The 225,041-nt window shown below is 66.8% G+C and carries 218 protein-coding genes and 1 pseudogene (2 of these 219 cut by a window edge); 94 read left to right on the top strand and 125 right to left on the bottom strand.

The annotated features are described in order from the left end of the window. Positions 1-264: the 5' end (the start) of a class I SAM-dependent methyltransferase gene (locus LC407_RS01110; protein ID WP_223482035.1), read on the bottom strand. 420 nt of this gene lie to the left of the window's left edge; only the first 264 of its 684 coding nucleotides appear in the window; it begins with the start codon at positions 262-264; the stop codon falls past the left edge of the window. Between the two features lie 117 nt (positions 265-381). Between LC407_RS01110 and LC407_RS01115 the strand changes: the two genes are divergently transcribed. Then, complete coding sequence (locus LC407_RS01115) at positions 382-855, top strand: hypothetical protein (protein ID WP_144435712.1); 474 nt, start codon at positions 382-384, stop codon at positions 853-855. A gap of 69 nt (positions 856-924) precedes the next feature. Here the strand turns inward: LC407_RS01115 and LC407_RS01120 are convergent, their stop codons facing one another. After that, a complete protein-coding gene (locus LC407_RS01120) occupies positions 925-2,316 on the bottom strand; it encodes a PLP-dependent aminotransferase family protein (RefSeq protein ID WP_134832079.1) in 1,392 nt (463 codons plus the stop codon). 133 nt (positions 2,317-2,449) lie between these two features. Between LC407_RS01120 and LC407_RS01125 the strand changes: the two genes are divergently transcribed. The 3 genes from LC407_RS01125 (at position 2,450) to LC407_RS01135 (ending at position 5,198) form a co-directional block, all read left to right on the top strand. Beyond that, the gene (locus tag LC407_RS01125; RefSeq protein ID WP_025874055.1) at positions 2,450-3,313 is read left to right on the top strand and encodes a DMT family transporter; all 864 of its coding nucleotides are present in this window, start codon (positions 2,450-2,452) and stop codon (positions 3,311-3,313) included. 79 nt (positions 3,314-3,392) lie between these two features. Next, positions 3,393-4,274 (top strand): SDR family oxidoreductase, encoded by an 882-nt coding sequence (locus LC407_RS01130; protein ID WP_223482036.1) that lies wholly within the window; start codon positions 3,393-3,395, stop codon positions 4,272-4,274. 39 nt (positions 4,275-4,313) lie between these two features. Continuing rightward, the gene (locus tag LC407_RS01135) at positions 4,314-5,198 is read left to right on the top strand and encodes a LysR family transcriptional regulator (RefSeq protein WP_025874053.1); all 885 of its coding nucleotides are present in this window, start codon (positions 4,314-4,316) and stop codon (positions 5,196-5,198) included. A 541-nt stretch (positions 5,199-5,739) separates the two neighbouring features. On the opposite strand, the gene LC407_RS01140 is transcribed toward LC407_RS01135, so the two are convergent. From LC407_RS01140 to LC407_RS01150, 3 genes are all read right to left on the bottom strand, one after another. Beyond that, positions 5,740-7,833: a TonB-dependent siderophore receptor gene (locus LC407_RS01140; protein WP_223482037.1), complete on the bottom strand. Its 2,094-nt coding sequence runs from the start codon at positions 7,831-7,833 to the stop codon at positions 5,740-5,742. A 99-nt stretch (positions 7,834-7,932) separates the two neighbouring features. After that, positions 7,933-9,318: a HAMP domain-containing sensor histidine kinase gene (locus LC407_RS01145; RefSeq protein ID WP_134832084.1), complete on the bottom strand. Its 1,386-nt coding sequence runs from the start codon at positions 9,316-9,318 to the stop codon at positions 7,933-7,935. Beyond that, positions 9,296-9,979, bottom strand: a complete 684-nt coding sequence (locus LC407_RS01150; RefSeq protein ID WP_025874050.1) for a response regulator transcription factor — start codon at positions 9,977-9,979, stop codon at positions 9,296-9,298. Before LC407_RS01150 ends, LC407_RS01145 begins: the two co-directional genes overlap by 23 nt. A gap of 152 nt (positions 9,980-10,131) precedes the next feature. Here LC407_RS01150 and LC407_RS01155 point away from each other — a divergent pair, with 152 nt between their 5' ends. Next, the gene (locus LC407_RS01155) at positions 10,132-11,298 is read left to right on the top strand and encodes an efflux RND transporter periplasmic adaptor subunit (RefSeq protein WP_313115450.1); all 1,167 of its coding nucleotides are present in this window, start codon (positions 10,132-10,134) and stop codon (positions 11,296-11,298) included. Positions 11,299-11,302: 4 nt separating this feature from the next. After that, positions 11,303-14,404 (top strand): efflux RND transporter permease subunit, encoded by a 3,102-nt coding sequence (locus tag LC407_RS01160; protein ID WP_223482039.1) that lies wholly within the window; start codon positions 11,303-11,305, stop codon positions 14,402-14,404. 276 nt (positions 14,405-14,680) lie between these two features. Here the strand turns inward: LC407_RS01160 and LC407_RS01165 are convergent, their stop codons facing one another. After that, complete coding sequence (locus LC407_RS01165; protein ID WP_032977314.1) at positions 14,681-15,085, bottom strand: GFA family protein; 405 nt, start codon at positions 15,083-15,085, stop codon at positions 14,681-14,683. Positions 15,086-15,249: 164 nt separating this feature from the next. Here LC407_RS01165 and LC407_RS01170 point away from each other — a divergent pair, with 164 nt between their 5' ends. Together LC407_RS01170 and LC407_RS01175 are read left to right on the top strand one after the other, a co-directional pair. Then, the gene (locus LC407_RS01170; protein ID WP_032977312.1) at positions 15,250-16,227 is read left to right on the top strand and encodes a DUF4105 domain-containing protein; all 978 of its coding nucleotides are present in this window, start codon (positions 15,250-15,252) and stop codon (positions 16,225-16,227) included. Continuing rightward, entirely contained in the window at positions 16,224-18,266 is a 2,043-nt protein-coding gene (locus tag LC407_RS01175) for an alpha/beta hydrolase (RefSeq protein ID WP_223482040.1), read from the top strand. The genes LC407_RS01170 and LC407_RS01175 overlap by 4 nt, the downstream gene beginning before the upstream one ends. A 20-nt stretch (positions 18,267-18,286) precedes the next feature. Here the strand turns inward: LC407_RS01175 and LC407_RS01180 are convergent, their stop codons facing one another. Further along, positions 18,287-19,648, bottom strand: coding sequence for an MFS transporter (locus LC407_RS01180; protein WP_099783070.1), 1,362 nt, complete (start codon positions 19,646-19,648; stop codon positions 18,287-18,289). An 88-nt stretch (positions 19,649-19,736) separates the two neighbouring features. Between LC407_RS01180 and soxR the strand changes: the two genes are divergently transcribed. Further along, a complete protein-coding gene (soxR, locus tag LC407_RS01185; protein WP_223482041.1) occupies positions 19,737-20,171 on the top strand; it encodes a redox-sensitive transcriptional activator SoxR in 435 nt (144 codons plus the stop codon). 37 nt (positions 20,172-20,208) lie between these two features. Here the strand turns inward: soxR and LC407_RS01190 are convergent, their stop codons facing one another. Next, complete coding sequence (locus tag LC407_RS01190; protein WP_025874043.1) at positions 20,209-20,811, bottom strand: short chain dehydrogenase; 603 nt, start codon at positions 20,809-20,811, stop codon at positions 20,209-20,211. Between the two features lie 98 nt (positions 20,812-20,909). On the opposite strand from LC407_RS01190, the pseudogene LC407_RS01195 reads away from it, so the two are divergent. After that, positions 20,910-21,785, top strand: a pseudogene (locus LC407_RS01195) (LysR family transcriptional regulator). 54 nt (positions 21,786-21,839) lie between these two features. Here the strand turns inward: LC407_RS01195 and proC are convergent. Continuing rightward, positions 21,840-22,661, bottom strand: a complete 822-nt coding sequence (gene proC / locus LC407_RS01200) for a pyrroline-5-carboxylate reductase (RefSeq protein WP_059063283.1) — start codon at positions 22,659-22,661, stop codon at positions 21,840-21,842. 16 nt (positions 22,662-22,677) lie between these two features. Continuing rightward, a complete protein-coding gene (locus LC407_RS01205; RefSeq protein WP_223482042.1) occupies positions 22,678-23,355 on the bottom strand; it encodes a YggS family pyridoxal phosphate-dependent enzyme in 678 nt (225 codons plus the stop codon). Between the two features lie 87 nt (positions 23,356-23,442). Between LC407_RS01205 and LC407_RS01210 the strand changes: the two genes are divergently transcribed. The 3 genes from LC407_RS01210 (at position 23,443) to LC407_RS01220 (ending at position 26,848) form a co-directional block, all read left to right on the top strand. Continuing rightward, positions 23,443-24,480, top strand: coding sequence for a type IV pilus twitching motility protein PilT (locus tag LC407_RS01210; RefSeq protein WP_004147099.1), 1,038 nt, complete (start codon positions 23,443-23,445; stop codon positions 24,478-24,480). A 79-nt stretch (positions 24,481-24,559) separates the two neighbouring features. Then, positions 24,560-25,723 (top strand): PilT/PilU family type 4a pilus ATPase, encoded by a 1,164-nt coding sequence (locus LC407_RS01215; RefSeq protein WP_049467229.1) that lies wholly within the window; start codon positions 24,560-24,562, stop codon positions 25,721-25,723. Between the two features lie 141 nt (positions 25,724-25,864). Next, the gene (locus LC407_RS01220) at positions 25,865-26,848 is read left to right on the top strand and encodes an aldo/keto reductase (RefSeq protein WP_223482043.1); all 984 of its coding nucleotides are present in this window, start codon (positions 25,865-25,867) and stop codon (positions 26,846-26,848) included. Positions 26,849-26,977: 129 nt separating this feature from the next. Here LC407_RS01220 and LC407_RS01225 read toward each other — a convergent pair whose 3' ends face one another. Continuing rightward, positions 26,978-27,877, bottom strand: coding sequence for a LysR family transcriptional regulator (locus LC407_RS01225; protein ID WP_033830519.1), 900 nt, complete (start codon positions 27,875-27,877; stop codon positions 26,978-26,980). Between the two features lie 265 nt (positions 27,878-28,142). Between LC407_RS01225 and LC407_RS01230 the strand changes: the two genes are divergently transcribed. Then, a complete protein-coding gene (locus tag LC407_RS01230) occupies positions 28,143-28,355 on the top strand; it encodes a DUF4287 domain-containing protein (protein ID WP_032977298.1) in 213 nt (70 codons plus the stop codon). Between the two features lie 404 nt (positions 28,356-28,759). Next, positions 28,760-29,467, top strand: coding sequence for a YitT family protein (locus LC407_RS01235; RefSeq protein ID WP_025874035.1), 708 nt, complete (start codon positions 28,760-28,762; stop codon positions 29,465-29,467). 74 nt (positions 29,468-29,541) lie between these two features. On the opposite strand, the gene LC407_RS01240 is transcribed toward LC407_RS01235, so the two are convergent. Both LC407_RS01240 and LC407_RS01245 read right to left on the bottom strand, forming a co-directional pair. Further along, positions 29,542-30,087 carry a DNA-3-methyladenine glycosylase I gene (locus tag LC407_RS01240; RefSeq protein ID WP_025874034.1) on the bottom strand — a complete coding sequence of 182 codons (546 nt, stop codon included), beginning with the start codon at positions 30,085-30,087 and terminating at the stop codon, positions 29,542-29,544. Further along, positions 30,084-31,895, bottom strand: coding sequence for a DUF4153 domain-containing protein (locus LC407_RS01245; RefSeq protein WP_223482044.1), 1,812 nt, complete (start codon positions 31,893-31,895; stop codon positions 30,084-30,086). Before LC407_RS01245 ends, LC407_RS01240 begins: the two co-directional genes overlap by 4 nt. Before the next feature lie 81 nt (positions 31,896-31,976). On the opposite strand from LC407_RS01245, the gene LC407_RS01250 reads away from it, so the two are divergent. The 4 genes from LC407_RS01250 (at position 31,977) to LC407_RS01265 (ending at position 34,854) form a co-directional block, all read left to right on the top strand. After that, positions 31,977-32,543 carry a YqgE/AlgH family protein gene (locus tag LC407_RS01250; protein ID WP_223482045.1) on the top strand — a complete coding sequence of 189 codons (567 nt, stop codon included), beginning with the start codon at positions 31,977-31,979 and terminating at the stop codon, positions 32,541-32,543. Continuing rightward, on the top strand, positions 32,536-33,003 hold the full coding sequence (gene ruvX, locus LC407_RS01255) for a Holliday junction resolvase RuvX (RefSeq protein ID WP_025874031.1): 468 nt from the start codon (positions 32,536-32,538) through the stop codon (positions 33,001-33,003). The genes LC407_RS01250 and ruvX overlap by 8 nt, the downstream gene beginning before the upstream one ends. 16 nt (positions 33,004-33,019) lie before the next feature. Continuing rightward, positions 33,020-33,970, top strand: coding sequence for an aspartate carbamoyltransferase catalytic subunit (locus tag LC407_RS01260; RefSeq protein ID WP_080149501.1), 951 nt, complete (start codon positions 33,020-33,022; stop codon positions 33,968-33,970). A 392-nt stretch (positions 33,971-34,362) separates the two neighbouring features. Next, complete coding sequence (locus LC407_RS01265) at positions 34,363-34,854, top strand: transposase (RefSeq protein WP_223482046.1); 492 nt, start codon at positions 34,363-34,365, stop codon at positions 34,852-34,854. A gap of 54 nt (positions 34,855-34,908) precedes the next feature. Here the strand turns inward: LC407_RS01265 and LC407_RS01270 are convergent, their stop codons facing one another. From LC407_RS01270 to LC407_RS01345, 16 genes are all read right to left on the bottom strand, one after another. Further along, entirely contained in the window at positions 34,909-35,706 is a 798-nt protein-coding gene (locus tag LC407_RS01270) for a prolyl oligopeptidase family serine peptidase (RefSeq protein ID WP_100436581.1), read from the bottom strand. A gap of 70 nt (positions 35,707-35,776) precedes the next feature. Further along, positions 35,777-36,043 (bottom strand): hypothetical protein, encoded by a 267-nt coding sequence (locus LC407_RS01275; protein WP_025874027.1) that lies wholly within the window; start codon positions 36,041-36,043, stop codon positions 35,777-35,779. Positions 36,044-36,054: 11 nt separating this feature from the next. Further along, positions 36,055-37,416 (bottom strand): magnesium transporter, encoded by a 1,362-nt coding sequence (mgtE, locus tag LC407_RS01280; RefSeq protein WP_025874026.1) that lies wholly within the window; start codon positions 37,414-37,416, stop codon positions 36,055-36,057. Positions 37,417-37,697: 281 nt separating this feature from the next. Next, a complete protein-coding gene (ptsP, locus tag LC407_RS01285; protein WP_223482047.1) occupies positions 37,698-39,467 on the bottom strand; it encodes a phosphoenolpyruvate--protein phosphotransferase in 1,770 nt (589 codons plus the stop codon). A 2-nt stretch (positions 39,468-39,469) separates the two neighbouring features. Next, a complete protein-coding gene (locus tag LC407_RS01290) occupies positions 39,470-39,739 on the bottom strand; it encodes an HPr family phosphocarrier protein (RefSeq protein ID WP_025874024.1) in 270 nt (89 codons plus the stop codon). Then, positions 39,732-40,124, bottom strand: coding sequence for a PTS fructose IIA component family protein (locus LC407_RS01295; RefSeq protein ID WP_025874023.1), 393 nt, complete (start codon positions 40,122-40,124; stop codon positions 39,732-39,734). Before LC407_RS01295 ends, LC407_RS01290 begins: the two co-directional genes overlap by 8 nt. Positions 40,125-40,540: 416 nt before the next feature. Then, entirely contained in the window at positions 40,541-41,425 is an 885-nt protein-coding gene (gene rapZ / locus LC407_RS01300) for an RNase adapter RapZ (protein ID WP_032951584.1), read from the bottom strand. 27 nt (positions 41,426-41,452) lie between these two features. Further along, positions 41,453-42,403, bottom strand: coding sequence for an HPr(Ser) kinase/phosphatase (gene hprK / locus LC407_RS01305; protein ID WP_004147299.1), 951 nt, complete (start codon positions 42,401-42,403; stop codon positions 41,453-41,455). Beyond that, positions 42,400-42,852, bottom strand: coding sequence for a PTS sugar transporter subunit IIA (locus tag LC407_RS01310; RefSeq protein WP_032977285.1), 453 nt, complete (start codon positions 42,850-42,852; stop codon positions 42,400-42,402). Before LC407_RS01310 ends, hprK begins: the two co-directional genes overlap by 4 nt. Positions 42,853-42,873: 21 nt before the next feature. Then, positions 42,874-43,191 carry a ribosome-associated translation inhibitor RaiA gene (gene raiA / locus LC407_RS01315; protein WP_004147311.1) on the bottom strand — a complete coding sequence of 106 codons (318 nt, stop codon included), beginning with the start codon at positions 43,189-43,191 and terminating at the stop codon, positions 42,874-42,876. A gap of 58 nt (positions 43,192-43,249) precedes the next feature. Next, positions 43,250-44,689, bottom strand: coding sequence for an RNA polymerase factor sigma-54 (locus LC407_RS01320; protein WP_100435910.1), 1,440 nt, complete (start codon positions 44,687-44,689; stop codon positions 43,250-43,252). A 40-nt stretch (positions 44,690-44,729) separates the two neighbouring features. Beyond that, positions 44,730-45,449, bottom strand: coding sequence for an LPS export ABC transporter ATP-binding protein (lptB, locus tag LC407_RS01325; RefSeq protein ID WP_025874019.1), 720 nt, complete (start codon positions 45,447-45,449; stop codon positions 44,730-44,732). Then, a complete protein-coding gene (gene lptA, locus LC407_RS01330; RefSeq protein WP_025874018.1) occupies positions 45,449-45,973 on the bottom strand; it encodes a lipopolysaccharide transport periplasmic protein LptA in 525 nt (174 codons plus the stop codon). Before lptA ends, lptB begins: the two co-directional genes overlap by 1 nt. Positions 45,974-46,078: 105 nt before the next feature. Further along, the gene (gene lptC / locus LC407_RS01335) at positions 46,079-46,654 is read right to left on the bottom strand and encodes an LPS export ABC transporter periplasmic protein LptC (RefSeq protein ID WP_223482048.1); all 576 of its coding nucleotides are present in this window, start codon (positions 46,652-46,654) and stop codon (positions 46,079-46,081) included. Further along, positions 46,651-47,199, bottom strand: a complete 549-nt coding sequence (locus LC407_RS01340) for an HAD hydrolase family protein (protein WP_140224780.1) — start codon at positions 47,197-47,199, stop codon at positions 46,651-46,653. The genes lptC and LC407_RS01340 overlap by 4 nt, the downstream gene beginning before the upstream one ends. Positions 47,200-47,265: 66 nt before the next feature. Then, positions 47,266-48,267, bottom strand: coding sequence for a KpsF/GutQ family sugar-phosphate isomerase (locus LC407_RS01345; protein ID WP_025874015.1), 1,002 nt, complete (start codon positions 48,265-48,267; stop codon positions 47,266-47,268). 54 nt (positions 48,268-48,321) lie between these two features. Here LC407_RS01345 and LC407_RS01350 point away from each other — a divergent pair, with 54 nt between their 5' ends. From LC407_RS01350 to LC407_RS01360, 3 genes are read left to right on the top strand one after another with little or no spacing between them, the layout of a single operon-like run. After that, complete coding sequence (locus LC407_RS01350) at positions 48,322-48,552, top strand: BolA family protein (RefSeq protein ID WP_025874014.1); 231 nt, start codon at positions 48,322-48,324, stop codon at positions 48,550-48,552. 21 nt (positions 48,553-48,573) lie between these two features. Further along, positions 48,574-49,848 carry a UDP-N-acetylglucosamine 1-carboxyvinyltransferase gene (gene murA / locus LC407_RS01355; protein ID WP_025874013.1) on the top strand — a complete coding sequence of 425 codons (1,275 nt, stop codon included), beginning with the start codon at positions 48,574-48,576 and terminating at the stop codon, positions 49,846-49,848. Beyond that, entirely contained in the window at positions 49,845-50,159 is a 315-nt protein-coding gene (locus LC407_RS01360) for an EF-hand domain-containing protein (RefSeq protein ID WP_223482049.1), read from the top strand. The genes murA and LC407_RS01360 overlap by 4 nt, the downstream gene beginning before the upstream one ends. 116 nt (positions 50,160-50,275) lie before the next feature. Here LC407_RS01360 and LC407_RS01365 read toward each other — a convergent pair whose 3' ends face one another. From LC407_RS01365 to purM, 7 genes are all read right to left on the bottom strand, one after another. Beyond that, positions 50,276-50,959: a DUF3108 domain-containing protein gene (locus LC407_RS01365; protein ID WP_025874011.1), complete on the bottom strand. Its 684-nt coding sequence runs from the start codon at positions 50,957-50,959 to the stop codon at positions 50,276-50,278. Between the two features lie 2 nt (positions 50,960-50,961). Beyond that, entirely contained in the window at positions 50,962-51,759 is a 798-nt protein-coding gene (locus LC407_RS01370) for a DUF3108 domain-containing protein (RefSeq protein ID WP_025874010.1), read from the bottom strand. A gap of 68 nt (positions 51,760-51,827) precedes the next feature. Continuing rightward, a complete protein-coding gene (gene purN / locus LC407_RS01375; protein WP_223482050.1) occupies positions 51,828-52,484 on the bottom strand; it encodes a phosphoribosylglycinamide formyltransferase in 657 nt (218 codons plus the stop codon). Next, complete coding sequence (locus LC407_RS01380) at positions 52,481-53,092, bottom strand: DUF2238 domain-containing protein (protein ID WP_170919604.1); 612 nt, start codon at positions 53,090-53,092, stop codon at positions 52,481-52,483. Before LC407_RS01380 ends, purN begins: the two co-directional genes overlap by 4 nt. A gap of 94 nt (positions 53,093-53,186) precedes the next feature. After that, complete coding sequence (locus LC407_RS01385) at positions 53,187-53,609, bottom strand: hypothetical protein (RefSeq protein WP_025874007.1); 423 nt, start codon at positions 53,607-53,609, stop codon at positions 53,187-53,189. Further along, positions 53,606-54,103 carry a hypothetical protein gene (locus LC407_RS01390; RefSeq protein ID WP_140224784.1) on the bottom strand — a complete coding sequence of 166 codons (498 nt, stop codon included), beginning with the start codon at positions 54,101-54,103 and terminating at the stop codon, positions 53,606-53,608. Before LC407_RS01390 ends, LC407_RS01385 begins: the two co-directional genes overlap by 4 nt. A 22-nt stretch (positions 54,104-54,125) precedes the next feature. Continuing rightward, positions 54,126-55,184, bottom strand: a complete 1,059-nt coding sequence (gene purM / locus LC407_RS01395; RefSeq protein ID WP_032951578.1) for a phosphoribosylformylglycinamidine cyclo-ligase — start codon at positions 55,182-55,184, stop codon at positions 54,126-54,128. Between the two features lie 112 nt (positions 55,185-55,296). On the opposite strand from purM, the gene LC407_RS01400 reads away from it, so the two are divergent. Genes LC407_RS01400 through hda form a run of 3 tightly spaced genes read left to right on the top strand, consistent with a single transcriptional unit; the run spans position 55,297 to position 58,300 of the window. Next, on the top strand, positions 55,297-56,424 hold the full coding sequence (locus tag LC407_RS01400) for a DUF2066 domain-containing protein (protein WP_223482051.1): 1,128 nt from the start codon (positions 55,297-55,299) through the stop codon (positions 56,422-56,424). After that, positions 56,421-57,593 carry an AI-2E family transporter gene (locus tag LC407_RS01405; protein WP_080149494.1) on the top strand — a complete coding sequence of 391 codons (1,173 nt, stop codon included), beginning with the start codon at positions 56,421-56,423 and terminating at the stop codon, positions 57,591-57,593. Before LC407_RS01400 ends, LC407_RS01405 begins: the two co-directional genes overlap by 4 nt. Continuing rightward, on the top strand, positions 57,593-58,300 hold the full coding sequence (gene hda / locus LC407_RS01410) for a DnaA regulatory inactivator Hda (RefSeq protein WP_032977533.1): 708 nt from the start codon (positions 57,593-57,595) through the stop codon (positions 58,298-58,300). Before LC407_RS01405 ends, hda begins: the two co-directional genes overlap by 1 nt. Before the next feature lie 716 nt (positions 58,301-59,016). Here hda and murU read toward each other — a convergent pair. The 4 genes from murU to LC407_RS01430 all read right to left on the bottom strand — a co-directional run bounded on the left by murU (position 59,017) and on the right by LC407_RS01430 (position 62,661). Next, positions 59,017-59,727, bottom strand: coding sequence for an N-acetylmuramate alpha-1-phosphate uridylyltransferase MurU (gene murU / locus LC407_RS01415; protein ID WP_080149493.1), 711 nt, complete (start codon positions 59,725-59,727; stop codon positions 59,017-59,019). A gap of 11 nt (positions 59,728-59,738) precedes the next feature. Then, positions 59,739-60,764, bottom strand: a complete 1,026-nt coding sequence (locus LC407_RS01420) for a phosphotransferase (protein WP_099783109.1) — start codon at positions 60,762-60,764, stop codon at positions 59,739-59,741. Between the two features lie 64 nt (positions 60,765-60,828). After that, complete coding sequence (locus LC407_RS01425) at positions 60,829-61,098, bottom strand: GlsB/YeaQ/YmgE family stress response membrane protein (protein WP_025874000.1); 270 nt, start codon at positions 61,096-61,098, stop codon at positions 60,829-60,831. 69 nt (positions 61,099-61,167) lie between these two features. Further along, positions 61,168-62,661 carry a M20 family metallopeptidase gene (locus LC407_RS01430; protein WP_080149492.1) on the bottom strand — a complete coding sequence of 498 codons (1,494 nt, stop codon included), beginning with the start codon at positions 62,659-62,661 and terminating at the stop codon, positions 61,168-61,170. Positions 62,662-62,898: 237 nt separating this feature from the next. On the opposite strand from LC407_RS01430, the gene LC407_RS01435 reads away from it, so the two are divergent. The 4 genes from LC407_RS01435 (at position 62,899) to LC407_RS01450 (ending at position 65,977) form a co-directional block, all read left to right on the top strand. Continuing rightward, positions 62,899-63,186: a helix-hairpin-helix domain-containing protein gene (locus tag LC407_RS01435; protein WP_051562335.1), complete on the top strand. Its 288-nt coding sequence runs from the start codon at positions 62,899-62,901 to the stop codon at positions 63,184-63,186. Positions 63,187-63,523: 337 nt separating this feature from the next. Continuing rightward, the gene (locus LC407_RS01440) at positions 63,524-64,591 is read left to right on the top strand and encodes a L,D-transpeptidase (protein ID WP_223482052.1); all 1,068 of its coding nucleotides are present in this window, start codon (positions 63,524-63,526) and stop codon (positions 64,589-64,591) included. Positions 64,592-64,608: 17 nt separating this feature from the next. Further along, positions 64,609-65,334 carry a murein L,D-transpeptidase catalytic domain family protein gene (locus LC407_RS01445; RefSeq protein ID WP_025873996.1) on the top strand — a complete coding sequence of 242 codons (726 nt, stop codon included), beginning with the start codon at positions 64,609-64,611 and terminating at the stop codon, positions 65,332-65,334. Positions 65,335-65,368: 34 nt separating this feature from the next. Beyond that, complete coding sequence (locus LC407_RS01450; protein ID WP_032975832.1) at positions 65,369-65,977, top strand: HutD family protein; 609 nt, start codon at positions 65,369-65,371, stop codon at positions 65,975-65,977. Between the two features lie 248 nt (positions 65,978-66,225). Here the strand turns inward: LC407_RS01450 and LC407_RS01455 are convergent, their stop codons facing one another. The 11 genes from LC407_RS01455 to LC407_RS01505 all read right to left on the bottom strand — a co-directional run bounded on the left by LC407_RS01455 (position 66,226) and on the right by LC407_RS01505 (position 78,935). Then, entirely contained in the window at positions 66,226-67,830 is a 1,605-nt protein-coding gene (locus tag LC407_RS01455) for a sulfite reductase subunit alpha (protein ID WP_223482053.1), read from the bottom strand. After that, the gene (locus LC407_RS01460; protein ID WP_140227612.1) at positions 67,827-68,798 is read right to left on the bottom strand and encodes an FAD:protein FMN transferase; all 972 of its coding nucleotides are present in this window, start codon (positions 68,796-68,798) and stop codon (positions 67,827-67,829) included. Before LC407_RS01460 ends, LC407_RS01455 begins: the two co-directional genes overlap by 4 nt. Positions 68,799-68,853: 55 nt before the next feature. Next, entirely contained in the window at positions 68,854-69,657 is an 804-nt protein-coding gene (locus LC407_RS01465; protein ID WP_025873992.1) for a DUF4198 domain-containing protein, read from the bottom strand. Positions 69,658-69,782: 125 nt separating this feature from the next. Then, positions 69,783-70,301, bottom strand: coding sequence for a DUF2271 domain-containing protein (locus LC407_RS01470; protein ID WP_032975835.1), 519 nt, complete (start codon positions 70,299-70,301; stop codon positions 69,783-69,785). A 40-nt stretch (positions 70,302-70,341) separates the two neighbouring features. Beyond that, positions 70,342-70,980, bottom strand: coding sequence for a PepSY-associated TM helix domain-containing protein (locus tag LC407_RS01475; RefSeq protein WP_032975837.1), 639 nt, complete (start codon positions 70,978-70,980; stop codon positions 70,342-70,344). Positions 70,981-71,215: 235 nt separating this feature from the next. Then, on the bottom strand, positions 71,216-73,636 hold the full coding sequence (locus LC407_RS01480) for a TonB-dependent receptor (protein ID WP_223482054.1): 2,421 nt from the start codon (positions 73,634-73,636) through the stop codon (positions 71,216-71,218). Positions 73,637-73,784: 148 nt separating this feature from the next. Next, on the bottom strand, positions 73,785-74,180 hold the full coding sequence (locus LC407_RS01485) for a hypothetical protein (protein WP_032951575.1): 396 nt from the start codon (positions 74,178-74,180) through the stop codon (positions 73,785-73,787). Between the two features lie 172 nt (positions 74,181-74,352). Then, the gene (locus LC407_RS01490; RefSeq protein WP_223482055.1) at positions 74,353-75,030 is read right to left on the bottom strand and encodes a Fe2+-dependent dioxygenase; all 678 of its coding nucleotides are present in this window, start codon (positions 75,028-75,030) and stop codon (positions 74,353-74,355) included. A 51-nt stretch (positions 75,031-75,081) separates the two neighbouring features. Further along, positions 75,082-77,406 carry a catecholate siderophore receptor Fiu gene (locus LC407_RS01495; RefSeq protein ID WP_140227609.1) on the bottom strand — a complete coding sequence of 775 codons (2,325 nt, stop codon included), beginning with the start codon at positions 77,404-77,406 and terminating at the stop codon, positions 75,082-75,084. A gap of 660 nt (positions 77,407-78,066) precedes the next feature. Beyond that, positions 78,067-78,399, bottom strand: a complete 333-nt coding sequence (locus tag LC407_RS01500) for a non-heme iron oxygenase ferredoxin subunit (protein ID WP_032975846.1) — start codon at positions 78,397-78,399, stop codon at positions 78,067-78,069. After that, a complete protein-coding gene (locus tag LC407_RS01505; protein WP_032975848.1) occupies positions 78,396-78,935 on the bottom strand; it encodes a GNAT family N-acetyltransferase in 540 nt (179 codons plus the stop codon). The genes LC407_RS01500 and LC407_RS01505 overlap by 4 nt, the downstream gene beginning before the upstream one ends. Positions 78,936-79,151: 216 nt before the next feature. Here LC407_RS01505 and LC407_RS01510 point away from each other — a divergent pair, with 216 nt between their 5' ends. Then, a complete protein-coding gene (locus LC407_RS01510; protein WP_223482056.1) occupies positions 79,152-79,856 on the top strand; it encodes a transposase in 705 nt (234 codons plus the stop codon). Positions 79,857-79,870: 14 nt separating this feature from the next. Here LC407_RS01510 and LC407_RS01515 read toward each other — a convergent pair whose 3' ends face one another. The 5 genes from LC407_RS01515 to LC407_RS01535 all read right to left on the bottom strand — a co-directional run bounded on the left by LC407_RS01515 (position 79,871) and on the right by LC407_RS01535 (position 85,173). Then, a complete protein-coding gene (locus LC407_RS01515; protein WP_223482057.1) occupies positions 79,871-81,127 on the bottom strand; it encodes a cysteine desulfurase in 1,257 nt (418 codons plus the stop codon). Beyond that, the gene (gene sufD, locus LC407_RS01520; protein WP_223482058.1) at positions 81,124-82,386 is read right to left on the bottom strand and encodes a Fe-S cluster assembly protein SufD; all 1,263 of its coding nucleotides are present in this window, start codon (positions 82,384-82,386) and stop codon (positions 81,124-81,126) included. Before sufD ends, LC407_RS01515 begins: the two co-directional genes overlap by 4 nt. Then, entirely contained in the window at positions 82,386-83,150 is a 765-nt protein-coding gene (gene sufC / locus LC407_RS01525; RefSeq protein WP_025873980.1) for a Fe-S cluster assembly ATPase SufC, read from the bottom strand. Before sufC ends, sufD begins: the two co-directional genes overlap by 1 nt. A 75-nt stretch (positions 83,151-83,225) precedes the next feature. Further along, on the bottom strand, positions 83,226-84,701 hold the full coding sequence (sufB, locus tag LC407_RS01530; RefSeq protein WP_025873979.1) for a Fe-S cluster assembly protein SufB: 1,476 nt from the start codon (positions 84,699-84,701) through the stop codon (positions 83,226-83,228). Between the two features lie 16 nt (positions 84,702-84,717). Then, positions 84,718-85,173: an SUF system Fe-S cluster assembly regulator gene (locus tag LC407_RS01535; protein WP_025873978.1), complete on the bottom strand. Its 456-nt coding sequence runs from the start codon at positions 85,171-85,173 to the stop codon at positions 84,718-84,720. 210 nt (positions 85,174-85,383) lie between these two features. On the opposite strand from LC407_RS01535, the gene LC407_RS01540 reads away from it, so the two are divergent. Continuing rightward, positions 85,384-85,851 (top strand): SET domain-containing protein-lysine N-methyltransferase, encoded by a 468-nt coding sequence (locus LC407_RS01540; RefSeq protein ID WP_010483549.1) that lies wholly within the window; start codon positions 85,384-85,386, stop codon positions 85,849-85,851. A 172-nt stretch (positions 85,852-86,023) separates the two neighbouring features. Then, on the top strand, positions 86,024-86,566 hold the full coding sequence (locus LC407_RS01545) for a type 1 glutamine amidotransferase domain-containing protein (RefSeq protein WP_025873977.1): 543 nt from the start codon (positions 86,024-86,026) through the stop codon (positions 86,564-86,566). A 72-nt stretch (positions 86,567-86,638) separates the two neighbouring features. Here LC407_RS01545 and LC407_RS01550 read toward each other — a convergent pair whose 3' ends face one another. From LC407_RS01550 to LC407_RS01565, 4 genes are all read right to left on the bottom strand, one after another. Next, on the bottom strand, positions 86,639-87,235 hold the full coding sequence (locus LC407_RS01550; protein WP_025873976.1) for a DUF1439 domain-containing protein: 597 nt from the start codon (positions 87,233-87,235) through the stop codon (positions 86,639-86,641). Positions 87,236-87,316: 81 nt separating this feature from the next. Continuing rightward, positions 87,317-87,709, bottom strand: coding sequence for a hypothetical protein (locus LC407_RS01555; protein ID WP_317850700.1), 393 nt, complete (start codon positions 87,707-87,709; stop codon positions 87,317-87,319). A gap of 220 nt (positions 87,710-87,929) precedes the next feature. After that, positions 87,930-88,238 (bottom strand): DUF3861 family protein, encoded by a 309-nt coding sequence (locus tag LC407_RS01560; protein WP_025873974.1) that lies wholly within the window; start codon positions 88,236-88,238, stop codon positions 87,930-87,932. Positions 88,239-88,542: 304 nt separating this feature from the next. Then, positions 88,543-88,941 carry an HU family DNA-binding protein gene (locus LC407_RS01565; RefSeq protein WP_025873973.1) on the bottom strand — a complete coding sequence of 133 codons (399 nt, stop codon included), beginning with the start codon at positions 88,939-88,941 and terminating at the stop codon, positions 88,543-88,545. 370 nt (positions 88,942-89,311) lie between these two features. On the opposite strand from LC407_RS01565, the gene LC407_RS01570 reads away from it, so the two are divergent. Continuing rightward, the gene (locus LC407_RS01570) at positions 89,312-89,743 is read left to right on the top strand and encodes an OsmC family protein (protein WP_025873972.1); all 432 of its coding nucleotides are present in this window, start codon (positions 89,312-89,314) and stop codon (positions 89,741-89,743) included. 87 nt (positions 89,744-89,830) lie between these two features. On the opposite strand, the gene LC407_RS01575 is transcribed toward LC407_RS01570, so the two are convergent. Together LC407_RS01575 and LC407_RS01580 are read right to left on the bottom strand one after the other, a co-directional pair. After that, positions 89,831-90,709, bottom strand: a complete 879-nt coding sequence (locus LC407_RS01575) for a PhzF family phenazine biosynthesis protein (RefSeq protein WP_223482060.1) — start codon at positions 90,707-90,709, stop codon at positions 89,831-89,833. Positions 90,710-90,803: 94 nt separating this feature from the next. Next, a complete protein-coding gene (locus tag LC407_RS01580) occupies positions 90,804-91,676 on the bottom strand; it encodes a PhzF family phenazine biosynthesis protein (RefSeq protein WP_223482061.1) in 873 nt (290 codons plus the stop codon). Between the two features lie 75 nt (positions 91,677-91,751). Between LC407_RS01580 and LC407_RS01585 the strand changes: the two genes are divergently transcribed. From LC407_RS01585 to LC407_RS01600, 4 genes are all read left to right on the top strand, one after another. Beyond that, a complete protein-coding gene (locus LC407_RS01585; protein ID WP_223482062.1) occupies positions 91,752-94,346 on the top strand; it encodes a bifunctional aspartate kinase/diaminopimelate decarboxylase in 2,595 nt (864 codons plus the stop codon). A gap of 90 nt (positions 94,347-94,436) precedes the next feature. Further along, positions 94,437-95,789 (top strand): UDP-N-acetyl-alpha-D-muramoyl-L-alanyl-L-glutamate epimerase, encoded by a 1,353-nt coding sequence (murL, locus tag LC407_RS01590; RefSeq protein WP_223482063.1) that lies wholly within the window; start codon positions 94,437-94,439, stop codon positions 95,787-95,789. Beyond that, positions 95,770-97,179 (top strand): UDP-N-acetylmuramoyl-L-alanine--D-glutamate ligase, encoded by a 1,410-nt coding sequence (gene murD / locus LC407_RS01595; RefSeq protein ID WP_223482064.1) that lies wholly within the window; start codon positions 95,770-95,772, stop codon positions 97,177-97,179. The genes murL and murD overlap by 20 nt, the downstream gene beginning before the upstream one ends. Positions 97,180-97,194: 15 nt before the next feature. Then, a complete protein-coding gene (locus LC407_RS01600) occupies positions 97,195-97,809 on the top strand; it encodes a hypothetical protein (RefSeq protein ID WP_223482065.1) in 615 nt (204 codons plus the stop codon). A gap of 66 nt (positions 97,810-97,875) precedes the next feature. On the opposite strand, the gene LC407_RS01605 is transcribed toward LC407_RS01600, so the two are convergent. After that, positions 97,876-98,457, bottom strand: coding sequence for an SMI1/KNR4 family protein (locus LC407_RS01605; RefSeq protein WP_223482066.1), 582 nt, complete (start codon positions 98,455-98,457; stop codon positions 97,876-97,878). A gap of 129 nt (positions 98,458-98,586) precedes the next feature. Here LC407_RS01605 and LC407_RS01610 point away from each other — a divergent pair, with 129 nt between their 5' ends. Further along, positions 98,587-99,378, top strand: a complete 792-nt coding sequence (locus tag LC407_RS01610) for a dienelactone hydrolase family protein (RefSeq protein WP_223482067.1) — start codon at positions 98,587-98,589, stop codon at positions 99,376-99,378. 117 nt (positions 99,379-99,495) lie between these two features. Here LC407_RS01610 and LC407_RS01615 read toward each other — a convergent pair whose 3' ends face one another. After that, on the bottom strand, positions 99,496-100,494 hold the full coding sequence (locus tag LC407_RS01615; protein WP_025873964.1) for a polyprenyl synthetase family protein: 999 nt from the start codon (positions 100,492-100,494) through the stop codon (positions 99,496-99,498). A 215-nt stretch (positions 100,495-100,709) separates the two neighbouring features. Here LC407_RS01615 and LC407_RS01620 point away from each other — a divergent pair, with 215 nt between their 5' ends. After that, positions 100,710-102,323, top strand: coding sequence for an alpha-glucosidase family protein (locus LC407_RS01620; RefSeq protein ID WP_223482068.1), 1,614 nt, complete (start codon positions 100,710-100,712; stop codon positions 102,321-102,323). Between the two features lie 343 nt (positions 102,324-102,666). Here LC407_RS01620 and LC407_RS01625 read toward each other — a convergent pair whose 3' ends face one another. Both LC407_RS01625 and LC407_RS01630 read right to left on the bottom strand, forming a co-directional pair. Next, the gene (locus tag LC407_RS01625; RefSeq protein ID WP_223482069.1) at positions 102,667-105,426 is read right to left on the bottom strand and encodes a TonB-dependent receptor; all 2,760 of its coding nucleotides are present in this window, start codon (positions 105,424-105,426) and stop codon (positions 102,667-102,669) included. A 254-nt stretch (positions 105,427-105,680) separates the two neighbouring features. Next, positions 105,681-107,735 (bottom strand): glycoside hydrolase family 97 protein, encoded by a 2,055-nt coding sequence (locus LC407_RS01630; protein WP_223482070.1) that lies wholly within the window; start codon positions 107,733-107,735, stop codon positions 105,681-105,683. A gap of 236 nt (positions 107,736-107,971) precedes the next feature. Here LC407_RS01630 and LC407_RS01635 point away from each other — a divergent pair, with 236 nt between their 5' ends. The 6 genes from LC407_RS01635 (at position 107,972) to LC407_RS01660 (ending at position 114,787) form a co-directional block, all read left to right on the top strand. Further along, complete coding sequence (locus LC407_RS01635) at positions 107,972-110,164, top strand: Six-hairpin glycosidase-like protein (RefSeq protein ID WP_223482071.1); 2,193 nt, start codon at positions 107,972-107,974, stop codon at positions 110,162-110,164. Next, positions 110,161-111,648, top strand: a complete 1,488-nt coding sequence (locus LC407_RS01640) for an MFS transporter (RefSeq protein WP_025873959.1) — start codon at positions 110,161-110,163, stop codon at positions 111,646-111,648. The genes LC407_RS01635 and LC407_RS01640 overlap by 4 nt, the downstream gene beginning before the upstream one ends. After that, entirely contained in the window at positions 111,648-113,363 is a 1,716-nt protein-coding gene (locus LC407_RS01645) for an alpha-amylase family glycosyl hydrolase (protein ID WP_223482072.1), read from the top strand. Before LC407_RS01640 ends, LC407_RS01645 begins: the two co-directional genes overlap by 1 nt. Positions 113,364-113,516: 153 nt before the next feature. Beyond that, a complete protein-coding gene (locus LC407_RS01650) occupies positions 113,517-113,903 on the top strand; it encodes an SseB family protein (RefSeq protein ID WP_025873957.1) in 387 nt (128 codons plus the stop codon). Between the two features lie 117 nt (positions 113,904-114,020). After that, the gene (locus LC407_RS01655) at positions 114,021-114,485 is read left to right on the top strand and encodes a GNAT family N-acetyltransferase (protein WP_032975876.1); all 465 of its coding nucleotides are present in this window, start codon (positions 114,021-114,023) and stop codon (positions 114,483-114,485) included. Next, positions 114,482-114,787, top strand: a complete 306-nt coding sequence (locus tag LC407_RS01660; RefSeq protein WP_033830565.1) for a hypothetical protein — start codon at positions 114,482-114,484, stop codon at positions 114,785-114,787. The genes LC407_RS01655 and LC407_RS01660 overlap by 4 nt, the downstream gene beginning before the upstream one ends. Before the next feature lie 155 nt (positions 114,788-114,942). Here LC407_RS01660 and LC407_RS01665 read toward each other — a convergent pair whose 3' ends face one another. After that, complete coding sequence (locus LC407_RS01665; RefSeq protein WP_223482073.1) at positions 114,943-118,521, bottom strand: M1 family aminopeptidase; 3,579 nt, start codon at positions 118,519-118,521, stop codon at positions 114,943-114,945. A 12-nt stretch (positions 118,522-118,533) separates the two neighbouring features. Next, positions 118,534-119,433: an ABC transporter ATP-binding protein gene (locus LC407_RS01670; protein ID WP_223482074.1), complete on the bottom strand. Its 900-nt coding sequence runs from the start codon at positions 119,431-119,433 to the stop codon at positions 118,534-118,536. A 154-nt stretch (positions 119,434-119,587) separates the two neighbouring features. Between LC407_RS01670 and LC407_RS01675 the strand changes: the two genes are divergently transcribed. From LC407_RS01675 to LC407_RS01685, 3 genes are all read left to right on the top strand, one after another. Further along, positions 119,588-120,301, top strand: coding sequence for a hypothetical protein (locus LC407_RS01675; RefSeq protein ID WP_223482075.1), 714 nt, complete (start codon positions 119,588-119,590; stop codon positions 120,299-120,301). A gap of 81 nt (positions 120,302-120,382) precedes the next feature. Continuing rightward, positions 120,383-121,879 carry an ATPase domain-containing protein gene (locus tag LC407_RS01680; RefSeq protein WP_033830567.1) on the top strand — a complete coding sequence of 499 codons (1,497 nt, stop codon included), beginning with the start codon at positions 120,383-120,385 and terminating at the stop codon, positions 121,877-121,879. After that, positions 121,869-123,923, top strand: coding sequence for a PAS domain-containing sensor histidine kinase (locus LC407_RS01685; protein WP_223482076.1), 2,055 nt, complete (start codon positions 121,869-121,871; stop codon positions 123,921-123,923). Before LC407_RS01680 ends, LC407_RS01685 begins: the two co-directional genes overlap by 11 nt. A 94-nt stretch (positions 123,924-124,017) precedes the next feature. On the opposite strand, the gene LC407_RS01690 is transcribed toward LC407_RS01685, so the two are convergent. Beyond that, positions 124,018-125,049: a LacI family DNA-binding transcriptional regulator gene (locus LC407_RS01690; protein WP_025873949.1), complete on the bottom strand. Its 1,032-nt coding sequence runs from the start codon at positions 125,047-125,049 to the stop codon at positions 124,018-124,020. 284 nt (positions 125,050-125,333) lie between these two features. On the opposite strand from LC407_RS01690, the gene LC407_RS01695 reads away from it, so the two are divergent. The 6 genes from LC407_RS01695 to LC407_RS01720 all read left to right on the top strand — a co-directional run bounded on the left by LC407_RS01695 (position 125,334) and on the right by LC407_RS01720 (position 131,002). Continuing rightward, complete coding sequence (locus LC407_RS01695; RefSeq protein WP_080149457.1) at positions 125,334-125,912, top strand: single-stranded DNA-binding protein; 579 nt, start codon at positions 125,334-125,336, stop codon at positions 125,910-125,912. A 78-nt stretch (positions 125,913-125,990) separates the two neighbouring features. After that, complete coding sequence (locus LC407_RS01700; protein ID WP_223482077.1) at positions 125,991-126,863, top strand: DUF1570 domain-containing protein; 873 nt, start codon at positions 125,991-125,993, stop codon at positions 126,861-126,863. Between the two features lie 203 nt (positions 126,864-127,066). Then, complete coding sequence (locus tag LC407_RS01705) at positions 127,067-127,957, top strand: TIM barrel protein (RefSeq protein WP_223482078.1); 891 nt, start codon at positions 127,067-127,069, stop codon at positions 127,955-127,957. 26 nt (positions 127,958-127,983) lie between these two features. After that, positions 127,984-129,669 (top strand): GMC family oxidoreductase, encoded by a 1,686-nt coding sequence (locus tag LC407_RS01710; protein ID WP_223482079.1) that lies wholly within the window; start codon positions 127,984-127,986, stop codon positions 129,667-129,669. Continuing rightward, entirely contained in the window at positions 129,669-130,244 is a 576-nt protein-coding gene (locus LC407_RS01715) for a gluconate 2-dehydrogenase subunit 3 family protein (RefSeq protein ID WP_223482080.1), read from the top strand. The genes LC407_RS01710 and LC407_RS01715 overlap by 1 nt, the downstream gene beginning before the upstream one ends. Beyond that, positions 130,229-131,002: a DUF1080 domain-containing protein gene (locus LC407_RS01720; RefSeq protein WP_223482081.1), complete on the top strand. Its 774-nt coding sequence runs from the start codon at positions 130,229-130,231 to the stop codon at positions 131,000-131,002. Before LC407_RS01715 ends, LC407_RS01720 begins: the two co-directional genes overlap by 16 nt. A gap of 10 nt (positions 131,003-131,012) precedes the next feature. On the opposite strand, the gene LC407_RS01725 is transcribed toward LC407_RS01720, so the two are convergent. From LC407_RS01725 to LC407_RS01745, 5 genes are read right to left on the bottom strand one after another with little or no spacing between them, the layout of a single operon-like run. After that, entirely contained in the window at positions 131,013-131,309 is a 297-nt protein-coding gene (locus tag LC407_RS01725; RefSeq protein WP_025873939.1) for a cytochrome c, read from the bottom strand. Positions 131,310-131,327: 18 nt separating this feature from the next. Then, entirely contained in the window at positions 131,328-132,194 is an 867-nt protein-coding gene (locus LC407_RS01730; RefSeq protein ID WP_223482082.1) for a sugar phosphate isomerase/epimerase, read from the bottom strand. 19 nt (positions 132,195-132,213) lie between these two features. After that, positions 132,214-133,338 carry a Gfo/Idh/MocA family oxidoreductase gene (locus tag LC407_RS01735; RefSeq protein WP_223482083.1) on the bottom strand — a complete coding sequence of 375 codons (1,125 nt, stop codon included), beginning with the start codon at positions 133,336-133,338 and terminating at the stop codon, positions 132,214-132,216. Between the two features lie 12 nt (positions 133,339-133,350). Further along, on the bottom strand, positions 133,351-134,568 hold the full coding sequence (locus LC407_RS01740) for a nucleoside permease (RefSeq protein WP_032975891.1): 1,218 nt from the start codon (positions 134,566-134,568) through the stop codon (positions 133,351-133,353). A 26-nt stretch (positions 134,569-134,594) separates the two neighbouring features. Continuing rightward, positions 134,595-135,647 carry a sugar phosphate isomerase/epimerase family protein gene (locus LC407_RS01745; protein ID WP_223482084.1) on the bottom strand — a complete coding sequence of 351 codons (1,053 nt, stop codon included), beginning with the start codon at positions 135,645-135,647 and terminating at the stop codon, positions 134,595-134,597. Positions 135,648-135,742: 95 nt separating this feature from the next. Between LC407_RS01745 and LC407_RS01750 the strand changes: the two genes are divergently transcribed. Beyond that, entirely contained in the window at positions 135,743-136,750 is a 1,008-nt protein-coding gene (locus LC407_RS01750) for a LacI family DNA-binding transcriptional regulator (protein ID WP_025873934.1), read from the top strand. A 39-nt stretch (positions 136,751-136,789) separates the two neighbouring features. Here the strand turns inward: LC407_RS01750 and LC407_RS01755 are convergent, their stop codons facing one another. The 4 genes from LC407_RS01755 to LC407_RS01770 form a co-directional block, all read right to left on the bottom strand. Further along, positions 136,790-137,182: a DoxX family protein gene (locus LC407_RS01755; RefSeq protein WP_025873933.1), complete on the bottom strand. Its 393-nt coding sequence runs from the start codon at positions 137,180-137,182 to the stop codon at positions 136,790-136,792. Positions 137,183-137,369: 187 nt separating this feature from the next. Further along, complete coding sequence (gene arsB, locus LC407_RS01760) at positions 137,370-138,392, bottom strand: ACR3 family arsenite efflux transporter (protein WP_223482664.1); 1,023 nt, start codon at positions 138,390-138,392, stop codon at positions 137,370-137,372. A gap of 14 nt (positions 138,393-138,406) precedes the next feature. Next, positions 138,407-138,913: an arsenate reductase ArsC gene (locus LC407_RS01765; RefSeq protein WP_223482085.1), complete on the bottom strand. Its 507-nt coding sequence runs from the start codon at positions 138,911-138,913 to the stop codon at positions 138,407-138,409. A 15-nt stretch (positions 138,914-138,928) separates the two neighbouring features. Further along, complete coding sequence (locus tag LC407_RS01770; protein WP_223482086.1) at positions 138,929-139,258, bottom strand: metalloregulator ArsR/SmtB family transcription factor; 330 nt, start codon at positions 139,256-139,258, stop codon at positions 138,929-138,931. Positions 139,259-139,275: 17 nt separating this feature from the next. Here LC407_RS01770 and arsH point away from each other — a divergent pair, with 17 nt between their 5' ends. The 5 genes from arsH to LC407_RS01795 all read left to right on the top strand — a co-directional run bounded on the left by arsH (position 139,276) and on the right by LC407_RS01795 (position 143,947). Then, positions 139,276-140,007: an arsenical resistance protein ArsH gene (gene arsH / locus LC407_RS01775; protein WP_223482087.1), complete on the top strand. Its 732-nt coding sequence runs from the start codon at positions 139,276-139,278 to the stop codon at positions 140,005-140,007. 88 nt (positions 140,008-140,095) lie between these two features. Beyond that, a complete protein-coding gene (locus LC407_RS01780) occupies positions 140,096-141,121 on the top strand; it encodes an AI-2E family transporter (protein ID WP_032975895.1) in 1,026 nt (341 codons plus the stop codon). A 55-nt stretch (positions 141,122-141,176) separates the two neighbouring features. Next, positions 141,177-142,919, top strand: a complete 1,743-nt coding sequence (locus tag LC407_RS01785) for a GGDEF domain-containing protein (protein WP_223482088.1) — start codon at positions 141,177-141,179, stop codon at positions 142,917-142,919. 72 nt (positions 142,920-142,991) lie between these two features. Further along, on the top strand, positions 142,992-143,435 hold the full coding sequence (locus LC407_RS01790) for a hypothetical protein (protein ID WP_154879621.1): 444 nt from the start codon (positions 142,992-142,994) through the stop codon (positions 143,433-143,435). 11 nt (positions 143,436-143,446) lie between these two features. Next, entirely contained in the window at positions 143,447-143,947 is a 501-nt protein-coding gene (locus tag LC407_RS01795; protein WP_025873926.1) for a GNAT family N-acetyltransferase, read from the top strand. A gap of 50 nt (positions 143,948-143,997) precedes the next feature. Here LC407_RS01795 and LC407_RS01800 read toward each other — a convergent pair whose 3' ends face one another. Continuing rightward, entirely contained in the window at positions 143,998-145,272 is a 1,275-nt protein-coding gene (locus tag LC407_RS01800) for a hypothetical protein (protein ID WP_100435945.1), read from the bottom strand. A gap of 192 nt (positions 145,273-145,464) precedes the next feature. Here LC407_RS01800 and LC407_RS01805 point away from each other — a divergent pair, with 192 nt between their 5' ends. Then, complete coding sequence (locus LC407_RS01805; RefSeq protein ID WP_025873924.1) at positions 145,465-145,896, top strand: pyridoxamine 5'-phosphate oxidase family protein; 432 nt, start codon at positions 145,465-145,467, stop codon at positions 145,894-145,896. A gap of 42 nt (positions 145,897-145,938) precedes the next feature. Here LC407_RS01805 and LC407_RS01810 read toward each other — a convergent pair whose 3' ends face one another. Together LC407_RS01810 and LC407_RS01815 are read right to left on the bottom strand one after the other, a co-directional pair. Then, positions 145,939-147,327: a DUF2867 domain-containing protein gene (locus tag LC407_RS01810; RefSeq protein ID WP_223482089.1), complete on the bottom strand. Its 1,389-nt coding sequence runs from the start codon at positions 147,325-147,327 to the stop codon at positions 145,939-145,941. An 11-nt stretch (positions 147,328-147,338) separates the two neighbouring features. Continuing rightward, on the bottom strand, positions 147,339-147,650 hold the full coding sequence (locus tag LC407_RS01815; protein ID WP_025873922.1) for a metalloregulator ArsR/SmtB family transcription factor: 312 nt from the start codon (positions 147,648-147,650) through the stop codon (positions 147,339-147,341). A gap of 131 nt (positions 147,651-147,781) precedes the next feature. On the opposite strand from LC407_RS01815, the gene LC407_RS01820 reads away from it, so the two are divergent. The 5 genes from LC407_RS01820 to LC407_RS01840 all read left to right on the top strand — a co-directional run bounded on the left by LC407_RS01820 (position 147,782) and on the right by LC407_RS01840 (position 152,087). Beyond that, positions 147,782-148,375 (top strand): hypothetical protein, encoded by a 594-nt coding sequence (locus tag LC407_RS01820; protein WP_032975907.1) that lies wholly within the window; start codon positions 147,782-147,784, stop codon positions 148,373-148,375. A 186-nt stretch (positions 148,376-148,561) separates the two neighbouring features. Further along, positions 148,562-149,029 (top strand): DUF2975 domain-containing protein, encoded by a 468-nt coding sequence (locus tag LC407_RS01825; RefSeq protein WP_093817873.1) that lies wholly within the window; start codon positions 148,562-148,564, stop codon positions 149,027-149,029. Between the two features lie 13 nt (positions 149,030-149,042). Continuing rightward, on the top strand, positions 149,043-149,267 hold the full coding sequence (locus LC407_RS01830) for a helix-turn-helix transcriptional regulator (protein WP_025873919.1): 225 nt from the start codon (positions 149,043-149,045) through the stop codon (positions 149,265-149,267). A 62-nt stretch (positions 149,268-149,329) separates the two neighbouring features. Further along, positions 149,330-150,868, top strand: coding sequence for a TerC family protein (locus LC407_RS01835; protein WP_223482090.1), 1,539 nt, complete (start codon positions 149,330-149,332; stop codon positions 150,866-150,868). An 82-nt stretch (positions 150,869-150,950) separates the two neighbouring features. After that, a complete protein-coding gene (locus LC407_RS01840; protein WP_223482665.1) occupies positions 150,951-152,087 on the top strand; it encodes a metallophosphoesterase in 1,137 nt (378 codons plus the stop codon). A gap of 36 nt (positions 152,088-152,123) precedes the next feature. Here LC407_RS01840 and LC407_RS01845 read toward each other — a convergent pair whose 3' ends face one another. From LC407_RS01845 to LC407_RS01870, 6 genes are all read right to left on the bottom strand, one after another. Next, positions 152,124-152,858 carry an SDR family oxidoreductase gene (locus LC407_RS01845; RefSeq protein ID WP_223482091.1) on the bottom strand — a complete coding sequence of 245 codons (735 nt, stop codon included), beginning with the start codon at positions 152,856-152,858 and terminating at the stop codon, positions 152,124-152,126. Positions 152,859-152,881: 23 nt separating this feature from the next. After that, on the bottom strand, positions 152,882-153,520 hold the full coding sequence (locus LC407_RS01850) for a ferric reductase-like transmembrane domain-containing protein (protein WP_140227573.1): 639 nt from the start codon (positions 153,518-153,520) through the stop codon (positions 152,882-152,884). A gap of 50 nt (positions 153,521-153,570) precedes the next feature. Continuing rightward, positions 153,571-154,305, bottom strand: coding sequence for a putative DNA-binding domain-containing protein (locus LC407_RS01855; protein ID WP_223482092.1), 735 nt, complete (start codon positions 154,303-154,305; stop codon positions 153,571-153,573). Next, positions 154,298-155,143, bottom strand: coding sequence for a DUF692 domain-containing protein (locus LC407_RS01860; RefSeq protein WP_033830593.1), 846 nt, complete (start codon positions 155,141-155,143; stop codon positions 154,298-154,300). The genes LC407_RS01855 and LC407_RS01860 overlap by 8 nt, the downstream gene beginning before the upstream one ends. A gap of 54 nt (positions 155,144-155,197) precedes the next feature. Continuing rightward, entirely contained in the window at positions 155,198-155,674 is a 477-nt protein-coding gene (locus LC407_RS01865) for an EF-hand domain-containing protein (protein WP_223482093.1), read from the bottom strand. Between the two features lie 102 nt (positions 155,675-155,776). After that, a complete protein-coding gene (locus LC407_RS01870) occupies positions 155,777-156,421 on the bottom strand; it encodes a DoxX family protein (protein WP_223482094.1) in 645 nt (214 codons plus the stop codon). A gap of 343 nt (positions 156,422-156,764) precedes the next feature. Between LC407_RS01870 and LC407_RS01875 the strand changes: the two genes are divergently transcribed. The 5 genes from LC407_RS01875 (at position 156,765) to LC407_RS01895 (ending at position 161,582) form a co-directional block, all read left to right on the top strand. Further along, the gene (locus LC407_RS01875) at positions 156,765-157,559 is read left to right on the top strand and encodes an alpha/beta hydrolase (protein WP_032975918.1); all 795 of its coding nucleotides are present in this window, start codon (positions 156,765-156,767) and stop codon (positions 157,557-157,559) included. Positions 157,560-157,562: 3 nt separating this feature from the next. Next, entirely contained in the window at positions 157,563-158,108 is a 546-nt protein-coding gene (locus LC407_RS01880) for a redoxin family protein (RefSeq protein WP_223482095.1), read from the top strand. Between the two features lie 56 nt (positions 158,109-158,164). After that, positions 158,165-158,905 carry a response regulator gene (locus LC407_RS01885; RefSeq protein WP_025873908.1) on the top strand — a complete coding sequence of 247 codons (741 nt, stop codon included), beginning with the start codon at positions 158,165-158,167 and terminating at the stop codon, positions 158,903-158,905. Continuing rightward, positions 158,902-160,215 carry a HAMP domain-containing sensor histidine kinase gene (locus LC407_RS01890; protein WP_223482096.1) on the top strand — a complete coding sequence of 438 codons (1,314 nt, stop codon included), beginning with the start codon at positions 158,902-158,904 and terminating at the stop codon, positions 160,213-160,215. The genes LC407_RS01885 and LC407_RS01890 overlap by 4 nt, the downstream gene beginning before the upstream one ends. Before the next feature lie 92 nt (positions 160,216-160,307). Beyond that, positions 160,308-161,582, top strand: a complete 1,275-nt coding sequence (locus LC407_RS01895; protein ID WP_033832073.1) for an MFS transporter — start codon at positions 160,308-160,310, stop codon at positions 161,580-161,582. A gap of 4 nt (positions 161,583-161,586) precedes the next feature. On the opposite strand, the gene LC407_RS01900 is transcribed toward LC407_RS01895, so the two are convergent. Continuing rightward, the gene (locus LC407_RS01900) at positions 161,587-162,534 is read right to left on the bottom strand and encodes a nucleoside hydrolase (RefSeq protein ID WP_080149436.1); all 948 of its coding nucleotides are present in this window, start codon (positions 162,532-162,534) and stop codon (positions 161,587-161,589) included. Here LC407_RS01900 and LC407_RS01905 point away from each other — a divergent pair. Both LC407_RS01905 and LC407_RS01910 read left to right on the top strand, forming a co-directional pair. Next, positions 162,533-163,150, top strand: a complete 618-nt coding sequence (locus LC407_RS01905; RefSeq protein ID WP_223482097.1) for a hypothetical protein — start codon at positions 162,533-162,535, stop codon at positions 163,148-163,150. The two genes, LC407_RS01900 and LC407_RS01905, sit on opposite strands and share 2 nt — an antisense overlap. A gap of 25 nt (positions 163,151-163,175) precedes the next feature. Beyond that, a complete protein-coding gene (locus LC407_RS01910; protein WP_223482098.1) occupies positions 163,176-163,514 on the top strand; it encodes a hypothetical protein in 339 nt (112 codons plus the stop codon). 136 nt (positions 163,515-163,650) lie between these two features. Here LC407_RS01910 and LC407_RS01915 read toward each other — a convergent pair whose 3' ends face one another. The 14 genes from LC407_RS01915 to LC407_RS01980 all read right to left on the bottom strand — a co-directional run bounded on the left by LC407_RS01915 (position 163,651) and on the right by LC407_RS01980 (position 178,759). Further along, a complete protein-coding gene (locus LC407_RS01915) occupies positions 163,651-164,370 on the bottom strand; it encodes a GntR family transcriptional regulator (protein ID WP_088101547.1) in 720 nt (239 codons plus the stop codon). A gap of 104 nt (positions 164,371-164,474) precedes the next feature. Continuing rightward, positions 164,475-165,842: an SLC13 family permease gene (locus tag LC407_RS01920; protein WP_032975926.1), complete on the bottom strand. Its 1,368-nt coding sequence runs from the start codon at positions 165,840-165,842 to the stop codon at positions 164,475-164,477. A 101-nt stretch (positions 165,843-165,943) separates the two neighbouring features. After that, positions 165,944-166,864, bottom strand: a complete 921-nt coding sequence (gene mdcH, locus LC407_RS01925) for a malonate decarboxylase subunit epsilon (RefSeq protein ID WP_223482099.1) — start codon at positions 166,862-166,864, stop codon at positions 165,944-165,946. Continuing rightward, positions 166,861-167,718, bottom strand: a complete 858-nt coding sequence (gene mdcB / locus LC407_RS01930; protein ID WP_223482100.1) for a triphosphoribosyl-dephospho-CoA synthase MdcB — start codon at positions 167,716-167,718, stop codon at positions 166,861-166,863. Before mdcB ends, mdcH begins: the two co-directional genes overlap by 4 nt. Next, positions 167,715-168,365, bottom strand: coding sequence for a malonate decarboxylase holo-[acyl-carrier-protein] synthase (mdcG, locus tag LC407_RS01935; protein WP_223482101.1), 651 nt, complete (start codon positions 168,363-168,365; stop codon positions 167,715-167,717). Before mdcG ends, mdcB begins: the two co-directional genes overlap by 4 nt. After that, positions 168,358-169,062, bottom strand: coding sequence for a biotin-independent malonate decarboxylase subunit gamma (gene mdcE, locus LC407_RS01940; protein WP_100436585.1), 705 nt, complete (start codon positions 169,060-169,062; stop codon positions 168,358-168,360). Before mdcE ends, mdcG begins: the two co-directional genes overlap by 8 nt. Before the next feature lie 2 nt (positions 169,063-169,064). After that, on the bottom strand, positions 169,065-169,973 hold the full coding sequence (locus LC407_RS01945) for a biotin-independent malonate decarboxylase subunit beta (RefSeq protein ID WP_223482102.1): 909 nt from the start codon (positions 169,971-169,973) through the stop codon (positions 169,065-169,067). Beyond that, positions 169,970-170,290: a malonate decarboxylase acyl carrier protein gene (mdcC, locus tag LC407_RS01950; protein WP_223482103.1), complete on the bottom strand. Its 321-nt coding sequence runs from the start codon at positions 170,288-170,290 to the stop codon at positions 169,970-169,972. The genes LC407_RS01945 and mdcC overlap by 4 nt, the downstream gene beginning before the upstream one ends. Before the next feature lie 10 nt (positions 170,291-170,300). Further along, a complete protein-coding gene (gene mdcA, locus LC407_RS01955) occupies positions 170,301-171,944 on the bottom strand; it encodes a malonate decarboxylase subunit alpha (protein ID WP_223482104.1) in 1,644 nt (547 codons plus the stop codon). 259 nt (positions 171,945-172,203) lie between these two features. Then, positions 172,204-174,396, bottom strand: a complete 2,193-nt coding sequence (locus tag LC407_RS01960; protein WP_223482105.1) for a TonB-dependent siderophore receptor — start codon at positions 174,394-174,396, stop codon at positions 172,204-172,206. Positions 174,397-174,749: 353 nt separating this feature from the next. Beyond that, on the bottom strand, positions 174,750-176,447 hold the full coding sequence (gene mqo, locus LC407_RS01965; RefSeq protein WP_099783216.1) for a malate dehydrogenase (quinone): 1,698 nt from the start codon (positions 176,445-176,447) through the stop codon (positions 174,750-174,752). A gap of 193 nt (positions 176,448-176,640) precedes the next feature. Then, entirely contained in the window at positions 176,641-177,087 is a 447-nt protein-coding gene (locus LC407_RS01970) for a GNAT family N-acetyltransferase (protein WP_223482106.1), read from the bottom strand. A 79-nt stretch (positions 177,088-177,166) separates the two neighbouring features. Then, positions 177,167-177,751: a hypothetical protein gene (locus LC407_RS01975; protein WP_025873891.1), complete on the bottom strand. Its 585-nt coding sequence runs from the start codon at positions 177,749-177,751 to the stop codon at positions 177,167-177,169. 102 nt (positions 177,752-177,853) lie between these two features. Then, positions 177,854-178,759, bottom strand: coding sequence for a LysR family transcriptional regulator ArgP (locus LC407_RS01980; RefSeq protein ID WP_025873890.1), 906 nt, complete (start codon positions 178,757-178,759; stop codon positions 177,854-177,856). 140 nt (positions 178,760-178,899) lie between these two features. Here LC407_RS01980 and LC407_RS01985 point away from each other — a divergent pair, with 140 nt between their 5' ends. The 4 genes from LC407_RS01985 to LC407_RS02000 all read left to right on the top strand — a co-directional run bounded on the left by LC407_RS01985 (position 178,900) and on the right by LC407_RS02000 (position 185,820). Further along, positions 178,900-179,535 (top strand): LysE family transporter, encoded by a 636-nt coding sequence (locus tag LC407_RS01985; protein ID WP_025873889.1) that lies wholly within the window; start codon positions 178,900-178,902, stop codon positions 179,533-179,535. A 163-nt stretch (positions 179,536-179,698) separates the two neighbouring features. Next, positions 179,699-181,687 (top strand): S9 family peptidase, encoded by a 1,989-nt coding sequence (locus LC407_RS01990; RefSeq protein WP_223482107.1) that lies wholly within the window; start codon positions 179,699-179,701, stop codon positions 181,685-181,687. 94 nt (positions 181,688-181,781) lie between these two features. Beyond that, the gene (locus tag LC407_RS01995) at positions 181,782-183,767 is read left to right on the top strand and encodes a S9 family peptidase (RefSeq protein ID WP_223482108.1); all 1,986 of its coding nucleotides are present in this window, start codon (positions 181,782-181,784) and stop codon (positions 183,765-183,767) included. A gap of 67 nt (positions 183,768-183,834) precedes the next feature. After that, positions 183,835-185,820, top strand: a complete 1,986-nt coding sequence (locus LC407_RS02000; protein ID WP_223482109.1) for a prolyl oligopeptidase family serine peptidase — start codon at positions 183,835-183,837, stop codon at positions 185,818-185,820. A 55-nt stretch (positions 185,821-185,875) separates the two neighbouring features. Here LC407_RS02000 and LC407_RS02005 read toward each other — a convergent pair whose 3' ends face one another. Beyond that, on the bottom strand, positions 185,876-187,630 hold the full coding sequence (locus tag LC407_RS02005; RefSeq protein ID WP_033830614.1) for an oligopeptide:H+ symporter: 1,755 nt from the start codon (positions 187,628-187,630) through the stop codon (positions 185,876-185,878). Positions 187,631-187,727: 97 nt separating this feature from the next. Beyond that, positions 187,728-188,876: a heparan-alpha-glucosaminide N-acetyltransferase domain-containing protein gene (locus LC407_RS02010; protein WP_223482110.1), complete on the bottom strand. Its 1,149-nt coding sequence runs from the start codon at positions 188,874-188,876 to the stop codon at positions 187,728-187,730. Positions 188,877-189,076: 200 nt separating this feature from the next. Between LC407_RS02010 and LC407_RS02015 the strand changes: the two genes are divergently transcribed. The 3 genes from LC407_RS02015 to LC407_RS02025 all read left to right on the top strand — a co-directional run bounded on the left by LC407_RS02015 (position 189,077) and on the right by LC407_RS02025 (position 194,721). Then, on the top strand, positions 189,077-191,041 hold the full coding sequence (locus LC407_RS02015) for an oligopeptide transporter, OPT family (RefSeq protein WP_025873881.1): 1,965 nt from the start codon (positions 189,077-189,079) through the stop codon (positions 191,039-191,041). Between the two features lie 234 nt (positions 191,042-191,275). After that, entirely contained in the window at positions 191,276-193,354 is a 2,079-nt protein-coding gene (locus LC407_RS02020; protein WP_134832156.1) for a S9 family peptidase, read from the top strand. A 128-nt stretch (positions 193,355-193,482) separates the two neighbouring features. Further along, on the top strand, positions 193,483-194,721 hold the full coding sequence (locus tag LC407_RS02025; RefSeq protein WP_223482111.1) for a DUF819 family protein: 1,239 nt from the start codon (positions 193,483-193,485) through the stop codon (positions 194,719-194,721). Positions 194,722-194,809: 88 nt separating this feature from the next. On the opposite strand, the gene LC407_RS02030 is transcribed toward LC407_RS02025, so the two are convergent. The 5 genes from LC407_RS02030 to LC407_RS02050 are packed head-to-tail and all read right to left on the bottom strand — an operon-like array spanning position 194,810 to position 197,848. Beyond that, positions 194,810-195,289: a hypothetical protein gene (locus LC407_RS02030; RefSeq protein ID WP_059063450.1), complete on the bottom strand. Its 480-nt coding sequence runs from the start codon at positions 195,287-195,289 to the stop codon at positions 194,810-194,812. Between the two features lie 47 nt (positions 195,290-195,336). Beyond that, the gene (minE, locus tag LC407_RS02035; RefSeq protein WP_005408532.1) at positions 195,337-195,597 is read right to left on the bottom strand and encodes a cell division topological specificity factor MinE; all 261 of its coding nucleotides are present in this window, start codon (positions 195,595-195,597) and stop codon (positions 195,337-195,339) included. Between the two features lie 2 nt (positions 195,598-195,599). After that, positions 195,600-196,409 carry a septum site-determining protein MinD gene (gene minD / locus LC407_RS02040; RefSeq protein ID WP_025873877.1) on the bottom strand — a complete coding sequence of 270 codons (810 nt, stop codon included), beginning with the start codon at positions 196,407-196,409 and terminating at the stop codon, positions 195,600-195,602. A gap of 36 nt (positions 196,410-196,445) precedes the next feature. Then, positions 196,446-197,306, bottom strand: a complete 861-nt coding sequence (minC, locus tag LC407_RS02045) for a septum site-determining protein MinC (RefSeq protein ID WP_059063452.1) — start codon at positions 197,304-197,306, stop codon at positions 196,446-196,448. After that, positions 197,252-197,848, bottom strand: coding sequence for a GNAT family N-acetyltransferase (locus LC407_RS02050; RefSeq protein WP_025873875.1), 597 nt, complete (start codon positions 197,846-197,848; stop codon positions 197,252-197,254). Before LC407_RS02050 ends, minC begins: the two co-directional genes overlap by 55 nt. 150 nt (positions 197,849-197,998) lie before the next feature. Here LC407_RS02050 and LC407_RS02055 point away from each other — a divergent pair, with 150 nt between their 5' ends. The 4 genes from LC407_RS02055 (at position 197,999) to LC407_RS02070 (ending at position 201,641) form a co-directional block, all read left to right on the top strand. Then, entirely contained in the window at positions 197,999-199,204 is a 1,206-nt protein-coding gene (locus LC407_RS02055; RefSeq protein WP_025873874.1) for a sensor histidine kinase, read from the top strand. Then, entirely contained in the window at positions 199,204-199,845 is a 642-nt protein-coding gene (locus LC407_RS02060) for a response regulator transcription factor (RefSeq protein WP_025873873.1), read from the top strand. Before LC407_RS02055 ends, LC407_RS02060 begins: the two co-directional genes overlap by 1 nt. Positions 199,846-200,090: 245 nt before the next feature. Further along, positions 200,091-201,164 (top strand): SRPBCC family protein, encoded by a 1,074-nt coding sequence (locus LC407_RS02065; protein ID WP_032975952.1) that lies wholly within the window; start codon positions 200,091-200,093, stop codon positions 201,162-201,164. 105 nt (positions 201,165-201,269) lie between these two features. Next, positions 201,270-201,641 (top strand): DUF423 domain-containing protein, encoded by a 372-nt coding sequence (locus tag LC407_RS02070; protein WP_223482112.1) that lies wholly within the window; start codon positions 201,270-201,272, stop codon positions 201,639-201,641. Positions 201,642-201,903: 262 nt separating this feature from the next. Here LC407_RS02070 and LC407_RS02075 read toward each other — a convergent pair whose 3' ends face one another. The 6 genes from LC407_RS02075 to LC407_RS02100 are packed head-to-tail and all read right to left on the bottom strand — an operon-like array spanning position 201,904 to position 205,887. Then, positions 201,904-202,713 carry a M15 family metallopeptidase gene (locus LC407_RS02075; RefSeq protein ID WP_223482113.1) on the bottom strand — a complete coding sequence of 270 codons (810 nt, stop codon included), beginning with the start codon at positions 202,711-202,713 and terminating at the stop codon, positions 201,904-201,906. 9 nt (positions 202,714-202,722) lie between these two features. Continuing rightward, on the bottom strand, positions 202,723-203,316 hold the full coding sequence (locus LC407_RS02080; RefSeq protein ID WP_025873869.1) for a PH domain-containing protein: 594 nt from the start codon (positions 203,314-203,316) through the stop codon (positions 202,723-202,725). Further along, positions 203,313-204,602, bottom strand: coding sequence for an alpha/beta fold hydrolase (locus LC407_RS02085; protein ID WP_223482114.1), 1,290 nt, complete (start codon positions 204,600-204,602; stop codon positions 203,313-203,315). The genes LC407_RS02080 and LC407_RS02085 overlap by 4 nt, the downstream gene beginning before the upstream one ends. A 2-nt stretch (positions 204,603-204,604) precedes the next feature. Further along, positions 204,605-204,784, bottom strand: coding sequence for a DUF4177 domain-containing protein (locus tag LC407_RS02090; RefSeq protein WP_025873867.1), 180 nt, complete (start codon positions 204,782-204,784; stop codon positions 204,605-204,607). Then, positions 204,781-204,960, bottom strand: a complete 180-nt coding sequence (locus LC407_RS02095) for an Arc family DNA binding domain-containing protein (protein WP_223482115.1) — start codon at positions 204,958-204,960, stop codon at positions 204,781-204,783. The genes LC407_RS02090 and LC407_RS02095 overlap by 4 nt, the downstream gene beginning before the upstream one ends. A 45-nt stretch (positions 204,961-205,005) precedes the next feature. Next, positions 205,006-205,887, bottom strand: a complete 882-nt coding sequence (locus tag LC407_RS02100) for an SPFH domain-containing protein (protein ID WP_025873866.1) — start codon at positions 205,885-205,887, stop codon at positions 205,006-205,008. Between the two features lie 145 nt (positions 205,888-206,032). Between LC407_RS02100 and purT the strand changes: the two genes are divergently transcribed. Further along, positions 206,033-207,220, top strand: coding sequence for a formate-dependent phosphoribosylglycinamide formyltransferase (gene purT / locus LC407_RS02105; protein ID WP_223482116.1), 1,188 nt, complete (start codon positions 206,033-206,035; stop codon positions 207,218-207,220). Between the two features lie 89 nt (positions 207,221-207,309). On the opposite strand, the gene LC407_RS02110 is transcribed toward purT, so the two are convergent. Both LC407_RS02110 and LC407_RS02115 read right to left on the bottom strand, forming a co-directional pair. After that, entirely contained in the window at positions 207,310-208,515 is a 1,206-nt protein-coding gene (locus LC407_RS02110) for an endonuclease/exonuclease/phosphatase family protein (RefSeq protein WP_223482117.1), read from the bottom strand. A 38-nt stretch (positions 208,516-208,553) separates the two neighbouring features. After that, positions 208,554-209,309, bottom strand: coding sequence for an arginyltransferase (locus LC407_RS02115; protein WP_032975961.1), 756 nt, complete (start codon positions 209,307-209,309; stop codon positions 208,554-208,556). A gap of 156 nt (positions 209,310-209,465) precedes the next feature. Here LC407_RS02115 and LC407_RS02120 point away from each other — a divergent pair, with 156 nt between their 5' ends. Then, positions 209,466-210,029 (top strand): EF-hand domain-containing protein, encoded by a 564-nt coding sequence (locus LC407_RS02120; RefSeq protein ID WP_223482118.1) that lies wholly within the window; start codon positions 209,466-209,468, stop codon positions 210,027-210,029. 51 nt (positions 210,030-210,080) lie between these two features. Here LC407_RS02120 and LC407_RS02125 read toward each other — a convergent pair whose 3' ends face one another. The 4 genes from LC407_RS02125 to LC407_RS02140 form a co-directional block, all read right to left on the bottom strand. Continuing rightward, positions 210,081-211,292 (bottom strand): RNA polymerase sigma factor, encoded by a 1,212-nt coding sequence (locus LC407_RS02125; protein WP_223482666.1) that lies wholly within the window; start codon positions 211,290-211,292, stop codon positions 210,081-210,083. A 154-nt stretch (positions 211,293-211,446) separates the two neighbouring features. Then, positions 211,447-211,956, bottom strand: coding sequence for a pathogenicity-like protein (locus LC407_RS02130; protein WP_033830623.1), 510 nt, complete (start codon positions 211,954-211,956; stop codon positions 211,447-211,449). 3 nt (positions 211,957-211,959) lie between these two features. Then, positions 211,960-212,859 carry an acyl-CoA thioesterase II gene (gene tesB, locus LC407_RS02135; protein WP_032951563.1) on the bottom strand — a complete coding sequence of 300 codons (900 nt, stop codon included), beginning with the start codon at positions 212,857-212,859 and terminating at the stop codon, positions 211,960-211,962. Between the two features lie 152 nt (positions 212,860-213,011). Beyond that, positions 213,012-213,788 carry an enoyl-CoA hydratase/isomerase family protein gene (locus tag LC407_RS02140; RefSeq protein WP_059063463.1) on the bottom strand — a complete coding sequence of 259 codons (777 nt, stop codon included), beginning with the start codon at positions 213,786-213,788 and terminating at the stop codon, positions 213,012-213,014. A 35-nt stretch (positions 213,789-213,823) separates the two neighbouring features. On the opposite strand from LC407_RS02140, the gene LC407_RS02145 reads away from it, so the two are divergent. Continuing rightward, complete coding sequence (locus LC407_RS02145) at positions 213,824-214,273, top strand: copper chaperone PCu(A)C (RefSeq protein WP_223482119.1); 450 nt, start codon at positions 213,824-213,826, stop codon at positions 214,271-214,273. A gap of 53 nt (positions 214,274-214,326) precedes the next feature. On the opposite strand, the gene LC407_RS02150 is transcribed toward LC407_RS02145, so the two are convergent. The 3 genes from LC407_RS02150 to uvrA form a co-directional block, all read right to left on the bottom strand. Further along, entirely contained in the window at positions 214,327-215,052 is a 726-nt protein-coding gene (locus LC407_RS02150; RefSeq protein WP_223482120.1) for an enolase, read from the bottom strand. Positions 215,053-215,128: 76 nt separating this feature from the next. Next, positions 215,129-215,536 (bottom strand): thioesterase family protein, encoded by a 408-nt coding sequence (locus LC407_RS02155; RefSeq protein ID WP_059063469.1) that lies wholly within the window; start codon positions 215,534-215,536, stop codon positions 215,129-215,131. Further along, a complete protein-coding gene (uvrA, locus tag LC407_RS02160) occupies positions 215,536-218,532 on the bottom strand; it encodes an excinuclease ABC subunit UvrA (protein WP_032975969.1) in 2,997 nt (998 codons plus the stop codon). The genes LC407_RS02155 and uvrA overlap by 1 nt, the downstream gene beginning before the upstream one ends. A 317-nt stretch (positions 218,533-218,849) precedes the next feature. On the opposite strand from uvrA, the gene rplU reads away from it, so the two are divergent. From rplU to obgE, 4 genes are read left to right on the top strand one after another with little or no spacing between them, the layout of a single operon-like run. After that, positions 218,850-219,167 carry a 50S ribosomal protein L21 gene (rplU, locus tag LC407_RS02165; RefSeq protein WP_004148331.1) on the top strand — a complete coding sequence of 106 codons (318 nt, stop codon included), beginning with the start codon at positions 218,850-218,852 and terminating at the stop codon, positions 219,165-219,167. An 11-nt stretch (positions 219,168-219,178) separates the two neighbouring features. Then, positions 219,179-219,442, top strand: coding sequence for a 50S ribosomal protein L27 (gene rpmA, locus LC407_RS02170; protein ID WP_025873853.1), 264 nt, complete (start codon positions 219,179-219,181; stop codon positions 219,440-219,442). A 59-nt stretch (positions 219,443-219,501) separates the two neighbouring features. Continuing rightward, on the top strand, positions 219,502-219,639 hold the full coding sequence (locus LC407_RS02175) for a hypothetical protein (RefSeq protein ID WP_157804331.1): 138 nt from the start codon (positions 219,502-219,504) through the stop codon (positions 219,637-219,639). Further along, a complete protein-coding gene (gene obgE / locus LC407_RS02180) occupies positions 219,636-220,691 on the top strand; it encodes a GTPase ObgE (RefSeq protein ID WP_025873852.1) in 1,056 nt (351 codons plus the stop codon). Before LC407_RS02175 ends, obgE begins: the two co-directional genes overlap by 4 nt. A 203-nt stretch (positions 220,692-220,894) precedes the next feature. Here obgE and rpsT read toward each other — a convergent pair whose 3' ends face one another. After that, entirely contained in the window at positions 220,895-221,164 is a 270-nt protein-coding gene (rpsT, locus tag LC407_RS02185; protein WP_025873851.1) for a 30S ribosomal protein S20, read from the bottom strand. Positions 221,165-221,280: 116 nt separating this feature from the next. Here rpsT and murJ point away from each other — a divergent pair, with 116 nt between their 5' ends. The 3 genes from murJ to ileS all read left to right on the top strand — a co-directional run. Continuing rightward, positions 221,281-222,885, top strand: a complete 1,605-nt coding sequence (murJ, locus tag LC407_RS02190; RefSeq protein WP_032951562.1) for a murein biosynthesis integral membrane protein MurJ — start codon at positions 221,281-221,283, stop codon at positions 222,883-222,885. Between the two features lie 75 nt (positions 222,886-222,960). Next, on the top strand, positions 222,961-223,908 hold the full coding sequence (locus LC407_RS02195; protein WP_025873849.1) for a bifunctional riboflavin kinase/FAD synthetase: 948 nt from the start codon (positions 222,961-222,963) through the stop codon (positions 223,906-223,908). Further along, positions 223,905-225,041, top strand: the beginning of a protein-coding gene (ileS, locus tag LC407_RS02200) for an isoleucine--tRNA ligase (RefSeq protein ID WP_223482121.1). Its footprint extends 1,695 nt past the window's final position; only the first 1,137 of its 2,832 coding nucleotides appear in the window; it begins with the start codon at positions 223,905-223,907; its stop codon lies off the right edge, out of view. The genes LC407_RS02195 and ileS overlap by 4 nt, the downstream gene beginning before the upstream one ends.

Consider the following 225,041-nt stretch of genomic DNA (forward strand, 5'->3'; position numbering starts at 1 on the left):
CATCAACGGCCCCAGGGTCTGTTCGGCCAGCGCGAGCATTGGCGCGGCAGGATCGACGCCGAGCATCCGCCATTGCGGGTGCGCTTCTGCGAAGGCCTTGAGTTCCAGACCGCCGCCTGCGCCGAGCACCAGCACCTGGCCATCATCAGGTACGTGTTCGGCCAACAGCAGGTGGCTCATCTGCTGCAGTCCGAGGAAACCGGGTACCTGCCGCAGCGGGCCCTCCGCGTAGCGGGCCACGGCGTGGGGATCGGAGAAGGACATCGGAAGGATTCCTGCGGCAATGGCGAACATCCACTTTACCGTGCTCGGCAAGTGTCGATTGCACAGTGGCCCGCCTTTGCTTAAGGTCTGCGCCTGCATGCATTCAAGAGATCGGGAATGGACCCTCGCAGCCCCGCGATGCCATCGGCGGAAGCCTTCGAACTGGCGCTGACAATGCTGGGACGGGAGGGCGTGGATGAGGAGCAGGCCGAGCGGGCGCTGCTCGCGCTCGGCAGCGAACACTGGCAGATGCGCCGCCTGCTGGTGTGGTTGCCTGAAGCCTTCGCCATGGCCCTGATCGGTCATATGGAACTGGGCGTGCAGCTGCCCGGTACCTTCACCGCCTCCGACGCACAGGGCGAGCTGCATGAACTGCCGCTCGACCGTGAGCCTGTATTCGCTGCCGGTCTCCAGCGCGCCCTGGCCATGTACCACGAAGGGCCACGCGCCGCGTTCCGGGCGATCTGCCAGCGCAGTTCGTCGCTCAACGCGATCGACAACGCCTTGAATACCGGCGCCGATCTGCGGGGCGCCGCGCTTTCGGGTCCGGAGCTTCTGGACATCCCGGCAGAGACCTACCTCGCCCATTGAGCCCGGGGTTTTCAGAGCGCGGGCTTCATCCCGTCTGCTTCCAGGCGATACAGGCCGGTCAATCGCCAGTCATCGTGTACGCGTCTGCAACGCCTTCCCAAGCACCTGCCAGATCTTCGGGTCCTGGCACTGCGACACATTGAAGCGCACGTAGTCGGCAGCCCGCTGCGACTGGCTGAAGGCATTGCCCGGCGCGACCACCACGCCTTCGCGCAGGCACTGCCTGGCCACCGCCGATGCATCACGACCATCGGGCAGCCGGCACCACAGGAACAGCCCTGCATCGGGTTGCAGCCATGGCGTGATGCCCAGCTTCTGCACCTGCCGCAGTGTGTGCTTGCGCGCATCGGCCAGGCGCGTGCGCACCGCCTGCATGTGGCGGCGGTAGCCACTGTCGGTCAGTGCGATCTGCATCAGGTGCGCAGCCAGGTGCCCACCGCCGAAGCTGGTGGCCAGCTTCAGATCGGTCAGTGCCTCGATCCAGTCCGGGCGCGCGGCGATGTAGCCGCAGCGCGATGCCGCGGAAATGGTCTTGGAGAAACTGCCGACATGGATCACCCGCGACAATCCATCCAGCGCCGCCAGCCGCGGCGCCGGGCGCAGCTCGAAGTCGGCGAAGATGTCATCTTCGATGATGATCAGTTCGCTGTGTTCGGCCAGGCCCAGCAGGCGGTGTGCCGTGGTCGCCGACAGCACCGCGCCGGTCGGGTTGTGCAGTCCGGCGTTGGTGATGTACAGGCGTGGCGCGTGTTCCTGCAGCGCGCTGGCAAACACCTGCAGGTCCGGCCCGGTGTGCGTGTACGGTATGCCGATGGCCTGCACCTGATGGGCCTTCAACATCGCGTGGTAATTGAAATAGCTCGGGTCGTCGACCAGCACGCAGTCACCGGGCTTCAGCAGGAAGCGGCAGATCAGGTCGACCGCGTGCGTCCCCGATTCGGCCAGCAGCAACTGCTCCATCGACGCGTCGATGCCCAGCGTGGCCGCGCGTCGCTGCAGTGTCTGCCGCAATGCCGGCAGGCCCAGCGGTCCTGCATAGTCCACCAGCTGCGCGGAGTCGGCGCGGGCCATGCGGCGCAGGCCGCGGCGCAGGCCATCGTGGTACAGCCAGTCGCTGGGCATCCAACCGCAGCCAGGCTTGAGGTGTCCCGGCGGGGTTTCCAGCGATTGCCGTGATACCCACAGCGGGTCCACCGCGCGATCCAGCCGCGGTTCCATTTCCGCCAGCGCCAGTGGTGCCGCCGGGCCAGCCACGTAGAAGCCGGAGCCGGCGCGCGCGGCGATCACGCCTTCGGCGGCCAAGCGTTCGTAGGCCTCGACCACGGTGGACACGGAAACGCCCATCGCCGTGGCCTGCGCGCGCACCGAGGGCAGGCGGCTGCCCGGGCCATCCAGGCGCGAACTGATGCGGGAGCGGACGGCGTGGATGACGCTGTCGATGCGGCTGGGCGGTCGGGACATGCGCGTGACTGTAAGGGGATTGTGGGCAGTACAGTTACTTGTGACTGTACTGGATTGTAGCTGTGTATCGCCCGTGCCCGATGGCCCAATGACGGGCACGGCCGGCCATTGCCCGGCATTTCTGGAGCAGGGTGTGGAACGGTCGGCAAGCGGGTGGATCAATGGCTTCATCGGTGTGGTCATCTTCGCCGGCTCGTTGCCGGCCACCCGCCTGGCAGTGATGGAGCTGGACGCCAGCTTCGTCACCGCCGCACGCGCCAGCATCGCCGCGTTGCTGGGGCTGGTGCTGCTGCTGGCATTGCGCCAGCCGCGCCCGGTCAGAAGCGATCTGCCCGGTCTGGTGCTGGTCAGCCTGGGCGTGGTGGTGGGCTTCCCGTTGCTGACCGCGCTTGCCCTGCGCCACGCCTCCTCGGCACATACCATCGTGTTCCTGGGCCTGTTGCCGCTGAGCACGGCGGTATTCGGCGTCCTGCGCGGCGGTGACCGGCCACGCCCGGCATTCTGGGTGTTCTCGCTGCTGGGCAGCGCCTGTGTGGTCGGCTACGCCGCGCGCAACGGCATCGAAGCCTCACTGCAGGCCGACCTGTTGATGCTGGCAGCGATCGTGGTGTGCGGACTTGGCTATGCCGAGGGCGGCCGCCTGGCCCGGCATCTGGGTGGCTGGCAGGTAATCAGCTGGGCACTGCTGCTGGCATTGCCGGTGATGCTGCCGCTGATGGTGGCGATGCGCCCGTCCTCGTTCACGGCGGTCGCCGCGTCGGCCTGGTGGGCGCTGGGGTACGTGGCGGTGTTCAGCATGCTGGTCGGTTTCCTGTTCTGGTATCGCGGCCTGGCCCAGGGCGGTATCGCTGCGGTCGGCCAGCTGCAGCTGCTGCAGCCGTTCTTCGGCCTGGCGCTGGCGGCGCTGCTGCTGCACGAGACCGTCAGCGCCGGCATGTTGCTGGTGACCGTGGCAGCGGTGATCTGCGTGGCCGGCGCCCGCCGCTTCAGCCGATGACGCGCGATAGCGTCGGCGTATCGTGGCGTGCCGCCAACAGTATTGGCCGGGGCCGGCCCGCCTGGTTGAAGCTGTGCCGATGAAACCCAATTCCAGTATCTCGTTCGAAGACCAGGTGGGCCTGGTAACCGGTGCCGCCGGTGGCCTCGGCCTGGCCTACAGCCGCCTGCTGGCCCAGCGTGGCGCGCACGTGGTGATGCATGACGTGGGCGCCGCGACGGACGGCACGGGTACCGATCCGCAGCGCATCGCCCACGCGGTGGCAGCACTGCATGCCCAGGGCCTGCCGGTCGAAGCCGCCAGTGGCCCCATCAACCAGCGCAGTCGCTGCCACGCGCTCGTGCAGGACATCCTGCAGCGGCATGGTCGCCTGGACTTCATCATCCACAACGCCGGCTGGGTGGCCTACGCCGGTATTGAAGTGGTGGAAGACGATGCGCTGGAGCAGATGCTGTGCCTGGCGGCGAAGACACCGCTGTGGCTGGCACAGGCGGCATGGCCTGCGATGCGTGCTGCCGGCGGCGGCCGCATCGTGCTGACCACCTCCGATCGCGCGCTGTACCCGCAGTATGCGCAGCGCGGCCTGTGCGGCTACGCGATGGCCAAGCTGGCTGCGCAGGGGCTGGTCAATGTGCTGGCCCTGGAAGGTGCCGAGCACGGCATCGTCGTCAACGCGGTGTCGCCGGTGGCCAAGACCCGCATGTGGGGCATCGACGGGGAACCGGATGAACTGCATCCAGAGGCGGTGGCACCCGGGGTCGCCTTCCTTGCCTCTACGCGGTGCCGGCAGGGTGGCTGGACCCTGCGGGCCAGCAACGGCCAGTTCCATGCATTGCGATTGCAGGAAGCCGAACACGTGGCCTATCCGCGCGACCTGCGTGCGGTGGCAGCGGACAGCATCGAATCGGTGGCCCTGCAGTGGCCGGTCATTGCACGGCCGAGTGTCGACGCGCGCGGTTGAACGCGTACCCTAGGCAGGTCTCCCCCTGCCTGCGATGAAATGATCGATCTGCGCCTGCTCCGCCAGTTCGTGGCGGTGGCCGAAGAACTGCACTTCCATCGCGCTGCTGCACGCCTGCACATGTCGCAGCCGCCATTGACGGCGGCGATGCGGCGCCTGGAAGACGAGGTGGGTACCGGGCTGATCGTACGCGGCAACCGCACGCTGGGCCTGACCGCAGCGGGGCAGACGCTGCTGGTGGAGGCGCGTGCAACCCTGCAGCACGCCGAACAGGCGCTGCAGCGCACGCGGGAAGCGGCGGCAGGGCAGACCGGCAGCCTGCGTGTCGGCTACGTCGGCAGCGCACTCTATGGGCGCCTGCCAGCACTGATCCGCCAGTTCCGCCATGCGTTTGCGCAGGTGCAGCTGCATCTGCACGAAGCCACCTCGCGGCAGCAGCAACAGTGGCTGCGCGAGGGCCGCATCGACCTGGGCATCCTGATTCCGCCGATCATTTCCGCAGAGCTGCATCTGCAGGCGTTCGACCATGATCGACTGGCCATTGCCCTGCCGCGCGCGCATCGGTTGGCCGCACGGCCACGGCTGGATGTCGCCGCGCTGGTGGACGAGCCGTTCGTTTCATGGCCGTCGGCCGAAGGCATCGGCTTTCACGCGCAGGTGCTGGGCCTGTGTACTGCTGCCGGCTTCACGCCACGGGTCGTGCAGGAAGCGCAGGGCATGCACGCAGTGCTGTCGCTGGTGGCCGTGGAAGCGGGCGTGGCGATCGTGCCGGCCAGCATGGCCGGGTTCCGTCCCGAAGAAATCGTCTATCGACCACTGGATGGCGGCAACGCTGCGTTCGAGTTGCAGTTCTGCATGCGCCCGGAATCGCCTGCGCCGGTGCTGCAGAATTTCCTGGCGATGGCAGCGCAACCGGTGTCGTGATTGCCAGCTGAGCATCTGTGCTGCGTGCAGTGGTGCGACGCTGATCGGCGTCGTGCATGCCTGCGGAGTGTGACTCGTCCTGCAGTTCTGCCCTCGGAAATCGCACCTGCGGCAAGCCTGAGGCGCGGGCGCGGACAACCCCTACATACCGCCTCGGCGACAGCACTCAGCATGTCCCCGTCGGCCATCATCGGCCGGCTGGGATTGGCGTCCCACAATCAACTCTGGCACGTGATCGGCAGGCGCACGGATGGCGCCTGCGGATCTCGTGACCCGCTGTCCGTGGTGGGCGATGTGTGGGGATCACAATGATCCGCCGGTCAGTCCCAGAGTTGTCCGGTACGCCAACCCGCATCGCCCGCCGCCTGTTCGTGGTCAGCCACGAGTGCGCTGATGGCGCTTGCCTCGGGGGTGGCAATGCGCGTCGTGCATGGGGAGCGGCGGCGGGCGGTGCATCTGCGCACCTGCGTAACGTGTGGCCAGCACGCCAGCAATGGGGTGCTGGCTGTGCTGCTGCGGCGGTCGCCGGCCGTTGCCGTGCTCAGAACCGATAGCTGATGGTGCCGGTGACCACGCGCGGGTAGCCGGCGAAACAATCGCCGAAGGTGCGGCACGGCGCGTAGTAACGCTTGTCGGTGAGGTTGGTGATGTTCAAGGCCCAGGTCCAGTTGGTCACCTGCACTTCCACCAGCGCATCGGCCAGGGTGTAGCTGGGGGTGATGACGCGGCCGCCGTTGCCCAGCGACACCGTGTTGCCGACATGGCGGACACCCAGGCCGAGTTTCATTCGTGCGGCGTCATCCAGCTGGAAGCCCTTGGACACCCAGGCCGAGGCCAGGTCCTGCGGGGTGTCGTTCAGGCGTTCGCCCACTTCCAGTGCGAAGTTGCTGCGGCTGACTTCGGCTTCGTTGCGCGCGTAAGCCGCAGTGACCGTAAGGTCGTTGGCGAACTGGAACTGGCCCTCCAGCTCCACGCCCTTGGAACGGATCTGGCCGGTCTGGACGACGTTCAGAACGTTGTCCGGATCGTTGGTCTGGCGGTTGGTCTCGGTGATGCGGTAGGCGGCCAGGGTTAACAGCATGTTGCGGGCCGGTTGCCACTTGATGCCACCTTCGGCCTGGCGTCCGCGCATCGGCTTGAAGGCATTGCCGAACAGATCCTGGCCGGACACCGGCAGGAACGATTCGCTGTAGCTCAGGTACGGCGATACGCCGCCGCCGACGTCGCCGATCAGTCCGGCACGGTAGGTAGTGGCATCGTCGGTCTGGCTGGGCTGGCCTTCGGTCTTCGAACGAGCATGGTCGCGACGCGCACCCAGCACCAGCGACACGCGATCAGCCCAGCGGATCTGGTCCTGCACATACACGCCCAGTTGGGAAGATTCCTGGTCCGGCTGGCGCTCCCAGCCACGTACCGTCGGGGCGGTCGATACCGGCGCGTAGACGTCGATGGGCGTGCCGGTGGCATCCAGCCGCTGCAGCTGCTCCTTGTACTGGCTGTAGTCCACGCCGGCCAGCAGCAGGTGCTGGAAGGCGCCCGTGGCGAAGTCGAACTGCACCGCGTTGTCGGCGCTGATCACCTGGATGTCCGGCTGCGTGCCGTAGGCGGTGCGGTTGACCACGCGCCGGTCGGCATCGATGAAGGGGTTTTCCGGGTTGCTGTAGCTGTCCACATACAACTGCTGCAGGGTGGTCTTGCCGTCGATGTAGCGCACCGCCGAGCGCAGGCTGACCGCATCGTTGAAGCGATGATCGAACAGGGCGGTCAGGCTGTACACGCGCGAATCAATGCGGTCGAAACCGGCATCGCCGATGAAGGTGGTCGGATCGAGGCGGCGACCGGGCGCTGCGTGCAGGGTGGCGGCCAGCGGCAGGAACTGCTGGCTGGAGCCGGTCTTGTCGTGCTGGTAGCTGGCCAGCAGGGTCAACGTACTGCGTTCACCGCGCCAGCTGATCGAGGGTGCCAGATACACGCGGTCGTCCTTGAGGACATCGGTCTGCATGTTCGATTCGCGGACCAGACCGACCAAACGCCCGGCAACCGTGCCGTCGTCATTCAGCGCACCACCGATGTCGCCCTGCAGCTGCCGACGATCGAAGCTGCCCAGCTGCAGGCCGACCTCACCGCTGGCGGCGCCGAAGGCCGGGCGCTTGCTCATGGCGTTGATGATGCCGCCGGTGGCGCCCGCTCCGTACAGCACCGATGACGGGCCGCGCAGCACTTCCACCCGTTCCAGGCCGTATACCTCCGGGCGTGCCAGCGGGCTGAAGCCGTAGCTGCGGCGCAGGCCATCCTGGTACTGCACCGGGTCCAGGCCGCGTACCGAACTGGCGTCATTGCGGGTGTCCAGGCCCCAGGCGTCAGCGGTGACACCGGCGCTGTAGCGCAGCACTTCCTGCAGGTTGTGTGCGCCGCGATCGGTGAACAGCTGCTGGGTGACCACGCTGATCGCCTGCGGCGTCTCGGTCAGGGCGGTGTCGGTCTTGGTCGCGGTGCTGGCGCGCTCGGCCACCACGGTCACCTTGTCCAGGGTCCGGGCCGCAGTGCCGTCCTGGGCCTGGGCGATGGCCGACGCCAGCAGGGTGGGCAGGAACAGCGCGTACAGCAGCGGGCGGCGCGACGGCAGGGCGGGCATCGTGGGGAATCCGGGAAGGGCGGTGACGGCGGATTATCCGGATGCCCGCCTCCAAATACAAATGATTCCCAAATGCACTTGCCGGTGATGAGTCCGGCTTCAGGGCAGGACGTCTGCGGCGCCGCGGATGCTCATCCAGGCGCCGCCGCCGGGCGCGCTGCCGGCGCGGACACGGAAGCCGTGCAGCCCGGCAATGGCGGCCACGATCGACAGCCCCAGGCCAAAGCCGGGCCCTTGCCCGGCGCTGCTGCTGCCGCGGAAGAAGCGCTGGTAGATCAAGGTGCGGTCCTGCGGCGGGATGCCCGGCCCGTTGTCGATCACATCGATCCGGGGCGCGCCGTGGTCCTCCACCGCGCGCAGCAGGATGCGCCCGTGCGCAGGCGTGAACTGCAGGGCGTTGGACAGCAGGTTGGCCACCGCTTCGAACAGCAGTTCGCGGTCGCCGCGCAGCATGCCGATCTGCGGCGCGACCTGCAGTTGCAGATCCTGTTGTTTCTCTTCGGCCAATGGCAGGTAGAACTGGTGCAGCTCCTGCAGCAGGTCGGCGATGTCGACCTCGTCGAAGGCCGAACGGCGCTGGTGGCTTTCCAGCTCGGACACGCGCAGCAGGGCGGCGAAGCGCGCCATCAGCATGTCGGTCTCCGCCAGCGCCTTGTCCAGCGGGTCCGCATGCGGGTCGTGCTCGTCCAGGCCCACGCGCATGCGGTAGAGGTGTGCACGCAGGCGCGTGAGCGGTGTGCGCAGGTCATGCGCGATGCTGTCGCACACGCCTTTGACCTCGGTCATCAGCTGTTCGATGCGTTCCAGCATGGCATTGACGATGCTCGACAGCCGATCGATCTCATCGCGTCGGTTGGATACCGGCAGGCGTTGCCCGAGGTCGCCGGCAATGATGCGGTTGGTGGCCGCTTCGATCTGCTGGATCCGCTTCAGTGGGCGCCGGCGCAGCAGATGCCAGCCCACCAGCCCGGGGATGACGGTCAGTGACACGCCCCACAGCAGTGCATCGAGGATGATGCTGTTGACCGCCATCAGCTTGCCGTTCTGGCGCACGAACACCAGTGTCCGGCCATCCCGGGTCACCACGCCGAGCGCGCTGCCACCGCTCTCGTGGCGGCCATCGACCAGCGTCCAACCCGCTACCTGATGCGAGTTGCCATCCAGCGGCAGTCCTTCGGGGATGGCCGTCAGCGGGCCCGCCATCGCCACGCCGGCCTTGTCGAACAGCCCGTACGTATACACCTGGTGCAGGTCGAAGCGCTGGCTGTCGCGCAGCGCGTCATCCAGCGCCGGGCCGTCGAAACTCATGAACAGATGGGCGCGCTGCTGCAGGCCCGATTCGGTCAGGTCGTTCAGGTAGTCCGAGATGCGCCAGTACATCACGCCCAGCAGCAGGCTGGACCAGGCCACGAACAGGATGCAGTACAGGCCCAGCAGGCGGCTGCTGGATGAGCGCCAATGGTCAGGATTGCGCGTCGAAGACATAACCGGTTCCACGTACGGTCAAGATCGGCTGCGGTCGGCCGGGTTGTTCGATGCGTTTGCGCACCCGGCCGATATGCACGTCGATCAGGTTGGTGCCCGGGTCGAAGTGGTAGCCCCAGACTTCCTGGAACAACATGGTGCGGGTGACCACCTGGCCGGCATTGCGGACCAGGAATTCCAGCAGCTTGAACTCGGTCGGCAGCAGGTTGATCTCCTGGCCGCCACGGCGTACCGAGCGGCTCATCAGGTCCAGTTCCAGGTCGCCGGCGCGCAGCACCTTGTCGCTGGCAGCGGCTTGGCCTTGGCGCCGGATCAGCACTTCCACGCGCGCGGCCATTTCATCGGAGGCGAACGGCTTGGTCAGGTAGTCGTCGCCACCTGCACGCAGGCCACGCACGCGTTCATCCACGTCCGACAGCGCACTGATCATCAACACCGGCGTGGCGATGCCTTCATGGCGCAGCGTGGTGACCAGGGCCAGCCCGTCGATGCCGGGCAGCATGCGGTCCAGGGTGATCACCGCGTAGTCGCCTGAACGTGCCAGCGCCAGGCCACTGCTGCCGTCGCTGGCCAGGTCCACCTCGAAGCCGTGGCTGCGCAGCTCGGTGGCGATTTCCTCCGCGGTGACAAGGTCGTCCTCGATGGTGAGTACGCGCGGCATGGGCCACTTTGCAGATTGGGACCTGCGCATCCTCGCAACCGAAGGCGTGCACTGCAAATGAAAAATGTTTCATGCGTTTTTCGCTGGATCGCAGCGCGCTGTCTTCTATATTCGGCGCCGAACGCTCCCCCCGCGCGTGGAACCTGCTGCCGATGACCCTTCCGTACTTCTCCCTGCCTGCCGCGGGCTGGCGCCGGCCGCTGCTGGTGCTTGCCTTGGCCACCCTGCTGGCCGGCTGCGGCAAGGACGCACCCAAACCAGGCAAGGCAACGCCGGAAGTGACCGTGCTGACGCTGCAGAACCAGACGCTGGCGCTGCAGCAGGAACTGCCGGGACGCACCATTGCCTCGCAGGAATCGGATGTACGCCCGCAGGTGGACGGGGTGCTGGTGAAGCGCCTGTTCGAGCAGGGGCAGCTGGTGAAGGCCGGGCAGCCCCTGTTCCAGATCGAGCCGGCGCTGTACCAGGCCGCCCTGAACGAGGCGCAGGCCAATCTGAAGACCGCCGAAGCGGCCGCCGTGACCGCTCGCCTGCGGGCGCAGCGGATGCAGGCGCTGGGCAAGGACCAGCTGGCCGCGCGCCAGGACGTGGACGATGCCATCGCCAGTGGCCAGCAGGCGGCTGCGGCCGTGCAGGCTGCGCAGGCAGCGCGCGATACCGCCAGTACGCGGCTGGGTTTTGCCACGGTCACCGCACCGATTGCCGGTCGCATCGGGCGTGCGCTGTTCACCCCGGGGGCACTGGTGACATCCGCCCAGGCCGATCCGCTGGCGCGGATCCAGCAGGTCGACCCGATGAACGTGGACATCACCCAGTCCAGCAACGAGTACCTGGCGCTGCGTCGCGCCATTGCCGAGGGGGGCGTGCAGGCCAACAGCGCGCCGGTGCGGCTGCGCCTGTCCGATGGCACCGACTACCCGCTGCCGGGCACGCTGGAATTTGCCGACATCGATGTGCAGCAGGAGACCGGCAGCATCACCCTGCGCGCGCAGTTCCCCAACCCCGAGGGACAGCTGTTGCCGGGCATGTACGTGCGCGCGCAGGTAGGCCAGGGCACGCAGCAGCAGGCGTTGCTGGTACCGCAGTCGGCGGTGGACCGCAGTGCCAAGGGCGAGGCGCAGGCGTGGCTGGTCGACAAGGAGGGCAAGGCGCGGCTGCGCACCTTCCGCACCGCCCGCGCGGTCGGCAACCAGTGGCTGGTGCTTGATGGCATCAGCGCTGGCGATCAGGTGGTGGTGGCGGGGGCGCAGGGCCTTGCCGACGGCATGCCGGTGCGGATGAAGACGGCGCCCGTGGCTGCGCCGGCCGGAAAGGACTGAGCGCATGCTGCCGCGCTTCTTCATCCACCGCCCCGTATTCGCCTGGGTACTGGCGATCTGCATCATGGCGTTCGGCACGATTGCGGTGACCCAGCTGCCGGTCGAGCAGTACCCGGACATCGCACCGCCGCAGGTCAACATCACCGCCAACTACACCGGCGCGTCTGCACAGACGGTGGAAGACAGCGTCACCCAGGTGATCGAACAGCAGATCAAGGGCATCGACCACCTGCTGTATTTTTCCTCCACCAGTTCGTCTTCGGGGCAGGCGCGGATCACGGTCACCTTCGACCAGAGCGCCAACCCCGATATCGCCCAGGTACAGGTGCAGAACAGCGTCAACCAGGCCATCAACCGCCTGCCGCAGGAAGTGCAGCAGCAGGGCGTGACCGTGGCCAAGTCGCAGGGCGACTCGCTGATGGTGGTTTCGCTGTACGACACCAGCCGGCGCATGGAGCGGGTGGACGTTTCCGATTTCCTGGTCAGCAACGTGCAGGACCCGATCAGCCGCATTGCCGGCGTCGGCGAGATCAATGTGTTCGGTTCGGCCTATGCGATGCGGGTGTGGCTGGATCCGCACAAGCTGCGTGCCTACGACCTGATGCCGTCGGATGTGCGCAGCGCGATCCAGGCACAGAACACCCAGGTCACTGCCGGCGAGCTGGGGGCGTTGCCGTCCAGTGCGACGCAGAGCCTCAATGCCACCGTCACCGCGCAGTCGCGCCTGCAGACTCCGGAACAGTTCCGCGCGATCATCCTGCGCACGCTGCCCAGCGGCGCGGCGGTGCACCTGGGCGACGTTGCGCGGGTCGAGATCGGCGCGGAGAATTACCAGACCAGCAGCTTCCTCAACGGCTATCCGGCTGCGGGTTTCTCGGTGACCCTGGCCTCCGGCGCCAACGCGCTGGCCACTGCCGATGCAGTACGCGCGGAGCTTGAACGGCTGCGGCCTACGTTCCCGCCCGGGCTGCAGGTGGCCTATCCACGCGACAGCACGCCGTTCGTACGGGTCTCCATCGAAGGGGTCATCCACACCCTGATCGAGGCGATCGTACTGGTCGTGGTGGTGATGTTCCTGTTCCTGCAGAACCTGCGCGCCACCCTGATTCCTGCGATCACGGTGCCGGTGGTGCTGCTGGGTACCTTCGGCGTCCTCGCGGTGGCCGGTTTCACCATCAACACCCTGACGCTGTTTGCGATGGTGCTGGCCATCGGCCTGCTGGTCGATGATGCGATCGTGGTGGTGGAGAACGTGGAACGCATCATCCACGAAGAGCATCTGCCGCCACGCGAGGCAACCGAGAAGTCGATGGGCGAGATCACCGGTGCGCTGATCGGCATCACCGTGGTGCTCGGTGCGGTGTTCCTGCCGATGGCGCTGTTCGGCGGTTCCACCGGCATCATCTACCGGCAGTTCTCGATCACGATTGCATCGGCCATGGCGTTGTCGGCGCTGGTTGCGCTGACCCTGACACCGGCGCTGTGCGCGACCCTGCTCAAGCCCTCGTCGGCGCAGAAGCCACCGGGGCGCTTCTTCGCCGCGTTCAACCGTGGCGTCGAACGCAGCCAGTCGACCTACCAGGGCAAGCTCGGTGGCGTGGTGTCACGTCCGCGGCGCTGGATGGCGTTCTACCTGTTGCTGGTGATCGCCATGATTGCCTTGTACGCGCGCATGCCCACCGGCTTCCTGCCGGTGGAGGACCAGGGCCAGGTGACCTTCCAGTTCTCCACGCCGGAAGGCACGCCGATGGCGCGCACCGAGGCGCTGGGCGAGCAGATCAGCCGTTACTTCATGGAGCACGAGAAGCAGAACCTGGACGTGGTGTTCGTGGTGGTCGGTCGCAACAACGCCGGTACCGGCCAGAATGCGGGGCAGGGCTTCCTGGCACTCAAGCCCTGGGACGAGCGCAAGGGCGACAACACCGCAGCGGCGATCATCGCGCGCGCCAATGCCTATTTCCGCAAGCTGCCCGATGCCAAGGTCAACGTGCTGGCGCCGCCGGCAGTGCGCGGCCTCGGGCAGTCCAGCGGTTTCGAACTGTGGCTGCAGGACACCAGCGCGGCCGGACGCGTAGCGTTGCAGGCTGCGCAGGAGCAGGTGGTGCGCGCGGCCGGCGAAGACGACGGGCTGACCTCCGTGCGATTGAACGGGCTGGGCGACAAGGCCGAGCTGCGGCTGGACATCGACCACGCCCAGGCCAGCGCGCTGGGCCTGGCACAGGCCGACATCAATTCCACGCTGTCTGCCGCCTGGGGTGGCAGCTACATCAATGATTTCCTGGATCGCGGCCGGGTCAAGCGTGTCTACATGCAGGGCGACCAGCCTTACCGCAGCGTGCCCGACGACATCGGCCAGTGGTACGTGCGCGGTGGCAACGATCAGATGGCCTCGTTCGCCAGCTTTGCCAGCAGCCACTGGGCGCGTGGGCCGCAGCTGCAGCAGCGTTTCAACGGCCTGCCGGCGATGCAGATCCAGGGCAGCGCGGCCGAGGGGCGCAGCTCGGGTGAAGCGATGCAGCGCATGCAGGCGCTGGTGGCCGATCAACCCGGGTTCGATCTGCAATGGAGCGGGCTGTCCTATCAGGAACAATTGGCCAGCAACCAGACGCTGTACCTGTACGCCGCTTCGATTGCCTTCATCTTCCTGTGCCTGGCCGCGCTCTACGAGAGCTGGACGGTGCCGGTGGCGGTGGTGCTGGTGATTCCGCTGGGCGTGATCGGTACGGTGCTGGCGACCACGGCTGCGGGCTTCGTCAATGACATCTACTTCCAGGTGGGGTTGCTGACCACGATTGGATTGTCGGCAAAGAACGCGATCCTGATCGTGGAGTTCGCCGAAGCACGCTACCGCGCCGGCAGTTCAGCGGTGGAAGCGGCACTTCAGGGCGCGCGCCTGCGCCTGCGGCCGATCGTGATGACCTCGCTGGCCTTCGTGGCAGGCGTCATCCCGCTGGCGTTGGCCACCGGCGCCGGCGCGGTCAGCCGGCGTGAAATCGGCATGAGCGTGATCGGCGGCATGCTCTCCGGAACGGTGCTGGCGGTGGTGCTGGTGCCGCTGTTCTTCGTGCTGGTACGGCGGATGGGCAGGGCGCGGCCGGTGCACTGAGGGCAGGGGCGTCGGCTGTCACCTTCCTGCCGCAGCGCCATCACCCGGTCTTGGCCCGGGCATCGGTAGGGTTGATCGTCCCCGTCCCCCACGGAGACCTGCCATGTGGTTGCTTGACCGACTCTGGCCCCCGCGCCCTGCGCTGCCCGCCGCGACGCTTCCGCCTGCAGCGGACCTGCCCGCGCGTCGAACGCCGTTGAAGCGTCCGTTGCGCGTCGGCCGGGCCAGCATGGCCCCGTGGCAGAAGGTCGCGCCGCCGCCCCGGCGCAGCCGCCACTAACCGGTGCGGTCGGCGGGGTGGTTCACCCCGTCATTGACCGGAATCGTTCCCAGCGCGAACGGATCGATGCCTTCCAGGCAGGCCACGTTGTAGCCGTACTGGTCCGGGTTGGAGCGGCGGCGGTGGTGCGTGTAGATGCCACAGACATCGCAGAAGTAGTGCTCGGCCACGTGCGTGTTGAACTGGTACAGGCGCAGATGGGCCTGGCCACGCACGATATGCAGCCCGTCTTCGGCCACGCTGGCGGCGATGGCGCCGCGGCGCCGGCACATCGAACAGTCGCAGCGGCGCGGGTCGACGATGCCCTCGGGCAGGTCCAGCAGCAGCTCGACGGTGCCGCAATGACAGCTGGCCCGGTGCTGCGCCTGCACGGCGACGCCGGCCACGGTGGTAATGCCCATCCTCGCTCCCTGTATACCCTTGGTGGACGCCAGTATGCGCCCGCCGGCGCCAGCCTGAACCGTCGTAGATGTCGCCGTGAGGCGGCTTGTGGCTAACTATGCCGCCCCGGGACCCCGACAGGATGCCAGTGAAAGCCGCAGGACGATGGATGACAGGATGTGTGATGGTGCTGCTGGCGCTGTGGGTGGCCGGTCTGCTGACCTACCAGATGCCCGGGCCGGGCTGGCTGGGCGTGACCGCGGCGATGCTGTGGCTGCTGGCCGCCGCCTGGGCGGCGTGGCAGGTGGCGCGCGGCCGTGGCACGCGCCGGCTGTGGGCGGCTTTTGCCGGCGCTCTTGCGCTGGCGGGGCTGTGGTGGCTGCTGCTGACCCCACGCCAGGACCGCGACTGGGCCGATGACGTGGCGCAGCGCCTGCACGTGGAATCCTTCGATGGCCGCCACGTGGTGCTGGACAACGTGCGCGATTTCACCTGGCGCACCGAGACCGACTACGACGCGCGCTGGGTGCGCCGCAGCTACGACCTGGACCAGTTGCGTTCGGCCGACCTGGTGCTGTCGTACTGGATGGGCCCGGCGATCGCCCACACCCTGGTCTCGTTCGGATTCGAGGACGGGCGCCACCTGGTGTTCTCGCTGGAAATCCGCAAGGAGCGTGGTGAATCGTTCTCCGCACTGGGCGGCTTCTTCCGCAAGTTCGAGATGACGCTGGTCGCGTCCGAAGAAACCGACATCATCCGCACCCGCACCAACGCGCGCGGCGAGGATGTCTACCTGTACCGCCTGCACGGCATGGACCGCAACCAGCTCAAGACCCTGTTTGCTGCCTACATCGACCAGGCGCGCCAGCTTGATGCCACGCCCGGCTTCTACAACACGCTGACCAGCAACTGCACCACGATTGTCTTCGACCTGGCGCGGCATATCGCCCCGCGCCTGCCGCTGGACTACCGGTTGCTGGCCTCGGGCTACCTGGCCGAGTACGCGCAGGAGGTGGGCGCGCTCACGCCTGGCGTGCCGTACGCCGAACTGCATGCCAAGGGCCGCATCACCGAGCGCGCGCTGAAGATGGCACCCGACGATGATTTCTCTACCGTGATCCGCCAGGGCATCCCTGGCACCGAGCAGGACCCGCAGCAATGACCCCGATGATCCTGTTCCGCTGGCAGCGCGCGCTGCCGGCGTTGTTGGCTGCTTTCCTGCTGCTGGGCGGCAGCGGCTGCGCGATGGTCACCGTCAAACAGGTGGCGTCCAGCGATTACCTGGTCAACAAGCGCGCCGATGTGCTCAACACCGGCAAGCTCAGCCCCGCCTCGCGCGAGACACTGAGTGCGGCCGGGCTGGACGAATCACAGTGCGAGAAGGACTTCCTGGTCTGCCGCAGCACGCTGTTGATGACCGATGACCTCAACGTCGAGCAGCGGTTGTCGACGCTGTCCGAGCTGTGGGTGAAGGCCGCTCTGGCATTGACGCCGAAGAAGCAGGCGGCCAACGAACCGCCGATGAGCGATGCAGCGCTGGATGCATGGCTGGAGGCGGCGCGCTATGGCTATGCCTATCTGTTCTACAGCGGGCGCTCGCCCTCCGATCGCGCGTTCGAGGATCGGCAGACGCAGGTACGCGATTACTACAACTATGCTGCCGAGAAGGCCGCCGTGGTGTTGTTCGCGCGTGCCCGTGCCGCAGCATTGGCCGGCGAGGACTACACCAAGCCGGTGTCGGCGGGCAGCTGGACGCTGGCTTCCGATTTCCAGCGCCTTTCATTGAAGAGCATCCCCAAGCAGCTGGTGCCGGCCGGTACCGTCAGCTTCGTCGGCATGCGCAGCACCTATCGCCGCGATGGTTTCGGCGCCGAGCTGGTGATGGTGATGGACCCGCCGAAGCTGGTGGTGCCTGCCGTCGCCGCGGAAGGGGCCAAGGCCGAAACGGCACAGGCGCAGGCCACCAAGGACGAGCAGGAGGAGGGCGTCCGCCGCGGACGCCGCCACCAGCACGATGATTCGGTGCCCGAGTACAGCGAGATGTCCTCGATCAACGTCACGGCATTGCTGCGTTTTGAAGGCAACACGCTGGAAGACGTGATGCGCACCCGCCAGGTGCTGCTGGATGGCTATTCGCCCGAGGCCACCGAGCGCATCACCCTGCATGGCGAAGAGGTGCCGCTGGCGGGCAACTTCACCGCCGCCTACGGTCTGTGGCTGGCGCAGAGCGGGTTCGCCACGCAGTCGCTGCGTACCCTGTTCGGCATGAGCGAGGGCATCGGCGAGCCGCACATCTACCTCATGCAGCCGTGGGATCCGAACCGCCGCATCATCTTCATGCTGCATGGCCTGGGCAGCAGCCCGGAAGCGTGGGTGAACCTGGCCAACGAGATCATGGGTGACCCCGAACTGCGCCAGGAGTTCCAGGTGTGGCAGGTGTACTACCCGACCAACGCGCCGATCGCGCTGAACCGCTACGAGATCGCCAACGCATTCAACGACACGTTGCAGCACTTCGACCCCAACGGCAGCACGCGCGCCTCGAAGGACATGGTCTACATCGGCCACAGCATGGGTGGCGTGCTGGCGCGCCTGCTGGTCAGCGACTCGGGCGACGTGCTGTGGAACGATCTGCTCGCCAACTACAACCTGAAGGGCGAACGCCTGAAGCGGGTGCAGTCCAAGCTGGGTCCGCTGCTGCACTTCAAGGCCGAACCGAACGTGGAGCGTGCGATCTTCATCGCCGCCCCGCACCAGGGCACGGACATCGCCGGCAACAAGGTCGGCCGCCTGATCGGCCGCCTGGTGCGCCTGCCGCTGACCATCCTCGGCAAGTTCGAGGATGTGTTCCTGGCACTGGCACAGGCCGAGCAGCAGGCGGATGGCACGGCCAAGCCGAAGATTCCCAACAGTATCGACAACCTCAAGGCCAGCGACCCGTTCGTGAAAGCCGCTGCGCAGCTGCCGATCACGCCGGGCCTGAAGTACCACTCCATCATCGCCCAGCGCAAACCGGAACTGCCGGTGGAGAAATCCGACGATGGGCTGGTGCCTTACTGGAGCTCGCACCTGCCGGGCGCGTTGTCGGAGAAGGTGATCATCTCCGGCCACAGCGTGCAGGAGACGCCGCAGGCAGTGCTGGAAGTGCGCCGCATCCTGCACCAGGACATCGATGAAGTGGGTACGGTGGCGAGGCCGTAACGGGACGCTCTCCGGGGCGTCTACACGCGACGTGCGATCACCGTGGCGAACACCGCCAGGCCCAGGGTGATGGCCAGGCACAGGATGTAACCGGTATGCGGGGCGCTTTCCACGAACAGTGCGAACAGCGCGCCGGATACCGCCAGTGCGGTGGTCACCGACAATGCTTCGCTCAACTGCAGGGCCGAGGTGTTCGCACCCTGTTCGTGTGGTGGTGACAGTGACAGCGTCAGCACCGACAGGCTGGCGTAGATCATGCCCATGCCGAAGCCGGTCAGCGTCCAGCCGACCAGGGCGACCGGCAGTGGCACCGCAGTGAACAGCACCGCCAGCGTCGCGGCGATGCCCACGGTCATCAGCGGTGTGCCCACGCGCAGCAGTTGCTGCCGCGACCAGCCGCGCTGCTGGTGACCCTGCAGCCACGAGCCGGTGAACCAGCCCAGCGCGCCCAGGCTCAGCACGGCACCGGCCCAGCTGGGTGACAGCCCACGCTCGCGCTGCAGCAGCAGGGGCAGGTAGGCCTCGCAGGCGAAGAACGCGGCAGCGGCCACACCACGCAATGCGATCACGCTGGGCAGGCCGCGGCGCAGGCGCAGGGTGCCGGCGGGCAACAGGCGATGCACGCAGAACAGCAGCGCCAGCATCGCCACGCCGATGCACAGCAGTGCCGGTACGCCCTGTTGTTGCCCGCCCAGATACAGCAGCAGGGCAGCCAGGGAGGCGCCGCTGGCCCAGCGCACGATGTTGCCGCGGCCATCATCGGCAACATCCGTGGCTGCAGCCTGCATGCGCGCCAGCGCCGGTCGCAGCAGCAGGCCGGCCGGTATCGCCAGCAGCGGCACCGCCAGGAACACCCAGCGCCAGCCAAGATGCTGCACGATCACACCGCTCAGCGCCGGGCCGATCATCGACGGCACCACCCAACCGGCAGAGAACGCGGCGAAGACCTTCGGCCGCAGATGCTCGGGATAGGTCCGGCCGACCATCACATACAGCGACACCGAAATGGCGCCTGCGCCCAGGCCCTGCAGCAGGCGTCCGGCCACCAGCATGCCCATGCGCAGGGCGAAGCCCGCCAGCAGCAGGCCCAGCACGAAGCAGGCCAGGCCCCACCACAGCGGGCGTGCGGGGCCGTGGCGGTCGGCCCAGCGGCCGGCCAGGGTCATGCCGATCACGCTGGTGGCCAAGGTGCCGCCGAAGGCCAACGCATACAGGCGCAGGCCGTCCAGGGCCTCGGCCACGGTCGGCATTGCTGCGGCCACCGCCAGTGCCTCGAAGGCATGCAGGGAGACCAGGGCGACCATGCCCAGGGTGGTGGCGCGGTAGCGCGCGGACAGGATGGAGGAATCGACCGGATCGGCCGTGGCAGCGGGGGAGGGCATCGGGTTCCTGCGGGGGCGGACGGGCCGCGCTTGTCATCTGGCGGCGATGGTAGCAGCATGCCACCTCAACCAAAGTTGAGGTCAATCGATGCTGGCACAGGACATGAGCGTCGGCGATGTCGCCCGTCGCAGCGGCGTGGCCGTCTCTGCGCTGCATTTCTACGAGCGCAAGGGGTTGATCAGCAGCCTGCGCACGTCGGGTAACCAGCGCCGCTACGCCCGCGACGTGCTGCGCCGGCTGGCGGTGATCCGCGTGGCGCAACGCGTGGGCATGCCGCTGGAAGCGGTGGCACGTGCGTTCGAGAGCCTGCCGCAGGGGCGGGCGCCGACCAAGGCCGACTGGGCCAAGCTGTCGGCACGCTGGCAGGTGGAGCTGGAGGAACGCATCCGCATGCTGCAGCTGCTGCGCGACGAGCTGACCGGCTGCATCGGCTGCGGTTGCCTGTCACTGAAGCGCTGCCGCCTGGCCAACCCGGATGACGTGCTCGGCGAGCGCGGCGACGGCCCGATGCGCTGGGGCTGACCGTGCTGGTGGGTGCCGACCTTGGTCGGCACGCTCGTTACCAGACGGTGATGGTTTCGCCGCTCTGAATGCCTTCCACCGCGCGCTGGAAGGCCAGTGCCGCGCGCTGTGCGGTTACTGCTTCAAAGCCGGGGAAGTAGGGGCCGTAGGCTTCCATCGATTCCACCAGCACGTTCGGGCTGACCACGTTGATGCGCAGCCCGCGCGGCAGCAGTTCCAGCGCCGCCGCCCGCACGAAACCTTCCAGTGCATGGTTGACGGCGGTGGCATTGGCGCCATCGCGGATCGGCTGCGCGCTGACGATGCCGCTGGTCAGGGTGATCGAGCCGCCAGCGTTGAGATGGTGCTGCGCGGCCAGTGCAAGGCGTACCTGGCCGAGCAGCTTGTCCTGCAGGCCGACGTTGAACTGTTCGGGTGTCATCTGCTGCAACGGGCCGAAATGCAGCTTGCCGGTGGTGGATATCACCGCATCGACCGGGCCGGTCTGCGCGAACAGTTCGCGCACGCTGGCGTCGTCGGTGAGGTCCACGCGCAGGCTGCCGCTGTGGCGGCCGGCAGCGAGGATGTCGTGCTGCTGGCCCAGGTGGCGGGCGACCGCCTGGCCGAGGGTGCCGCTGGCACCGACGAGAAGAATCTTCATGACAGCTCCTTGCGAGAGGGGATGGATGCAGTCTGCGCTGTCACCGGTTGGTTTGGTAAGTGGCTTATGATTCGCATATTCCTAACCATGGATTTGCAATGGATACCTTGCGCTGCATGCAGGCCTTCGTCGCCGTGGCCGAGCACGGTAGTTTTTCCGCTGCCGCCAGCCACCTGCAGGTGTCGGCGGTGATGGTCGGCAAGTACATCCAGCAGCTGGAAGCGCACCTGGGCACCGCGCTGCTGCAGCGGAACACCCGTCGCCAACGCCTGACCGAAGCCGGCACTGCCTACCTGGCCGGTTGCCGGCAGGTGCTGGAACAGGTGCAGCAGGCCGAGGCGGACGTGGCCGGGCTGCAGGTGCAGCCACGCGGGCTGTTGCGGGTCAGTGCGCCGACCACCTGGGGCAGCTGCGTGCTGGCTCCCGTGTTGAGCGATCTGCTGCGGGCACAGCCGCTGCTGAACATCGAGCTGGACCTGAGCAATCGCCGCATCGACCTGATCGAGGATGGCTTCGATGCAGCCATCCGCGTCGGTCCGCTGCCGTCGCAGGAACTGGTGGCGCGGCCGCTGCCGCCGTATGCGATGAGTCTGTGTGCATCACCGTCGTACCTGCGCCGCCGTGGTACGCCGCGCACGCCCGCCGATCTTGAAGGACATGATTGCCTGAGCCACCTGGCCTGGCGCGGCGGTCACGGTTGGCAGCTGGCCAATGGCGAACAGGTCGATTGGGAAGCGCGGTTGACCAGCAATGACGGTTACGCGCTCCGCGAAGCAGCCGTGGCGGGCGCAGGCCTGGTGCTGCAGCCGACCGCGCTGCTTGCCGGTGAAATCGCAGCGGGATGATTGAAGCCACTGCTGCGCGACTATCTGCCCGAGCCACGGCCGATGCACCTGATCTACCTGCCCGACCGTCGCCCCCGACCGCGGCTGCAGTGTTTCGTTGATTTCGTCATGGCCAGGCTGGGCACGTAGATCCACGCATGCGTGGATGGCGGTGGGTGCCGACCGTTGGTCGGCACACTTGTTTCAATCATTGGCGGCAGACAGTTCCTGCCCACGCACCTGCGCGGCACGCAGTGCCTTTTCCACCAACGCTTCAAACCCACCTGCCTGGAAGCTTTCGATCGCCGCCTGGGTTGTGCCGTTGGGTGAGGTCACCCGGCGCCGCAGTTCGGCTGGGCTTTCACCGGCTTCGTCCAGCATGCGCGAGGCGCCCAGCAGTGTCTGCACCACCAGCGTGCGCGCCGCTTCTGCAGGCAGGCCTTGTGCGATGCCGGCCGCTTCCATTGCTTCGGCCAGCAGGAACACATAGGCCGGGCCACTGCCGGATACGGCGGTGACCGAATCCATCTGCGCTTCGTCGTCGATCCACACCGTGCGTCCCGCGCTGGCCAGCACGCGTTCGGCCTGCGCATGCTGCTGCGCATCCACCGCTGGCGTGGCATACAGGCCGGTGACCCCGGCGCCGAGCAGGGCCGGGGTGTTGGGCATCGCGCGCACCACCGGCAGCGTGCCACCCAACCAGCGCTGCAGCTGCGGGCTGGTGATGCCGGCGGCGATCGAGATCACCAACGGCTCCTGTGCCTGCGCCAACACCTGCAGTGACTGGCAGACCTCGCGCAGCACCTGCGGTTTCACCGCCAGCAGCCACGTGTTGCCCTGCGCCGCCGCAGCGGCCGCGTTGTCGTGGGTCTGCACGCCAAAATCGGCAGCCAGCTTTTCGCGCAGTTCGGCCACCGGTTCGGCCACATGGATGTGCGCGGCCGGCACGCCCTGCCGGATCAGGCCGGCAATCAGGCTGCGGGCCATGTTGCCGCCGCCGATGAAGGTGATGGAATCAGCTGCCATGGGAATCTCCTTGGAATCAGGCCGGGCGCGGACGCGCGCCGAACAGGGCGGTACCGATGCGCACCAGGGTGGCACCTTCGGCGATCGCTTCAGCGTAGTCGCTGCTCATGCCCATCGACAGGGTGTCCACCTGGGCATGAGCGGCAGCCAGCGCCTCGAAAAGTGTGCGCATGCGCACGAACGCGTCGCGCCGGCGCTCGGCGTCGGGCCACGGCGCAGGAATCGCCATCAGGCCGCGCAGGCGCAGGTTCGGCTCGGCGGCGATGGTTGCCGCCAGCGCGTCCACGTCGTCCGGCGCGCAGCCGTGCTTGCTCGACTCGTCATCGATGTTGACCTGGATGAGTACGTTCAGCGGGCCGCGTTCAGCGGGGCGGTAGCGGGCCAGCGCGGCGACCAGCTTGGGCCGGTCCACGCTCTGCACCCAGTCGAAGTGCGTGGCCACCGGTTCGGCCTTGTTCGACTGCAGGTGGCCGATCAGGTGCCATTCCAGGCCCAGCGGCCGCAGTTCCTGCATCTTGGCCAGCGCTTCCTGCACGTAGTTTTCGCCGAACGCGGTCTGGCCCTGCGCGGCAAGCGCAGCCACGGCCTCGGCCGGCTGGGTCTTGGACACCGCCAGCAGGCGCGGCGGTGGCCGCCCGGCGGCAGCGGCGGCGTTGTGCAGGTTGCTCAGGATCTGGGGCAGGGGAGTGGCCACGTAACGCGTTCCGTTCAATCAGGAGGCTATACTGCCGCCCGGGGAAAGATCCTTCCAGTCGAAGCCGTTATTGGGGAGTAGCCGCTCATGGATATCGCCGAGCTGTTGGCGTTTTCCGTAAAGAACAAAGCGTCCGACCTGCATCTGTCCGCAGGCCTGCCGCCGATGATCCGCGTGGACGGTGATGTTCGCCGGATCAACATTCCAGCCCTGGACCACAAGCAGGTCCACGCGCTGGTGTACGACATCATGTCCGACAAGCAGCGCCGCGATTACGAGGAATTCCTCGAAGTCGATTTCTCCTTCGAGATCCCGTCGCTGGCGCGCTTCCGTGTCAATGCGTTCAACCAGAACCGTGGCGCCGGTGCGGTGTTCCGTACCATTCCGTCCGAAGTGCTGACCCTGGAAGACCTGGCCTGCCCGCCGCTGTTCCGCGAGGTGATCCAGCAGCCGCAGGGCCTGATCCTGGTGACCGGCCCGACCGGTTCGGGCAAGTCGACCACGCTGGCGGCGATGATCGACTACATCAACAAGAACGAATACGGCCATATCCTCACCGTCGAGGATCCGATCGAATTCGTGCACACCTCGCAGAAGTGCCTGATCAACCAGCGCGAAGTGCACCGCGATACGCATGGCTTCAATGAAGCGCTGCGTTCGGCACTGCGTGAGGACCCGGACATCATCCTGGTCGGCGAACTGCGTGACCTGGAAACCATCCGCCTGGCGCTGACCGCCGCGGAAACCGGCCACCTGGTGTTCGGCACCCTGCACACCAGTTCGGCGGCCAAGACCATCGACCGCATCATCGACGTGTTCCCGGCCGGCGAAAAGCCGATGGTGCGCTCGATGCTGTCCGAATCACTACGCGCGGTCATTTCGCAGGCGCTGCTGAAGAAGGTCGGCGGCGGTCGTACCGCTGCGTGGGAAATCATGGTGGGCACCCCGGCCATCCGCAACCTGATCCGCGAGGACAAGGTGGCGCAGATGTATTCGGCCATCCAGACCGGCCAGCAGTACGGCATGATGACCCTGGACCAGCACCTGCAGGACCTGGTCAAGCGCAGCCTGATCACCCGCAACCAGGCCCGCGAATACGCCAAGGACAAGCGTCTGTTCGAGTAAGGCGAGGCAATGGCGGGGCAGGGCGCGCGAATACGTCGCCGGCCCCGCGCTGTTTCCTCCACCGACCGATTCCTGGTACATGCCCCATTGGGAGCCCGCCGTGAACACCACCGCGACCACCATCGATTTCACCTCGTTCCTCAAGCTGATGGCGCACCAGCGCGCCTCGGACCTGTTCATCACCGCCGGCATGCCGCCGGCGATCAAGGTCAACGGCAAGATTTCGCCGATCACCCAGACGCCACTGACGCCGCAGCAGAGCCGCGACTTGGTGCTGAATGTGATGACGCCGGCGCAGCGCGAGGAATTCGAGAAGACCCACGAATGCAACTTCGCCATCGGCCTGTCCGGCGTCGGCCGCTTCCGCGTGAGCTGCTTCTACCAGCGCAACCAGGTCGGCATGGTGCTGCGTCGCATCGAGACGCGCATTCCCACCGTGGAAGAGCTGAGCCTGCCGCCGATCATCAAGACGCTGGCGATGACCAAGCGCGGCATCATCCTGTTCGTCGGCGCTACCGGTACCGGTAAATCAACCTCGCTGGCAGCGATGATCGGTTACCGCAACCAGAATTCGACCGGGCACATCATCACCATCGAAGATCCGATCGAATTCGTGCACAAGCACGAGGGCTGCATCATCACCCAGCGCGAAGTCGGCATCGATACCGACAGCTGGGAAGCCGCGCTGAAGAACACCCTGCGCCAGGCGCCGGATGTGATCATGATCGGCGAAGTGCGTACCCGCGAGGGCATGGACCATGCCATCGCCTTCGCTGAAACCGGTCACCTGGTGCTGTGCACGCTGCACGCCAACAATGCCAACCAGGCGATGGACCGCATTGTCAACTTCTTCCCGGAAGATCGCCGCAACCAGCTGTTGATGGATCTGTCGCTGAACCTCAAGGGCGTGGTCGCGCAGCAGTTGATTCCTTCGCCGGATGGCCGTTCGCGCAAGGTCGCGATGGAGATCCTGCTGGGCACGCCGCTGGTGCAGGACTACATCCGCGACGGCGAGATCCACAAGCTGAAGGAGCTGATGAAGGAATCGGTCCAGCTGGGCATGAAGACCTTCGACCAGAGCCTGTTCGAGCTGTACCAGGCCGGTGAGATCAGCTACGAGGACGCACTGCGCTACGCCGATTCGCAGAACGAAGTGCGCCTGCGCATCAAGCTCAGCCAGGGCGGCGATGCCCGCACCCTGTCGCAGGGGTTGGATGGCGTGGAGATTTCAGAGGTCCGGTAACGACGGTGCCGCTGCCGGCGGCAGTGCGATGGATGGCAGGACGGCATTCATGAGATCCAGTCATGACCGACTGCCATCCAGGTCGTTCAATCCGCTGCCCCTGCAGGCGTATCGTCATCGCTCCCCTACTGGAGCACGACGATGCAGACACGTGAACTCGGCCGCAGCGGCCTGAAAGTCTCCGCCCTGGGCCTGGGCTGCATGGGCCTGAGCCACGGCTACGGTCCTGCCGTCGAGCAGAGCCAGGGCATCGCCCTGCTGCACGCCGCGGTCGAACGCGGCGTGACCTTCTTCGACACGGCCGAAGTCTATGGTCCATATACCAACGAAGACCTGCTCGGCAGGGCGCTGGCACCGCACCGCGACAAGCTGGTGATCGCCACCAAGTTCGGCTTCAAGGACGCACAGGTCGACACCGGCCTGGACAGTCGTCCGGAGAACATCCGTGCGGTGGCCGAAGCCAGCCTCAAGCGCCTGCGCACCGACTACATCGACCTGTTCTACCAGCACCGCGTGGATCCGAACGTGCCGATCGAGGATGTGGCCGGCACCGTGCGTGACCTGATCGCCGAGGGCAAGGTGCGCCACTTCGGCTTGTCCGAAGCCAGCGCCGCCACGGTGCGTCGCGCGCATGCCGTGCAACCGGTGGCCGCAGTGCAGAGCGAGTACTCGCTGTGGTGGCGCGAACCGGAACGCGAACTGCTGCCGGCGCTGCAGGAACTCGGCATCGGCTTCGTGCCGTTCAGCCCGCTCGGTCGCGGCTTCCTGACTGGCGCGATCAACGCCGACACCACCTTCGCCGACAACGATTTCCGCAACACCGTGCCACGCTTCGAAGTGGAAGCGCGTCGCGCCAATCAAGCGCTGGTTGACCGCATCACCACGATCGCGGCGGCGCGGGGCGCCACCCCGGCACAGGTCGCGCTGGCCTGGCTGCTGGCGCGGGCACCGTGGATCGTGCCGATTCCGGGTACGACCAAGATCCATCGCCTGGAAGAGAACCTTGCCGCCGCCGACCTGCAGCTGTCTCCCGCCGAGCTGGAGCGCATCGCGCAGACGCTGCAGGAGATCGCCATCGTCGGCGAGCGCTACAACGCGCAGCGCGCAGCGCAGGCCAAGGGCTGATCGCAGTGGGCGCGGACTTTCGTCCTGTGCTGGGTGTGGTCTTTCGATCTTTGGTGGGCGCGGACTTTCGATCTGTGGTGGGTGCGGACTCTCGTCCTGTGGTGGGTGCGGACCGTTGGTCCGCACGCCTCACCCCACCATCGGCCCGCGCAGCGCATCAAGCACCGTACGCATCGCCACGGTGACATGCCGGCGTGACGGGTAATACGCGTAGTAGCCATCGAAGTGCGGGCACCAGTCATCCAGTGTTGATTGCAGGCGGCCTTCCAGCAGGGCCGCCTGCACCTGGTCTTCGGGCAGCCAGGCCAGTCCGCTGCCGGCCAGCGCCGCAGCCCGCGTCATGCCCATGGTGTTGAAGGTCCACTGACCAGAGACGCGGATGCTCAGCTCATTGCCATCCTGACCGAAATCCCACGGCATCAGGCCGCCATGGGTGGGCAGGCGCAGGGTGATGCAGTTGTGCGCGGCCAGATCGTGCGGATGCACCGGCGCCACGTGCTGGCGGAAGTACGACGGTGCCCCCACCACGCGCATGCGCAGCGGCGGACTGATCGGCAGCGCCACCATGTCGCGTGCCAGGCGCTCACCGAGACGGATGCCGATGTCGTAGCGCTCGGCGACGATGTCGGCCAGGCCGTAATCGGTGGTCAGCTCGACCTTCAGGTCCGGGTACTGCTGCAGCAGCGGCGCGAGCCTGGGCCAGGCCAGGTATTCGGCGGCGTGGCCGGTGGCGTTGATGCGGATGGTGCCTGCGGGGCGCTCGCGGTACTCGGCCAGCGCGGCCAGTTCGTCTTCGATCTCTGCCAGGCGCGGGGCCAGGGTTTCCAGCAGGCGGGCACCGGCCTCGGTGGTGGCGACGCTGCGGGTGGTGCGGGTCAGCAGGCGCACGCCCAGTCGCTCTTCCAGCCCGCGCATGGCGTGGCTGAGGGCGGACTGGGAGACACCCAGCTGGGCAGCGGCTTTGGTGAAGCTGCCTTCGCGGGCAACGTGGACGAAGGCTTGCAGGTCGTTGAGGTTTTCACGCGGCATGAGGGGATGATACGGCCGGGCTGCGCCCGGCGCCTGCGGTAATGCCGGCCGCGAGCCGGCAACCGCAACAGCAACAGCAACAGCGGGCTTCCTGTGGAGCGGCATGGCCTGCTCTTGGTGGGTGTCGACCTTGGTCGACACGTAGATCCGCGCCATGCGTGGATGCGTGCCAGGTGCTGCCGGGGTTGTTCGGCTAATGCGCCATGTCGATTTGTGGTTCTGTGGTTCGTCGAATGGGTACTTTCCAAACAACAGGGAGCAGCACATGAGCACCGACAGCAAACCCAAGGGCCCGGCGTCCTATTTTCCTTCCATCGAAAAGACCTACGGGCAGCCGGTGGCGCATTGGCTGGCGCTGCTGGCCAAACGGCCGGGGCTGAAGCACATGGAACTGGTCAGCTTCCTGAAATCCGAGCACGGGCTGGGCCATGGCCACGCAAACGCCCTGGTCGCCCACCACCTGGCCACCCAGCGCTGAGACAACCGCTCCACCTAGCGAAGCGACCCGCTTCTGCTCTTCTTTTCTCTCTACGTGGCTGGACGCGCACGGAACCTGTCCAAGGCCGGGTGGGGTGAGGCTGCGGGGGTGTCCGCGGCATGGGCCCGAGGCATGCCTCGGGCGGGTTGGGCAGGACGCCCAACCCCGGTCTTGCCGTGTGCGCAGGACAGCGCACACGAGCAAGACGCGGCCAAGTCCCCAAGGACGGGTTCACGGCGTCCCCCGCAGCCTCACCCCGCCTGGCCAAGCCACTGAACTGCATTACGCCGCCCAGCCACGAGGGGCTGCGCCGTTCGCCGCAACTCCCAACTGAACGATTTCATCTGCAACTGTCATGCAGATCGTGTCTAATACCGCTCCCCACCCGTAGTGCCCCCACCTGTATGTCCCTCCAATCCCATGGCCCGGCGCCGTGCGACGACGCTGACGGCCACCTGGTCACCGCTGGCCCGCTGACCCCGCCGCCCGATGTTGCCGGCACCCCCGCCGATGAGAAGGCGCTGCGCCACTCGGTCGCCGAGGACGTGCAGGGCATGGTGCTGGCCATGCTCGTGGCCTCACTGGGCCTGGCGATCTTCGCCAAGGGCGGGCTGATGATCGGCGGCATGGCCGGCATGGCTTTCCTGCTGCACTATTCGATGGGCTGGAACTTCGGTCTGGTGTTCGTGCTGGTCAACCTGCCGTTCTACTGGGTGGCCGTGCGCCGCATGGGCTGGGAATTCACCCTGAAGACGTTCGCAGCGGTCACTGCCTGCGGCCTGCTCACCGACATCCTGCCGCGCTGGGCGGACTTTTCGCATATCGCGCCGCTGTACTCGGCGCTGGTTGGTGGCGCGCTGTCCGGGCTGGGCATCCTGTTCTTCATCCGCCACCGCGCCAGCCTCGGCGGCATCGGCATCCTGGCGGTGTACCTGCAGCGCACCCGCGGCTGGAGCGCCGGCAAGGTGCAGATGTCCTTCGATGCGTGCCTGATGGTGGCCGCGTTCTTCGTGCTGTCGCCGTCCAAAGTGATGTACTCGGCCATCGGTGCGGTGGTGCTCAGCCTGGTGCTGATGTTCAACCACCGCCCGGGCCGCTACATGGGCGTCTGATTCCGCATTCGGCGGATCGCCTGCCCAGGCGCCACGCGCCCCGGTAGCGCCGGGCCATGCCCGGCGGATGCGCATCAGCCGCGCGCTGCCTGTACCCACGGTGGTGCCAGCTTCAGCAGCGTTGCATGCACCGGGCAGTCCTCGGCATGCGCGCCCGGCAGGTAGCCCAGGCTCATCAGGAACTCGCCGGTGATCTCGCCACCGGTGAAGCGGAACGTCTTCTTGAACAGCTTCACCCAGTCGGCCTTGCTGCGCGGATGGTGTGCGTCCAGCCAGGCGGCGAAACTGCCGTGGCTCTGGCGCAGCTGCTGGATCACCTGCGCGTTGTGGATCGCCGCCAGCACCTTCAAGCGGTTGCGGATGATGCCCGGGTCCGACAGCAGGCGCTCGATGTCCTGCTCGGCGTAGGCGGCGACGCGATCAACGTCGAACGCGTCATAGGCCGCGCGGAATCCCTCGCGCTTCTTCAGGATGGTTTCCCAGCTCAGGCCGGCCTGGTTGATCTCCAGCAGCAGGCGCTCGAACAGTTCACGCTCATCGCGCTGCGGGAAGCCATATTCATTGGCGTGGTAGTACTCGTGCACCGGATGGCCCGGGGCGATGCGGCAGTATCCGCTCATGGTGTGGCCGCCTCCGCGCGGTCGTTGCTGCGATCAATCTCCAGCTGGCCCGCCGCGCCGTCAAGCAGCAGCGTCGGCCAGCGCGGCGGCTGCATGGTCAGGCGGCCGTCGCGCAGGGCCTGTGGGGCCCCGTCCGAGGTGCGCTGGTCAACGTCCTGGAAGGAAACATCACCCTCCTTTCTCCAGCCAGCCGGTTCACGCACGTGCAGCTGGCAGCGCGGACCGCTGTACAGACTGGTCATGCACAGCAGCACGTCGTCTTCTCCATCGCCGTCCAGGTCACGGCGCAGGGTGACGCAGCGGTTGTCGCCGGTCTTGTCGTCGTCCAGGCAATCGCCCACGTGCAAGCGACGGTCCAGTATCGCCTGCCACCAGTCATCGGCTGGCGAGGCGGTGCCCTTGGCCTGCACGATCCGTGACTTCAGGCTGGCGAGGTCGCGCACGCCATCGTCGATGTCGTTATCCCAGCGTGACTCGCGCTTCTGCCGGGCCAGGGCCTGCACGATGATGCTGGAGGCGCGCGTGTCGGCCGCCAATGACGATGCTTTCTGCAGCGTGCGCAGCGCCTGCACACCTCGACGGCCCAGCTCGAAACGCAGCTGATTTGCGGCGTCCGCAGTCATCAACGCCGGATCGGCGCGCAGGCGCTTCATCTGGCTGGCCAGGGTGATGCGCACCGGGTCGATCACCGGCGAGATGGCCAGCAGTGCGGTTGCCAGCACGGCCCAGCACATCCCGCGGTTGACCGGCTCAAGCCGATGCAGCCAACGCCCGTGCCGGCGCAGTGCGGCGAAGGCGTAGCCGATGGCATAGCCGGCAATCAGCACTGCCACCGCCACGCCCCAGAAGCGCGAGAGGGTCCAGCCGTACTGGCTGACCCGCAGGGACATCGCATACAGCGCCAGGCCGGCGTAGATCGGCAGTGCCAGCAGGCTGGCCTCGACCAGCCGGCGCAGCCATGCCGGGTAGGGCGGGGTGCCGTCGTCGTGCTGGTAGACCGCGTTGGCCAGGCTGATCAGCAGCACCGCCAGCACCAGCAGCAGGCTGGCGGCCGAACGCGTGGCCCACAGCGGCGCCAGCCCGGTGAACGGCAGCGACAGCACGAACAGCACCGCGATGAACGACAGCAATGGCAGCAGGCCGCGGCAGATCGCGAAGAGCACCTGGCGGGTGATCTGCATCGCGCGATGCTGGGTGCGCCCGATCAGCACGCCGAAGCCTGCCAGCATGCCGGTGGCCAAGGCGATGAAGGCATCGCTGCCGAACAGGACGTGGAAGAAGTCGACCTTGACCATCCGGAACAGCGCCGCCCACAGCCATAGAAGCAGCCAGGTCAAGCCGGTGAACACCGCCGCCAGCACCAGGGTCAGCCCGTTCTGCCAGGCGCGTTCGAACAATGCGCCATAGTCGGCCCGCCAATGTCCGGCATGCAGGCGGAACTGCCACCACGGCAGGGCAATGAACGTGGCAACGGCCAGGCAGATCGAGAGCGGAACCTGCAGCACGGCCGCATACAGCGCGGTTTCTCCGCTCAGGTTCCAGGCGGTCCAGGCGGCCAGCGCGAGGACCAGCAACGAGGCCAACCCGGCGTGCAGCCACAGGCGCCAGGCCTTCAGATCGACCAGCGTCAAGGCCACTGCGGTGGGCACGGTCAATACCCAGGCATACCAGCAGTAGCGCCAGCCGATGTCCCGGAACGGCCATTGATCCGCCAGTTCCTGGGCCGCGAAAAGCATCAGCCCCTGCAGCAGTGCGATCAACACGATCATGCTGCGGGTGGGCCATGACAGCGTTGCATCCTGCTGCATCGGGTCGTCCTCCTTGCAAGAGCGCCATCCTAGCCCATCCCTTCGCGCCCGCATCCGGTCGCAGCGGTTAGAATGGCGCCCATGCCAGTAACGCCGACTTCCCTCGCCAATCACCTGCTCGTGGCGCTGCCGTCGCTGATCGACGCCACCTTCGCCCGCACCGTCGCGCTGATCTGCCAGCACGACGAGAACGGGGCAATGGGGGTGCTGGTCAACCAGCCGTCCGAGTACACCCTGGGCGAAGTGCTTGCGCAGATGGAGATCGCTACCGGCGATGGCGTCCTGCAGGCGCGTCCGGTGCTCAATGGCGGACCGGTGCATCCCGAGCGTGGCTTCGTCATCCATGACGACGCGCGCGCGTGGGATTCCAGCCTCGTCGTCGGTGACGGCCTGTACCTGACCACCTCGCGTGACATCCTCGAGGCGATGGCGCGTGGCGAAGGCCCGGCCAATGCCGTGGTCACCCTGGGCTGCGCGGGCTGGAGTGCCGGCCAGCTGGAAAGCGAACTGTCCGAAAACAGCTGGCTGACCGTGCCGGCCGATGCCGAACTGGTGTTCCAGCTGCCGCTGGAACAGCGCTGGCAGGGCGCCGCGTCGCGCATTGGCGTCGATCTGTTCCGGCTGACCGATTACAGCGGCCATGTCTGAGCCGGCCCTCATCCGTCGCGATGGCACCGTACTCGGTTTCGATGTCGGCTCGCGCCGGATCGGCGTGGCGATCGGCAGTGCCTTCGCCGCGCATGCACGCGCGGTGGCCGTGGTCGATGTGCACGGCAATGGCCCCGACTGGGCGGCGATCGAACGCCTGCTCAAGGAATGGAAGCCCGATGGCCTGGTGGTCGGCGATCCGCTGACCCTGGACGGCCAGGACCAGCCCAACCGCAAGCGCGCGCAGGGCTTTGCCCGCCAGCTGCGGGAACGTTTCAAGCTGCCGGTGGTGATGATCGACGAGCGTTCCAGCTCGGTCGAGGCCGCCCGCCGCTTCGCCGTCGAGCGCGCCGAAGGGCGCAAGCGTCGCCGCGACGCGGCTGCGCTCGATGCCGTGGCTGCGGCGGTGATCATCGACCGCTGGTTGTCGTCGCCGGACGACGCCATTCCCATTCCCTGACGATACGAACCCCGCCATGACCGCCCAGCAACTCGATGACTCCGGCCGCCTGCGCCACCTGTTGACGCTTGAAGGTCTTCCCCGCGACACCCTGGTGCAACTGCTCGACCGCGCTGGCCAGATCCGCGATGCCGCGGTCGGCCGTGTCGGCAACAAGCGCCACGTGCTGGGCGGATCGGCGGTGTGCACGTTGTTCTTCGAACCTTCCACCCGTACCCGCAGCTCGTTCCATCTGGCGGCGCAGCGGCTGGGTGCGGACGTGCTGAACTTCGACGCCTCCACCTCGTCCACGCGCAAGGGCGAAACCGCCTGCGACACGCTGAAGAACCTGGAAGCGATGGGCGTGCGTGGTTTCGTCGTGCGCCACCCCGATGACGGCGCCGTGGCGGCGCTGGCTGCGGTGGCGGGCGAGGGCACCGCGCTGGTCAATGCCGGCGACGGCCGCAGCTCGCACCCGACCCAGGGCCTGCTGGACATGCTGACCCTGCGCCAGGCCAAGGGCCCGGACTTCTCGAAGATGAAGGTGGTGATCGTCGGTGACGTCAAGCACTCGCGCGTGGCCCGCACCGACCTGCATGCCCTGCGCACGCTGGGCGTGGGCGAGATCCGCGTATGTGGCCCGCAGTCGCTGCTGCCTGACGACGACACCCTCAAGGGCTGCGTGGTCGGTGATGATTTCGACGCGATGCTGGAAGGCGTCGACGCGCTGATGATGTTGCGCCTGCAGCGCGAGCGCATGGAAGAAGGCCTGGTGCCGTCGCTGGAGCAGTACCACGCACAGTACGGCCTGAACACCACACGCCTGGCCCGCGCCGGCAAGGACGCAGCCGTGCTGCACCCGGGGCCGATCAACCGCGGCGTGGAAGTGACCGACGAAGTGGCCGACGGCCCGCAGTCGTGGGTGCTGCGCCAGGTCGCCAACGGCGTTGCCGTGCGCATGGCCGTGCTGGAAACCCTGCTGGGTTGATACCCCGCGTCCCGGTTGGGTGGGAATTCACCTTGAACTGCCTTGGTGGGTACCGACCGTTGGTCGGCACATAGGGGAATCACCTTGAACTGCCTTGGTGGGTGCCGACCGTCGGTCGGCACATAGGGGAATCACCTCGAACTGCCTCGGTAGGTGCCGACCGTTGGTCGGCACATAGGGGAATCACCTCGAACTGCCTTGGTGGGTGCCGACCGTTGGTCGGCACATAGGGGAATCACCTCGAACTGCCTCGGTAGGTGCCGACCGTTGGTCGGCACAGAGCAATCAGTCCCGTGAAGCGCTGGGCGCAACCATTGATTGGCTACAGGCCTACCTGCATCGGAGTAGTTGCCCGATAGAAGGGCACTGCCGGTAGGCACACGCTTGTGCCCATGAACCGTGCACGTCTATGCCTTGGCCGCCATTCCCGGATCGGGCAATCCTACATCCTGACCACCGTCACTCAGGGGCGTCGACGCTACTTCGACGATGCCACTGCCGCGCAGGTGGTGATGGACGTGGTCCGCCGCATCGATGCTGAAGGCCTGACACACTCACTTGCCTATGTGGTCATGCCGAACCACATCCATTGGCTTGTGGAACTCCGCGCGTTCTCGCTGGATTACATCATGCAACGCTTCAAATCGAGCAGTGCATTGCGGATCAACCGCATGTTCGGCCGATCAGGGCGATTCTGGCAATCGAGCTATCACGATCACGCGATCCGCTCCGATGAATCACTGTACCGGCATGCGATGTACGTGTTGGGGAATCCGATCAGGGCAGGGCTGACCGCACAGCTTGGTGAATATCCCCATGCGTGGTGTCGATGGGAGATCGAAGGGAGGTTCCAGGCAATTGAACACATTGGATTGGAGAGATAGTGCCGACCAACGGTCGGCACCCACCGACATACGTTTTCCAGCAGGGACCGTGACTCAGCGCTTCTGGGCGAACAGCCACGCCCACATCGCCGCGTCGGCGTAGGTGGCATCCCAGGCATTGTGGTTGCCTTCCGCGTACTCGGTATAGCGCACGTCGCGCGCGCCGGCGGTCTGGAACGCGGCATGCAGCCGGCGATCATCATCCGGTGGCACCACATCATCCAGCGCGCCGTGGAAGATCCAGATCGGGGTGCGCTGCAACCGTTGCGCGATCACCGCATAGGGATCCGCTTCGTTCGCCACCTGCTCGACGAACAGGGTAGGGCGTACCGCACGTGGTGCCAGCACCGCACCGCAGACCGGTACGATCGCGGCAAAGCGCTTCGGATCGTCCAGCGCGATGTTCCAGCTGCCATAGCCGCCCATCGACATTCCGGTCAGGTACTGCCTTGCCGGGTCAGCGTCGAATTCGGCAATCGTGGCATCCAGTGCCGCGATCGCCACCCGGTTGTTGCGGCCGCTCCATTCCTCGTCGCCGGGAACCTGCGGAAACACCGCCAGCGCGGGGAAGTCGGCCGCGTGCCGACGCAGGTACGGGCCCAGGCCTGCGTGGGTCTGCTTCACGCCATCGCCGCCGCGCTCGCCGGAGCCGTGCAGGAACAGCACCACCGGCAGCGGACCAGCCGCGCGCGCGGCGGCGGCCGGTATGAACACCTGGTAGTAGGCGGTGTCGCCGTCCACCTTCACCGCACGTGCCTCGAAGTGGCCGCGGGCACCGGGCGGCGTACTGGCACACCCGGTCAACATCAGCAGGGCCAGCAGCGGCAGCCAGCGCAGAAGCGATCGAAGCATGGCGGTTCCCATGAGGGCGATGTCGCCTCGATGGTAGTGCGCCGCGACCGGCCCGGCATCGTGCGCCGCATCACTGCGGGCGCGGGAAGCTGGCGATGATCTCCAGCTGCTCCTGTGCTTCGGCATTGCCGCCTGCGGCCGCGGCCTGCACCTGCGCCATGTCCGGGTGCAGCACCACCAGCAACGGGTTCTCGCACACCGGGCACACATACTCGGTGGCGTCCTCGTCCAGTTCCATCACCATTGCCCGCGAACTGCCTTTCCACTCGCAGGCGGCACAGGTGTGAAGCTGGTCGCGCCAACCCGGTGCAAAGTAGTTTTCGATCGTCGTTGCCATGGCAGTTCCAGTCAGTGCAGCAGGACCATGGTGGCCAGGCCGAGGAAAGTAAAGAAGCCCATCGAGTCGGTCACCGCTGTCAGGAAGATGCCGCTGGCCAGCGCCGGATCGAAGCCGAAGCGCTTCAGGCCCAGGGGCACCAGCACGCCGGCCAGTGCCGCGAACAACAGGTTGCAGGTCAGCGCGATGGCGATCACGGCCGAGAGTCCGGGCGAGTGGAACCAGGCGAGCACGATCAGGCCCAGCACCGAACCGAGCACCACGCCATTGAGCAGGGCCACCCGCACTTCCTTCCACAGCAGCGTGCGTGCGTTGGAACTGCCGACCTGGCCCAGTGCCAGGCCGCGCACCATCAGCGCCAGCACCTGGGTGCCGGCGTTGCCGCCGAGGCCAGCGACGATCGGCATCAACACCGCCAGGGCGACCAGCTTGTCGATGGTGCCCTCGAAGTGGCCGACCACGCTGGAGGCCAGGAAGGCCGTGCACAGATTCACCGACAGCCACATCAAGCGGCGGCGCATCGCGCGCCAGACCGGGCTGAACAGGTCCTCGTCCTCGTCCAGGCCGGCAGCGCCCAGCGCCTGGTGCTCGGCCTGGCCACGGATGATGTCGACCACGTCATCGATGGTGATGCGGCCGATCAGGATGTTGTTGTCATCCACCACCGGCGCGGAGATCCAGTCATGGTCGGAGAACTGCCGCGCCACTTCCTGGTCGCTCTCGCCGACATCGATGGCAGGCTGCTCATCGTCGATCAGGCGGTTGATCGGGGTGGTGTCTTCGTGGGTCACCAGCGAGGCCAGAGACACGCGGCCCAGGTACTGGTGGCGGCGGCTGACCACGAACAGGTGATCGGTGTGGTCCGGCAGTTCGCCGCGCAGGCGCAGGTAGCGCAGCACCACATCGACGTTGACGTCGGCGCGTACCGTCACCACGTCCGGGTTCATCAGGCGGCCGGCGCTGTCCTCGGGGTAGGACAGCACCTGCTCCAGGCGCTCGCGGTTCTCGCGATCCATCGACTTGAGGACTTCGTCGATGACCGTGTCCGGCAGGTCTTCAACCAGGTCGGCCAGATCGTCGATGTCGAGGTCTTCGACCGCGGCGATGATTTCGTCCGGGTCCATGTCCGCCAGCAGGCTTTCGCGCACGTCGTCGCCGACGTGGACCAGCACCTCGCCATCGTCTTCCGGATCGACCAGGCCCCAGACGATCTCGCGCTTGCCCGGCGGCAACGATTCGAGCAGGTTGCCGATCTCGGCCGGCGCCAGGGTATTGACCAGACGGCGTACCGGGCCCAGCCGACCGCTGTCCAGTGCATCGGACAGCATCCGCAACTGGCGCGCAGTCTTGTCGTGGCGTACGGCCTCAGCCATCGCAGCTCCCGCGGGATAAGAAAAGCCGCGATCCCAGCAAGGATGCGGCAACAGGGGTGTTCAGCGCGTCATTATCGCAAGGGGATGTTTCAGCGCATACCCCGCTGGCCACAGGCCACTGGGGTCCACGCATGCCACCTCATCCCCCGCCTGTCGGTGCGCTCCTTGAACAACAAGGGGCTGCTGCCCCAGATCGAATCCGCCGGGCATGGCCCGGCGCTACCAAAGGTGACACGCGGCGGTAGCGCCGGGCCGTGCCCGGCGAGCGCGTAGCGCGGGGGTCAGGACGCGTCCGCCACAAGCGCCAGCCAGCGCTCGATGCCGCGGCGGTCACGCATGCCCAGCAGCTTCGGTGCGCGGGCACGCAGGGCCCCCAGATCGGCATCACGGACGGCTCGGCGCACTTCCAACAGGGTGCCCGGGTGCAGGCTGAACTCGGTCAGGCCCAGCGCCAGCAGCAGCGGGGTCATCCGTGCGTCGCCCGCGATTTCGCCGCATACCGCCACCGGAATGCGATGGCGTGCGCCGGTCTCGATCACCATCTGCAGCAGGCGCAGCACGGCCGGATGCAGCGGCGAATACAGTTCGTCCAGTGCTTCGTTGTTGCGGTCGGCGGCCAGCAGGTACTGCACCAGATCGTTGGTGCCGATCGACAGGAAGTCGACCAGATCGATGAAGCTCTCCAGCGCCAGCGCGGCGGCGGGTACTTCGACCATCGCGCCCAGTGGCACATGCTCGGCCACCATGTGGCCCTCGGCGCGCAGTTGCTCGCCCAGTTTCAGCATGCGCCGGCGTACCGCCAGCAGTTCGTCGCGGGTGCTGACCATGGGCACCAGCACGCGCAGCTTGCCGTAGGCCGAGGCACGCAGGATCGCGCGCATCTGGGTGTCGGCCACCTTGGGCCGCGCCAGCGACAGGCGCACGCCGCGCAGGCCCAGCGCCGGGTTTTCCTCGTTGCTCAGGGTCAGGCCGGTGCGGTCGGCCTTGTCTGCACCCAGGTCGAGGGTGCGGATGGTCACCGGCCGGCCACTCATGCCCAGCGCCGCATCGCGGTAGGTCTGGAACTGTTCTTCTTCGTCCGGCAGCTCGTTGCGCTGCAGGAACAGGAATTCGGTGCGGTACAGGCCCAGGCCATGGGCGCCCAGCGCATGCGCCTGGGTCACATCTTCCAGCGATTCGGCGTTGGCCAGCAGTGCGATGTCGACCTGGTCGCGGGTACGGCTGGGCTTGCTGCGCAGGCGGCCGAGCTCGCGCTGCTCGCGTGCGTGCTCCTTCAGGCGCGCCCGGTAATCACGCAGGTTATCGGCCTGCGGGTTGACGGTGATGCTGCCGTCGGCGCCATCGATGATCAGCACGTCGCCGTCGATCACCTTGTTCAGCAGCTGCGGCACGCTGACGATCAACGGCAGGTGCAGGCTGCGGGCAAGGATCGCACTGTGCGAAAGCGCGCTGCCAGCGCTGGTGACGATGCCGACCACACCGTGCGATTGCAGCTGGGCCAGCTCGGAAGGGGCGATGTTGTCGCAGACCAGGATTTCGCCGGCCAGGCCCTTCACCGCTGTGGGCCGTTCCGGCTGCAGGAACGCGTGGATGCGCCCGATCACATGGTCGAGATCGTCCATGCGGCTCTTCAGGTAGGCATCGTCCATGCCGTCGAAGACTTTGGCCAGGCGGTCGCGCTGCAGGCGCAGCGCGTAGCCGGCACTGTAGGGACCACTGCGGATCAGTTCGTCCAGGCCGAACAGCAGTTCGGGATCGTCCAGCAGCAGTGCATGCAGGTCGAGGAACTCGCCCACTTCCTGGTTCAGCGCGCCATGCAGGCGCTGGCGCAGCTCGTGCATCTCCGTGCGCGCCGCGTCCACGGCGCGATGCAGGCGTGCCAGCTCGGATTCAACCTGGGAGGGGCCGACGCGCTGTTCGGCTACTTCCAGTGCATGCGGCAGGCGCACGCGGGCGCGGCCCATTGCCGTGCCGCGGGCGGCGCCGTGGCCGGCCAGCAGCTGTACCGGCCGTTGGCCGGTAGGGGTTTGGCCGGCGCGCGCGCGCGGCACGCTCAGTTGTCCTCGTCGAAGCGACGCTCGAACAGGTCGACCACTGCATCCATCGCGGCGACTTCGTCTTCGCCGTTGATGCGGATGGTGACCGGCGTGCCTTGCCCTGCCGCCAGCAGCATCACGCCCATGATGCTCTTGGCGTTGATCTCACGGCCCTTGGCGGCCATGGTCACGTTGCAGCGGAACGGCGCCAGGGTCTGCACCAGCTTGGCGGTGGCCCGGGCATGCAGGCCCAGGCGGTTGCTCACAGTGAGTTCTCGTTCAAGCATCGTCGACTATCGCTCCATTACGGGTGCCCGCCGCCGCAGTGGCGGGCAGTTGATCCAGTCCCTGTTCCGGATAATTCATCACCCGCAGCAACATCGGCAGACTCAGCGCCGACACCCGGCGAACCGGGGTCCCCAACCGGGCCAGCTGCCCGGCAAGGTTGGCAGGGCTGGCGCCGTACAGGTCGGTCAGGATCAGCACGCCATCGCCCCCATCGACCCGCCGCAGAGCGGCCGAGGCGAGCGGGAGCAGAGCATCCAGGTCTGCGTCGAACGGTACTTCGAAAGCTTCGGTCTTCAGCGGCAACTGCCGCAGAAGCCGGGTCGCCACGTCGAGCAGGGCGATCCCGACCCCAGGATGTGTTACGAGGAGAATGCCACAGGTCATTACTGCACGTTAACAGGTCAAGGTGAATTGGCGATAGCAGCAGGAGAGGGGCACTGTGTCCCGTATTCAGCGTTGTTCGGGTCAGAGCCCTTTTTCGTTGAAAAAGGGATCCGACTCCATCCGTTTTCTCGATGCCTGATAGAGATTCATCCACGCATGGCGTGGATCTACCGTGTCGACCAAGGTCGACACCCACCAACAGCCAAACGACGATGCGCCGCTATCTGTCGAAGGCGGGGTGGGTCCGGTGGCGGGGGTGTCCGCGGCATGGATGCCGCGGCCAAGCCCCCAAGGATGGGTTTACGGCGTCCCCCGCCACCGGACCCACCCCGCCGTCCCACGTAATCCGGCTGTTGCTGTTGCTGTTGACGTTGCCGTGGTTTCTGCGGGTGCCGGGCGCAGCCCGGCCGACCCTGTCAATCCTGTTCGCGGTGGTACGTCGCCACGTCTTCCCAGCCCATCTCACGCGCATGGCGGGCCAGGCGTTCGGCCAGGAACACCGAGCGGTGCTTGCCGCCGGTGCAACCGAAGGCCACCGTCACATAGCTGCGGGTGCCATCGCCCAGTTTGGGCAGCCAGGTATCCAGGAAATCCATCAGCTGCGCCAGGTAGCGCTGCACATCCGGCTGCGCCTCCAGGTAGTCGCGCACGCCCGGCTCGCGGCCGCTCAACGCACGCAGTTCCGGATCCCAATGCGGGTTGGGCAGCACGCGCGCGTCGAACACGAAGTCGGCCTCGGCCGGTACGCCACGCTTGTAGGCGAACGATTCGAACAGCAGCGACAGGCGGCTGGCATGGCCCATCGCAAATTCAGTGATGATCCGGCGCCGCAGCTGGTGCACGTTCAACGCACTGGTATCGATCACCGCATCGGCTTCGCGGCGCAGCGGCGCGATCAGCTCGCGCTCACGGGCAATCGCTTCGGGCAGCGACAGGCCCAGCTGGCTCAGCGGGTGCCGGCGGCGGGTGTCGGCGTAGCGCTTGAGCACCGTTTCATCGCTGGCCTCGAAAAACAGCACCTTGGCGTCGACGCCGGCATCGGTGGCCAGCTGCCGCCAGCTGGACAACTGGGTCAGGTCGCTCTGCCCACGCACGTCGATGCCCACTGCCAACCGGCGCGATGCCGCGCCGTCATGGTGGCTAAGCACATTGCGCACGAAATCCGGCAGCAGCTGGATCGGCAGGTTGTCCGAACAGTAGTAGTCCTGGTCCTCGAAGGTCTTCAGGGCGACGGATTTACCCGAGCCGGACAGGCCACTGACGATGATCAGGGTCGGGGCGGTGGGAATGACGGTGCTCATGGACGGGCTCTTCGAAGGACAGGGGGGTCAGGGCGTTCGCCGTTCCAGCAGGTTGCTGTGGCGGGCGATGAACATCGCCGCCGGGTCGATACCCTTGGTACGCAGAATGTGCAGGCGGGTGGCCGCCTCGGTCAGGACGGCCAGGTTGCGGCCGGGCATCACCGGCAGGGTGATCAGCGGCACGTCCAGGTCCAGCACGTGGCGCGTGCCCGAGTCGCCGGTCAGGCGCTCGTAACCATGGGGGGTGGGCTCGGTCATCGGCTTGGTCAGGTGGACGATCAGCCGAAGGTACTTGTTCTTCTTTACAGCGGTGTCGCCAAACATCTCGCGCACGTTCAGCACGCCCAGGCCGCGCACTTCCAGCAGGTCCTGCAGCAGTTCCGGGCAGGTGCCATCGAGCACGTCGGGGGCGATCTGGGTGAACTCGGGGGCGTCGTCGGCCACCAGGCGGTGACCGCGGCTGAGCAGTTCCAGGGCCAGCTCGCTCTTGCCTGATCCCGCTTCACCGGTGATCAGCACGCCGATGGAGTAGATCTCCATGAACACGCCATGCAGGATCACCCGCGGCGCCAGCGTCCGGGCCAGGTGGTAGGACAGGTGGTTGAGCAGTTCGTGGCCGCGCTTGGGTGACAACCACAGCGGCGTGCCGGATTCATCCGCGGCCGCGCGCAGGTCTTCCGGGCACGGCTGGTTGCGGGTCAGCACCAGCGCCAGCGGATGCGACTGCATGATCTTTTCGATGGTTTCCCAGCGCTGGCGTGGTTCCAGCGCGTCCAGCCAGGACAGTTCCTCGGTACCGAGGATCTGCACCTTGTTGGGATAGATCGCATTGAGATAGCCGGCCAGCGAAGGGCGTCGCGAGACCGTATTGCCGGCCTCCAGCTCACGCTTCTCGCCGGATTTGCCCGCTGCCCAACGCAGGCCGAGCCGCTCTCGCTGCTGTTCGAACAGTTCGCGGGCAGTGATGCTGGTATTCATGCGGCGCTCGCCGGTGGGGTCAGGTCCAGGGCCTGGCGCAGCTCCCGTGCATCACCGGCCTCGCGCAGCGCCTGGCGGATGCAGGGCGCGGAAAACAGCTCGGCCAGCTCGGACAGCAGCATCAGGTGTTGATGGGTGTAGTGGGCGGGAACGGCCATGGCGAACACCAGGTCCACCGGCTCGTCACCACCGAAATCGACCGGGGTCTGCAGACGCAGCAGCGCGCCACGGGGGCGATCCAGGGTCGGCGCACGACCATGCGGGATGGCGATGCCGTAGCCGATCGCGGTACTGCCCAACGCCTCGCGCTGGCACAGGTTGAGATAGATCTGTTCGGCGTTGGCCTGGCGGCAGGCCAGCAATCCGGCCGCGGCCTGCAGGACGCTGTCGCGGTCGGTGGCCGTGCAGAGTTGGGTCTGCACGGCCGCCAGGAGGTCAGTCAGGGGCATGTCTGCGGGGAGCGGTGGCGATCAGCCACCATTGTCGCCCACCGGCAGCGGTGCGTGCTGCTGTTTTTTCTCCTTGTGCTTGATCACCAGGCGGTCAAGCTTGTCCGCCAGCAGGTCGATCGCCGCATACATGGTTTGCGCATTGGCTTCAGCGTGCAGGGTCTGACCCGGAATATTGAGGCTGGCATCGACGTGGTGTTCAGTCTTCTGCAGCTTGAGCGTCACCCGCGCTTCGCAGTGCTGGTCGAAGTGTTTGCCGATCCGGGCCAGCTTCTCCTCTACATAGGACTGCAGGGCCGGGGTGACTTCGACATCTTTGCCAAACGTTTCGATGCGCATCGGGTTTCTCCTTTGATCGGATGTGCCAATGAACCTCTCCGCCGGGCGCGGCGGCGCGTCAAACGATTCTGACTCTTTCGTGCGAGGCGGAGATGTTCATGGCCTCACGATACTTCGCCACGGTGCGCCGCGCTACTGGGATTCCCGACGATTTGAGCAGGTCAGCCAGCTTGGCGTCAGAAAGCGGCTTGCGTGGGTTCTCGTCATCGATCAGGCGCCGGATCATGGCCTGGATGGCGGTGCTGGACGCTTCGCCGCCGCCGTCGGTGTCGATGCCCGAGGCGAAGAAGGCGCGCAGCGGCAAGGTGCCGCGTGGCGTACGCACATGTTTGCGGGCGATCGCGCGCGATACGGTGGATTCGTGCAGGCCCAGTTCGGCTGCGATCTCGCGCAGGGTCAGCGGGCGCAATGCCTGTTCGCCAAATTCAAGGAAGCCGGCCTGCTGCTGGATCAGGCTTCGCACTACCCGCAACAGCGTCTCGCCTCGCGCCTGCAGGCCCTTCAGCAGCCAGCGTGCCTCCTGCAGCTGGCCGCGCAGATAACCGGCATCCGCGTCACCGCAGCGGCGGATCATCTGCTCGTAACCGCGGTGGATCACCAGCTTGGGGCCGGCATGGGCGGCCAGCGCGGCGCGCCAGATGCCGTTCTGCCGCCATACGACGACGTCGGGCACCACGTAGGTGTCCTGGGCGAGCGGGGCGATCTGGGTGCCGGGGCGCGGGTCCAGCGAGCGCAGCAGGGCCACGGCGGTCTCGACCTCGGCCAGCGGCTGCTTCAACTGCTGGGCCAGGCCCGTCACGCCCGAGCGCGGCAGTTGTTCCAGTGGGCCGGCGGCAACCTGCCGGGCCAGGGCCAGGCACGGGGTATCAGCAGGAAGCACGTCCAGCTGCAGTTGCAGGCATTCGCCAAGGCTGCGTGCGGCCACGCCTACGGGGTCGAAGCGCTGGATCTGGTGCAGCACGGTCAGGATTTCGTCTTCACCGGCGTGGATCGCCGGCAACAGCGCTTCGGCGATGGCCGAGAGCGGCTCGCGCAGATAGCCGTCGTCTTCCAATGAATCGATCAGCGCGGCGCCGATGCTGCGGTCGCGCTTGGACAGGTGGGTCAGGTGCAGCTGCCACAGCAGGTGGTCGGCCAGGGTTTCGGTTTCGGCAACGCGTTCGGCGGCACTGCCGTTGTCGTCGTCGTCATCGAAACTGCCGCCGCTGCCGCCACTGCTCCAGTCCAGCTCGGCAGGTGCCCAGTCGTCGCCGCTGCTTTCAGCGTTGTCGGGCGGGGCGTCATTGTCGCCGCCCGCGTCCTCGCTGCTGCCGTCCTTGTCGACACCGGCGCCTTCGTCGCTGCTGTCCGACCAGTCCAGCAGCGGATTGCTCTCCACCGCCTGGGCGATTTCCAGCTCCAGCTCGGTCGTGGACATCTGCAGCAGCTTGATCGCCTGCTGCAGCTGGGGCGTAAGCACCAGCTGCTGTCCCAACGATGTCTGCAGCCGAGTCTTCATGCCTGTGCCGAACGGAAGGGAGAGGGCCCGGCGGCCGCGGTTACAGCTTGAAGGAGTCCCCAAGGTAGACGCGACGCACGTCGGCATTGTCCAGGATCGCCTCGGGCGAGCCCTGGGCCAGTACGGTGCCCTCTGCGAGGATATACGCGCGGTCGCAGATTCCCAAGGTCTCGCGCACGTTGTGGTCGGTGATCAGCACACCGATGCCGCGTTGCTTGAGATGGGTGACGATGCGCTGGATTTCGCCGACCGAGATCGGGTCGACACCGGCGAAGGGTTCGTCGAGCAGGATCAGGCGCGGTTTGGCGGCCAGTGCACGGGCGATCTCGCAGCGACGGCGCTCACCACCGGACAGGCTGGCGCCGAGCTGTTCGGAAACATGCCCAAGCTGCAGTTCGTCGAGCAGGCTGTTCAGTTCGCGCTCGCGGCCCGCCGAATCCAGGTCCTCGCGCAGTTCCAGCACCAGGCGCAGGTTGTCGGCCACGGTCAGCTTGCGGAACACCGACGGTTCCTGCGGCAGGTAGCCCACGCCCTGCTTGGCGCGGGTGTACATCGGGTCGCCGGTGATGTCCTTGCCGTCCAGCACGATGCTGCCGGCATCGGCACCGACCAGGCCGACGATCATGTAGAAGCAGGTGGTCTTGCCGGCGCCGTTGGGACCGAGCAGGCCAACCACTTCACCGGCGTCCAGGGTCAGCCCGAAGTCCTTGACGACTTCGCGCTGCTTGTAGCGTTTGCGCAGGCCAGTTGCGACGAGCATTACTTCTTGCCTCCAGCCGGAGCCGGAGCGGCAGCAGGCGTCTTGTTCTTCGGCGGAATCACGGTGCGCACGCGGCTGCCATCACCGCCGGAGTTCATTTCACCGCTGCGGGTGTTGTAGACCATGCGCTGGCCCGCATTGGTGCCGCGCGCGCTGGTGACCTTGTAGTTGCCGGTCAGGGTGATGATCTCGGTGGTGATGTCGTAGTCGATCCGGTCGGCCACCGCATCCATCCAGGTGCCATCGTCGAGCTGCTGCTTCATCTTGGCCTGCTTGCCGGTGAACACCGCACGCACGGCTTCGCCGCCCTTGAGGTAGATCTCCGCTTCGGACGAGCGCAGGTCCAGGGTGCCCTGGGTGATGATCACGCCACCGGACAGCACGGTCTTGCCATCACCGGTGAGGGTGCCGGACTGCGCACCGGAATCAATGTTCATCGCTTCGTTGCGGTCCGTCGACTTGGCAAAGGCGACAGCGGGGACAAGAAGACTGAGTGCGAGCACGGCTGCAAAGGGAATCTTCATCGGGGTCCGTTCTACCGGTGGTGGCCCTCCGGCGGGACCGGGGGCGGCGGGTGGGGGCTGCCGGCTTCGCGCCTGTCGGGAAGACGTCGCGGGCGGGCGGCGGAATCAGCGCTTGGGCGTGTAACGACCCTTGGACTGGCTGAGGAAATGATACGTGTTGTTCTTCGAATCCACCTCGAACCCGACGCCGGACTGCTCCATGCCGGGCCGGGTCATGGTCACCAGGGCATCGGTGCGGGCGCGGTTGTCTTTCGGGAATACATCCAGGTGGTCGGTGCGGAAGGTGGTCGGGACCACGCCCGGGCCGGCCGGGCTGTCGCCGGCGACGTTGCCCCGCAGCTTCATCTCGTCGCCCTTGGCACTGAGCCAGCCGGTCTGGGCGCGCAGCGTCCAGTGCTTACCGTCCTTGTCGGGCATTTCGAACAGCGGCGTGGTGATGTTGAGCGTCTGGTCGCCACGCTGGCGTTCCAGCAGGGGCGCGCGCAGGGTGGTCGATTCCTTGCCATGTTCGTCCAGGGCGACGATCTGGAAATCGTGCAGGATGTAGTCCACGCCGGCGTCCTGGCCTTCGGCGGCAGGTGCCTTTTCGCGGTTGCGCAGCGCCGCCCAGCTGCTCAGCAGGGCGGCCAGCAGCAGGCAGACGCCGAGGATCATCCGCCAGTTGAGGGTGGGGGCATTCATGCGCCGAACCTCGCCAGCACGGCGTCCACGCGACCCTGCGCGGCCAGCAGCACGTCGCACAGCTCGCGCGCGGCACCACGGCCTCCGTCGGCACGGGTGATCCAGTGCACGCGCTCGGCGATCCACGGGTGGGCATTGGCCGGAGCCACCGCCAGGCCGACCGCGCCCAGCGGCGCCAGGTCCGGCAGATCGTCACCCATGAAGGCCACTTGGTCCAGGCCGATGCCGTGCTGGGCGCACAGCGCCTGCACGCTGGCCAGCTTGTCGCCGACGGCGATCTGGGTGTCGATGCCCAGGTCGGCGCCGCGCTTGAGCGCGGACTGGCTGTTGCGCGCGGTGATCAGCACGGGGTGGATGCCGTGCTGCTGCAGCAGTTTCAGGCCCAGACCATCCTGCACGAAGTACGCCTTGCTCTCGTTGCCATCCTTGTCGTAGTACAGCCGACCGTCGGTGAGGGTGCCGTCCACGTCGAAGCAGGCCAGGCGGATACCGGCCGCAACGGCATGCAGGTGGGTGGGGAAGGCGGGCAGGGGGGACCAGGGCATCAGGGCATCGGACTCGGTGGTTGCGGGCTCGTTGGTACAGACTGAATGGGGTCTACGGACTGTCGGTTAAACCACCCGCGCCCGCAACAGGTCATGAATGTTCAGGGCGCCGACCGCGCGGCCCTGGCTGTCGACCACGATCAGGCCGGTGATCTTGTGGGTTTCCATCAGCCGCGCAGCCTCCACCGCCAGCTTGTCGGCGCTGATGGTGCGCGGTTGCCGGGTCATCACATCGGCGATCCTGGCGGTGCGCACGTCCAGGTCGGTGTCCAGGGCGCGGCGCAGGTCGCCGTCGGTGAACAGCCCGATCAGCACGCCCTGGTCGTCGACCACGGCGGTCATGCCCAGGCGCTTGCGGCTCATCTCCATCAGCGCTTCGCTGAGGCTGGCGCCGACATCGACCTTGGGCAGGTCCTCGCCGGTGTGCATGACGTCGGTGATGTGCAGCAGCAGGCGGCGGCCGAGGCTGCCGGCCGGGTGCGAACGGGCGAAATCGTCGGCGGTGAAGCCGCGTGCATCCAGCAGGGCCACCGCCAGCGCGTCACCCATCGCCAGCGAGGCGGTGGTGCTGGAGGTGGGCGCCAGCGCCAGCGGGCAGGCTTCGGCTGGCACGCTCACATCCAGGTGGAAATCGGCAGCGCTGGCCAGGCTCGACTGCGGGCGGCCGGTCATGGCGATCAGCACATTGCCCTGGCGCTTGAGCACCGGCAGCAGCATCAGCAGCTCATCCGATTCCCCCGAATAGGACAGGGCCAGCACCACGTCGTCCTCGGTGATCATGCCCAGGTCACCGTGGCCGGCCTCGCCCGGATGCACGTAGAACGCCGGGGTGCCGGTGGAAGCCAGGGTGGCGGCGATCTTGCGCGCGACATGGCCGGACTTGCCCATGCCGGTGGCGACTACCCGGCCGCGGCTGCCCAGGATCGCCCGGCAGGCCTGCTGGAAGGCATCGCCGAGGCGGTCGGCCACGGCGTCCAGCGCCTGCCGTTCGATCTCGAACACGCGCCGGCCACTGGCGACCAGGGCGGCAGGGTCGGCGGAACGGGGGGGCAACAGGGATTCGGCCATGCGGACGCCACGCAGCGGAAGTAGAATGGACGCACATTTTATTAGGAAAGCCCGTTGGACGCCGACACCATCCGCAATCTGATCGAAACCGGCCTGCCCGGCGCCCGCGCCGACGTGCAGGGTGACGATGGCGTGCATTTCGAAGCGACCGTGGTCAGCGAGGCCTTTGCCGGCAAGCTGCCGCTGGCCCGCCACCGGATGGTGTATGCCACTCTGGGTGACCTGATGGGCGGCGCGATCCACGCGCTCGCACTGAAAACCGTGACCCCGGCCGAAGCCGGCTGAACCGCAGAAGATCCCCAATACATGGCCAAGATCGTTGTGACCGGCGGCGCTGCGCTGCACGGTGAAGTAAGCATCTCCGGCGCCAAGAACGCCGTCCTCCCCATCCTGTGCGCGACCCTGCTGGCCGATGCGCCGGTGGAGATCACCAACGTGCCGCATCTGCACGATGTGGTCACCACGGTGAAGCTGCTGGGCGAACTGGGCGCGAACGTGACCATCGACCAGGGCACGCTGTCGCGTGGCAGCGCGATCGTGGTCGACCCGCGTCCGGTCAACCAGCATGTGGCTCCGTATGAGCTGGTCAGGACCATGCGCGCCTCGATCCTGGTGCTGGGCCCGCTGCTGGCCCGCTTCGGCGCCGCCGAAGTATCGCTGCCCGGCGGTTGCGCGATCGGTTCGCGCCCGGTCGACCAGCACATCAAGGGCCTGCAGGCACTCGGTGCCGACATCGTGGTCGAGAACGGCTTCATCAAGGCCACCGCCAAGCGCCTGAAGGGTGGCCACTTCACCTTCGACATGGTCAGCGTGACCGGTACCGAGAACGTGCTGATGGCCGCAGTGCTGGCCGAAGGCACCACCATCCTCGACAACGCGGCGATGGAACCGGAAGTCACCGACCTGGCGCATTGCCTGATCGCTCTCGGCGCGAAGATCGAAGGTCTGGGCACCGCCCGCCTGGTCATCGAAGGCGTCGAACGCCTGTCCGGTGGCCGCCATGAAGTGCTGCCCGACCGCATCGAAACCGGCACCTTCCTGGTGGCTGCAGCGATGACCGGTGGCAAGGTCACCGTCAACCGCGCGCGCCCGAACACCATGGACGCGGTGCTGGCCAAGCTGGTGGAAGCCGGCGCGACCATCGAGACCACCGAAGACAGCATCACCCTGGACATGCACGGCAAGCGGCCGAAGGCAGTCAACCTGACCACCGCGCCGTATCCGGCGTTCCCGACCGACATGCAGGCGCAGTTCATGGCGCTCAACTGCGTGGCCGACGGCGTGGGCGTGATCAATGAAACGATCTTCGAGAACCGTTTCATGCACGTCAACGAGCTGCTGCGCCTTGGCGCGGATGTGCAGGTGGAAGGCCACACGGCCATCGTGCGTGGTCACGAGCGCCTGAGCGGTGCACCGGTGATGGCAACCGACCTGCGCGCGTCAGCGTCGCTGATCCTGGCCGGCTTGATGGCCGATGGCGATACCACCATCGATCGCATCTACCACCTTGATCGCGGCTACGAAAACATCGAAGAAAAGCTGTCTTCGCTTGGCGCCACCATCCGGCGCGTGGCCGCATGATCCTGCGCGGCAGGTTCAGCCGTCGCCGCAAGGCGCTTCTGGTGCTGGTGCTGATCGTGCTGGCGTGGCTGGGCTATGCCTGGTACGCCAACATCGCCATCACCAAGGGCATCGAGCAGAAGGACATGGACTGGAATGGCGACGGCACGGTAACCCGTGACGAGATCATCCAGTCGTTCTACGCGGTTGCGGTGAACGACAGCCAGGAGGGCAACCGCCATTGCCGCACGTTCGTGCGCCGATCCACGGGCGAGCAGATCCGGGTCGACTGCCGCACCGAGTTCGCGCCGGCGGAAACGCCGAAGAAATAAAGAAAACGCCCGCGAAAGCGGGCGTTTTTGTGTGCGGGGCGTGAATCCATGCTTGGCGTGGATCGACGTTGGGCGGTAGCGCCGGGCCATGCCCGGCGAGCGCGCAGCGCGGTCGGTCAGTTCATCGCCTTGATGGTCAGGTCCAGCGCATCGCGGCCGCTCTCACGCTGCAGCATGCGCGCCGGCACCGGGAACTCCGGCACGATCCAGGCGATCAGCTCCTTGTTGCCGTCGACGCGCGAGACCTTGGTGGCCTCGTAGCTCTTGCCGCCGACGGTGACCGATTCCTTGCCCACCACGCGGTAGGTCATGTTCTTGATACGGCCTTCGTCGACCATGCGATAGGTCAGCGGCTTGCCGGCGGCCAGGTCGCGGGCGATGGCCAGGTTGATCAGCAGCGCGTCCATGTCGCCGGCCTTCAGGGCGATCGGTCCGGCGCGGTCCGGCTTGATGTCGCCGGTCCAGGTGGCCTGGTTGCTGGTCCAGTTGTAGTTGGCCTGCACATTGCGCTTCTTCACCAGCAGCGCAGAGCGGTCCTGGCTGCTGAGCGGGCGCAACTGCCCACGCACTTCCTCGAACACGGTGGTCTGGCTCAGGTCCGCCAGCTGGTTCTTGACCTGCAGGCTGTAACGCCACTTGTTGGTGCCTTCGCTGGCCAGGGTCATGCTGCCATTGGCCTGCATGCCCATGTAGCTGGCGAGGTAGTCGGCCTTGAACGGCTGCAGGGCCATGGCCGGCAGGCTGGCCACCGACAGTGCGGCAGCGGCGATCCAGGTCAGGGGGCGGGTCAGGGTGTTCATGCTCAGACTCCTTGGTATTCGATCAGGCGCAGATCGACGCGATCTTCGCCGTCTTCACGTTGCAGGATGCGCACCGGGGTGGGGACACCGTTGGCGATCCAGAGAATGGTTTCATTGTTGCCGCCGTTGGTGCGATACACCCGCAGCGCGTTGTAGGACAGGTCGCCGACCTCGACGTTCTCGGTCTGCGGCGCAGCCTGGTAATCGTGCTGGCGCACCTTGCCCATGTCGACGTAGCGATAGTGCATGGCCGCGCCGGGACGGGCGTCGCGCATGATCGCCAGGTTGATCAGCAACGCGCTCTGGTCGCCGGCCTGCAGTGGAATCGGCTGGGCGCGCTTCTTTTCCACGTCGCCGCTCCATTGCGCGGTACCGGCCTGCCAGTTGTAGGTGCCGACCGCCTTCTTGCCCAGGAACAGGCCCTTGCGCACCGTGCTCTGGCTGAGCGGCGCATACACACCGCTGCGCTCCTCGAACACCGTGCTCTGCTCGATGTTCAGGCCCAGCACGCTGGCAAAGCCGCGGCGGCCGACCACCTGCATGTCCACCCGCCACTGGCTGCCGCCGGTGTGGGTGACCTGCATGGTCGCATCGCCTGCTTCCTTGCCCTTGAAGAACGCCTGGTAGGTCGCGCTGAACGGCTGCAGCGGCGGCGGCTCCCAGGCCAGTGCAGGCAACACCGGCGGCGCCACCTCCGCAGGTGCTGGCGCAGCGGGCGCTGTTGCCTGGCCCCAGCCCGCACAGGCGAGGACGGCAAGCGGCAGCAGCAGAGTTGTACGCAGCAGGGACGTGGTCTTCATGGCCGACAGGAACCGCAGGAGGGGAGCAGGATGCCAGCCCCGCAGTCAGCGGGGCGTGTGCACGGGCGTTACCGGTTCAGGTTTCCGGCGGAATCTAGAGCCAAGGGGCTAAACAGGGGGTGACCGTCGAACATCGGCTGGCCTTCCCGTTCAGCCAGGCGGCCTGCACAGAGCAGTTCCAGGCTGGCGATCAGCAGCGGATGCTCCACCGCAAGCACGCGTTCGGCCAGGGTCTGCGCATCGTCGCCGGCAAGCACCGGAACCCGGGCCTGCGCCAGCACTGCGCCGGCATCCAGTTCCGGCACCACCAGGTGCACGCTGGCGCCGTGCTCGCTATCGCCGGCCTCAAGCGCCCGTGCATGGGTGTGCAGGCCCTTGTGCAACGGCAGCAGCGAGGGGTGGATGTTGACCAGGCGGCCATTGAACCGCTGTACGAAATCGGCGCCCAGAATGCGCATGTAGCCGGCGCAGACGATCCAGTCCGGCGTGGATGCTGCCAGCGCATCACCCAGCGCCTGCTCGTAGGCGGCGCGGTTGCTGAATTCCTTCGGCGCATGCCCCCAGCGCCGATCCGTTGCCACCCGCTCCAGGGCGGTCGCATCGGGACGATCGGAGAACACGCCGACAATCTCGGCCTGCAGTCGCCCTGCCGCGATGGCGTCGACAATGGCCTGCAGGTTGCTGCCGCGCCCGGATGCCAGCACGGCGATTCGGCGGATGCTCATCGCACCACGCTCCGGCGCACCAGCGGCCACAGCAACAGGCTGCCCAAGGTCGCCAGCAGCATGTCCGCATGCGCGTCCCACATGTCGCCCTGCTGGCCGTTGTAGGCCTCAGCCGCTTCCGGCGACAGGGCAAGGGCGATGCCCCATTCCAGCCACTCATACACCAGGCTGGAACACATCACCGCCATCACCGCCAGGGTGAATGCCTGGCCGATGCGCAGCGCAGGCCAGGAATGTCGCGCCAACTGCAGCAATGCGGGGGTGAAGCAGACGCCATAGAGGAAGTGGATCAGGCGATCGAAGTGGTTGCGCTGCCAGCCAAAGGCTGCGTCCGGCGACCACCCGAGCAGCGACTGCAGCCATGCGTCATACGGCACGTTGGAGTACAGCCAGCGCGCGGCCACGCAGTGGATGGCGATGAAGCCGCAGATGGCGATGAACGCGCCGTTGCCCAGCTGCCAGCGCCGGTCCACCCACCACAGGGCCAGCAGGCCGATCACCGTCAGCGAACTGTGCAGGGTCTGCTCGAGCGGCCACAGCGGATGGATCCAGGTGGCTGCGAAGATGCCCAGCACCGCGACCAGTGCGGCCTTCTTCGGTGCCGACAGGGAGTGGGTGGCGCGGTTGCGGGCGAGCGTGGGGGCAGCGGGCGTGGACATGTCGGGGCGATCAGCAGAAGAGACGGAACATGCGCTTGCCAGCTCAGACGCTGACGTGGTCGCCGCGGTCGAACAGGGCGGCGATCTCCGGCTTGCGCAGGAAATACACCGCGTAGGCGGTCAGGGCCATGCCCAGTGGGCCGGCCATCACCGCTGCCCAGGCCGCGCCGCGACACCAGGCCAGGTGGCTGCGCTGGCCAAGCAGCCGCGCGGTGCGCAGCTGCAGGAAACCCAAGCCGATGGCCAGCAGCGACACCGCGCCGTACACCGTCGCCAGCACCGCGCCGTCGTCCATTCCGCGTTCGAAGGCGACGATGCCGACAAAGCCGAGGAAGACCAGCGCTGCCAGCCAATGGAAGCCGGCCAGCGCGTAGAACAGGATCTTCAGGTTGTGCAGGTGGCTTGCGGTCTGCAGGTCGGCCAGGGTCTGCCGTGGCAGCGGCGGTGGGTTCATGCCATCGCTCATGCCACACCCGCCTGGCCAGCGAAGGTGGCCTTCACCTGCGGGCGCAGCAGCACGACCAGGGTGAACACGCCGAGGATGGTGCCGATGGGGGTGAACAGGCACGCCAGCCCCGCCACGATCATGCACAGCAGGTAGCGGCGCTGCTGTGACAGGCAGCGGCCGGCATAGGCCACGAAGCCTGCCAGGGTCAGCCCGCCGAGCACGATGCAGACGCCCATCACGGTGAACAGCCAGCCGACGAACTGCTGCTCTTCCGGCGATGACGGTTCACCGCCGGATTTCATCGGCAGCGAGCCGGACAGCATGGCGATGCCCAGCACGATGTGCAGCACGAAGACCAGCGAGAACACCGCCATCAGGCCAGCGACCACATAGTGGCCGATCGCCAGCTGGCGCAGCTGGGTGGCGTCCTGCGGGCCGAACACCGGCACGGCCGGGTTCGGCGGCAGCACCGGCGGAGCCGGCGGCGTCGACAAGGGAGGAGGTGCGTCCATGCGGGTTCCTTTGTCCAGTGGATCAGGCGATGTGGACGCGTTCGCCGCCCTGGGCGGTGACCACCTGGCCGATCGTCCAGTGCTCCAGGCCTTCCGCCTTGACCGCAGCGGATACGGCCTCGAGCTGGTCCGCAGCGACGATCAGCACGAAGCCGATGCCGCAGTTGAAGGTGCGCCACATCTCGCTGTCTGCCACCGCGCCTTCCTTCTGCAGCCACTGGAACACCGGCGGCAGGGTCCACGACGAGGCCTGGATGTCCAGGCCGAGGCCTTCGGGCACCACGCGGATGATGTTCTCGGTCAGGCCGCCACCGGTGATGTGGGCCATGCCGTGGATGGCATCGCCGTGCGACTTCAGCAGCGACAGGATCGGCTTGACGTACAGGCGGGTGGGGGCCATCAGCGCATCGACCAGCTTGACCCCGCCTTCCAGTTCCAGCTCGGCCGGGCGGCCGGCGCGGTCATAGATGCGACGGACCAGCGAATAGCCGTTGGAGTGCGGGCCGGACGAGGCGATGCCGATCAGCACGTCGCCGGCGGCGACATTGGCGCCGTCCTTCAGTTCGCTCTTTTCGACGGCCGCGACGGTGAAGCCGGCCAGGTCGTACTCGCCCGGCGCGTACATGTCGGGCATCTCGGCGGTTTCGCCGCCGATCAGCGCGCAGCCGGCCTCGGTGCAGCCATTGGCGATGCCGCCCACGACCGCGGCGGCGGTGTCGATGTCCAGCTTGCCGGTGGCGAAGTAGTCCAGGAAGAACAAGGGCTCGGCGCCCTGCACCAGCACGTCGTTCACGCACATGGCGACCAGGTCGATGCCGATCGTATCGTGGCGGTTCAGCTGGTGGGCCAGCTTCAGCTTGGTGCCGACGCCGTCGGTGCCCGACACCAGCACCGGTTCGCGGTACTTGTTGGACAGGTCGAACAGGGCGCCAAAGCCACCCAGGCCGCCCATCACCTCCGGACGGAAGCTGCGCTTGACCAGGGGCTTGATCCGCTCGACCAGTTCGTTGCCGGCGTCGATGTCGACACCCGCGTCACGGTAGGTGAGGGGAGAAGGGGCGGAAGACGGGCTGTTGGTCACGGGCGTCGGCGCTGGCAGGGGTTGAATCGCCGATTTTAACAGGCCGCATTGGCGCAAAGGCCGTATTCGGGCAACAATTCCCCCCGGATACGTCGAGCCAATGGATGTCCTGATGCGCCGCAGCCTGTTTTTGACCCTGCTCCTTGCGCTGTGCCTGCCGGTGGCCACGATGGCCCAGAGCGGCATGCGAACCGAGGGGGATGTTGCCACTGCCAGTGGTGCGTACGAGGCCGAAGTGCCCGTCAACAGCCAAGCCGAGGCTGACCGCAACGGTGCACTTGCCCGCGCGTTGAGCGTTGTACTGGGCAAATTGTCCGGCGATCGCAGCGTCATGTCGCGCCCCGGCGTGGCGCAGGCGTTGCGCAATGCCAAGGACTATGTGGCCAGCTACGACTACAAGCAGGACCAGAGCGTGGGCGCCAGCGGTGCGCCGAGCTTCCGTACCCTGCTGGTCGCGCGCTTCCGCGAGGATGACGTGGACGGGCTGGTGTCGGCCCTGGGCCTGCCGCTGTGGCCGCAGCCCCGGCCGAAGCCGGTGCTGTGGCTGGCCGTCGACGACGGCAGTGGTCCGCGCCTGGTCAGCGTGCAGCAGGCCAATGCTGCGCGGCCGCTGCTGAGCCGGGCCATCGAGCGCGGCTACAAGCTCGGCCTGCCCAGTGGTGGCGCCGCCGAGCAGGCCCTGGCCGGTGCCATCTGGCGCCAGGACAGCGCTGCAGTCGCGCGGGCCTCGTCGCGCTATTCGCCGCCGATGCAGCTGATCGGCAAGCTTTACCGCGCCAATGGCGGCTGGCAGGCGGACTGGGTGTTCGTCGACAACGGCCGGGAACTGAACAAGTGGACCAGCAAGGACGCCAACGCCATGCGCGCGATGGCCGCCGGTGCCGATGGCGCTGCCGACGCGCTGGTCAAGCGTTATGCCAAGGCCGGTGCGGCCACCGGCCAGGCGGGCACCTACCGCGTGGTGGTGACCGGCATCAACAGCGCCGACGAATACCTGCGCCTGGCCGCCGGCCTGCGTGAAGTGGCCGTGGTACGCAACGTCACCCCGCTGCGCGCGACCGCCGACCATCTGGAACTGAATCTGGAAATGACCACCGGCCTGGCCGGCTTCAACCGCATGCTTGGCGACAATGGCGTGCTGGTGCCGTCGGCGACACTGCCGGCCCTGCCGACGCCGATCGACGATACGACCGGTGCACCGGCACCGGCGCCGGTCAGCAATGAGTACCGCCTGCGATGATCCTGTCCCCGGAAGCGGAAATCGCGCAGTTCCTGCGGCGGCTGAAGTTCATCCTGCTGGCCGGCCTGATCGGCTGGGTCGTGTGGCTGCTGGCGCCGATCCTGACGCCGTTCGTGCTGGCGCTGGCGCTGGCCTGGCTGGGCGATCCGCTGGTGGACCGCATCGAGGACACCGGCCGCTCGCGCATGACCGGCGTGGTGCTGGTGTTCGTGGCAATGGTGCTGGTGATCGTCGCGCTGCTGCTGGTGCTGGTGCCGATGATCGAGCGCCAGATCAGCACCCTGATCGCCGCGGCTCCGCAGGCGCAGGCCTGGCTGATGGAGAAGGGCATTCCCTGGTTCGAGCAGAAGACCGGGCTGGAAGTGATGCAGTGGATGGATCCGGACCGTGTGATCGAATGGGTGCGCAGCCATTGGCAGCAGGCCGGCGGATTCGCCACGACCTTCATGGGCTACGTATCGCGTTCGGGCTTCACGGTGGTCACCTGGGTGGTCAACCTGTTGCTGCTGCCGATCCTGGCGTTCTACTTCCTGCGTGACTGGGACAAGCTGGTCGAACGCGTGGCATCGGTGATCCCACGCAACCAGATCGGCACGATCACCACGCTGGCACGTGAATCCAACGAGGTGCTCGGCGCCTTCATCCGCGGGCAGTTCCTGGTGATGCTGGCGCTGGGCGTGATCTACGCCGGTGGCCTGTCGCTGGTCGGGCTCAAGCTGGGCCTGCTGATCGGCCTGATCGCCGGCCTGATCAGCTTCATTCCCTACCTGGGCGCGACCACCGGCATCCTGATGGCGATCGTGGCTGCGCTGGTACAGGCGCAGGGGTTCGACCTGAAACTGCTGATCCTGGTGGGCGTGGTGTTCACCGTTGGCCAGCTGCTGGAGAGCTACGTGCTGACCCCGCGCATCGTCGGCGACAAGATCGGCCTGCACCCGGTGGCGGTGATCTTCGCGGTGATGGCCGGTGGCCAGCTGTTCGGCTTCCTGGGCATGCTGCTGGCGCTGCCGGTGGCGGCGGTCAGCAATGTGCTGTTGCGCTATGCGCACCAGCGTTACCGCCAGAGTGAGCTGTACGCCGGCGAGAAGCCCGCGATCGTGCTTGATGGTGTGATCGACCAGCCCCATATCATCGTGCCTGGCAATGACAAGGGTCCGGAACTGAAGTGATTGGTGTGCCGCAACTTCCGCTGGCCCTGCATTACCCGCGGGACCAGCGGCTGGAAAGCTTCATCGGCGCGCCGGACGGCGCGCTGGCGCAGCTGCATGCCATCGCGGTAGGGGCCAGCCACGACTGGGTGTACCTGGAAGGCGCGGCCGGCACCGGCAAGACCCACCAGGCGCTGGCGATGTGCTCCAGCGCCGAGCAGGCCGGGCGCCTGCCGACCTATGTGCCGCTGGCCAGCGTGGTCGGCCGGGTGCGGGTGGCGCTGGAAGGGCTTGAGCAGCGCGAGCTGGTGGCGCTGGATGGCCTGGATGCGGTGGCAGGCAATCGTGAGGATGAAATCGCGCTGTTCGATTTCCACAACCGCGCGCGCGCTGCCGACGTGACGGTGTTGTACACCGCACAGAAGTCGCCGGGCGAACTGGGCCTGGTGCTGCCGGACCTGCGTTCGCGCCTGGGCCAATGCGTGCGCGTGCTGTTGCAGCCGCTGGACGAGGAAGGCCGCGCGGCGGTGTTGCGCGAGCGCGCGCTGCGCAGAGGGCTGGCGATCGACGAGGCCGCCATCGAGTGGCTGCTGTCGCACACCGGTCGCGAGCTGGGTGGTCTGATCACGTTGCTGGACTGGCTGGATCGCGAATCGCTGGCGGCGAAGCGGCGGATCACCGTGCCGTTCCTGCGCCAGGTGCTGGAAGAAGGCCGTCCTCGTTACTGAGGGGTGTCGGGTGTTGGGTGTTAGGCAGGGCTGCGCCCTGCACCCGCCGAAGCCAGGGCAACGTCAACGTCAACGTCAACGTCAACAGCAAAAGCTCGCTATCCGTGGGATGGCGGGGTGGCTCAGGTTGCGGGGGACGGCGCAAGTACGTCCCTGTAGCCTCGGTCGCGCCATCCATGGCGCTCACGCCCCCGCAACCTGAGCCACCCCGCCTTCGACAGGTTCCCGCGATCTGCCGTGTCGGCGTTCTGCACTGCTGTTGGTGGGTGTCGACCGTTGGTCGTCACAAGAGCGAAGCGATCCGCTTCTGCTTTTCTTTTTTCTTTTTCGTGGCTGGACGCGCACGGAATTTGTCAGAGGTCGGGCGGGTGGGCCATGCAGGGGCGTTGGCGCCATGGATGGCGACAAGTAGATCCACGCCATGCGTGGATGAGACTTTCCCAGGAAGGACTGCCTTGGATCCGACGTTCTCTGCTTGTGGTGGGTGACGACCGTTGGTCGTCACAAGAGCGGAGCGACCCGCTTCTGCTTTTCCTTCTTTTCCGTGGCTGGACGCACACGCAGACTGTCAGAGGTCGGGCGGGTGGGCCATGCAGGGGCGTTGGCGCCATGGATGGCGCCATCGAGCTTACAGGGACGTACTTGCAGCGTCCCCTGCATGGCCCGCCCGTCCGGCCAAGCACGCGATCCGCTCTGCGCGACCAACCACGAGGGGCTCAGCCGTTCGCGGTCAACTCCGCATCCAGCGCATGCAGGCGATCAACGGTCCCGACATCGGTCCAGCGCCCGCGATGATGCTGCCCCGTCATCAACCCCTGTGCCATGAAATGCTTCTGCAACGGCACCACCGAAAACTTCGGTGGCACACGCTCGCTGCCCGGTGCCTCACCGATCACCGCACGCCAATCGGCCACGATCGACGGACGATAGACGCCGATGCCCGCATAGGTCAGGCACGGGCCTTCGCGGTCATGGTGCAGCACACCGTGCGCGTCCAGCCGGTAGTCGCCGTTGGGGTGCTGCGCCGGGTTGTCGACCAGCACCAGATGCGCTTGGCCGGCCGGTTCACGCGGCAGCGTGGCGAAATCGAAATCGGTCCAGATATCGCCGTTCACTACCAGGAACGGATCGTCCCCCAGCGCCGGCAATGCATTGAGGATGCCGCCACCGGTTTCCAGCGGGGTATCGCCTTCGTGCATGAAATGCAGGCGCAGGCCCCACTGGCTGCCATCGCCCAATGCGGCCGGGAACTGCTCGGCGAGCCACGCGGTATTGATCACCACGTCGTGAATGCCGAGCGCAGCCAACCGCTCCAGATGCCACGCGATCAGGGGTTTGCCGGCCACTGCCAGCAGCGGCTTGGGCGTGTGCAGGGTGAGGGGGCGCATGCGCTCACCCAGGCCGGCGGCGAAAATCAGTGCCTTCATCGATGCGGCCTTCAGCGCTGCACGCGCATCGGCGCGGCCAACTCGGCCAGTGCCGGTTTGATCCGCGTTTCCAGCAACTGCTGCAGGGGCGCCAGTTCGCGATAGCGCGGCAGCACTTCATCGAGGTAGGCGATGAAGCGCGGCGCATCGTCCAGGTAGTGGCCCTTGTTGTCGCGATAGCGCAGGCGGCAGAACAGGCCGAGGATCTTCACGTGGCGCTGGATGCCCATCCAGTCGGCATCGCGCAGGAAAGTGGCACGGTCGGGTACCGGCAGGCCGGCATCGCGTGCGCGCTGGTGATACTGCGCCAGCCATTCGTCCACGCGCTGCAGCGGCCAGCTCAGGAAGGCATCCTTGAACAGACTTACCGCGTCGTACGCGATCGGGCCACGCACCAGGTCCTGGAAATCCAGCACCGCCGGGCCGCCATCCACCGGCATCAGGTTGCGCGGCATGTAGTCGCGGTGGGTCATCAGCTGGGCCTGGCCCAGCGCGTTGTCCATCAGCCGACGGTGCACCAGCTGCAGGCCTTCGATCTCGCCGCAGTCCAGTTCAAGGCCAAGATGGCGTTGCAGGAACCACTCGTCGAACAGGCCGGCATCACGCTGCAGCAGCGCTTCGCCGAACTGGCCGAAATCGGCCGGCACCGGAATGGCCTGCAGGCGCAGCAGCTGATCGATGGATCGGCTGAACCACTCGTCGGCATTGCGTTCGTCGAGGATCTTCGCCAGCGTCGGGCCGCCCAGGTCTTCCAGCAGCAGGAAGCCGGCGTCGAGGTCCTGGGCAAGCAGGGCGGGCACGCGCAGGCCGTGATCGTGCAGCAGGCCGCGCATGCGCAGCCACGGCGTGGGGTCTTCCAGCCCCGGCGGGGCGTCCATCACGATGTGGCTGCCGCGCTGGCTGGTGGTGCGCCAGTAGCTGCGCATGCCAGCGTCGACCGAGGCGCGTTCGACCACGGTGTTGCCGTCGTCAAGCTGGGTACGGGCCCATTGCAGGCGCTGTGCGCTGCGCTGGGGATCAGAGGCGGGTTCGGTCATGCAGGCATATCCGGGCGCGCCGGGCGCGCCAACGTCGGGGCAGAATGGAAAAGGAGAGGGCGGCTCAGCGGCGGCCGCTGAACAGGCGCAGGATCGCCAGCACGACGACCGCACCCAGCACCGCGCCGAGGAAGCCGGCCGGTTCACCGGGCGCGTACCAGCCCATGTACTGGCCGAACCAGCCGGCCAGCAGCGCGCCGATGATGCCCAGCACGATGGTCAGCAGGCAGCCCATGCGGTTGTTGCCGGGCATGAAGAAGCGTCCCAGCAGGCCGACGAAGAAGCCGACCAGGATGATGTAGAGCCAGCTGGTGCTGCCAAACAGACCGTTCATGCGATCAGTGCTCTGGAAGGTTGGACGCAGCCTAGCAAGGCCGGGCTGCGTCCGTCATTGCGTGCTGGATCAGCAGCAGCCGTGGTCGCCGTGGCGGGTGCCGCTGTCGGCGGCCACCGGCGAACCGCTGGTCTCGCCACGCAGGCTGGCCGCGTAGTGCTCGCTGATCACCTTGGACACGCACGAGGTGACCTTCTTGCCCATCGGGATGTGCAGGAACTCGTTCGGGCCGTGGGCATTGGAGTGCGGGCCGAGCACGCCGGTGATCATGAACTGGGCGCCCGGGAACTTCTCGCCCAGCATGCCCATGAACGGGATCGAGCCGCCTTCACCCATGTACATCGCCGGCTTGCCGAAGAAGGTCTGGCTGGCATCGTCGATGGCCTTGGTCAGCCACGGTGCCATCGCCGGCGCGTTCCAGCCGGTGGAGGCCTTTTCCAGGTCCAGGGTGACCTGCGCGCCGTTCGGCGGATCGCGCAGCAGCGCTTCCTTCAGCAGCTCGCCGCAGGTCTTGCCATCGGCAGTGGGCGGCAGGCGCAGCGACAGCTTCACTGCGGTATGCGGGCGCAGCACGTTGCCGGCCGATTCCAGCGGCGGCATGCCGCCGATGCCGGTCACCGAGAGGGCAGGGCGCCAGGTGCGGTTGAGCACCAGCTCGGTCAGGTCGTCGTTCATCGGCTTGAGGCCATCGACCAGCGGGAATTTCTCGAAGATCGCGGTGTCGACCACGTCGGCGGCACGCTTGGCCTGTTCCAGGCGCTCGGCCGGGATCTCCACGTTCATGCCGTCGATCAGGATGCGGCCGGTGTCCTGGTCCTCGATGCGCGACAGCAGCTGGCGCAGCAGGCGGAAGCTGGACGGTACCACGCCGGAGGCATCACCGGAGTGCACGCCTTCGTTGAGCACCTTCACCGAGAAGTTGCCGCCGGTCAGGCCGCGCAGCGAGGTGGTGCACCACAGCTGGTCGTAGTTGGCACAGCCCGAATCCAGGCAGACCACCAGCGACGGCTTGCCGATGCGGTCAGCCAGATGGTCCACGTAGGCCGGCAGGTCGTAGCTGCCCGACTCTTCACAGGCTTCGATCAGAACCACGCAGCGGGCATGCGGCAGGCCCTGCGCCTGCAGTGCCAGCACGGCGGCCAGCGAGCCGAAGATGGCGTAGCCGTCATCGGCACCGCCACGGCCATACAGCTTGTCGCCGCGCAGGACCGGGGTCCACGGGCCCAGGTCGTCGTCCCAGCCGGTCATCTCCGGCTGCTTGTCCAGGTGCCCGTAGAGCAGGATGGTGTCGTCGCCGGTTTCGGCGCCGGTAGCCGGAATTTCCAGCAGAATCAGCGGGGTACGGCCTTCCAGGCGCACCACTTCGACCTTCAGGCCGGGCAGGTCCTGGGCCTTGGCCCAGGTTTCCATCAGGGTGACCGCCTGCTCCATGTAGCCGTTCTGCACCCAGTTGGCGTCGAACATCGGCGACTTGTTGGGAATGCGGATGTAGTCGACCAACTGCGGGACGATTTCGCTGTCCCACTTGTCATTGACGAATTGGCCGAGCTTGGCGCTGTCCATCTGAAACTCCGGTTGCATGGCTGATCCGCCCATTCTACGCCTCGGCCAAGGGTAGGGTTTTCCCTACATCACGTCGGGTATTTGGCTGGCTTTTAGAAATCCGTGAACCCTATACGCTGTGTGCATGTGGTGACGGACACTGTTTCGACCGACGGGATTGCCGGTCGGGACGGTCAGAACCACAAGGAGATACACGTCGTGCCTTGGTTTGTCGTGTTAAGGGCGCTGGTGCTGGGAATGTGGATCGCGGGAGCGCAAGCTGCCGAGCCGATCGACATCAACCGGGCCGATGCCCAGGCGCTGCAGCAGGGATTGACGATGGTCGGGGCTACCAAGGCTGCGGCGATCGTCGAGCACCGGCGCAGACACGGCCCGTTTCACCGCGTCGAGGACCTGACGCAGGTGAAGGGGATAGGGACATCGATCGTCGAACGGAATCGACGACGGATCACCGTTGGCAACACGATGTTGCCTGCGGATCCGGTACCCGGATCGGTACCGGTGCGAACCGTACCCAGGCGCTGACAACAGGAATCGTCGGAATCTGCAGGATGCAGGTTCAATGGCTGCGGACAGGATGGCTGCAGCCGCCGACCGTCGCAGGGATGCGGCACCAATCACCAGGATGGTGGCATCACAGACCTGTGGAAGGGGCTGAGATACAAACAGGACAGACGCGGCCGCGTGCAGGATGCAACGCCGCCCCCGCTTCGCAGGATGCGAGGGGGTGGCAGCAGGCCGACAGGGACGTGACGATTGCCCGGTACGACACATGGCTGTGTCGCCGGGCAATTTCTTTTGGCGCGGCTGCGACGTGCCCATGGTGTACGGTGGGGTCTTCGCATGGAATGGAACCTGCTGGATGCACCTGCACCGTTTGACCTTGATGCTCGCCGTGGCCTTGGCACTGCCGTGCGCCGCACAGGCGGCCGCACCCTCCAAGCCTGTCGTGGCCACGACCTCCGAAGTACGCGGGCCGACCGACCTCAAGCCGGGCGAGTACCTGTGGCATCCGGAAGTCTCGCCGGCCGGTCCGATCGTGCTGGTGGTGAGCCTGGATGAGCAACGGGCTTACGTGTACCGCAATGGCATTGCCATCGGCCTGACCACGATCAGCTCGGGCAAGACCGGCCATGAGACGCCGACCGGTGTGTTCACCATCCTGCAGAAGGACAAGGACCACCGCTCCAACCTCTACAACAGCGCACCCATGCCGTACATGCAGCGGCTGACCTGGGACGGCATCGCCCTTCACGGCGGCAGCCTGCCCGGGCATCCGGCCTCGCATGGCTGCGTGCGCCTGCCGCAGGCCTTCGCCCAGAAGCTGTTCAGCGAAACCAAGCGCGGCGATACGGTGGTCGTGGCCGATGCCAAGAGCGCGCCGATGACGCTGGCCTATCCGGCGGTGCTGGCGCCGGTGAATGCACGCGGCCAGGCCCTGCCGGAAGGCGAGGGCGGTGCTCCCGACAAGGCCTGGTGGGATGATGCGGCCGCACCCAGTGGCCAGGTCGGCATCCTGGTCAGCCTGCACGACCAGCGCCTGTACGTGCTGCGCGATGGCGTGATGATCGGTGAGTCGCCGCTGAAGGCCGACGCGCTGCCAGCGTTCCAGGCCACCACCCTGTTCGTGATGGGCCAGGGCTTCAGCGATACGCCCAGCCCGCTTGATGCGCAGCAGCGCCTGCACCAGTGGACGGCCTATCCGCTGCTGGGCCAGGACCGCGCCCAGGCCACGCCGGACCTGCTGGCCACGCCGTCGTTGCCGATGGCACTGCCGGCTGATTTCGCCCGTCAGCTGTACCAGGTGCTGGTGCCGGGCACGACCCTGCTGGTGACGTCGCTGCCGGCGGTGCGCCCAAGCGCGGCTGAATCGGGAATGCAGCCGGTCTTGGAATCAGAGCCGCCAGCGTCCACCCTCAAGGGATCCTGAGACCTCCCTACGTGCCCATGTCTGCTTCCCGCCTGTGCCGGCTGGCCGCCCTTGGCCTGCTGGCAACCACTGCCAGTGCCCCGGCCGGGGCACAGACGCCCATTGCCGCCATCAGCGCCGACGACCTCGCCGCGCAGCTGGCACGCACCGCGCCCAAGGCGGACCGTCGGGTTCTGCAGTTGGCTGCCCACGCCATGCGCTGCGCACTGCAGCGGCCGGAGCTGGGAGTCAGCAGTGAACGCCTGAGCGTGATCGATTACTCGCGGCCGTCCACCGAGCCGCGGATGTGGGTCTTCGATCTCGCCCGCCAGCGGCTGTTGTTCGAGGAGTGGGTGGCGCACGGCCGCAACAGCGGCGAGAACCGCACCGAACATTTCTCCAACCGCGATGGCAGCTTCATGTCCAGCATCGGTGCGTTCACCGCGCAGGAAACCTACATGGGCGGCAACGGCTATTCGCTGCGGCTGGCAGGGTTGGAGCCGGGGTTCAACGATCGTGCACGCGAGCGCGCCATCGTCATCCACGGTGCGCCGTATGTGAATCCGTCCACTGCGCAGTTGCAGGGGCGGTTGGGGCGCAGTCTGGGCTGCCCGGCGGTGCGGTTGTCGGTGGCCAAGCCGCTGATCGACGCGCTGCGAGGCGGCACGATGGTGTTTGCGTACTACCCCGACAAGGACTGGCTCAAGCACTCACAGCTGCTGGGCGGCGATTGCGGTACGGCTGCGGGTCTTGCAACGCGTTGATGCGTTGCGGCGCGCGGCATGATGCAATGCGCGCATGAACATCGACTCCCTGCTGCAGACCCCGAGCCAGGTGATTTCCAGCCTGGACTACCGCCGCGAACGCTGGCGCAACGGCCTCGGCTGGACCCGCGAGATCCTGCGGTTGCCAGCGCAGGGCGATGATTGGGCGTTGCGCCTGTCGGTGGCCGAGATCGAGCAGGACGCCGCGTTTTCCGCATTCCCGGGCGTCGAGCGCGAACTGGTGCTGCTGCAGGGCAATGGCGTGCGCCTGCGTTTCGAGGACGGCCGCGTAGCCGAGGTGCTGCCACCTCATGGGCGCGTGCGTTTTGCCGGTGAGGCTGCGCTGCACGGCGAGCTGGTGGACGGCACCACCCACGATTTCAACCTGATGTGGAAGCGCGGACTGCTGCAGGCCGAGCTGCTGCACCGTCCACTGGTCGGGCCGATGTTCTTCTTCTGCGAGCCGGGCGTGGCCTGGGCCCTGCACCTGTTGGGCGGGCAGGCCACGTTCGGCGCGGACAGCGGATTGCCTGCGATGCAGGCCGGCGATACCGCGTGGTTGGCCGCCGGTGAGCGTCAGCGGCATGCATTGCAGGGCGGCGGCGAGTTGTTGGCGATACGGGTGAGCGCGGCGGGCGGCTGAGCCAGCGTCGGCGCCCGGAGGCAATCATCCACGCATGGCGTGGATCTACTGCAGCATGGTTGTCACCTTGGATCCGGGTAGATCCACGCCATGCGTGGATGCGGCAGCCGATATCGCAGGTGCGGACAAGGGATCGCCGCCAGCCGTTCAGTAGATCCACGCCATGCGTGGATGCAGCAGCCGATGCCGCAGCATGGTGCCAACCAAGGTTCGCACCCACCAAGAGGCAATTCGCCCCAAACGTTCGCTCAATACACGTCGCGCCGGTAACGACCGGCCAGCAGCAGCGCTTCCTTGCCGTCGGCACCGAGCACCTGCTCGATCACCGCATCCACTGCCGGGGCCATGCCCTGCAGGCTGCCGCAGACCAGGATCGTCGCGCCGTCATCGACCCACTGCCGCAGCGTGGATGCTTCGGCCAGCAGGCGATCCTGCACGTAGCGATGTGCGCCGCCATCACGGCTGAACACCGTATCCAGGCGGGTCAGCCTGCCGTTGCCGAGCATCGCCTGCAGTTCATCGCCGAAGTGGAAGTCATGCGCGGCCGAGCGTTCGCCGAACAACAGCCAGGTGCGGGCACCGCCAATGCGTGCGCGTTCGTGCAGGTGCGCGTGCAGGCCGGCGATACCAGTGCCGTTGCCGATCAGCAGCAGTGGAACATCAGCGGCGACGCCATGGAAATTCTCGTTGCGGCGCAGGCGCATCTGTACCGGCCCGCCGATGGCGGCGTGGTCGCACAGCCAGCCACTGCCGATGCCCGGCGTGCCATCGGCACGCAGCTGCCGGCGCAGCAGCAGTTCCACCGCGCCGTCGTCCATTACCGAGGCGATGGAGTATTCGCGATGTGGCAGGGGCTGTAGTGCCGCCAACAGCCCAGGCAGATCGCCTGCTGCAACCAATGACGGCAGGTGCGAGCGCGCAACGCGGGCGAGCAGCGTAGTGCCGTCGTCCAACACGGTGTCCGCATCGAAGCCCTGCGTCTGCAGCCAGTCGCGCGTGCTCTGTTCGGCATGCTGCGGACCGACTTCGGCGATGTCACCGGCCTGCCACTGCGCGCCGCTGCCGGTCGGGGGCTGCAGGCGCAGCCAATAGACCGGACCACCGGCGCTGCCGGGATTGAGGTGGGTGCGCTGCAGCAGCATCCACGGCTGGTACTCGGCCGGTGTCCAATCGGGAAGTTCGCTCGCGCCGCCGGCGAGCTGGCCAAGCAGTTGTTGCCAGTGGCGCAGGGCAGCTGGATCGGCGTTGTCGACTTCAATGGCATCGAACAGCGGATGTGCTCCGTGCTGGCGCAGCCAGTCGTGCAGCTGGTGGCCGAACGCGCAGAAATGCCCGTAGCTGCGATCGCCCAGTGCGAGTACCCCGTACTGCATGTGGTGCAGGGGCGGCGGCGTGCTCATCACCTTGCGCAGGAAGGGCAGGGCGTGGTCGGGTGCATCGCCTTCGCCGGTGGTGCTGACGATGAACAGTACACGCGCGCTGCCCGCCAGCAGCGTGGCATCGACCTCATGCAGACCGCGCAGGCGCACCGGCATGCCGGCCGATCGCAGAGCCTGCGCACTGCGCTCGGCCAGTTCGCGGGCGAAGCCGGTCTGGCTGGACCAGACCAGCAGCATCGGTGGGTTGCCGCCTTCGGGCGTGTCGTCGCGCGGACGGCTGCGCCACCACAGCACGCTACACGCCAGCAGATACAGCGCAGTGGCGGCCAGCGCGATGCCCCATTGCCGGGCCGGCGGTGCACCCTGCCACCACGCTTCGCCCAGGTGCAGACGCAGCAGTGCCCCGCCGATCACGGCCAGCAGGGCCAGCACCATGACGTTGCCAACGGTCGCGCGAGGGAAACGCATGCTCATCCAGCCTGCTCATCCAGCAGCTGCTGGAAGGCGCTGCTGAGGGTTTCGCGTGGGCCGGTGGTGGTGCGTTCCAGATAGCGCGCGGCCAGCCCCTCGCGCTCTGCCAGCGCGATGCCTGCGTCGCGGCCGAGCACGGTCAGCGCGGTGGCCCACGCGTCAGCGTGCATCGCGTCGCTGGCGACCACGGTGACGGCGGCTGCGACCTGCCGTACCGGCGTGCCGCTGCTCGGGTCGAGGCTGTGGCTGTAGGCCACGTCATCGTCGTGATAGTGGTGCCAGCGATCGCCGGAGGTGGCCACCGCCTTGCCGTCCAGCGCCAGGACACGCGGTGGCGTATCGGTGTGGGCATCTTCTTCCGGCGCCGACTCCACCAGCACGCGCCACGGCTGGCCGTCGGGCTTGCGGCCGTAACCGGCCAGTTCCCCACCGACTTCAATCAGCGCGGCATCGACACCCTGGCCGCGCAGCCAGGCGGCGACGTGGTCGACGCCGAAGCCCTTGGCGATCGCCGAAAGATCCAGCTCCAGGCCACCGGGCTGCAGCAGCGCATCGTCCTGCCAGTGCAGGCGCTGCCAGCCGCAGCGTGCACGCGTTGCCTGCAACGTGGCGGCATCGGGTGCGCGCCGTGCGCCGGCATGGGCGCCGAAGCCCCACAGCGCCACCAGCGGGCCGACGGTGGGGTCGAACGCACCGCCGCTGGCTGCAGCGATGGCCTGCGCGCAGGCCAACACATGGCGTGTCTCGATGGGAAGCACGAGGTACTGACCTGCGTCGGCACGGTTGTAGCGGCTCAGGTCGGAACCCGCTTCCCAGGTGCTCATCTGCGCGACCACTTCATCCAGACGTGCCTGGATACCAGCATGCAGTGGATGCAGGTCGCGCTGGCGCGGTACGACCAGTGACACGCTCCAGGTGGTGCCCATGGTGGTGCCGCCCAGCCGGGCGATGTCGAGTGCGGTAGAGGTCATGGGCATGCGTGGCAGGCTGCGATACCAGGGCGCGCCGGGTATCGCAGCGCTGTCTTTACTGCGGCAGCACTTCCAGCGTGGCGACGTAGCTGAGGCGGCGCTTGGCGGCCTGCTTGACCGAGGTCTTCTTGTCCTCGGTGCCGGTTTCCAGCCAGTACATGCCGGCTTCCGGCCAGGTCACCTTGATCTCGCCCTTGGCGTCGCTGGTCAGCTTCTGCTCGTCCTGCGCGTTGCGGTAGCGGGTGCCGCCGCGCACGATCTCGAACTCCAGGCCTGCGGTCGGCTTGCCGTCGACCAGTACGCGGAAGGTGGCTTCCTCGCCGGCGAACAGGTCGTTCGGGTGACCGACGGCCACCAGTTCGATGCCGCGGTTGGTCGGCTTCAGCGCGGTGTCGTTCGGCGCCCCGTTGGTAACGAAGGTCTCCACGCGGCCGACCGACTGGCTCACTTCCAGCTTCTTCGCATCCTTGGGCAGTTCGCCGAAGGTGGCGGCGGTACCGCGCCAGCGCTTGCGCTCGCCGTTCAGTTCATAGGTGGCCGACAGGCCGTCGTTGACCGAGGCGATGCGGTAGGTGCCCTGCTGCTTCAGCTCGACGTCGAACACGCTGCGGTACTTGCCGGTGGCCGCGTTCTGCGCCTGCACGGTGCTGCCGTCCGGGGCGGTGATCACCACCGATTCCAGGCGCAGCGGCACGTGGTTGAAATAGAACAGGTCGTTGGAGACCGCACCGTCGACGGTGATCCACGGCGCGTTGCCGGCGATCACGGTCTGCGAGGGCAGCAGCCAGGCCTTGTGGGCCAGGGCGGAGAAGGGAAGGGCAGCGGCCAGAGCGGCGGCGAGGACGAGCGTGCGCTTCATGCGGAAGACTCCAGGATGATTGATGGGGTCAGAGCCCTTCCTGCGGAAGTGATCCGACCCCTGGGGTGCTGCGATGGGGTCGGATCCCTTTCCAGCGGAAAGGGCTCTGACCCCGGCTCAGGCAATTACGGTTTGACGGCGAGGGTGACCTGGCCCAGTTCGGTGGCGCCCTGCGCGCGGCCGTTCTGTGCGGCGGTGGCCGGCCAGGTGAAGGGAATCTTCAGCAGTTCACGGCCGCCGACTTCGCGCACCGCTTCCACCACCAGGGTGTAGTTGCCCGGGGCCAGCTGCTTCAGTGCGGGCTGCTTGTCGTTGAACGACAGCGCGTGCTTGCCGGCCGGGCGGGTCGGGCCGGTCACGCCGTCCACCGGCACCTGCAGGGTGCGGCCACTCTTGCGCCACCACTGGCGCAGGTCGGGCAGCCACTTGGTGCCATGGCCTTCGCTGTTGCTGGTCTGCTGGTACCAGACCGACAGATTGGCGGCGACCTTCTGGTCGGCGCCTTCCAGCCACACCGCCACATACGGGCGGTGGTACTCGGCCACGTTGAGCTTGGGCACTTCGACGTTGATGTCGAGGGTGGTGGCGTAAGCCGGCGAGGTGGCCAGCAGGCCGCTGAGGGCGATGGTCAGGGTGACGCGCATGGGGCGGCTCCGGAAGAACGGATGGAAGTCACGGTGGAAGTCAGTGGATCAGCAGCAGGGCGATCAGCAGTGGGATCATCAAGCCCAGGCCGACCAGTGGCCAGGTCATGCGTCGCTGCCGCGCATGCAGGTGCAGCAGGAACAGGCCGGTGATGCAGAACACCAGGCAGGCGACGGCGAACACGTCCAGGAACCAGCCCCATGCGGGGCCGGCATTGCGGCCCTTGTGCAGGTCGTTGAGATAGGACACCGCGCCGCGCGAGGTGGATTCGTACTCCACCGCGCCGGTTTCGCGGTCGATGCTCAACCAGGCGTCGCCGCCGGGGCGTGGCAGTGACAGATAGATTTCCTCGGCCGACCATTCGGCGGGTCGACCGCCGATGGAGATGCCCAGCTGATCGTCGAGCCATTGCCGGGCCGGGCGTGGCAGCGGTGCATTGCCGTCCTCGCGGGAGCCCAGACCGCCGAGCAGTTCGGCCGGCAGTTCCAGGTGCTGGTTCTGCACCTGTGGCTTGGCCTCGATCTTCGCGGCATGGTTCAGCGTCAGACCGGTCACCGCGAACAGGAGCATGCCGATCAGGCAGACCGCAGAGCTGATCCAGTGCCACTGGTGCAGGGTACGCAGCCAGAAGCCGCGGCTCTGCTGCTGCTGCACGGTGGAAGATGCGGGACGGCTCACGGCACGGTTCGGGACGGATGAATACTGGCCATTACATCATTGATGAGAATTGCTCGCAATTAGATGTCGTTGTGTATCTCTGAGGGGGTAGTGCCGGCCGCTGGCCGGCAATCCCATGCCACCTGAGAGCATCGCGTGGTTGCCGGCCAGCGGCCGGCACTACCACGGGTCGGTGGATCCACGCCATGCGTGGATGGAGAGGTGCCGACCAAGGTCGGCACCCACCAGGGCAAGGTCAGAACTTCGCGTTGAGCGAGATCCAGTAGCTGCGGCGCTGGTCCTTGGTGGCGTAGTCGTCCACGCAGTTGTATTCGCTGGGGCTGGTCAGCAGGCACGACTGCGAGACGAAGTTCTTGTCGAACAGGTTGTTGACCCGCGCGTTGACCGTCAGCCACTGCGTGGCCTTCCAGCTGCCACCGAGGTGGAAGAGGGTGTAGTCCTCGTAGTAACGGGTGTGACTGGCACCGGCGGCATCAAGGATCGTGTCGCGGTAGCGGTCGTAGCGGCCTTCGCCGATCAGCGACAGGCTGATGGCATCGTTGAGCTGCCAGTTGAGGCTGGCGTTGGCCATGTGCTTGGCCGGCATGGTGCCGGTGATCGGCAGGCCCTTGCCGGAACCGGCGGTCTGCTCGCTCTTGGTCCAGGTGTAGTTGCCGCGCAGCTGCAGGTTGTCCAGCAGGTCGACGTGGCCGGCCAGTTCTGCGCCACGTGTCTCGGCCTTGTCGATGTTCACGCTCTGGGTGAAGGTGCTGTAGCCCAGCGACGCCCAGCCCGGGCCGATGTCCACGCAGTAGCCACTGCCGGCCGGCGCGACTTCACAGTTGGGGAACGTGCCGCCGCTGGCGATCTTGTCTTCGAACTTGTTGATGAAACCGGTGACGTTGAAGCCCCAGCGCTGGCCCTCGTAATAGGCGGCCAGCTCGTAGTTGGTGCTGGTTTCCGGCTTCAGGTTCGGCGAGCCCACCAGCGGCAGCACGCCCTGGCCACCAAAGCCGGTGATGCCGGGGAACAGCTGGTCCGGACGCGGGGTCTTGTAGCCGGTGCTGACGCCACCCTTGAAGGTCCAGGCATCGGTGGCATTCCAGACCAGGTAGCCGCGCGGGCTGAGGTGGCTGCCGAAGATGTTGTGGTCGTCGTAGCGCAGGCCGAGGGTGGCGGTCAGGGTGTCGGTCAGCGACCAGTTGTCCTCGGCGAACAGTGCCCACATGCGGTGCTTCTGTTTGGTGTTGCTGCGGTAGCCGGCACCGTCCATGCCGAACACGCCGTCCACCATGTCGGTGTCGTTGTACTGGCCGCCCACGGTCAGCTTGTGCGCACCGAAGTCGAGGTCGAGCATCGTGTCCAGCACGTAGCCTTCCAGTTCCATGGTGCGCAGCGGCCGCGGCAGGAACGCCTGCAGGCGTGCCTGTTCGCTGGCGTTGAGTGCGGCCAGGCCGTTGTTGCGGCCGGCGGCACAGTTGTTGGCGGCACCGGTGCGGCGGCAGACGTCGTTCCACAGGGTCTGCAGGCCGGCGCGCTCGTCCAGCGTCAGCGGCAGCGAGCGGCCGAGGTTGTTGCTCTTGCTGTGGGTCAGCGAGGTCTGCCAGGTGCCGAAGCTGTAGCGGCCTTGATGGGTCAGCGAGAGCTGGTCGCGCTCATAGCGCTGGTAGGCGGTGTAGCCCACGCGCGGCTGCACCACGCGGCGGGTGACGGTGCCGCTGCCATTCGGGTTCGGCACCACCGCGTTGCCCACGCGCCACAGGCTGGCCAGGCTGTCGAGGGTGCCGGTCTGGCCTTCGCTGTTGTCGTACTTCTGGCGTGAGACGTCGTAGTCCAGCCACAGTTCGTGGTCGTCGTTGACATGGAAGTTCAGGCGCACGCCGGTGTTCCAGTTGGTGTTGGCCACCGACTTGCCGCCGCCACCGAAACCGATGCTGCGTTCCCACAGCGTGCCGTCGGGCAGGGTCAGTGCATCCCATTCGGGATTGGATGCCTTGGCGTCGTAGTAGCTGCCACGTACGGCCAGGCCCAGGCGATCCTTGACCAGCGGGCCGCTCAGGTACAGATCGGTGCTGCGCGCGTCGCCGAACTGGTCGTCCTGCTGCACGGTGAAGCCCTGGGTGACCGCGCCGTGCCAGCTGTCCTGGTTGCGGCGGGTGATGATGTTGATGACGCCGCCCATTGCATCCGAGCCGTACAGCGTGGACATCGGGCCACGCACCACTTCGATGCGCTCGATCGCATCCAGCGGCGGCAGGTAGGCGAACTGGCCACCACCGAAGTTGTTCGGATACAGCTGGCCGGCGTTGCTCTGGCGGCGACCGTCGATCAGCACCAGGGTGTACTCCGACGGCAGGCCGCGCATGGAGATGGTGGCGCGGCCGTTCTTGTCGGTGGCTTCCAGGCCGACGTCGATGCCTTCGACGTCGCGCAGGGCGTCGACCAGGCTGGTGTAAGGGCGCTTGCTCAGCTCTTCGCGGCTGACCACGCTGATGCTGGCCGGTGCATCGACTACCTTCTGCTCGAAACCGGAGGCGGTCACCACCACCTTGTCCAGCGTCTGCGGCGCGCCGCTGGCGGCACCATTGGCGTAGGCGGGCGCCGCGACCGCAGCCAGCACAGCGCTGGTCAACAGATGTCGGGACAGGGACGAACGGACACGATGGCGCTGGGCCATGGCAGATACCTCGAAGGATGTAGGGCAGCGCGATGCAGGGCGCGGAACGCGCACGGCAGGGCAGGGATGGCCCGGTCAGGGGCGGCAGGGGCGAAACAGGCAGCGGCGAGCCGTCGCAACCGCGCAGGCGGTCACGGCGTGCCGTGGATCAGGCGAGCGGCGGCGCCTGGCCGCGTTGCTGGCGGCGCCCGGGCGCATCGGCCCAGGGCATGTCCGGTACGGCCAGCGGCCAGTGCGGACGCGCGCCGGAGGGAACCGACGCAGAGGGAACCAGATCAAGTTCGGTGCGCAGCCAGTGGCTGGCCAGCAACAGCGGCGGGATCGGCTTGTCCGTGGACTTGGCCGGTGCCGAGGCGCAGCGCCGCAGTTTGGCCGGCGCTTCTTCCTGCAAAGGGCTTTCGCCGCCGCGCTCTTCCAGCGGCTGCTGCAGCGCCTGGGGCGCGGCAGCGTGGGCGACCGGCAGCAGCGGCAGGGTGCCCAGCAACAGCGTCAACATCGCCACCCACGCCAGCAGGCTGGCCAGCGCAGGCCGACGGCCGCGCATGGCGGTGCCGAGCTGTACAAGCCGAAGCGGGCGGGGGCGGAACGGGCGACGCAAGCGGAGATCCCTGGCTGGCCGGAACATCCGGCGTCAACGGGGCGTGATTGTAATGAGACCCGTTAGCCGTTGCAAATGAGAATGATTGCCAAATTGCGGCAGGGGTGGCCTGATCGGTTCAGACCTCGCTCCAGCGTCGCAGCAGGTTGTGGTACACGCCGGTCAGCTGCAGCACCGCATCGGCATCGCCATTGGTCTGCCGCAGGCGCTCGATGGAAGTATCCATCTCCCACAGCAGACGACGCTGCACATCGTCGCGGATCATGCTCTGCACCCAGAAGAACGATGCCACGCGCGCACCGCGGGTGACCGGATTGACCTTGTGCAGGCTGCTGGAGGGATACACGATCAGATCACCGGCCGGCAGTTTCACTTCGTGCTCGCCGTAGGTATCACTGATGATCAGCTCACCGCCGTCGTACTCGTCCGGGTCGGACAGGAACAGCGTGCAGGAGATGTCCGAACGCAGCTGCTCGCCGTTGGCCAGGTTCATCACCGCGCCATCGACGTGGAAGCCGTAGGTGCCGCCGCCGTTGTAGCGGTTGAAGCGCGGTGGCAGGTACTTCAAGGGCAGCGCGGCGGCAAAGAACAGCGGGCTGCGCTTGAGCGCGGCCAGCACCACGGAGGCCAGCGCAGCCTTCAGCGGTGAGGCATCGGGCAACTGCTCGTTGTGTTTGACCTGCGCACCCTGTGAGCCGACCGTCTCGCGTCCGTCGGTCCAGTCGGCAGCGTCCAGCCGCTGGCGGATCTGCGCCACTTCTTCAGGTGCAAGCACGTTGGGGATGTGCAGCAGCATGGCGGTTCCTCATCGATGCGCGGGGGAGACGGGCTCCCCCGCGCCATGACATCAGAAGCGGACGTCCGCGCTGAGCAGGAAGGTGCGCGGGGCGCCCGGGGTGTAACGGTAGCCGCTCTTGTTGATGCTGGCCACGTACTGCTTGTCGAACAGGTTGTAACCGTTCAAGCGCAGCGAGATGGAGTCATTGATCGCCCAGGACACGACGGCGTCATAGACAACGTAGGACTTGGTGAACGATGGGGTACCCACCGCACCGTCGGTGCCACGGTGCATGCCACCGGCATAGCGCACGCCGCCACCGATGGTCAGGCCGAAGGGCAGGGTGTAACTGGTCCAGCCGGTAAACGTGTCGGCCGGGGTGTAGGTCAGGTTGGTGGTGCCATCGGCGGCTACCTTGGCACCTTCCTTCACCTCGGTGTCGAGGTGGCTGTAGCCGGCGGTGACCGACCAGTTGTCGGTCAGGCGACCGACTGCAGAGAGCTCCACGCCCTTGACCCGCTTGCTGCCGGTCTGGGTCGGGTTGCCGGCATCGTCGAGCACGGTGGTGTTGATCTCGTTGTCAACGTCGGTCTGGAACAGCGCCAGATTCACTGCAAGCGCGTCATCCAGGAACGCCCACTTGCTGCCCACTTCGAAGGTTTTGGCCTTCTGCGGGTCGAGCTTGGGGTTGTCGGCACTGCTGGCCGAGCTGCTCAGCTGGAAGTTCGCGCCGCCAGGAGGCTGCTGTGAGACGGCATAGTTGGCATAGATGCTGACCGTCTCGCCCACTTTGTACAGTGCACCGAGCTTCCAGTTCAGCAGCGTGTCGGACGCTTCCAGGGTCGGGTTGCGCAGCACGGTGCCGGTTGGATTGCTGCCGCATGCCGGGCCACCGCGACCACCGCACACCGATGCGCTCGCGTACTCGGTCTTGTAGTGGTCGGCGCGCACGCCCGCGGTCAGCAGGAAGCTCTCGCCGAAGGACAGGGTATCGAACAGATAGGCCGAGGAGGTTGTGGTCTTGCCGTGGGCATCGGCGCCATTGTGCGCCCAGGTCAGCCCGCCCACGTTCCAGTCGGGGTTGTACAGATTCGCTGCCGGCCAGGTGGTGCCGCCGGTGGCGGCCTGCCCGTAGCTGTCCAGCTCTTCGCGGGTGAATTCCAGGCCGGTGCTCAGCGCATGACCGACGCTGCCGGTGTTGAAGTCGGCGCGCAGGTTCAACTGATCGGTGAGGATGGTGTTGCGCTGGTCCTTGAAGGTCGGCAGGCTGCGCGCGATCGCGTAGGTCGATAGATCGGCCGGATTGGTGTAGCTGATGTTGCCGGTCGGGCGGCCATTCGCACCGCGAACGCCGGTACCCATGAAGGCCGTCAGCAGGTAGTCCTGTTCTGTGCGGCCCCAACGCGTGGTGTTGGTCAGGCGCAGCGTGTCGCTGAAGTCGTGTTCGAAGCGGAACGTGGCCATCTTCGCGGTCACGTCATCATGGTCTGCACGCGTACCGTAGAAGTTCTCCGGGTTCACCGGATGACCGGCCAGCGCTTCCAGGGTCGGCTGCGCGGTCCAGCCAGGCAGGCCCAGGGTCGGCACGCCGCCATCGGGCACGTTGTCCTGCTTCACGTACAGCAGGTTGAGGTAGTAGCGGGTAGCGGTGCCCAGGCCGAAGGCCAGCGATGGCGCAATACCCCAGCGCTTGTTCTGCACATGGTCGCGGCCCGGCTGGTCGCTGTCCTGCCACATCGCATTGACGCGCAGCGCGCTGGTCGCACCCAGCGTCTGGTTCCAGTCGCCGGTGGTGCGTCGCTGCTGGTCGCTGCCCAGCGACACGCTGGCCGACGTCGCGTCCTGCAGATTGGCCTGCTTGCTGACCAGATTGATCGCACCGGTCGGTGCGGAGCGGCCATTGTCGGTGCCGGCCGGGCCCTTCGTCACTTCCACCTGTTCGATGTTGAACACATCGCGTGAGATCGAGCCAAGGTCGCGCACGCCGTCGACGAACAGGCTGTTGGAGGTGTCGAAGCCACGCATGAACAGTGCGTCGCCGGTGGTGGTGTTGCCGTTTTCACCGGCATAGAAGGTGCCCACGCCGGGGCTGTTGCGCAGTGCCTCGGTCAGGGTGGTGGCACCCTGCTGGTTGAACAGGTCGCTGGTGATGATCTGGATGGTCTGCGGGGTGTCCTGCAGGCGCTGTGTGAACTTGGGCGAGGCAACCTTGTCAGCCTTGTAGCCGCGAACTGCATGGACGTCGACCTTGTCCAGGGTGCGGGCGTTGTCGGTGGCTTCGGCGTGGGCCAGCACAGGCAGCGCGGCCAGGCCGAGGCCGGCAGCGAGGCTGGCGGTGGCCAGCGGCAGGGTACGAAGCGGCGAAGCGTGCTTGCGGCTTTTGATCGGGTTCATGAGCGTCTGCAGAGAAGGAACAGGAAGGAGCCGCCGGCGCTGGACAGCGCGGCAACAGGAAGGGAAAGGGAAATGCAGTCCAGCGGCTGCGCAGCGCGCAGAAAAGCGTCAGGCCAGCTGCGCGGGCGGTGCGTGCGAAGGCGGCTGGCGACGATCGATCACGGGCACCGGCGGATCAGGCATCGCCGGCGTCGGAGTGTCTGCTGGGGCATGTTCCGGGCGCTGCAGGCACAGCCGCCGCAGTACCGGGGGCTTGTCGCCCCGGCTTCCTTCCGGCTCGGATTCCGCGCGTTGCATCGCGTGCTCGTGCGGCAGCGAATATGGGGGCGAAGACGGCGCTACGCCCTGGACGTAGGTTCCGGGCGTATCTGTCAGCGTGCTCCGTCCTTCCTGCAACGCCGACCAACCCAACCACAGAGTCAGCAGCGCGGCCACAAGCAGTGGCCAACCCCGACGGGCAAGCTGGCACAGCAGGACGATAGGCGCGGGCGAGGCCATGGCGCAGGTGGAGTCGTGACGAAGATGTTAGTTAGCATAACACCAACGATAATGATTCGCATCTGCGTGATTTGTAAGCGGCTCCGGGTTGCCCGCAGGGCCCCTGAAAGGCCCTCCAAGCGCCCGTCAGGAGAACCACCCCGTGGGTGGATGCCTTGAACTTCAATCGCGGTCGTCGCGGGTCCAGATGGCGTCGTGTTCGCGCTTCACCGGAAACTTCGGCACCGCGGTATACGCCGGCGCACACAGGGCGCGGCCATCACGCACGTCGAAGCGCGCGCCATGCAGTACGCATTCAACGCTGCCCTCGGCGGTGTTGAACTCGCCCGAGGACAGCTCGAACTCCTCATGCGTGCACTGGTCTTCCAACGCGTAGAGCTCGCCGTCGAGGTTGAACACCACGATCGGTGTGCCGGTGACTTCGTCGAAGACGCTCTTCAATTCGCCCGGCAGCAGTTCGGCGCCGGCGCAGACAAAGGTCCAGGCCTCGCTCACGCGGTGGCTCCGGCCAGCGGCTTTTCCAGGATCTCGAAGCGCAGGTCGTCGCGCTTGGGGATGCCGAAACGTTCGTCGCCATACGGGAACGGCTTCTTGATGCCGGTGCGCTGGTAACCGCGGCGCTCATAGAAGGCGATCAGTTCGTCGCGGATGTCGATCACGGTCATCTGCATCACCGGCACGTTCCATTCGCGTGCGGCGTGGGCTTCGGCCGCGTCCATCAACTGCTTGCCGACACCGCCGCCCTGCTGGGCCGGGTCGACCGAGAACATGCCGAAGTAGCCCTTGCCGTCGACGTCGGCGACATGGGCGCAGGCTACGAGCTGGCCGTCGCGTTCGGCCAGCAGGATGGTCGAGCGCGGGCGGTCCAGGTCGCCCTGGATGCCTTCGGCATCGACGCGGGCGCCGTCCAGCAGGTCGGCTTCGGTGGTCCAGCCGACGCGGCTGGCGTCGCCGCGGTAGGCCGAGGTGACCAGGGTGATCAGGGCGGGGATGTCGGCCGACGTGGCGGCGCGGAAGGTCAGAGTGCTCATGGGGGCATTCTAGGTGGGGCGGGGGCGGGCGCAAAATGGGTCGAGGCAATGGGCCAGGGTCAGATCCCTTTCGCGCCGCGAAAGGGCTCTGACCCAATTCACTGACGTAGCGTCAGGCACTCCCCCGACTGGCAGCTGCGTCGCGGCAAGGGATGCTCGGGGTCAGATCCCTTTGCTTAGCCAAGGGCTCTGATCCCTCTGCCCCAGGAGATGCCCATGCCACGCCCCCGCCGCGTCGACGCGCCCGGGTATCCGCAACACGTTGTCCAGCGCGGCAACAACCGCCAGGCCGTGTTCTTCAACAGCGGTGATCCTGCGATTTACCTGGGTCTGTTGCGCGACTGCGCCAAGGAACACAACTGCCGGGTTCATGCCTACGTGCTGATGGGCAACCACGTCCATCTTCTGGCGACGCCTGATGTGTCCGGAGGGCTGTCGCGGATGATGCAGGCGGTGAACCGCAGCTACGTTCGTCTGGTGAATGAGCGTGAGGGCCGTACCGGCACTCTCTGGGAGGGGCGCTTTCATTCCACGCTGGTGGATACTGATCAGTACCTGCTCGCCTGCCAGCGTTACATCGAACTCAACCCGGTACGTGCGCGGATGGTGGCGCACCCTGGGGACTATCGTTGGTCAAGCTATCGCGCCAATGCGCAGGGCAGAGCGAATGCGCTGCTCGTGCCGCATTCGGCGTTCGAGTTGATTGCGGCTGATGTGGATGAGCGGCGCAGGCGCTACGCCGAGTTCATCGAGCAGGGCATTCCTGCGGGTGATCTGGCGGAGATACGTGGAGCGCTGCAGTCGCAGCGACGATTGGTCGGGGTGCTGATGGGGTCAGAGCCCATTCGCGGTGCGAAAGGGATCTGGCCCCGGTCTGCCGCTCTGCTGGGGTCGGATCCCTTTGCGAGCAAAGGGCTCTGACCCCGGCTGAAGCCTTACCCCAGCAACTTCCGCACCTTCGTCAACGCAGCCATGAACCGCTCGATCTCTTCATGCGTGTTGTAGAACGCCAACGACGCACGGCAGGTCGCCGCCACGCCGTAGTACTGCAGCAGCGGATGCGCGCAGTGCTGGCCCGAGCGCACGGCCACACCTTCCAGATCCAGCAGGGTAGCCAGATCGTGCGCATGGGCGCCGTCGATCAGGAATGACACCACCGCGGCCTTTTCCGGCGCTTCGCCGATGATGCGCAGGCCGTCAACCCGGCGCAGCTCTTCGGTGAAGTGCGCCAGCAGCTCGGCTTCGCGCGCTTCCACGTGGTCCAGGCCGACGTTCTGCAGATAGTCCGCCGCCACGCCGAGGCCGATGAAACCGGCGATGTTGGGGGTGCCGGCTTCAAACTTGTGCGGGGCGTCGTTGAATACGGTGCCGTCGAAGCTGACTTCCTTGATCATCTCGCCGCCGCCCAGGAACGGCGGCATGGCGTCCAGGTGCTCGCGACGCGCCCACAGCGCACCGGTGCCGGTCGGGCCGCACATCTTGTGGCCGGTGATGGCGTAGAAGTCGCAGCCGATCGCGGTGACGTCGACCTTGCGGTGCGGGGCGGCCTGCGAGCCGTCGACCACGGTGACAATGCCGCGCTTGCGCGCTTCGCGGCAGATCTCGCGCACCGGGTTGATGGTGCCGAGCACGTTGGAGACATGGGCCACCGCCAGCAGCTTGACCTCGGCGGTCATCGCCGCGCGCAGTGCCTCCAGGTCCAGCGCGCCGTCGGGGGTGATCTCGGCCACGCGGATGGTCGCGCCGGTGCGCTGGGCGACCAGCTGCCACGGCACGATGTTGGCGTGGTGTTCCATGCGCGACACCAGGATCACGTCGCCGGCCTTCAGCCGGGGCAGGGCCCACGAGTAGGCAACCAGATTGATCGCGAAGGTGGTGCCGCTGCACAGCACCAGGTCGTTGCTGCGCACATTGAGGAAACGGGCCAGCTTGTTGCGTGCGCCTTCGTAGGCGTCGGTGGCCTCGGTACCCAGCGCATGCACGGCACGGCTGACGTTGGCGTTGTAGCGACGGTAGAACTCGTCCACCGCGCCGATCACCTGCACCGGCTTCTGGCCGGTGTTGGCGTTGTCGAAATAGACCAGCGGCTTGCCATGTACTTCGCGCATCAGCAGCGGGAAGTCCAGGCGCACGCGCGCCCAGTCGGGGGCGTCGGCGGGTGCTTCGATCGGTCGCGGGGTGGACAGGTTCATGCCACGCCCGCCTCGGCCAGGGCCTTGTCCAGCCGGCGTGCCAGCTGTTCGCGCAGCGCTTCGGGCAGCACCTTCAGCGGTTCGTGGCAGAACGCGGCGCTCAGCAGCGCCTGCGCCTGGGCCTGCGGCAGGCCGCGCGAACGCAGGTAGAACAGCGCGTTGGCGTCGAGCTGGCCGACGGTGGCACCGTGTGCGGCCTTCACTTCGTCGGCGTCGATCACCAGCGTCGGCTGGGTATCGATCTCGGCGTCGGCCGACAGCAGCAGGTTCTTGTTGGACAGGTTGGCGTCGGTGCCATCGGCACCGGCACGGATCTGGATGCCGCCATGGAACACCACGCGACTGCGGTTGGCGGCCACGCCACGCCACTGCAGCTCGGCGCTGGTGTCGCGGGCGATGTGGTCGATGCCCAGGCGGGTATCGACGTGGCGGCGACCGTTGCCGAGCAGCACGCCATTGGCGGTCAGCTGGGCGTTGTCGCCTTCCAGGCGCACGTTCAGCTCATGGCGGCTGAGCGCGGCACCCAGCTCCAGGTCCACGCGGTGGTACTGCGCGTCCTTGGCCAGCACCGCGTCGGTACGCAGGAAGCTGGTCTGGTGCGCGCTGCCGGCCTGCACGCGGGCGTGCTTGAGCACCGCATCGCGGGCGACGTGGGCGTGCAGTACCGTGTTGTCCAGATGCGCCGAATCACCGACGCTGAAGCGGTGCTCGACCACGCCCAGGCTGGCGCCGGCACGCAGTTCGATCAGGTGGCGGTGGTGCCAGGCCAGATCGGTGTCGCCGGCCACGCTGGCGAATACCAGCTGCAGCGGCACCTCGACCTGCACGCCGTCGTCCACGCGCAGCACCACGCCTTCATCGGCGAGGGCGGCGTTGAGGCGGGCGAACACATCGTCGCTGCGATCGTAGCGGCGGCCGAGGAAGCGCACGGCGTCCTCGCCAGCGGCCAGTGCGGAGGACAACGTCTCCAGCTGCACGCCGGCCGGCAGGCCCTGCACGTCGCTCAGCGCGTCGTTGAGGCGGCCATTGACGAACACCAGGCGCGGTGCCGGGATGTCCTCCAGCGCGGCGGCATCCAGCAGCGCCGGGGCCAACGGTGCGGCCGCGAAGCTGCGACGCTCCAGCTGGCGCAGCGAGGTGTACTTCCAGGTTTCGCTGCGTGCGCCGGGCAGGCCGTCGCGCAGCACGCTGTCGAGCACTTCGCGGCGCGCGTCGCTGCCACAGAAGGCCTGGGCCATGGAGTCGAGCAGGGCGCTCATCAGACCGCCGCCTCGGGCACGACCCGGTCCTTCAGGAAGTCATAGCCGTGCGCTTCCAGTTCCAGCGCCAGTTCCGGGCCGCCGCTCTTGACGATGCGGCCATCGGCCAGCACGTGCACGACGTCCGGCTTGATGTAGTCCAGCAGGCGCTGGTAGTGGGTGATGACCAGGAACGAGCGGTCGGCGCTGCGCAGCGCGTTGACGCCGTCGGCCACGCTCTTCAGCGCATCGATGTCCAGGCCCGAATCGGTTTCGTCCAGGATCGCCAGCTTCGGCTCGAGCACGGCCAGCTGGAAGATCTCGTTGCGCTTCTTCTCGCCACCGGAGAAGCCTTCGTTGACGCCACGGTGCAGCAGTTCGTCCTTCAGGTGCAGCACGGCCAGCTTCTGCCGCACCAGCTTGAGGAACTGCATGGAATCCAGTTCTTCCTCGCCGCGCGCCTTGCGCTGTGCATTCAGCGCGGCGCGCAGGAAGTAGGTGTTGTTCACGCCGGGGATTTCCACCGGGTACTGGAACGCCAGGAACAGGCCGGCAGCGGCGCGCGCTTCCGGGTCCTGATCGAGCAGGTCGACGCCTTCGAACTGCACGCTGCCTTCGCTGACCTCATAGCCGTCGCGGCCAGCCAGGACATTGCCCAGAGTGGACTTGCCGGCGCCGTTGGGGCCCATGATGGCGTGCACCTGGCCGGGCTTCACTTCCAGGGACAGGCCCTTGAGGATTTCCTTGTCGCCGATGCGGGCGTGGAGGTTTTCGATCTTCAGCATGATGGGGGTTTCCGTGGTGCGGGCCGGGGCCCGCCGGTAAAGAGAATGCGTTGTGCGAGGGCGCAGGGCGGGCGATCAGCCCACCGAACCTTCCAGCGAGACTTCCAGCAGCTTCTTGGCTTCCACCGCGAATTCCATCGGCAGTTCGCGGAACACCTGCTTGCAGAAGCCGTCGACGATCATCGACACCGCGTCTTCCTGGCTGATGCCACGGGCGCGGCAGTAGAACAGCTGGTCGTCGGAGATCTTCGAGGTGGTCGCCTCGTGCTCGACGGTGGCGCCGGGGTTCTTCACCTCGATGTAGGGGAAGGTGTGGGCGCCGCACTGCTTGCCGATCAGCAGCGAATCGCACTGGGTGTAGTTGCGCGCGCCGTCTGCGTTGCGGTCCACCTTGACCAGGCCACGATAGGTGTTCTGGCCGCGGCCGGCGCTGATGCCCTTGCTGATGATCTTGCTCTTGGTGCGCTTGCCGACGTGGATCATCTTGGTGCCGGTGTCGGCCTGCTGGCGATGGTGGGTCAGCGCCACCGAGTGGAACTCACCGACCGAGTCGTCGCCCAGCAGCACGCAGGACGGGTACTTCCAGGTGATCGCCGAGCCGGTCTCGACCTGGGTCCAGGTGACCTTGCTGCGCGCGCCACGGCATTCGGCACGCTTGGTGACGAAGTTGTAGATGCCGCCGACGCCGTTCTCATCGCCCGGGTACCAGTTCTGCACGGTGGAGTACTTGATCTCGGCATCGTCCAGCGTCACCAGCTCCACCACCGCCGCATGCAGCTGGTTCTCATCGCGCATCGGCGCGGTGCAGCCTTCCAGGTAGGACACGTACGCCTTCTCTTCGCAGATGATCAGCGTGCGCTCGAACTGGCCGGTGTGGCCGGCGTTGATGCGGAAGTAGGTGCTCAGTTCCATCGGGCAACGCACGCCCTTGGGAATGAACACGAAGCTGCCATCGGAGAACACCGCAGAATTGAGCGCGGCGAAGTAGTTGTCGCCCACCGGCACCACGGTGCCCAGGTACTGTTTGACCAGTTCCGGGTGCTCCTTGATGGCTTCGGACATCGAGCAGAACACGATGCCCTTTTCGGCCAGTTCCTTGCGGAAGGTGGTACCGACGGACACCGAGTCGAACACCGCGTCCACCGCTACGCCGGCCAGCTTGGCGCGCTCGTGCAGCGGCACGCCCAGCTTGTCGTAGGTGTCCAGCAGTTCCTTGGGCACGTCATCCAGCGAGGCGTACTTCGGGCCCTTCGGCGCGGAGTAGTAGCTGAGCGCCTGCAGGTCGATCGGGGCGATCTGCAGCTTGGCCCAGTTCGGCATCGGCATGGTCAGGAAGTGGCGGTAGGCGTCCAGGCGCCACTGCGTCATCCATTCCGGCTCTTCCTTCTTGGCCGACAGGGCGCGGATGGTGTCCTCGTCCAGGCCGGCGGGAAGGGAGTCCGACTCGATGTCCGTGATGAAGCCGGCCGAATACTTGCGGCCGAGCTGCTCATGGATCTCGCGGTTGGGGGTGTCGTCGCTGGCGACGGTTTCGATGGTTTCGGTGGCCATGGGGGCTGCCTACGGATCAGGAGACGACGTCGACAGCGATGGTGCGGCGCTGTTCTTCGTCGACAAGGGGAAGAGGGGGCAGGATCTGCGCCAGGCTGACATCGCGCAGGGCCTCGGAGACCACGTCGTTGATCAGCCGCCAGCTGCTGCGCGCACCGCACTTGGGCGCCATGCCGCACTGGTGGTGGTCGTGGCTGCACTCGGTCAGGGCCAACGGCCCTTCCATGGCTTCAACCACTTCAAACAGCGAGATCTCGATCGATGGGCGGGTCAGCCGATAGCCGCCACGGACGCCGCGCAGGCCTTCGACCAGGCCGGCCTGGGCCAGTGGCTTGAGCACCTTGCTGACGGTGGGCGGCTCCAGACCGGTGAATTCGGCCAGCTCGGTGGCACTGAGCACCTCGCCCGGACGGGCGGCGAGTACGGTCAGTACGACGGTGGCGTAATCGGTGAGCTTGGTGACGCGCAACATGGGATGCGAGTGGTTCTTAAAGCGGACTGAAATTGTACGCTTTTATTCGCCGGCATCCAACCCGGCCATTCAGCGGGCGCTTGGGCCTGGCCGGAGGGCAGTCGCCAAGGGCCGCCATCGGGGCGACATGCTGCGGCATGGGGGTGATTTTCGCAATCACCCGGAATGGGCGAGAATCAACGTTCCTTCCGCTGCAAACGTCTCTTGCCGATGCCCAAGAAGATCCAAGCCCGCAAGTCCGCCATCCACGGCAACGGTGTGTTTTCCGTGGCCCCGATCAAGCAGGGCGAGCGCGTGATCCAGTACAAGGGCCTGCTGCGCAGCCACGGCGATGTCGATGCCGATGACAGTGGCGACGTGGAAAGCGGCCATACCTTCCTGTTCACCCTCAACGACGACTGGGTGATCGATGCCAACTACAAGGGCAACGACGCGCGCTGGATCAACCACAGCTGCGACCCGAACTGCGAGGCGGTGATCGAGGAAGACGAAGACGGTGACAGCCGCGGCGACAAGGTCTTCATCGAGGCGCTGCGCGATATCAAGGCGGGCGAAGAGTTGACGTACAACTACGGCATCACCCTGGCCGAGCGCCACACGGCCAAGCTGAAGAAGATCTGGGAGTGCCGCTGTGGCTCGCCCAAGTGCACCGGCACGATGCTGCAGCCCAAGCGCTGATCCGGTAGCGCCGGGCCATGCCCGGCGAGCGCGAAGCGCGGGCGGAACCAGAAGCCGCCGGGCACGGCCCGGCGCTATCCGGGCGATTCTCCACCTGCCGTGCACGTGAGGGTCACCGCCGTTCAAGGGCCACTCGGCCACCCTGTGCGCTCCCCCCTATCTGGAGCACGACATGGCACAGCGTCTACGCGGCAAACAGATCGCCATTCTCGCCACGCATGGTTTCGAGCAGTCCGAACTGATCGAGCCCAAGCACCTGCTGGAAGCGGAGGGCGCGCGCGTGAGCGTGGTGTCGCCGGCCAAGGAGGCGAGCATCAAGGGCTGGAAGGACAAGGACTGGGGTGATTCGGTCGCCGTGGATCAACCACTGGATGGCGCCGACGCCGGCCGTTTCGATGCGCTGGTGCTGCCCGGTGGCGTGATCAATCCGGATACCCTGCGCACCAACGAAGCAGTACTGGATTTCATCCGCAGCATGGCCGGTGCCGGCAAGCCGGTGGCGGCGATCTGCCACGGCCCCTGGCTGCTGATCAACAGCGGGCTGGCGGAGGGACACGAGGTCACCTCGTGGCCGTCGCTGCAGCAGGACCTGGCCAATGCCGGCGCGCGCTGGCGCGACGCGGAAGTGGTGGTGGACGGCAACCTGATCACCAGCCGCAAGCCCGATGACATTCCGGCCTTCAGCGAGGCGGTGGTGAAAGCGCTGGCGGCGTGATGCGGCGCTGGTAGTGCCGGCCGCTGGCCGGCACGTGCGTAAAAGGATTGCCGGCCAGCGGCCGGCACTACCTTATTTGCCGAGGATGCCCGCCGGCACCAGGTCGCCCAGGTTCTGGTTGAAGGTCACCACCAGCTTGCCGTTCTTCACCTGTGCCGACTGCACCTGCAGGGCGCCGAGCAGTCCGGCCACGGCCGGGTCCAGCTTGTAGATCGGTTCGCGCTGGGCGTAGTCGCTCAGCCATGCGTTCAGCAGGCCACGGGTCCGTGAATCGAGACGGCCACCCTGGCTGGCCGGAGTGAAGTCATCCACGCTCGGCTGCTGCAGGTGGAAGCCCTGGGTCTGCGCGTCATAGCGCAGGCCACTGCTGAGCTTCACCGTACCCAGCTTGGCCGGGTTACCGCCGGCGGTGGCCAGCGCCACGTCCATGCCCAGGTTCAAGCGCTCGCCTGCGGGCAGGCTCAGCTGCGGGTGGCTCATGGTCAGCGCGATCAGGCCGCCCAGCGCGTCCTGCGTGCGCGGGAAGCTGCCGTCCAGATACTGCTGCACGTCGCTGGCGCCAACCGCCAGTTCACGACCGGAGATCGAAGGGGCGGCCTGCGCACCGATCGCAGCAGCAATCAGCACGGTCGAGGCGGCTAGGCGGGTCATCAGGGAACGCAGGCGCATGGCGGTGACCGGAAGAAGGATCCAAGAGGCCTACAGAGTAGCTTTGCCCGCTGAATCGCGGGTACACACGGTTGCAACGGTTCAGTCCAGCGTTGGTTGCAGGCTGGCCGACTGGATCTGCCAGCTGCGGCCATCGGCGCTGGGCTGCACGCGGTACCAGCCGTGGTAGCGGAAGGTGCCGTTGGCGGTCACCGCGCGGATCTTCACTGGCACCTCCAGCAGGCGTGGCGGCTGCCCATCGTCGCGGGGCAACGCCACGTCACTGTCCAGGCGCAGGTTGCGCACGTCGGGCAGCAGGCGCAGCACGGCATCGTCGGCATGACGCGGGTCGGCGGGGGCATAGGCCCAGGCCGCATCGCTGCGCGATGTGTTGCGGTTGAGCAGATCCAGCATGTAGCGGTTGAGCATCGCTGCGGGCGTTTCGCTGCCGTTGGCAACGGCGCCATACAGCGGATCGATGGCGATCGCGTCCACGGTAGCGGCCTGCGGTGCCGCTTTCGTCGTTGGCACCGACGGGGCGGTTGTGGCGACGCTCGCGTCGCGCCCTGTGTCATCGGCCGGGGGCGCAGGGTTGGAACACCCCGCCACAAGCAGCGGGATCAGCAAGGAAGTAAAACCGCGCATGTCTGCCTCCTCCCCGAGGCGACCTGGAAGGCGGCAGTGTAGCGGCCGGGGGCCGCTCAGCGCGAAGTGGTCAGCGCGAAGAGGGAAGCTGTTCCAGCGCGTCCAGCGCCGGCAGGACCTGCGCGGCGACCGCTGCCAGTGCATGGCCGTCGGTGTCGGCATGGCGCTGCACGATGTCACGCAGCAGCTGGGTGGCCACCACCAAGGTGGCACGTTCGTCGCCGCTCAGGCCTGCCGTGCGCGGGGCCGATTCCAGCAGGCGCATCAGGTCGCGGCTGGCGCGGTGCTCCAGTTCGATGGTGCAGCGCCCGGTGCACTGGTGCCCGTCCTTTTCGATCGGGGTCACCGAGATCCGGTAGCGGGTGGAAGGGCTGGCCATGGGGGTGCTCGCGCTGGTGGGGAGGAATGGGACCACCATAGGCAAGGCGTCGGCCGGCGGCGATGGCCGGCGCTGCACGCAGTGTTCCACCCGGTTCGTTCCTGCGCTGGAAAAACAGCGGCGCGGCCATGGGCGGCGGGCCTGTGCGGGAAATTGCGTGGGCGCGGGAAACGCTGTGTTGCGGGGGCGCAGTGGACGGCATCCACGCATGGCGTGGATCTACGGCAGAGCGAGCGCGGAGGCGGGGCAAAAAAAACGGGACGGCCAAAGCCGTCCCGTCAGGTATCCGCTGCAGGGCGCGCGCTTAGAGCGCAGCGTCCTTGAGCTTCTTGAGCGGGCGAACCTTGAGCTTGGTGGTGGCCGGCTTGGCGGCGAACCACTGCTCTTCCTTGGTGAACGGGTTGATGCCCTTGCGCTTCGGCTTGGCCGGCACATTGACGGTGGTGATCTTCAGCAGGCCCGGCAGGGTGAACGAGCCGGCACCCTTCTTGTGCACCGAGGAAGCGACAGCGCCTTCCAGCGAGGCCAGCACAGCGCGGACGTCCTTGGCGACAACGCCGGAGACTTCAGCGATGTGTGCAACCAGGCCCGACTTGGTCAGCACTTCCTTGATCGGCTTCGGAGCGGCCGGCTTGGCGGCTGCCTTCGTCGCGACTTTCTTCACTGCCTTCTTCGGGGCAGCCTTCTTAGCGGTCTTTGCCATGGTTTCCTGTTCCGTGAACGGTTGGTTGTTTGGTCGGCGCCGAACCCCGTCGGCAAGCGCAATGTAGGGCAACTCTTGGGCGCCGCCAATAGCCTGGAGCGCTGAAAGTGCATGTTTTTTCATATCCAGGCCGATTCAGTACATGGCCGGCAGTAGGGGGAGCGGGTGCGGTGGTGCGCTGCACCGCAGTGTCGGTGATTTCGACTGGATGGGCGAAATGACTGAAAACAAGGGGAAAATCGCCAGATTGCTGGCGAAGAAGTGTCCAGTCGTTGGCTCGGGACAGGCGCGCCGCATGCGGCGGGGCGACGCAGGGCTAACGCGGCGCGTGCCAGGGTATTGGTTCATCACAGCCACAACGGAGCACGACATGGGAATCTCGCGACACGCTACCGCGCATTGGGAAGGCGACCTGAAGTCGGGCAAGGGCCAGTTGAGCACGCCACAGAGTGGCCTGCTGGACAAAACCCGCTACGGCTTCAACAGCCGTTTCGGTGATGAAAAGGGCACCAATCCCGAAGAGCTGATCGCCGCCGCGCACGCCGGATGTTTCACCATGGCGCTGTCGGCCAAGCTCGGCGAGGCAGGCTTTACCCCGACCTCGCTGGATACCGAAGCCAAGGTCGATCTGTCGATGGAAGGCGGCCCGCAGCTGTCGCAGATCCGGCTGAAAGTGAAGGCGGTTGTGCCGGGAATCGAGGCGACGCAGTTCCGCGCGATCGCTGATGACGCCAAGCAGAACTGCCCGGTTTCCAAGGCGCTGAGCGCGGTGCCGATCAGCCTGGAAGCCGAACTGGGCTGAGAAGGTAGTGCCGGCCGCTGGCCGGCAACCACATGAAACCGGGTATAAGGTGGCAGCCGGCCAGCGGCCGGCTCTACCGCCTTGCGTTCACCAATCGATGGTGCCGGAAATCACCGTCTGCACCTGGCCGCCGGACCAGACCTCGCCCTCTTCATTGACCAGCAGCGTCAGTCGCGCATCGTGGCCGACTTCGCGTCCCTGGCTGACGTCGAAGGGCTGGCGGCCGCGCGGAAGGGCGTCGCGCAGGTCCAGCCAGGCCGCCAGTACAGCGTTGGCCGCGCCAGAAGCAGCATCCTCGAAGCGGCGCCCATTGCCGACGAAAGCGCGCACGGCCAGGTCGTAACCTTCGTTGCCATCGGCAAAGGCATAGGCGAACACGCCCATGCTGTCGGTCGATTCAGCCAGCGTGGCGATCGCATCCCAGTCCGGGTGCAGGGCGCGCAACGCTGCCTCATCCGCGACCTCTACGACCCACCAGCTGCGGCCACCCTGCATGCGGGCCGGCGGCAGCGAACCCAGCGGCCAGGTGCGCAATGCGGCCTGCAGGCGTGGATCATCGGTGGCGGCGATCTCGGCCAGCTGCGCGCGGGGCGTGCGGATGGCGATGCGCTGCTGTGCGCCTTCGCCAGTCACGCGCAGTGGCAGCGCACCGGCGATGCCGTACTGAACCAGTACCCCGTCGACAGGCAAGGCCAGGCCCGCCTGCAGCACCGCGTGGGCGGTGCCGACGCTGGGATGGCCGGCGAACGGCACTTCCTTCTGCGGGCTGAACATGCGCAGCCGATAGCTGGTGCCGGCCGTCTGTGCCGGGAACACAAACGTCGTTTCGGGCAGGCGGGTCCAGCGGGCGATGGCCTGCATCGTCGCATCGTCCAGGCCTTCGGCATCGAGCACGACGGCCAGCGGATTGCCGGCGCCCGGGCGCGGGGAAAACACATCCAGCTGCAGGAAACGGCGGGTGGTCATCGGGCAGGAACTCCAGGAAACAGGCGGCATAGGGTAGCGCGGGGCCATGCCCCGCGAGCGCGCAGCGCGGCAGCCCGCCGGGCTTGGCCCGGCGCTACCAGGTGATGTTGCCGTCTATCACCAGCTGCACCTGGCCGCCGATCCACACCGTGTCCTGCACGTCCACAGTGACCTGGACGCGGCCGTCGCGGCCGACCTCGCGGCCCTGGCTGGCCACATAGGTCCGGTTCTCGCCGGGCAGGGCATTACGCTGCCGAAGCCAGGCGCCGATCAGCGCGTTGGCGCTGCCGGTCACCGGGTCTTCCGGCACGTTGGGCGCATCGGCGGGGCAGAACGCGCGCACCACCAGGTCGTGCCCGGTATCGGCTTCGAGCGCGAACACGGCGATGCCGAGCGCGTCGGTGGCAATGCTCCAGTCGCGCAGGGCCGCCATGTCCGGTACCAGCGTGCGTACGGCCTCGGCGTCGCGCAGCGGCAGCAGCCACCAGCGCGGGCCGTTGTCCCACAGCTCGGCGCGCTGGCCCTCGGCGGCAGCGGCACGCAGAGTGTCAGGAATGTCGCCTGGCAGAGCCGGCAGCGGCCGTGCCGCTGGGCTCGCCAGGCGGATGGTGGGCGCGTTGGCCGGCCCGGTGACCTGCACCGGCAGCAGGCCGGCCGCGCACTGCTGCACCAGGGCCCCGTCGCGTGGCTGCACCAGGCCGCAGGTGACCGCAGCCCAGGCGGCGCCCACGCTGGGGTGCCCGGCGAAGGGCAGCTCGCTGGCAGGGGTGAAGATGCGCACGTGGTAGTCGGCGCCGGCAGCGGTGGGGCGAAGGAAGAATACGGTCTCGGACAGGTTCAGCCAGGCGGCCAGGGCCTGCATGCGGTCGGTGGACAGTCCATCCGCGTCGAACACGACACCGAGTGGGTTGCCGGTACCGGGCTGGTGAGCGAAGACATCGAGCTGCAGGTAGCGGTAGGCGGTCATTGACGGGTGTATTGGGCTTAGAATCGAAGGTTCCGCCCCCTCGGGCGGCTTCCCCACATTACACATAGCCTATCCATGTCAGCTTCCCCCCTTGTCGATCGTTGGATCGTACTGAAGTTCGGCGGCACCTCGGTGTCGCGTCGCCACCGCTGGGACACGATCGGGAAGCTGGCGAAAAAACGGGCCGAAGAGACCGGTTCGCGCGTTCTGGTGGTGGTTTCGGCGCTGTCCGGGGTCACCAATGAACTGACCGCGATTGCCGATGGCGCGCCGGACAGCTGCGATCGCGTGGCGGCGCTGGTCGAACGCCACCAGGCCTTCCTGAACGAGCTGGGGCTGGGCGCGGAGGTGCTGGCCGAGCGGCTGGCCGCGCTGCAGGGCCTGCTGGACGACCCGCGTGCGCCCAGCCGTCCTCTGGACTGGCAGGCCGAAGTGCTCGGCCAGGGTGAACTGCTGTCTTCCAGCCTGGGCGCGGCCTATCTGCGTGCCAGCGGCCTGGATTTCGGCTGGATGGATGCGCGCCAGTGGCTGGACGCGCTGCCGCCGCAGCCGAACCAGAGCGACTGGTCGCAGCGCCTGTCGGTGAACTGCCAGTGGCGTGCCGATGCGGAATGGGCGCAGCGCTTCCGCGCGCAGCCCACGCGCCTGCTGATCACCCAGGGGTTCATCTCGCGTCACGCCGACGGTGGCACTGCCATCCTCGGCCGCGGCGGCTCGGATACCTCCGCGGCGTACTTCGGTGCGCTGCTCGGCGCCAGCCGCGTGGAGATCTGGACCGATGTGCCAGGCATGTTCAGCGCCAATCCCAAGGACGTGCCGGACGCGCGCCTGTTGACCCGCCTGGACTATTACGAAGCGCAGGAAATCGCCACCACCGGTGCCAAGGTGCTGCACCCGCGCTCGATCAAGCCGTGCCGCGATGCGGGCGTGCCGATGGCGATCCTCGATACCGAGCGCCCGGAGCTGCCGGGCACCAGCATCGACGGCAATGCCGCGCCGGTGCCCGGAGTGAAGGCAATCAGCCGCCGCAACGGCATCGTGCTGGTGTCGATGGAAGGCATCGGCATGTGGCAGCAGGTCGGCTTCCTCGCCGATGTATTCGGCCTCTTCAAGAAGCACGGCCTGTCGGTGGACCTGATCGGTTCGGCCGAGACCAACGTCACCGTATCGCTGGATCCGTCCGAGAACCTGGTCAACACCGATGTGCTGGCCGCGCTGTCGGCCGACCTGTCGCAGATCTGCAAGGTCAAGGTGATCGTGCCGTGTGCGGCGATCACCCTGGTCGGCCTGGGCATGCGCTCGCTGCTGCACAAGCTGTCGGACGTGTGGGCGACCTTCGGTCGTGAGCGCGTGCACATGATTTCGCAGTCGTCCAACGACCTGAACCTGACCTTCGTCATCGACGAAGCCGATGCCGATGGCCTGCTGCCGATCCTGCACGCCGAACTGATCGACAGCGGCGCGATGCCGGTGGAAGAGACCGAAGTGTTCGGCCCGCGCTGGCGCGAAATCGCCGGCACCGTGCGCCCGCGTGGTACGCCGTGGTGGCGTGGCCAGCGTGCGCACCTGCTGCAGCTGGCCGATGCCGGCACCCCGCGCTACGTCTACCACCTGCCGACGGTGCGGGCGCGTGCCCGCGCGCTGGCGGCGATCAAGCCGATCGACCAGCGTTACTACGCGATCAAGGCCAACAGCCATCCGGCCGTCCTGCAGTTGCTGGAGGCCGAAGGTTTCGGCCTGGAGTGCGTGTCGCAAGGTGAGCTGAAGCATGTGTTCCAGGCCATTCCGGAACTGTCGCCCAAGCGCGTACTGTTCACCCCCAGCTTCTGCCCGCGCAGCGAGTACGAAGCGGCGTTCGCGCTGGGCGTGACCGTCACTGTCGACAACGTCGAAGCCCTGCAACGCTGGCCGGACCTGTTCCGCAACCGCGAACTGTGGCTGCGCGTGGACCTGGGCCGTGGCGAAGGCCACCACGCCAAGGTCCGCACCGGTGGCAAGGAATCCAAGTTCGGCCTGCCGATCGCGCGCGTGGACGAGTTCGTGCGCGCGGCCACCGAGCTGGGCACCCGCGTGGTCGGCCTGCATGCGCACCTTGGCAGTGGCGTGGAAACCGCCCAGCACTGGCGCCTGATGTGCGATGAGCTGGCTGGCTTCGCGCGCCGCATCGGCAGCGTGCACACCATCGACATCGGTGGTGGCCTGCCGATCCCGTACAGCGAGGAAGATGAGCCGTTCGACCTGGATGCCTGGGCCGAGGGCCTGGCCGAGGTCAAGGCGCTACATCCGGCGTTCCGCCTGGCGATCGAGCCGGGCCGCTTCCTGGTGGCCGAGTCGGGCGTGCTGCTGACCCACGCCACCCAGGTGGTGGAGAAGGATGGCGTGCGCCGCGTCGGCCTGGATGCCGGCATGAACACGCTGATGCGCCCGGCCCTGTACGACGCCTGGCACGACATCGAGAACCTCAGCCGCCAGGGCGGTTACGCCGAAGCGGCGTTCGATGTGGTCGGCCCGATCTGCGAATCCAGCGATGTGTTCGGCAAGCGCCGCAAGCTGCCGGTGTCGACCGCGCCGGACGATGTGATGCTGATCGCCGACGCCGGTGCCTACGGCTATGTGATGTCCAACACCTACAACCAGCGGGCGATGCCGCGCGAAGACGTGATCGAATGATCGCCGCCTTCCGCGCCCTGCACCCGCCCACCGACACGTCCCGCGCCTGCGCGCGGGCACGTGCCTGACCGTGCTTGAACTGGATTCACCATGACTGCTTTCGATAAACACCAGGTTTCCCGCTTCCGTTTCGTCCGCTGCGAATTCGCCGCGGACACCGGCGTGGCCAAGCTGGTCTACGCCTTCGATGACGGCCCGGAAATGGTGGAAACCGTTACCGTGCCCGGCGCTCCGTTCGTGCTGGAACCGGCCCGTGCCGATGCCGTGCAGCGCGCGCTGCGGCTGCTGCACCTGATTGCCGGTGTGAGCTACTACAAGGCCGGCGTGCCCGATACGGTCAGCATCGACAGCTACAGCATCGATGCCGATACCGCAGCGCTGGTGGAGACCATCTACCTCAACGGCCTGGGCGAATTCGCCTACCGCAACGGCCTGAACCTGCGTGGGCGCTTCCGCCTGCCGGTGCAGGGCGAAACGGTGCAGGCACCGGTGCTGGGCCTGCAGGCGCATGCGCTGGTGGCCATCGGCGGTGGCAAGGATTCGCTGGTCAGCATCGAAGCGCTGCGCCGCGCCGGCGTGGACGAGACGGTGACCTGGATCGGGGGTTCGCAGTTGATCCGTGCCTGTGCCGAGCGCACCGGGCTGCCGACGTTGAACCTTGGCCGCGCGCTGGCGCCGGAGTTGTTCGAACTCAACCGCCAGGGCGCATGGAACGGGCACATCCCGGTCACTGCGGTGAACTCGGCGATCATGGTGCTGGCTGCGCTGCTGCAGGGCGTGGACGAGGTGGTGTTCTCCAACGAACGTTCGGCCAGCTACGGCAGCCAGATTCCGGGCACCGGCGAGGTCAACCACCAGTGGTCGAAGGGCTGGGCGTTCGAGCAGGCCTTCGGCATGTACGTGCAGAAACAGGTGGCCGCTGATCTGCAGTACTACTCGTTGCTGCGGCCGATGTCGGAGCTTGCGGTGGCCCGCCAGTTCGCCAAGAGCGATTTCTACGACGCGCATTTCTCCAGCTGCAACCGCAACTTCCACATCCTTGGCGAGCGCCCGGTGAACCGTTGGTGCGGCGTCTGCCCGAAGTGCCACTTCGTTTTCCTGGCGCTGGCACCCTTCATGCCGAAGACCCGCCTGGTGCGCATCTTCGGCCGCAACCTGCTGGACGACATCGAGCAGGCTGGTGGCTTCGATGCGCTGCTGGAATTCCAGGACCACAAGCCGTTCGAATGCGTGGGCGAAGGCCGCGAATCGCGTGCGGCGATGGCCACCCTGGCGCAGCGCCCGGAGTGGAAGGAAGACGTGCTGGTGAAGCGTTTCTGCAATGAAATCCAGCCGCAGCTGGATGCGGCTGAGCTGGAGCTGGCACCGCTGATGCAGCTGCAGGGCGAACATCGTATTCCGGCGGCGCTGTGGGAACGGGTGCGTGAAGATTTCGCAGCTTGAAGGCAAGCGCGTAGCGCTTTGGGGCTGGGGACGTGAGGGCCGTGCTGCGTATGCGGTGCTGCGCGCGCGCCTGCCATCGCTTGGCCTGAGCCTGTTCTGCCCGGCCAGCGAGGTCGCGGCCGCGCGTGCGGAAACGCAGGGCGTGCTGGACGTGCGTGGTGAACCGTCGGCCGAGGCCTTGGCGGCATTCGAGGTGGTGATCAAGTCGCCGGGGATCAGCCCGTACCTGCCGATCGCGTTGGCGGCGGCGGAGCAGGGCACCCGCTTCATCGGCGGCACGGCGTTGTGGTTTGCCGAACATGCCGATGCCGATGGCACCGTGCGCGACACGATCTGCGTGACCGGCACCAAGGGCAAAAGCACCACCACCGCGCTGGTCGCGCACCTGCTGCGCGCAGCGGGACATCGCACCGGCCTGGTCGGCAACATCGGCCTGCCACTGCTGGAAGTGCTGGACCCGCAACCGGCGCCTGCGTACTGGGCGGTGGAGCTGTCCAGCTACCAGACCGGCGAGGTCGCGCGCAGTGGTGCGCACCCGCAGGTGGCGGTGGTGCTGAACCTGTTCCCGGAACACCTGGACTGGCACGGCAGCGAACAGCGCTACATCGAAGACAAGCTGCAGCTGGTGACCGGGGCCGCGCCGCGCGTTGCCGTGCTCAATGCCGCAGACCCGCATCTGGCGGCGCTGTCGCTGCCCGGCAGCGAGGTGGTCTGGTTCAACCAGCCGCAGGGCTGGCACATGCGCGGTGACATCGTGCATCGCGGCGGGCAGGCGGTATTCGATACCCGCAATACGCCACTGCCGGGCCGCCACAACCGCGGCAACCTGTGCGCGGTGCTGGCCGCGCTGGAGGCACTGGGCCTGGATGCCGTGGCGCTGGCGCCGGCGGTGCAGGATTTCCGGCCGCTGCCGAACCGCCTGCAACGCATCGGCCAGGCCGATGGCCTGACCTACGTCAACGATTCGATCAGCACCACGCCGCATGCCAGCCTGGCGGCGCTGGAGTGCTTTGCCGGCCAGCGCATCGCGTTGCTGGTCGGCGGTCACGATCGTGGCCTGAACTGGACTGATTTCATGCAGCACATGGCGCACGACGTGCCGCCGGTGGAGATCGTGACCATGGGCAGCAACGGTCCGCGCATCCACGCGATGCTGCAGCCGCTGGCCGACGCCGGCCGTTTCGGCCTGCATGCCGCTGCCGATCTGCCTGATGCGATGTCGCTGGCGCGTCGCGCACTGGGCGAACAGGGTGGGGTGGTGCTGCTGTCGCCGGGCGCGCCGAGCTATGGCGCCTACCGCGATTACGTTGCACGCGGGCGGCATTTCGCCGAGCTGGCCGGATTCGATCCGGACACCATCAGCGCGATTCCGGGTATCGGGATCGCCTGACGGTCGTGCCGGCCGGTGGCCGGCAACCTGGGGGGTTCATCCACGCATGGCGTGGATCTACTCTGTGTGGAAACCCGGACGGATTCGGCGAGCCTTATGTGCACCTTTATCACCCTGTTCCTGCCCACTTCGTTTCCGGACGCCGAAAGCTCCGCAATCATGGAGCGCAGCGGCCGACGGCTGTTCGCGCAGGATTCGCCCAGCCTGCGTGCCGCCGTGGGGCCGGGCTGGCAGCCCTGGTTGAGCGCAGGCCACTGCGACTGTGGCACCGCACTCGCATCGGCATGGAAGATGCGGGAAAGGAAGAACGATGCCGAACGCTGGCGCAGGGAGGGCTGGAGCGAGGCGAAGATCGCCCGTGCGCTGGCCGAGCAGTTGGCGCGGCGCGAGCAGGATCAGCAGGTGCATCGCGATGGAGCCCTGGGAGACGCCGGCCAGTGGCTGCAGCGCATTGATGCCCTGCTGGATGCCGGAGCGGCGCGCATCGGCCTGCTGGTGCGCGACTACGCTGGGGCTGTGGGGGGCCGGCAGCCGAAGCCGCCGGAACGGTGTTGGGCGCGCGCGCGGATGGCGGTGGACGATCTGCTTGCGTTCGAACCGGGGGTGTTGCATTGGATCGAGCGCGGATGAAGCCCTGATCCACGCATGGCATGAGGTCATCGGCCGGCGAGGAGTTCATCCACGCATGGCGTGGATCTACTCGTCGAGGAAGCTGTAGTCGCGGTCGATCAGCTGCTGCAGGTAGGCATCGAAGCTGGGGGCGATGACCGCGTAGCTGTCCGGGTCGTGCAGGTAGCGCACCACCTGTCCAACGCTGCCGCCGGGTGCGGGATCGAAATCCAGATACAGCATCGAGGTGCCGCCGTTGTTCATGCAGTGCGAGAAGCACAGGCGGCGGCTCATCGGCAGGTCGGCATCGATGCCGGCACCGAGGATCTCCGGTTCTTCTTCCAGCCATTCCTCGTAGATGGAACGGATGCTGTCGTCCCATTGCTGCTGGTCTTCGAAAATCTGCGCGATGGAGCGCAGGTAGTACGGGTAGTCGCCCACGTCCGAGCCCAGCATCAGCACGCAGACCTCGCCCTTCGGATAGTCGCGGAAGTGCGTGCCGTCCACGCGCGAAAGCAGCTCGACCAGGCTGTCGGGCACCTGCGGCCACTGCGCGCGCAGCCGTTGCAGGTCGGCCTCGCTGGCGCCTTCGGTCCACGCCCATTGCGGGGCATCTTCCTCGGGCAGCCGCGGGATCAATCCAGACAGAAAGCGATCAACAAGGTTCATGCAGAAAAGGGGACGGAGGGGATCAAGTCGTATCCAACCACACCTGCGTCACGCCGCCAATGCAGAATGCGACGCGGGAGGGGCGATTACGGCTTAATCCCCTCCGTCCCCTTTTTCTGGAGCAGGCGCATGAACCGTTGGCGTTGCGGCGTGGCGATGGTACTGGGGCTGGCAGCGATGCCAGCGTGGGCGGCGATGAAGACCCAGCCGGTGGAGTGGAAGCACCAGGGCACGACCTTCAGTGGCGTGCTGGTCTATGACGATGGGGATGCTGACAAGCGTCCCGGCCTGGTGATGGTGCCGAACTGGAAGGGCGTGAACGAATCGGCCATCGAGAAGGCCAAGCAGCTGGCGGGCGATGACTACGTGGTGCTGGTGGCCGATGTGTACGGCAAGGGCGTGCGGCCGAAGACCGATGCCGAGGCCGGACCGGTGGCGACCAAGCTGCGCAATGACCGGCCGCTGCTGCGGGCGCGGGCGCTGGAGGCGGTCAACGTACTGAAGGCGCAGGCGGGCAAGGCACCGCTGGACGCCAGACGGATCGGCGCAGTGGGCTTCTGCTTTGGCGGCACCACGGTGCTGGAACTTGCCCGCGCCGGCGCGCCGCTGGCGGGCGTGGTCAGCCTGCATGGCGGGCTCGGCTCCCCCTTGCCGGCGCAGGCCGGCGGCAGCCACCCGTCGGTGCTGGTGCTGAACGGTGCCGACGACAAGAGCGTGACCGCCGAGGATATCGGCAGTTTCCAGAAGGAAATGGATGCGGCCAAGGTGGACTGGGAGTTCACCAACTACAGCGGTGCGGTGCACTGCTTTGCCGAGCGCGATGCCAACAGCCCGCCGGGCTGCCAGTACAACGAACGCGCCGCCAAGCGTGCCTGGAAGGCACTGGATGAGTTCTTCGAGGAGCGGTTTGAGAGGCGTTGAAAAGGTGTGCCGACCAACGGTCGGCACCCACCCGCTGTTGCAGGTCCGTGTCCGCCGGGCATGGCCCGGCGCTACCAGATCGCGCGCGGTAGCGCCGGGCCGTGCCCGGCGAATCCATCAATGCGAACGCTGTACCGCGTAGCGGGCCAGGCCGCGCAGCGCGGCGACGGCATCGTTGTCGCCCAGGCCGTCAAGCGCCCGTTCGGCGGCCTCTGCATATTCCTCGGCACGACGGCGGCTGTATTCCAGACCTCCCGTGGCGTGGATCGCCGCCAGCACTTCCGGCATCGCCGAGGCGTCACCGTTCTGCACGATCGCGCGCAGGCGCTGGCGGGTGGCCTCATCGGAATGGGCCATGGCATGGATCAGCGGCAGCGTCGCCTTGCCTTCGGCCAGGTCGTCACCCAGGTTCTTGCCCAGCTCGTCGGCGTTGGCTGAATAATCCAGCACGTCATCGGCGATCTGGAAGGCGTAGCCCAGGTGCATGCCGTAGTCGTACAGGGCCTGCTGGGTGGCTTCATCGACACCACTGGCCAGTGCACCCAGGCGCGTGCCGGCGGCGAACAGCACCGCGGTCTTGCGCTCGATCACGCGCAGGTAGGCGGCTTCGTCGGTATCCGGGTTGTGCACGTGCAGCAGCTGCAGCACTTCGCCTTCGGCAATGCGGTTGGTGGTGTCGGCCAGGATCTGCATCACCGGCATCCGGTCCAGCTCGACCATCAGCTGGAAGCTGCGCGAGTACAGGAAGTCGCCCACCAGCACGCTGGGCGCGTTGCCCCACAGTGCATTGGCGGTGCTGCGGCCGCGGCGCAGGCTGGATTCGTCCACCACGTCGTCGTGCAGCAGGGTGGAGGTGTGGATGAACTCGATGATCGCTGCCAGCTGGTGGTGCTCGGGGCCGGAGCCGCCGACCGCATGGCCGGCCAGCATCACCAGCATCGGCCGCAGGCGTTTGCCGCCAGCGGAGATGATGTGGTCGGCGATCTGGTTGATCAGCACCACATCCGAGGACAGCCGGCGGCGGATCAGGGCATCGACGGCAGCCATGTCGGCTGCGGCAAGCGACTGGATCTGGGACAGGCCCAGGGCGGGACGGGTGTCTTCAGTGATGGTCATGCGATCAGGCTTTCAGGCTCATCCCTGATTATAGGCGTTGCCTGTGAATTGGGGAGGAAACCGGGGGCCAGGCCACCGCCGCGCGCCACCGGGCGTGGCGTCTGGCGTGAATACGTATGCAGGCAGCGCCATCGTCGTGGGCCGCCGCTAAGCTTGCGGGAGTTGGTTTTCGGCCCGCTTCCAGTGGGTCCCGCATGCCCGGAGGGGGGCTGTCGATGTCGCACTATCCATGGTGGCGCGGAGCCGTCATCTACCAGATCTACCCGCGCAGTTTCCTCGACGCCAACGGCGACGGGGTAGGCGACCTGCCCGGCATCATCCAGCGCCTGGACCATATCGCCGCGCTGGGCGTGGATGCGATCTGGATCTCGCCGTTCTTCCGATCGCCGATGGCCGACTTCGGCTATGACATCGCCGACTACCGCGATGTCGATCCGCTGTTCGGCAGCCTGGACGACTTCGACCGGCTGCTGACCAAGGCCCACGGCCTGGGCCTGAAGGTGATGATCGACCAGGTGCTCAGCCACACCTCGATCGAGCACGCCTGGTTCCGCGAGAGCCGCCAGGACCGCAGCAACCCGAAGGCGGACTGGTATGTGTGGGTGGATCCGCGCGAAGACGGCACGCCCCCCAACAACTGGCTGTCGCTGTTCGGCGGCGGTGCCTGGCAGTGGGAGCCGCGCCGCGAGCAGTACTACCTGCACAACTTCCTGGTGGACCAGCCGGACCTGAATTTCCACCACCCGGAGGTGCAGCAGGCGACCCTGGACAACGTGCGCTTCTGGCTGGACCGGGGTGTGGATGGCTTCCGCCTGGATGCGATCAACTTCTGCTTCCATGACGCGCAGCTGCGCGACAACCCGCCCAAGCCGGCCGACAAGCGCGTCGGCCGCGGCTTCAGCGCGGACAACCCGTACGCCTACCAGTACCACTATTACAACAACACCCAGCCGGAGAACCTGCCGTTCCTGGAGCAGCTGCGCGCCCTGCTGGACGAGTACCCGGGGGCGGTGAGCCTGGGCGAGATCTCCTCGGAGGATTCGCTGGCGACCACCGCCGAATACACCCAGGATGGCCGCCTGCACATGGGCTACAGCTTCGAGCTGCTGGTCAACGATTACAGCGCGGCCTACATCCGCGACACCGTTTCGCGCCTGGAAGCGGCGATGACCGAAGGCTGGCCGTGCTGGGCGGTGTCCAACCACGATGTGGAGCGGGCGGTCAGCCGCTGGGGTGGCCATCCGGCCGACCCTCGCCTGGCGCGGATGCTGGTGGCGCTGCTGTGTTCACTGCGTGGTTCGGTCTGCCTGTACCAGGGTGAGGAGCTGGGCCTGGCAGAGGCCGAAGTGCCGTTCGAGGCGCTGCAGGACCCGTATGGGATCACCTTCTGGCCCAACTTCAAGGGGCGCGACGGCTGCCGCACGCCGCTGCCGTGGATCGACGCGCCGCTGGCCGGCTTCACCACCGGCAAGCCGTGGCTGCCGATCCCGGCCGAGCACCAGGCGGCGGCCGTGGCGGTGCAGGCGCAGGATCCGCAGTCGGTGCTGTCGGCCTTCCGCAGCTTCCTGGCCTGGCGCCGTACCCAGCCGGCCCTGCTGCACGGTGACATCCGGTTCCTGGACAGTGCCGAGCCAGTGCTGCTGTTCGAGCGTATGCTTGCAGATGAAACTCTCCTGCTGGCCTTCAACCTGTCGGCCGAAGCGGTGAGCCATCCGCTGCCGGCGGGCAACTGGCAACAGGTGGCTGTGCCGGGTCCGGATGCGGGGACGGTGCAGGGCAATGAACTGCAGCTGCCGCCGCGTGCGGTGTATTGCGCACGACGCAGCTGACCGATTTCTCCGGTGGCGGTACTTGCGGGGACGGGGCCGAAGCGCCCCGTCCCTTTTTTGTGGGCGCGGTTCGGGTGCAGGACATCCACGCATGGCGTGGATGCACCAGGGGGGGCGAATGGATGCCCGTCACGCATCGATTGCGATGCGGCGGGGGAGAACCACGGCATGCGTGGATGGGTGATGGATGCGACGGTAGATCCACGCCATGCGTGGATGGGGCCGTACCGATCACGCTTCACTGGCCATCGCGTTGTGCGCACAAAGGAAAACCCGCTGCCTGCGCAGCGGGTTTCCGGTCCTGTTCCCTGTGTCCTGTCGCCGGGCATGGCCCGGCGCTACCTCAGAACTTGTAGTTCACGCCCAGCATGTAGGTGCGGCCCCACTCGATGTACTCCAGCGGGCGATCCTTGGTGCCGGCGTAGGTGCGGTACGGCTCGTTGGTCAGGTTGCTTCCCTGCAGCAGCAGGGTCAGCCCACGCAGGCTGCTGCTGTCGCTGAAGGTGTAGCTGACCTGCGCATCGGTCACGTTCTCGCCCACGACATAGCGCAGGGTGCGGTTGCCGTTGAAGTTGCCGATCTCGCCGATGAAGTCCGAACGGCGGCGTTGGCTCACGCGTGCTTCAAAGCCACTACGCTCGTAGTAGGCAGTGAAGTTGTACACGCGCTTGGACAGGCCGGGCAGGCTGATCGGGTCGGTGCCCACGCTGGACGCGCTTTCCGGATCCAGGATCTGGATGTCGCTCTTGTTGAAGGTCGCGCTGGCCTGCGCGCCGAAGCCACGCAGGCTGTCGGTCAGCATTTCCAGCGGGAACGACGCGGTCAGCTCCAGGCCCTTCAGGGTGCCGCCCTTGCCATTCACCGGAGTCGAGAACGTGCCGGTGGGCAGCACCGGCACCACCATGCCCGGCGGCGGCACATAGTCGCCCAGCAGGCCGGTGAAGTCGTAGTTGTCCACCGACTGGGTGTAGACGTAGCTCTTCAGGTCCTTGTAGAAGATCGCGGCGGCCACGTAGGCCTTCTCGCCGAAGTACTTCTCGTAGGACAGGTCCAGTGCGGTGGCGCGCCACGGGTCCAGCAACGGGTTGCCGCCACTGCCGCCGGGGCGACCGGTACCGGTATCCACGCCGAACTCCAGGCCCGCGCGCATCTGGTCCACGCGCGGGCGCGCGACCTGCTTGGCTGCGGCAAAACGCAGGGTCTGCTCATGCGGGAACATGAAGGCCAGGTTCAAGCTGGGCAGCCAGTCGTTGTACTTGCGGCCGTCCGAGTAGGGCTGGATGTTGTTGCCGGCCGCCTGCGAGCTGTCCCAGTAGCGCGAGTCCGAGCTCTGGTCGGTGTGCTGCATCTGCACGCCGATATTGCCGCGTACGCCCACCACACCGATGTCGGTGTTGATGTTCAGGCGCGCCCAGGCGGTGGTGATCTTTTCCTGCACCGTCCACGACTTGGGAATCAGGTAGTCCAGGTTGTCGACCGGATTGAAGGTCATGTAGCGACCGACCGCGCCAGGCACGTTCCAGGCCGGGATGGTGCCCAGGCCGGCGAAGCCGAGGTTGACCGGGCGGTACTGCAGATCCGATGCGATGTTGGCATCGCCCTGCGCGCCCAGCAGGATGTTGCCTTCGGACTGGGTCTTCACCTTGCGGCGGTCGGCATAGTTCACGCCGATATCCAGATCCGGTGCCCACGACGCCATTGCTTCGGGCAGGGCGATGGTCGCGGCCAGCTTGCCACCCTTCAGGCGGTCTTCCACCTTCGGCACCTTGCCGTAACCAGAACCGTAGATGGTGTTGGTCAGGAACAGCGCGTCCGGGTTGGAGTAGTTCAGGCCCGGGCTGATCTGCGAGAAGCCATCCTGGCGGAACTGCACACCGACCGTATCCAGCTGCGGCATCGGGGTCAGCTGCAGGTTGTTTTCCAGGTTCAGTTCGTCGCGGGTGGCCTTGGAATAGTTCAGGTCGGCAACCAGCTTGACGCTGCCGAAGGTGAACTCGTTGTTCCAGCCGAACGCATCGATCTTGTCCTTGCGCTTGTTGTACATGCCGCGCACCAGCGGGTACACGCCACTGGCGGTGCCACCGGTGAAGGTGCCATTGGCATTGACCTGCGGGTTGCTGACCAGCAGGCCCGGGGTGTAGTTGCCGTTGTAGTTGCTGAGGTTGAGCTCGAACTGGTTGGCGGTGTCTATCTGCTCTGCTTCGGTGTGGAACGCGTCGAAGGTGCTGGTCCAAGCGTTGTTGGGCCGGAACTGGATCGTGGCCATCACACCGTCGCGCTTGTTGTTGCCGGTGCGGCGCAGCGCCTTGATGCCATCGGTGAAATAGGTGCCAGCGGCAACGCCGGGGCGGTTGCCGTTGGTGGTGTGCTCGGTGGTCCACGGCTCGTACAGTCCCACCTGGTTTTCCTGGATCGGCATGTCGCTGTGCGCGTAGCCGATGGCGATGCCGAGGGTCTTGTCCAGGAACTGGTCGATGTAGCTGGCGCTGAAGCGGTTGCCGTACGGGTCGGTGTCGGCGGCGCGGCCCAGCGAGCTCTTCTGGTAGCGGCCGCTGACGGCGATGACGCGGTCGGGGAAGCTGAGCGGACGTGCGGTCTGCATGTCGATGGTGCCCGACAGGCCCTGGCCGACCAGCGCTGCATCGGGGGTCTTGTACACGGTCACGCCGTTGACCAGCTCGGACGGATACTGGTCGAACTCGACGCCCCGGTTGTCGCCGGTGCTGACCACTTCACGCCCGTTGAGCAGGGTGGTGGCGAAATCCGGCGACAGGCCGCGCACGCTGATCACCTGCGCACGACCGGCCACACGCTGTGCGGCAAGGCCAGGCAGGCGCGAGATCGATTCGGCGATGCTGACGTCGGGCAGCTTGCCGATGTCCTCGGCGGAGATGGCTTCGACCACCGAGGTGGCGTCCTGCTTGGTGGCGATGGCGCTTTCGATGCCGCGACGGATGCCGGTGACCTGCACGGTGTCCAGGTTGGTGGCGGCGGTGCCGGTTGGCGGGGTTGCCGTGCTCTGCGTGGACTGCGCTGCTGCCAGCGATGGCGTCAGTACGACGGCCAACGCGATGCTCAGCGCACTGCGCTTGTGGTTCAACATTTTCCCCTCCCAGGCAATGTTGTAGTGCGATTCGTGGTCGTCCCGATGCTGTCGAGGACGTGCGACGCGGTGGCCGCTGTCGTCGCCGCTATGGTAGGCAGCGCGTTCTTCGTGGGAATCACCCTGCATACGTATTCAATGGCGTTTGCAGGGTTGTAATCGCTTCCAGATCATCATTCCGGTAGTGCCGGCCACTGGCCGGCAACCATCCACGTCGCAACGATGCCGGCCAGCGGCCGGCACTACCTGCGCATTCACAGCGGGGTGAAGCGGATGGCCTGTCCGCCGCCCGGCGCCAGCACCAGCGTGAGTGAATCGGTGCTGCTGACCTCGCGTGTTTCGCGCTTGAAGGCGAAGGGGGTGCTGCGGAAATCCGCGCCATCGCCATCGCGGTAGACCTCGGCGCGGTAGCGCACGCCCGGCTCCAGGAAACCCAGCGACACCGGCAGCACGCGGCCGTTCTCGTCGGTGATGCTGCCCAGGAACCAGTCGCGGCTGTTGCGGTCGCGGCGCACGATCGTCACGTAGTCGCCGACCTCGCCATCGAGCACGCGGCTCTGCTCCCAGTCCACCGCCACGTCCTCGATGAAGCGGAACGCTTCGCGGTGCTGCAGGTAGTGCTCGGGCAGGTCGGCAGCCATCTGGATCGGGCTGTACAGCACCACATACAGGGCCAGCTGGCGGGCCAGCGTGCTGGGAATGGCCTGGCCGTGGCGCCCCTTCAGGCTGAGGATGCCGGGCGTGTAATCCATCGGCCCGGCCAGCATGCGGGTGAACACCAGGTTGACCTCATGCTCGGGCGGGTTCGGTGGCTGGCCCCAGGCGTTGTACTCCATGCCACGTGCGCCTTCGCGGGAAATCCAGTTCGGGTAAGTGCGGCGCAGGCCGGTGTCCTTGATCGGCTCGTGCGGGTTCACCGACAGGTGCCGGCGCGCAGCTTCCTGCACCACTTTCAGGTGATGGCGGGCCATGAACTGCCCGTCGTGCCACTCGCGCCACAGCGGGCCGCCGGCCGCATTGCGGCGATCAACCTGGCCGTCGTCGCAGACGTAGCCGGTCTTGAACTGGTCCACGCCCAGCCGCGCATACAGATCCAGCGCAGCACCCAGCTGGTCTTCGTAGTGTTCGATCGCACAGCCGGTTTCATGATGTCCGACCAGGTGCACGCCCTTCTTCAGCCCGTACGCCGACAATGATTCGATGTCGAAATCCGGCGTGGCGCGGGTGAAGTCGAAGTCGTAACCGTTGCCGACCCAGTTGCCGTCCCAGCCAGGATTCCAGCCCTCCACCAGCACACCACGGAAGCCGTGCGCGGCGGCGAAATCGATCACCTTCCGCGTCTTTGCGGTGGTGGCCGCATGCTTCGGTCCGGTGGCCCAGCTCTCTTCATCCAGGTGCATCGACCACCACACGCCCAGATACTTGGCCGGTTTCACCCAGCTCACATCGCCCAGCGCATTGGGCTCGTTGAGGTTGAGGATCAGGTCGGACTCGACCAGGCCGCCGGCACGGTCGGCGATCTGCAGGGTGCGCCATGGCGTGGCGAAGGGCAGGGCGCGGCGCACCTTCCAGCCTTCGGCCGAAGGCGAAAGCTGGGCGCGCAGGCGCTGGCCCTCGGTGCGGCGCAGCCACATGCCCGCGTAGTCGACCAGTGCCGCCTCATGGATGGCCACGTGCAGGCCGTCGTGGCTGCGCAGGGTCATCGGCGTGTGCACCAGCGGCACTTCGCGCAGCGGGGTGCGCTGGTACAGGTATTCGTAATGGATCGGCTCGCCCGCAGGTATCCACCATGCGGTGGACTCCGGCGCGATGGCGAACTCGGTCAGCTCGTCATCGATGATCGCTTCGCGCAGGTTCGGTTGCTCGGGGAATACGTAACGGAAGCCCAGGCCGTCGTCGTAGACGCGGAACACCAGGTCCAGCCGGCGCTTGCTGCCGGTGCTTTCGGCCAGGTGCACGGTCAGTTCGTTGAAGTGGTTGCGGGTGAGCCGGCGCTCGCCCCAGGGCTGTTCCCAGCTGTCATCGACACTGCGCCGTTCCTGCGCCAGCAGGCTGAAGTCGCGGTCGAGGCGACCATCGCGCAGTTCAAAACCCAGCTTCGAATCGGCCACCACGGTCTGGCCGAGGCGCTCGACGCGGTAGCGCGCGGTACCGCCGTCCAGCACCAGGCTGACCTTCAGCACCTTGTCCGGTGATTCGACGCTGGCGATCTGCGGTGCCGCCGCCTGTGCCAGCGTGGCCCATCCCAGCAGGGCCAGGCCGAAAGCGTGCGCGAACACTGCGCGTACCGTTGTGGGTGACGTCGGCATTTCCCCTCCCAAGGCGCCGTTGACAGACCCGGACCATAAGCCAGCCCGGCAGGCCTGCCGGTACTGCACGCCATGAATACGTATGCAGCTGGACGCAGTCGACAGCCCCGCGTCTACCATGGGGCCAGGGCACCTTGAGGGAGGTGCCGCGCCCGCACGCCGGCAACGGCAGTGCGGACCCACAACGGTGCAGAGAGGGAGGGAGGTCGACGGGCGCAAGCCGGTCTGCCGCTTCGATGCTGAAGATCATTTGCCTGACCGCTGCCCTGGGGGCAGCGCTGGGGACGACCGCGCACGCGGCCGACCTGACATTCGACGGCCGCCAGGCGCGCGCCGAATCCGCTGCCAAGGGCAGTTTCATCCTGCATGCGCCGAAGGGTGAGGTGCGCATCGCCGCCGCGCCCATGCGCAGCCAGACCGGCAGCGTGATGTTCGATGCGCTGTTCGCGCTGGCCCAGCAGGAAATGGACCAGGACCGGGTGGATGCCATCCGCGATCCGGCCTTCGACGAAGGCCGTCCGGTACCGTGCGAGTGCTTCCAGACCGGTGCGCGCTGGCCGTATGTGTGGACGCGTGACGTCAGCTTTGCAGCCGATCTGGCGCTGGCGAAGCTGGACCCGAAGCGCACCCGTCAGTCGCTGCAGTTCAAGTTGTCGGCTGCGCGCGACGGGCATACGCCCGGCCTGTTCGTGGCCCAGGACACCGGCTCCGGTGGCAGCTGGCCGATCAGCAGCGACCGCGTGGTGTGGTTCCTCGCCGCACGCCACCTGCTGGATGATCCTGCGTTTGCCGAGCAGGTCTGGCAGGCCCTGCAGGGCACATTGGCGCAGGACCGGGCGATGGTGTTCGACGCGCAGATGGGCCTGTATCGCGGCGAGACCTCGTTCCTTGACTGGCGCGAGCAGACCTATCCGGACTGGACGCGCGAGGACGTGCGCTTCATCGGTGATTCCTACGCGCTGTCCACCAACGTGCTGCATTACCAGGCGCTGCGCCTGGCGCAGCAGATGGCCGCGCAGCTGGGCGACGAGCGCAGCGAGCAGTACAGGGCCTGGGCCGATGCACTGGCGGTGCAGATCGACGCGCGCTTCTGGCGCGAAGACATGGGCCAGTACATGAGCTACATCGGCGAGGCGGCGCACCCGGTGCCGTACGCCAAGATCGATTTGCTCGGCCTGTCGCTGGGCATCCTCGCTGACGTGCTGCCCACTGAACGTGCGCGTCATGCGCTGGCGGGCTATCCGATGGGCGCTGCCGGCAGCCCGGTGGTGTGGCCGCAGGAAGCGCAGCAGCCGATCTACCACAACCGTGCGATCTGGCCGTTCGTCAGCGCGTACTCGCTGCGCGCGGCGCGCAAGGTGGACGATGCGCCACGCATTGCTGCCGAGATCCGCTCGCTGATGCAAGGGGCGGCGCTGGCAGGTTCCAACATGGAGAACTACGAGCTGGTCAGCCAGGCCGTGCACGTGGACGAAGGCGCGTTGAGCGGGCCGGTGGTCAACTCCGAGCGCCAGCTGTGGTCGGTGGCCGGCTATCTGTCGATGGTCACCGAAGGCGTGTTCGGCGTGCAGGACGACGGTCGCGTGCAGCCCAAGCTGCCGGCCGAGCTGGTGCCGGAGCTGTTCGGAAAGCAGAAGCGGATCAGTCTGGAGGCGGGCGGCAAGCGCTATGTGCTGGAGCGCCCAAGGCAGGTGGGCGCTGGCTTGTTGATCGCGGGAAAAACGCGTACGCGCGGCACCACGACCACCGTGCAGCTGGTCGCTGCGCCGGCAGCCGTGAGCCGTGATGTGCCGCGTGCCGATGCCAATGCACGAGCACCGGCCACGCCGCTGGCACCGCAGGCAAAGCGCAGTGGCAAGGGCTGGTCGGTCGCGGTGGCTGCCGGCCAGGTCCTCTGGCAGGACGGTGTCGCGGCCACGGCCAGCAAGGGCCAGGTGCGCGTCGGCGATGATGGCCTGCAGCACTGCCTGAGCTTGACCCGGCGTGAAGGTGCGCTGGAATCCCTGCACAGCCCGATGGTCTGCGTCGGCCCGCAGCAGGTGCTGCGGGGCAGCCGGCAATGGCAGTTCAATGCAGCCAGGGCGGGCCACGTGCGCCTGCGCCTGCAGTACAGCAACCCGAACGGCCCGATCAACACCGGTGTGACCGCGGCGGTGAAGCAGCTGGCCGTGCAGTGCAAGGGCCAGCCTCCGCAGCGGCACACGGTAACGCTGCCGCACAGCGTGGCGGCGCAGGACTCGACCGCGGCAACCTTCGCGGTACCCAAAGGCCGCTGCACGGTGACGCTGGAAGAGGGCTTCAACATGAGCGCGCTGCAGCACTTCGCGCACTACACCGGCGGCAAGGGCGGGCGTGATGGCGTGCTGAACCAGGCCCAGGTGCAGGCGCTGAAGATTGCGCCGGTGGCGGCAGCAGAGGACGCACGATGAGCCGTCCTGCAAAGCCGCAGTTGTCGTTCTGGCAGATCTGGAACATGTGCTTTGGCTTCCTTGGCATCCAGTTCGGCTTTGCCCTGCAGAACGCCAACGCCAGCCGCATCTTCGAAACACTGGGTGCGGACATGGACGCGGTGCCCGGACTGTGGATCGCCGCACCGCTGACCGGCCTGCTGGTGCAGCCGGTGATCGGCTACCTGTCCGACCGCACGTGGACACGCTGGGGACGGCGCCGCCCGTTCTTCATGATCGGCGCGGTGCTGACCACGCTGGCCCTGCTGGTGATGCCGAACTCGCCGACGCTGTGGATCGCGGCCGGCACGCTGTGGGTGCTGGACGCCTCGATCAATGTGTCGATGGAGCCGTTCCGCGCCTTTGTTGGCGACCAGCTGGCACCACGGCAGCGCCCGGCGGGCTATGCGATGCAGAGCTTCTTCATCGGCGTCGGCGCGATCGTTGCCAGCTTCCTGCCTTTCATCCTGGCCCACTTCGGTGTTGCCAACACGGCAGCGGCGGGCGAGGTGCCCGATACCGTGCGCTATGCGTTCTACTTCGGCGCGGTGGTGCTGCTGGCGGCGATCACCTGGACGGTGGTCAGCACCCGTGAGTATTCGCCCGACGAGCTGGCCAGCTTCGATGATGCCGAACCACCGGCGCACCATGCCGGGGCCGCGGTCACCGGGCCCGCACCGTGGACGCAGGTTGCGCTGTGGCTCGGTCTCGGCGCGTTGCTGGCGGCACTGATCGCGTGGCGCCAGGGCGACAAGATGCTGTACGTGCTGGCAGGCCTGTGCGCGGGTTACGGCGCACTGCTGGCGGCGGCGCGGGTACTACCGGGTACGCACATGCTGGCCGCCATCGTCGGCGACCTGCGCGCGATGCCGATCACCATGCGCCGGCTGGCCTGGGTGCAGTTCTTTTCCTGGTTCGCCCTGTTCGCGATGTGGATCTTCACCACGCGTGCGGTGGCCGGCATGCATTTCGGTTCCACCGATGTCGAATCGGCGGCCTACAACGAAGGTGCCAACTGGGTGGGCGTGCTGTTCGGTGCCTACAACGGTTTCGCCGCACTGGCCGCGCTGCTGATCCCGCCGATGGTGCGGGCGATCGGCCTGCGCTGGAGCCACCTGGTCAACCTGTGGCTGGGTGGGGCAGGGTTGATCTCGATGATGTTCATCGACGATCCGCAGTGGCTGCTGCTGTCGATGGTCGGCGTCGGCTTTGCCTGGGCCTCGATCCTGTCGCTGCCCTATGCGCTGCTGTCGGACAGCGTCCCGGCAGCGAAGATGGGCGTGTACATGGGCATCTTCAATTTCTTCATCGTGATCCCGCAGCTGGTCGCGGCCAGCGCGCTCGGTTTTGCCCTGCGTGCATGGCTGGGGGGCCAGCCGATGCATGTCCTGGTGCTGGGTGGCTGCAGTCTGTTGATTGCCGGTCTGTGCGTGTTGCGGGTTCCGTCCCGTCCGGAGGTGGTGTGATGCGTGGTGCCCTGTCTGCTGCTGTATCCCTTGTGCTGTTCGCTGGCCATGCTTCGGCTGCGCCACGCCCGGCCTATGTTGGTACCACCGAGCCGTTCGCCAGTGACGCGGTGTACTTCGTGGTCACCGACCGCTTCGTCAACGGCGATCCGTCCAACGACCATCGCGACCAGGGCGGCAAGCACCGTACCTTCGATATTCCGGTGCCATGCCCGGACAAGGTGGACGGCAACATCGGCTATCTCGGTGGCGATTTCCGTGGCGTGCTCGACAATGCCGACTACATCCGCAACCTCGGTTTCGGCGCGGTGTGGATCACCCCCATCGTCGACAACCCGGATGAAGCCTTCACCGGCAGCAAGCCGATCAGCTGTACCAGCACCCTGACCGACCGTGGCAAGACCGGCTACCACGGCTACTGGGGCATCAACTTCTACACGCTGGACGAGCACCTGCCGAGCAGGGACCTGGATTTTGCCGGGTTGACCAAGGGCCTGCACGGCGCCGGCCTGAAGGTGGTGCTGGACATCGTCGGCAACCACGGTTCGCCGGCCTGGACCATGCCCAAGCGGCAGCCGCAGTTCGGCCAGATCTTCGACAAGGACGGCAGGTTGATTGCCGACCACCAGAACCTGCCGCCACAGAAGCTGGACCCGAAGCACAATCCGCTGCACGCGTTCTACAACAACATCGGCCCGGTCGACAGCAAGGACGGCTCGATCTTCGATGGCAACCTGGCCGAGCTGGGCGACTTCAACCAGGACAACCCGGCAGTGATGGACTACCTGGTGGGGGCGTACCTGCAGTGGACCGCGCAGGGTGTGGATGCGCTGCGCATCGACACCATCGGCTGGCTGCCGCATCCGTGGTGGCACGAGTTCGTCAACCGCATCCGCGCGCAGCATCCGGGCATGTTCATGTTCGGCGAAGCGTTCGACTACAACGCCGCCAGCATCGCCGAACACACCTGGCCGGCCAACGCCAATGTCAGCGTGCTCGACTTCCCGCTGCGCGGCGCGCTGGAGCAGGCCTTCGGCAGCGCCGGCAAGGGCTTTGAAACGCTGGCTGAGCCGCTGCACCTGACCGGTGGCCCGTACGCCAACCCGTACGAGCTGATGAGCTTCTACGACAACCACGACATGCCGCGCCTGCAGGCCAGCGACAGCGGCTTCATCGACGCGCACAACTGGCTGTTCACCGCGCGTGGCATTCCGGTGGTCTATTACGGATCGGAATCCGGCTTCATGCGCGGCCGTGCGGAGCACGCCGGCAACCGTGCCTACTTCGGCCAGCCGCGGGTGGATGCAGCCCCGCAGAGCCCGATCTTCGCCCCGCTGCAGCGCATCGCCAAGCTGCGCGAGAGTACGCCGGCGTTGCAGCGCGGCCTGCAGGTGAACGAACGTCTGCAGGGCGATGAAGCGGTGTTCTTCCGTGTGCTGCAGCATGGCGACGTGGCGCAGACCGCGCTGGTGCTGCTGAACAAGGGCGTTGCCGCGAAGACCTTCAGCGTGGACCGCTACCTGCAGCCCGGCCTCTGGCGCGACGCGCTGGACGGTGGCCAGGTGACGGTGAAGGGCAGCCTGAAGGCGGAGGTGCCGGCGCACGGGGTGAAGGTGCTTGTGCTGGATGCGGACGTGCAGCAGCCGGCCCTGCAGGCCGAACTGGACAAGGCCATGGCAGACCAGCTGGCGCGCGACCAGCGACTGAAGCGCTGACCGCGCAGTGACCAGCGGAAACGGTAGTGCCGGCCGCTGGCCGGCAGCCTCTTCGTCGTTGGACCCAGTGCAGTTGCCGGCCAGCGGCCGGCACTACCTGGTGTGGCGGCATCCGGCACAATAGGCACCCCCTGATGCCGCGCTCGTACTGCCATGACCGACCTTGCCCCGCAGACTCCCATCGAAACCCTGCTCAAGGCCGCGATGGACGGAACAGTGCCGATCCGGGCATTCATGGAGGCCTTCGTTGCTTCCCAGGTGGTGCTGCTGACGGGCAGCCTGGTCACGCCCGATGGGAGTGGCTTCGATCCGCTGCTGTTCGACAAGCAGGGCACCCTGCACGTGGCTGTGTTCACCGATCCGGCGCGGGTGGGCATCTACAGCCAGCAGGCCGAGCATCAGGTCCGCTGGCTGATGCTGGACGTGCTGCGCCGCGTGCCGGGCGGCTACGGCGTGGTGATCAACCCGGGCACTACGCTGGGCTTCGAGATCTCGCCCAGCGGCGTCGGTGAGATCCTGAAGGACTTCTCGCAGGGCTGAGGTGCATATCGCCGGGGAGCCGATCCCATGCACGGTTGGATTGATTGCAACGATTTGCAGTGACTGCAGGGGTGAAGCATGCTTTCCTGAAGGACGATCAGGACAGCGAGGTTACCCATGGAGTTCAGGATGCTGGCGCCGGCAGCGCCGGAGTGCGAGCAGCTGGCGCAGTGGTATCACGCGCAGTGGGGAAAGGATGCAGGCTTCACTCTGGAAGATGAGCGTCTGCGGCTGCGCAAGCCCAAGGACGCGCAGGGATTCCCGCATCTGCTGGCGGCAATCGACGATGGGCAGGTGGTCGGCGCCGTGCAGCTCAAGCGCGGTGAGATGCCCGGTTTTCCCGAGTATGAGCACTGGCTGGGAAGCGTGTATGTGGCCGACAGCCAACGCGGGCGAGGGTTGGCCAGCACGCTTGTCGAACACGCAGTGAAGCAGGCCCGGTCGATGGGCATATCGCAGCTCTACCTGCAGACCGAGTCGCTGGACGGTGGTCTGTATGCGCGATTGGGGTGGAAGCCCGTTGTCGAGTCCGACACGCGTGGCTTCCCGGTGCTGGTGATGGTCCGCGGGTTGAGCGCATGAGCACCGCCTCGGCCCGCCATTCCCGTCTTGCCCTGGTCTTCCTGATCGGCGCCATCGTCGCAGCCCTCATCGCCGCGCCATTGCTGAGCGCGGTCGGCATCGTGCAGTGGCCGGTGTTCGTCATCGCCTGGCTGATCAATCTTGGCGCTGCCTGGCATCTGGGCGTTTGGGCAGGGCTGCAGGGCCGTTCGGAGTTTGCCTTCATGTTGCTGGCTGCACTCGGCACCGTGGCGTCGATCGTGATCTACGTGCTGCTGGCGGTGCTGGGGCCGAAGGCCGGTTCGCAGGGCCCCGCAGCGTAACCCAGGGCGTCAACCGGGCATTACGGCATCCACGCCGCGCATGGATGTGTTCCAGTAGATCCACGCCCTGCGTGGATGCATCCCCGTAGATCCACGCCATGCGTGGATGCCGTAGGAGATCGGTGCCGGCCCGAAGGCCGGCACCGCCACTCACATCACATCGTCACCTTGCGCCGGTTGTCTTCGCTCACCCGGTCGATCAGCTTGTTGTACGGATCGAAACCGGCCTCGTCCGGCTTGGCATCCACCGTCACCGTGATCGTCGGCGCTGCCGTGGTGATGTGATGGCGCTGCAGGTACAGCACCTTCTGGTCGCGTTCCTTGCCCGAGGGACCATTGGCGAACACGCCGATCTCGACCCAGTCGTCCAGCGTGGCCGGCGTTTCCTTGCCCTGGCCATCGGCATGGACCTTGGCGGCGTGCAGCTTCAGGGTGACGTCGTAGCGGCCATCGGCACGCTTGCGCGCGCTGGCGGTCTCCAGCCGGTTGTCGTACAGCGTGATCTTCTCGAACAGATCGGTCAGCAGCTGCTGGCGGTCGGCCGGGGTCTCCGCACGCAGGTAGTCCAGCAGCTCCCGCGAGGTGGTGTACGGCGGCTGCTGGTAGCCCTTGTCCTGCAGGAAGCGCTGCAGGGCGCGGTTCAGCGCCTGTTCGCCGATTTCCTCACGCAGGCGGTAGAACACCAGCGAACCCTTGCGATAGTGGATGTACTGCTGGTTCTCCACCCGTTCCAGCGGCAGTTCCTCGATGCGCTCGCCGCCACGGCCGGCCAGATAGCGGTCCAGTTCGGTCTTCAGGAACTGGCGCATGTGCGCACGGCCGTACTCCTTTTCCATCACCATCAGCGCCGAGTACTGCGACAGCGATTCGGACAGTACCGTGGCGCCCTGCACGTTGGCACCGATCACCTGGTGCGCCCACCACTGGTGTGCGATCTCATGCGCGGTGACGTAGAACACGTAGTCCACCTTGTCCGGGTCACGCAGGTCGGCGATGAAGCCGATCGACTCGGAGTAGGGGATGGTGTTGGCGAAGGACTGGGCAAAGCTCTGGTAGCCCGGGAACTCGATGATGCGCACCTGGCGGTGCTGGTAGGGCGTGAAGTTCGCCTCGTAGTAGGCCAGCGACTTCTGCACCGCCTCGATCATGCGGTCCACGTTGTAGGCATGGGCCGGGTCGAAGTACACCTCGATCGGAATGTCCTTGTACATGCCCTTCTTCACCTGCCAGCGCGCCGACAGATAGGCGTAGAAGTTGAGCATGGGCCGGTCCATCGCATAGCTGAAGCAGCGGCGGCCGTTCACGGTGGTCTCGTGCTGCAGGTAGCCCGGGGCCAGCGCGACCTGGTCCGGTGCGGTGCAGATGGTGGTACGGAAGTCCAGCCAGTCGGCGTCGTCGGAGATGTAGGTGTTGGCACGTGCTGCTTCATCCTCCAGCTTCGGCATGCGGGTCGGCTCACCCAGCCCGCGCTTGCGCCGTTCGTTGCGGTCCTCCAGCTCGCCGCGCGGGTCGTAGCCGAATGACGGCAGCAGGGTGCTGTTGAAGAACGTGCCGTTGTCCACGATGTTGCTGGGTGCCTGGCCGGCGGTGATGCCCTTGGGGCGTTGTTCGACGCGGAAATGCACCTGCCGCTGCTCGCCGGGTTGCAATGGCGTGGCCAGGCGGTAGATGCGGTAACCCAGGTCGACATCATGGAAGGCCAGGGTCTGCCCGCCCAGGTCGACCTTGACCAGATTGCGGTCATCGCCCATCGCGATGTGGATGTCACTGATCGGGGCAGCGTGGGTGTTGCGCACCGTCCAGTCGGCATCGATGACCATCGACTGGGTTTCCGGATGCAGGTCCACGCGGTTGTCGACGGCGATGATGCGCGGTTGCGGCAGGTTCCTGTACTTGGACAGCTCGCGCTCGTAGCGCACCTGCAGGTCGCGCTGCTGGTCGGGAGACAGGAATTCATTGCGGATGTTGGTGCTCCAGTACAACCATCCGCCGAGCGCGACAAAGCCGAGCAGGGATACGGCAAAGCCAGCGCCGGTAGGACCGCGCAGGCGGCGTGCCGCCAGCTTCAGCCGGTCACGCGCACTGGCGCCGACGCCGCGCACCCAGAACGCGGAGGCAAGGAACAGCAGCGCGGCCAGCAGCAGGCCCCAATAGGCCTGGAAGACCAGCTGCCCAGGCAGGAAGTGGCCGTAGCCGTTCATGTCCGAGTACGGGGCGTTGGGCCAGTTGCCGAAGTTGTACAGGTTCTGGGTGTAGTCCAGCAGGCCCAGCGCGACCTGCGCGATCATCACCACGATCAACAGCGCGTAGCCGAAGAACTTGTTGTTGGTCAGGACCTGCAGCACCAGCGCCATGCCGCCCATCAGCACATAGAACACCGAACCGAGGGCCAGCACCTTCAGGTACAGCAGCGGCTCCAGGTGGGTGTAGCCCTGCACCAGCTGCATGGCCATCGACACCACCGCACCGATGGCCTGGAAGCAGGCGACGATCACCACCAGGGTGGTCAGCCGGGCCAGCAGCGGTACCCAGTTGGGTACGGGCATGGCGTCGTTGACTTCGTTCAAGCGGACCGCGCGCTCCTTCCAGACCAGTTCGCCGGAATAGAACAGCACGATGATCACCAGCAGCCAGCTGTAGGCGCCCTGCAGGGCCGACAGCATTTCGGTGGTGACCGGCCAGATCGGCGTGCCATAGACCGCGCTCTGGTGCAGGGCGGCGGGGATGAAGTTGGCCAGGCCCAGCACCAGCAGCACGATGAACGGCACCCCGCGCAGGACGCCGAGGGTGTCAAAGCGCACCTGGCGCACGAACTGGTGCCAGCCGGTTGCCGCGCTGAAGCGGGGGTGCACGCGCGGCGCGGTGATCGCCGCCGGTCGCGGCGCATCGGCGCTGGCCACGGCCTGGCGACGGCCCCAACGCCTGCGCCCACTGCCGGTACGCTCGGTGCGGAACAGAGCGAAGGTGGCGGTGAACAAGACGGCGGCCACCCCCAGCCACAGGGCACGGTTGGCCAGCAGGTAGCCTGCGACCTCGGGCAGGCGGGTATTGCTCTGCTCGGCGGCCCAGTAGCGGACCGTGCGGCCGAGCGCGCGCATGCCCAGTGGCTCGGTCAGCGTGGCGACCCAGACGTTGTCGATATCGCTCAGCAGCGAGGCACTCACGCCATACAGCACGAAGTAGCCGACCAGGCCGATGTAGACCCACAGGATCGAGCGCGTCAGCGCCGCCAGCAGCGACAGCAGGGCGGTGGTGAACAACACGTTGGGCAGCACGATCCAGGTGAAGGTCCAGGCATAGCTGGCCAGCGAAACCGGGCCGACGCGGGCCTTGTCCACCCAGGGCATGAACGGCCCCAGGAAGATGCCCAGCGCGATGATCAGGTAGACCACCAGGCTGGCGCAGATCGCTGCCAGGATGCGTCCGGCCAGGTAATCGCGGCGCTTGATCGGGCTTGCGAAGATCAGCTCCGAGGTGCCCAGCTCGAAGTCGCGCAGCAGTGCATTGCTGACGAACAGGGTGGACACCAGCATGCCCATCATGGTGAAGATGCCCATGAAGCGCGCGATGACGATCGGCGCATTGCTGTGCACGTTGTTGACGCCGCCGCCGATCTGTACGGCTTCGGAGGAGGCGGCGGCGAAGGCCAGCGCGGCGAACAGGAACGCCAGCAGCCACAGCAGCGGCGAACGCAGCTGCTCGCGCAGCTCGAAGCGGAAGAAGGTGAGGATCATGGTGTGCTCCGCTCAGGCTGCACGGGCACGCGCCTGCAGGCGCAGGCGCTGGAAGTACACATCCTCGAGATCGGGGGCCACTGCAGTGAAGCCATCACCGGGCTCGCTGGCGCTGTGCACGTGGATCACCGGGCGGCCGCCGACCAGGCGCGAGGACAGCACCGTGTAGCGCGCCTCGTGGTCGGCCAGTTCGGAAGGCTCCACCTGCTTGCGCCAGACCTGCTGCTGCAACGCCTCGATCGCATCGGTGGGGCGACCGGTCAGCAGCACCTGGCCCTTGTTCATGATCGCCATGGTGGGGCACAGGTCGGTCACGTCCTCGACGATGTGGGTGGACAGGATCACCGCCACGTTCTCGCCGATGGCCGCCAGCAGGTTGAGGAAGCGGTTGCGCTCTTCCGGATCAAGGCCGGCGGTGGGTTCGTCGACGATCACCAGGCGCGGGTCGCCCAACAGCGCCTGGGCGATACCGAAGCGCTGGCGCATGCCGCCGGAGTAGGTGCCCAGCTTGCGCTTGCGCGCATCCCACAGGTTCACCTGCTGCAGCAGGCCATCGACCACCTCGCGGCGCTGACCGCGCTGGGTCAAGCCCTTCAGTACGGCAAAGTGTTCCAGCAGGTCCAGTGCGCTGACCTTCGGGTACACCCCGAAATCCTGCGGCAGGTAGCCCAGCCGGCGGCGCACGGCATCCTTGTCGCGCAGCACGTCGATCGGCGCTTCACCCGGAATGCTCAGGGTGGCACTGCCGCTGTCGGCTTCCTGCAGGGTGGCCAGCGTGCGCATCAGCGAGGATTTCCCCGCGCCGTTGGGCCCGAGCAGGCCAAACATGCCGCGGGGAATATCCAGGGTGACCCCGTTCAACGCGTGTACGCCGTTGGCGTACGTCTTGGACAGCGAATCGATCTTCAGCATGCGACGTACACCTTTCCGTGTGTTGATCTGCTGTTTATCGCGCTGAACGGGGGCGGCGTCATGCCCCTTTGGTCATGGTGCCCCCAGACGATGGCCGTCCCAACGGGTGGGCTGGATATACTCGTTCGCGCCCCGACTCGGAAAAGGACATCCGGTGCGCATCGCATTCTGGTCAAGCTGGTTGCTGTTGATCTCCCTCAGTATCGGGCTGGCGCTGTCGCTGGCCGATTTCCGTACTGCCACGCATTACGCATCCGCACCGCTGCTGCTGGAACCGGGCACGCAGCTGACGCTGGAAACCGAGCGGCTGTTGCCGGGGCGGCCGCAGCTGTCGTTGACGTTCCAGCGTCCCCCGCCGGACTACGACCAGCCGGACCCCGTGCTTGGCAACTGGCAGAACAGTCAGCACGCCGGTTTCCTGCGCTTCCGCACGCCCGGCGAGCCGATCAGGCTGAAAGTCGAGCATGACGGTCGGCACGCGATCTATCGGGCCATGCCGGTCAGTTCGCATGGCTCGGGTGAGGTGACGCGCGAATTTACGCCGGACGAACCCAGCGCATCGCCCACCGATTTCCAGTGGCCGCCACTGGCCTCGCCGCTTACGCTGGGTGCTGGCAACCTGCACCTGAAGATCACCGTTGTGGAGGTCGGGCCTGGCCTGCGCGGAGAAACCGCGACACTGGGCCTGGAACCGGGCCTTCAGATGAAAGTGACTGACGCGGACTACGGTTGGTTGTGGCTGCTGTTTATCGTCAAACCAGCGCTGCAACTGCTGCTGGCACTCTATGCGGTGGTGATGCTGGCGTGGAGCTGGCGCAAGGGGCGCGCTTGGTGGCGGGGCAGAGCTGGCGCCGTGAAAGCTTCCTGAATGCGTTAACAGCGGTGCGCTGGATCACACAATGCGTCGACAGGGGCGCCGATAGGCTTTCCCCCTCAAACGTCGACGTCGATGCAGGCACGCATGCGGATCACAACCGGAATTGAAGGACTGGACAGCATCATTGGTGGCGGGCTGCCGCAGGCGCGGCTGTACCTGCTTGAGGGGCCGCCGGGCTCCGGCAAGACCACGCTGTCCCTGCAGTTCCTGCTGGAAGGCCTGCGGCGCGGCGAGCGCTGCCTCTACATCACCCTGTCCGAGACCGCCGAGGAGCTGCGCGAAGTCGCGTTGGCGCACGGCTGGTCGCTGGACGGTCTGCACCTGTTCGAGCTGGGTTCGGCCGAAGGTGCGATGGGCAATGGCCGCCTGCAGTCGGTGCTGCATTCGTGGGAAATGGAGCTGGACGAGACGGTCAACCTGATCATGTCCAAGGTGGACAGCATCGGGCCGACCCGGGTGGTGTTCGATTCGTTGTCGGAACTGCGCCTGCTGGCGCAGGATTCGCTGCGCTATCGTCGGCAGATCCTCGCACTCAAGCAGTTCTTCGCGCCCAAGAGTGCGACGGTTTTCCTGGTGGACGACCTGACGTCCACCGGCGATGAGCGCGACGGCCAGCTGCACAGCCTGTGCCACGGCGTGGTCTCGCTGGAACGCCTGACCCTGGACTTCGGCCCTGCGCGGCGCCGGATGCAGGTGCAGAAGCTGCGGGGCGTCGATTTCGTTGCCGGCTACCACGACATGGTGATCCGTCGCGGTGGCGTGCAGATCTTCCCCCGCCTGATCGCCTCGGAACATCACGGACGGTTCGTCGGAACGCCCATCAGCAGCGGCGTGGCCGAGATCGACCGGCTGCTGGGCGGCGGTCCGCTGCGCGGTACCTCCACCCTGTTGACCGGCCCGGCCGGCAGCGGCAAGACCAACGTGGCGCTGCAGTATGTGTGGGCGGCCTGCGAGCGCGGCGAGCGCAGCTGCATCTTCGAGTTCGACGAGCGCGTGGGCACGCTGCTGGCACGCGCTTCGGCGCTGGATATCGATCTGGACAAGCATCTGCGCTCCGGCATGCTGGAGATCCTGCAGATCGACCCGGCCGAAGTGTCGCCCGGGGAGTTCTCCTGGAACCTGCGCAAGTCCGTGGAGGAGCGCAACTGCCGTGTGCTGGTGATCGACAGCCTCAACGGCTACGTGACCGCCATGCCGCAGGAAAAACAGCTGATGCTGCAGCTGCACGAGATGCTGTCCTACCTCAACCAGAAGGGTGTGGCGACCTTCATGATCAACCCGCAGCATGGGCTGGTCGGCACCATGTCCACCGGCAGCCTCAATGTGTCCTACATCGCTGATGCGGTGGTGCTGTTCCGATTCTTCGAAGCGAAGGGACGCATCCGCAAGGCGATCTCGGTGATCAAGAACCGCGGCGGTGCGCATGAAGACACCATCCGCGAACTGAAGATCGACGGGCGCGGCATCACGGTCAGTGCCGCATTGGCCGATTTCCAGGGCATCCTCACCGGCACGCCGGAGTTCGTCGGCGACAGCGCAGCGCTGCTGGGCCAGTCCGATGTCCGATAGCGATGAGGGCGGCACCGTTGTCCGTATCGTCGCTCCCTTCGGCCGTGATGCCGACAGCATCGCGGCGGTGCTGGCCGGCGCCGGGTTGAGGACAGGCATCGCGCCAAGCCTGGAAGTGCTGGCTGAGCAACTCGATGACTGCACCGGGCTGGTGGTGGTGACCCAGGAAGCGGTGGCACGCGGTAGCGAGGTACTGCTGCAGGCGCTGCAGCAGCAGCCGGCCTGGTCGGACATTCCGTTCATCCTGCTGCGCTCGGCGCGTTCCTACCGGCGTTCCACCCGTGAACCGTTGTTGCCCGGCTCGATCAACGTAGTGGAGATGGACCGGCCATTGGGCAGCATGTCGTTGCTCAGCGCTGTGCAGGGCGCGCTGCGCGCGCGTGGCAAGCAGTTCGTGGTGCGCGACCAGGTCGCCGCCTTGGCCGATGGCCGTGCGGCGCTGGCGCGCAGCGAGTCCGAGCTGCGCTTGATCGCCGATGCAATGCCGGTGCTGATCGCATTCGTGGACCGCTCGCTGTGCTTCCGCTTCGCCAACAAGGCCTATGAAAACTGGTTCGAACTGGCTACCGGCGAAGTGATCGGCACGCATGTGCGCGAGGTCATCGGCGAGGTCGTATGGCAGCAGCGTCGCCCGGCGATGGAAGCCGCGTTGGCCGGTCGCGAGGCCATGTTCGAGATCGTCTGGCCACATCGCGTGTATGGGCGCCGGGACTGTGAAGTGCGTTACTCGCCGCGCCGCAACGGCGAGGGGCGCATCGACGGCTTCCACGTATTCGTCACCGATATCACCGCGGCCAAGCTGGCCCTCGCGAGCAGCCAACAGCACGCGCATGCGCTGGAGGCGATGGTGGCCGAGCGCACCCGTGAACTGGAAGCGCAGATGGCGGCGCGCGAGGCCAGCGACGCTGCATTGCGGCAGTCACAGAAGATGGAGGCGATCGGCCAGCTGACCGGCGGCATCGCCCACGATTTCAACAACATGCTGACCGGCATCCTGTCCGCGTTGGACATCGTCCGGCTGCGCCTGGACATGGGCCGGGTCGACGACCTCGAGCGTTTTCTTGACACCGCTACCGCCTCGGCCCAGCGTGCCGCGGCATTGACCCAGCGCCTGCTGGCGTTCTCCCGGCGGCAGTCGCTGGATGCGCGTCCGGTGGAGCTCAACACGCTGCTGGTTTCGGTGCAGCACCTGCTGCACAGCACCCTGGGCGAGGCGGTGCGCATCCGCGCCGAACCCTCGCCGCTGCCCTTGCACGCCACGCTGGATGCCAACCAGTTCGAGAGTGCGCTGCTGAACCTGGCCATCAACGCGCGTGATGCGATGCCGGACGGCGGCGATCTGACTCTGCGTGCCTCGTCGGTAAGCGTAAGGGAAGGCCAGTACACGGCCGTGCCTGCCGGTAACTACGCACTGGTGGAGGTGGCCGACACCGGTGCCGGCATGGCGCCGGAAGTGGTCGAGCGCGCCTTCGAGCCCTTCTTCACCACCAAGCCCATCGGCAAGGGAACGGGGCTGGGCATGTCGATGGTGTACGGCTTCATGCAGCAGTCCGGTGGCCACATCGCCATCCAGTCCAATGTCGGCGAGGGAACGACGGTGCTGCTGTTCATTCCGTTGTCGGAGGCCGTTGTGGAAGACGCGCCTGCACCTTCGCAGCCGATCCGGCGCGGCGCCGGCCAGTCCATCCTGGTGGTGGAGGATGACGAGCAGGTACGGATGCTGGTGACGGTGGTGCTGGAAGACCTGGGGTATCACGCGCAGGTGGTGGGTGATGCCGATGCGGCGATTCCCATCCTCACTTCGGCGCAGAGCATCGATCTGCTGGTCACCGATGTCGGGCTGCCGGGGCTCAACGGGCGACAGCTGGCGGAGATCGCGCGGCAAACGCGGCCAGCGCTGCCGATCCTGTTCATGACCGGCTATGCGGAAAAGGCACAGGAGCGCGCGGCCTTCCTCGATGAAGGCATGGCGATGATCGCCAAGCCCTTCCTGCTGGATGAGTTCAGCATGGCGGTACGCACGGCCATGCCGGGCGGCGCGTAGCGATGCAGGTCCTGTAGAGCCGGGCCATGCCCGGCTGTCGTCGGCCTTGCGTCCCACGCATGCATGCCGAGCATGGCCTGGCGCCACCGAAGGGCTACGTGCGCAGCGACGACTCGCGCACCACCAGCTTCACCGGAATGCTCTGGCCTTCCACCGGCTGCCGGCCGATCAGCGCCAGCAGCTTCTCCACCAGCAGCTGGCCGGCCTGCTTGGTGTCCTGCTGCACGGTGGTCAGCGGCGGCGACACCGAGGCTGCCAGCGGGATGTCATCGAAGCCGGTCACCGCCACGTCCTGCGGCACCCGCAGGCCCTGCTCGCGCAGCGCGCGCACCGCGCCGATGGCGATCAGGTCGCTGGCCGCGCAGACCGCATCGATGGAACGGTCCTGGGCCAGCAGTGACAGGCACGCCTCATGCCCGGAGGCCTCGGTGGTGATCGCATCGTGCTGCAGCGCCGGGTCGGCGGTCAGGCCATGCGCACGCAGCGCCTCCACGTGGCCGCGATAGCGCTCCTGGAATTCCGGGTAATGGCTGGAGGCATGGCCGAGGAAGGCGATGCGGCGGCAGCCCTGTTCCAGCAGGTGGGCGGTGATGTCATGCCCGCCCTGGAAGTTGTCGCTGCCGATCGACACCCCCGGCTGGCCGGGCAGGGCCGCGCCCCAGCGCACGAAGTGGGTGCCTTGTTCCACCAGCCGCTGCAGGCGGTCGCGCGACTGGTGGTAGTCGCCATAGCCCAGCAGGATGATGCCATCGGCCTTGTTGCTGTCTTCGTAATCGGCCTGCCAGTCGGTGGACAGCTGCTGGAAGGACACCAGCAGGTCCTGCCCATGCAGCGCGCAGGCACGGGTGATCGACCCCAGCATCGAGTGGAAGAACGGGTTGATCAGCGAGTCGTCGTTGGTCGGGTCCTCGAAGAACAGCAGGGCCAGCGTGCCGGCATTGCGCAGGCGCAGGCTGGAGGCATTCTTGTCGACCTTGTAGTTCAGCTCGCGGGCGATGCGCAGGATGCGCTCGCGGGTCTCGGCGTTGACCATCGGGCTGCCGCGCAGGGCCCGCGACACCGTGGGCTGGGAGACCCCGGCCAGGTGGGCGATGTCCAGGGAGGTGGCTTTGCCTTTGATGGTCATGGGGGCCGGCAGGGAAATGATCGGGGAATGATGCCATGGGGCGCCGATGGGCTGGCGCCGCGCGCCGGGGCAGGGCGCGCGCAGTGCCCTGCCCAGGGGGCTGCAGGCCGGATTCCGGCCATGGCCGGGGGCTTTCCCGACCCAGGTGTCGGCCGAGGGGATGGTAAGATGACCCGTTCTCGTATTCCCCCAAATTTCCCGGGGGCGACCCCAGCGCTCTGCACCCCCGCCCGGGGACGTGCTATCACTGGCGGCCTGCCCCTGGACAACGGACGAAGGTACCTATGGCGCGCGGCATCAACAAAGTCATCCTGGTCGGCAACCTCGGCAACGACCCGGACGTGAAGTACACCCAGAGCGGCATGGCGATCACCCGCATCAGCCTGGCTACCACCAGCGTCCGCAAGGACAAGGATGGCAACCAGCAGGAACGTACCGAATGGCACCGCGTGGTGTTCTTCGGCAAGCTCGGCGAGATCGCCGGCGAGTACCTGCGCAAGGGCAGCTCGGTGTACGTCGAAGGCAGCCTGCGTTACGACAAGTACACCGGCCAGGACGGCGTGGAGAAGTACTCCACCGACATCGTCGCTGACGAAATGCAGATGCTGGGCGGCCGCGGTGAAGGCGGCGGCGGTGGCGGCGGCGGTGGCAACTTCGCTGGCGGCGAGCGCCCGCAGCGCCAGCAGGCCCCGCGCCAGGAATACGGCGGCGGCGGTGGTGGCAACCCGCGTGGCGGCCAGGGCGGTGGTTACAACCAGGGCGGCAACCAGGGCGGCGGCTACGGCCAGCAGCGTCCGCAGCAGCAGCCGCAGCAGTCGGCGCCGCCGATGGATGACTTCGCTGACGACGATATTCCGTTCTGATTCCCGCCAGGCTCCGGCCTGCAGAACCCCGGCAAGGCCCAGCGCCTGCCGGGGTTTTTTGTTGTAGCGTGGGTGCACATGACGCGCTTCCGCCTAGCCACCATCGCGCTGCTGCTGATTCTCGGCGGCTGCAGCGACGGCGGTAACCGCGATTCCCGGCGCCAATCAGCTACGACCGCGCCACCTGGCCTGCCTGCGATGGCGTCGCGTACACCGCACTTCCTCATCCACAGCGCCGCAAACCCGCAACAGACCGCTGCGGTCGGCATGGCCGTGGAAGCGCTGCATCGGTCGTATGCGATGACCGTGGGGCAGCGAGGCACCGCCGGGCCTTTCCAGTTGGTGCTGTACCGCGACCAGGTCGACTTCAAGGCACACAACCGCAGCAGCCCATGGGCCGAGGCGTACTACCGCCGACCTTACGCCTTTGCCTACCCCGGCGAGGGCGACGCGCCCCATCAGTGGATGCTGCATGAAGTGACCCATCAGCTGCTGGCCGAGGCCAGTGGCCTGTCCCCGCGACGCTGGATGAACGAAGGCATGGCCTGTTACTTCGGCGCCAGCAGGCTTTCAGGCGGAACGCTGCAGGTGGGCACGCCGGATCCGGCCGGCTACCCGGTCTGGTGGCTGAGCGAACTACGCTTCGATAGCGCCGGGCGCCCCAGCCTCGAAAATGCGCCGCTGCCCACCCTGCAGCAACTGGTGGAAGACAGCGGGCCGCCCGTCGCAGCGCACGTGAACGGCTACTACCTGGCATGGTGGAGCCTGGTTCACTTCCTGATGGAAGGCGACGACCAGGCCCATCGTCGGCAAGCTCTGCTGCTTCTGCACCGACGCGGAGATCCAGCGGCCTTCCAGCAGCTGATCGGCAGCTACGCGGAATTCGAACCGCGCTGGCATCAACACCTGCGCGCCTTGGCCCGGTCCCAGGGCAAGCGGGAACTGCACTGAGCTTCACGCGCGTTCGCTTCCCCGCAGCGCTGCACACCTTGGCCGCTCAGCTGCGATGCCGGAATCGGGCTTGCCGTGGTGCCTCGCAGCATTGATTTTCGTGCACCGCGACTTGCAAACAGACAATTTCCTCCCCTATGGTGCAATCGATTGCATTGCCGTGAATCGTTGCGTTTGATACCGGTTGGGAGGCCGGCAGGTGGATGTCCATCCATTCGATCAGACCGGCCCCGGGCCTCACGCGGCGCGATGCGCTGCGCATGGCGGCCGCTGCGAGCCTTGGCTTGGGGGCGGCGGGCGTTCTGCCTGCGTTTGCCGCCACTGCGCCGCTCAAGGGCAACCTGAAGCACGCCGTGGCCCGCTGGACCTTTCCGCAGCTGTCGGTCGCCCAGCTCTGCGCGACGGTGAAGGACATCGGTTTTGCCGCGATCGACCTGGTCGGCCCGGAAGACTGGCCCACCCTGAAGGCCCATGGCGTATACAGCTCGATGTGCAACGGCGCCGAGCTGGGCCTTACCAAGGGCTTTGCCGCCCGTGAGTTCCACGATGAGCTGGTGGAGCGCTACACGCGGCATATCGACCTGGTGGCCGATGCCGGTTACCGCAACCTCATCTGCTTTTCCGGCAACCGCAACGGCATGGACCCGCAGGAGGGCATGGCCAATGCCGAGGCCGGCCTCAAGCGCATCCTCGGGCATGCCGAGAAACGTGGCGTGGTGCTGGTGATGGAGCTGCTGAACTCCAGGGTCGATCATCGCGACTACCTGTGCGACCACTCCGCCTGGGGCGTGGAGCTGTGCCAGCGGCTCGGCTCGGACAACTTCGGCCTGCTGTACGACATCTATCACATGCAGATCATGGAGGGCGACATCATCGCCACCATCGGCAGGCACCACGCCTGTTTCAAGCATTACCACACCGCGGGCGTGCCGGGCCGGCACGAGATCGGGGACCAGCAGGAACTCAATTACCCCGCCATCTGTCGCGCGATCCGCGACACCGGTTTCGATGGGTATCTGGCGCAGGAATTCATGCCTGCGGCACCGGATCCCGTCGGTTCGCTGCGCGAGGCCATCCGCCTCTGCGACGTCTGAAACGATATCCACCAGGTGAGAGATCCATGGCAGACAATCATTACGACGCCATTGTTGTTGGCTCGGGAATCAGTGGCGGTTGGGCGGCGAAGGAACTGACCGAGAAGGGCCTGAGGGTCCTGATGCTGGAACGCGGACGCAACATCGAGCACGTCAAGGACTACGTCAACGCGATGAAGGAGCCGTGGGATTTCCCGCATCGCAACCGGCCTACACAGGCGATGAAGGCGGCCTTCCCGGTGCTGATGCGCGACTACGCGCTGGCCGAGAACCTGCAGGGCATGTGGGCCGACGAACAGGAATCGCCGTACATCGAGACCAAACGATTCGACTGGTTCCGCGGCTACCATGTCGGCGGTCGCTCACTGATGTGGGGTCGACAGAGCTATCGTTTCTCCGACCTGGATTTTGAGGCGAACCTGAAGGACGGCATCGCCACCGACTGGCCGATCCGCTACGCCGACATCGCGCCCTGGTACGACCATGTGGAGAAGTTCGCCGGCATCGCCGGTACGCGCGAAGGGCTGGACGTGCTGCCGGACGGTGAGTTCCTGCCGCCGATCCCGTTGAACATCGTCGAAAAGGACGTGGCCGCGCGGATCAGGAAGGCCTTCGGCGGAACCCGGCACATGATCCACTCGCGCACGGCGAACATCACCAAGCCGATGCCCGAGCAGGGCCGCGTCAACTGCCAGTACCGCAACAAGTGCATCCTCGGCTGTCCCTTCGGTGCCTATTTCTCGACCCAGGCGGCGACACTGCCAGCGGCGATGAAGACCGGCAACCTGACCTTGCGGCCGTTCTCCATCGTCAAGGAAGTGCTCTACGACAAGGACCGCAAGCGGGCGCGGGGCGTGGAGATCATCGACGCAGAGACCGGCCAGACCTACCAGTACATGGCCAAGGTCATCTTCCTCAACGCCTCCTCCTTCAATTCGACCTGGCTGCTGATGAACTCGGCCACCGATGTGTGGGAGGGCGGGCTGGGCTCTTCGTCCGGTGAGCTGGGACACAACGTGATGGACCATCATTTCGGCGCGGGTGCCTCCGGCCGGGTCGAAGGCTTCGAGGACAAGTACTACTTCGGCCGTCGTCCCTGCGGCTTCTACATTCCACGCTTCCGCAACGTGGCCGCTGACAAGCGCGGCTACCTGCGCGGCTTCGGCTACCAGGGCGGTGCCAGTCGCACGGGGTGGTCGCGCGAGATCGCCGAGCTGAACATCGGTGCCGACCTGAAGGAGGCGCTGACCGTGCCCGGTGACTGGCGCATCGGCATGACCGGCTTCGGCGAAATGCTGCCGCACCACGACAACACGATCCGCCTGGACCGGGACCGCAAGGACAAGTGGGGTCTGCCGGTGCTGGCGATGGATGTATCCATGCGCGCCAACGAACTGGCCATGCGCAAGGACATGGCCGCCGATGCCGCCGAGATGCTCGAGGCCGCCGGCGTCAAGGACGTGGAGATGCACGACAACGACTACGCCCCGGGCAAGGGCATCCATGAGATGGGGACCGCGCGCATGGGCCGTGACCGCAGGACGTCCGTGCTGAACCAGCACAACCAGGTCTGGGATGCGCCCAACGTCTATGTGACCGACGGTGCCTGCATGACCTCCAGCGCCTGCGTGAACCCGTCGCTGACCTACATGGCACTGACCGCGCGGGCTGCTGACCATGCCGTGCGCGAACTGAAAGCGGGGAACCTCTGATGGACCGCCGCGAACTGCTGAAGATGATCGTCGCCGCCACCGGCGCGGCGATGATCGGCCTGCCCGCGCTCGGTCAGGCACAGGCTCCCGCCGCAGGGGCGAAGACGCGCTTCTCGGACGCGGATGTCGGCACGCTGGACGAGATCGCCGAGACCATCCTGCCGCGGACGAAAACGCCGGGGGCGAAAGACGCAGGCGCCGGTGCGTTCATGGCGACGTTCGTCAGCGACTGCTACACCGCCCGGCAGCAGGCGACGTTCCGTGCTGGCCTGGCCGATATCGACAAACGCGCCGGCGGCCGCTTCGTTTCACTTGCGCCGCAGGCCCGCACTGAACTGCTGCGCGCGCTGGATGCAGAGGCCAGGAAGCACGCGGTCGAGGTGACCGAAACCGGCACCGCCGAGGCAGGAGAACCGATGCCGCATTACTTCACGATGTTCAAGCAGCTCACCATCTTCGGTTTCTTTACCTCCAAGGTTGGCGCGACCGAAGTGCTGCGTTACGTCGCCGTGCCGGGCCGCTACGACGGCGACCTGGCCTATGTTCCCGGCACGCCCGCATGGGGGACCAGCTGATGGATCACGCCATGAAGATCGCGCCGCTATTGATCGCCGCCGGCGTGCTCGCCGCGGCACCGGCGTTCGCGCAGGCCAACACCGAGCCCACGCGCGACCCGGCAAAGACCGAGGTGTGGACGCCCGTGCCTGCAACCGTGGCCACGCCGCCGGGCAAGGCGCCGTCCGACGCCATCGTGCTGTTCGATGGCAAGGATGCCTCCGCCTGGGAGTCGGAGCAGGGTGGGCGTGTGCCCTGGACCGTCGCCGACGGCGCCATGACCATCGTGCCGGGCAGCAAGGGCATCCGCACCAGGCAGCGCTTCTGCGACATCCAGCTGCATGTCGAGTGGCGCACACCTGTCGAGACCAAGGGTTTCGACGGCCAGAACCGGGGCAACAGCGGCATCTTCCTGCAGGAACTCTATGAGCTGCAGGTGCTGGACAGCTACAACAACCCGACCTATGCCAACGGCCAGGCCGGCTCCATCTACAAGCAGGCCATGCCGCTGGTGAACGCCTCGCGTGCACCGGGGCAGTGGCAGGCCTACGACATCCTCTGGAAGGCGCCGCGCTTCTCGCCGGGCGGCGGGCTCATCTCGCCCGCGCGCATCACCGTGCTGCACAACGGCGTGCTGGTGCAGGACGACACCGTGCTGGCGGGCAGGACCGAGTACATCGGCCCGCCCTCGTATTCACCGCATGCGTGCGCGCCGATCCATCTGCAGGAGCACGACGCCAAAGTCAGCTACCGCAACATCTGGGTGCGCGAGCTGTAACGCTGGCGGCCTATTTCGCCAGATAACTGGTGATGTCGTCGATCTCCTGTTGCGACAGCTGGGAGAACGGCGGCATCAGTCCGCCGCCCTTCCTGATCTTGTCCTTGATCTGCGCGGCATCCAGGCGCTTGCCGATGTCGGTGAGCGCGGGGAATGCGCCCGGCATGCCGGCGCGATCGGCACCATGGCAGGCCGTGCAGTTCGCTGTGTAGAGCTTTGCGCCGGCTGCAGGGTCGTCCTTGGACCATGCCGTGGTTGCCAGCATCGCCGCACAGAGAATCACAGCCACTTTCAGCATCGTTTTCAATCAGGACTCCTTCGCGTACTAGCGCTGCGCGCTGGCTGGCAGGCGGGGGGACAGGTGTTCACGCAGGTAGTCCGCGCCGGTCTGGATGACCTTGGCCGGATCGCGTGGCTGGTCGTGCTCGAGGATGTACCAGTGCACGCCGGCCGCTGCGGCGGCTGGCAGGATCGCGCGCCAGTCCAGCACACCCTGGCCGACGGCAGCGAAGCCGCCCTCGTCTTCGGCCTGGCCCTTGGCTGCATTGTCCTTGGCGTGTACCGCGAACAGGTGGCCGCGGAACTTGCCGAGCATCACCGCCGGGTCCAGGCCCGCACGCGCGACCCAGGCCAGGTCCAGCTCGGTCTGCAGGTCCGGCCCGGCCGCTGCGAACAGCAGTTCCAGGCCGGTCCGGCCATTGAAGTCGACCAGTTCGAAGTCATGGTTGTGGTAGGCCAGGCGCATGCCCTTGGCCCGTACCTGCTTGGCGATCGCGCCCAGTTCCTTGCCCAGCGCGGTCCAGCCTGCGGCATCGGTCGGCCGATCCTTCGCGTCCAGGTAAGGCACCACCAGGGTGGTGTTGCCGATCGACCGGTTGAAGGCCACCACGCCGTCCAGGTCCTTGCGCAGCTCGGCCAGTTGCACGTGGGAGGAAATCGCCCTGATCGAATACCGGTCCAGCAACTGCTTGAGTTCGGCCGCGCTGACGCCCTGCGTGCCCACCGTTTCCACCGCACCCACTCCGGCGTCGTGGACGATCTTCAACTGCTGGTCGAGCGGGCCGGCGTTGCGCAGTGTGTACATCTGCACGGCGATGGGCCTGTGCGGGCTGACGGCTTCGTGTGCCAGGACGGGCAGGGCAGCGAACAGCAACAGGGCGAGGGTGGCAGTTCTGCGGGCAGGCGTGTTCATCATGAGATGCTCCCGGGGTTCAACCGATGGCGGTCCAGGCACGGGTCCTGGCCGAGGTGATGACGCGGTCGACGATCAGCGCCGAGCGCACGCCGTCTTCGAAGGTGGGCAGGCCATCCGGTCGCTCGCCTTCGATGGCGCGGTAGGTGTCGGCGACGAATGCCTCGAAGCAGTGGCCGTAGCCCTGCGCGTGCCCGGCCGGCAACAGCGATAGCCGGCGCTGTTCGGCACTGCCGGCGCCCGGCCCGCGCACGAAGACTTCCTCGCGCTGGTCGGGCTTGCCGATCCACAGGCGCTCGGCATCTTCCTGGTTGAACGCCACACTGGCCCTGGCACCATCAATCTCGAACCAGAGACGGTTGTGGCGTCCGGCCGATACCTGGCTGACCGTCAACGATGCCAGCGTCCCGGCGCCAGTACGGAACATCGCCGCGGCCACGTCCTCGCTGGTGACCGCCTGCATCGCGCCACCGGCCGCTGCTGTGGTGAAGCTCTGCCCGGTGTCGGTGCTGCGTTCGGCGATCACCGTGTCGAACGCCGCGCTGACCTCGGTGAAGCGCTCGCCGCTGACCCATTCCACCAGGTCACACCAGTGCGAGCCGATGTCGGCGAACACGCGCGAGGCGCCGCCCAGCGCCGGGTCCACGCGCCAGTTGTTGCTGGCCGGGTCCAGCAGCCAGTCCTGCAGGTAGCTGCCGTGGATGAGGTGCAACGGCCCCAGTTCGCCATGGGCGATGCGTGCGCGCGCCTCGCGGACCACCGGGTGGTAGCGGTAGATGAAGGGCACCGTGGCGACCAGCGCGTTGGCGGTAGCCAACGCCGCCAGCGCGCGGGCGTCCTCCAGCGTGGTGGCCAGCGGCTTCTCGCAGACCACGTGCTTGCCGGCTTCCAGTGCGGCCTGTGCCATGGGGCGGTGCAGGTGGTTGGGCGTGCATACGTGCACGACCTGCACCTGTGGATCGGCGACCACCTCCTCGATGTCCCGATAGGCACGCGGGACACCCCACGCCTGCGCCACATCGCGTGCGCGCTGCGGAGAAGAGGCGGCCACGCCACGGATGTCGGCACCCGCCAGCAGCGCCGCGCGACGGTGCACGGCACCGATCATTCCTGTGCCGACGATGGCGATTCCAGGCTTTGGCATCAGGTAGGGTCCTCAGGGCGTGGAAGGTGCGGCCGCAACCACGGGCCGGTCGCGGAAAAGCAGCAGGAAGGCGATCAGCACAAGCAGCGCGACCCCTGCCGGGAACAGCCAGATCTGCTGCCAGTCCGGACCGGCTGCAGTGGTGAAGTGCTCCACCACCGCGCCGGACAGGAACGTACCGATCAGCATGCCCACGCCATACGTGGCCAGGGTGATGAATCCCTGCGCGCTGCTGCGCGCGGCCGGGCCGGCGTGCGCATCGGTGTAGATCTGGCCGGTGACGAAGAAGAAGTCGTAGCAGATGCCGTGCAGCACGATGCCGATCACCAGCAGCGAGAAGCCGCCGCCCGCATCGCCAAAGGCGAACATGACGTAACGCACGACCCATGCGGCCATGCCCACCGCCAGCATCGTCTTCACCCCCAGGCGCACGAACAGGAACGGCATGGCCAGCATCAGCAGGACTTCGGAGACCTGTCCCAGCGACTGCAGGCCCGCCGCGCCGCGCACGCCCAGATCGTTGAGATACGGGTTGGTGAAGTTGTAGTAGAACGCCAGCGGGATGCAGATCGCGATGGACGCAAGGAAGAACACCAGGTACGAGCGTGACTTCAGCAGGCGCAGCGAATCCAGCCCCAGGATCTGTCCCAGGCCGGCGTCGCGCTGCCGTGCCAGCGGCGGGGTGTGCGGCAGGGTGAACGCATACAGGCCCAGCGCCAGCGACGCCATCGCCGCCATCCGGAAGGTCAGCTCGAGCCGATGCGCCTGTTCCCAGCCCAGCCAGCCGATCAGCACGCCTGCCACGATCCAGCCGACGCTGCCGGCCACCCGCACCAGCGGAAACTGTTTCTCGGGCGACTGCATGTGCCGCATCGCCACGCTGTTGGCCAGTGCCAGCGTCGGCATGAACAGCAGCATGTAGCCCATGACGCAGGCGGAGAACATGCTGAAGCTGGTTGCGGTGGACGCCAGCCACATCAGCACTGCGCCAGCCAGATGCAGGACCGCAAGGATGCGCTGCGCCGCGAAGTAGCGGTCAGCGATCAAACCGACCAGGAAAGGCGCGACGATGGCACCGATGGACTGGCTGAGGAAGGCCGTCGCCACCTGGCTTGCGCTGGCCTGCAGCGGGCCCTGCACCAGATAGGTTCCCAGGGTGACGAACCATGCCCCCCAGATGAAGAACTGCAGAAACATCATCGCGCCCAAGCGCGACATGGTGTGCGTCATGGCTTGCCCTCCCAGGCAGTGATGTCTCAGATCCCGAGCATGCGGCGCAGTGATCCGGGATCGGTGCCGCTGTCGGCAAAGTCGTCGAAGGCGCGTTCGGTCACGCGGATGATGTGGTCGCGGATGAAGGCGGCTCCTTCCCGTGCACCGTCTTCCGGTTGCTTCAGGCAGCACTCCCATTCCAGCACTGCCCAGCCGGGAAAGTCGTACTGGGCGAATTTCGAGAAGATCGCCTTGAAGTCGATCTGCCCATCGCCGAGTGATCGGAATCGGCCCGGACGATCGATCCAGTCCTGGTAGCCGCCATACACGCCACTGCTGGCACTGGGGTGATATTCCGCGTCCTTGACGTGGAAGATGCCGATGCGATCGTGGTAACGGTCGATGAAGCCGAGGTAGTCCATCTGCTGCAGCAGCAGGTGGCTGGGGTCGTACAGGATTTTCGCGCGGGGATGGTGGTCCACCACGTCGAGGAAGCGCTCGAAGGTCGCGCCGTCATGCAGGTCCTCGCCGGGATGGATCTCGAAGCACAGGTCCACGCCGCAGGCGTCAAAGGTATCCAGGATCGGGCGCCAGCGTCGGCCGAGTTCGGCGAAGGCTTCGTCCACCAGCCCGGGTGGCCGCTGCGGCCAGGGATAGAAGTAAGGCCAGGCCAGTGCGCCGGAGAATGTGGCATGCGCGGTCAGCCCCAGGCGTTGGCTGGCCTTGGCGGCCAGCAGCAGCTGCTCCACCGCCCAGGCCTGGCGGGCGGCCGGATCGCCACGCTTGTCCGGCGGCGCGAATCCGTCGAACAGGCTGTCATAGGCCGGATGGACGGCAACCAGCTGCCCCTGCAGGTGGGTGGACAGCTCGGTGATCTGCAGGCCATGTCCGCCCAGCATGCCGCTGACATCGTCGCAGTACGCCTGGCTGCGCGCCGCCTCGGTCAGATCGAACAGGTGGGGCGCGCTGGTCGGCACTTGTACGCCAGAATAGCCCAGCCCCGCGGCCCATCCGGCCAGCGTGTCCAGCCGATCAAAGGGAGGTGTGTCGCCGATGAACTGCGCCAGGAACAGCGCTGGACCCTTGAGCGTCTTCACGTTGATTCGCCCTCGATGCAATCGATTGCATTATCCTAGCAGGGGCATTCGAAAGACCCGTTGTGCACTGCACAGCGAAAGGAAGAGGTAGCGCCATGGCCACCATCTACGACATCGCAAGGCACGTCGGCGTCTCCGCAGGCACGGTGTCGCGGGCGCTTTCCCGGCCGGACAAAGTGCTGCCGGCTACACGCGCGCGCATCGAGCAGGCCGCCGCTGCGCTGGGCTACGTGCCCAACACGGTGGCCAGGACCCTCAAGACCCAGCGCAGCGGCAAGATCCTGGTCACCGTGCCGGACATCGCCAACCCGTTCTTCGCGCAGATCCTGCAGGGCGCGGAGGATGCGGCGCAGGCCGTTGGCTACGCCGTCCTGCTGGGCGACACCCAGAACCTGCCCGAGCGCGAGGAGCGCTACGCGCAGATGCTCCGGCGCAACGAGGCCGATGGTCTGATCGTGCTGGGGCATCGCCTGCCGCCGACGGCGCGCGAGATTGTCCAGCAACGAGGTACCGCTGCACCGGTGGTCAATGGCTGCGAATTCGATCCCGCGCTGGGCATCCCCAGCGTCCACATCGACAACGCGGCCGCCGCGCGCGCTGTGATGGAGCACCTGTACGGACTGGGGCACGAGCGGATCGCTGTGGTGGGCGGACCGCCCGACAATCCCCTGCACACGCAACGGCTGGAAGGCGTGCGCGCCGCCGGCAGGGCGCGTGGCCGCCTGCGCCACCTCAGTGTCGTGCCGGGTGACTTTTCCGTGGAGTCCGGCCATGCGGCCGCGATGGCGCTGCTGCCGCCCGCAACCGCACCCACCGCGATCTTCTGCTTCAGCGACCAGATGGCGCTGGGTGCGTTGGCAGCCTGCCGTGACCTGGGCATCCGCGTGCCGGATGACGTCTCCATCGTCGGCTTCGACGACCTGGCGTCATCGCGTTACCTCACGCCTCCGTTGACGACCATCAGGCAACCGATGCGCGAGATCGGTGAGCGCGCGGTCAACCTGCTGCTCGCCATCATCGAACAGGTCGATGTACCGCTTCAGCAGACGCTGGATTTCAGCGTGATGCTGCGGGGTTCGACGGCCCCGCCCAAGGGTCGCTGAGGCAAGGGCAGGGCGGCGGGATGCCGCGCTTTGCCCGGCTCAGGGCTTGCCGCGCCTGGCGTCCACGCTGAAGCGGCCAGGCCCGCTGCAGGCCAGCAGCAGGAAGCCGCCGGCGATGGCCAGATTTTTCAGGAACATGATCTGCTGCACCGGGTCGGCGAGCTGGTGGTGGAAGATGAAGGCCGTGACCAGGCTGAAGGCGGCCAGCACCGCGGCCACTGCCCGGGTCTGGAAACCAAGCAGGATGCACAGGGCCGTGCCGATCTCGAACAGGATGGTCGGCCACAACAGGATGCCGGGGAGACCCATCGCCGCCATGTAGCCCTGTGTTGCCGCCGGGTCGGACAGCTTGCCCAGGCCCGATACCAGGAACAGCAGCATCAGCAACACGCGGGCGGCCAGCTTCGCAAGGGAGTGAAGTGATGTGTCCACGGCAACGTCCTCAGGGTGGGCAGGGCGGGGGATGATCAACAACCATGCAGGGCGGTATGCCCTTGCCCAACCGACCGGGCGCTGCAGCAGGAGCTCCTGTCCGGCCATCGAATCCCATCACGGGTGAAGTGGATGTTGAGAGCGATGGCGTCGGCAGCCTGGGCGACCTGCGCGGTGCGTCCTTGCCTCAGCGCCGCTCGTACCAGCCGAGCGATGCATTGACGATGCGCACCACCGACAGCATCACCGGTACTTCGATCAGCACGCCCACCACGGTCGCCAGCGCCGCGCCGGAATGCACGCCGAACAGGCCCACGGCGGTGGCCACGGCCAGTTCGAAGAAGTTGCTGGCGCCGATCAGCGCCGAGGGACCGGCCACGCAGTGGGCAACACCCAGGCGCCGGTTGAGCAGGTAGGCCAGCCCGGAGTTGAAGTAGACCTGGATCAGGATCGGTACCGCCAGGATGGCGATGACCAGCGGCTGCTGCACGATCTGCTCGCCCTGGAAGCCGAACAGCAGCACCAGCGTCAGCAGCAGGGCCAGCAGCGAGACCGGGCCCAGCGTGCGCAGCGCGGACTGCAGGCCAGCCTGGCCGCGACGGGCCAGCATCCAGCGCCGCAGCAGTGCGGCCACCAACGCCGGCGCGATGATGTACAGCGACACCGACAGCAGCAGCGTGTCCCACGGCACGCTGATCGCCGACAGGCCCAGCAGCAGCGCCACCACCGGTGCATAGGCCACCACCATGATCGCGTCGTTCAACGCCACCTGGCTGAGGGTGAAGTTGGCATCGCCGCGGCACAGGTTGCTCCACACGAAGACCATCGCGGTGCAGGGCGCTGCTGCCAGCAGGATCAGCCCGGCGATGTAGCTGTCGATCTGCGCGGCGGGCAGCGCGTCGGCGAACACGTGGCGCAGGAAGAACCAGCCCAGCAACGCCATCGAGAAAGGCTTGACTGCCCAGTTGATGAACAGCGTTACGCCGATGCCTTTCCAGTGCTGGCCGAGCTGGCGCATCGCACTGAAATCGACCCGCAGCAGCATCGGGATGATCATCAGCCAGATCAGCACCGCGATGGGCAGGTTGACCTTGGCCACCTCCGCCGACGCCAGCGCAGCGAATGGCTGCGGCAGCGCGTGGCCAAGCAGGGTGCCGGCCACGATGCACAGCGCCACCCACAGGGTCAGGTAACGCTCGAACAATCCCATCGGTGCCGGTGCGCTCACGCCTGGCCGTCCCCGGGCTGCACGAAACCAATGCGATCCAGCGCGTCTCTCAACGGCCCGCGGTCGGACCATGTAGCTGCGGGCAATGCCAGCAGGGCCAGCAACCGTGCCTTGACGATGGCATGGGCCTGCGCGAATGCAGCCGCCTTGTCCTCCGCGCTGCCATCAACGGCAGCCGGATCAGGCAGGCCCCAGTGCGCGCGCACGAAATCGCCGAACACCACCGGGCATGCCTCGGCGGCCGCGGCATCGCACACCGTGATCACCAGGTCCATCGGCGCGCCGTCGGCGAACTCGTCCCACGATTTGCTGCGCAGGCCTGCCGTTGCAATGCCCTCGGCCTGCAATTGCGCAAGTGCGAACGGATTGACCTCGCCGGTGGGCTGGCTGCCGGCGCTGAAGACCTCGAAGCGACGACCGGCCCACGCCCGCAGCGTGGCTTCGGCAAGGACGCTGCGGGCGGAATTGCCCGTGCACAGGAACAGGACGCGTTGGGTGGTCACGAAGCAGATCTCCGGTCAGCAGGCGCAATCAGGGGAGGTGGGGCTGCAGGCCGGATCGGGCGAGCCTGCGCAGCAGTTGTGGGTGAGGTAGTCGATCAGGCCGGTCATCGCGCTGAAGTTGGCGCGGTAGCAGACATTGCGGCCCTGGCTCTCGCTCTCGACCAGCCCGGCCTGCAGCAGCTCCTTCAGGTGGAAGCTGAGCGTGGCCGGCGGTACCTGCAGGGCGGCGGCGATGTCACCGGCCATGCGTCCGGACGGGCCGGCTTCGACCAGCAGCCGGAACGCGGCCAGGCGGGTGGCATGGCCGAGGGCGGTAAGGGCGGTGATTGCATTCTTCGTTTCCATATTTCTAGAATAGTCGAATGAATGAATCCATCGCAAGCGCCACCCTTCCGAATCTGGTCGAAGCCTCGCTTCCCCAGCCCGACCCGACCCTGCTGGGCGCCGGCCGCGCACACCCGCTGCGGATCCTGCTGCTGTATGGCTCGCTGCGCCCGCAGTCGTTCAGCCGCAAGCTGGCGCTGGAGGCCGAGCGCCTGCTGCACCACCTCGGCTGCGAGACCCGGGTGTTCGATCCGCATGCGTTGCCCATGCTCGACAGCGTCGGCGCCGATCACCCTGAAGTGCAGCGCCTGCGCACGTGGTCGCACTGGTCCGAAGGCCAGGTCTGGATCAGCCCGGAGCGCCACGGCACGGTCACCGGCGTGTTCAAGAACCAGATCGACTGGCTGCCGCTGGAAGACGGCAGCGTGCGCCCGACGCAGGGCAGGGCGCTGGCGGTGATGCAGGTCAGTGGCGGCTCGCAGTCGTTCAACACGGTCAACACGCTGCGCGTGCTGGGGCGGTGGATGCGCATGCTGACCATCCCCAACCAGTCTTCGGTGGCCAAGGCATGGCAGGAGTTCGACGAGAACGGGCGGATGAAACCCTCGGCGTACTACGACCGGGTGGTGGATGTGATGGAGGAACTGGTCAAGTTCACCCTGCTCACGCGGGATCGTGCGGACTACCTGGTTGATCGCTACAGCGAGCGCAAGGGTGATCAGGAGGCGGCCGCATTGGCGCGTGCGGCAGGGGCGGTGGTCGCACGCTGACGTCACGCGGCGGCCGCAGGGACGCGCGCATGCGCGGGCGCATCACCTCAATCCACTACCATGGGCCACCCCACCAGGATGTGCCCCGATGTCCCTCGTCATCCCGACCCTGCCCAGGCCTCCCGCCGCACGCATCGCCGCCTGGCTGATGATGCTGCTGGGCATGTGGCTGGCACTGAAACTTGGCCTGGTGGTGACCCTGCTGTCGGGCCTGCTGGTGTTCCAGCTGACCCATGTGCTGGCCTCCACCGTGGAAGGCAAGCTGCGTCCCGGCCGGGCGCGGGCGATCGCGGTGATCGTGCTGTCGGCGGTGATCATCAGCGTGCTGGTGCTGGCCGGTATCGGCGTGGCCTCGTTCTTCCGCAACGAGACCGGTGGCCCGGACGTGCTGCTGGCGCGGTTGATGGACATCCTCAACACCTCGCGCCACCAGGTGCCGGCCCTGCTGCAGCCCTACATTCCCGAGGATCTGACGGCGCTGCGCGCCGCCGTGAACGAATGGGCCGCCGAGCACCAGCGCCAGCTGGGCGTGGCTGGCACATCGGTGGTGCAGGTGGGCGTGCGGGTGCTGATCGGCATGGTGCTGGGCGCGATGATCGCGCTGTACGACGAACTGCCGCTGCCGAAGATGGGCCCGCTGGCGCAGGAACTGATCGGCCGCACCAGCCGCCTGGCCACCGCGTTCCGCCAGGTGGTGTTCGCACAGGTGAAGATCTCGCTGCTCAACACCGTGTTCACCGCCATCTTCCTGCTGGGCGTGCTGCCGCTGTTCGGCGTGCACCTGCCGTTGTCGAAGACGCTGGTGCTGATCACCTTCCTGGCGGGCCTGCTGCCGGTGGTGGGCAACATCATCTCCAACACCATCATCGCCATCGTCGCGCTGTCGGTGTCGTTCTACGTGGCCGTGGCTGCGCTGCTGTACCTGGTGGTGATCCACAAACTGGAGTACTTCCTCAACGCCCGCATCGTCGGCGGCGAGATCCAGGCGCGCGCCTGGGAGCTGCTGCTGGCCATGCTGGTGATGGAGGCGGCCTTCGGCCTGCCCGGGCTGGTAGCCGCGCCGGTGTTCTACGCCTACGTGAAGCGCGAACTGGTGGACCAGCGCTGGATCTGACCCGCCTTCACCCGGGCAGAGCGCTACACTGATCCGCACGCCAGGGGACACATCGATGGGCCGCAGGGCATCGCCAAACGGACTGCAGACCTGGCTCTGGATCCTTGGTGGCCTGTTCGTGCTGTGCACGCTGCCGCTGATGGCCATCGCGCTGGTGCAGGGCACGCAGCGTTACACCGAAGCCGAGGCCAACCTGGTCAGCCTGCAGCAACTGCAGCAGACCTTCGAACTGGCCAATCTGGTGTCGGCCGAGCGTGGACCGGCCAACAGCCTGCTCGGCGCCGACAGCACCGATGTGCAGGAGCAGCGCCGACTGGCCGCGCAGCTGGCGGTCGCACGGCAGCGGGTGGACGCAGCGACGCAGCACCTGCAGAGCGTGTTCCAGAACGACCCGCGGGTGGTGGACGAAACACCGCGCCTGCACGAAGCGCGGCGCCGGTTGCAGACTGCGCGCGCCGCGGTCGACCGGGTGGCCGCGCTGCCAAGAGGCGAGCGCTCGGCAGAGGAGGTGGAGCACGCGATCAACAACATGTTCGCGGTGTACGACCGGCTGCAGGCGCTGACCTCGGTGCAGATCAGCGATCTGGTCGCGGCTGATCGCGAAGCCGCGATTCCTGCCATGCAGGGGCAGATCCTGATCGACCTGCGCGAGCACGGTGGCCGCTTGGCATCCAACGTGATGGCGCCGCTGGCCGTGCCCGGCGCGTGGCGCGAGTCGCAGGTACGCGCCGCGCAGCAGACCGAGGGCCGCCTGTTGGAGCTGTGGCGATTGGCGGCCAGCCACGAATCGGTGTTCCGCAGCGAGCCGGCGCTGTCCCTGCACTGGGACATGGCGCGCCGGCAGTTCTTCGGCCAGTCGCTGCCGATGGTGGAACAGCTGATCGACGATGGCCGGCGCGGCGTACCGCCACCCTGGACGGCGGCCGAGTTCACCGCGCGCTACGTGCCCACCCTGCAATCGCTGGAAGCGCTGCGTGATGGCTACCTCGGCGTTTCGATCGCGCGCTTCCAGCACACCCGCAACAAGGAAGCGGTACGCCTGGCCGTGCTGGGTGCCACCGTGCTGGGTACGCTGCTGCTGCTTGCGCTGGCACTGCGCATCGCCCACGTGCAGATCCTGCGGCCGTTGCTGCAGGCGCAGGCGCAGGTGATCCAGATCGCCTCGGACACGCCGGGTGCAGAGCAGCATGCCACCCACCCGATGGCGGAAATGCAGCGCCTGTTCGATGCCATCGAGGTACTGCGGGCGAAGTCGCACCAGCGCTCGGCATTGACCCGTGAGCTGCGCGAGCTGGCCGATACCGATCAGCTGACCGGGCTGTTGAACCGGCGCTCGCTGGAGGAACGGGTACGACAGCGGCGTGCCGAGGGAAGCACGCAGGCGGTGGTGATTCTGCTGGACGTGGACCATTTCAAGGCGATCAACGATGGCCAGGGGCATGCGGCCGGCGATGACGTGCTGGTGCAGGTGGCGCAGTTGCTGCGCAGCCATCTGCGCCGCAACGACAGCATCGCCCGTTACGGCGGCGAGGAATTCCTTGTGCTGCTGGCCGATGGTGATCTGGCCAGTGGCCGGCGGTTGGCCGAGTCGCTGCGGGTGGCATTGCGTGCGCACGACATCGTGCTGGGCAGCCGTGACATCCTGCGGGTCACGGCCAGCTTCGGTGTTGCCCAGGGCGCGCTTGATCCGATCGGCTGGCACGCGCTGGTGCGTGCCGCCGACGCCGCCATGTACGAGGCCAAGGCGCTGGGCCGCGACCGGGTGCAGGTGTCCCCTGCTGGACGTGCGGCACGCTGAGGGCAGCCTCGTTCATCGCCAGCGCACGCGCTGCTGCCTAGACTGGCCACTCGCCCGTCCCAGGAGTACGCCATGACCCTGCGTTCCGTTGTGACTGCCACGCTGCTGGCGGGCCTGTTCGCTGGCTGCGCCAGCAGCACACCGCGGCCCGATCCGGGCGCCGATGCGCCACGTCATCCGTCGATCGCCGCTGATGCCAGCCCGGTGCCTGCCTTCACCGGCGGCGGCGCCGGCTGGTCCATCGAGATCGCCTCCACCGGCAAGGGCAACCACGATGCCACGCTTACCGTTGCTGGTCGCAGCAGCGCTGGAACGCTGCGCTACCTCGGCCAGCCGGCCGGTGCGCCCAGTTCGTTGACGGTACTCCACGGTGAGCTGGGCAAGCAGCCCACCATCGTCGAGATCAAGCGTGAGCCCTGCCGCAACGCCGAAGGCGTGGATACATCGGCCAGCGTGCAGGTGACTGTCGAGAGCCAACCACAACGCCGCGGCTGCGGCTTCCTGGCCGTGTACTGACTGGCACACGCATGATCCACATCCCAGTGCTGGAGACACCGCGCCTGCGCCTGCGCGCGCAATGCCTGGATGACTTCCCGGTGTATGCCGCGTTCCTGGCCTCGCCCCGTGCGCGCGGCATGGGCGGGCCGTTCGCTGAGGTCGCCGCGTGGGGGCAGTTCTGCCACGACCTGGCCAGCTGGCATCTGTTCGGCCACGGCGCGTTGATGATCGAGCGCCGCGACACGGGCGAGTGCATCGGCCAGGTCGGCATCAACCATGGCCCGCTGTTTCCGGAACAGGAACTGGGCTGGTTGCTGTATGCCGGGCAGGAAGGGCAGGGTTTCGCCAGCGAGGCGGCGGCGGCGCTGCGTGATTGGGCGTTCGTGGTGCGCGGATTGCCGACGCTGGTGAGCTACATGGCAGCGGACAACCACGCCTCGCAGGCAGTGGCGGTCCGCCTCGGCGGCGTGTTGGATGAGCAGGCGGTGCGCAGCGATCCGGATGACCTGGTGTTCCGCTATCCGCGCTGATGCTCGCCCGCTGGAGCAACCAGGCTCCTGTTGTTATGGCCAGATTTGGTTCACCAGCCGAAAGGGTACGTCGCCAAGGCGCGCTCCCGGCCGGGAGTGAACCCATAGCGCTCGTGCAACCGTCGCTCCCACCGTCGAACAGTGGCTGATATGCCGTTCCGGCTTTCGGCTATCCGTGAAGCGCGCAGTTGGCGAGCTAGATCACTATAGAAGCGATCAGTAAAGTCTCCGGCTTCTTGGGGGGATACGAACATAAGCTGCAGTGGATCCCTGTCATAGAATGGGATGGGCTCGCGATCCCGTGTGCTCCATGCGATGGCGCGGAGCGGGTGCAGATCGATCACTTCACGCAGCGCTTTGTCGAAGGTCAGGATCGCTGGGAAAAAGAAGTCCGCGCCTGGAGTGTGCGTCAATGTGTAACGCTGTTCCATCTGCCTGAGATGAAATAGATCCCATGACATGTTCCGGATTGACTTGATGTCCATTTCCTTGAGTTTCCTGAAGAACTCCGGCAGCTCACGGCTGTTGAAGAGCCAGTGCGCCAACTGCATCTCTCTTCCCGCCATCGAAGAAAGTTCCTGGTCGCAGAATGCGGCAAACGAAAGCAGCTTCTCGTGTGGATCGAGGCTGGTGTCGAAGTGGGCGTCAACAATCGCCAGGAGGCATGAGTGGAAGTATTGATATTGCATCGCTAGGGATTTGATACCGCCCGCTGGCGTTGTCATTGATTTCATTGATTCCATCAGCTTGGCGGCACGCTGATCGACTTCGGCATCTGGATGAGTCGATCTGATATCGCCATTTTCCAGGGCGGATGAATCGATCGTCTTCAGGACTTCATAAGCCCTGAGTTTCTCCAGGATCTTGGCGTCGATCTTCGGTGAAATGCCGATCTGGTCGACATTTTCCAGCAGATAGGGGAGTGGATCGACGCTGACGTCAGGTCTTGCAATGAGTTCGAACACCTCCTTTAGATCGGGGTTGCTGATCGCAGGGTCGCGTCCGCGGGTGCAGGGATGAAGGTAGCTGACCGCCTGCGTATCCAGTGCAATGGAGTAGTCGAAGTGGAACTGTGCTTGTCCCTCGAGCATTTCCCGCGTGATCCGCTGGTCCAGTACGAGTACCGGCATTCCCGCAAACAAGGTATGCACACCTGCACCATGGGCGAAGGTGCGGTCGAATGCATGCGACGGCTGAGTTCCTAGCGCGCCGCGGATGACGAATTTGTAGTCCTGCAGCAGCGACGCGCACTGCTGGAACAATTCGAAGGCCTCCCGCGGCGAGGCGGCGTGACCAACCAGTGCAACTGCATATTCGGAATCCATGTTGATCCTTGAGCTGTTAGAGGATGGTCTGCGTCTTCGTTGTCAGGGTCATGTCGACCTTGGACCGTAGAACTTGATGCCCGGCTGGGACACTGCCGAACTCCGAGGTGTGAAGAATCCAGCAGAGGCCGTCTACTTCCTGCTCACCGCCTAGGGCAGACGCTGGACACCCATCTGTTGAAGGAACTGCCCATGACCACGCTCACCCTTCCCGAACTGGCCAAGAAAATGGCCGGCATCGATTTCACCATGCTGCAGACCCATGCCGGTGGCCAGATTGCTGGCCGCCCGATGAGCAACAACGGCGATGTGGACTACGACGGCGACAGCTGGTTCTTCACCATGGAAAACACCGACATGGTGCGCGAGATCAGCGCCGACCCGAACGTGGCGCTGGGCCTGACCGGCAGCAAGTCGCTGCTGGGCAAGCCACCGCTGTTCGTGCACGTGCAGGGCAGGGCAGCGCTGATCCGCGATCGCGCCACGATGGCTCAGCATTGGGTGAAGGACCTGGAGCGGTGGTTCGAGCAGGGCGTGGATACGCCGGGTCTGGTGCTGATCCACGTACACGCCAGCCGCATCCATTACTGGGATGGCGAGGACGAAGGCGAGATCGTGGTCTGATCGCGGGGGCCGCACAGGGCCCCTGCACATTGCTGCCGCAGCTCAGGAATGTACAGGCGTGCCGGACCACGCGGCCAGTTCCGGTGCCAGCGCATGTTCAACGGCGCGGCGCAGCAGTGCCGGGGCCACGTAATGGCGATGGGCGCTGTCGATCATGGCCATGTAGAAGCGGCCAAACGCATTGAGCGTCTGCACGCGCGAGCCCAGGCTGATCTGGACCTGGCCGTCCTCGCAGAACTGCACGCGCACGCTGCTGCGGAAGCGGAGATGGCGGTCGTCTGCGCCGAGCAGCACTTCGGCACACCGGTCTTCCGCATCTACTCGGGCATCCAGCACCGGGAAACGTCCGCCGAACACGCGGCTGCGGTCGGTGGACAGCAGCGACGACACCGGGCAGCCCAGCGGCGAGGTGCGCAGACGCAGTGGTGCAACCAGACGATTGCGCAGGGCCATCAAGCGGCCGACGCCCGCCGGCGGGTTGCGCAGGAACCCGTCCAGTATGTCCGCCAGCAGGGCGGAGGCCGATCGATGGCGGGTCTGCCCGCCGTGCAGGGTCAGCGTGGTCGTGTCGTTGTAGTGACCGTGCGGCAGGGCGCTGGCGAGCATTCCCGCTGAAGGCGACGACGCGCTGCTGCAGACCGGGTACGCCGGCGTCGCCCGCTCCACGAATCCGCGCAGTGGCTCCAGGCTGAAGCGACGCAGCGGCCCCAGCAACGCGCGCGTCTGCACGCACAGGCGTGCGCGCAGGCTGGGCGCTGCCGCCTGCAGTGACAGTTGCAGCAACGGCGTGGCGGCAAGTGTGGTTGCGCTGGGCCAGTGCGCTGCTGGCAGCACGTCGGTCAGGCTGGGAATGTCCGCGGCGTTTGCCTGTGCCAGTGCGCGCGCCTGCGCGCTCATCGCCCCGGCCAGCTCATTGCTGTGGCACGAGAGCGCGAACAGGGCAGGGTGGGCCGGACTGTTCGAGGCGAACTGGTGCCAGGTGCCACCACCAAAGCGCACGGTGAACAGGCAATCGGGCGGGATGCGGATACGACGCAGCGACCGCAGGAAGTGCGAGGGATCGTCCGCCAGCTGCTGATCGGATGCGCTGGCAAACCGCAGCTCGGCACCGGCACTGCCGGCGATGGCGGTGAACATGCGCGGCCCGGCATGGCGGTGGAAGGGATGTCCGCCGGCACCCACCACGAAGCTGTACAGCGATGACGGATCGCCGTGCTGCAGGTGCATGCCACCCAGCCGTGCCGAGGGCTCGTCCAGCGCATCGATGAAGGCCGGGTGGTGACGTTGGCGCTGGCTGGCATCGCTTACCAGCGCATCGCCGGCACCAATGCCGAGCTGCGCAATCAGGGTGACTTCCACCGGGCCACCACCGTCGTGTGCCGGAAGCTGGATACTCGGGAACGAACGGCTGGTGCGGGTCGAACCGGGCATCGCAGTGCTCCTCAGCGGGCGGGTGTCTTGCGGCGTGCGCGCGCTTCGCGCTTCAGCGGGCCGCCGACCGGACAGACTTCGGCAGCCCAGGAAAACAGTGTGTTGGCCAGGCGGTCGGGCACCTGCCGGAAGTACACGAACTGGCCGCGCTTCTCGCGTTCGATCAGGCCGGCGTCTTCCAGGATGCGCAGGTGGCTGGAGAGTGCCGGCTTGCTGAAATCGAAGCGCTCGGCCAGCTCGCCGGCGCTGAGCTCGCCGGCGCTGAGGTAGGCCAGGATCTGCCGGCGTGCGGTGGAGGCCAGGGCTTCGAAGATGCGGTCCATGGTTGCAGTTAACTAATTCGTTAACTGATGTTCGCCCTGGTGGCAGGTGATGTCAAGCGCGGGCGTGCCCGTTGCGTACTGCCTCCCGGCTTTGTCATCCTCCCCGCTGTTTTCCGTTCCGTGGAGTTCCGATGCGCCCTGCGCCCTGGCTGATCGCTGGCCTGCTGCTGCCGATCGTGGTGATGGCCCAGCCTGCGCGTGCGCCGAAGGCACCGGCGCAGGATCCCTTCAGCGAACTGTTCGACACTGCCTGCATGCAGCACATCGGCGCGCCGGCGCGGCTGCAGTCGCTGATGGATGCCAATGGCCTGACGCCGCTGCAGCCGGCCGAGGCCGCTACGCTGCTGCAGGGCCAGCCGGGCATGGCATGGATGGTGCCGTTGGCCAGTGGCCGCTACGCGGTCAGCTGGGCCGATGATGGCACCTGCACCGTGTATGCCGAGAAGGCCGACCCGGCGGTAGTGCAGAAGGGCTTCGCGCGGCTGATGCAGGCCGCACCGAAGCCGCTGCAGATCCGCTCGCTGCCATCGCGCGGTCCATTGTCCGGCGACCAGGTGGCGATCCAGTACGGTTGGGCAACGCCGGGCGAAAGCAAGCTGCGCGTGCGCTTCCGGCTGGTCACCCGGCAGGCCGCCGAGGCCGGGGTGCAGGCGATGGCCTCGGCCACGCCGGGCGAAGCGATGCGCGAACAGGCCGCGCCGCCTGCACCGGCACCCGCCCGGTAGCGCTGCCGGAGTACACGCGATTCAGCCAACAGCCCGGGGATGTGATATATCGTTTATCGATAAATCCACCCCGGGGCGGCAGGGCCGCTCCACATCGGAGGCTGCTTGACCGCTCGTCCCGCCCGCGTCCTTCCTGCGCGCGGCTTGTTCACCCTGGCCCAGACCGCCGTGCAGGCGGTGCGCGCGATGTGCTGGCTGGGCATCCTGGCCGCGCTGCTGGCGGTGCCGCTGGTGGCCTACGACCGCAACTGGCTGCTGGACAGCGTGCACGACGCGCAGGCCGCGGCCGTGCACGGTTCGCATCTGTTCCTGCATTTCTGCGTGGGCCTGGCCGCCATCGTCGCGCTGCTGGTGCTGTGCCTGGTGTTCCTGCGCCACCTGGCGCGGCTGCTGCGTTCTGCGGCCAACGAACGCCCCTTCACCCATGCCAATGCTGTACGCCTGCAACGCATGGCCTGGCTGATGCTGGCGATGGAGGTGCTGTCCATCGTGATCGGTCTGTATGCCAGCTGGATGGGGCCGGACTTTGCGTGGATGGAAGTTGGCGGTGGCATGTCGATCACCGGCCTGGTGGCCGTGCTGATGCTGTTCGTGCTGGCGCGGGTGTTCACCGTTGGCGCAGCGATGCGCGACGATCTGGACGGTGTGATTTGATGGGCATGATCTGATGGCGATCGTCATCACCCTCGACCGCATGCTGCAGCAGCGCGGCATGACCTTGTCCGAGCTGGCCGGGCGCATCGACATCACCCTGGCCAACCTGTCGATCCTGAAGACCGGCAAGGCACGCGCGATCCGCTTTTCCACCCTCGATGCGATCTGCCGCGAACTGCAATGCAGCCCCGGTGACCTGCTCGGCCATGACCCTGCGCAGGCGCAGGATGCGGATTGAGCCTGGCCGCGCCGCACGCCTGCACCGCACCACTTTTCCCTTACTGACGAAACGGACCTGAAATGGAATGGTTGGCTGACCCCTCGATATGGATGGGCCTTGCAACCCTGGTCGTGCTGGAGATCGTTCTCGGCATCGACAACCTGGTGTTCATCGCGATCCTGGCCGACAAGCTGCCGCCGCACCAGCGCGACCGCGCGCGGGTGATCGGCCTGGCATTGGCGCTGCTGATGCGGCTGGTGCTGCTGGCTGCGTTGGCCTGGATCATGAAACTGACCGAACCACTGGTCACGCTGCTGGAGCACAGCTTCTCCGGCCGCGATCTGATCCTGCTCGGCGGCGGCCTGTTCCTGCTGTTCAAGGGCACCATGGAGCTGCACGAGCGGCTTGAAGGCCGCGAGCATCACGAGGACGGCAAGAAGGTCTATGCCAGCTTTGCGATGGTGGTGGCGCAGATCGTGGTGCTTGATGCGGTGTTCTCGCTGGATTCGGTGATCACCGCGGTCGGCATGGTCGACAACCTCGGCGTGATGTATGCGGCGGTGACCATCGCGATGGCGCTGATGCTGCTGGCCAGCAAGCCGCTGACCCGCTTCGTCAACAAGCACCCGACCGTGGTGGTGCTGTGCCTGGGCTTCCTGCTGATGATCGGTTTCAGCCTGGTGGCCGAGGGCCTGGGCTACAGGATTCCGAAGGGGTACCTGTACGCGGCCATCGCGTTCTCGATCCTGGTGGAAGCGTTCAACCAGTGGATACGTTTCAACCGCGAGCGCAACGAGCAGCGCCAGCCGTTCCGCCAGCGTACTGCCGATGCCGTGCTGCGGCTGCTGGGTGCGCGCCAGGCCAATGGCCACGATGAAGATGAAGCCGATGAGCGCGGCAGCACCGAAGAACGCCTGCAGCCCGCCGAGCACGAGATGATCCGCAGTGTGCTGGCCCTGGCCGACCGTCCGGTATCGAGCGTGATGACGGTGCGTGCCGACGTGCAGTGGATCGACATGGCGCGTGGTCACGACGATGTGGTCGCACGCCTGGTGGCGTCGCCGCATACGCGGATGCTGGTGGGCGAGGGCGACCTGGACAGCCTGCGTGGCGTGGTGCAGAGCCGTGACCTGCTGGCCGACCTGCTGCAGGGCAAGCCACTGCAACTGGAAGGCAACCTGCGCGAGCCGCAGTACGTGCTGTCCAGCGCCAGTGCGTTGCAGGCGCTGGAGCTGATCCGCCAGCACCCGGTGCCGTTGGCAGTGGCGGTGGACGAGTACGGCAGCGTGGAAGGCCTGGTGACGGCCAACGACCTGCTGGCGGCGATCGCCGGTGATCTGGCCGATACCCAGGACGAGCGCTATGGCGTGGTTGCACAGGGCGAGGACTGCTGGGACGCCGACGGCGCGCTGACCCTGGACGACCTGCAGCGGCTGGCCGGCGTGTCGCTGCCGCGCAGCGCGGACTACATGACCATTTCCGGGCTGGTGCTGGAGCAATTGGGACGCCTGCCCGACATCGGCGACACGCTGGAGGTGGCCGGGATCCGCATCACCGTGCTGGCGATGGAGAAGCGGCGCATCACGCGGTTGCGGGTGGAACGCCTGCCAGAAGCGTGACGATGTCGGGGCTGGGCCCATGCCCGGCTCTATCCATTGCCATCTTCTGCCGTCACCATGGCGGGCCTGTTCGCCGTTCTGGATTGTCGTAGTGCTGAGTACGATTGGTTTTCTGATGGGCCTGTATGTGGCCTGGCGCCTGTTCTGGCCGCTGCGCCTGCCTGTCTGGTCGAAGGTGGTGCTGTCGGTGCTGCTGGTGGGCATTGCCGTGCAGCTGCGCATCGTCGCCAGCTTCTGGGGCACGATGGCCTCCCCGGAAATTCCGAAGATGGCCATTGCCACGCTGGCCACCGGTTCCACCGCCGTGCTGCTGCTGGCCCTGGCGTTGCTGGTGCTGGACGCCGGCCTGTTGGCCGCGCGCCTGCTGCGCGCACCGCGCGTCCTTTCCGTACTGCGCAGCAAGGCGCTGCGCCCGTCTGCCGCGGTGCTGGCGCTGCTGCTCAGTGCCTTCGGTGTCAGCCAGGGCATGGCCGTACCCAAGCCACGGCAGATCGAGGTGGCCATCAGCGGACTGCCGCAGGCCTTCGATGGCTACCGTGTGCTGCAGCTCACCGACATCCACGCCAGCCGCCTGCTGACCGGCGACTGGGTGCGCCAGGTCGTGGCTGCAAGCAACGCACTGCAACCGGATCTGGTGGTGATCACCGGCGACCTGATCGACGGCAGCGTGCAGGCGCGCCGCAACGATTACACCCCACTGGCGGACCTGCGTGCGCCCGACGGGGTGATCGCCATTACCGGCAACCACGAGTACTACGCGCAGTACAGCGAATGGATGCAGGCGTTCCGCGCGCTGCACATGCAGGTGCTGGAAAACAGCCACACCCAGGTGCGCCGTGGTGAGGCAGCACTGACCATCGCCGGCGTCACCGACCCGGTCGCCGCACGCTATGGCCTGCCGCTGCCCGACCTAGAGGCCGCCCTGGCCGGTGCCGACCCCAGCGCACCGGTGATCCTGCTCGACCATCGGCCACGCAATGCACGCGAGGCCGCTGCACGCGGGGTGAAGCTGCAGCTGTCCGGGCACACCCATGGCGGACAGATCATCGGCATGGACCAGCTGGTGAAGCGCGCCAACGGCGGCTTCGTCTCCGGTCGCTACGCGGTGGATGGCATGACGCTGTACGTGAGCAACGGTGCCGGCCTGTGGGCCGGGTTCCCGGCCCGCATCGGCGTACCGTCGGAGATTACGATGATCACCCTGCGCCGGGCGCCGTGATGCGGTGGGGTGTGGGATGGGGGATCGTGCAACGGCTCAGAGGATGAAGCCTCCATCGATGGTCAGGCTGCTGCCTGTCATGTAGCCCGCTTCCGGCCCCGCTACCCAACTGGCCAATGACGCGATCTCGGCAGGCTGGGCAATGCGGCCCAGGGGTACCCGCGCAGCAAGCTTTTCATCCAGCCCGGCGGTGATGTCGGTCGCAGTCGGGCCGGGTTGCAGGTTGTTGATGGTGATGCCGCTGGGGGCCAGCTCCAGCGCCAGCTCGCGCACCAGAGCGGCCACCGCCGCCTTGCTCATCGCATACAGGCTGCTGCCGGGCGAACCACTGCGCACGGCAGTGTTGCTGCCGATGGTGATGATGCGGCCACCGCCGGACAGATGCGGCAGGGCCGCCTGGATGGCCAGCACCACGCCACGTATGTTCACCGCCAGCAGCTGGTCCAGCGTAGGCAGATCCACGCTGTCGATCGGTGTATGCCGGTACAGGCCGGCATTGACCACCAGCACATCCAACCCACCGAAGGCCTGCGCAGCGGCGGCCACGGCCCGGCGCAACGCATCGGCATCGCTGCTGTCAGCCTGGAAGGCGAGCGCGCGGCCACCGTGCGCGCGGATGGCATCAAGCGGTGCCTGCGCCCCATCGGGGCGCGAGACGTGGGTGATGGCGACGTCATGGCCATCAACGGCCAAGCGTTGCGCAATGGCCGCACCGATGCCGCGTGAGCCGCCGATGACCAGTGCACGGCGGCGAGAGGAAGAGACTGTCATGTTCAAACTCCGGTTGGGGATGATCAGGCCGCTGGCAGGGAAGGACGGGCGTGGGCGCTGCGGCGCAGCGACTGAGCACGTTTGCCGATCCAGCGGACCACGAAGGCGGTGAACAGCAGTGCCGAAGGCACCGCATACCAGAAGTTCGTGGGTACACGTTTGAAGTACGAATAGGTGAACACCGCCGCGATGACCCACATGCCGGTGACGTGCAGTCGCCGCCAGGCGGTTGGACCCATGCGCCGGGCGATGCTCCGGTGCGAGGTGATGGCCAGCGCCAGGATGGCCACGTAACCCATCGTTCCGGGAAGATTGGCAAGGGCGGAGCGCGCTGGCCAGAACGCCGGATTGAGGATGCCGAACGCGGTGATGGCGAAGGCATGCAGCAGATGCGAGAACGCAAACGACAGGCCGATGATGCGGCGTTCGCGCATCAGGAAGCGGGTGGTCGGCCCGGGCAGCAGGGTGGCAAATGACGATGCCGTAAACGCGGCCAGGAACAGCAGGAACGACGTGCGGGCAGTGACCCGGATCGCTGCGCGGCTGCCCTCGGCCAGATCCGGCTGCAGAGCGAAGGCTGCCAGCGCAAAGGCGATCAGGACTGCGGCGATGGCCATGAACAGGCGCCAGCCATGCAGCAAGGAAGTGTTGGAAACAGCCATGGTCAGACCTCGAATCAGATAGGGGTAGTGCCGGCCGCTGGCCGGCAATCTCAGAACCCGGTCAGCGCGACCAGCACGCCGGCCGCGCACAGTTCGCCCAGCAAGGGCGCGGCCACCACGCGCAGTGCATCGGTGGCCACGCCATGCGCCTCAGCCAGCGCCTGCCGGGCGTCGTCCACGCGCGCACCCTCGTTGCCAAATGACGACAACAGCGCATATGCAAGCGGTGCCAGTTCCTCGACCTGCAGGCGGTCGTCCGCCAGGCGACGCAGCAGCAGAAGCGTCGGCTCGCTTGCGGGCGCATCGTCCAGTCCGGCGTCCTCATGCACCGGCCACTGGTAGCCCAGTACCCGCACCAGCGGCGACAGCGCCAGCACGTCGCTGCCCGCAGGCATGGAGTGCAACGAATGCCCGGCATCACGCGCTTCGATGTGCAGTGCCTGCTGCGTGCTCTCGTAGTGCGCCAGTTCCGCCGCCCAGCCGGGCAGCACGAACGTGTCCTGCGCCGCCAGCCAGGCAGCGAACTCGCTGGCGATCTGCGGGAACAGCGGGGTGTGGCAGTCGTGGTACGCGTAGTAGTGCTCGACCAGGCCATGCCAGCGCGCTTCGCCCAGTTGTTGATGCAGGCGCGGCAGGCTGCCGGCCAGCAGGTTGTCCAGGCTGTCGATGCACAGGCGGCGGTAGATCGCCAGCCGCCATGCCGCGATGCCATCGGGTGCGGGCATCGAGGGATCGCGCACATGGTCGGCCCAGCGCCGCTGCAACGTGGCCAGGGACTCAGCCATGGGCCACCTCCGGCAACTCGGCGTCGGCCTGGGCCCTGCGGATCTGTTGCACTTCAGCCAGCAGTTCGGCCAGCGGCGGGAAATTGAAGTCGCGCTCCAGCAGGGTGGGGCGCACGCCGACGTGCGCATAGGCCTGGCGTAGCAGGGCCCAGACCACACCCTTCACCGGCGCGCCGTGGGTGTCGATCTTGAAGCCGTCGTCCTCGTCGAAGTGGCCAGCCACATGCAGGGAGGCCACGCGGTGGGCCGGCACGCGGCGCAGGAAATCGAAGGCGTCGTAGCCATTGTTGCAGGCGTTGACGAAGACATTGTTGACGTCCAGCAGCAGGTCGCAGTCGGCTTCGGCAAGCACGGCAGTGATGAACTCGATCTCGCTCATGTCGGCAGCGGGCACTGCGTAGTAGGAGATGTTCTCCACCGCGATACGACGCCCCAGGCTGTCCTGCACCTGGGCGATGCGACCGGCAACGTGGCGTACGGCCTCGGCGGTGAACGGCAGCGGCAGCAGGTCATAGAGGTGGCCCCCGGCGGCGCAGTAACTCAGGTGTTCGCTGTACAGCTGTACCTGGTGCAGGTCGAGAAAAGCGCGGGTCTGTTGCAGCAGCGTGCGGTCCAGTGGGTCCGGGCCGCCCAGCGACAGCGAAAGACCGTGGCAGGTCAGGCGGTGGCGCTCGCTCAGCTGGCGCAGCGCGGCACCGTGTGCACCGCCGACGCCGATCCAGTTGTCCGGCGAGCATTCGAGGAAGTCGATGGCATCGGCCGGCATCGCCAGAAGCTCATCGATCAGGCCTCGGCGCAGGCCGAGGCCCGCACTGGCGGTAGGCAAAGGCAGGGACATGGTGGTTACTCCGGGATGAGGTGCCGCCACAAGGGCGGCACCGGGTGCGGGCAATCAGTCGGCAACGCGCGAGAACAGGCCCTTCGGCATGGGCTTGCCATTGGCGGTGTAGACGCTGCGCAGGTAGTCGTGCGCTTCCTGCTCGCTGATGTAACCGTCGTGGTCGGTGTCGATGCGGTCGAATTCGGCGGCACGTTTGGCGGCCACGGCATTGAACTCGGCACGCGACACCTTTCCGTCGTGGTCACGGTCGGTCCGGGCAAACGAGGCGTCGCCGCACTTGCCTTCGCCGCACTGGCCCTCGGCTACCTTGGCCTTGCCGGCGGGCTTGCTGGTGGTGGCCTTGTTGGCGCCGCACTTGCCTTCACCGCACTTGCCTTCGGCGGCGGCGCTCATGGCCACGGCACTGATCGCCAGCGGCTGGATCGCGGCAGCCTGGCCGGCCAGCAGCAGGCCGCCGGCCAGGGCGAGGCCGATGGCGCCGATGCGCGGCAGACGGGAAGCAGAGGTGTTATTGGTCGAGACGGACATGGTGATGACTCCTTGGGATGTGCACGCAGGGCGTGCGGGATGGACGCCGCTGGAAGGCGACGGAATGCGATGCGAGGAAGGGTGGGAGAGGGCGGAAGCGGATCAGGCGCTGCGGCGACGGCGCAGTACATGGGCCAGCAACAACGCGGCGCCGAGCAGGGCACCGCCGAAGCCGACGCCGGGCAGTAGTGCGGCGACCGGCAGCAGCAGCGCGATCAGGCTGCTGCCCCAGCCGAGGCCGTCATCGTCTGCGGCGGCGTGTTGCGGGCTGGCAAGCAGACGGTCCAGGCTGAGTGATCCAGCACCGTTGAGGATCAGCGGCAGCAGCATGGCCAGGAACAGCAGCGGCAGCTTGAAGTTGCCGTAGCCCTGGTCGGTGATCGCATAGCCCCGCCAGAGTTCATCCAGGCCGTTCCACTGGTCGGGCCAGTGCACGGCGGCGATGGCCACGATGGTGAGCACCCAGAAGATGTACGCCACCGAGCGCGTGGCCAGGCCCAGCAGCAGCATCACCGCGCCCACCAGTTCCAGCCAGGTGGCCAGGTGCCAGTTGAGCGAGGCGGGCAGGGTGGAGAAGGGGAACGGGAACCGGCCTTCCAGATCGGCGAACCAGTTCTGGCCGCCCAGCTTCTCGCGGCCGGATTCAAAGAATTCCCAGGCGAGCAGGGCGCGCAGGGCCAGCGGCGAAAGCCAGCGGCCGACGGCATCCAGGCGTGGGGTGTAGAGGGAGGAGGCGGTGCTGATCATGGGTGTGTCCTGCGGGCCGGTGGTCGATGGAGGCCATTTCGGGCCACGCAGGTATCGGCAACGTGTGCCGATGCCCGGGGTTTTGTCAGCGACTGTGGCTGCGGCAGGGAATTCGTACAGTTGGATACAAAGACGCCGCATCGGGGGCGCATCGGCGCGTTGCGCGCCCGCGTGCGGGGAGCGATATGCACCCGATGGCGCCGGGGCATGCCCAGCGGCCGAATGTATCCCACTGTAGGAACCCGCCGCCGGCCTACAGTCCGGTACAACTCGGCATCACAGCGAAACAGCAGCGATACACCGGCACGCGGAAATGGCCACTCCCAACACCGGAGTGCCACCCATGATCCGCACCACCCTGCTCGCCGCTGCCCTGGCCCTGGCCGGCGCCGCCACCCCCGCCTTCGCCGTGCAGGCCGATGCCGGCGCGCCGCCCACCATCATCCTGGTGCATGGCGCCTTCGCCGATGGCTCGAGCTGGAACAAGGTCATCGGCACCCTGCATGCCTGGAAGCTGCCGGCGGTGGCGGTACAGAATCCGCTCACCTCGCTGGCCGACGACGTTGCCGCTACCCGTCGCGCGATCGCTGCCGCGCCCGGCAAGGTGGTGCTGGTCGGCCACAGCTGGGGCGGCACGGTCATCACCGAAGCGGGCGACGATCCCAAGGTGCAGGCGCTGGTCTACGTGGCCGCGTTCGCACCGGATGTCGGCCAGTCCTCCGCGCAGCAGGGCGAAGGCTTCCCGGTCGGCCCCGGGCTGACCCGCCTGCAGGAGAAAGACGGTTACCTGACCCTGCCGGCCGATGCCATCGCCCAGGATTTCGCACCCGACGTGATGAAGAAGGCCGCCGCCCTGCTGTACAGCACGCAGGTGCCGTTGAAGGCCAGTGCGCTGGGTGAGGCCGTGACCACGGCGGCATGGCGCAGCAAGCCGAGCTGGTACGTGGTCAGCCGCGATGACCGCATGCTCTCGCCGCAGCTGCAGGTCGCCACCGCGCAGCGCATTGGCGCGCAGCTGCAGTCGATCGGCAGCAGCCATGTCTCGCTGCTCTCGCACCCTGCGCAGGTGGCCGACAGCATCCTGGAAGCTGCCGGAGTGAAGCCGGCCGAGCTGCCGCTGGCCGAGCAGGGGGGCTGAGCAATGGCCACGCTTCGTGCCTATACCGTGTCGCTGCTGCTGTCCCTGCTCGGCGCCGCTGCGCTGCTGCTTGCGTGGCCAAGCCCCGAAGCCGGCGCACAGACTGCCGAGGCCGCACCCGCTGCGGGATTCAGCGGCGGTGGGCCATGGCACAACAGCCCGCCGCTGACCCTGCAGCAGCTGCGCGGGCAGGTGGTGCTGGTCGAATTCTGGACCTACACCTGCAGCAACTGCCTCAACGTGGCGCCGTACGTTCACCAGTGGCATCGCCGATACGCGGAACAGGGCCTGCACGTGATCGGCGTGCACACCCCCGAATTCGCGTATGAAGGGCTGCCGGGGAACGTGCGCCGTGCGATCCACCGGCTGGATATCACCTGGCCGGTGGTGCAGGACAACCAGTACCGGATCTGGAACGCGTGGGGTAACCGTTTCTGGCCCGCGCTGTACCTGATCGACCGGCAGGGGCGGGTGGTCTACCGGCACTACGGTGAAGGCGACTATGCGCGTACCGAAAGCGAGATCCAGCGCCTGCTGGCCAGCCCTTGAGCCGCGCTACCATGGCCGCGCCGCGCGGTTTCGCCCCTGCCTCGATAGAGAATACGATGAACCACGTACCGCACATCCTTGTCGTCGACGATGACAGCGACATCCGCCAGATGCTGGCCGACTACCTGCAGCGCAACGGCCTGCGCGTCAGCCAGGCCGATGGTGGCCGCGCGATGCGCGCGCTGATGGACACCCATGCAGTGGACCTGGTGGTGCTGGATGTGATGATGCCCGGCGAGGATGGCTTGAGCCTGTGCCGCAACCTGCGGGCCGGCAAGCACCGCGCCGTGCCGGTGGTGCTGCTGACCGCCCGCGATGATGAGACCGACCGCATCATCGGCCTGGAAATGGGCGCCGATGATTACGTGACCAAACCGTTCTCCTCGCGCGAACTGCTGGCACGCATCAACGCGGTGATCCGCCGCACGCAGATGCTGCCGCCGAACCTGCAGGTGAGCGAAGCCGGCCGCCAGCTGGCCTTCGGCGAATGGCGCCTGGATACCACCGCCCGCCACCTGCTGGACGCGCAGGACACCGCCTATCCGCTCAGCGGCGCCGAGTTCCGGCTGCTGCGCGTGTTCCTTGACCACGCCAACCGTGTGCTCAGCCGCGACCAGCTGCTCAGCCTCACCCAGGGCCGCGATGCGGAACTGTTCGACCGCTCGATCGACCTGCTGGTCAGCCGCGTGCGCCAGCGCCTGGGCGACGATGCGCGTGAGCCGACCTACATCAAGACCGTGCGCAGCGAAGGCTATGTGTTCAGCGTGCCGGTGCAGTTGCTGGGGCCGGAGGAATGAACGCCGCGGCGCGCCGCCTGCCGTGGCCGCGCACGCTGTCGGCGCGGCTGCTGCTGTTGCTGCTGGGTGGGCTGACTCTGGCCCATGCGCTGTCGTTCGGCCTGCTGTTCTACGAGCGCTACCAGTCCACCCGCAGCATGATGCTGCGCAACCTCGACGAGGACGTGGCAGTAAGCGTGGCCTTGCTGGAGCGCTTGCCCGCCAGCGAGCGCGAAGCGTGGGTGCCGCGTCTGGAACGGCGAACCTACCGCTATCTGCTGCGCCCGGCCGCGGCCGGCCCTGCGCCGGAGACTGATCGTGCGCGGCAGGTCACCAGCATCATCGATGACAGTCTGCGGCATCGATATCCGCTGCAGGCGCGGCAGGTCTCGCGTATGCCCGAGCGCTTCGAAGTGGAGCTGCGCCTGCACGACGGCACGCCGCTGACCATCGAGGTCACACCGTCCGGCCTGCCACTGGCACGCTGGTTACCGCTGGTGCTGATGGCGCAGCTGGCGCTGCTGCTGCTGTGCGCATGGTTGGCGATGCGGCTGGCGATGCGGCCGTTGGCACAGCTGTCGCACGCGATGGAGCACCTGCAGCCCGGCCAGGACGGGCCGGCGCTGCCTGAAGACGGTCCCGCGGAGGTAGGCACCGCAGCAACGGCACTCAACGCACTGCAGGCCCGCATCCGGGGTCATGTCAGTGAACGCCTGCAGATCCTTGCGGCGATCTCGCACGATCTGCAGACGCCGATCACGCGGATGAAGCTGCGGGTGGAAACGCTGCCTGAAGACGCCACCCAGCAACGGCTGCTGGCCGACCTGGACCATCTGGGACAGCTGGTACGCGAAGGCGTGGCGTACGCGCGCAGCAGCCATGTGGCCAGTGGTGAGCCGGTGGCAATGGATCTGGCGGCATTCCTGTCCAGCGTGGTCGGCGATTACCAGGACGTGGGCAAGCCAGTCAGTGGTGGCGCCCCGAGCGGCCTGATCGTGCAGACGTGGCCGCAACCACTGCGGCGGGTGGTCGGCAATCTGGTCGACAACGCTTTGCGCTATGCCGGGAGCGCGGAGATTGATGCCGGTCGCGACGAGGCGGGCAGGGTGTGGATTCGGATTTCCGATCGTGGCCCCGGTATTCCCGAAGACCAGCTGCAGGCGGTATTGGCGCCCTTCCATCGGCTGGAAAGCTCACGCAACCGGGATACCGGCGGTACCGGGCTCGGTCTGGCCATCGCCGTGCAGCTGGCGCAATCGCTCGGTGGTTCTCTACGGCTGCACAATCGCGAGGGCGGCGGTTTGCAGGCGCTGTTGCAGTTGCCGGCCTGAAGTCTGGCGGGGCAGGCCATCCACGCATGGCGTGGATCTACTGCATCGTCACCGCCTTCATGACACGCTGCGGCCATGAAGGAAAGCACGCAATGACCGCAGGACGGCAGCGCTCGATGTGGGTGGCCGGCCTGTCCACGGTGGTGGAGTGGTACGACTTCACCCTGTACCTGTACTTCGCCACGGTGCTGTCGCGGGTGTTCTTCGGCGGTGGCGAAGAGGCGATGCTGGTCACCCTGGCCGGCTTCGCGGTGTCCTACCTGATGCGTCCGCTCGGTGCGCTGTGCTTCGGCCACCTGGGTGACCGACTCGGCCGGCGCTGGATGCTGCTGGCCTCGATGGCGTTGATGGCCGCGGCCATGCTGGCCACCGCGTTGCTGCCGACCGCGGCAACTGCCGGTGCGACTGCTGGCGTGCTGTTGCTGATCCTGCGCTGCGTGATGGCCTTCTCCGTGGGCGGCGAATACACCGGCGTGGTCGCCTATCTTCTGGAAAGCGCGCCGGCGCGACGACGTGGCTTGGTCACCTCGCTGGCCTCGGCGGCCAGCGAAGTAGGCGCGTTGCTGGCGGTGGCGATCTCCGCGCTCACCGTGGCCCTGCTGCCTGCGCCGCAGCTGGACAGCTGGGGCTGGCGGATCCCGTTCTTCTTCGGCGCGGCGCTGGCACTGGTGATCCTGATCGCGCGTTCGGGCATGCACGAATCGCCGGAGTTCGAACGGCAGCGGCGCGAAGGCAGCATTCCGGCTACGCCGCTGCGGCACGTGCTGCGCAACCATCCTGGTGCGGTGGCGCGCACGTTCGCGATTTCCGCACTGGGTTCGATCACCTACTACGTGGGCATTACGTATGTGCCGGCGTTCCTGCACGCGCAGGGACACGATGAAGGTGATGCGCTGTGGCTGTCGACGATTGCGGCGGTGGCGGTGATCGCGATCACCCCGCTGTGCGGCGCGTTGTCCGATCGCTTCGGGCGGCGACCGCTGCTGCTGGGGCTGACGGTGCTGGCGGCGCTGCTGCCGCTGTCGATGTTCGGCTGGATGGCCTCTGCTGCGCCGTTGGGCATCGTGCTGGCAGCGGTGAGCCTGGCCTGTGTGGCCGGCGGTATCAGTGCGGTGGCGGCACCGGCTACGGCCGAGCAGTTCCCCGGCGAGGGCCGGGTCAGTGGGCTGGCGCTGGGGGTGACCATGGCCACCGCAGTGTTCGGCGGGGCGACGCCGTGGTTGGCGCAATGGTGGGTGGAACGCAGCGGTTGGGCGGCGGCGCCGGGGGCGATGATCGCGCTGGTGGCGGTGCTGGTGCTGCCGGTGCTGTGGACGCTGCCGGAGACCGTGCCGAAGACCCGCCCCGTGTCCCGGGGCGGGCAGTGAGCGCTTAGACCTTCAGGGTCTGCTCGATGTCGGCCAGCACCGCGGCCGCATCCACGCCGATGGCGATGGACTGCAGGACATGGCCGTCCCACACGCTGGGGCCGAAGCCCATGCCTTCCGGCTTGGGAATGGTCATGCCACGGGCGACACCGTCGGTGGCCACGCGCACGCTGGCGCGCTCGAACTGGAACAGCTCCGGGCGGGTCAGGGCGATGCAGGCGCAGCAGTCGTGCACGACCATGCCCTTGTGGCCGGCCTGCAGATAGAAGTCGACGTAGTCCTGCGACAGGGCGCGCACCAGTTCGGCATCGGCGCCGCCGATCGCGGCCAGCTTGTCCAGGCCGTCGCGGTTCATCTCGACGCGGGTGGTCACGTCCAGGCCGATCGCGGTGACCGGCCAGTGGGCGGTGAACACGATGTCGGCCGCTTCCGCGTCGCCCCAGATGTTGGCCTCGGCCGCCGGGGTGATGTTGCCGTTGACGTGGAACGCACCGCCCATCAGTACCACGCCACGCACCAGGCCGGCGATGTCCGGGGCCTGCTGCAGGGCCAGCGCCAGGTTGGTCATGCGGCCGACCGCCACCAGGGTCACTTCGCCCGGATGGGCGCGCACCAGATCGATGATCAGCTGGTGGGCGGGACGGCTGTCGGCGGTTGCGTCCAGCGCTTCCGGCACCGGGTGGTTGCCCAGGCCGTTGTGGCCATGGATGTGCACCGGCCAGGCTTCCGGGGTGGCTTCGGGCTGCAGCGGACCTTCGGCGCCGCGCGCGACCGGCGCGGACAGGCCCCAGGCCTGCTTCAGGTACAGCGCGTTGTGGGTGGTCGACTCCACCGAGGCATTGCCGAAGGTGGTGGTGACGCCGATCAGGTCGATCTGCGGGTGCTTGTGCAGGTACAGCAGAGCCAGCGCGTCGTCGACGCCCGGGTCGGTATCGAAAATGACTTTCAGCATGTTGTTGTTCTTCTTCTTCCGTGTGGTGCAGGGGGCCGGCGGCCCCGAGGGCAGGCCGGCGCGCCCCACATTGTCCCATCTTCATGACAGGCAGGGCGAACCGGCGGCGGTGGTATCGTCTGCGGGCCCAGGGACGGAGAAAGAGCCGATGACGTTACGACCGCTGTTGCTTGTCGGGGGGCTGGCGTTGGGGTATCTGGCTGGAGCATCGCCGGCATCGGCAACGTCGGTGGCGCCCAGACCATTGCAGGCGCTGGTGGCAGAGGCCGAGGAAATCGTTGTAGCCAAGGTGCTGGCAGTGGAGATGGTCGACGGTGCTGGCCGGCCAGTGACCGACGTCAAGGCGCTCACCGGGCCGGGTCTGGACAACCAGATCCATCTGGTGCTTCAGGTCAATGAGGTCCTGCGACCGGAGAAGGGTGGGCTGCCCGGGACTCTGCGGGTGCCCTTGTGGACCATGTGGCACGATTCCCTGGGGGCGGCCCGCGATCGCGAAACGGGGCGGGAATGGATCTTCCTGCTCAAGCGTGATGGTCACCAACCCGTATACCCGGTTGATTTCCAGTGGCCGCTGCAGGAACGCGGCCGGATCCAGGCGCTGATGGCGTCACCCTGAAGATCCCAATGCAAGGAGCTGCGCCATGCTGGCTGTGACCCTCGTCCTGATTGCCCTGGTGCTGGGGCTGAACCTGGTGGCCAGCTTCGTGGTGCTGGGCCGCGATGACCTTCCCGTCAGCAGCCGCGCCGGGCAGCTGCTGGTGGTGTGGCTGCTGCCGCTGGTCGGCGCGATCCTGTGCATGGCGATGGCTACCGCCGATGACTCACCCGCGCGGGGCGATGGCACTGGCGGTGGCGCCTATGATTCTTCTGGTGGTTCCTCCGGCGACAGCCACAGCAGCCACAGCTACAGCAGCTCGGACTGCGGCAGCGGCGACAGCGGTGGGGGTGGTGACGGAGGCGGCTGCGGCGGCGGCGATTGAGGAGAGATTCCAGGTTGCCGGCCAGCGGCCGGCACTACCCGGACGTGACCTATCGAGGTTGCCGGCCAGCGGCCGGCACTACCGTGACCGGGCCTCGCCGGGGTAGTGCCGGCCGCTGGCCGGCAACCCCATGAGCTCAGCTTCCGCCTTCGGTCGGCAACGGCGCAGGCACGTTCAACAATCCGCCGTTGGCCACATACGCAGCCAAGGCCTGGCCCTGGCTGAGCAGGTGGCGTTCCATCGTGCGTTCGGCGGCTGCAGCATCGCGCTGGCGGAAGCAGTCCATCAGTTCGCGGTGTTCGGCCAGCGACTGCGCGGTGCGGCCCGGCGCCAGCAGCTGGCGGCCGCGATGCATCTTCAGGATGCGGTGCAGGTCGTGGGTGATGCGGATCAGCCACGGGTTGCCGGCGTAATGCTGCACCGTCTCGTGGATGAGGTAGTTGTTGCGGTAGTACTCGGCGATGTTGCCCTCGGCGGCCGCCGCTTCCATCGCCGCGTGCAGGTCTTCCAGCTGCTGCACGCCTGCGTCGTCGATGTGCTTGACCGCTTCATGCGCGCATCGGCCTTCCAGCATCGCCATCACCGGGAACAGCTGGTTGAGGTCTTCCAGGGTCAGCCGGGTTACCCGTGCGCCGCGGCCGGCATCGATCTGCACCAGGCCTTCGGCGGCGAGCAGCTTCAACGCTTCGCGCAGGGGCGTACGGCTGATGGCCAGTTCCTCGCACAGCGCCGGCTCGTCGATCCACTCGCCCGGCGGCAGGCGGTAGTCGTAGATCCGCTCGCGCACGTGTTCGGCCACCTCCTCATACAGGGGGGCGCGCTTCTTCGGAGGACGCGGAGCGGGAGCGATGGCCATGCGGAAAGTGTAACGCCAGGTAGTGCCGGCCGCTGGCCGGCAACCCGTGATCGTTCGGCGGATCCACGAGGTTGCCGGCCAGCGACCGGCACTACCGCAGGCATTTACATCCAGCCCGGCACCACGAACACCAGCCACGCCAGCAGCGGGCCGAATGCCACCACCAGGCCGCTGTAGACCAGGAAGCGGCGGAACAGCGTTTCGCGTTCTTCCTTCGCGGCCGAGGCCACCACCAGTGCGCCGTTGGTCGAGAACGGACTGACATCGACGATGGTGGAGGACACCGCCAGCGCGCAGATCACGCCAGCGGCACTGAGATGACCCTGCATCAGGAATGGCACGGCCAGCGGAATGGTGGCGCCCAGCACCGCCGCCGACGAGGCGAATGCGGAGACGATGCCGCCCACGTAGCAGACCAGCAGCGCGCCCAGCAGCGGGATACCGATGCTGGAGACGCCGTGGCCGATGAAGTCCACGGCACCGGCATGTTCCAGCACGCCGATGTAGGTAACCACGCCGCAGATCAGCAGCACTGTGGACCAGCTGATGCCGTCCACCGCACCCTTCTGGCTCTGCGGCGACAGCAGGGCCAGCACCACCGCAACCGTGATCGAGACCAGGCCGACGTTGAGGTTGTAGATCAACGCGGCCACACCCAGGCCGAGCAGGCCGATCAGGGTGAACAAGCGCTCGCGGGTCAGGCCCACCGCATCCAGTGCCACCGGATCGTTGGACAGGGTGCCACCACCGGCTGCGACCAGCGCACCATGGCCTTCGATGGCGAACTGCCGCGACGAAGCCTGCGGGCCACCGGCCATCGCCAGCTCCGCGTTGCCCACCGTGCCCGCAGCAGTGATCGAACCGCGACGCAGCAGCGCGATGCCTCCGAAGGCGAAGAAGCAGATCGTGGCCATCATGAAGTTGAAGCCGAGGCTGGTCAGGAACACCGCCATTTCGGTGACTTCCAGCCCGGCCTTCTGCACCACGCCATTGGTGATGCTGCCGTACACGCTGATCGGCGAGAAGCCACCGGCCTGCGCGCCATGGATCACCAGCAGACCCATCATCAACGGATTGATGTTGTACTGCTTGGCAAAGCGCAGCGCGACCGGGCCGATGATCGCAACCGCGGCCGGGCCCAGCGCGCCGAAGGCGGTCAGCACGGCAGTGATCACGAACATCACCCACGGGATGGCCACGATATGGCCGCGTACCGCTTTCACCGCCCAGTGCACCAGCAGGTCGATGGTGCCGTTCTTCTGCGCGATCGCGAACAGGTAGGTGATGCCGACCAGGGTCAGGAACAGGTCGCCCGGGAAGCCGGCGAGAACCTCCTTGCCCCCCATGTCGACCCAGAGCCCGCCGACGATGAAGGCCAGTGCGAAGGCAACGGCGCCCATGTTGATCGGCATCGCGGTGGCGACGATGAACATGATCACCAGACCGATGATCGTTGCAATTTGTGGAGTCATGCGCCCTCCCAGACACCTGATTCGCGTGTTGCACGGATGGAAGCCCACCATCCCGGGGTATGGCCTGTTACGTACTGCGCGTTACGTACTGCTCAAACCCGTTATTGAAGCCGCTGCAGCGCGCTGCGGACCCACGCCGCCGCGCCGTCCAGGCTCTGGAATTCCTCGATCGCGCGTACCTCGCAGCACGGATAGGCCGGCGCGATCATGCGTGCCAGTGCGTTGCCCGGGCCCAGCTGCAGGAACACCCGTGCGCCGCGCTCGAAGGCCTGGCGCATCACCTGTGCCCATTCGATGGTCTGTGTCAGCTGCGCGGACAGCGTGTGCACCACCGCTGCGGTGTCGCGCACCGGCCGTGCGTCGATGCCGGCCAGCAGCGGCAGGCGCGGCGCGTGCAACGTGGTGGCCTGCAGTGCGGCGGCGAACGGTGCGACCGCCGCCGACAGCAGTGGCGTATGCGCCGGCACATGTACCGGCAGCACGCGCACCTCAGCACCCTGTGCGTGCGCGGCAACGGCCAGCGCACGCAGTGCCGGCAGCGTGCCGCCAACGATGAAATGATCTGTGCCGTTGGCGATCGCCACGTGCGTGCCGTGGAATTCGCACAACGTCTGCACCGTCTGTCGATCCAGCCCCAGCATCGCCTGCATTCCGGCATCGACCGGACTGACGGCGTCCATGAATCGTGCACGCTGCGCCGACAGGGACAGGCAGGTGGTCACGTCGAAACTGTCGGCGATGGCATGTGCCGCCAGTTCGCCGATGCTGTACCCGGCCACCACGATCGGGTCCGGCACGGCGCCGCGCAGGGCATGCCAGTGCGCGATGCTGGCAGCGCACAGCAGCGGCTGCGCCTGTGCGTTGTCGAAGCGGTCGTCGGCGGCCGCGGCCGCGAACACATCGCGCCCCAGCGCGTCGCTCGCCGCATCCAGTACCGCGCGTGCAGCGGCCATGCCGCGCACATGGTCGAACATCGCCGGATGCTGCGCACCCTGTCCGGGGCAGAGCAGGGCCAGGCTCATGCGCCCTCCTGCTGCAGCAGGAACCAGGCGCAGGCCAGCAGATCGGCACTGCCACCCGGGCTGAGCCGACGCCTCACGAACGCATTTCCGATGGACTGCAGGCGCACGCGCCAGTCCGGCGCGAAGGCGCCACCGGCGGAAAGGAATGTGGCCGCTTGTTGTTGCGCCCAGCGCAGGCCCTCGGTACCGCCGCGATGCAGCAGGTTCAGATCGTCCACCTGTGCCACCAGCTGCATCAGCGTCTGGCACAACGCGGCGTCGCGCGGCAGGCCGCTGTCCAGCGCATGGCGCAGGGCAGGCAGGGCCAGCTCGCGCAGCACCGGGTAGCCGGCGGCAGCCTGTTCGCGTACGCCGCAGACCCCATGACGCGCACGTGCGCGCTGTCCCGGGCTGTGCGGGTCCAGCGGCGCAGCGATGAGTGCGTCATTCCACTGCTGAACCGCCAGGCACACCTGCGCGCCCGACACGGCATGGCCATGCACGCGCCTGCGCTCAGCGGCGGCGGCCACCAGCAGGCCAAGGCTGAAGATCGCACCGCGATGGGTGTTGATGCCGGCGGTGGCGACCAGCATGGCCGCTTCAGCGGCAATACCGTGATCGCGCAGCACCGTGAAGGGGGCGCCGGCGGCACCGGCCCTGGCCACCGCCGTGAAGTAGTGGCGCAGGGCGAAAAGACTGCGCAGGAAGGTGCCAGCATCCATGTCGTCATGGCTGCCGCTGTCGAACGGTGTGACCAGGCCCGGCTTCGGGGCGCACGCCAGCTCGGCGTGCAGGCTGGCAATGGCCAGCCGTCCCAGGCGTGCGCTGTCGACCACCGCGTCGCGTGACGGCAACGGCTTCGGGGCGGCGATCATGCGATCGCCTCGCGCGTGGCGAACAGTGCATCACGCGCTTCCAATGCGGCTCCATCAAGGCGTTTCACCAGTACCTGGCGACTGCGGCCGGCAAGTTCGCGCCAGTTCACCGCGCCACCATCGGGCAGGCACAGCTCGCCATCAAGGCGATGCGGATGGCGGGTCTGCCATGCCAGCAACTGCGCGATCAGCGCCTCGGCCTGCGCGGCATCGGTCACCTGCCACAGCAGGTCGATGTCCGAACGCTCATGTACATAGGGCAGGGCGGTCAGACATTGCCAGGCGAAGGCGCCGAACACACGGGCCGGCGCCAGTGCCTGCAGGTCGTGGAGTGATTCCTGCCACGGCTGTGGAACACCTGCGTCGCCTGCTGCCAGCAGCTCGCTCAACGCCGGCGGAGCGCGCATGTGCGCGACGTCGCACAGCGGTACGCGCAACGACAGGCGCTGCTTGCCTTCGGCCGGTGGCAACGGAACGCCCAATCGCAGGCGCGTATCGGCATCATCCGCGGCACGACGCGCCACCACTGCAGGGAAGCCCTGCGCGAACCAGGCGGCAAGACGCGGCTCGTGCGCGGGCAGGTCGGCCCGCCAATCGGCATCGGCCGACAGCCAGACCAGCGTGTGCCGGGCGGGCCGCTCAGGCATTGCCCTGGCTCACAGCAGTGGCTACCTGCGCAGCCAGCGTACGGCCACCCCGTTCGGCGCCCAGTGCAGCGCGATGGTCACCGTCGACGGCTGCACGCAGTGCTTCAAGCAGGTGATGCGCCAGATCGCCATCCCACAGCGATTGCACTGCGCCCATCGCCACGTAGTTCTCCACGCCCGGTGCGAACACCGGCGAGGTCAGGCTGAGCGCCTGCAGTTTTTCCAACGGTTGCTTGGTCACCCGTGCCATCGCGCGCAGATCCATCACCCGCACCTGCGCATCGGGCAGGGCATGGATGAGGTCGGCCATCAGCCCGAACGACAGGAAGCCGCCGCTGACCGATTCGCCGTAGACCAGCGTGACCAGGCGCGCGCCACGGCGGCGGGCCAGGTCCAGGGTCTGTGCGAGGTGGGCGAAGTAGCCGTTGATGCCCAGCAGCTCATCGCGGCGCGCCAGCCGCTGGCCGGCGGTATCGACCAGCATCACGATGGGACGCTGCGGATGAGCAGCGGTGCTGGCCAGCACGGTGTCGGCCAGCACCAGCGCGTGGTCCACACCGACTTCGATCCTGTCGGTGGTGCCGATCACCGTCACCTCACCGTCGTCGGTGGTCGCTGTGCCGGTCAGTACCGAATCGTTCACCGCGATCGTATGGCCACGCGGGAACAGTGCGTCCAGCAGCGAATTCAATGGCAGGCTCATGGCAGGCTCCGGTGTGCAGTCGCAGCGAGGAAGGCATCGGTTTCCAGCAGCGCCAGACGTTCCGGGTCGGCAATGCCCTGGCGTGCCCAGATCTGCAGGCCATCGTTGCAGTCGCCCCACGCCTGTACGCGCGCCTTCAACGCGGCGTGGCGTGCCTGCAGCGCGGCCAGTGCTGCGTCGGGGTCGGCACTGGTGGTGTCTGGCTGCAGCGCATCCGAGGCGGCCTCGGCGAACGCGCTGATCGCATCGGGCACCAGCACCTGCGCCTGGTCGATCAGGTAGCGGTGCTTGCCACCGGTCACCCGCCACACCAATGCGCGGTCGCGCGAATCGAATTCCTCCACGCCGCGCACGGTCTCGATCACTTCGGGGCCGGACAGCGACAGCCGTCCTTCTTCGGACATGATCACCGTACTGCAGCAGCGGGCGACGATACCCATGCCGCCGAAGGCGCCGTTGCCACTGCCAATCAGTGCCACCACCGGTACCCCGGCAGCCCGCGCGCCGAGCGTGGCGCGCATGATTTCGGAAATGGCGATCAACCCGGCGTTGGCTTCATGCAGGCGCACACCGCCGGTATCGAGCAGCAGCAGCACGCCATCGGGATGGGTGTCCGCCGCGCGGCGCAGCAGGCCGGTCAACTTGGCACCATGCACCTCACCCACGCCGCCGCCCATGAATTCACCCTGCTGTGCGGCCACCAGCACGTGCTTGCCGTGCAGGTGTCCCTCACCGACGACGATGCCATCGTCGAAGGCGGCAGGCTGGTCCAGCTGCGCCAGATGCGGGCTGATGGCGCGCTGGGCTGGGCCGAGAAATTCGCGGAACGATCCTGCATCAAGCAGCCCGGCGATGCGCGCGCGGGCATCGGCTTCGTAATAGCTGGTGCGTTGTGCGAGCGTCATGGCTGGCCTCCGGCAAGCAGGGCCTCGACGGCCTGGTCCAGGCGCAGGCTGACCACCGCCGGTGTAGCGCCAGCATCGTTGATCGACACGCGTACATCGCGCAGGGGATGACGCTGAGCGAAGTCGGCGATCACCGCCTGCCATACCGTGCCGAAGCCACGTGCAGCGGTGATGATGCGCACGGTCATCGCACCGTCCAGGTCGGCCGGTTCCAGCAGGATTTCCAGGTTGCCCGAGGCCAGTACGCCCACCAGCACCGCATCGGTGGGGAAGCGCACGGGCGTCGTGCCGGCGAATCGATAGTCGAGGGTTTCCATGGCGTGGCCCTTACCAGTTGCGGAAGCGCTTGGGCGGGTCGTACAGACCGCCGGACCAGCGCACCAGGTCTTTCACCGAACGCGCGGCAAGAAGATCGCGGCTGGCATCGCGCACGTTGATGCCGAGATCGTCCGGGCGGCGGATCACTCCGCGGTCGCGCAGGTTTTCCACCATGGCGCGGTCGCGTCCCCTGCCCACGGCGGTATAGCCGGCCACGCCGCGGATCGCCTGCTCGCGTTCTTCCGGGCTGCGGCACAGCAGCAGGTTGGCGATGCCTTCCTCGGTCAGCACATGGCTGACGTCGTCGCCGTAGATCATCACCGGCGGCAGCGGCATGCTCGCGCGCTCGGCCAGTTCCCAGGCATCGAGGCGGTCGACGAAGGCCGGCGCCATGTGCTCGCGGAAGGTTTCCACCATCTGCACCACCAGTTTGCGCCCGCGTGGCATCTCGCCGGGCCGCGCGGCCTGCTGGCCCGCCTTGATCCAGGCGTCGCTGGCGTGGCGGCGGCCGCGTGCATCCGAACCCATGTTGGGTGCACCGCCAAAGCCGGCGATGCGGTCGCGCGTTGCGGTGGAGCTGTTGCCCTGCAGGTCGATCTGCAGGGTGGAGCCGATGAACATGTCGCAGGCATACAGCCCTGCGGTCTGCGAGAACGCACGGTTGGAGCGCATCGAACCATCGGCGCCGGTGAAGAACACATCCCCGCGCGCGGCGATGTACTTCTCCATGCCGAGTTCCGACCCGAACGAGTGCACGGATTTGACGAAACCCGATTCGATGGCTGGAATCAGCGCCGGGTGCGGGTTGAGTGCCCAGTGCTGGCAGATCTTTCCCTTCAGCCCCAGCGACTCGGCGTAGGTCGGCAGCAGCAGTTCGATTGCTGCGGTATCGAAACCGATGCCATGGTTGAGCCGGTTCACCCCGTACTCGGCGTAGATGCCCTTGATCGCCATCATCGCCATCAGCACCTGGATCTCGGAGATCTGTGCCGGATCGCGGGTGAACAGCGGTTCGATATGGTTCGGGCGCGGCGCCTTCACCACGAAGTTGACCCAGTCGGCAGGAATATCGACGCGGGGGAGGGTGTCGACGATCTCGTTGACCTGGGCGATGACGATGCCGCCACCGAATGCGGTGGCCTCCACGATCACCGGCGTGTCTTCGGTGTTGGGGCCGGTGTAGAGATTGCCGTGGCGGTCGGCAGCCTGCGCCGCGACCAGTGCCACACGCGGAGTGAGGTCGATGAAGTAGCGGCCGAACAGTTCCAGGTAGGTGTGGATGGCACCGATCTGGATGCGTCCTTCGGCCACCAGGTTGGCGAGCCGCACCGACTGCGGCCCGGAGAAGGAGAAGTCCAGCCTGGAGGCGATGCCGCGTTCGAACACATCCAGGTGCGAGGGCAGCGACAGCACCGACTGCACCATGTGCAGGTCATGCACCCGTGCCGGGTCGAGGTCGGCCAGCGTCTGGGCGAGGAAGTCGGCCTGCTTCTGGTTGTTGCCTTCCAGGCAGACCTTGTCACCCGGCTCCAGCAGCGCGTGCAGCAGCTCGGCGACATCGCCAGCCGCCACCTCGTGGCCCCTGGCCCATGGCGCGGCGCGTTCCAGCCGCGCCTGGCGGCCCCGCTCCAGCGTGTCCCAACTCGGGTTCATCGACGGACTTCCGAATGGCGTTGGAATAATTACGCCATAATTACGGAGGGGTGTGCAACCCGCAGTGCAGCAAAGAAAAGGCCCGCGCGAAGGCGGGCCCATTCAGGTGGTCCACGTCGGTGGGTCGTGGCGGAGCGTCAGAAGCGTGGCGACCAACGGTCGGCACCCACCCCCAACAGTGGGCACCCACCCCCAACGGTCGGCACCCAACCCCAACAGTGTGCCCCCCAACGGTCGGCACCCACCATTTCCGGGTTGCTCAGAACTTCCAGCGCAGGCTGGCCGCCACGAAGCGCGGTTCGCCGTAGTTGTTGTAGTCCAGGTTGGCCCAGTAGGTCTTGTCCAGCGCATTACGCACGCTCAGCGTCGCCGTCCAGTTGTCGCTGATGCGGTAGTTGGCGTTGAACTGCACCAGCGCATACGCCGGCTGGTTCACCGTCACCGTGCCGCCGAGCGGGTAGGGGATGTTGTAGCCCTGCACCTTGCTCTGCCACTGCACGCCACCGCCGATGCTCAGGCGTTCCAGCGCGCCGCGCAGCTGCAGCTGGGTGTTGAGCTGCAGCAGGTCTTCGGCCGGATTGGCGTACAGCAGGTCGGTGGCCGCGCGGGTCACCTTGACGTGGGTATAGCCGGCATTGACCGTCCAGCCCGGCAGGATCTCGCCGTTGACGTCCACTTCCCAGCCGCGCGCCTTGGTGCCGTTGACGCCGATGTAGGCCGAGCTGCCGTCGCTCAACGAGCCCTCCGGCACGCTCATGTCGCGCACCGCGTAGTTGTCCTGCTTGGCTTCGAACACCGCCGCGTTGGCGGTCAGGCGACCGTCGAACCACTGCGTCTTCAGGCCCGCTTCCAGGTTGGAGCCCTGCACCGGCGCCAGCAGGTTCTCGTTGCGGTCCTTGTAGTTCTGCGGGTTGAAGATCTCGGTGTAGCTGGCATAGGCCGCCACGTTCGGGGTGATGTCATACACCAGGCCCACGTACGGGGTGATTTCATCGCTCACCTTGTATGCGCCGCTGGTGGCGGTGTAAGCGCCGGCCGCGTTGTAGGCGCGGGTCTGGGTCTGCCAGCGGCTCAGGCGTGCGCCGGCGATCAGCGCCAGCGGATCGGCCAGGCGCAGGCGGGTGGCCAGGTAGAAGCCGCTCTGCGTGGTCTTGGCCACGCGGCGTGCGCCGGTGAGGGTGTAGGTCACTTCGGAGATGTCGCCATCCCAGGCGTGCACGTTGGGAATGTAGTAGCAGCGCTCGCTGCCGCAACGAGCCCAGTCGCGCGGATAGTTCAGCGCCAGCGTGTTGGTGGTGCCTTCCAGGTCGGCCCACTGCGCGCCCACGGTCACGTCGTGCTGCTGGCCCCACAGGTTGAAGGTGCCGGTCAGGTAGGCGTCGACGTTGCGGCGGGTGTCTTCCGAATCGCCGGCGGCGGTGCGCAGGTAGATGCCCGCGCCGGTCACCGGGTCGGGATTGCCGGTGCCGTACAGGCGCATGTTCTGCACGTTGCCACGCGTGTAGGCGGTGTTGATCTTAAGCAGCCAGTTGTCACCGAAGCGCTGCTCCAGGTTGGCGAACACCGTGCTGGTCTCGCGCTGCCAGTAGCTCCACTTCGGTGCAAGGTTGGTCGAGCGCGGCAGATGGGCGAAGTTGCCCTGGCTGTCGAAGAACGGCACGGTGCCCCAGGTCGAGCCCACCGGGTTGTTGTCCTGGGTCTGGTAGCCGACGGTCACCGTGGTGCTGTCGGTCACATCGCCTTCCAGCACGGCCATGCCGGCCATCTTGTTCTCTTTGTAGCGGTCGTAATAGAAATCGCGATCGGTGTAGGCGGCGACCACGCGGCTGCGGAAGCGGCCGTCGGCGGTCAGTGGTGCGGTCACGTCCGCTTCCATGCGGCGGTAGTCCCAGCTGCCGGCACTGACCGAGAACGAAGCGTCGAACTCCTTGCCCGGGCGCTTGCGCAGCAGGTTCACCGTGGCCGACGGCACACCCGCGCCGCTGAGCAGGCCGTTGGCGCCGCGGATCACTTCCACCCGGTCATAGAAGGCGGTGTCGTATTCCTGGTTGGTCGAGCCGCTGTAGGTGGGAATGCCATCCACCTGGAAATCGGTGATGGCAAAACCACGCGCGTAGTACAGCGGGCGCTGGGTGTCATAGAAGGACACGCTGACGCCGGTGACATTGCGCATCACGTCGTTGAGGCTGAACAACGATTCGTCCTGCAGGCGCTGCAGGCCGATCACCGTGGACGACTGCGGCGTTTCCTGCAGGGTGATCGGCAGGCGGGTGGTGCTCGATGGCGGCGCGGACTGCTCGGCGCGCACGCTCACCCGGTCCAGGGTCTTGGCATCGGAGGCGTCGGCAGCGACCTCGGCCAATGCCGACGGCGCAGCCAGGGTGAGGCAGGACAGCAGGGCGGCGGGCAGCAGCGCACGGCGGGGCAGGCGGCTGGGGAAAATCTGGGTCATGGCGGGCTCGAAGCGTAGAGGCGGGGAAGGGGCGGCAACAGTCGTCCAGCACCCGGGGCGGCGGCTTCGGGCACGTCAGGTCCATCTGGGAGGGGCGCGGTCACTGCGCAGGACGCAAATGTAAATAATTCTTAACAACATTACAATTCGCGTCATTGCGCAGGGGCTTTCAGGCGCGCAGCAAGCGTCAGGGGGGGGATCCCATTGCCGCAGGCACTGGGCCCTGGTCCTGCGAGGGGCCTCCCGGAACGGGGCAGGGCGCTCCCGTGCGGGAGGGATCCGACCCGTCGCCGCGCGCAAACGCAGACGGCCACCCGAAGGTGGCCGTCCGCAGGCATCCGCCAAGCGCAGGCTTACAGCGCCTGCAGCTCTTCGTTGGCGTTGCGCTTTTCCTTGGCCGGGGCCGGCGCTGGCGCGGCCGTCGGTGCCAGTGCAGGCGTCGTACCTGCTTCCACCGGAACTTCCAGATAGGGCAGGTGCAGGGTCTGGCTGGTCAACGTGCGGATCTCGTTGGTCAGCGCGGCACTTTCGTTGAGCTTGCGGCCGTACGAGGGAACGATCTCGCGCAGGCGGGCTTCCCAACCGGCCTTCATCTGTTCCGGGAAGGCCTTGGCCATCAGGTCCAGCATGATCGGCGGCGAGGTCGAAGCGCCCGGCGAGGCACCCAGCAGCGCAGCGAGGGTGTGGTCCTTGTCGGTCACGATCTCGGTACCGAACTGCAGCACCGCGCCCTTCAGCGGATCACGCTTGATGATCTGCACGCGCTGGCCGGCGGTGACCAGCTTCCAGTCGCCCGGCTTGGCATTGGGGAAGTACTTGACCAGTTCGGCCTGGCGATCGGCATCGTTCAGGCGCGCCTGGCCCATCAGGTACTGCACCAGGTCTAGGTTGTCCTTGCCCACTTCCAGCATCGGGCCGACGTTGTTGTGGTTGACCGACGAATACAGGTCCCACCATGAGCCGTGCTTGAGGAACTTGGTGCTGTACAGCGCGAACGGCCCGAACAGGACCACCGGTTTGCCATCCAGCTTGCGCGCATCCAGGTGCGGCACCGACATCGGCGGCGAACCGGTCTCGGCCATGCCATAGGCCTTCACGCCATGGCGCGAGGTCACGTCCTGGCCCTGGAAGGCGAGGAACTGGCCGCCCACCGGGAAGCCGGCGTAGTCCTTCGATTCCGGGATGCCCGACATCTGCAGCAGCTTCAGCGCCGCGCCACCGGCACCGATGAACACGAAGCGGGCGTGGGTGGTCGATTCGGTGCCGGCCTTGAGATCCTTCACCGTCACGTTCCAGCTCTTGTCCGCGTTCTGCCGCAGTGCGCTGACCTCGTGGTTGAGGTGCAGGCCGAAGTTCGGGCTGTGCTGCAGGCCGGCGGTCAGCTGGCGGGTGATGACGCCGAAGTTGACGTCGGTGCCCAGCGGCATCCACGTTGCGGCAACCTTCTGCTTCGGGTCGCGGCCTTCCATCAGCAGCGGTGCCCACTGCTTGATCTGCGCCGGGTCCTCGGAGTACTGCATGCCGTAGAACAGCGGGTTCTTCACCAGCGCCTGCTGGCGCTTGTGCAGGTAGGCGATGTTGTCATCGCCCCAGACGAAGCTCATGTGCGGGGTCGGGTTGATGAAGTCGCTGGGCTGGCTCAGCCGCCCTTCCTTCACCTGGTGCGACCAGAACTGGCGCGAGACTTCGAACGATTCGGCGATGCCGACCGCGCGCTTGGTCTCGATGCTGCCATCGGGCAGTTCCGGGGTGTAGTTCAGTTCGGCGAATGCCGAGTGGCCGGTGCCGGCGTTGTTCCAGCCGTCCGAGCTTTCACCGGCGACGCCGTCGAGACGCTCGTAGACCTGGATGTTCCAGTCCGGCTGCAGTTCCTGCAGGTAGGTGGCCAGGGTGATGCTCATGATGCCGGCGCCGACCAGCACGACATCGACGGGCTTGTCGTTGTTCGCGGCGGGCACCGAGCGCTGGGTCAGCGGCCAGTACAGGAACAGCGCGGCCACCAGCAACAGCAGCACGAGCAGGGCGAGCAGGGCCTTGCCAAATTTCTTCATGGGGGCGGGATCGTTGGCGGGGAAGGGGGTCAGGATGCGCAAGAAACAGGGAAAGAGCGTGAAGAAACAACGCCTTGCAGCATTCCTGTGGCAATTTTAACCGCATCCGGTCCGATTTTGATGCAACGCAGCATCCGACGACTCGCGGCAGCCTCACCCGGTAGCGCCGGGCCACGCCCGGCGATGCCCTCGATCACGCCAGCTCAAGGATCTCGTCACCGGCCTCATCGATCTCGCCGGTCGCCTTCCAGCCCAGGTGCCGGTAGAAGCCATGGGAACGCGAGCGCGGGTCGGCTGAGCAGGCCAGGAACAGGCGGCTGTGGCCGGCATCGCGGCTCAGGCTGACCACGTCCTGCAGCAGTTGCCGGCCGATGCCACGCTTCTCGAATTCCGGCAGCAGGGCCAGCACCAGCACCTCGCCGCTTTCGCGGTCGGCAAAGCAGTAACCGGCCATCCGTTGGCCCTCCCAGGCGACGCGGCCAATCGAATCGCCATCGGCGATACCTGCGGCCCAGCTCTCTTCGGTGATGCCCAGTTCGGCCAGTTGCGCGGCACTGAAGGCGTTCTCGCGGGTGCGCCCGCGCAGGTCGATGCAGGCGGCGGCGTCATCGGGACGGGCATTGCGGTAGTGGATCGTCATCTGGGAAACCTGCGGTCGAATGGAACCGGGCGATTGTGGCCGACGCCTATGGAGATTGGATGGAGACCGGCGGCGCTCCTCACTCACTGCCGATGGTGAAGTACTCCGCCGCGAAGTAGCCCAGTTGATAGGCCAGCGTCGCTGCGGCCAGCCCCAGTTGCGCGCGCGTGCTGCGCAGATGCCAGCCCAGCGCGGCGACGATGAGCATCAGCACCGTATGCAGGGGGTAGGCCTCGCCCAGCAGCCGCCATCGGCTTCCCCCTTTGATCGCGGTATCCACAAGATCCAGAAGGGTCAATATCGCGACCACCCCGAAGATCCAGCGTCGACGCTGCATCAGGTAGTTGCCGTAACTGCCGTACTCGCGCAGGTCTTCGGGAAACAGCAGCGCGCACAGCAGGAACCAGGTCGCGCAGTAGGTGATCACGAACAGATAGATTTCAAACGTCCAGCGGTGTACTTCAACCAGGCGGAATTCCCACCACCAGAAGGTCACCAGCGATACCAGCGTCCACACCACCCAGCACAGGTGCAGCGCCGAACAGCCACGCCGCTGCGGGTGTTCGATGATCTGCGCCAGCCCCTTCAGCAGGGTGGTGATGGACAGGCCGAGGATGATCCCCATCACCACGCGGATATGCAGGAATACCGGTTCGGTTTCCATCGGTCAGCCCCCTCGTCGGTTGCACCGATGCTTGCATGAAAAGGGGGCGGAGGGGATCAAGGCGTTTGTAGCACAAGCGACTTGATCCTCTCCGTCCCCTCTTCAGCGCCTGCGCTGCACCAGTGCCGAGGCGGCGTCCAGCACTGCCCGGGTCAGCAGCGCCATCGTCTGCACGTCGCCTTTCCAGTGCTGCCAGTACAGCGGCACGTCTTCCCACGCTCGCTGCCGCACGTAGACCAGGCGCCCGGCGTCCAGATGGCGCTTGACCAGCGGCAGCGGGTTCATCGTCCAGCCCAGCCCGCCCAGATTGGCCTGCACGAAGGCGCGGGTGGAAGGAATCCACCATGTCGGCGCTGTGCTGGGCAGGTCGGCGCCGGCCATGCGCCGGGCAAAGCGCGACTGCATGTCGTCCTTGCGGTTGAACACCAGCACCGGTGCCTGCGCCAGCGCCTGTGCGGTCACGCCCTTGGCGAAGTGCTGCTCGCGGAACTCCGGCGTACAGGTGGCGGCGTAGCGGATGCTGCCCAGCGCGTGGATCTGGCAACCCTGCACCGGCTCGTCCAGGGTGGTCACGGCCCCCAGCACGGTGCCCTGGCGCAGCAGTTCGACGGTGTGGTCCTGGTCCTCCACCCGCAGGTCCAGGGTGGTGCCGGTGCCCTGCGCGAACTGCTGGGCGGCTTGTGGGAACCAGGTCTCCAGGCTGTCGTGGTTCACCGCTACGGGGATGCTGGCCTGCGGCAGGTCCTCGTCGGCCAGGCCCATCCGGTGCAGCGCGTCGTGCTCCAGCAGGGCGGTCTGCTCGGCCAGCTGCACCAGCAACTGGCCCTCGGCAGTCGCGGTCGCAGGCGTGCCGCGCTTGACCAGCAGGCGGCCGATGCGGTCTTCCAGTGCCTTGACCCGCTGCGAGATGGCCGAGGGGGTGACGTTGAGCGACTGCGCGGCACGGTCGAAGCTGCCTTCGCGGATCACCGCAGCCAGGGCCCGCAGCTGGGCATGGTCGATGCGCATGGCGATTAAGCTCCGCTAATGTTGGTTTAGTAAGTTTAGCTCGTCTTTTCTATGTTGCGGCGCGACAATGGCGCCCGTTCCGGTGCTGTCCGCCTTCGCGAGGCACCGCTCCCCCCAAGCAAGACAAGGTAGTGAATCCCATGTTCTCGGTCATCTCCGCCAGCACCGGCCTTGGTGCCTGGTTCAGTGGTGCGGCTACCGGCATCGGCCTGTTTGCCGTGGTCGGCGCCCAGAGCGCCTTCATCCTGCGCCAGGGCATCCTGCGCAAGCACATCGTGCCGGTGGTCGCCACCTGCGCGGCCATCGATGCAATCTTCATCTTCGCCAGCGTGGCCGGCCTGCGCACGCTCACCACCGCGCTGCCGTGGCTGACCACCGCCGTCCTCTGGACCGGTGTGGCCTTCCTGGCCTGGTATGCGATGAAGTCGGCACGCCGTGCGATCGCCGGTGGCGGTGGCATGGGCGAAGCCGACAGCGACGACGGCAGCCGTCGTGCGGTGCTGATGGCGGCGGTCGGCTTCTCGCTGATCAATCCGCACTTCTGGCTGGACATGATGGTGATCGGCTCCATCGCCGAGAACTTCGGCAATGCGCGCATGGCCTTCGCGGCCGGCGTGGTCACCGCCAGCTGCCTGTGGCTGACCGCGCAGGGCCTGGGCGCGCGCCTGCTTGCGCCGCTGTTCACCAAGCCCAGCACCTGGCGCGTGCTGGACGGCACCATCGCGGTGATCCTCAGCATCCTGGCCCTCACTCTGGCGGTGCGCGGGGTCCATTGACCCGGCGCACGCCCCCCGAACCCACGTCCTTACTCTCTCTCCAAGGTAGTGGCAACGACGGCACCGGCAACGGTGCCGTCGTTTTTTCTGCCCACTGGCGGCGCGCCCGCTTGCCTGCCTAGAATCGAGACTGCGGGCAGGGGGCCCGTTCTCAGGGGGAAGGATGCGCAGGATTATGCTTGCCGCGCTGCTGTGCGCGGTGGTGGGCGGGACGTCGGCGGGTACCGGCGGGGTGGACCTGGACCGCTACCTGCGGCAGGAAGCATTCGCCGACATCAAGATTTCGCCGGGTGGCGAGTACGTGGCTGCCACGGTTCCGATCGAGGCGGGTACGGCGCTGGCGATCTACCGGATCGCCGACATGAAGATGGTCGGCACCTTCCGCCCACCCCGCAACAACCACGCCCATACCTTCGACTGGGTAAGCAATGAACGCCTGCTGGTGGGCATGGCGCAGAAGCTGGGTGTGCTGGATCGACCGGCGCCCACCGGCGAGCTGTTCGGCATCAACGCCAACGGCAAGGGGGGAGAACTGCTGGTCGGCTACCGCACCGCTGAAACCGGACTGGGCACCAACATCAAGGTCAAGCCTGCGGGAATGGTGGCGGCTTTCCTCACCGATGAGTTGAAGGACGACGATCGCAACGTGCTGGTGGCGGTCACTCCGTTCACCGACAACGCGGCCACCCAGATCGAACGCATGGACGTGAGCACCGGTCGCCGCAACGCGGTCGCGCGCGCGCCGATCGCGCAGGCCGCCTTCACTACCGACGCCCGGGGCGAAGTGCGCTTCGCTTACGGCGTCGGACCTGACCAGAAAAAGAAGCTGTATTACCGCGCCGGTGCCAGCAGCGAATGGATACTGCTGCACGATGAGGCCTTGAACCCGCGCAACGAAGCGGCCATCGGCTTCTCGGCCGACGGCCGCCTGGCCTATCTGCAGGTGGAGCAGGCCGAAGGCCCCGACGTGATCGTCAGCTGGGACCCGCAGAGCAACGAGCGGCGAACGGTTCTGCGTGATGAGCTCGCCGACCCTGCACGCATCATCCACCGCCCCGGTACGCAGGTGCCGGTGGGCGCGCTGTTCATGGGCACTACCCCACGCACGCGCTTCTTCGATGAGACCTCGGAGGATGCCCGGCTTTATCGCAGCCTGGAAACCGCGCTGGGTGCTCCGGTATACATCACCTCCAGCACCCGCGACGGCAGCACTGTCCTGGTGGAATCCTGGTCGGGCCGCAATCCGGGTGATTTCTACCTGTATGACACGCTGGGCAAGCGCGCCCGGCACCTGATCAGCCGCAGCGACTGGATCGACCCGGCGCAGAGTGCCGACGTACGCGCCATCACCTTGCAGGCCCGCGACGGCCGCCCCCTGCATGGGTTCCTTACCGTGCCACCGGGGGTGCCGATGCGCGCGCTACCGATGGTGGTGGTGCCGCATGGCGGTCCGATCGGGGTCCTGGACGATGGCACGTACTCCACCGAGACGCAGATGCTGGCGGCCGCCGGCTATGCCGTGCTGCAGGTGAATTTCCGTGGCTCGGCCGGTTACGGGCGCGCACATGCGCAGGCTGCGCGCAAACAGTGGGGCGCGGCGATGCAGGATGATGTGACCGATGCCACGCGCTGGGCCATCGAGCAGGGAATTGCCGACCGTGAACGCATCTGCATCTATGGGGCCAGCTACGGCGCCTATGCGGCGCTGATGGGGACGGTGCGAGAGCCGGGTCTTTACCGTTGTGCGGCAGGTTACGTTGGCATCTACGACCTGCCCTTGATGTATGCGCGCGGGGATATCCAGAGTGATGAATCCGGGTTGATCTACCTGCGCGAGTGGCTGGGACGGCCCAAGGATCTTGTCGAACGCTCGCCGGTCAACCTGGCCGCGCAGGTTGGCGTGCCGGTGCTGCTGGCCGCCGGCCGCGAAGACCAGCGCGCACCGGTGCTGCATACCGAGCGGATGGAGGCGGCATTGAAGCAGGCCGGAACGCCTGTGCAGGCCCTGTACTACAAGAACGAAGGGCATGGGCTGTACAACCTGGCCAACCAGCGCGACTACTACGGCCACCTGCTGGCGTTCCTGTCGCGCAGCCTGGGCGGAGCAACGGCGCAGGTGACGGCCGCTGGCAATGCAGAGAAGGCGCCCTGAGTCCGGCGATGGCGCCTCGCCACTGGCGGAGCCATCGCGGGCCTGCCTAGAATCGGCGAATCTGGACAGGGTGTCCGGGCAGGGAGGGGGAAGGATGCGCAGGACTGTACTTGCCGCGCTGTTGTGCGCGGTGGTGGGCGGGACGTCGGCGGGTACCGGCGGGGTGGACCTGGAGAAGTACCTGAAACCGGAGTCGTTTTCGAACGTCAAGCTCTCGCCCGGCGGCGACTACGTTGCCGGCACGGTACCGCTGGACGATTCCACCGCGCTGGTCATCCTGCGCACGTCCGACCGCAAGCCTGCCGGCGTGTTCCGCCCGCAGGACAAGAACCACGCCAACACCTTTGAATGGGTGAGCAACGAGCGCCTGCTGGTCGGCCTGGCCGAGAAGCTCGGAGTACTCGATACGCCGCAGCCCACCGGTGAACTGTACGGGGTCAACGTCGATGGCAAGGGCGGGGAACTGCTGGTCGGCTACCGCGTGCAGGGGCGCGGGTTGGGCACGCGCATCCAGCCGAAGAAGGTGGAGGACGTCGCGGCCTTCCTCACCGACGAACTGGCGGGCGACGACCGCAATGTGCTGATCGCGGTATGGCCCTTCGCCGAGGACCCCTACACCCGGGTCGAGCGGCTTGACGTGGTCAGTGGGCGTCGCGTGCGCGTTTCCGGTTCACCCGTGCAGCGTGCCGATTTCACTACCGATCATCAGGGTGAAGTGCGCTTCGCCCACGGCGCAGCGTCGGACAACGTCAACAAGCTCTACTACCGCGCCGGGACCAATGCGCAGTGGTCGCTGGTCAATGACGAGTCGCTGAGCCACCGGATAGAAACCGCAATCGGCTTCTCCGAAGATGGCGCGCTGGCCTATCTGCAGGTCGAGCAGCCCACCGGGCCCGATGCCATCGTCAGCTGGAATCCGCAGACCGGCCAACGGCGCGAGGTGCTGCGCGATGGCGTGGTCGATCCCTACGCGATCATCTTCCGCCCGGGCACCCGCGTGCCGGTGGGCGCGCTGTTTGCTGGCGATGCACCGCGCACGCGGTTCTTCGATGAGAAGGGCGCCGATGCCCGTCAGTACCGCAGCCTTGAAGCGGCGTTCGGCGGCCCGGTGTTCATCACCTCCAGTACCCGCGATGGCGGCAAGGTGGTAGTGCAGACGTGGTCCGGCAGCAATCCCGGGGATTTCTACCTGTTCGACACCCGCGCAAAGGCGGCCGAGCATCTGCTCAGCCGCAGCGAATGGATCGACCCGAAACTGGCCGCCACCGTGCGTCCGTTCTCGCTGAAGGCGCGCGATGGACTGCCGCTGCACGGCTTCCTGACCCTGCCGCCGGGCAGCGAAGGGCGCAATCTGCCATTGGTCGTGCTGCCGCACGGTGGCCCCTTCGGCGTATTCGATGAGGGCAGCTACAGCAACGAGCCGCAGATGCTGGCGGCGGCAGGGTATGCCGTGTTGCAGGTCAACTTCCGTGGTTCGGCCAACTATGGCCGCGCGTTCACCCAGGCGGGTGCGAAGCAGTGGGGCGCGGCCATGCAGGACGATGTGACCGACGCCACCCGCTGGGCCATCGCAGAGGGCATCGCCGACAGCAACCGCATCTGCATCTATGGGGCCAGCTACGGTGCGTATGCCGCGATGATGGGGCCGATTCGCGAACCCGGGCTGTACCAGTGCGCGGCCGGCTACGTCGGTGTGTACGACCTGCCGCTGATGTTCAGTGGTGAGGCACAGTTGAGCGATTCGGCCATGGCCTGGCAGCGCGAATGGGTAGGCGATCCGAAGACACTGGGAACCCGTTCGCCGGTGAACCTGGCCGCGCAGCTGAAAGTGCCGGTGTTCCTGGCCGCTGGCGGCGAAGACACGCGTGCGCCGATCAAGCACACCGAGCGCATGGAGGCAGCGCTGAAGGCGGCCGGCTCACCGGTGGAGAGCCTGTACTACCGCACCGAAGGGCACGGTTTCCACCGGCCTGAGCACCAGCGCGAGTACTACAGCAGGCTGCTGGCCTTCCTGTCACGCAGCCTGGGCGGTGGCACCGCCAGCACCAGCGCGAGCGCAGGCGCCGACAAGGCGCCGTAAGGCAGGCGAGCCGCGCGCCGCGGACCCGGTACCGGGCAGGGGGATGCCCGGCTTGAAGGAGAACGTCATGAAACATGCAACGGTGCTGGCCGCATTGATGGCCATCTGCGGCGTGGGTGGGGCGGAGGCTGCGGAGGTTTCGCTGGACGGCTACGTACGCCGCGCGGAGTTCAATGACATCCAGCTCTCGCCCACCGGCGAATACCTGGCCATGACCTTGCCACTGGACGGCGCAACTGCCGTGGCGGTGCTGCGTACCGACACGATGGAACTGGTCGGCAATTTCCGGCCGCCACGCAACAATCATGCAGCCGAGGTCGACTGGGTGAGTGACACCCGCCTGCTCATCGGCCTGGCCGAGAAATGGGGGCCACTGGACCAGCCACGGCCGACCGGCGAACTGTATGCCATCGATGCCAATGGCAAGCGCGGTGATCTGCTGGTCGGTTACCGTGCGCGCCCGGACGAGCCCGGCTTCGTGACCGGACGGGTGGCCGAGCAGGTCGCTGCATTCCTGGCCGATCCGCTGGCTGCCGACGAGCGCAACGTGTTGATCTCGCTGTGGCCATTTGCCAACGACACCAATACGCGGTTGGAACGGATGGATGTCATCACCGGGCGCCGCGTCCTGGTCTCGCGCTCGCCGGTGCAGCGCGCAACGTTCACCACCGACAATCAAGGTGAACTGCGCTTCGCCCACGGTGCCGCCGCCGACAACGTCAACAAGCTCTACTATCGCCAGGACCGCGATCGCTGGACCCTGGTCAACGACGAAGGCAACAGCCATCGCATCGAACGCCCGATCGGCTTCTCCGCCGACAACCGGCTGGCCTACCTGGTGGTGGAGCAGGCCCGCGGCCCCGATACGGTGGTCAGCTGGGATCCGGTCAGCGGAGAACGGCGTACGCTGCTGCAGGACGACACCGTCGACCCCACCCGCGTGGTCTACCAGCCCGGCACGCGCGTGCCGGTGGGTATCCAGTTCGTCGGCGCTGTCACGCGCACCGCCTTTTTCGATGAGCAGTCGCCGACCGCCAGCACCCAGCGCCGGCTTGAAAAGGCGTTTCCCGGGCAGGTGGTGAGCCTGCTCACCGGCACCCGCGACAACGCGCGTCTGCTGGTGAAGGTGAGCTCTGCGACCAATCCCGGCGACTATTTCCTATACACCACCGCCACCCGCAACGCCGCGTTCCTCACCAGCCGCCATCGCTGGTTTGATCGCGATGGCGGTGCCAGCGTTCGCCCGATCACCCTGGCTGCGCGGGACGGCCTGCCGCTGCATGGCTTCCTGACCCTGCCCAAGGGCAGTGAAGGCAACAACCTGCCGATGGTGGTGGTCCCGCATGGTGGCCCGATCGGCGTGTTCGATGATGGTGGTTTCGAGCGCGAGAACCAGTTGCTGGCCGACGCCGGCTACGCGGTGCTGCAGGTCAACTTCCGCGGCTCGGGCAACTACGGCCGTGCACATACCCAGGCCGCTGCCCGGCAATGGGGCCGCGCGATGCAGGACGATGTGACCGACGCCACCCGCTGGGCGATCAGCCAAGGCATCGCCGACAGCGCACGCATCTGCATCTACGGTGCCAGCTACGGTGCGTACTCGGCCATGATGGGCGCTGTGCGCGAGCCGGGGCTGTACCGCTGCGCGGCAGGCTATGTGGGGGTGTACGACCTGCCGTTGATGTTCAAACGCGGCGACATCCAGGATCGCGCCTCCGGCGTGACCTATCTGCAGGAGTGGCTGGGTGATCCGGCCACGCTGGCGGCGGTGTCGCCGGTGAATCTTGCGGCGAGCATCAAGGTGCCCGTGCTGCTGGCCGCTGGTCGCGAAGATCTGCGCGCCCCGGTGCAGCACACCGAACGCATGGAAGCTGCATTGAAACAGGCCGGCGTGCCCGTGGAAGCGCTGTATTACCCGCGCGAGGGGCATGGACTGTACGCCGAGGCCAACCAGCGCGACTACTACAGCCGATTGCTTGCCTTCCTGTCACGCAGCCTGGGCGGTAGCACGGCTGCCGCCGCGACGTCTTCCGACAAGGGCAAGGCGCCCTGAAACACGCGCGGCGGCGACCCAAGTGGTGGCCGCCGCGGCATCCTGCCGCCGGGCGTTACTTCACCCCATGCATCATCCGCTTCAACAGCGGCGCAGCGATGAAGGCCAGCAACGCGCAGCCCAGGCCGATCCACATCAGCAGCCAGAACAGGTGCGCATAGGCACCGGCCGCAGCGGCCATGTCCAGCGTTTCGCCCTCAGGTACGTCGATCGCCGCCAGCTTGCCGAACAGCGCGGCCAGTGTTTCGGAGAAGGCCGTCGCCAGGAACCAGGTGCCCATCATCAGGCTCATCACCCGTGGCACCGCCAGCTGGGTGACCGCCGACAGGCCGACCGGCGACAGGCACATCTCGCCGCTGGCCAGCAGGAAGTAGGCCAGCACCAGCCACCAGACGCTGGCCATCTCGCCGGTGGCACCAACGTGCTGCGCGGCCAGCGCCAGCGGTACGAACGACAACGCACCGATCACCAGGCCCCAGGCCGACTTCACCGGCTTGCCCGGTTCCCAGCCACGGCGGTCCATCCAGGTCCACAACGCGGCGAAGGCCGGCGCCAGCAGCACCAGGAACAGACCGCCGAGGTAGGTCAGCGAACCGGCGGTCTGCGGAATCACCAGGCAGTCGCGTACCAGCAGCACCAGCATCAGCGCGACGATGGCGATGAAGAACGTGCGCGGCGCGGACGAGCCGGGGCGACGCTCGGACAGGCGCGCGCTGACCACGAAGCCCAGCGGTGCCAGCAGCAGCGAGAGGATCGACCACGGCAGCGGTGAGCCTTCGCGGATCACCAGCGCCGGCACGATGTCCTTGGTCAGCAGGCGGTCGGTGAAGGTCACCCACGAGCCATACGACTGCTCGTACATCGTGAAGAACACCAGCGCCATGAAGATCAGCACCATCAGCGCGACCATCTGCTGGCGCTGCACCGGCGTGCACTGGGTGCCGGTGAACCAGGCGAACCAGACCAGCACGCCGCCCAGCACCACCAGCATCAGCATCAGCGCCAGGCTGATTTCACCGCCAAGCGCGAAGGCACCGTTGCCGGCCGCCCACATCAGCCAGGCCACCGGCAGCACGCCGATCACCGCGCACAGGTAGATCAGCCATTCGCGCGGCAGGCCCAGCACCTTCTGCTTCAAGGTCGCCGGTTGCGGCGGCTCGGCGTGGCCCTGCAGGTATTTCTGGCCCCACAGGAACATCGCCAGGCCGGCCAGCATGCCGATGCCGGCCGCACCGAAGCCGTACTTCCAACCGTAGACCTCGCCCAGGAAACCGCACACCAGCGAAGAGAACAGGGCGCCCAGGTTGATGCCGGCATAGAACAGCGAGAAGCCCGAATCGCGGCGTGGATCGTCCTGCGGGTAGAGCTTGCCGACGATGGTGGAGATGTTCGGCTTGAGGAAGCCGACGCCCATGATGATCAGCGCCAGCGACAGGTAGGTCACGGCCAATGCCGAGGTGTCGCGCACTACTTCGCCATTGACCCGGTATGCAGCGTGGCCCTCGAAGGCCATGCCGAGGTGGCCGAGCACCAGCAGGATGCCGCCAAACAGCACCGCCCGGCGCATGCCCAGCCAGCGGTCGGCCAACATGCCGCCGAACACCGGGATGCAGTACACCAGCCCGCCGTAGGCGCCGAGCAGGTCCAGCCCAGCCTTGTCGCCGAACAGGTGGTACTTGGTGAGGTACAGCAGCAGCAGCGCCTTCATGCCGTAGAAGGAGAAGCGCTCCCACATTTCGGTGAAGAAGCAGACGTAGACGCCCTTGGGATGGCCGAGGAAGTCGTCGGAAGCGATAGCAGTGGAATTCATCGCGGAATTATAGGCGTGCGCTGCAGGCGCGCGCCGGGTAGCACCGGGCCATGCCCGGCGGTCCTGCGCAACGCCGGGCATGGCCCGGCGCTACCGTTCACAGGTACCGCAGCCAGGCCAGGTCGCGTCGGCGCGCCTTGAACCGCGCGAACGCCCGCGTCGGTGGGTACAGCACCACCGCCAGCGCGCAGGCCACCAGCAACAGGCCGGCCACCGAGTCCAGTGCATACAGGCAACCGTGGGTCGGGCCCCAGGTCTTCAGGGCCGCCAGGTACAGCAGCTTCAGCACGTACAGGTGCAGCAGATAGAAGAACATCGGCGCTGCGCCGATATCGGCCAGCGGGCGCAGCGCACGCGCCAGCGGCGGCCACTCGTACAGCCGCAACAGCAGCAGGCCCACGCCCAGGGTCAGCAGCAGGAACTGCAGCGAGGGCGGGTACTTGGTGATGTTGAACACGCTCATCAAAGTGCGCAGCGTGGTCTGCTGGTACTGCCACGGCGTGTCGCCATAGCCGTTGGCGAAGCGCAGCAGGGCGAAGGCGGCCAGTGCGCCCAGCCCGGACCACAGCAGCCGCTGCCGGCGCTGCTGCGGGTCGCTGCCGGCAGCGAACCACGGCGCCATCAGGTAGCCCAGCGCGATCACCCCGATCCACGGCAGCACGGGATAGGAGGTACGCAGGCTCAACTGCCCAGCCTCGATCCAGTCGCGCTGGTGCAGCACCTTCCACAGCACTGCGAGGGCGCCGTCGCCCTGCACCCGTACGCCGTCCAGCAGGTTGTGGCCGACCACCAGCGTCACCGCCAGAACGGCCAGCAGCGGCCGCGGCAGCCACAGCAGACCGGCCAGCGCGATCATGCTCAGGCCGATCGCCCATATCACCTGCAGGTACACCGTCTCCGGCGGCCACTGGAAGGTCCAGGCGACGTTGACCAGGGTCAGTTCCAGCACCACCAGGAACAGGCCGCGCTTGAGCAGGAAAGCCGCAATGGCACGGCGCGGATCGGCATGGCGCTGGCCGTACAGCCAGGCCGACAGGCCGGTCAGCAGCACGAACACCGGCGCGCACAGGTGGGCCAGCAGGCGGCAGGCGAACAGGGCAGGGGACACCGTCGCCGCGTCCATCGGATCGCTGACCTGATGCTGCAGGAAGAACGTCTCGCGCACGTGGTCGAGCAGCATCAGCAGCATCACGGTGCCGCGCAACTGGTCGATGGAGGCCAGCCGGGAGGAGGGGAAGGAGGACATGCGGTGGGTGGGTACAGGTCAATCGAAAGTTATAACATATCGTTTGCGGAGTGCCCACTCGGGCTTTGCCGCATTAGTTGGCTGGGGGTGCCGCTGAGGGCCCGTGCCTGTTCCAGCTGCAACCCCTATCCTTTGGCACGCTGGACTTGCTGCCCCCTGAACGCTAGCGTGACAGGGATTTTTTGCCAGCAGGGGCTTTCATGAACCATGACGCTGCGCCCAAGCAGCTCACTTTCCGCGCGGTGGTCCTGGCCATCGTGCTGGCGGTGGTGCTGTCGGCCGCAAACGCCTACCTCGGTCTGTTCGCAGGCCTGACCATCGCCACCGCGATTCCCGCCGCGGTCATTTCCATGGGCGTGCTGCGCCTGTTGGGTGGCGGTTCGATACTTGAGAACAACATCGTGCAGACCGGCGCCTCGGCCGGTTCGTCGATCGCCGCCGGTGTGATCTTCACCATCCCCGCGCTGGTGATCATGGGCTACTGGCCGGACTTCAAGTACTGGTGGGTGCTGGGCATCGCCGGTCTCGGTGGCCTGCTGGGCGTGCTGTTCTCGGTGCCGCTGCGCCGTTCGATGATCGTCGAAGATCCGCTTCCGTTCCCGGAAGGCAAGGCTGCGGCCGAAGTGCTCAAGGCCGGTGAGAACCCGGGCCCGGGCCTGAAGATCCTCGGTCTGTCGGCGGTGATCGGTGCGTTCGTGAAGCTGGCCGCGGAAAGCGGCATGCGCCTGATCCCGGACGCCTGGGCCACTTCGGCCTATGTCGGCAGCTCCAAGGTCACCGCCTTCATCGGCACCAACCTGTCGCCCGCACTGCTGGGCGTGGGCTACATCGTCGGCCTCAACGTCGGCATCGTGGTGGTGTCCGGCTCGATCCTGACCTGGCACATCGCCATCCCGATCTACCAGGCGTTCTTCATGAACACCGATCCGGCGCTGGCCGCCTCGATCGCCACCGCCTCGTCCACCGAAGCGGCGTTCGCCATCTGGGGCGCGAAGATGCGCTACCTCGGTGTCGGCGCGATGCTGATCGGCGGCATCTGGACCCTGATCTCGCTGCGCAAGTCGCTGCTCAACGGCGTCAAGAGTGGCTTTGCGGCCGCGCGCAAGAGCGGTGGCCCGGTGCTGGCGCACACCGAGCGCGACCTGCCGATGAAGTGGATGCTGGTGGCGCTGGTGGTGTTCACCCTGCCGCTGCTGGCGCTGTACCAGGCCATCGTCGGCCAGTGGCATGTGTCGATCCCGATGACCCTCATCATGATCGTCGCCGGCTTCCTGTTCGTTTCGGTGTCGGCCTACCTGGCCGGCCTGATCGGTTCGTCCAACAACCCGGTCTCGGGCATCACCATCTCCACCATCCTGTTCGCTTCGGCGGTGCTGGTGCTGCTGCTGGGCAAGGATGGCCTGCAGCCGGTCGGTGCCTTCGGTGCGCCGCTGGGTGCGGTGGCCGCGATCATGATCGGCGCGGTGGTGTGCTGTGCCGCCGCCGTCGGTGGCGACAACCTGCAGGACCTCAAGGCCGGCTACATCGTCGGTGCCACCCCGTGGAAGCAGCAGCTGATGCTGGGCATCGGCGCGTTCTCGTGCGCGCTGATCATGGCCCCGGTGCTGAACCTGCTGGCCACCGCCTACGGCATCGGCGTCAAGTCCGAGCTGCACCCGAATGCGCTGGCCGCACCGCAGGCCAACCTGATGGCGTCGGTGGCCAAGGGCCTGTTCGGTGGCGAGCTGCCGTGGACCTTCATCGGCATCGGTGCCGTGGTCGGTGCCGCCATCATCGCGTTCGACAGCTGGCTGAAGTCGCGCAACTCGCGTTTCCGCGTGCCGGTGCTGGCCGCGGCGATCGGCATCTACCTGCCGCTGGAACTGATGGTGCCGATCTTCCTCGGTGGCCTGATCTCCTACCTGGTCGAGCGCTTCCACAAGGTGCGCGCCGATGACGAAGAGGGCCGCGACCGCGTGCACAAGCCGGGCGTGCTGTTCGCTGCCGGCCTGATCACCGGCGAGGCGCTGATGGGTATCGCCATCGCCGTGCCGATCGTGGTCAGCAGCCGTGCCGACGTGCTGGCCGTGCCGTTCCACCTGCCGGCCGCGCAGTGGATCGGCCTGGCCGTGCTGTTCCTGGTCGGCTGGCTGATCTACCGCACCGGCAAGCGCGCCGTGGCATGACGCCCACGGGGTCGGATCCCTTCCCGCAGGGAAGGGCTCTGACCCCATGCTGGCAGCGTCTGGGGTCAGAGCCGATTCCCATGGAATCGGATCCGACCCCGACCTCCGACAAACCGCGCTACGGCGCGGTTTGCTTTTTCTGGCGGCAGCTCAGCCACGGCCATGACCGATGGCCTTGGCAGGCCCGGCCGCGCAGGCCTACCATCGGTTTTTTGCCGTCCTGCGGAGACTCCGATGAAACTGCGTCATGCCCTGTTGCCACTGAGCCTGCTGGCTGCCCTGCCCAGCGTCGCCGCTGCCCGTGGCCTGGAAGTCCGCGACATGGTGGCCATGGACCGCGTCTCCGCGCCGGTATTGACCGCCGACGGCGGCACCGTGGTGTTCGCCAAGCGCAGCACCGATGCCAACCTCAAGGCCAGCACCGCACTGTTCGCGCGCAACCTGCGCACCCGCGACGCGGCACCGCCGAAGCAGATCACGCCGGCTGGCTGGAACGTCAACTCTGCATCGCTGTCGGCCGATGGCCAGACCGTGTACTTCCTCAGCGCCAGGAACGGCAGCCAACAGCTGTACGCACAGCCGATCAGTGGCGGCGCCCCGCGCCAGCTGACCGACTTCCCGGTGGACGTGGACAGCTACCACGTGTCGCCGCAGGACGACCGCGTGCTGTTCAGCGCCGGCGTGTTCCAGGCCTGTGCCTCGGACCTGGCCTGCACCGAAAAGAAGCTGAAGGACGTGGAAGGCGCCAAGGCCAGCGGCAAGGTCTTCGATTCGCTGTTCGTGCGCCACTGGGATACCTGGAACGACGGCCGCCGCAACACCCTGTTCGTCGCCCCGTTGCCGGCAGCCAAGGCCGGTGCGGTCAAGGGCGCTTCGGCGCTGAGCGCGACCATCGACGGCGACGCTCCGTCCAAGCCGTTCGGTGGCAATGACGATTTCGCCTGGTCGCCGGATGGCAGCAGCGTGGTCGCCAGCATCCGCGTGGCCGGCAAGCAGGAGCCGTGGTCGACCAACTTCGACCTGTACCGCTTCGATGCCGCCGGCAAGCAGGCGCCGGTCAACCTGACCGCGTCCAACCCGGCCTGGGATGCCGGCCCGGTGTTCAGCGCCGACGGCAAGACCCTGTTCTACCGCGCGATGAAGCGCCCAGGCTTCGAGGCGGACCGCTTCGGCCTGATGGCGATGGACCTGGCCAGCGGCAAGACGCGCGAGATCGCGCCGCAGTGGGACCGTTCGGCCGGCGGCATCGCTCTGTCTGCAGACGGCGCCAGCATCTACACCACCGCCGACGACCTTGGCGAGCACCCGCTGTTCCAGATCGACGTGGCCAGCGGCAAGGCCACCAAGCTGATCGGCGATGGCAGCGTCACCGCCGTCGACGTGGCCGGCAACAGCGTGGCCATCACCCGCAACAGCCTGAAGAGCAACGACCAGGTGCTGGTCGGCCTGCTGCCTGCCGCAGGTGAGCCGATCGGCGCGCTGCGCGCGCTGACCCCGGCCGCTGGCGAAGTGCTGAAGGATGTGAGCTTCGGCGACTACGAGCAGTTCGAGTTCAAGGGCTGGAACAACGACACCGTGCACGGCTATGTGGTCAAGCCGCACAACTACCAGGAAGGCAAGTCCTACCCGGTTGCGTTCCTGATCCATGGCGGCCCGCAGGGCAGCTTCGGCAATGGCTGGAGCTACCGCTGGAACCCGCAGACGTACGCAGGCCAGGGCTACGCTGTGGTGATGATCGACTTCCACGGCTCCACCGGTTACGGCCAGGCCTTCACCGATGCGATCAGCCAGCACTGGGGTGACCGTCCGCTGGAAGACCTGCAGAAGGGCTGGAGCGCGGCGCTGAAGAAGTACGACTTCCTCAACGGTGACAAGGCCTGCGCACTGGGTGCCAGCTACGGCGGCTTCATGGTCAACTGGATCGCCGGCAACTGGAACAGCCCGTTCAAGTGCCTGGTCAACCATGACGGTGTGTTCGACCAGCGCATGATGGGCTATGCCACCGAAGAACTGTGGTTCACCGAGTGGGAGCAGGGCGGTACCCCGTACCAGAAGGCGGCGAACTACGAGAAGTTCAACCCGGTCAACCACGTGGCTGACTGGAAGAAGCCGATCCTGGTGATCCACGGCCAGCAGGACTTCCGCATTCCGGTCGAGCAGGGCCTGGCTGCATTCACTGCGGCCCAGCGCCAGGGCATCGAGTCGAAGTTCCTGTACTTCCCGGACGAGAACCACTGGGTGCTGAAGCCGAACAACAGCATCCTGTGGCATGACACCGTCAACGCCTGGCTGAAGCAGCACATCGGCGAGTAAGCGATACCGGCGCCGCCCTTGTGGCGGCGCCCGGCTTTCCGGTAGTGCCGGCCGCTGGCCGGCAACTGCACGTTGCGACCTACCTAAATGGGTTGCCGGCCAGCGGCCGGTACTACCAGGATGCCTGCATGCCCTCGACTGCCCTGATCCAGAACGACATCGTCGTCTTCGGCCTGATCGCCGCCACCCTTGGCGCCGTGTTCTGGACCGCTTCGCGCGAGCAGGGCCTGTGGAAGCGCTTCTATACCTTCGTGCCGGCGCTGCTGCTGTGCTATCTGCTGCCGGGCATCTACAACACGTTCGGCCTGATCGACGGGCAGAACACCAAGCTGTACAACCCGGTCGCGCGTGACATCCTGCTGCCGGCGGCGCTGATCCTGCTGACCCTGGCCGTGGACATCAAGGGCATTCTGCGGCTGGGGCCGAAGCTGGTGCTGATGTACCTGGGCGCCTCGGCCAGCATCATGCTGGGTGCCGTGGTGGCGTTCCTGGTGATGCGTGCGATCCATCCCGATACCGTCGCCGGTGATACCTGGGCCGGCATGGCGGCGCTGGCCGGCAGCTGGATCGGCGGCGGTGCCAACATGCTGGCCATGCGCGAAGTGTTCGATGTCAACGCGACCACGTTCGGCCAGTTCGCGGTGGTCGATGTGGGTGTTGGCTACGTGTGGATGGCGGCGTTGATCTTCATGGCTGGGCGCGCGGCGAAGATCGATGCACGCAGCGGTGCCGATACCTCCGGCATCGACGAGCTGAAGGAGCGCATCGCACGCTTCCAGGCCGAGCATGAGCGCATTCCCAGCCTGACCGATCTGATGCTGATCGTGGCCGTGGCCTTCGGTGGCGTCGGCCTGGCCCATGCCATCGGCGCGCCGCTGGCGGCCTGGTTCAAGGTCCACGTCAGCTGGGCATCGCAGTTCAGCCTGGATGCGCCGTTCGTGTGGGTGGTGGTGCTGTCGACCACGCTCGGCCTGGGCCTCAGCTTCACCCGTGCACGTACGCTGGAAGGCGCGGGCGCCTCGCGCCTGGGCTCGCTGCTGCTGTACTTCCTGATCGCCTGCATCGGCATGCAGATGGATCTGCTGGCGTTGCTGGATCGCCCGTGGCTGTTCCTGCTCGGCATCATCTGGATCAGCGTGCACATCGTGCTGCTGTGGTGCCTGGGCAAGCTGTTGAAGGTGCCGTTCTTCTACTTCGCCATCGGTTCGCAGTCGAACATCGGCGGCCCGGCCTCGGCACCGGTGGTGGCCGCTGCGTTCCATCCAGCGTTGGCGCCGGTAGGCGTGCTGCTGGGTACGATGGGCTATGCCACCGGCACCTATCTGGCGTATGTGGTCGGCATCACCCTGCGCGCGCTGGCCACGTGACCCACGGTGGCGCCGGGCCATGCCCGGCGAACCCCATCGCGGCGGCGGATGTGCATGCCGCCGGGCATGGCCCGGCGCTACCGATGCGTTACGCCACCGGCAAGCCGCGTTCGATCAGCCACGCTTTTGCGTCTTCGGCGTCCTGTTCAAACCACGCCTTCGTCGACCCCAATCGATACGTATACCCCCACGCATCCATGTCGGCCATCAGCCGCTCACTGCCGACACCGGGCAGGTACCCGGCCAGCACGATCTGCAGGTAGCAGGTGGCGTCTTCTTCGGGCACCGAATCGGTGGCGTCGGTATGCACCTGCGCGCGCCGCTCCGGTGGCAGCACGATCAGGTGGCAGGCTTCGTGCAGCATCGAATGCACCGGCGTGTCATCGCGTACGTAGACGTCGCTGGCGATGATGCCCGCCTCGGGCTCGCCCCAGTAACTGCCCGGGATCGGCTCGCCGGCCGCAACGTGATGCAGGCGCAGCTCATGTGCAGCGAGCAGGCGCTGGGCATCGGCGAAGGCGATGTCGCCGACGCGGGTAACGTTCGGTTCGGGCGTGGTATCAGTCATGCGGGTCAGGCAGCCCCGCCCATGCAGGCACGGGCGGGGCAGGGGGGTCAGGGTTTGTCCGGGCCTTCAGGCAGCGCCACGGAGATGTCCAGCACGTCGTGCTGGCCATCCTTGACCAGGTCCACCTTCACTGCATCGACGTCGATGTTGACGTACTTCTTGATCACTTCCAGCAGCTCGCGCTGCAGCAGCGGCAGGTAGTCGGGACCGCCACGGTGGCTGCGCTCCTGCGCGATGATGATCTGCAGGCGGTTCTTGGCGGTTTCGGCGGTGGTCTTCTTCGCTTTGAGGAAATCAAACAGGCCCATGCTTACCCTCCGAACAGCTTGCTGAAGAAGCCCTTCTTCTCGACGTTGGTGAAGCGCATCGGGCGTTCTTCGCCGAGGATGCGTGCGACGGCGTCGTCATAGGCCTGGCCGGCAGCGGATTCGCCATCCAGGATGACCGGCTCGCCCTTGTTGGAGGCATTGAGCACGTCGCCCGATTCGGGGATCACGCCGATCGCCTTCAGGCCAAGGACCTCCTCGACGTCGGCGATGCTGAGCATCTCGCCGCTTTCCACACGCACCGGGGTGTAGCGGGTCAGCAGCAGGAAGGCCGGCACGTCCTGGCCGGATTCGGCCTTGTGGGTCTTCGAATCGAGCAGGCCGATGATGCGGTCCGAGTCGCGTACCGAGGACACTTCCGGGTTCACCACCACCACGGCGCGGTCGGCGAAGTACATCGCCAGGAAGGCGCCCTTCTCGATGCCGGCCGGGGAGTCGCAGATGATGTAGTCGAAGCCGTCGGCGGCCAGGTCCTTCAGGACCTTGCCCACGCCTTCCTGGGTCAGTGCATCCTTGTCGCGCGTCTGCGAGGCAGCCAGCACGAACAGGTTGTCGAAGCGCTTGTCCTTGATCAGGGCCTGCTTGAGGGTGGCTTCGCCGTGCACGACATTCACGAAGTCGTACACCACGCGGCGTTCGCAGCCCATGATCAGGTCGAGGTTGCGCAGGCCGACGTCGAAGTCGATCACCGCCACCTTCTTGCCACGCCTTGCCAGGCCGCAGGCCAGGCTTGCGCTGGAAGTGGTCTTGCCGACGCCGCCCTTGCCGGAGGTGACTACGATGATTTCAGCCAAAGGACTTCTCCTGATGATTCTGTTTGAGGTGCTGCATCAGTCCAGCGCAGCGATCTTGATCTGGTCCTGTTCCAGCCACACCTGCACGGCCTTGCCGCGCAGGGTTTCCGGTACATCGTCCAGTACCTTGTAGTGGCCTGCAATGGCGACCAGTTCCGCATGGAAATCACGGCAGAAAATGCGTGCCGCGGTGTTGCCCTGGGCCCCCGCCAGCGCACGGCCGCGCAGGGTTCCGTAGATATGGATGCTGCCATCGGCGATGACCTCGGCGCCGGCGCCGACGGTGGCCATCACGGTCAGGTCGCAGTTTTCCGCATACAGCTGCTGCCCCGAACGCACGTTGCCCAGCTGCATGCGGCCCGGCTGTGGTGCGGCGGCATCGGCAGCCTTGCCCATCGGCGTGGCCGGAGCCGGAGCCGGCGCGGCCTTCGCTTCGGCGCGCGCGGCACGGCGCGGTTCCGGTGCGGGTGCCGGCGGCGGGGCAGGTTCTGCCTCGGCGCGCTCGTACTGGGCGCGGAACTTGGCCAGCAGCGGCAGGCCGAGCTGCTGCGAGAGCAGGTCGACCGCACTGGTGCCATAGGCCAATGCCACCGGCAGTACGCCGGCACCGCGCAGGCCATCGACCAGCGCCTGCGCCGTTGCCACGTCGGGCACCTGGCTGAGGCCGCCGAAGTCCAGGATCACCGCTGCACGGCCGAACAGCTTCGGCGCACGGCTCACCCGTTCCTGCATTTCCTGCACGAGGCGTTCAACATCGAGGGTGCGGATGCGCAGGTTGGCGATGCCCACCTGGCCGATCTTCAGTTCACCGGCCTGTTCGTAATCGAAATTCACTGCCACGCTCAGGTCCCCGTCGACCGCTGTGCCTGCGCCGGCAGCTGCCGGTCGCGCGCCCATGCAACATCAGGCAGCTTGCCGCCATAGGTTTCATTCACCCACGGGAAGCTGCACAGTTCCTTGGCCAGCATGCTGGCGCGCACGTCCACCTGCGGCATGGTGTTCTGGCCCAGCTCGCGGAAGCCGAAGCTGCCGTGGAACAGCAGGGCGGCATCGGCGCCGTGGTCCAGGAACACTTCACAGGTCATCTGCGGGTAGCGCAGCTCGGCGAAGCTCTGGGCGTCGGCATAGAACGCACGGCCGACGCCACCACCGCGACGGCGGCTGGCGACCACGATGCGGTCGATATAGAAGAAGGGGGTGTCCAGGTGCTGCTTGAACCAGGCGAAATTGCTGCTGTCGTGCTGGCTGTCGCTGCCGAAGCCGATCAGGAAGCCGGCCAGGTTGCCGTCGCGCTCGGCGACGCGGAAATATTCAGCGGTTGCATAGAACAGGCGCAGGCGCTCGGCATCCAGGGGAAGGATGGCCAGGCCAGCATTGTTGTTCAAAGCCAGGACGGAATCGAGCTCGTGCTCGCGCACGTCGCGGATGACAATCGACATTGTGACTCCGTGGGGTAACGCGGTTGGTCCCATGTACGGACCCTGCGCATGATTATTGCATGCCCGGGGTGGGCTGCGGCATGAACAGGGGACCGCACCGAACATGACTTTATGCCCTTGGGCCCTGACGCGCACAGGCTACGATGGGCCATGCTGGCCCGACTCAACCACAATGCGATGCTGCGCTACTCCGGGTTGTTCACCTGGGGCACCGTCGGCCTTTGGCTTGCGATCTACCTGATCGATCCGGTGTCGCTGACACTGGAAAGCCTGGACGGCGAGGCCGGCTTCCGGATCATTCCCTGGGCCTCGGCCTACCTGGCCTTCGGCTTCGTGTACTGGGTGCTGACGCGCTCGCTGGGCGAAAGCCGGCCCGGCTTCTTCGACCATGCCGCGCTGATCCTGCTGACGGCCTGCGCGATCGGCGTGAGCTATTTCTCCGGCACCGCACTGGGCAGCATCCTGCTGATGGTGGTGGCCGGCCTGCTGCCCTGGCTGCTGGGCCCGCGCATCGGCGTGGTGTGGCTGGTGGCCAGCAACCTGGCCGTGCTGCCGGTCTACATCCAGCCGCTGGGCTTCCCGCCGGTCATCGCCGTGCTGCAGGCCGTCGGCTACATGGGTTTTTCCAGCTTCGTGTTCGTGATCGCGCTGGTTGCGCGCCGCCAGGCCGAGGCGCGCGAGGAGCAGCGCCGGCTGAATGCCGAACTGCGCGCCACCCGTGCGCTGCTGGCCGAAAGCGCGCGGGTGAACGAGCGCACCCGCATTTCGCGTGAACTGCATGACCTGCTGGGTCATCAGCTGACCGCGCTGACCCTGAACCTGGAAGTGGCCGGCCACCTCGCCGAGGGCCAGGCGCTGGAGCACGTGAAGCGCTCACATGCCCTGGCCAAGCTGCTGCTGGGCAACGTGCGCGAGGTGGTCAGCCAGCTGCGCGAGACCGGCGCCATCGACCTGGCCGCTGCGCTGCGTCCGCTGACCGAGCACGTGCCGTCGCTGGACATCCAGCTGGAGATCGAGGAGCCGCTGAACGTGGAAGACCCGCAGCGGGCCCACGTGCTGCTGCGCTGCACCCAGGAGATCATCACCAACACGGTGCGCCATGCCGGCGCCCGCCACCTGTGGCTGCGGGTGTACCGTGAGGTCCCGGACCAGGTCGTGGTGGAGGCCCGCGACGACGGTGTCGGGGCGGAAACGGTCAATGTGGGCAATGGTTTGCGCGGCATGCGCGAACGCCTGCAACAATGTGGAGGCCAGCTGCAGGTGGAGACCCGCCCCGGCGAAGGCTTCCGGCTGCGGGCGACGGTACCGGCAACGGTGCTGGCGGCCCTTACCCAGGTTCCTGAAGGAGTGCGTTGATGATTCGCGTCTGCCTGGTCGACGACCAAACCCTGGTGCGGCAGGGGATCCGCTCGCTGCTGGCGCTCGACGACGGCATCGAAGTGGTGGCCGAGGCCGCCGATGGCCGCCAGGCGGTCGAGCTGATCCCGCAGATCCGCCCGGACGTGGTCCTGATGGACATGCGCATGCCGGTGATGTCCGGGCTGGAGGCGCTGCAGGTGCTGTCACGGCAGGAACAGCTGCCCCCGACCATCATCCTGACCACCTTCGACGATGACCAGCTGGTGCTGGCCGGGCTCAAGGCCGGTGCCAAGGGCTACCTGCTCAAGGACGTGACCCTGGCGCAGCTGGTCGGGGCGATCCGCACGGTGGCCGATGGCGGTTCACTGGTGCAGCCGGCGGTGACCCAGCGGCTGCTGTCCGGGCTGGAGCACATGCGCAACGACTTCGTCAGCCTGGACCGGCCCGACCCGCTGACCGACCGTGAGACCGAGATCCTGCGGCTGATGGCCAGCGGTTTCTCCAACAAGGAGATCGCCAATTCGCTGGGGGTCGCCGAGGGCACGATCAAGAACCATGTGTCCAACATCCTTTCCAAACTGGGCGTACGTGACCGTACGCGTGCAGTCCTGAAAGCGTTTGAACTCCAGTTGGTGTGAGGAAAATCCTTTAGCGACAAAGACTTGGCACGCAGTCTGGGCCCGGATTCAGGGTTGCCCCCCACTTGCCCCCTACATGCCGGGTACGCGGATGCGTTACCCTTCGAATTCTTTGTGCATACAAATGCGCAGCCGGCACGGAAACCGGTGCGCCAATCCCGATAACCAATGCCCGCGAAGCCTGCTAGGATTGGCGCTTCGCTTCAATCAACCCGGCCGTGGGATCGGCCCCGGAGACTCTCTGAATGACCCGTATTATCGAGTTCCTGATCGCCTTGGGGATCGTGGCTGGCCTGTTCGTCATCATTGGCGTCTGTCTGCCGGGCGAGCGTCACATCACCGAAAGCATCGAGACCAACCGCAAGATGACGATCGTGTACGACACGGTCAGCAGTCTGCGCCGCTTCAAGGACTGGAACCCGCTGGTACTGCGCGATCCCGCCGTTGAACTGAAGCTGTCCGGCCCGGCCTCCGGCGTCGGTGCCACTCTCGACTACACCTCCAAGGACCTGGGCACCGGTTCCTGGAAGGTGACCGAAGCCGAAGAGAACAAGCGTGTTGTTATCGCCATCGACGACGCCTCCAAGGGTCACGACAAGGTCAGCACCTTCACCCTGGAGCCGACCGGCAAGGGCGGTCGCAACGTCAAGATCACCCAGGACTACTCGGTGAAGTATGGCTTTGACCTGTTCGGTCGCTACGCAGGCCTGTATGTCAGCCGCCAGATCGGCGATGACATCAAGATGGGTCTGTCGCGCCTGGCGAACATGCTGGCCACCGTGCCGAATGTCGACTACCGCACTTCCGAAGCTCCGCTGACCGATCTGGGCATCGTCGATGTCCCGGCCGAAGACCTGCTGGTCGTCACCGCCGGTAATGTCGACCGTGGCCAGGATTCCATCACCAAGTCCATCAAGGACAACCAGGAGTGGATCAAGCGCGTGATCGAGGCCAATGGCCTGGAAGCCGCCGGTCCGCTGCGTATCATCACCACCGATTTCGGTGCTGAGAAGTACGCCTTCGACATCGCCCAGCCGGTGAAGAAGAAGGGTGCTGAAGGCGTGCCGGCCGAACAGCTGACCGTCAAGATCGACGGTGGCGCTCCGGTCAAGTACGTCCGCGTTGCTCCGCACCGTTCGGCGCATGCGGCCTACACCGGTCACATGGCAGGCCTGGACGTTGCCCGCAGCGCCCTGCGCGCCTGGGCCGTGACCTCGGGTAACGAAGTCATCGACCGTCCGTACGAAACCTGGAAGGACGGCGTGGACAAGTCGTTCACCCCGGAAGCGACGTACGACATCTACTGGGCCGTCAAGTAAGCCTCGGCTGACCCATGTAGTGCTGGACACGAAAACGCGCCGCTTCCTGCGGCGCGTTTTTTTTTCATCCCGAGCCCGGTGTCGGGCATTGCGCAAGGAGCTGTCATGTTCAATTCCGAACGACGCGCGCGTAAACCGTCGTTGCTGGCCTGCCTGGGGGCGCTGCTGGCAGCGGCCTCGATCGGTCTCTCGGCCTATGCCGCGCATGGCGTGTCCGATCCGCTGGCGCAGCAGCACCTGAACATGGCGGCGTTGTACGCCTTTGCCCATGGAGCGGTACTGACCGCCCTCGGCCCCCGCGCGCAAGGCGCGATCGCGCATCTGGCGTTGTACGTGTTGCTGCTGGGCGTGCTGCTGTTCTCCGGCAGCCTGGTGGGCGGTGCGCTGTGGCAGTGGCCGACCCGGCTGGCGCCGGTAGGTGGCACCACGCTGATGGCCGGGTGGGTACTGCTGGCGATCAACGCGCTGCGGCGCTAGCCGCAACGCCCAAGCACTGGTAGCGCCGGGCCACGCCCGGCGTCGAGCGCAGCGACCCGCGTCTGCCTTTGCTTTTTTGTTTGTTCAATTCCGTGGCGGACGTACGCGGAAACTGTCCGTGGCCGGGAGGGTGGGCGGCGCAGGGGCGTAAGCGCCATGGATGGCGCGCCCGAGCTTACATGGACGTACTTGCAGCGGCCCCTGCGCCGCCCACCCTCCCGGCCAGCCCGAGGACCGCAGTCGAGCAGCTGCCACGAGGGGCTCAGCCGTTGGCCGGTTTCCAGCACCAGTGCCACGGTTCGTAGACGATCCCATGCGGGTTGTCGCGCGGATAGCTCAGATGGAACCCGTGCGCCGCCGCATTGGACTGCAGCCACGCAAACGCAGCGGTCGCCTCGAAGGTCTCCTCTGCCGGCGCATCCCCCGGTGTGCCGATGTCCAGCGCGTGACCACTGTGGTGTTCGCTGAAACCAGGGGCGGCATTGACCTTCAGGATCTGCGGCACGCTCTGCCCGCGCGCCAGCTTGCGTTCGAAAATGCCGAGCTGATACGCATGGCTGCGGAAGCCGGAGATCGCGTCCAGTGCAATTCCATCCCGGGCGGCATGCAGGCGCATCCGTCGCCAGCCCTGCGCGGCACCGCGGCGCAGCCACAACGGGCGGGCAAAGCGATCACGTCCGGCCAAGTGCAGCGCGCACGGCTCGGCTTCCAGTGCCAGCCCGCTGTCGTGCGCATAGCGCTGTGCATCCAGGCCCAGCTGCTGCAGGCGCTGTTGCAGGCCAACCAGCGGCAGCCACTGGTCTTCCAGTGCAGCGCCGAACGGTCGTGACCGTGCGCCATCCAGCAGGGCCAGCGCGTCCTCCACGCCGGGCTCGCGTGGCAGGCGCGGCACCAGCGAGTGCACACCGTGCGCCAGTACTGCCGCCAGGTAGCGGCCATCGCGCTTGCGCCGCAGTACCCATTGCGCGCGGGCCAGCAGGCGGGCGTCGAGATTGCTGCGCGCGCGCAGCAGCGGCGCAGGCCACAGTTCGACGGTCTCGGTATTGATCAACAGCGGAGTGCTACGGTGCATCGATCCAGCTTACTGCCGTGGCGCCGTGGCGGCCACCTTGCGCAGCGCCTCGAGCAGGGCCTGCGGGCGCTCCAGGCTGAGCAGCAGGGTGCTGCCGCCGCGCACCGGAATCACCAGCGTGCGTGCGCGGTCGGTGACCAGCGCAAAGCCCTTGCCGCCGCCCTGCAGGCGGAAGTGCCCGGAATAGAAGCCGGGCATGCTGTAGCCGTTGGTCTTGAAACGGATGCCATAGCGGCGATCACGGCTCAGGTCGACCACCTCGGCCTGGTCCAGCAGCAGGTCGGCCACCGGCGTGCGGCGACGGTACAAGGTTGAACGCACGTCCAGCACGTTGCCTGCCAGCTCCACCCGGCGGCGGAAGAACGCCCAGCCCAGGCCGATGCCCATCAGCACGATCACCGCCAGGCTCCATGCCGCGCTGCCGCCCATCAGGAAGAACGGCGGCGACAGGGTGACCTCCATCCAGGGAGCCTCGCTGCGATTGTCGTGCAGCTGTGCCCACATGCCCACGCCCAGTACCGCCAGCAGTGGCAGCAGCACCCACAGCACCCGCAGCGAAGAACTCTCGGCAACCTCGAACGGGCGTGCATCACTGCCGCTCATCGCTGCGCCTCCACCCAACGCGCAACGTCATCGATCAGCTGCCCATCCACGTGGCCCGGCTGCGCGTATTCCTTCAATGAACTGGGGCCGCTGCCGGCGATGCCGATGTGGTTGAGGGCAGGGTAGGCCTTCCATTGCACGTCCCGGCGATCGGCCAGGGCTTTTTTCCACAGTGCCCAATCCGTTTCCGGTACCTGGAAGTCGCGGCCCCCGTGCAGCATCAGCAGTGGTTTTTTCAGCGCAACCGCGTCGCCGCGTGCGTTCACCGCTTCGATGCTTTTCCAGAACGTCTGCGGCGTGCCCAGTGGCAGTTCGCTGGCGGGTGCAGGCGCGTTGCTGCGGGCCGCGGCGATCTGCGCGTCGAGCTTGTCCAGGAACGCTTGCTCCGGGGCGTTGATCGAGCCGTCCAGCGACAGCAGGTAGCGGTTCTGCTCCGGCAGCAGTTCAAGCAATGTGCGCGCCGGCGCGGCCCACAGGATCGCGCCGCGCGCCTGTGGCCAGCGGCTGGCGATGCGCGGGGCGAGCATGCCGCCCTGGCTGTGGCCGAGCACGAAGATCCGCTTGCCGTCGATGCGTGGGTCCGCCGCCAACGCGCTCAACGCGGCGATGGCATCGTCGGTGGTCTCGTCATCAACGTTGAAGCTGCCGCTCTGGAAGTCCTGGGGGCGGGCATGGGTGCGCTTGTCGTAGCGCAGCACGGCGATGCCCTGGGCGGCCAAGCCGCGGGCGATGTCCAGGAACGGACGGTTGCCACCGATGGTTTCGTCGCGATCCTGTGGGCCGGAGCCGTGCACCAGCACTACGGCCGGGAACGGTCCTTTGCCCTTGGGCAGGGACAAGGTGCCGGGCAGCGCGCCGCGTGCCTGTGGCACGCTGAAATCGGCTTCGCTGTAGTTCGCGTCGGCCGGCGGTGGCGCTGCCTTGGCGGCCGGGGCCGGGCGCAGCAGCAGGCCCGCTACTTTGTCCTGCCCGTTCACCGCCACCTGCGCGATCACCGCGCCACTGGCGAACTGCAACGGTACTTCCACCAGGTGCACGCCCTGCTGCTCACTGCTGTGCGCCGGGCCGCGCTGCTTCAGCTCACCCAGCGACTGCCACAGGCCCTGCAGCTTGTCGGCAGGCACAGCCGCGGCCATCTGCGGGGTCAGCATGGCCTCGGCATCGGCGGTGCGCCCTGCCTGCAGGTGATCGAGCAGGCGTGCTGCGACCTGCTGCGGTTCGCCAGCGGATGCACTGGCGGACAACAGGGCAAGGGAAACAGCAAGCAACGAGCGGCGTGCGCTCATGGTTACAGCTCCTTCTTGAAGACCAGCAGGGCCGGGCGCATCGGCGCCGGGACGATGATGTTGACCAGTTCCCAGCCCAGCTGGCCCTGGCGGCTGAGTTCGGCCTGGATGTCATCGGCCTTCTGCAGGCCCATCATGGATGTCTTGACCTCGACGGTCAGGTAGCTCCAGCGCTTGCTCATTCCTTGTCCTCCGGCGATGGCTTGGGTTTCGGCAGGCGGCCTGCCTTGCGCAGTGCCTCGCGCAGCACGTATTCGATCTGTGCGTTGAGGCTGCGCAGTTCATCGTCCGCCCAGCGCTGTGCGGCCGCCAGGACCTCGGCGTTGATGCGCAGCGGATAGGCTTTTTTCTCGCTCATGCAGACTCCTGGCGGGGCGGTGGGGCGCCCCGTTGCGAGGGTGGCTCAGTACAGCGAGCCGGTGTTGACGACCGGCTGCGTGCCGCGGTCCGAGCACAGCACGGTCAACAGGTTGCTGACCATGTGCGCCTTGCGCTCCTCGTCCAGCTGCACCACGCCGTTTTTCTGCAGCTCGGCCAGCGCCATCTCGACCATGCCGACCGCACCGGCGACGATGCGCGTGCGTGCGGCGATGACCGCATTGGCCTGCTGCCGCTGCAGCATCGCCTGGGCGATTTCAGCGGCGTAGGCGAGGTGGCTGATGCGCGCATCGATCACCTGCACGCCGGCATCGGCCAGGCGCTCGGCCAGTTCGTTCTTCAGGTGCTGGGAGATCTCGCTGGCATGGCTGCGCAGCGCCAGCTGGCCGTCCTCGTGCTGGTCATAGGGGTAGCTGGTGGCCATCGCGCGCAGCGCCGATTCGGACTGGATGTGCACGAAGCTCTCGTAGTCGTCCACGTTGTAGACCGCTTCGGAGGCATCGACCACCTGCCAGACGATCACCGCAGCGATCTCGATCGGGCTGCCGTCCAGCTCGTTGACCTTCAGCTTGCCGCTCTCGAAATTGCGCACGCGCTGGCTCACGCGGCGCTTGCTGAAGAAGGGATTGTTCCAGCGCAGGCCGTTGTCCTTGACGGTGCCGACGTACTTGCCGAACAGGCTGACCACCGCCGCCTGGTTGGGCTGCACGGTGTACAGACCGGCCAGCGCGACCAGCGCCAGCGCAGCGATCAGCAGGCCGGCCAGGATCAGCAGCACGTTGGGCGAGCCGGTGCTGGCCTTCGCCGCGACCCCGGCCACGAACAGGGCGCCGCCGGCGAGGGCTACGACCAGGGACCCGGCGAGCGCGCCCAGGCCGTTGAGGGAGGACAGCGACTTCTCTTTCATGGCGGTACGTCCTTGAGGGTTCGAATTGAAGATATCAAAGTGATATCACATTCGGGCTACCGTTCGTCGGCTGGGCGTGCCCAGGCGCTGCGGCTGGACCGGCTAGAATGCCCACCCGCCTTCACATCGCTGCTGGAACCCCGCCATGGCCAAGCTTGGAACCCCGTTGTCCCCCTCCGCCACCCGTGTGCTGCTGCTGGGCTCGGGCGAACTTGGCAAGGAAGTGGCCATCGAACTGCAGCGACTGGGCGTGGAAGTGATCGCTGCCGACCGTTACGCCGATGCCCCGGCCATGCAGGTGGCACACCGCTCGCACGTGATCGACATGCTGGACGCGATGGCCCTGCGCCAGTTGATCGCCCAGGAGCAGCCGCACCTGGTGGTGCCCGAGATCGAGGCGATCCATACCGAGACCCTGGTGCAGCTGGAGCAGGAGCAGGGCCTGCGGGTGATCCCGACCGCGTGTGCTGCGCGCCTGACCATGGACCGTGAGGGCATCCGTCGCCTGGCCGCCGAGACGCTGGGCCTGCCGACCTCGCCGTACCGCTTTGTCGACACCGAGGCCGAGTACCGCGCCGCCGTGGCGGCGATCGGCCTGCCGTGCGTGGTCAAGCCGGTGATGTCGTCCTCGGGCAAGGGCCAGAGCACGCTGCGCAGCGAGGCGGACATCGCCCCGGCATGGGAATACGCGCAGACCGGTGGCCGTGCCGGCGCCGGCCGCTGCATCGTCGAGGGTTTCATCGACTTCGATTACGAGATCACCCTGCTGACCGTACGCCACGCCGCCGGGACTTCGTTCTGCGCGCCGATCGGCCACCTGCAGAAGGAGGGCGACTATCGCGAAAGCTGGCAGCCGCAACCGATGTCGGACAATGCGCTGGCGCGTGCCGAGGAGATCTCGCGCGCGATCACCGATGACCTCGGTGGCTGGGGGCTGTTCGGCGTCGAACTGTTCGTGAAGGGCGACGAGGTGTGGTTCAGCGAAGTATCGCCGCGCCCGCACGACACCGGCCTGGTGACGCTGGTCTCGCAGGAGCTGAGCGAGTTCGCGCTGCATGCGCGGGCCATCCTCGGCCTGCCGATCCCGGTGATCCGCCAGAGTGGCCCATCGGCCTCGTGCGCGCTGCTGGCGCATGGCGAAGGCGTGCCGTACTTCAACAACGTGGCCGCCGCGCTGCAGGTGCCGGACACCGCCGTGCGCCTGTTCGGCAAGCCGAGCGTGCATGGCCACCGCCGCGTGGGCGTGACCCTGGCGCGCGCGGAATCCATCGACGAAGCACGCGCCATCGCGCGTGACGCCGCCGAAGCGATCGGCGTCGAGCTGCGCTCGTAAAACGGTAGCGCCGGGCCATGCCCGGCGGCTTCCCATAGGGCGCGCGACGCGGCCGGAAAAGCCGCCGGGCATGGCCCGGCGCTATCGGTTTATTTCACATCCACCCATACCAGGTGGTGGTCGCTGCCATCGGCGATCTTCGCTTCGGCACTCTCATTGGCCGGCCAGAACACGCCGCTGCCGAGGTACTCGAAACCGACCGAGGGCAGCACGTAGTCCAGGCGCATGGTGCCGGACTTCGGGCCGAAATCGCCGGTGGCATGGAACGGTGCACCCTTGCGGGTGATGCCCTTGGCCGCATAGGCCAGGCTGGTCTGCTCGGCGCCGATGCTGCGTGGGGTGGGGTAGCGCAGCACGCGGGCGTTCTCGATCAGTTCGACGATCGCCTCGTGGCGGCCATCGCCATCGACCGGATCATTGTTGAGGTCGCCAAGAATGACAAAACGCGCATCCTGGGCCAGGCCGCCGCACTGGCCCTTGTCGTCGCACAGCCACGGCTTGTCACCCTGGGTCAGGTATTCCTGCCACAGGCGCAGTTCGTCATGGTTGCGCGCGGCGTTGCGCTTTTCCGGGCCATCGAACACCGGCGGCGTCGGGTGCGAGACCAGCGCGTGGACCACGCCGGCCGGGGTCTTCACCGGTACATCCCAGTGCGACTTCGACGACAGCCGCAGCTGCGACCAGACGGTGTCGTTGTAGAAGCTCTTGCCGGTGCGCGGATCGACCGGGCGGATCGCGCCGGGCATCGCACTCCACTTCAGCAGCTGGAAGCTGCGCACCTTGGCTTCGTCGATCGGGTAGCGCGACAGCACCAGCATGCCGTACTGGCCCGGGTGCAGGCCGTAGCCCCAGGCGTCGTTGCCGCGACCGCGGCCTTCGCCGCCGACCACGCCGTTGTTGTCCAGGTCCAGGCCGCTGGGCACGCCGGTGTTCACCGGCGCCAGGTAGCGGTAGGCGAAGTGCAGCGGCTTGCCGCCACCGGGCTGGGCGACTTCCAGGTAGCGCTTCTGGAACAGGTCGGCGGCACGATGGGCGTCATCGAAGTCGAACTCGTTCAGCAGCACCAGGTCAGGGCGCGCCTGCTGCAGTACCGCGGCGATCTTGCGCGCATGTTCGCTGTCGCCTGCCAGCTCGGCGATCAGGCCGCCGGCTTCGTCCGAATACAGCGAGGTGTTGTAGGTGGCCAGGCGCAGCGCTGCAGACGGTTTTTCGGTCATCGCGGGGGACGTGGCGAAGGCGGGAGCGGCGGCGCCACAGAGCAGGGCCAGGCCGAGAATCAGGGGTTTGGCGTTCATGGGCCATATTGTGCACCTGGCCCGGTGTCAGTGGTTTGTCAGCGTCCGTCCAGTTCGTCATCGAAATCATGCCAGCGGCGGCCATCGTAGGCCTCCAGCGGGCGATAGCGCCGCTTGTAGTCCATCTTCTGGTGCTCGCGTATCCAGTAGCCCAGGTACAGGTGTGGCAGGCCCTCGCGGCGGGCCCACTCCAGCTGCTGCAGGATCGCGAACGTGCCCAGCCCGCGCGCGGCATGGGCGGGGTCGAAGAAGGTATAGACCGCCGACAGCCCGTGCTCGGTCACATCGGTTACCGCCACGCCCAGCAGCTGGCTGGGCTGCCCGTCGTGGCCGGGCAGGCGCATTTCCATGAAGCGCGTGTGCGACCAGCTGCCGATCAGGAACTGTTCGAACTCGTGCGGGCCGTGGTCGTCCATGCCGCCCTTGGCATGACGATGCACCAGGTAGCGGTGGTACAGCTCGAACAGATCCTCGCGTGGCATGGCCGCGGTGATGCGCACTTCCAGATCGGCATTGCGGGCGGCGCAGCGGCGCTGGCTGCGATCCGGGGCGAAGCGGGCCACCGGAATGCGCACAGCGACGCAGGCGTGGCAGTTCGCACAATGCGGGCGATAGACCAGATCACCGCTGCGTCGGAAGCCCCAGCTCAGGGCCAGCGGGTACAGCCCGCCGAGGCGACGGTCCTGCGGGTCCAGCACCAGGTCGCGTGCAACCCGGTCCGGCCAGTACCCGCAGGGGTGCTCGCCGGTCTGGAACAGTCGCAGTTCGTCGTCTCTGTCGCCGTGTCTCGCCATGGGCACAGCATAGCTCCAGCCTGTCGCAATGGCGGCGACTGTCCGCCGGATGAATGGAATGGGCGGCTGCGTCAACCGAGGTCGTGGTCAGGCGTTGTTGTCCTCCGAGGGTGAGGTGTTCACCCCGATGCCAATCCCATTCCCAGGAGTGACCCCATGATCCGTACCCCCCTGCTGCTGGCCCTGCTGCTCGGCACCTCCGCGACCGGCATTGCCTTGGCTGCCGACACCCCGGCTGCACCGGCGCAGCGTTCGGCCAAGCTGGATGCCAATGGCGACGGCGTCATCGACCGCAGCGAAGCGGCGGCCAACCCGCGCCTGGCCGCAAAGTTCGACGAGCTGGACAAGAACAAGGACGGCAAGCTCTCGCGTGATGAGCTGCCGCGCTGGAAGCATGGCCGCCACGGTGGTCGCGGCGGCGAGCGCTGGGCCAAGCTGGACACGAACAAGGATGGCCGCATCAGCCGTGACGAAGCCAAGGCCGATCCGCGCCTGGCCGAGCGTTTCGACCAGCTCGACCTCAACAAGGATGGCTACCTGGACAAGGCCGACCGCGAGCTGCGCATGAAGCAGCATCGTGACGCCTGGTTCGCCGCAGCCGATACCAACAAGGATGGCCAGCTGAGCAAGGCGGAGTTCGACGCCGCCAAGGGCCCGATGCACGGTGGCCCGCGCCACGGCGGCCCGCGTGACGGCGCCGCGCCGAAGCCGCAGCGCTGATTTTCAGTGCAGTGATCGACGACAACGCCGGCGCACTGCCGGCGTTGTCCGTTACAGGCGGCCGCTGAGCGTCATCGTGTAGGCCAGGGCACCGATGACGATCAGGTTCACCGCCATCATGCCGGTCAGGCCGTACATGGATTCGTACTTCCAGTTGATCCCGTTACGCCCACGCCGGGCTGCATCACGCGCGAGCAGCGGCGCCATGATTCGCCGCAGCGTCACCAGGCACTGGTAGTTGACCACCACCAGGCCCAGTGCCAGCACCAGCAGCTGCGCCCACATCGGCGCCTGCAGCAGCACGGTGAACAGGATGGCCAGGCACCAGCCCAGGCTGGTGCCGGTGCTGAGGTTGACGAAGCGGCGGACCTGGACCTGCTCGGCACCGGTCTCTGCGTAGGACAGCAGGAAACGCCCTCCGAGATAGCTGCCGAGCGCGCCACCGACGACGCCACCGATGATCGCGGCCCAGCTTGACGCAGGCAGCATCTGCAGCTGGCCCAGCGTGGCGGTCAACGAGCCGAGCGCGGTGCCGCCGGCAGCGCTGGCGCCACCGAGGCCGAGCTTGCTGCCACCCACGCCGACGCCGGTTCCCAGCAGGATCGCCGCGCTGGCGGTGCCGGGCGCGGCGATCATCACCATCGACACCACCGCCGTTGCGAACGCAGCACTCGGTGCGCTGCTGCGTGCGAATTCGCCGAAGCGCTGCAGCAGGCCCTCGCGCACCTGCGCACGGGCACGTGACAGGCGCTTGCGTACCGCCGCGTCGCTCAGCCCGAGCAGGTCGGCCACCTGCTGCGAATGCTGGCCCTCGCGGTAATACAACAGCAGGACTTCGCGGCTGTCGGCGGGCAGGGCAGAGATGATGTCTTCGGCAGCGATTTCCTCTTCCAGCCGCTGCAGGCGATCGGCCACGCCCGGGGTCGGATCCGCAGCCATGGTCAGCGCCACTTCGGCAGCCTCGCCGCTCAGCGGTCGGCCACGTTGTGCGCGCAGCCAGTCGCGGGCGAGGTTGCGGGTGATCTGCCGCAGCCAAGGCAGGAAGCTGCTCGCGCTGCGCAGCTGGTGCAGCTGTTGCCAGCCCTTCACGAACGCTTCCTGGGCGATGTCCTCGCTGGCCTGGCGGTCGCCGGTGATGGCCAGGGCGATGGCGGTGACCGTGTTCTGGCAGGCCAGCACGATGCGGCCATAGGCATGCTGGCAACCGCTGCTGGCGGCCGGCAGTTCGCGTTCCAGGGTTTCGTCGATGCTTGTGGCGAAGATCGTCATGGCGGCGGGCTCCTGCAGGGATTGTGTCCCATGACGGAGCCGCGCGCCCGATGTGACCGGTTCGCGTCCCGGTAGCGCCGGGCCATGCCCGGCGGCGTTTCTGTCAGGCCGCTGCGCTCGCCGGGCATGGCCCGGCGCTACCTGCGCGTTACGTGGACGGCTGGATGCGGACCCGCACTTCCTCTTCTTCCGGCGGTGCCGGCGCGGTCGGCTGTGCTTGCTGCGGCTGTGCCTGCGGGGCGGGCACCGGCGCGGCTGGGGCAGGGGCACCGCGATGGCGCAGGCCGATCACCAGCGCCACCCCGGCGATCACCACCAGCAGGGCGATGCGGATGCGCCAGGCCCAGCCACGACCACCGGCGCTTTCCTGCACATCATCGCGGAAGGCGAATTCGGCGGTCGGGTGGTCACGACGGGTGGTGTCGAGCAGGCGGGCGTCGCGCAGGATTTCGCGCGCACGCGGCTGGTCGTCGGCGCGCACGACCCACACCGCCGGGTAGGCGCCTGCATTGCCCAGGTCGGTATAGCTGAACTGACCCCGGCGACGGGTCTTGTACGAGCGTCCGTTGGTGACCTTCACCTGGATGTCGTGGCTGCGCAGGAGCTCGGCCACGCCTTCCACGGTTTCCACGCGCTGGCTGCTGAAAATCTGACGCATCGGTCAATCCTTGGCCGGCACGGCGGCCGCTGCTGCCTGGTCCGGAACCACGCGGATCAAGCCTTCCTGGGCGGTGCTGGCAACCAGCACGCCATCACGGGTGAAGAACTGGCCGCGGGCCAGGCCGCGCGAATCCTGCGCACTGGGGCTGTCCAGCGAGTACAGCAGCCAATCGTCGGCGCGGAACGGGCGGTGGAACCAGATCGCGTGGTCCAGCGAGGCCATCTGCACGTGCGGATGGTAGTAGCTGATGCCGTGCGGGAAGGTCGCCGTGCCCAGCAGGTGGAAGTCCGACGCGTAGGCCAGCAGTGCCTGGTGCAGCTCGGGAGCATCGCCCACGCGCTCGCTCAGGCGCAGCCAGACCTGGTGGTAGGGCGGGCGCTTGGGCGGATTCAGTTCATCGCGGGGATACACATGGCGGAACTCGAACGGACCGCCGCGCGAGAGCCAGCGCTGCACCTTGATCGGCAGGCGCTCAAGCACCTCCGCCGGCAACGGCCGGTTCGGTTCGATGTCTTCCGGTTGCGGCACTTCGGGCATCTTGTGCTGGTGCTCGGCACCGGATTCGGCCTGCTGGAACGAGGCCGCGCAGAAGAAGATCACCTTGCCATGCTGGATGGCGGTCACCCGGCGCACCGAGAAGCTGCCGCCGTCGCGGGTACGGTCGACGTCGTAGACGATCGGATGGTCGATGTTGCCGGCGCGGAGGAAATAGGCGTGCAGCGAGTGCACATGGCGACCATTGTCGACCGTGGCCTGCGCGGCCGCCAGGGCCTGGCCCAGCACCTGCCCGCCGAACACGTACTTGGTACCGATGTCGCGGCTCTGGCCGCGGAACAGGTTGTCCTCCAGCCGCTCCAGGGTGAGCAGATCGATCAGCTCGGAGACGACGGGTTCGGGCATGTCGTTCAAGGGGGCGGCCACAGCGATGAAAGAGGGGTCGATTATACCGGTGTAGGCCGGATGCCCCATCTTCGGTAGTGCCGGCCGCTGGCCGGCATCCGCAGGCGTCCCGGCAGGATCGCCAGGCTGCCGGCAGTGGCCGGCACTACCGTTTACTTGCCGAGACGCGCCGCCAGTGCCTGCAGTGCGTTCTGCGCATCCGGGGCGAACCAGGCCTCGACGAAGCGCTCGAGCTGGATCAGGTCCGGATGCAGGGCGTCGTGCAGCTCGGCGCGGGCGATGGCACGGGTCAGCAGCATCGGCTGCCGCGGCTGCTTCAGCAGGTCCTGCAGCCAGGCCACCGCACGGGCCGCCACCAGTTCGCCATCCACCAGTTCGTCGACCAGGCCGATCTGCAGCGCCTGTTCGGCCGGTACCAGCGCGCCGGTGGCCAGCAGCACGCTGGAGCGGTGCGCGCCCACCGCACGGCGCAACAGGCGCTGGATGCCTTCCGGTGCGATCAGGCCGACCTGCACTTCGTTCAGGCCGATGGCATACGGGCGCGCCGGATCGGCACTGCGTGCCATCACCCGGTAGTCGCAGCACAGGGCCAGCACGCAGCCGCCCGCCGGTGCATGGCCGGTGATCGCCGCAACCACCGGGATGCGGCTCTCGGCCAGCGTGCGTACCGCGCCGAAGAACGCGTTCCAGGTGTCCAGCAGCTTGTGCTTGTCATCGCCATGCGAGAGCAGGTGCGGCACGTCCATGCCGCCGGTGAAGATGCGCTCGCTGCCGGACAGCACGATGCCGTGCGCGTCCTCGGCCATCGCCAGTTCGATGGCATGGATCAACTGCCGGCACAGCTCGGTGTCCAGTGCATTGACCGGCGGCCGCGCCAGCCGCAGTTCGCGGATGGGGCCATGGTTGATCACCTCGATGAGCGTCGTCATGCTGCGGGTCTCGTTGCGAAGAAGGAACCTGGCCGATGATAACCAAACCATTCGTTGGCGTACTGTTGATGATGTGTGCGGGCGCAGCATCGGCGGCGGCAGCTGTGCCGGAGTGCGTCACCGTCTCGCAGGGCTGGGTACGTCTGCCGCCCAGCCCGACGGCGACGCCCATGACTGCCGGCTATGGCGTGATCCGTAACGGCTGCTCCACCGCGGTGGCCATCATCGGTGCGCGCAGTGCGAGTTTCGGTGATGTGTCGTTGCACGAGACCCGGATCGTCGACGGGGTCAGTCGCATGCGTGCCGTCGAGCGCCTGCCATTGGCGCCGGGCGAACGCGCCGTGCTCAAGCCCGGCGGCCTGCACCTGATGTTGATGGACGGCAGGCGCGCATTGGAGGAGGGGCAGCCTGTGTGGCTGCAGGTGCAACTGGAGGGTGGCACCGAAGTCAGCACGGCCCTGATAGTGCGCAAGGCCGCGCCGTAACGCGGCGCTCGTTCCGCCGGGCCATGCCCGGCGAGCGCGCAGCGCGGTGGGGCTTACGACCAGTCGTACGAGAACAGCACCGTGCGGCTTTCCGGCTCGTACAGCATCACGATCGCATCGGCACCGGTTGCACACCAGTTGTAGCCGGCCACTTCGGCCACGGCGAAGAACTTGTGGCCATCGCGGGTGATGATCGCGCGCTCGGCATCGTCCGGCGCATGCCGGTCGTCGGCAGCCTCGGTGAACGCCAGTGCGAAGGCGGCCGGAATCTCCGCGGTTTCGATCCAGTTGCCGGTCGATATCTGCCCGCCCAGCACATCGAGGTACGCCTGCTCGCCGGGCTCGCCGTCGCCATAGCGCGAATAGCTGGCCAGGCGTCCATGCTGCTGGAAGTACGCACGTGCCTTGCTGTAGCTCTCACGCATCTCAGCGATGTGCTCCAGCGCGTCTTTGTCCTGCATCTGGTCGCCGATGAAGTAGCCCTCCTCACCGAGGAAACGCATACGGTTGTCGGCGGTCAATTCAAAAGCGATCCAGTTGGTGCCGGTGAACGCGTTGTGGTGTTCTTCGGTGGCTTCGCCGATGCAGCCTTCATAGGGCTCGATCGGACACAGCAGGGTCGCGGCCTGGCCGGCCAGTTCCGGGCGCAGCACGCCCAGGTCGATCTTCAGCAGCGGCAGCAGATGCTGGCCAAGCCAAGCCTGGTCATCGGGGAATACGTCGGCGGGGAAGGGGACCATGCCGGGCAGCAGGTCGCGCAGTTCGGTCTGGTGGATCATGTCAGTCCTTTGATGGGAACGGTCGCGCCGGGCCATGCCCGGCGGGGAGAGTGCCGGCCAGCGGCCGGCACCACCTTCAGGTGGACGCGTTGCGGATGGCGTCCGGCAGCGGCGCGCTCTTGCCGGTCTGCGTGTCCATCCAGACCACCACCACGTTGCCGTCCGAATACAGCTTCGACTCGTCCTGCTGGTCGACGATGCGATGACCGATGGTCACGCTGCTGTTGCCCAGGCGTTCGACGAACAGCTCGACCAGGATGTCGTTGGGCCACACGATCGGCAACCGGTAGTTGACGTTGGTGGCAGCCACCACCGGCGCGATGCGGTCGGTCATCGACACGCCTTCCACGCCCAGCATCCAGCGCACGCGCGCCTCTTCCAGGTAGGAGATGTACTTGGCGTTGTTGACGTGGCCCATGCTGTCCATGTCACGCCAGCGCACGCTGATCGGAATGCGGGCCAGGATCTTGTGTTCGCTGCTCATCAGGCGTCCTTCTTCTTCTTGGTGCCGGCCGTGGCGGTCTTGCTGGCCTTGCCGGTGCTCTTGGCGGCGGCTGCCTTCTTCGCCGGCTTCTCGGGCTTCACCTTGCGCGGCGGGCGCGCATCGGGCTTGTTGGCCACGGCGGCGGGCTGGTCCGGTCGCGCAGTAGTGGACGGCAGCATCCGGGCGAGGAACTGCCCGGTATACGAATCCGGGCATGCGGCCACGTCTTCCGGCGTACCGGTCACCAGGATGGTGCCGCCGCGATGACCGCCTTCCGGACCCAGGTCGACGATCCAGTCCGCGGTCTTGATGACGTCCAGGTTGTGCTCGATCACCACCACCGTGTTGCCCTCGTCGCGCAGCTTGTGCAGCACGCCGAGCAGCGCCTCGATGTCGTGGAAGTGCAGGCCGGTGGTCGGCTCGTCGAGGATGTACAGGGTGCGGCCGGTATCGCGGCGCGACAGTTCCTTGGACAGCTTCACGCGCTGCGCTTCACCACCGGACAGCGTGGTCGCGCTCTGCCCCAGCTTGATGTAGCTCAGGCCGACATCAACCAGGGTCTCCAGCTTGCGGGCGATGGACGGGACCGGTTCGAACAGCTTCAGTGCATCTTCGACGGTCATTTCCAGCACGTCGTTGATGTTGAAGCCCTTGTACAGGATCTCCAGCGTTTCGCGGTTGTAGCGCTTGCCATGGCAGACGTCGCAGGGCACGTACACGTCGGGCAGGAAGTGCATCTCGACCTTGATCAGGCCATCGCCCTGGCAGGCCTCGCAGCGGCCGCCACGCACGTTGAAACTGAAGCGTCCCGGCGAATAGCCGCGCGCACGCGATTCGGGCACCTGTGCGAACAGCTCGCGCAGCGGGGTGAACAGGCCGGTGTAGGTGGCCGGGTTCGAGCGCGGGGTGCGGCCGATCGGCGACTGGTCGATGTCCACCACCTTGTCGAACAGGTCCAGGCCATCGATCTCCTTGTACGGCGCGATCGGGTGCGAGGCGCCGTTGATCTCGTTGGCAGCCAGCGAGAACAGGGTGTCGTTGATCAGGGTCGACTTGCCCGAGCCGGACACGCCGGTCACGCAGGTCAGCAGCCCCGCCGGGATGGCCAGGTCCACGCCCTTCAGGTTGTTGCCGGTGGCGCCACGCAGGTGCAGCGTCATCTTCGGGTTCGGCTTGTGCCGGCGCGCCGGGATCTTGATCGCGCGCTTGCCCGACAGGTACTGGCCGGTCAGCGAACGCGGTGCATCCAGGAGGTCCTGCAGGCTGCCCTGGCCGACGATCTCGCCGCCATGCACGCCCGCGCCGGGACCGATGTCCAGCACGTAGTCGGCCAGTCGGATCGCGTCTTCGTCATGCTCGACCACGATCACCGTGTTGCCAAGGTCGCGCAGGCGGGTGAGGGTGCCCAGCAGGCGCTCGTTGTCGCGCTGGTGCAGGCCGATGGACGGCTCATCGAGCACGTACATCACGCCCACCAGACCAGCACCGATCTGGCTGGCCAGACGGATGCGCTGTGCCTCGCCACCGGACAGGGTGTCGGCCTTGCGCTCCAGGGTCAGGTAATCCAGGCCGACGTCGACCAGGAAGCCGAGGCGTTCGCCGATCTCCTTGACGATCTTCGCAGCGATCTCGCCACGCCAGCCCGGCAGGCTCAGTTCGCTGAAGAACTTCAGGGCTTCATCGATCGGCAGCACCACCAGTTCCGGCAGCGGGCGGTCGGCCACGAACACGTTGCGTGCGGCCTTGTTCAGGCGCGCGCCGTTGCACTCGGGGCAGGCATGTTCGCTGATGTACTTGCCCAGCTCTTCCTGCACCGCCGCCGATTCGGTTTCCTTGTAGCGGCGTTCGAGGTTGGGAATGATGCCTTCGAAGCGGTGCTTGCGCTGGGTGCGGCCGCCGGCCTCGGTGAAGTAGGTGAAGGTGATCGCGTCCTCGCCACTGCCGTACAGCACGGCCTGCTGCACCTTGGCCGGCAGCGAGTTCCACGCCGCGTCGGTGTCGAACTTGTAGTGCTTGGCCAGCGAGGCGATCAGCTGGAAGTAATAGGCATTGCGGCGATCCCAGCCACGTACGGCACCGGCCGCCAGCGACAGCTCCGGATGCACCACCACGCGCGAGGGATCGAAGAACTCGGCCATGCCCAGCCCGTCGCAGCCGGGGCAGGCGCCCATCGGTGCGTTGAACGAGAACAGGCGCGGCTCCAGTTCCGGCAGCGAGTAGTCGCAGACCGGGCAGGAATACTTGGACGAGAACAGGGTAGGGGTTGCCGCGGCATCGTCCAGCGACTGCACCGACGCCATGCCATCACCCAGCTTCAGGGCGGTTTCGAAGCTCTCGGCCAGGCGCTGCTTGATGTCTTCGCGCGGGCGGAAGCGATCGATCACCGCTTCGATGGTGTGCTTCTGGCGCAGCGCCAGCGGCGGCACCGCGTCGATTTCGTACAGTTCGCCATCCACGCGTACACGCACGAAGCCCTGCGCGCGCAGCTGGTCGAACACCTGCGCGTGCTCGCCCTTGCGGTCGCGGATCACCGGCGCCAGCAGCATGTAGCGCTGTTCCGGGTCCAGCGTCAGCATATGGTCGACCATCTGGCTGACCGTCTGCGCTTCCAGCGGATAGCCGTGGTCGGGGCAACGCGGCGTGCCGACGCGTGCATACAGCAGGCGCAGGTAGTCGTAGATCTCGGTGATGGTGCCGACCGTCGAGCGCGGGTTGTGCGAGGTCGACTTCTGCTCGATCGAGATCGCCGGCGACAGGCCTTCGATATGGTCCAGGTCCGGCTTTTCCATCACGCTCAGGAACTGCCGCGCGTACGCCGACAGGGACTCGACGTAACGCCGCTGACCCTCGGCATAGATGGTGTCGAACGCCAGCGACGACTTGCCCGAGCCGGACAGGCCGGTGATCACGATCAGTTTGTCGCGGGGCAGGTCGAGGTCGATGTTCTTGAGGTTGTGCGTCCGCGCGCCGCGGATGCGGATGAAATCCATCGCCATGGGGAATCCGGTTGTGGGGGCGTGGCTGGGCCGCCGGGCCAGCGATAGGGCGGCAATCGGTCAGCCTACCGAGGTGACCAGATGGGGGCAATGGGCGACAATGCCAGCCCGGTGTCTCACCCGGTGAGACCGCCTGTCAGGCAGGGGTCAGATCCCTTTTCACCGTGTGAAAAGGGATCTGACCCCTGCTTGGGGGCCCCCGGGCCGTTCAGGGGGTTGACTTGACCCGTCCGGGGCCCTCTGCGTACAATCCCGCTCCTGTCCGCCCTCGACGGCGGCAGTCCATAGACCACAATAACTACAGAGGAAGTCTGGTCATGTACGCAGTACTGGTCACCGGCGGTAAGCAATACCGCGTGGCGCAGGGCGAAAAGCTCCGCATTGAAAAGCTCGAAGTCGAAGTCGGCAGCGAGATCAAGTTCGACAACATCCTGCTGCTCGGCGACAGCGATGGCATCAAGATCGGCGACGCCCTGAGCGGCGCTGCGGTCACCGCCACCGTCCTGTCCCAGGGTCGTGCTGACAAGGTCCGGATCATCAAGTTCCGTCGCCGTAAGCACCACATGAAGCGCCAGGGTCACCGTCAGTACTACACCGAAATCGAGATCACCGGCATTGCCGGTGGCAGCAAGTAAGGAGATAGGTCATGGCACATAAAAAAGGCGTAGGCTCTTCGCGCAACGGTCGCGACTCCAACCCGAAGTACCTCGGCGTCAAGATCTTCGGCGGCCAGGCCATCGAAGCAGGCAACATCATCGTGCGTCAGCGCGGCACCCAGTTCCACCCGGGTACCGGCGTCGGCCTCGGCCGTGACCACACCCTGTTCGCCCTGACGGACGGCAAGGTGGAGTTCACCGTGAAGGGCCCGAAGAAGCGTCGCACCGTCAGCGTCGTCTCGGTCGAAGCCTGATAAGGCTGCGTCCGGCGCCCATGCCTCGGCATGGCCGTGCTGGATGAAGAGCTCGCTGCATGAAGAGCCCCGCTTCGGCGGGGCTTTTCGTTGGAATCAATGGTAAAACGGGCATCGCCCGGTTGTCGGCCAGCGGCCGGCACTACATCAAGGTGGCGGCGTGCATGCCGCGCCCATCGCAGGCATCGAAACAATGAAACTGGTAGACGAAGCAGAAATCGAAGTGTTCGCCGGCAACGGCGGCAACGGCTGCATTGGCTTCCGTCGCGAGAAGTTCATTCCGCTCGGCGGCCCGGACGGCGGCGACGGCGGTGCGGGCGGCAGCGTGTGGATCCGCGCCGACGAAAACCTCAACACCCTGGTCGACTTCCGCCATGACCGCATCTTCAAGGCGCAGCGCGGCGAGAACGGCATGGGTCGCCAGGCCTATGGCAAGGGCGGCGAAGACATGGTCATCACCGTGCCGGTCGGCACCGTGATCATCAACGTGGCCACCGATGAAATCATCGGCGACCTGACCCAGCATGGTGATCGCCTGCTGGTGGCCAAGGGCGGCCGCGGCGGCCTGGGCAACATGCATTTCAAGAGCTCCACCAACCGCTCGCCGCGCCAGGCGCTGCCGGGTGAGCCGGGTGAGGAGCGCACGCTGAAGCTGGAATTGAAGCTGCTGGCCGATGTCGGCCTGCTGGGCTTCCCCAACGCCGGCAAGAGCACCCTGATCCGCGCCGTCTCTGCGGCAACGCCGAAGGTGGCCGATTACCCGTTCACCACGCTGTACCCGAACCTGGGTGTGGTGAAGGTGGAAAACTACCGCAGCTTCGTGATCGCCGATATTCCGGGCCTGATCGAAGGTGCTGCCGACGGTGCCGGCCTGGGCGCGCAGTTCCTGCGCCACCTGCAGCGCACCCGCCTGCTGCTGCATCTCGTCGACATTTCGCCGATGGAAGGTGGTGTGGAAGGTGTGTCGCCGGTCGAGCAGGTGCGTGCCATCGAGCGCGAACTGGAAAAGCACGATCCGGAGCTGCTGGCCAAGCCGCGCTGGCTGGTGCTGAACAAGGCCGACCTGATGTTCGAGGACGAGGCCAAGGCCGCTGCCGAGAAGATCGTCGCCGAGCTGGGCTGGAAGGAGCCGTGGTTCCTGGTGTCCGCACTGGGTCGCGAAGGCACCTTCCCGATCATGAGCCGGATCATGGCGTTCTTCGATCGCCAGAAGGAAGACGAGCTCGAGGCGGCACGCAACGCGCAGTAATGCCGTTGTGGTTCCCGCGAAAAACCCGGCTTCGGCCGGGTTTTTTGTTGGCGGCCGAATGGGGTCGGATCCCTTTTCCTGTGGAAAAGGGATCCGACCCCGGACATCGGTAGCGCCGGGCGCCGGATTACAGGCAACAAAAAACCCGGCCGAGGCCGGGCTTTTGCGTGCTGCCGGAGCCGGGGCTCCGGCAACCAACCGGATCAGGCGGCCTGGAGGGCCTTGATGCGGTCGTTCAGGCGGCTCTTGTGGCGAGCAGCCTTGTTCTTGTGGATCAGGCCACGCGCGCTGAAACGATCCAGGATCGGCTGGGCAACGGCGAAGGCGGCTTGAGCGCCGGCGGCATCGTTGGCGTCCAGCGCCTTGATCACTTTCTTGACAGCGGTGCGCAGCATCGAGCGCTGAGCCACGTTGCGCGCGTTGCGCACGACGGTCTGCTTGGCGCGCTTCTTGGCGGACTTGATATTGGCCACGGTGGTGGTTTCCTGAAAAATCGGTGTTATGGGAACAGCAAGCTAGCTAGTATGATGGCGTAAGAAATGTACGTCAAGTCGATTGTCAAGAGGGACGTTGAGTGAGTTCACCCAAGATGTTGCGGGGCCTGCTGTCGTTCAGCAGCATGACCATGGTCTCGCGGGTTCTCGGCCTGGTCCGGGACCAGGTGGTGACCTCGACCTTCGGCACCAACGCCATCACCGATGCTTTCTGGGTCGCCTTCAGGATACCCAATTTCCTGCGCCGGCTGTTCGCCGAGGGTTCCTTTGCCACCGCATTCGTGCCGGTGTTCACCGAGGTGAAGGAAACCCGCAGCCACGCCGAGCTGCGTGAACTGATGGCCCGCACCGCCGGCACCCTGGGCGGCGTGCTGATGCTGGTCACCGCGCTGGCGCTGATCTTCGCGCCGCAGCTGGCGTCGGTCTTCTCCAGTGGGGTGGACACCGACCCGGCCAAGCAGGGCCTGCTGATAGACCTGTTCCGCCTGACCTTCCCGTTCCTGCTGTTCGTCTCGCTGACCGCCCTGGCCGGCGGTGCGCTGAACAGTTTCCAGCGCTTCGCGATGCCGGCGCTGACCCCGGTCATCCTCAACCTGTGCATGATCGCCGGCGCACTGTGGCTGGCGCCGCGGCTGGGTGGCACCCCGGAAAAGCAGATCCTCGCCCTGGGCTGGGCGGTGCTGGCCGCCGGCCTGCTGCAGCTGCTGTTCCAGCTGCCTTCGTTGAAGGGCATCGACCTGCTGACCCTGCCGCGCTGGGGCTGGAACCATCCGGGCGTGCGCAAGGTGATGACGCTGATGGTGCCGACCCTGTTCGGCTCGTCGGTGGCGCAGATCAACCTGCTGCTGGACACCGTCATCGCCGCCAAGCTGACCGATGGCTCGCAGTCCTGGCTGTCGCTGGCCGATCGCTTCCTGGAACTGCCGCTGGGCGTGTTCGGCGTGGCCCTGGGCACGGTGATCCTGCCGGCGCTGGCCCGGCACCACGTCAGCACCGACCGCGAAGGCTTCTCGCGCTCGCTGGACTGGGGTCTGCGCATGACCCTGCTGATCTCGGTGCCGGCCATGCTCGGCCTGCTGCTGCTGGCCGAACCGCTGATCTCCACGATCTTCCAGCACGGCCAGTTCACCGCCTTCGACACCCGCATGACGGCGCTGTCGGTGTACGGCCTGAGCTTCGGCCTGCCGGCGTTCGCGCTGCTGAAGGTGGTGTTGCCGGCGTTCTACGCGCGCCAGGACACCAGGACGCCGGTGCGCGCCGGCGTCGCCGCGCTGGTGGCCAACATGGTGTTCAACTTCGCCCTGCTGGCGGTGCTGTACCAGGTGATGGTGCCCGATGAGCTGAAGGCGCAGGGGGTGATGGCGGCGCTGGGCAAGCAGCCCGGCCTGCACCTGGCGCTGGGCATCGCCAGCGCGCTGTCCAGTTACCTGAACCTGGGGCTGCTCTGGTACTGGCTGGGCAAGACCGATGTCTACCAGCGGCGTCCGGGCTGGGGCGGCTACCTGCTGCGCCTGTTGCTGGCGTGCACGGCGATGGTCGGCGTGCTGCTGGCCCTGCTGTACTGGCTGCCGGGCTTCTCGTCGATGGGCGTGTGGGAACGGATCGGCGCGCTCGGCCTGCTGGTCGGCGGTGGCGGGCTGACCTATCTGCTTGCGATGGTGGCGATGGGCTTCCGTCCGCGCGACCTGCGTGGGCATTGATCGTGGCTCCCGGCGGCTATACTTCAGGGTTACACCATTGAAGGGGCGGGCTTCGGCCGGCCGGAACGAGAGTTGATGAGCAGGCTGTTCAGAAGCGTCGAGGGCGGGGAGCTGTTCCCCAACGGAAGCGTGGTCTGCATCGGTGCATTCGACGGCCTCCACCTGGGCCATCGTGCGCTGGTGCGGCACGCGGTCGCGCGTGCGCGCGCCTTGGGTGTGGCTGCGGTGGCGGTGGCCTTCGAGCCCTTGCCGCGTGAGTTCTTCGCCCAGGGTACGCCGCCGCCGCGGTTGACCCTGGCACGCAGCAAGGTCGAGATCCTGCACGAACTGGGCGTTGATGCGATCGGCCTGCTGCGCTTCGACGCGGCGATGGCGGCGATGCCCGCTGAAACCTTCGTGCGCCAGCTGCTGGCGCAGCGCCTGAACGCCCGCGAGGTCTGGATCGGGCCGGAGTTCTGTTTCGGCAACCGTCGCCGTGGCGATCTGGCCCTGCTGCAGGCGCTGGGCGCCGAGCTCGGTTTCAGCGCCGGCGAGATCGAAGCGGTCGACCTGCATGGTGACCGCATCTCCAGCACCCGTATCCGCCAGCTGCTGCAGGAAGGCGACTTCGCCCGCGTCGGCGACCTGCTCGGTCGCCCGTACTCGATCAGCGGGCGGGTCGTGCGCGGGCGCCAGCTCGGCCGTACGCTGGGCTTCCCCACCGCCAACCTGCGCTTCCCGAAGACCCCGGCGCTGTCGGGCATCTACGCGACCTGGGTGCACGGGGTGTTCGACCAGCCGTGGCCGTCGGTGTCCAGTTTCGGTACCCGGCCGACCGTGGACGGCGTGGAGCCGCTGCTGGAAGCGCACCTGTTCGATTTCCAGGGCGACCTGTACGGGCGCCACATCGAAGTCGAATTCGTTGCCAAACTGCGTGACGAAGAGAAATTCAACGATCTGGCGGCGCTGACCGACCAGATGCACCGCGACGCCGAACAGGCGCGTGCCATCCTTTCCGAACATAGATTGCGAGCCACTGCGTGAGCCAGGACTACAAGACCACCCTCAACCTGCCGGCCACCGAATTCCCGATGCGCGGCGACCTGCCCAAGCGCGAGCCGGGCATTCTGGCGCGCTGGGAAGAGCAGGGGCTCTACCAGCAGCTGCGCGACAACGCCGCCGGCCGCCCGCTGTTCGTGCTGCATGACGGCCCGCCGTACGCCAATGCGCGCATCCACCTGGGCCATGCGGTCAACAAGATCCTCAAGGACATCATCGTCAAGTCGCGCTACCTGGCCGGCTTCGATGCGCCCTATGTGCCGGGCTGGGACTGCCATGGCCTGCCGATCGAAATCGCGGTGGAAAAGAAGTGGGGCAAGGTCGGGGTGAAGCTCGATGCGGTCGCGTTCCGGCAGAAGTGCCGCGAGTTCGCCGAGGAGCAGATCGACATCCAGCGCGCCGACTTCAAGCGCCTGGGCGTCACCGGCGACTGGGACAACCCGTACAAGACCCTGAGCTTCGATTTCGAGGCCAACGAGATCCGCGCGCTGTCCAAGGTCATCGCCAACGGCCACCTGCTGCGCGGCGCCAAGCCGGTGTACTGGTGCTTCGATTGCGGTTCGGCGCTGGCCGAGGCCGAGATCGAATACCAGGAAAAGACCTCGCCGGCGATCGACGTGGCCTACACCGCGCGCGATGCGCAGGCCGTGGCGCAGGCGTTCGGCGTAAGCGTGCCGGCCGACGTGGAAGTGGCCGTGCCGATCTGGACCACCACCCCGTGGACGCTGCCGGCCTCGCTGGCGGTATCGCTGGGCGCGGACATCCGCTACGTGCTGGCCGAAGGCCCGGCGCACAACGGCAAGCGCCGTTGGCTGGTGCTGGCCGCTGCACTGGCCGAGCGCTCGCTGCAGCGCTACGGCGTGGACGCGGTGGTGCTGCACGGTGAGGCCGAAGGTTCGGCGCTGGAAAACCAGCTGCTGATCCATCCGTTCTACCCGGAGCGCGAGATCCTCGTGCTCAACGGCGAACACGTGTCCGACGAGGACGGTACCGGTGCGGTGCATACCGCCCCCGGCCACGGCCAGGAAGACTACGTGGTCAGCCAGAAGTACGGCCTGCTGGACAAGTACAACGCCGGCCAGATCACTCCGATCGACGGCCGTGGCGTCTACCTGGAA

The sequence above is a fragment of the Stenotrophomonas sp. OVS01A genome (assembly GCF_019969775.1).
Classification (GTDB): Bacteria; Pseudomonadota; Gammaproteobacteria; order Xanthomonadales; family Xanthomonadaceae; genus Stenotrophomonas; species Stenotrophomonas indicatrix.

Bases quoted from the DNA above. Each gene is read 5' to 3' on its own strand.
- LC407_RS01115 (WP_144435712.1), top strand. From the start codon at position 382: ATGGACCCTCGCAGCCCCGCGATGCCATCGGCGGAAGCCTTCGAACTG.
- LC407_RS01120 (WP_134832079.1), bottom strand. From the start codon at position 2,316: ATGTCCCGACCGCCCAGCCGCATCGACAGCGTCATCCACGCCGTCCGC.
- LC407_RS01130 (WP_223482036.1), top strand. From the start codon at position 3,393: ATGAAACCCAATTCCAGTATCTCGTTCGAAGACCAGGTGGGCCTGGTA.
- LC407_RS01135 (WP_025874053.1), top strand. From the start codon at position 4,314: ATGATCGATCTGCGCCTGCTCCGCCAGTTCGTGGCGGTGGCCGAAGAA.
- LC407_RS01140 (WP_223482037.1), bottom strand. From the start codon at position 7,833: ATGCCCGCCCTGCCGTCGCGCCGCCCGCTGCTGTACGCGCTGTTCCTG.
- LC407_RS01145 (WP_134832084.1), bottom strand. From the start codon at position 9,318: ATGTCTTCGACGCGCAATCCTGACCATTGGCGCTCATCCAGCAGCCGC.
- LC407_RS01150 (WP_025874050.1), bottom strand. From the start codon at position 9,979: ATGCCGCGCGTACTCACCATCGAGGACGACCTTGTCACCGCGGAGGAA.
- LC407_RS01155 (WP_313115450.1), top strand. From the start codon at position 10,132: ATGACCCTTCCGTACTTCTCCCTGCCTGCCGCGGGCTGGCGCCGGCCG.
- LC407_RS01160 (WP_223482039.1), top strand. From the start codon at position 11,303: ATGCTGCCGCGCTTCTTCATCCACCGCCCCGTATTCGCCTGGGTACTG.
- LC407_RS01165 (WP_032977314.1), bottom strand. From the start codon at position 15,085: ATGGGCATTACCACCGTGGCCGGCGTCGCCGTGCAGGCGCAGCACCGG.
- LC407_RS01170 (WP_032977312.1), top strand. From the start codon at position 15,250: ATGGTGCTGCTGGCGCTGTGGGTGGCCGGTCTGCTGACCTACCAGATG.
- LC407_RS01175 (WP_223482040.1), top strand. From the start codon at position 16,224: ATGACCCCGATGATCCTGTTCCGCTGGCAGCGCGCGCTGCCGGCGTTG.
- LC407_RS01180 (WP_099783070.1), bottom strand. From the start codon at position 19,648: ATGCCCTCCCCCGCTGCCACGGCCGATCCGGTCGATTCCTCCATCCTG.
- soxR (WP_223482041.1), top strand. From the start codon at position 19,737: ATGCTGGCACAGGACATGAGCGTCGGCGATGTCGCCCGTCGCAGCGGC.
- LC407_RS01190 (WP_025874043.1), bottom strand. From the start codon at position 20,811: ATGAAGATTCTTCTCGTCGGTGCCAGCGGCACCCTCGGCCAGGCGGTC.
- proC (WP_059063283.1), bottom strand. From the start codon at position 22,661: ATGGCAGCTGATTCCATCACCTTCATCGGCGGCGGCAACATGGCCCGC.
- LC407_RS01210 (WP_004147099.1), top strand. From the start codon at position 23,443: ATGGATATCGCCGAGCTGTTGGCGTTTTCCGTAAAGAACAAAGCGTCC.
- LC407_RS01215 (WP_049467229.1), top strand. From the start codon at position 24,560: ATGCCCCATTGGGAGCCCGCCGTGAACACCACCGCGACCACCATCGAT.
- LC407_RS01220 (WP_223482043.1), top strand. From the start codon at position 25,865: ATGCAGACACGTGAACTCGGCCGCAGCGGCCTGAAAGTCTCCGCCCTG.
- LC407_RS01225 (WP_033830519.1), bottom strand. From the start codon at position 27,877: ATGCCGCGTGAAAACCTCAACGACCTGCAAGCCTTCGTCCACGTTGCC.
- LC407_RS01230 (WP_032977298.1), top strand. From the start codon at position 28,143: ATGAGCACCGACAGCAAACCCAAGGGCCCGGCGTCCTATTTTCCTTCC.
- LC407_RS01235 (WP_025874035.1), top strand. From the start codon at position 28,760: ATGTCCCTCCAATCCCATGGCCCGGCGCCGTGCGACGACGCTGACGGC.
- LC407_RS01240 (WP_025874034.1), bottom strand. From the start codon at position 30,087: ATGAGCGGATACTGCCGCATCGCCCCGGGCCATCCGGTGCACGAGTAC.
- LC407_RS01245 (WP_223482044.1), bottom strand. From the start codon at position 31,895: ATGCAGCAGGATGCAACGCTGTCATGGCCCACCCGCAGCATGATCGTG.
- LC407_RS01250 (WP_223482045.1), top strand. From the start codon at position 31,977: ATGCCAGTAACGCCGACTTCCCTCGCCAATCACCTGCTCGTGGCGCTG.
- ruvX (WP_025874031.1), top strand. From the start codon at position 32,536: ATGTCTGAGCCGGCCCTCATCCGTCGCGATGGCACCGTACTCGGTTTC.
- LC407_RS01260 (WP_080149501.1), top strand. From the start codon at position 33,020: ATGACCGCCCAGCAACTCGATGACTCCGGCCGCCTGCGCCACCTGTTG.
- LC407_RS01265 (WP_223482046.1), top strand. From the start codon at position 34,363: ATGAACCGTGCACGTCTATGCCTTGGCCGCCATTCCCGGATCGGGCAA.
- LC407_RS01270 (WP_100436581.1), bottom strand. From the start codon at position 35,706: ATGCTTCGATCGCTTCTGCGCTGGCTGCCGCTGCTGGCCCTGCTGATG.
- LC407_RS01275 (WP_025874027.1), bottom strand. From the start codon at position 36,043: ATGGCAACGACGATCGAAAACTACTTTGCACCGGGTTGGCGCGACCAG.
- mgtE (WP_025874026.1), bottom strand. From the start codon at position 37,416: ATGGCTGAGGCCGTACGCCACGACAAGACTGCGCGCCAGTTGCGGATG.
- LC407_RS01290 (WP_025874024.1), bottom strand. From the start codon at position 39,739: ATGCTTGAACGAGAACTCACTGTGAGCAACCGCCTGGGCCTGCATGCC.
- LC407_RS01295 (WP_025874023.1), bottom strand. From the start codon at position 40,124: ATGACCTGTGGCATTCTCCTCGTAACACATCCTGGGGTCGGGATCGCC.
- rapZ (WP_032951584.1), bottom strand. From the start codon at position 41,425: ATGAGCACCGTCATTCCCACCGCCCCGACCCTGATCATCGTCAGTGGC.
- hprK (WP_004147299.1), bottom strand. From the start codon at position 42,403: ATGAATACCAGCATCACTGCCCGCGAACTGTTCGAACAGCAGCGAGAG.
- LC407_RS01310 (WP_032977285.1), bottom strand. From the start codon at position 42,852: ATGCCCCTGACTGACCTCCTGGCGGCCGTGCAGACCCAACTCTGCACG.
- raiA (WP_004147311.1), bottom strand. From the start codon at position 43,191: ATGCGCATCGAAACGTTTGGCAAAGATGTCGAAGTCACCCCGGCCCTG.
- LC407_RS01320 (WP_100435910.1), bottom strand. From the start codon at position 44,689: ATGAAGACTCGGCTGCAGACATCGTTGGGACAGCAGCTGGTGCTTACG.
- lptB (WP_025874019.1), bottom strand. From the start codon at position 45,449: ATGCTCGTCGCAACTGGCCTGCGCAAACGCTACAAGCAGCGCGAAGTC.
- lptA (WP_025874018.1), bottom strand. From the start codon at position 45,973: ATGAAGATTCCCTTTGCAGCCGTGCTCGCACTCAGTCTTCTTGTCCCC.
- lptC (WP_223482048.1), bottom strand. From the start codon at position 46,654: ATGAATGCCCCCACCCTCAACTGGCGGATGATCCTCGGCGTCTGCCTG.
- LC407_RS01340 (WP_140224780.1), bottom strand. From the start codon at position 47,199: ATGCCCTGGTCCCCCCTGCCCGCCTTCCCCACCCACCTGCATGCCGTT.
- LC407_RS01345 (WP_025874015.1), bottom strand. From the start codon at position 48,267: ATGGCCGAATCCCTGTTGCCCCCCCGTTCCGCCGACCCTGCCGCCCTG.
- murA (WP_025874013.1), top strand. From the start codon at position 48,574: ATGGCCAAGATCGTTGTGACCGGCGGCGCTGCGCTGCACGGTGAAGTA.
- LC407_RS01360 (WP_223482049.1), top strand. From the start codon at position 49,845: ATGATCCTGCGCGGCAGGTTCAGCCGTCGCCGCAAGGCGCTTCTGGTG.
- LC407_RS01365 (WP_025874011.1), bottom strand. From the start codon at position 50,959: ATGAACACCCTGACCCGCCCCCTGACCTGGATCGCCGCTGCCGCACTG.
- LC407_RS01370 (WP_025874010.1), bottom strand. From the start codon at position 51,759: ATGAAGACCACGTCCCTGCTGCGTACAACTCTGCTGCTGCCGCTTGCC.
- purN (WP_223482050.1), bottom strand. From the start codon at position 52,484: ATGAGCATCCGCCGAATCGCCGTGCTGGCATCCGGGCGCGGCAGCAAC.
- LC407_RS01385 (WP_025874007.1), bottom strand. From the start codon at position 53,609: ATGAGCGATGGCATGAACCCACCGCCGCTGCCACGGCAGACCCTGGCC.
- LC407_RS01390 (WP_140224784.1), bottom strand. From the start codon at position 54,103: ATGGACGCACCTCCTCCCTTGTCGACGCCGCCGGCTCCGCCGGTGCTG.
- LC407_RS01400 (WP_223482051.1), top strand. From the start codon at position 55,297: ATGCGCCGCAGCCTGTTTTTGACCCTGCTCCTTGCGCTGTGCCTGCCG.
- LC407_RS01405 (WP_080149494.1), top strand. From the start codon at position 56,421: ATGATCCTGTCCCCGGAAGCGGAAATCGCGCAGTTCCTGCGGCGGCTG.
- murU (WP_080149493.1), bottom strand. From the start codon at position 59,727: ATGAAGGCACTGATTTTCGCCGCCGGCCTGGGTGAGCGCATGCGCCCC.
- LC407_RS01420 (WP_099783109.1), bottom strand. From the start codon at position 60,764: ATGACCGAACCCGCCTCTGATCCCCAGCGCAGCGCACAGCGCCTGCAA.
- LC407_RS01425 (WP_025874000.1), bottom strand. From the start codon at position 61,098: ATGAACGGTCTGTTTGGCAGCACCAGCTGGCTCTACATCATCCTGGTC.
- LC407_RS01430 (WP_080149492.1), bottom strand. From the start codon at position 62,661: ATGGACAGCGCCAAGCTCGGCCAATTCGTCAATGACAAGTGGGACAGC.
- LC407_RS01435 (WP_051562335.1), top strand. From the start codon at position 62,899: ATGTGGATCGCGGGAGCGCAAGCTGCCGAGCCGATCGACATCAACCGG.
- LC407_RS01440 (WP_223482052.1), top strand. From the start codon at position 63,524: ATGCACCTGCACCGTTTGACCTTGATGCTCGCCGTGGCCTTGGCACTG.
- LC407_RS01445 (WP_025873996.1), top strand. From the start codon at position 64,609: ATGTCTGCTTCCCGCCTGTGCCGGCTGGCCGCCCTTGGCCTGCTGGCA.
- LC407_RS01450 (WP_032975832.1), top strand. From the start codon at position 65,369: ATGAACATCGACTCCCTGCTGCAGACCCCGAGCCAGGTGATTTCCAGC.
- LC407_RS01455 (WP_223482053.1), bottom strand. From the start codon at position 67,830: ATGAGCATGCGTTTCCCTCGCGCGACCGTTGGCAACGTCATGGTGCTG.
- LC407_RS01460 (WP_140227612.1), bottom strand. From the start codon at position 68,798: ATGACCTCTACCGCACTCGACATCGCCCGGCTGGGCGGCACCACCATG.
- LC407_RS01465 (WP_025873992.1), bottom strand. From the start codon at position 69,657: ATGAAGCGCACGCTCGTCCTCGCCGCCGCTCTGGCCGCTGCCCTTCCC.
- LC407_RS01470 (WP_032975835.1), bottom strand. From the start codon at position 70,301: ATGCGCGTCACCCTGACCATCGCCCTCAGCGGCCTGCTGGCCACCTCG.
- LC407_RS01480 (WP_223482054.1), bottom strand. From the start codon at position 73,636: ATGGCCCAGCGCCATCGTGTCCGTTCGTCCCTGTCCCGACATCTGTTG.
- LC407_RS01485 (WP_032951575.1), bottom strand. From the start codon at position 74,180: ATGCGCGGCCGTCGGCCTGCGCTGGCCAGCCTGCTGGCGTGGGTGGCG.
- LC407_RS01490 (WP_223482055.1), bottom strand. From the start codon at position 75,030: ATGCTGCTGCACATCCCCAACGTGCTTGCACCTGAAGAAGTGGCGCAG.
- LC407_RS01495 (WP_140227609.1), bottom strand. From the start codon at position 77,406: ATGAACCCGATCAAAAGCCGCAAGCACGCTTCGCCGCTTCGTACCCTG.
- LC407_RS01505 (WP_032975848.1), bottom strand. From the start codon at position 78,935: ATGAGCACTCTGACCTTCCGCGCCGCCACGTCGGCCGACATCCCCGCC.
- LC407_RS01510 (WP_223482056.1), top strand. From the start codon at position 79,152: ATGCCACGCCCCCGCCGCGTCGACGCGCCCGGGTATCCGCAACACGTT.
- LC407_RS01515 (WP_223482057.1), bottom strand. From the start codon at position 81,127: ATGAACCTGTCCACCCCGCGACCGATCGAAGCACCCGCCGACGCCCCC.
- sufD (WP_223482058.1), bottom strand. From the start codon at position 82,386: ATGAGCGCCCTGCTCGACTCCATGGCCCAGGCCTTCTGTGGCAGCGAC.
- sufC (WP_025873980.1), bottom strand. From the start codon at position 83,150: ATGCTGAAGATCGAAAACCTCCACGCCCGCATCGGCGACAAGGAAATC.
- sufB (WP_025873979.1), bottom strand. From the start codon at position 84,701: ATGGCCACCGAAACCATCGAAACCGTCGCCAGCGACGACACCCCCAAC.
- LC407_RS01535 (WP_025873978.1), bottom strand. From the start codon at position 85,173: ATGTTGCGCGTCACCAAGCTCACCGATTACGCCACCGTCGTACTGACC.
- LC407_RS01540 (WP_010483549.1), top strand. From the start codon at position 85,384: ATGCCCAAGAAGATCCAAGCCCGCAAGTCCGCCATCCACGGCAACGGT.
- LC407_RS01545 (WP_025873977.1), top strand. From the start codon at position 86,024: ATGGCACAGCGTCTACGCGGCAAACAGATCGCCATTCTCGCCACGCAT.
- LC407_RS01550 (WP_025873976.1), bottom strand. From the start codon at position 87,235: ATGCGCCTGCGTTCCCTGATGACCCGCCTAGCCGCCTCGACCGTGCTG.
- LC407_RS01560 (WP_025873974.1), bottom strand. From the start codon at position 88,238: ATGGCCAGCCCTTCCACCCGCTACCGGATCTCGGTGACCCCGATCGAA.
- LC407_RS01565 (WP_025873973.1), bottom strand. From the start codon at position 88,941: ATGGCAAAGACCGCTAAGAAGGCTGCCCCGAAGAAGGCAGTGAAGAAA.
- LC407_RS01570 (WP_025873972.1), top strand. From the start codon at position 89,312: ATGGGAATCTCGCGACACGCTACCGCGCATTGGGAAGGCGACCTGAAG.
- LC407_RS01575 (WP_223482060.1), bottom strand. From the start codon at position 90,709: ATGACCACCCGCCGTTTCCTGCAGCTGGATGTGTTTTCCCCGCGCCCG.
- LC407_RS01580 (WP_223482061.1), bottom strand. From the start codon at position 91,676: ATGACCGCCTACCGCTACCTGCAGCTCGATGTCTTCGCTCACCAGCCC.
- LC407_RS01585 (WP_223482062.1), top strand. From the start codon at position 91,752: ATGTCAGCTTCCCCCCTTGTCGATCGTTGGATCGTACTGAAGTTCGGC.
- murL (WP_223482063.1), top strand. From the start codon at position 94,437: ATGACTGCTTTCGATAAACACCAGGTTTCCCGCTTCCGTTTCGTCCGC.
- LC407_RS01605 (WP_223482066.1), bottom strand. From the start codon at position 98,457: ATGAACCTTGTTGATCGCTTTCTGTCTGGATTGATCCCGCGGCTGCCC.
- LC407_RS01610 (WP_223482067.1), top strand. From the start codon at position 98,587: ATGAACCGTTGGCGTTGCGGCGTGGCGATGGTACTGGGGCTGGCAGCG.
- LC407_RS01615 (WP_025873964.1), bottom strand. From the start codon at position 100,494: ATGACCATCACTGAAGACACCCGTCCCGCCCTGGGCCTGTCCCAGATC.
- LC407_RS01620 (WP_223482068.1), top strand. From the start codon at position 100,710: ATGTCGCACTATCCATGGTGGCGCGGAGCCGTCATCTACCAGATCTAC.
- LC407_RS01625 (WP_223482069.1), bottom strand. From the start codon at position 105,426: ATGTTGAACCACAAGCGCAGTGCGCTGAGCATCGCGTTGGCCGTCGTA.
- LC407_RS01630 (WP_223482070.1), bottom strand. From the start codon at position 107,735: ATGCCGACGTCACCCACAACGGTACGCGCAGTGTTCGCGCACGCTTTC.
- LC407_RS01635 (WP_223482071.1), top strand. From the start codon at position 107,972: ATGCTGAAGATCATTTGCCTGACCGCTGCCCTGGGGGCAGCGCTGGGG.
- LC407_RS01640 (WP_025873959.1), top strand. From the start codon at position 110,161: ATGAGCCGTCCTGCAAAGCCGCAGTTGTCGTTCTGGCAGATCTGGAAC.
- LC407_RS01645 (WP_223482072.1), top strand. From the start codon at position 111,648: ATGCGTGGTGCCCTGTCTGCTGCTGTATCCCTTGTGCTGTTCGCTGGC.
- LC407_RS01650 (WP_025873957.1), top strand. From the start codon at position 113,517: ATGACCGACCTTGCCCCGCAGACTCCCATCGAAACCCTGCTCAAGGCC.
- LC407_RS01655 (WP_032975876.1), top strand. From the start codon at position 114,021: ATGGAGTTCAGGATGCTGGCGCCGGCAGCGCCGGAGTGCGAGCAGCTG.
- LC407_RS01660 (WP_033830565.1), top strand. From the start codon at position 114,482: ATGAGCACCGCCTCGGCCCGCCATTCCCGTCTTGCCCTGGTCTTCCTG.
- LC407_RS01665 (WP_223482073.1), bottom strand. From the start codon at position 118,521: ATGATCCTCACCTTCTTCCGCTTCGAGCTGCGCGAGCAGCTGCGTTCG.
- LC407_RS01670 (WP_223482074.1), bottom strand. From the start codon at position 119,433: ATGCTGAAGATCGATTCGCTGTCCAAGACGTACGCCAACGGCGTACAC.
- LC407_RS01680 (WP_033830567.1), top strand. From the start codon at position 120,383: ATGCAGGCACGCATGCGGATCACAACCGGAATTGAAGGACTGGACAGC.
- LC407_RS01685 (WP_223482076.1), top strand. From the start codon at position 121,869: ATGTCCGATAGCGATGAGGGCGGCACCGTTGTCCGTATCGTCGCTCCC.
- LC407_RS01690 (WP_025873949.1), bottom strand. From the start codon at position 125,049: ATGACCATCAAAGGCAAAGCCACCTCCCTGGACATCGCCCACCTGGCC.
- LC407_RS01695 (WP_080149457.1), top strand. From the start codon at position 125,334: ATGGCGCGCGGCATCAACAAAGTCATCCTGGTCGGCAACCTCGGCAAC.
- LC407_RS01700 (WP_223482077.1), top strand. From the start codon at position 125,991: ATGACGCGCTTCCGCCTAGCCACCATCGCGCTGCTGCTGATTCTCGGC.
- LC407_RS01705 (WP_223482078.1), top strand. From the start codon at position 127,067: ATGTCCATCCATTCGATCAGACCGGCCCCGGGCCTCACGCGGCGCGAT.
- LC407_RS01710 (WP_223482079.1), top strand. From the start codon at position 127,984: ATGGCAGACAATCATTACGACGCCATTGTTGTTGGCTCGGGAATCAGT.
- LC407_RS01715 (WP_223482080.1), top strand. From the start codon at position 129,669: ATGGACCGCCGCGAACTGCTGAAGATGATCGTCGCCGCCACCGGCGCG.
- LC407_RS01720 (WP_223482081.1), top strand. From the start codon at position 130,229: ATGGGGGACCAGCTGATGGATCACGCCATGAAGATCGCGCCGCTATTG.
- LC407_RS01730 (WP_223482082.1), bottom strand. From the start codon at position 132,194: ATGAACACGCCTGCCCGCAGAACTGCCACCCTCGCCCTGTTGCTGTTC.
- LC407_RS01735 (WP_223482083.1), bottom strand. From the start codon at position 133,338: ATGCCAAAGCCTGGAATCGCCATCGTCGGCACAGGAATGATCGGTGCC.
- LC407_RS01740 (WP_032975891.1), bottom strand. From the start codon at position 134,568: ATGACGCACACCATGTCGCGCTTGGGCGCGATGATGTTTCTGCAGTTC.
- LC407_RS01750 (WP_025873934.1), top strand. From the start codon at position 135,743: ATGGCCACCATCTACGACATCGCAAGGCACGTCGGCGTCTCCGCAGGC.
- arsB (WP_223482664.1), bottom strand. From the start codon at position 138,392: ATGGGATTGTTCGAGCGTTACCTGACCCTGTGGGTGGCGCTGTGCATC.
- LC407_RS01770 (WP_223482086.1), bottom strand. From the start codon at position 139,258: ATGGAAACGAAGAATGCAATCACCGCCCTTACCGCCCTCGGCCATGCC.
- arsH (WP_223482087.1), top strand. From the start codon at position 139,276: ATGAATGAATCCATCGCAAGCGCCACCCTTCCGAATCTGGTCGAAGCC.
- LC407_RS01780 (WP_032975895.1), top strand. From the start codon at position 140,096: ATGTCCCTCGTCATCCCGACCCTGCCCAGGCCTCCCGCCGCACGCATC.
- LC407_RS01785 (WP_223482088.1), top strand. From the start codon at position 141,177: ATGGGCCGCAGGGCATCGCCAAACGGACTGCAGACCTGGCTCTGGATC.
- LC407_RS01790 (WP_154879621.1), top strand. From the start codon at position 142,992: ATGACCCTGCGTTCCGTTGTGACTGCCACGCTGCTGGCGGGCCTGTTC.
- LC407_RS01795 (WP_025873926.1), top strand. From the start codon at position 143,447: ATGATCCACATCCCAGTGCTGGAGACACCGCGCCTGCGCCTGCGCGCG.
- LC407_RS01800 (WP_100435945.1), bottom strand. From the start codon at position 145,272: ATGGATTCCGAATATGCAGTTGCACTGGTTGGTCACGCCGCCTCGCCG.
- LC407_RS01805 (WP_025873924.1), top strand. From the start codon at position 145,465: ATGACCACGCTCACCCTTCCCGAACTGGCCAAGAAAATGGCCGGCATC.
- LC407_RS01810 (WP_223482089.1), bottom strand. From the start codon at position 147,327: ATGCCCGGTTCGACCCGCACCAGCCGTTCGTTCCCGAGTATCCAGCTT.
- LC407_RS01815 (WP_025873922.1), bottom strand. From the start codon at position 147,650: ATGGACCGCATCTTCGAAGCCCTGGCCTCCACCGCACGCCGGCAGATC.
- LC407_RS01820 (WP_032975907.1), top strand. From the start codon at position 147,782: ATGCGCCCTGCGCCCTGGCTGATCGCTGGCCTGCTGCTGCCGATCGTG.
- LC407_RS01825 (WP_093817873.1), top strand. From the start codon at position 148,562: ATGTGCTGGCTGGGCATCCTGGCCGCGCTGCTGGCGGTGCCGCTGGTG.
- LC407_RS01830 (WP_025873919.1), top strand. From the start codon at position 149,043: ATGGCGATCGTCATCACCCTCGACCGCATGCTGCAGCAGCGCGGCATG.
- LC407_RS01835 (WP_223482090.1), top strand. From the start codon at position 149,330: ATGGAATGGTTGGCTGACCCCTCGATATGGATGGGCCTTGCAACCCTG.
- LC407_RS01845 (WP_223482091.1), bottom strand. From the start codon at position 152,858: ATGACAGTCTCTTCCTCTCGCCGCCGTGCACTGGTCATCGGCGGCTCA.
- LC407_RS01850 (WP_140227573.1), bottom strand. From the start codon at position 153,520: ATGGCTGTTTCCAACACTTCCTTGCTGCATGGCTGGCGCCTGTTCATG.
- LC407_RS01855 (WP_223482092.1), bottom strand. From the start codon at position 154,305: ATGGCTGAGTCCCTGGCCACGTTGCAGCGGCGCTGGGCCGACCATGTG.
- LC407_RS01860 (WP_033830593.1), bottom strand. From the start codon at position 155,143: ATGTCCCTGCCTTTGCCTACCGCCAGTGCGGGCCTCGGCCTGCGCCGA.
- LC407_RS01865 (WP_223482093.1), bottom strand. From the start codon at position 155,674: ATGTCCGTCTCGACCAATAACACCTCTGCTTCCCGTCTGCCGCGCATC.
- LC407_RS01870 (WP_223482094.1), bottom strand. From the start codon at position 156,421: ATGATCAGCACCGCCTCCTCCCTCTACACCCCACGCCTGGATGCCGTC.
- LC407_RS01875 (WP_032975918.1), top strand. From the start codon at position 156,765: ATGATCCGCACCACCCTGCTCGCCGCTGCCCTGGCCCTGGCCGGCGCC.
- LC407_RS01880 (WP_223482095.1), top strand. From the start codon at position 157,563: ATGGCCACGCTTCGTGCCTATACCGTGTCGCTGCTGCTGTCCCTGCTC.
- LC407_RS01885 (WP_025873908.1), top strand. From the start codon at position 158,165: ATGAACCACGTACCGCACATCCTTGTCGTCGACGATGACAGCGACATC.
- LC407_RS01890 (WP_223482096.1), top strand. From the start codon at position 158,902: ATGAACGCCGCGGCGCGCCGCCTGCCGTGGCCGCGCACGCTGTCGGCG.
- LC407_RS01895 (WP_033832073.1), top strand. From the start codon at position 160,308: ATGACCGCAGGACGGCAGCGCTCGATGTGGGTGGCCGGCCTGTCCACG.
- LC407_RS01905 (WP_223482097.1), top strand. From the start codon at position 162,533: ATGTTGTTGTTCTTCTTCTTCCGTGTGGTGCAGGGGGCCGGCGGCCCC.
- LC407_RS01900 (WP_080149436.1), bottom strand. From the start codon at position 162,534: ATGCTGAAAGTCATTTTCGATACCGACCCGGGCGTCGACGACGCGCTG.
- LC407_RS01910 (WP_223482098.1), top strand. From the start codon at position 163,176: ATGCTGGCTGTGACCCTCGTCCTGATTGCCCTGGTGCTGGGGCTGAAC.
- LC407_RS01915 (WP_088101547.1), bottom strand. From the start codon at position 164,370: ATGGCCATCGCTCCCGCTCCGCGTCCTCCGAAGAAGCGCGCCCCCCTG.
- LC407_RS01920 (WP_032975926.1), bottom strand. From the start codon at position 165,842: ATGACTCCACAAATTGCAACGATCATCGGTCTGGTGATCATGTTCATC.
- mdcH (WP_223482099.1), bottom strand. From the start codon at position 166,864: ATGAGCCTGGCCCTGCTCTGCCCCGGACAGGGTGCGCAGCATCCGGCG.
- mdcB (WP_223482100.1), bottom strand. From the start codon at position 167,718: ATGATCGCCGCCCCGAAGCCGTTGCCGTCACGCGACGCGGTGGTCGAC.
- mdcG (WP_223482101.1), bottom strand. From the start codon at position 168,365: ATGCCTGAGCGGCCCGCCCGGCACACGCTGGTCTGGCTGTCGGCCGAT.
- LC407_RS01945 (WP_223482102.1), bottom strand. From the start codon at position 169,973: ATGACGCTCGCACAACGCACCAGCTATTACGAAGCCGATGCCCGCGCG.
- mdcC (WP_223482103.1), bottom strand. From the start codon at position 170,290: ATGGAAACCCTCGACTATCGATTCGCCGGCACGACGCCCGTGCGCTTC.
- mdcA (WP_223482104.1), bottom strand. From the start codon at position 171,944: ATGAACCCGAGTTGGGACACGCTGGAGCGGGGCCGCCAGGCGCGGCTG.
- LC407_RS01960 (WP_223482105.1), bottom strand. From the start codon at position 174,396: ATGACCCAGATTTTCCCCAGCCGCCTGCCCCGCCGTGCGCTGCTGCCC.
- mqo (WP_099783216.1), bottom strand. From the start codon at position 176,447: ATGAAGAAATTTGGCAAGGCCCTGCTCGCCCTGCTCGTGCTGCTGTTG.
- LC407_RS01970 (WP_223482106.1), bottom strand. From the start codon at position 177,087: ATGACGATCCACTACCGCAATGCCCGTCCCGATGACGCCGCCGCCTGC.
- LC407_RS01975 (WP_025873891.1), bottom strand. From the start codon at position 177,751: ATGGAAACCGAACCGGTATTCCTGCATATCCGCGTGGTGATGGGGATC.
- LC407_RS01980 (WP_025873890.1), bottom strand. From the start codon at position 178,759: ATGCGCATCGACCATGCCCAGCTGCGGGCCCTGGCTGCGGTGATCCGC.
- LC407_RS01985 (WP_025873889.1), top strand. From the start codon at position 178,900: ATGTTCTCGGTCATCTCCGCCAGCACCGGCCTTGGTGCCTGGTTCAGT.
- LC407_RS01990 (WP_223482107.1), top strand. From the start codon at position 179,699: ATGCGCAGGATTATGCTTGCCGCGCTGCTGTGCGCGGTGGTGGGCGGG.
- LC407_RS01995 (WP_223482108.1), top strand. From the start codon at position 181,782: ATGCGCAGGACTGTACTTGCCGCGCTGTTGTGCGCGGTGGTGGGCGGG.
- LC407_RS02000 (WP_223482109.1), top strand. From the start codon at position 183,835: ATGAAACATGCAACGGTGCTGGCCGCATTGATGGCCATCTGCGGCGTG.
- LC407_RS02005 (WP_033830614.1), bottom strand. From the start codon at position 187,630: ATGAATTCCACTGCTATCGCTTCCGACGACTTCCTCGGCCATCCCAAG.
- LC407_RS02010 (WP_223482110.1), bottom strand. From the start codon at position 188,876: ATGTCCTCCTTCCCCTCCTCCCGGCTGGCCTCCATCGACCAGTTGCGC.
- LC407_RS02015 (WP_025873881.1), top strand. From the start codon at position 189,077: ATGAACCATGACGCTGCGCCCAAGCAGCTCACTTTCCGCGCGGTGGTC.
- LC407_RS02020 (WP_134832156.1), top strand. From the start codon at position 191,276: ATGAAACTGCGTCATGCCCTGTTGCCACTGAGCCTGCTGGCTGCCCTG.
- LC407_RS02025 (WP_223482111.1), top strand. From the start codon at position 193,483: ATGCCCTCGACTGCCCTGATCCAGAACGACATCGTCGTCTTCGGCCTG.
- LC407_RS02030 (WP_059063450.1), bottom strand. From the start codon at position 195,289: ATGACTGATACCACGCCCGAACCGAACGTTACCCGCGTCGGCGACATC.
- minE (WP_005408532.1), bottom strand. From the start codon at position 195,597: ATGGGCCTGTTTGATTTCCTCAAAGCGAAGAAGACCACCGCCGAAACC.
- minC (WP_059063452.1), bottom strand. From the start codon at position 197,306: ATGGGCGCGCGACCGGCAGCTGCCGGCGCAGGCACAGCGGTCGACGGG.
- LC407_RS02050 (WP_025873875.1), bottom strand. From the start codon at position 197,848: ATGTCGATTGTCATCCGCGACGTGCGCGAGCACGAGCTCGATTCCGTC.
- LC407_RS02055 (WP_025873874.1), top strand. From the start codon at position 197,999: ATGCTGGCCCGACTCAACCACAATGCGATGCTGCGCTACTCCGGGTTG.
- LC407_RS02060 (WP_025873873.1), top strand. From the start codon at position 199,204: ATGATTCGCGTCTGCCTGGTCGACGACCAAACCCTGGTGCGGCAGGGG.
- LC407_RS02065 (WP_032975952.1), top strand. From the start codon at position 200,091: ATGACCCGTATTATCGAGTTCCTGATCGCCTTGGGGATCGTGGCTGGC.
- LC407_RS02070 (WP_223482112.1), top strand. From the start codon at position 201,270: ATGTTCAATTCCGAACGACGCGCGCGTAAACCGTCGTTGCTGGCCTGC.
- LC407_RS02075 (WP_223482113.1), bottom strand. From the start codon at position 202,713: ATGCACCGTAGCACTCCGCTGTTGATCAATACCGAGACCGTCGAACTG.
- LC407_RS02080 (WP_025873869.1), bottom strand. From the start codon at position 203,316: ATGAGCGGCAGTGATGCACGCCCGTTCGAGGTTGCCGAGAGTTCTTCG.
- LC407_RS02085 (WP_223482114.1), bottom strand. From the start codon at position 204,602: ATGAGCGCACGCCGCTCGTTGCTTGCTGTTTCCCTTGCCCTGTTGTCC.
- LC407_RS02090 (WP_025873867.1), bottom strand. From the start codon at position 204,784: ATGAGCAAGCGCTGGAGCTACCTGACCGTCGAGGTCAAGACATCCATG.
- LC407_RS02095 (WP_223482115.1), bottom strand. From the start codon at position 204,960: ATGAGCGAGAAAAAAGCCTATCCGCTGCGCATCAACGCCGAGGTCCTG.
- LC407_RS02100 (WP_025873866.1), bottom strand. From the start codon at position 205,887: ATGAAAGAGAAGTCGCTGTCCTCCCTCAACGGCCTGGGCGCGCTCGCC.
- purT (WP_223482116.1), top strand. From the start codon at position 206,033: ATGGCCAAGCTTGGAACCCCGTTGTCCCCCTCCGCCACCCGTGTGCTG.
- LC407_RS02110 (WP_223482117.1), bottom strand. From the start codon at position 208,515: ATGAACGCCAAACCCCTGATTCTCGGCCTGGCCCTGCTCTGTGGCGCC.
- LC407_RS02115 (WP_032975961.1), bottom strand. From the start codon at position 209,309: ATGGCGAGACACGGCGACAGAGACGACGAACTGCGACTGTTCCAGACC.
- LC407_RS02120 (WP_223482118.1), top strand. From the start codon at position 209,466: ATGATCCGTACCCCCCTGCTGCTGGCCCTGCTGCTCGGCACCTCCGCG.
- LC407_RS02130 (WP_033830623.1), bottom strand. From the start codon at position 211,956: ATGCGTCAGATTTTCAGCAGCCAGCGCGTGGAAACCGTGGAAGGCGTG.
- tesB (WP_032951563.1), bottom strand. From the start codon at position 212,859: ATGCCCGAACCCGTCGTCTCCGAGCTGATCGATCTGCTCACCCTGGAG.
- LC407_RS02140 (WP_059063463.1), bottom strand. From the start codon at position 213,788: ATGACGACGCTCATCGAGGTGATCAACCATGGCCCCATCCGCGAACTG.
- LC407_RS02145 (WP_223482119.1), top strand. From the start codon at position 213,824: ATGATAACCAAACCATTCGTTGGCGTACTGTTGATGATGTGTGCGGGC.
- LC407_RS02150 (WP_223482120.1), bottom strand. From the start codon at position 215,052: ATGATCCACCAGACCGAACTGCGCGACCTGCTGCCCGGCATGGTCCCC.
- LC407_RS02155 (WP_059063469.1), bottom strand. From the start codon at position 215,536: ATGAGCAGCGAACACAAGATCCTGGCCCGCATTCCGATCAGCGTGCGC.
- uvrA (WP_032975969.1), bottom strand. From the start codon at position 218,532: ATGGCGATGGATTTCATCCGCATCCGCGGCGCGCGGACGCACAACCTC.
- rplU (WP_004148331.1), top strand. From the start codon at position 218,850: ATGTACGCAGTACTGGTCACCGGCGGTAAGCAATACCGCGTGGCGCAG.
- rpmA (WP_025873853.1), top strand. From the start codon at position 219,179: ATGGCACATAAAAAAGGCGTAGGCTCTTCGCGCAACGGTCGCGACTCC.
- LC407_RS02175 (WP_157804331.1), top strand. From the start codon at position 219,502: ATGAAGAGCCCCGCTTCGGCGGGGCTTTTCGTTGGAATCAATGGTAAA.
- obgE (WP_025873852.1), top strand. From the start codon at position 219,636: ATGAAACTGGTAGACGAAGCAGAAATCGAAGTGTTCGCCGGCAACGGC.
- murJ (WP_032951562.1), top strand. From the start codon at position 221,281: ATGTTGCGGGGCCTGCTGTCGTTCAGCAGCATGACCATGGTCTCGCGG.
- LC407_RS02195 (WP_025873849.1), top strand. From the start codon at position 222,961: ATGAGCAGGCTGTTCAGAAGCGTCGAGGGCGGGGAGCTGTTCCCCAAC.